This is a genomic window from Acetilactobacillus jinshanensis (genome assembly GCF_004359375.1).
Taxonomy (GTDB): Bacteria; Bacillota; Bacilli; order Lactobacillales; family Lactobacillaceae; genus Acetilactobacillus; species Acetilactobacillus jinshanensis.
Genome location: NZ_CP034726.1, coordinates 634,387 through 865,072, shown reverse-complemented (window position 1 = coordinate 865,072; position 230,686 = coordinate 634,387). Strand labels below are relative to the sequence as shown.

General features: G+C 39.1%; 200 protein-coding genes, 3 tRNA genes, 3 pseudogenes and 4 riboswitches (2 of these 210 running past the window's edge). Of the genes and pseudogenes, 123 read left to right on the top strand and 83 right to left on the bottom strand.

Features of this window, described 5'->3' with window-relative positions:
• Positions 1-494: the 5' portion of a shikimate kinase gene (locus ELX58_RS04030; protein ID WP_133441879.1), read on the bottom strand. The gene continues 25 nt to the left of window position 1, outside the view; only the first 494 of its 519 coding nucleotides appear in the window; the start codon lies at positions 492-494; its stop codon lies off the left edge, out of view.
• The gene (locus ELX58_RS04025; protein ID WP_133441878.1) at positions 491-1,351 is read right to left on the bottom strand and encodes a prephenate dehydrogenase; all 861 of its coding nucleotides are present in this window, start codon (positions 1,349-1,351) and stop codon (positions 491-493) included. The genes ELX58_RS04030 and ELX58_RS04025 overlap by 4 nt, the downstream gene beginning before the upstream one ends.
• 774 nt (positions 1,352-2,125) lie before the next feature.
• Here ELX58_RS04025 and ELX58_RS04020 point away from each other — a divergent pair.
• Positions 2,126-4,081, top strand: a complete 1,956-nt coding sequence (locus ELX58_RS04020) for an aminotransferase class I/II-fold pyridoxal phosphate-dependent enzyme (RefSeq protein WP_133441877.1) — start codon at positions 2,126-2,128, stop codon at positions 4,079-4,081.
• 69 nt (positions 4,082-4,150) lie between these two features.
• Here ELX58_RS04020 and aroA read toward each other — a convergent pair whose 3' ends face one another.
• The 7 genes from aroA to ELX58_RS03985 all read right to left on the bottom strand — a co-directional run bounded on the left by aroA (position 4,151) and on the right by ELX58_RS03985 (position 12,592).
• Positions 4,151-5,449: a 3-phosphoshikimate 1-carboxyvinyltransferase gene (gene aroA, locus ELX58_RS04015; RefSeq protein ID WP_133441876.1), complete on the bottom strand. Its 1,299-nt coding sequence runs from the start codon at positions 5,447-5,449 to the stop codon at positions 4,151-4,153.
• Between the two features lie 15 nt (positions 5,450-5,464).
• On the bottom strand, positions 5,465-6,628 hold the full coding sequence (gene aroC, locus ELX58_RS04010) for a chorismate synthase (RefSeq protein ID WP_133441875.1): 1,164 nt from the start codon (positions 6,626-6,628) through the stop codon (positions 5,465-5,467).
• A gap of 20 nt (positions 6,629-6,648) precedes the next feature.
• The gene (locus ELX58_RS04005) at positions 6,649-8,091 is read right to left on the bottom strand and encodes an MFS transporter (protein ID WP_133441874.1); all 1,443 of its coding nucleotides are present in this window, start codon (positions 8,089-8,091) and stop codon (positions 6,649-6,651) included.
• A 646-nt stretch (positions 8,092-8,737) separates the two neighbouring features.
• Entirely contained in the window at positions 8,738-9,496 is a 759-nt protein-coding gene (gene aroD, locus ELX58_RS04000; RefSeq protein WP_133441873.1) for a type I 3-dehydroquinate dehydratase, read from the bottom strand.
• Positions 9,497-9,498: 2 nt separating this feature from the next.
• Complete coding sequence (gene aroB, locus ELX58_RS03995) at positions 9,499-10,590, bottom strand: 3-dehydroquinate synthase (RefSeq protein WP_133441872.1); 1,092 nt, start codon at positions 10,588-10,590, stop codon at positions 9,499-9,501.
• 16 nt (positions 10,591-10,606) lie between these two features.
• Positions 10,607-11,590 (bottom strand): 3-deoxy-7-phosphoheptulonate synthase, encoded by a 984-nt coding sequence (gene aroF / locus ELX58_RS03990; RefSeq protein WP_133441871.1) that lies wholly within the window; start codon positions 11,588-11,590, stop codon positions 10,607-10,609.
• A gap of 777 nt (positions 11,591-12,367) precedes the next feature.
• Entirely contained in the window at positions 12,368-12,592 is a 225-nt protein-coding gene (locus ELX58_RS03985; protein WP_133441870.1) for a hypothetical protein, read from the bottom strand.
• Between the two features lie 164 nt (positions 12,593-12,756).
• On the opposite strand from ELX58_RS03985, the gene ELX58_RS03980 reads away from it, so the two are divergent.
• Entirely contained in the window at positions 12,757-12,960 is a 204-nt protein-coding gene (locus ELX58_RS03980) for a hypothetical protein (protein ID WP_133441869.1), read from the top strand.
• Positions 12,961-13,079: 119 nt separating this feature from the next.
• Here the strand turns inward: ELX58_RS03980 and ELX58_RS03975 are convergent, their stop codons facing one another.
• From ELX58_RS03975 to ELX58_RS03965, 3 genes are all read right to left on the bottom strand, one after another.
• Entirely contained in the window at positions 13,080-13,760 is a 681-nt protein-coding gene (locus tag ELX58_RS03975) for a hypothetical protein (RefSeq protein ID WP_133441868.1), read from the bottom strand.
• Between the two features lie 125 nt (positions 13,761-13,885).
• Positions 13,886-15,703 (bottom strand): ABC transporter ATP-binding protein, encoded by a 1,818-nt coding sequence (locus tag ELX58_RS03970; RefSeq protein WP_133441867.1) that lies wholly within the window; start codon positions 15,701-15,703, stop codon positions 13,886-13,888.
• Positions 15,703-17,433, bottom strand: a complete 1,731-nt coding sequence (locus ELX58_RS03965) for an ABC transporter ATP-binding protein (RefSeq protein ID WP_133441866.1) — start codon at positions 17,431-17,433, stop codon at positions 15,703-15,705. Before ELX58_RS03965 ends, ELX58_RS03970 begins: the two co-directional genes overlap by 1 nt.
• 1,329 nt (positions 17,434-18,762) lie before the next feature.
• Here ELX58_RS03965 and ELX58_RS03960 point away from each other — a divergent pair.
• Together ELX58_RS03960 and ELX58_RS03955 are read left to right on the top strand one after the other, a co-directional pair.
• Positions 18,763-19,563: a replication initiation protein gene (locus ELX58_RS03960; protein WP_133441865.1), complete on the top strand. Its 801-nt coding sequence runs from the start codon at positions 18,763-18,765 to the stop codon at positions 19,561-19,563.
• Positions 19,564-19,591: 28 nt separating this feature from the next.
• Positions 19,592-19,912, top strand: coding sequence for a hypothetical protein (locus ELX58_RS03955; protein ID WP_133441864.1), 321 nt, complete (start codon positions 19,592-19,594; stop codon positions 19,910-19,912).
• 109 nt (positions 19,913-20,021) lie between these two features.
• Here ELX58_RS03955 and ELX58_RS03950 read toward each other — a convergent pair whose 3' ends face one another.
• Both ELX58_RS03950 and ELX58_RS03945 read right to left on the bottom strand, forming a co-directional pair.
• Positions 20,022-20,906 (bottom strand): DMT family transporter, encoded by an 885-nt coding sequence (locus ELX58_RS03950; protein WP_133441863.1) that lies wholly within the window; start codon positions 20,904-20,906, stop codon positions 20,022-20,024.
• 83 nt (positions 20,907-20,989) lie between these two features.
• A complete protein-coding gene (locus ELX58_RS03945) occupies positions 20,990-21,175 on the bottom strand; it encodes a hypothetical protein (RefSeq protein WP_133441862.1) in 186 nt (61 codons plus the stop codon).
• A gap of 138 nt (positions 21,176-21,313) precedes the next feature.
• Between ELX58_RS03945 and ELX58_RS03940 the strand changes: the two genes are divergently transcribed.
• Positions 21,314-21,550: a hypothetical protein gene (locus ELX58_RS03940; RefSeq protein WP_133441861.1), complete on the top strand. Its 237-nt coding sequence runs from the start codon at positions 21,314-21,316 to the stop codon at positions 21,548-21,550.
• 49 nt (positions 21,551-21,599) lie between these two features.
• On the opposite strand, the gene ELX58_RS03935 is transcribed toward ELX58_RS03940, so the two are convergent.
• Positions 21,600-22,328, bottom strand: coding sequence for a Cof-type HAD-IIB family hydrolase (locus tag ELX58_RS03935; protein ID WP_162614633.1), 729 nt, complete (start codon positions 22,326-22,328; stop codon positions 21,600-21,602).
• A 212-nt stretch (positions 22,329-22,540) separates the two neighbouring features.
• Between ELX58_RS03935 and ELX58_RS03930 the strand changes: the two genes are divergently transcribed.
• Positions 22,541-23,896, top strand: a complete 1,356-nt coding sequence (locus ELX58_RS03930; protein WP_133441859.1) for a gluconate:H+ symporter — start codon at positions 22,541-22,543, stop codon at positions 23,894-23,896.
• A 69-nt stretch (positions 23,897-23,965) separates the two neighbouring features.
• Here ELX58_RS03930 and ELX58_RS07880 read toward each other — a convergent pair whose 3' ends face one another.
• The 3 genes from ELX58_RS07880 to udk all read right to left on the bottom strand — a co-directional run bounded on the left by ELX58_RS07880 (position 23,966) and on the right by udk (position 25,453).
• Entirely contained in the window at positions 23,966-24,121 is a 156-nt protein-coding gene (locus ELX58_RS07880) for a hypothetical protein (protein ID WP_162614632.1), read from the bottom strand.
• Positions 24,122-24,136: 15 nt separating this feature from the next.
• Entirely contained in the window at positions 24,137-24,694 is a 558-nt protein-coding gene (locus tag ELX58_RS03925; protein WP_133441858.1) for a hypothetical protein, read from the bottom strand.
• 105 nt (positions 24,695-24,799) lie between these two features.
• The gene (gene udk, locus ELX58_RS03920; protein WP_162614684.1) at positions 24,800-25,453 is read right to left on the bottom strand and encodes a uridine kinase; all 654 of its coding nucleotides are present in this window, start codon (positions 25,451-25,453) and stop codon (positions 24,800-24,802) included.
• Positions 25,454-25,651: 198 nt separating this feature from the next.
• Here udk and ELX58_RS03915 point away from each other — a divergent pair, with 198 nt between their 5' ends.
• Complete coding sequence (locus ELX58_RS03915; RefSeq protein ID WP_133441856.1) at positions 25,652-25,972, top strand: hypothetical protein; 321 nt, start codon at positions 25,652-25,654, stop codon at positions 25,970-25,972.
• A 73-nt stretch (positions 25,973-26,045) separates the two neighbouring features.
• Here ELX58_RS03915 and ELX58_RS07875 read toward each other — a convergent pair whose 3' ends face one another.
• Positions 26,046-26,213, bottom strand: a complete 168-nt coding sequence (locus ELX58_RS07875) for a hypothetical protein (protein ID WP_162614631.1) — start codon at positions 26,211-26,213, stop codon at positions 26,046-26,048.
• A 73-nt stretch (positions 26,214-26,286) separates the two neighbouring features.
• Positions 26,287-26,832: a hypothetical protein gene (locus tag ELX58_RS03910; protein WP_133441855.1), complete on the bottom strand. Its 546-nt coding sequence runs from the start codon at positions 26,830-26,832 to the stop codon at positions 26,287-26,289.
• 130 nt (positions 26,833-26,962) lie between these two features.
• Between ELX58_RS03910 and ELX58_RS03905 the strand changes: the two genes are divergently transcribed.
• Both ELX58_RS03905 and ELX58_RS03900 read left to right on the top strand, forming a co-directional pair.
• Positions 26,963-27,298, top strand: a complete 336-nt coding sequence (locus ELX58_RS03905; protein WP_133441854.1) for a hypothetical protein — start codon at positions 26,963-26,965, stop codon at positions 27,296-27,298.
• Positions 27,299-27,378: 80 nt separating this feature from the next.
• The gene (locus ELX58_RS03900; protein ID WP_133441853.1) at positions 27,379-28,035 is read left to right on the top strand and encodes a hypothetical protein; all 657 of its coding nucleotides are present in this window, start codon (positions 27,379-27,381) and stop codon (positions 28,033-28,035) included.
• Between the two features lie 90 nt (positions 28,036-28,125).
• Here ELX58_RS03900 and glnA read toward each other — a convergent pair whose 3' ends face one another.
• The 3 genes from glnA to ELX58_RS03885 form a co-directional block, all read right to left on the bottom strand.
• Positions 28,126-29,466 (bottom strand): type I glutamate--ammonia ligase, encoded by a 1,341-nt coding sequence (glnA, locus tag ELX58_RS03895; RefSeq protein ID WP_133441852.1) that lies wholly within the window; start codon positions 29,464-29,466, stop codon positions 28,126-28,128.
• A 62-nt stretch (positions 29,467-29,528) separates the two neighbouring features.
• Positions 29,529-29,912 (bottom strand): MerR family transcriptional regulator, encoded by a 384-nt coding sequence (locus ELX58_RS03890; RefSeq protein ID WP_133441851.1) that lies wholly within the window; start codon positions 29,910-29,912, stop codon positions 29,529-29,531.
• Between the two features lie 98 nt (positions 29,913-30,010).
• A complete protein-coding gene (locus ELX58_RS03885; RefSeq protein ID WP_133441850.1) occupies positions 30,011-30,550 on the bottom strand; it encodes a restriction endonuclease in 540 nt (179 codons plus the stop codon).
• A gap of 482 nt (positions 30,551-31,032) precedes the next feature.
• Between ELX58_RS03885 and ELX58_RS03880 the strand changes: the two genes are divergently transcribed.
• Both ELX58_RS03880 and ELX58_RS03875 read left to right on the top strand, forming a co-directional pair.
• Complete coding sequence (locus ELX58_RS03880; RefSeq protein WP_133441849.1) at positions 31,033-31,725, top strand: amino acid ABC transporter permease; 693 nt, start codon at positions 31,033-31,035, stop codon at positions 31,723-31,725.
• A 14-nt stretch (positions 31,726-31,739) separates the two neighbouring features.
• Positions 31,740-32,492, top strand: coding sequence for an amino acid ABC transporter ATP-binding protein (locus tag ELX58_RS03875; protein WP_133441848.1), 753 nt, complete (start codon positions 31,740-31,742; stop codon positions 32,490-32,492).
• Positions 32,493-32,554: 62 nt separating this feature from the next.
• Here the strand turns inward: ELX58_RS03875 and ELX58_RS03870 are convergent, their stop codons facing one another.
• On the bottom strand, positions 32,555-32,797 hold the full coding sequence (locus tag ELX58_RS03870) for a hypothetical protein (RefSeq protein WP_133441847.1): 243 nt from the start codon (positions 32,795-32,797) through the stop codon (positions 32,555-32,557).
• A gap of 166 nt (positions 32,798-32,963) precedes the next feature.
• On the opposite strand from ELX58_RS03870, the gene ELX58_RS03865 reads away from it, so the two are divergent.
• From ELX58_RS03865 to ELX58_RS03850, 4 genes are all read left to right on the top strand, one after another.
• Positions 32,964-33,287 carry a hypothetical protein gene (locus ELX58_RS03865; RefSeq protein WP_133441846.1) on the top strand — a complete coding sequence of 108 codons (324 nt, stop codon included), beginning with the start codon at positions 32,964-32,966 and terminating at the stop codon, positions 33,285-33,287.
• Positions 33,288-33,305: 18 nt separating this feature from the next.
• Positions 33,306-33,830, top strand: a complete 525-nt coding sequence (locus ELX58_RS03860; RefSeq protein WP_133441845.1) for a hypothetical protein — start codon at positions 33,306-33,308, stop codon at positions 33,828-33,830.
• A 77-nt stretch (positions 33,831-33,907) separates the two neighbouring features.
• Entirely contained in the window at positions 33,908-34,849 is a 942-nt protein-coding gene (locus tag ELX58_RS03855; protein ID WP_133441844.1) for a DMT family transporter, read from the top strand.
• A 148-nt stretch (positions 34,850-34,997) separates the two neighbouring features.
• Positions 34,998-36,272 carry a C39 family peptidase gene (locus ELX58_RS03850; RefSeq protein ID WP_133441843.1) on the top strand — a complete coding sequence of 425 codons (1,275 nt, stop codon included), beginning with the start codon at positions 34,998-35,000 and terminating at the stop codon, positions 36,270-36,272.
• A 70-nt stretch (positions 36,273-36,342) separates the two neighbouring features.
• Here ELX58_RS03850 and ELX58_RS03845 read toward each other — a convergent pair whose 3' ends face one another.
• On the bottom strand, positions 36,343-36,681 hold the full coding sequence (locus ELX58_RS03845) for a hypothetical protein (protein ID WP_133441842.1): 339 nt from the start codon (positions 36,679-36,681) through the stop codon (positions 36,343-36,345).
• A gap of 294 nt (positions 36,682-36,975) precedes the next feature.
• On the opposite strand from ELX58_RS03845, the gene eno reads away from it, so the two are divergent.
• Complete coding sequence (gene eno / locus ELX58_RS03840) at positions 36,976-38,295, top strand: phosphopyruvate hydratase (RefSeq protein WP_133441841.1); 1,320 nt, start codon at positions 36,976-36,978, stop codon at positions 38,293-38,295.
• Between the two features lie 307 nt (positions 38,296-38,602).
• On the opposite strand, the gene ELX58_RS03835 is transcribed toward eno, so the two are convergent.
• Entirely contained in the window at positions 38,603-38,902 is a 300-nt protein-coding gene (locus ELX58_RS03835) for a helix-turn-helix domain-containing protein (protein ID WP_133441840.1), read from the bottom strand.
• Positions 38,903-39,101: 199 nt separating this feature from the next.
• On the opposite strand from ELX58_RS03835, the gene ELX58_RS03830 reads away from it, so the two are divergent.
• Positions 39,102-39,416 carry a hypothetical protein gene (locus tag ELX58_RS03830; RefSeq protein ID WP_133441839.1) on the top strand — a complete coding sequence of 105 codons (315 nt, stop codon included), beginning with the start codon at positions 39,102-39,104 and terminating at the stop codon, positions 39,414-39,416.
• A gap of 52 nt (positions 39,417-39,468) precedes the next feature.
• Here ELX58_RS03830 and ELX58_RS03825 read toward each other — a convergent pair.
• From ELX58_RS03825 to ELX58_RS07870, 12 genes are all read right to left on the bottom strand, one after another.
• Positions 39,469-39,541: transfer RNA gene (locus ELX58_RS03825), tRNA-Lys, on the bottom strand.
• Positions 39,542-39,596: 55 nt separating this feature from the next.
• Complete coding sequence (locus ELX58_RS03820; protein ID WP_133441838.1) at positions 39,597-40,280, bottom strand: hypothetical protein; 684 nt, start codon at positions 40,278-40,280, stop codon at positions 39,597-39,599.
• A 73-nt stretch (positions 40,281-40,353) separates the two neighbouring features.
• Positions 40,354-41,226, bottom strand: a complete 873-nt coding sequence (locus ELX58_RS03815) for a DMT family transporter (RefSeq protein WP_133441837.1) — start codon at positions 41,224-41,226, stop codon at positions 40,354-40,356.
• Between the two features lie 97 nt (positions 41,227-41,323).
• A tRNA-Lys gene (locus ELX58_RS03810) sits at positions 41,324-41,396 on the bottom strand.
• A 92-nt stretch (positions 41,397-41,488) separates the two neighbouring features.
• The gene (locus ELX58_RS03805) at positions 41,489-41,947 is read right to left on the bottom strand and encodes a hypothetical protein (RefSeq protein WP_133441836.1); all 459 of its coding nucleotides are present in this window, start codon (positions 41,945-41,947) and stop codon (positions 41,489-41,491) included.
• 10 nt (positions 41,948-41,957) lie between these two features.
• Positions 41,958-42,947 (bottom strand): LCP family protein, encoded by a 990-nt coding sequence (locus tag ELX58_RS03800; RefSeq protein WP_133441835.1) that lies wholly within the window; start codon positions 42,945-42,947, stop codon positions 41,958-41,960.
• Between the two features lie 108 nt (positions 42,948-43,055).
• Positions 43,056-43,742 carry a glycerophosphodiester phosphodiesterase gene (locus tag ELX58_RS03795; RefSeq protein WP_418620804.1) on the bottom strand — a complete coding sequence of 229 codons (687 nt, stop codon included), beginning with the start codon at positions 43,740-43,742 and terminating at the stop codon, positions 43,056-43,058.
• Between the two features lie 114 nt (positions 43,743-43,856).
• On the bottom strand, positions 43,857-45,104 hold the full coding sequence (locus ELX58_RS03790; RefSeq protein WP_162614630.1) for an MFS transporter: 1,248 nt from the start codon (positions 45,102-45,104) through the stop codon (positions 43,857-43,859).
• Between the two features lie 295 nt (positions 45,105-45,399).
• Positions 45,400-45,951, bottom strand: coding sequence for an RNA 2'-phosphotransferase (locus ELX58_RS03785; protein ID WP_174919241.1), 552 nt, complete (start codon positions 45,949-45,951; stop codon positions 45,400-45,402).
• Positions 45,948-46,400: an HIT family protein gene (locus ELX58_RS03780; protein WP_133441831.1), complete on the bottom strand. Its 453-nt coding sequence runs from the start codon at positions 46,398-46,400 to the stop codon at positions 45,948-45,950. The genes ELX58_RS03785 and ELX58_RS03780 overlap by 4 nt, the downstream gene beginning before the upstream one ends.
• A gap of 107 nt (positions 46,401-46,507) precedes the next feature.
• Positions 46,508-46,636, bottom strand: coding sequence for a hypothetical protein (locus tag ELX58_RS08075; RefSeq protein WP_257791751.1), 129 nt, complete (start codon positions 46,634-46,636; stop codon positions 46,508-46,510).
• A 487-nt stretch (positions 46,637-47,123) separates the two neighbouring features.
• Complete coding sequence (locus ELX58_RS07870; protein ID WP_162614629.1) at positions 47,124-47,288, bottom strand: hypothetical protein; 165 nt, start codon at positions 47,286-47,288, stop codon at positions 47,124-47,126.
• A gap of 114 nt (positions 47,289-47,402) precedes the next feature.
• Between ELX58_RS07870 and ELX58_RS03775 the strand changes: the two genes are divergently transcribed.
• The 5 genes from ELX58_RS03775 to ELX58_RS03755 all read left to right on the top strand — a co-directional run bounded on the left by ELX58_RS03775 (position 47,403) and on the right by ELX58_RS03755 (position 49,414).
• On the top strand, positions 47,403-47,645 hold the full coding sequence (locus ELX58_RS03775) for a replication/maintenance protein RepL (protein WP_133441830.1): 243 nt from the start codon (positions 47,403-47,405) through the stop codon (positions 47,643-47,645).
• Positions 47,646-47,738: 93 nt separating this feature from the next.
• Positions 47,739-48,035 (top strand): hypothetical protein, encoded by a 297-nt coding sequence (locus ELX58_RS03770; protein ID WP_133441829.1) that lies wholly within the window; start codon positions 47,739-47,741, stop codon positions 48,033-48,035.
• Positions 48,036-48,447: 412 nt separating this feature from the next.
• Positions 48,448-48,591 (top strand): tetratricopeptide repeat protein, encoded by a 144-nt coding sequence (locus ELX58_RS03765; RefSeq protein WP_236747651.1) that lies wholly within the window; start codon positions 48,448-48,450, stop codon positions 48,589-48,591.
• A 5-nt stretch (positions 48,592-48,596) separates the two neighbouring features.
• On the top strand, positions 48,597-48,884 hold the full coding sequence (locus tag ELX58_RS03760; RefSeq protein WP_133441827.1) for a tetratricopeptide repeat protein: 288 nt from the start codon (positions 48,597-48,599) through the stop codon (positions 48,882-48,884).
• A gap of 23 nt (positions 48,885-48,907) precedes the next feature.
• Positions 48,908-49,414 carry a hypothetical protein gene (locus tag ELX58_RS03755; RefSeq protein ID WP_133441826.1) on the top strand — a complete coding sequence of 169 codons (507 nt, stop codon included), beginning with the start codon at positions 48,908-48,910 and terminating at the stop codon, positions 49,412-49,414.
• A 223-nt stretch (positions 49,415-49,637) separates the two neighbouring features.
• Here the strand turns inward: ELX58_RS03755 and ELX58_RS03750 are convergent, their stop codons facing one another.
• The 6 genes from ELX58_RS03750 to upp form a co-directional block, all read right to left on the bottom strand.
• Positions 49,638-51,314: a C39 family peptidase gene (locus ELX58_RS03750; protein ID WP_133441825.1), complete on the bottom strand. Its 1,677-nt coding sequence runs from the start codon at positions 51,312-51,314 to the stop codon at positions 49,638-49,640.
• Positions 51,315-51,548: 234 nt separating this feature from the next.
• A complete protein-coding gene (locus ELX58_RS03745; RefSeq protein WP_133441824.1) occupies positions 51,549-52,361 on the bottom strand; it encodes an IS982 family transposase in 813 nt (270 codons plus the stop codon).
• A gap of 478 nt (positions 52,362-52,839) precedes the next feature.
• A complete protein-coding gene (guaA, locus tag ELX58_RS03740) occupies positions 52,840-54,381 on the bottom strand; it encodes a glutamine-hydrolyzing GMP synthase (RefSeq protein ID WP_133441823.1) in 1,542 nt (513 codons plus the stop codon).
• 19 nt (positions 54,382-54,400) lie between these two features.
• A complete protein-coding gene (gene guaB, locus ELX58_RS03735; RefSeq protein ID WP_133441822.1) occupies positions 54,401-55,543 on the bottom strand; it encodes an IMP dehydrogenase in 1,143 nt (380 codons plus the stop codon).
• 89 nt (positions 55,544-55,632) lie between these two features.
• A riboswitch (purine riboswitch) is annotated at positions 55,633-55,732 on the bottom strand.
• 143 nt (positions 55,733-55,875) lie between these two features.
• A complete protein-coding gene (locus ELX58_RS03730) occupies positions 55,876-56,166 on the bottom strand; it encodes a hypothetical protein (RefSeq protein ID WP_133441821.1) in 291 nt (96 codons plus the stop codon).
• A gap of 107 nt (positions 56,167-56,273) precedes the next feature.
• Positions 56,274-56,915, bottom strand: coding sequence for a uracil phosphoribosyltransferase (gene upp / locus ELX58_RS03725; RefSeq protein ID WP_133441820.1), 642 nt, complete (start codon positions 56,913-56,915; stop codon positions 56,274-56,276).
• A 309-nt stretch (positions 56,916-57,224) separates the two neighbouring features.
• Here upp and ELX58_RS03720 point away from each other — a divergent pair, with 309 nt between their 5' ends.
• Positions 57,225-58,571 carry an IS3 family transposase gene (locus ELX58_RS03720; protein ID WP_133441184.1) on the top strand — a complete coding sequence of 449 codons (1,347 nt, stop codon included), beginning with the start codon at positions 57,225-57,227 and terminating at the stop codon, positions 58,569-58,571.
• A 347-nt stretch (positions 58,572-58,918) separates the two neighbouring features.
• Here ELX58_RS03720 and ELX58_RS03715 read toward each other — a convergent pair whose 3' ends face one another.
• From ELX58_RS03715 to ELX58_RS03705, 3 genes are all read right to left on the bottom strand, one after another.
• Positions 58,919-59,116, bottom strand: coding sequence for a hypothetical protein (locus ELX58_RS03715; RefSeq protein ID WP_133441819.1), 198 nt, complete (start codon positions 59,114-59,116; stop codon positions 58,919-58,921).
• Positions 59,117-59,561: 445 nt separating this feature from the next.
• Positions 59,562-60,035, bottom strand: a complete 474-nt coding sequence (locus ELX58_RS03710) for a hypothetical protein (RefSeq protein ID WP_133441818.1) — start codon at positions 60,033-60,035, stop codon at positions 59,562-59,564.
• 50 nt (positions 60,036-60,085) lie between these two features.
• Positions 60,086-60,763, bottom strand: a complete 678-nt coding sequence (locus tag ELX58_RS03705) for a hypothetical protein (RefSeq protein WP_133441817.1) — start codon at positions 60,761-60,763, stop codon at positions 60,086-60,088.
• Between the two features lie 480 nt (positions 60,764-61,243).
• Here ELX58_RS03705 and ELX58_RS03700 point away from each other — a divergent pair, with 480 nt between their 5' ends.
• The 11 genes and pseudogenes from ELX58_RS03700 to ELX58_RS03650 all read left to right on the top strand — a co-directional run bounded on the left by ELX58_RS03700 (position 61,244) and on the right by ELX58_RS03650 (position 73,142).
• Complete coding sequence (locus ELX58_RS03700) at positions 61,244-62,392, top strand: NAD(P)-dependent alcohol dehydrogenase (RefSeq protein WP_133441816.1); 1,149 nt, start codon at positions 61,244-61,246, stop codon at positions 62,390-62,392.
• Positions 62,393-62,509: 117 nt separating this feature from the next.
• Complete coding sequence (locus ELX58_RS03695; protein ID WP_133441815.1) at positions 62,510-63,883, top strand: NAD-dependent succinate-semialdehyde dehydrogenase; 1,374 nt, start codon at positions 62,510-62,512, stop codon at positions 63,881-63,883.
• 503 nt (positions 63,884-64,386) lie between these two features.
• Entirely contained in the window at positions 64,387-65,733 is a 1,347-nt protein-coding gene (locus ELX58_RS03690; RefSeq protein ID WP_133441814.1) for an APC family permease, read from the top strand.
• A gap of 191 nt (positions 65,734-65,924) precedes the next feature.
• Complete coding sequence (locus ELX58_RS03685; protein ID WP_133441813.1) at positions 65,925-66,236, top strand: hypothetical protein; 312 nt, start codon at positions 65,925-65,927, stop codon at positions 66,234-66,236.
• Positions 66,237-66,416: 180 nt separating this feature from the next.
• A complete protein-coding gene (locus ELX58_RS03680) occupies positions 66,417-67,745 on the top strand; it encodes a C1 family peptidase (RefSeq protein WP_133441812.1) in 1,329 nt (442 codons plus the stop codon).
• A 13-nt stretch (positions 67,746-67,758) separates the two neighbouring features.
• Positions 67,759-68,319 (top strand): annotated as a pseudogene (gene def, locus ELX58_RS03675) (peptide deformylase); the annotation flags it as partial.
• Positions 68,320-68,566: 247 nt separating this feature from the next.
• A complete protein-coding gene (locus ELX58_RS03670; RefSeq protein ID WP_133441810.1) occupies positions 68,567-68,872 on the top strand; it encodes a hypothetical protein in 306 nt (101 codons plus the stop codon).
• Between the two features lie 28 nt (positions 68,873-68,900).
• The gene (locus tag ELX58_RS03665; RefSeq protein ID WP_133441809.1) at positions 68,901-69,653 is read left to right on the top strand and encodes a hypothetical protein; all 753 of its coding nucleotides are present in this window, start codon (positions 68,901-68,903) and stop codon (positions 69,651-69,653) included.
• Positions 69,654-69,681: 28 nt separating this feature from the next.
• Positions 69,682-70,563, top strand: coding sequence for a hypothetical protein (locus ELX58_RS03660; protein WP_133441808.1), 882 nt, complete (start codon positions 69,682-69,684; stop codon positions 70,561-70,563).
• A gap of 137 nt (positions 70,564-70,700) precedes the next feature.
• The gene (locus ELX58_RS03655; RefSeq protein ID WP_133441807.1) at positions 70,701-71,363 is read left to right on the top strand and encodes a hypothetical protein; all 663 of its coding nucleotides are present in this window, start codon (positions 70,701-70,703) and stop codon (positions 71,361-71,363) included.
• A gap of 432 nt (positions 71,364-71,795) precedes the next feature.
• Complete coding sequence (locus ELX58_RS03650; protein ID WP_133441184.1) at positions 71,796-73,142, top strand: IS3 family transposase; 1,347 nt, start codon at positions 71,796-71,798, stop codon at positions 73,140-73,142.
• 176 nt (positions 73,143-73,318) lie between these two features.
• Here the strand turns inward: ELX58_RS03650 and ELX58_RS03645 are convergent, their stop codons facing one another.
• Complete coding sequence (locus tag ELX58_RS03645) at positions 73,319-74,245, bottom strand: Abi family protein (protein WP_257791768.1); 927 nt, start codon at positions 74,243-74,245, stop codon at positions 73,319-73,321.
• 777 nt (positions 74,246-75,022) lie between these two features.
• Between ELX58_RS03645 and ELX58_RS08070 the strand changes: the two genes are divergently transcribed.
• The 7 genes from ELX58_RS08070 to ELX58_RS03615 all read left to right on the top strand — a co-directional run bounded on the left by ELX58_RS08070 (position 75,023) and on the right by ELX58_RS03615 (position 79,198).
• A complete protein-coding gene (locus ELX58_RS08070) occupies positions 75,023-75,154 on the top strand; it encodes a hypothetical protein (RefSeq protein ID WP_257791766.1) in 132 nt (43 codons plus the stop codon).
• 158 nt (positions 75,155-75,312) lie between these two features.
• Entirely contained in the window at positions 75,313-75,528 is a 216-nt protein-coding gene (locus ELX58_RS03640; protein ID WP_133441805.1) for a hypothetical protein, read from the top strand.
• A 370-nt stretch (positions 75,529-75,898) separates the two neighbouring features.
• Positions 75,899-76,414 (top strand): hypothetical protein, encoded by a 516-nt coding sequence (locus ELX58_RS03635; RefSeq protein WP_133441804.1) that lies wholly within the window; start codon positions 75,899-75,901, stop codon positions 76,412-76,414.
• A gap of 389 nt (positions 76,415-76,803) precedes the next feature.
• On the top strand, positions 76,804-77,589 hold the full coding sequence (locus ELX58_RS03630; RefSeq protein WP_133441803.1) for a ParA family protein: 786 nt from the start codon (positions 76,804-76,806) through the stop codon (positions 77,587-77,589).
• A complete protein-coding gene (locus ELX58_RS03625) occupies positions 77,589-77,810 on the top strand; it encodes a hypothetical protein (RefSeq protein ID WP_133441802.1) in 222 nt (73 codons plus the stop codon). Before ELX58_RS03630 ends, ELX58_RS03625 begins: the two co-directional genes overlap by 1 nt.
• Positions 77,811-78,065: 255 nt before the next feature.
• Positions 78,066-78,902 carry a hypothetical protein gene (locus ELX58_RS03620; RefSeq protein ID WP_133441801.1) on the top strand — a complete coding sequence of 279 codons (837 nt, stop codon included), beginning with the start codon at positions 78,066-78,068 and terminating at the stop codon, positions 78,900-78,902.
• 38 nt (positions 78,903-78,940) lie between these two features.
• Positions 78,941-79,198, top strand: a complete 258-nt coding sequence (locus tag ELX58_RS03615) for a hypothetical protein (protein WP_133441800.1) — start codon at positions 78,941-78,943, stop codon at positions 79,196-79,198.
• Between the two features lie 67 nt (positions 79,199-79,265).
• Here ELX58_RS03615 and ELX58_RS03610 read toward each other — a convergent pair whose 3' ends face one another.
• Positions 79,266-80,714: a helix-turn-helix domain-containing protein gene (locus tag ELX58_RS03610; protein ID WP_133441799.1), complete on the bottom strand. Its 1,449-nt coding sequence runs from the start codon at positions 80,712-80,714 to the stop codon at positions 79,266-79,268.
• Positions 80,715-80,956: 242 nt separating this feature from the next.
• On the opposite strand from ELX58_RS03610, the gene ELX58_RS03605 reads away from it, so the two are divergent.
• Together ELX58_RS03605 and ELX58_RS03600 are read left to right on the top strand one after the other, a co-directional pair.
• Positions 80,957-82,312 (top strand): amino acid permease, encoded by a 1,356-nt coding sequence (locus tag ELX58_RS03605; RefSeq protein ID WP_133441798.1) that lies wholly within the window; start codon positions 80,957-80,959, stop codon positions 82,310-82,312.
• The gene (locus tag ELX58_RS03600; protein WP_133441797.1) at positions 82,313-83,620 is read left to right on the top strand and encodes a replication-associated recombination protein A; all 1,308 of its coding nucleotides are present in this window, start codon (positions 82,313-82,315) and stop codon (positions 83,618-83,620) included.
• A 431-nt stretch (positions 83,621-84,051) separates the two neighbouring features.
• On the opposite strand, the gene ELX58_RS03595 is transcribed toward ELX58_RS03600, so the two are convergent.
• Positions 84,052-84,618 (bottom strand): hypothetical protein, encoded by a 567-nt coding sequence (locus ELX58_RS03595; RefSeq protein ID WP_133441796.1) that lies wholly within the window; start codon positions 84,616-84,618, stop codon positions 84,052-84,054.
• Between the two features lie 392 nt (positions 84,619-85,010).
• Here ELX58_RS03595 and ELX58_RS03590 point away from each other — a divergent pair, with 392 nt between their 5' ends.
• The 9 genes and pseudogenes from ELX58_RS03590 to ELX58_RS03550 all read left to right on the top strand — a co-directional run bounded on the left by ELX58_RS03590 (position 85,011) and on the right by ELX58_RS03550 (position 93,995).
• On the top strand, positions 85,011-86,270 hold the full coding sequence (locus tag ELX58_RS03590; protein WP_133441795.1) for an RNA-guided endonuclease TnpB family protein: 1,260 nt from the start codon (positions 85,011-85,013) through the stop codon (positions 86,268-86,270).
• Between the two features lie 191 nt (positions 86,271-86,461).
• Complete coding sequence (locus ELX58_RS03585; protein ID WP_133441794.1) at positions 86,462-87,505, top strand: hypothetical protein; 1,044 nt, start codon at positions 86,462-86,464, stop codon at positions 87,503-87,505.
• Positions 87,506-87,626: 121 nt separating this feature from the next.
• On the top strand, positions 87,627-88,430 hold the full coding sequence (locus ELX58_RS03580; protein ID WP_133441793.1) for a hypothetical protein: 804 nt from the start codon (positions 87,627-87,629) through the stop codon (positions 88,428-88,430).
• 50 nt (positions 88,431-88,480) lie between these two features.
• Positions 88,481-88,582, top strand: a riboswitch (THF riboswitch).
• Positions 88,583-88,638: 56 nt separating this feature from the next.
• The gene (locus ELX58_RS03575) at positions 88,639-89,163 is read left to right on the top strand and encodes a folate family ECF transporter S component (protein WP_162614627.1); all 525 of its coding nucleotides are present in this window, start codon (positions 88,639-88,641) and stop codon (positions 89,161-89,163) included.
• A gap of 164 nt (positions 89,164-89,327) precedes the next feature.
• A complete protein-coding gene (gene rpsU, locus ELX58_RS03570) occupies positions 89,328-89,540 on the top strand; it encodes a 30S ribosomal protein S21 (protein ID WP_133441791.1) in 213 nt (70 codons plus the stop codon).
• 456 nt (positions 89,541-89,996) lie between these two features.
• A pseudogene (locus ELX58_RS03565) lies at positions 89,997-91,029 on the top strand (branched-chain amino acid aminotransferase).
• A 135-nt stretch (positions 91,030-91,164) separates the two neighbouring features.
• Positions 91,165-91,368 carry a hypothetical protein gene (locus ELX58_RS03560; RefSeq protein ID WP_133441790.1) on the top strand — a complete coding sequence of 68 codons (204 nt, stop codon included), beginning with the start codon at positions 91,165-91,167 and terminating at the stop codon, positions 91,366-91,368.
• A 331-nt stretch (positions 91,369-91,699) separates the two neighbouring features.
• Entirely contained in the window at positions 91,700-92,728 is a 1,029-nt protein-coding gene (gene argF, locus ELX58_RS03555) for an ornithine carbamoyltransferase (RefSeq protein ID WP_133441789.1), read from the top strand.
• A 25-nt stretch (positions 92,729-92,753) separates the two neighbouring features.
• Positions 92,754-93,995: an arginine deiminase gene (locus tag ELX58_RS03550; protein WP_133441788.1), complete on the top strand. Its 1,242-nt coding sequence runs from the start codon at positions 92,754-92,756 to the stop codon at positions 93,993-93,995.
• A gap of 112 nt (positions 93,996-94,107) precedes the next feature.
• On the opposite strand, the gene ELX58_RS03545 is transcribed toward ELX58_RS03550, so the two are convergent.
• Positions 94,108-94,335, bottom strand: a complete 228-nt coding sequence (locus tag ELX58_RS03545) for a hypothetical protein (protein WP_133441787.1) — start codon at positions 94,333-94,335, stop codon at positions 94,108-94,110.
• A gap of 247 nt (positions 94,336-94,582) precedes the next feature.
• On the opposite strand from ELX58_RS03545, the gene ELX58_RS03540 reads away from it, so the two are divergent.
• From ELX58_RS03540 to ELX58_RS03525, 4 genes and pseudogenes are all read left to right on the top strand, one after another.
• Positions 94,583-95,833, top strand: coding sequence for an MFS transporter (locus ELX58_RS03540; protein ID WP_133441786.1), 1,251 nt, complete (start codon positions 94,583-94,585; stop codon positions 95,831-95,833).
• A 38-nt stretch (positions 95,834-95,871) separates the two neighbouring features.
• Positions 95,872-97,557, top strand: a pseudogene (locus tag ELX58_RS03535) (glycoside hydrolase family 13 protein).
• Positions 97,558-97,747: 190 nt separating this feature from the next.
• Entirely contained in the window at positions 97,748-98,683 is a 936-nt protein-coding gene (locus ELX58_RS03530; protein WP_133441785.1) for a hypothetical protein, read from the top strand.
• A 136-nt stretch (positions 98,684-98,819) separates the two neighbouring features.
• Positions 98,820-99,659 carry a transporter substrate-binding domain-containing protein gene (locus ELX58_RS03525; RefSeq protein WP_133441784.1) on the top strand — a complete coding sequence of 280 codons (840 nt, stop codon included), beginning with the start codon at positions 98,820-98,822 and terminating at the stop codon, positions 99,657-99,659.
• A 74-nt stretch (positions 99,660-99,733) separates the two neighbouring features.
• Here ELX58_RS03525 and ELX58_RS03520 read toward each other — a convergent pair whose 3' ends face one another.
• Positions 99,734-100,657: a DMT family transporter gene (locus tag ELX58_RS03520; RefSeq protein ID WP_162614626.1), complete on the bottom strand. Its 924-nt coding sequence runs from the start codon at positions 100,655-100,657 to the stop codon at positions 99,734-99,736.
• Positions 100,658-100,839: 182 nt separating this feature from the next.
• Between ELX58_RS03520 and ELX58_RS03515 the strand changes: the two genes are divergently transcribed.
• From ELX58_RS03515 to ELX58_RS03505, 3 genes are all read left to right on the top strand, one after another.
• Positions 100,840-102,237, top strand: coding sequence for a tyrosine-protein phosphatase (locus tag ELX58_RS03515; RefSeq protein ID WP_133441782.1), 1,398 nt, complete (start codon positions 100,840-100,842; stop codon positions 102,235-102,237).
• Positions 102,238-102,259: 22 nt separating this feature from the next.
• Positions 102,260-103,168: a tyrosine-protein phosphatase gene (locus ELX58_RS03510; RefSeq protein WP_133441781.1), complete on the top strand. Its 909-nt coding sequence runs from the start codon at positions 102,260-102,262 to the stop codon at positions 103,166-103,168.
• Between the two features lie 228 nt (positions 103,169-103,396).
• Positions 103,397-104,212 carry a CAP domain-containing protein gene (locus ELX58_RS03505; RefSeq protein ID WP_133441780.1) on the top strand — a complete coding sequence of 272 codons (816 nt, stop codon included), beginning with the start codon at positions 103,397-103,399 and terminating at the stop codon, positions 104,210-104,212.
• A 78-nt stretch (positions 104,213-104,290) separates the two neighbouring features.
• Here the strand turns inward: ELX58_RS03505 and ELX58_RS03500 are convergent, their stop codons facing one another.
• Positions 104,291-104,929: a Crp/Fnr family transcriptional regulator gene (locus ELX58_RS03500; protein ID WP_133441779.1), complete on the bottom strand. Its 639-nt coding sequence runs from the start codon at positions 104,927-104,929 to the stop codon at positions 104,291-104,293.
• A 92-nt stretch (positions 104,930-105,021) separates the two neighbouring features.
• Here ELX58_RS03500 and ELX58_RS03495 point away from each other — a divergent pair, with 92 nt between their 5' ends.
• Complete coding sequence (locus tag ELX58_RS03495) at positions 105,022-107,292, top strand: phospholipase D-like domain-containing protein (protein WP_162614625.1); 2,271 nt, start codon at positions 105,022-105,024, stop codon at positions 107,290-107,292.
• Between the two features lie 177 nt (positions 107,293-107,469).
• Here the strand turns inward: ELX58_RS03495 and ELX58_RS08065 are convergent, their stop codons facing one another.
• On the bottom strand, positions 107,470-107,604 hold the full coding sequence (locus tag ELX58_RS08065; protein ID WP_257791765.1) for a hypothetical protein: 135 nt from the start codon (positions 107,602-107,604) through the stop codon (positions 107,470-107,472).
• 148 nt (positions 107,605-107,752) lie between these two features.
• On the bottom strand, positions 107,753-108,208 hold the full coding sequence (locus ELX58_RS03490; RefSeq protein WP_133441777.1) for a MerR family transcriptional regulator: 456 nt from the start codon (positions 108,206-108,208) through the stop codon (positions 107,753-107,755).
• Positions 108,209-108,354: 146 nt separating this feature from the next.
• Between ELX58_RS03490 and ELX58_RS03485 the strand changes: the two genes are divergently transcribed.
• The 3 genes from ELX58_RS03485 to ELX58_RS03475 all read left to right on the top strand — a co-directional run bounded on the left by ELX58_RS03485 (position 108,355) and on the right by ELX58_RS03475 (position 111,334).
• Positions 108,355-109,803 (top strand): MDR family MFS transporter, encoded by a 1,449-nt coding sequence (locus ELX58_RS03485; protein WP_133441776.1) that lies wholly within the window; start codon positions 108,355-108,357, stop codon positions 109,801-109,803.
• The gene (locus ELX58_RS03480) at positions 109,804-110,601 is read left to right on the top strand and encodes a DUF4811 domain-containing protein (protein ID WP_133441775.1); all 798 of its coding nucleotides are present in this window, start codon (positions 109,804-109,806) and stop codon (positions 110,599-110,601) included.
• Between the two features lie 82 nt (positions 110,602-110,683).
• A complete protein-coding gene (locus tag ELX58_RS03475) occupies positions 110,684-111,334 on the top strand; it encodes a YoaK family protein (RefSeq protein ID WP_162614624.1) in 651 nt (216 codons plus the stop codon).
• 32 nt (positions 111,335-111,366) lie between these two features.
• Here ELX58_RS03475 and ELX58_RS03470 read toward each other — a convergent pair whose 3' ends face one another.
• Entirely contained in the window at positions 111,367-111,609 is a 243-nt protein-coding gene (locus ELX58_RS03470) for a hypothetical protein (RefSeq protein ID WP_133441773.1), read from the bottom strand.
• A gap of 118 nt (positions 111,610-111,727) precedes the next feature.
• Here ELX58_RS03470 and ppk1 (ELX58_RS03465) point away from each other — a divergent pair, with 118 nt between their 5' ends.
• The 3 genes from ppk1 (ELX58_RS03465) (at position 111,728) to ELX58_RS08060 (ending at position 114,578) form a co-directional block, all read left to right on the top strand.
• The gene (ppk1, locus tag ELX58_RS03465; RefSeq protein WP_162614623.1) at positions 111,728-113,824 is read left to right on the top strand and encodes a polyphosphate kinase 1; all 2,097 of its coding nucleotides are present in this window, start codon (positions 111,728-111,730) and stop codon (positions 113,822-113,824) included.
• 141 nt (positions 113,825-113,965) lie between these two features.
• A complete protein-coding gene (locus ELX58_RS03460; RefSeq protein ID WP_133441771.1) occupies positions 113,966-114,367 on the top strand; it encodes a hypothetical protein in 402 nt (133 codons plus the stop codon).
• Positions 114,368-114,452: 85 nt separating this feature from the next.
• Positions 114,453-114,578, top strand: coding sequence for a hypothetical protein (locus tag ELX58_RS08060; protein ID WP_257791764.1), 126 nt, complete (start codon positions 114,453-114,455; stop codon positions 114,576-114,578).
• 235 nt (positions 114,579-114,813) lie between these two features.
• On the opposite strand, the gene ELX58_RS03455 is transcribed toward ELX58_RS08060, so the two are convergent.
• Together ELX58_RS03455 and ELX58_RS03450 are read right to left on the bottom strand one after the other, a co-directional pair.
• Positions 114,814-116,877 carry a copper-translocating P-type ATPase gene (locus ELX58_RS03455; RefSeq protein WP_133442570.1) on the bottom strand — a complete coding sequence of 688 codons (2,064 nt, stop codon included), beginning with the start codon at positions 116,875-116,877 and terminating at the stop codon, positions 114,814-114,816.
• Between the two features lie 151 nt (positions 116,878-117,028).
• Positions 117,029-117,493, bottom strand: coding sequence for a CopY/TcrY family copper transport repressor (locus tag ELX58_RS03450; RefSeq protein WP_133441770.1), 465 nt, complete (start codon positions 117,491-117,493; stop codon positions 117,029-117,031).
• Between the two features lie 449 nt (positions 117,494-117,942).
• Here ELX58_RS03450 and ppk1 (ELX58_RS03445) point away from each other — a divergent pair, with 449 nt between their 5' ends.
• The 6 genes from ppk1 (ELX58_RS03445) to ELX58_RS03420 all read left to right on the top strand — a co-directional run bounded on the left by ppk1 (ELX58_RS03445) (position 117,943) and on the right by ELX58_RS03420 (position 130,184).
• Entirely contained in the window at positions 117,943-119,382 is a 1,440-nt protein-coding gene (gene ppk1 / locus ELX58_RS03445) for a polyphosphate kinase 1 (protein WP_133441769.1), read from the top strand.
• A gap of 21 nt (positions 119,383-119,403) precedes the next feature.
• The gene (locus ELX58_RS03440; RefSeq protein WP_133441768.1) at positions 119,404-120,021 is read left to right on the top strand and encodes a phospholipase D-like domain-containing protein; all 618 of its coding nucleotides are present in this window, start codon (positions 119,404-119,406) and stop codon (positions 120,019-120,021) included.
• 14 nt (positions 120,022-120,035) lie between these two features.
• Positions 120,036-120,995: a Ppx/GppA family phosphatase gene (locus ELX58_RS03435; protein WP_133441767.1), complete on the top strand. Its 960-nt coding sequence runs from the start codon at positions 120,036-120,038 to the stop codon at positions 120,993-120,995.
• Positions 120,996-121,167: 172 nt separating this feature from the next.
• Positions 121,168-124,875 carry a hypothetical protein gene (locus tag ELX58_RS03430; protein WP_133441766.1) on the top strand — a complete coding sequence of 1,236 codons (3,708 nt, stop codon included), beginning with the start codon at positions 121,168-121,170 and terminating at the stop codon, positions 124,873-124,875.
• A 425-nt stretch (positions 124,876-125,300) separates the two neighbouring features.
• The gene (locus ELX58_RS03425) at positions 125,301-129,098 is read left to right on the top strand and encodes a BspA family leucine-rich repeat surface protein (RefSeq protein WP_133441765.1); all 3,798 of its coding nucleotides are present in this window, start codon (positions 125,301-125,303) and stop codon (positions 129,096-129,098) included.
• Between the two features lie 450 nt (positions 129,099-129,548).
• Positions 129,549-130,184: a hypothetical protein gene (locus tag ELX58_RS03420; RefSeq protein WP_133441764.1), complete on the top strand. Its 636-nt coding sequence runs from the start codon at positions 129,549-129,551 to the stop codon at positions 130,182-130,184.
• A gap of 65 nt (positions 130,185-130,249) precedes the next feature.
• On the opposite strand, the gene ELX58_RS07865 is transcribed toward ELX58_RS03420, so the two are convergent.
• A complete protein-coding gene (locus ELX58_RS07865) occupies positions 130,250-130,387 on the bottom strand; it encodes a hypothetical protein (RefSeq protein ID WP_162614622.1) in 138 nt (45 codons plus the stop codon).
• Positions 130,388-130,567: 180 nt separating this feature from the next.
• On the opposite strand from ELX58_RS07865, the gene ELX58_RS03415 reads away from it, so the two are divergent.
• Both ELX58_RS03415 and ELX58_RS03410 read left to right on the top strand, forming a co-directional pair.
• Positions 130,568-131,377, top strand: a complete 810-nt coding sequence (locus tag ELX58_RS03415) for an oxidoreductase (RefSeq protein ID WP_236747703.1) — start codon at positions 130,568-130,570, stop codon at positions 131,375-131,377.
• 366 nt (positions 131,378-131,743) lie between these two features.
• Positions 131,744-132,703, top strand: a complete 960-nt coding sequence (locus ELX58_RS03410) for a DMT family transporter (protein ID WP_133441763.1) — start codon at positions 131,744-131,746, stop codon at positions 132,701-132,703.
• A gap of 68 nt (positions 132,704-132,771) precedes the next feature.
• Here the strand turns inward: ELX58_RS03410 and ELX58_RS03405 are convergent, their stop codons facing one another.
• The 4 genes from ELX58_RS03405 to ELX58_RS03395 all read right to left on the bottom strand — a co-directional run bounded on the left by ELX58_RS03405 (position 132,772) and on the right by ELX58_RS03395 (position 134,872).
• Entirely contained in the window at positions 132,772-133,518 is a 747-nt protein-coding gene (locus ELX58_RS03405) for a sulfite exporter TauE/SafE family protein (protein ID WP_133441762.1), read from the bottom strand.
• 392 nt (positions 133,519-133,910) lie between these two features.
• Positions 133,911-134,204 (bottom strand): hypothetical protein, encoded by a 294-nt coding sequence (locus tag ELX58_RS03400; RefSeq protein ID WP_133441761.1) that lies wholly within the window; start codon positions 134,202-134,204, stop codon positions 133,911-133,913.
• A 54-nt stretch (positions 134,205-134,258) separates the two neighbouring features.
• A complete protein-coding gene (locus ELX58_RS07860) occupies positions 134,259-134,426 on the bottom strand; it encodes a hypothetical protein (protein WP_162614621.1) in 168 nt (55 codons plus the stop codon).
• A complete protein-coding gene (locus ELX58_RS03395; RefSeq protein WP_133441760.1) occupies positions 134,423-134,872 on the bottom strand; it encodes a hypothetical protein in 450 nt (149 codons plus the stop codon). Before ELX58_RS03395 ends, ELX58_RS07860 begins: the two co-directional genes overlap by 4 nt.
• 97 nt (positions 134,873-134,969) lie before the next feature.
• Positions 134,970-135,149, top strand: a riboswitch (Lysine riboswitch).
• Between the two features lie 187 nt (positions 135,150-135,336).
• Between ELX58_RS03395 and ELX58_RS03390 the strand changes: the two genes are divergently transcribed.
• The 12 genes from ELX58_RS03390 (at position 135,337) to ELX58_RS03340 (ending at position 146,040) form a co-directional block, all read left to right on the top strand.
• Positions 135,337-136,818, top strand: coding sequence for an amino acid permease (locus tag ELX58_RS03390; protein ID WP_133441759.1), 1,482 nt, complete (start codon positions 135,337-135,339; stop codon positions 136,816-136,818).
• 119 nt (positions 136,819-136,937) lie between these two features.
• Positions 136,938-138,371, top strand: a complete 1,434-nt coding sequence (locus ELX58_RS03385; protein WP_133441758.1) for a replication-associated recombination protein A — start codon at positions 136,938-136,940, stop codon at positions 138,369-138,371.
• 20 nt (positions 138,372-138,391) lie between these two features.
• Positions 138,392-139,819 (top strand): C69 family dipeptidase, encoded by a 1,428-nt coding sequence (locus ELX58_RS03380; protein ID WP_133441757.1) that lies wholly within the window; start codon positions 138,392-138,394, stop codon positions 139,817-139,819.
• 112 nt (positions 139,820-139,931) lie between these two features.
• Positions 139,932-140,492: an ECF transporter S component gene (locus tag ELX58_RS03375; RefSeq protein ID WP_133441756.1), complete on the top strand. Its 561-nt coding sequence runs from the start codon at positions 139,932-139,934 to the stop codon at positions 140,490-140,492.
• Positions 140,493-140,580: 88 nt separating this feature from the next.
• On the top strand, positions 140,581-140,895 hold the full coding sequence (locus ELX58_RS03370) for a hypothetical protein (protein WP_133441755.1): 315 nt from the start codon (positions 140,581-140,583) through the stop codon (positions 140,893-140,895).
• A 170-nt stretch (positions 140,896-141,065) separates the two neighbouring features.
• Positions 141,066-141,941: a GRP family sugar transporter gene (locus ELX58_RS03365; protein WP_133441754.1), complete on the top strand. Its 876-nt coding sequence runs from the start codon at positions 141,066-141,068 to the stop codon at positions 141,939-141,941.
• Between the two features lie 63 nt (positions 141,942-142,004).
• Complete coding sequence (locus tag ELX58_RS03360) at positions 142,005-142,649, top strand: IMPACT family protein (protein WP_162614620.1); 645 nt, start codon at positions 142,005-142,007, stop codon at positions 142,647-142,649.
• A gap of 208 nt (positions 142,650-142,857) precedes the next feature.
• Positions 142,858-143,358 (top strand): aggregation-promoting factor C-terminal-like domain-containing protein, encoded by a 501-nt coding sequence (locus ELX58_RS03355; protein WP_133441752.1) that lies wholly within the window; start codon positions 142,858-142,860, stop codon positions 143,356-143,358.
• Positions 143,359-143,876: 518 nt separating this feature from the next.
• A complete protein-coding gene (locus ELX58_RS08055; protein WP_257791763.1) occupies positions 143,877-144,005 on the top strand; it encodes a hypothetical protein in 129 nt (42 codons plus the stop codon).
• Between the two features lie 19 nt (positions 144,006-144,024).
• Positions 144,025-144,228: a hypothetical protein gene (locus ELX58_RS03350; RefSeq protein ID WP_133441751.1), complete on the top strand. Its 204-nt coding sequence runs from the start codon at positions 144,025-144,027 to the stop codon at positions 144,226-144,228.
• Between the two features lie 500 nt (positions 144,229-144,728).
• On the top strand, positions 144,729-145,583 hold the full coding sequence (locus tag ELX58_RS03345) for an SDR family oxidoreductase (RefSeq protein WP_133441750.1): 855 nt from the start codon (positions 144,729-144,731) through the stop codon (positions 145,581-145,583).
• Between the two features lie 22 nt (positions 145,584-145,605).
• The gene (locus tag ELX58_RS03340; RefSeq protein WP_133441749.1) at positions 145,606-146,040 is read left to right on the top strand and encodes an Rrf2 family transcriptional regulator; all 435 of its coding nucleotides are present in this window, start codon (positions 145,606-145,608) and stop codon (positions 146,038-146,040) included.
• 156 nt (positions 146,041-146,196) lie between these two features.
• Here ELX58_RS03340 and ELX58_RS07855 read toward each other — a convergent pair whose 3' ends face one another.
• Both ELX58_RS07855 and ELX58_RS03335 read right to left on the bottom strand, forming a co-directional pair.
• Complete coding sequence (locus tag ELX58_RS07855; RefSeq protein ID WP_162614619.1) at positions 146,197-146,346, bottom strand: hypothetical protein; 150 nt, start codon at positions 146,344-146,346, stop codon at positions 146,197-146,199.
• A 263-nt stretch (positions 146,347-146,609) separates the two neighbouring features.
• On the bottom strand, positions 146,610-146,867 hold the full coding sequence (locus tag ELX58_RS03335) for a hypothetical protein (protein ID WP_133441748.1): 258 nt from the start codon (positions 146,865-146,867) through the stop codon (positions 146,610-146,612).
• Between the two features lie 305 nt (positions 146,868-147,172).
• Between ELX58_RS03335 and ELX58_RS03330 the strand changes: the two genes are divergently transcribed.
• The gene (locus ELX58_RS03330; protein WP_133441747.1) at positions 147,173-148,282 is read left to right on the top strand and encodes a glycerol dehydrogenase; all 1,110 of its coding nucleotides are present in this window, start codon (positions 147,173-147,175) and stop codon (positions 148,280-148,282) included.
• Positions 148,283-148,420: 138 nt separating this feature from the next.
• On the opposite strand, the gene ELX58_RS03325 is transcribed toward ELX58_RS03330, so the two are convergent.
• Positions 148,421-150,064, bottom strand: a complete 1,644-nt coding sequence (locus ELX58_RS03325; protein ID WP_133441746.1) for a malolactic enzyme — start codon at positions 150,062-150,064, stop codon at positions 148,421-148,423.
• Between the two features lie 155 nt (positions 150,065-150,219).
• Here ELX58_RS03325 and ELX58_RS03320 point away from each other — a divergent pair, with 155 nt between their 5' ends.
• Positions 150,220-151,146, top strand: coding sequence for a restriction endonuclease (locus tag ELX58_RS03320; protein WP_236747702.1), 927 nt, complete (start codon positions 150,220-150,222; stop codon positions 151,144-151,146).
• A gap of 117 nt (positions 151,147-151,263) precedes the next feature.
• On the opposite strand, the gene ELX58_RS03315 is transcribed toward ELX58_RS03320, so the two are convergent.
• Complete coding sequence (locus ELX58_RS03315) at positions 151,264-151,683, bottom strand: hypothetical protein (RefSeq protein ID WP_133441745.1); 420 nt, start codon at positions 151,681-151,683, stop codon at positions 151,264-151,266.
• A 144-nt stretch (positions 151,684-151,827) separates the two neighbouring features.
• Between ELX58_RS03315 and ELX58_RS03310 the strand changes: the two genes are divergently transcribed.
• The 8 genes from ELX58_RS03310 (at position 151,828) to ELX58_RS07850 (ending at position 165,375) form a co-directional block, all read left to right on the top strand.
• A complete protein-coding gene (locus ELX58_RS03310; protein WP_133441744.1) occupies positions 151,828-152,178 on the top strand; it encodes a hypothetical protein in 351 nt (116 codons plus the stop codon).
• A gap of 403 nt (positions 152,179-152,581) precedes the next feature.
• Positions 152,582-154,687, top strand: coding sequence for a site-specific DNA-methyltransferase (locus tag ELX58_RS03305; protein ID WP_133441743.1), 2,106 nt, complete (start codon positions 152,582-152,584; stop codon positions 154,685-154,687).
• Positions 154,688-154,690: 3 nt separating this feature from the next.
• Positions 154,691-157,621 (top strand): type III restriction-modification system endonuclease, encoded by a 2,931-nt coding sequence (locus tag ELX58_RS03300; RefSeq protein ID WP_133441742.1) that lies wholly within the window; start codon positions 154,691-154,693, stop codon positions 157,619-157,621.
• Positions 157,622-158,025: 404 nt separating this feature from the next.
• Positions 158,026-160,404, top strand: a complete 2,379-nt coding sequence (gene hsdR, locus ELX58_RS03295; protein ID WP_133441741.1) for an EcoAI/FtnUII family type I restriction enzme subunit R — start codon at positions 158,026-158,028, stop codon at positions 160,402-160,404.
• Between the two features lie 23 nt (positions 160,405-160,427).
• On the top strand, positions 160,428-161,912 hold the full coding sequence (locus ELX58_RS03290) for a class I SAM-dependent DNA methyltransferase (protein WP_133441740.1): 1,485 nt from the start codon (positions 160,428-160,430) through the stop codon (positions 161,910-161,912).
• Entirely contained in the window at positions 161,905-163,302 is a 1,398-nt protein-coding gene (locus tag ELX58_RS03285) for a restriction endonuclease subunit S (RefSeq protein WP_162614618.1), read from the top strand. The genes ELX58_RS03290 and ELX58_RS03285 overlap by 8 nt, the downstream gene beginning before the upstream one ends.
• A gap of 57 nt (positions 163,303-163,359) precedes the next feature.
• Positions 163,360-164,688, top strand: a complete 1,329-nt coding sequence (locus ELX58_RS03280; RefSeq protein WP_133441738.1) for an FRG domain-containing protein — start codon at positions 163,360-163,362, stop codon at positions 164,686-164,688.
• Positions 164,689-165,039: 351 nt separating this feature from the next.
• Positions 165,040-165,375, top strand: a complete 336-nt coding sequence (locus ELX58_RS07850; protein ID WP_162614617.1) for a hypothetical protein — start codon at positions 165,040-165,042, stop codon at positions 165,373-165,375.
• Between the two features lie 411 nt (positions 165,376-165,786).
• Here the strand turns inward: ELX58_RS07850 and ELX58_RS03270 are convergent, their stop codons facing one another.
• From ELX58_RS03270 to ELX58_RS08050, 7 genes are all read right to left on the bottom strand, one after another.
• Positions 165,787-167,745 (bottom strand): alpha/beta hydrolase family protein, encoded by a 1,959-nt coding sequence (locus ELX58_RS03270; RefSeq protein ID WP_133441736.1) that lies wholly within the window; start codon positions 167,743-167,745, stop codon positions 165,787-165,789.
• A gap of 15 nt (positions 167,746-167,760) precedes the next feature.
• Positions 167,761-170,178: a Xaa-Pro dipeptidyl-peptidase gene (locus ELX58_RS03265; RefSeq protein ID WP_133441735.1), complete on the bottom strand. Its 2,418-nt coding sequence runs from the start codon at positions 170,176-170,178 to the stop codon at positions 167,761-167,763.
• Positions 170,179-170,267: 89 nt separating this feature from the next.
• A complete protein-coding gene (locus ELX58_RS03260) occupies positions 170,268-172,061 on the bottom strand; it encodes an ABC transporter substrate-binding protein (RefSeq protein ID WP_133441734.1) in 1,794 nt (597 codons plus the stop codon).
• Between the two features lie 516 nt (positions 172,062-172,577).
• Complete coding sequence (locus tag ELX58_RS03255; RefSeq protein ID WP_162614616.1) at positions 172,578-173,804, bottom strand: MFS transporter; 1,227 nt, start codon at positions 173,802-173,804, stop codon at positions 172,578-172,580.
• Positions 173,805-173,948: 144 nt separating this feature from the next.
• The gene (locus ELX58_RS03250; protein ID WP_133441732.1) at positions 173,949-174,170 is read right to left on the bottom strand and encodes a hypothetical protein; all 222 of its coding nucleotides are present in this window, start codon (positions 174,168-174,170) and stop codon (positions 173,949-173,951) included.
• Positions 174,171-174,314: 144 nt separating this feature from the next.
• Positions 174,315-174,404: transfer RNA gene (locus tag ELX58_RS03245), tRNA-Ser, on the bottom strand.
• Between the two features lie 81 nt (positions 174,405-174,485).
• Entirely contained in the window at positions 174,486-174,620 is a 135-nt protein-coding gene (locus ELX58_RS08050; RefSeq protein ID WP_257791762.1) for a hypothetical protein, read from the bottom strand.
• Positions 174,621-174,808: 188 nt separating this feature from the next.
• On the opposite strand from ELX58_RS08050, the gene ELX58_RS03240 reads away from it, so the two are divergent.
• Positions 174,809-176,275: a catalase gene (locus ELX58_RS03240; protein ID WP_133441731.1), complete on the top strand. Its 1,467-nt coding sequence runs from the start codon at positions 174,809-174,811 to the stop codon at positions 176,273-176,275.
• Positions 176,276-176,349: 74 nt separating this feature from the next.
• Here the strand turns inward: ELX58_RS03240 and ELX58_RS03235 are convergent, their stop codons facing one another.
• A complete protein-coding gene (locus ELX58_RS03235; RefSeq protein ID WP_133441730.1) occupies positions 176,350-176,580 on the bottom strand; it encodes a hypothetical protein in 231 nt (76 codons plus the stop codon).
• A 174-nt stretch (positions 176,581-176,754) separates the two neighbouring features.
• Between ELX58_RS03235 and ELX58_RS03230 the strand changes: the two genes are divergently transcribed.
• The 13 genes from ELX58_RS03230 to ELX58_RS03170 all read left to right on the top strand — a co-directional run bounded on the left by ELX58_RS03230 (position 176,755) and on the right by ELX58_RS03170 (position 191,405).
• Positions 176,755-177,021: a hypothetical protein gene (locus tag ELX58_RS03230; RefSeq protein WP_133441729.1), complete on the top strand. Its 267-nt coding sequence runs from the start codon at positions 176,755-176,757 to the stop codon at positions 177,019-177,021.
• 609 nt (positions 177,022-177,630) lie between these two features.
• Positions 177,631-179,421 carry an ABC transporter substrate-binding protein gene (locus ELX58_RS03225; protein ID WP_133441727.1) on the top strand — a complete coding sequence of 597 codons (1,791 nt, stop codon included), beginning with the start codon at positions 177,631-177,633 and terminating at the stop codon, positions 179,419-179,421.
• 234 nt (positions 179,422-179,655) lie between these two features.
• Positions 179,656-180,381 carry a CAP domain-containing protein gene (locus tag ELX58_RS03220; RefSeq protein WP_162614615.1) on the top strand — a complete coding sequence of 242 codons (726 nt, stop codon included), beginning with the start codon at positions 179,656-179,658 and terminating at the stop codon, positions 180,379-180,381.
• A 35-nt stretch (positions 180,382-180,416) separates the two neighbouring features.
• Positions 180,417-181,106: a hypothetical protein gene (locus ELX58_RS03215; protein ID WP_133441725.1), complete on the top strand. Its 690-nt coding sequence runs from the start codon at positions 180,417-180,419 to the stop codon at positions 181,104-181,106.
• A gap of 252 nt (positions 181,107-181,358) precedes the next feature.
• Positions 181,359-181,537: riboswitch (Lysine riboswitch) on the top strand.
• Between the two features lie 171 nt (positions 181,538-181,708).
• The gene (lysA, locus tag ELX58_RS03210; RefSeq protein ID WP_133441723.1) at positions 181,709-183,013 is read left to right on the top strand and encodes a diaminopimelate decarboxylase; all 1,305 of its coding nucleotides are present in this window, start codon (positions 181,709-181,711) and stop codon (positions 183,011-183,013) included.
• A gap of 16 nt (positions 183,014-183,029) precedes the next feature.
• Entirely contained in the window at positions 183,030-183,740 is a 711-nt protein-coding gene (dapD, locus tag ELX58_RS03205; RefSeq protein WP_133441722.1) for a 2,3,4,5-tetrahydropyridine-2,6-dicarboxylate N-acetyltransferase, read from the top strand.
• Positions 183,740-184,891, top strand: coding sequence for an N-acetyldiaminopimelate deacetylase (locus ELX58_RS03200; RefSeq protein WP_133441720.1), 1,152 nt, complete (start codon positions 183,740-183,742; stop codon positions 184,889-184,891). The genes dapD and ELX58_RS03200 overlap by 1 nt, the downstream gene beginning before the upstream one ends.
• Before the next feature lie 12 nt (positions 184,892-184,903).
• Positions 184,904-185,818: a 4-hydroxy-tetrahydrodipicolinate synthase gene (dapA, locus tag ELX58_RS03195; protein ID WP_133441719.1), complete on the top strand. Its 915-nt coding sequence runs from the start codon at positions 184,904-184,906 to the stop codon at positions 185,816-185,818.
• Between the two features lies 1 nt (position 185,819).
• Positions 185,820-186,599 carry a 4-hydroxy-tetrahydrodipicolinate reductase gene (gene dapB, locus ELX58_RS03190; RefSeq protein WP_133441718.1) on the top strand — a complete coding sequence of 260 codons (780 nt, stop codon included), beginning with the start codon at positions 185,820-185,822 and terminating at the stop codon, positions 186,597-186,599.
• A 44-nt stretch (positions 186,600-186,643) separates the two neighbouring features.
• The gene (locus ELX58_RS03185) at positions 186,644-187,741 is read left to right on the top strand and encodes an aspartate-semialdehyde dehydrogenase (protein WP_133441717.1); all 1,098 of its coding nucleotides are present in this window, start codon (positions 186,644-186,646) and stop codon (positions 187,739-187,741) included.
• A gap of 50 nt (positions 187,742-187,791) precedes the next feature.
• On the top strand, positions 187,792-189,159 hold the full coding sequence (locus tag ELX58_RS03180) for an aspartate kinase (protein WP_133442567.1): 1,368 nt from the start codon (positions 187,792-187,794) through the stop codon (positions 189,157-189,159).
• Positions 189,160-189,171: 12 nt separating this feature from the next.
• Positions 189,172-190,173, top strand: a complete 1,002-nt coding sequence (gene dapF / locus ELX58_RS03175) for a diaminopimelate epimerase (RefSeq protein ID WP_133441715.1) — start codon at positions 189,172-189,174, stop codon at positions 190,171-190,173.
• Between the two features lie 47 nt (positions 190,174-190,220).
• Positions 190,221-191,405, top strand: coding sequence for an aminotransferase class I/II-fold pyridoxal phosphate-dependent enzyme (locus ELX58_RS03170; protein WP_133441714.1), 1,185 nt, complete (start codon positions 190,221-190,223; stop codon positions 191,403-191,405).
• 138 nt (positions 191,406-191,543) lie between these two features.
• Here the strand turns inward: ELX58_RS03170 and ELX58_RS03165 are convergent, their stop codons facing one another.
• From ELX58_RS03165 to ELX58_RS03150, 5 genes are all read right to left on the bottom strand, one after another.
• A complete protein-coding gene (locus ELX58_RS03165) occupies positions 191,544-192,728 on the bottom strand; it encodes a metal-dependent hydrolase family protein (protein WP_133441713.1) in 1,185 nt (394 codons plus the stop codon).
• 301 nt (positions 192,729-193,029) lie between these two features.
• Positions 193,030-193,191 carry a hypothetical protein gene (locus tag ELX58_RS07845; RefSeq protein ID WP_162614613.1) on the bottom strand — a complete coding sequence of 54 codons (162 nt, stop codon included), beginning with the start codon at positions 193,189-193,191 and terminating at the stop codon, positions 193,030-193,032.
• Between the two features lie 189 nt (positions 193,192-193,380).
• Positions 193,381-193,668, bottom strand: coding sequence for a hypothetical protein (locus ELX58_RS03160; RefSeq protein WP_133441712.1), 288 nt, complete (start codon positions 193,666-193,668; stop codon positions 193,381-193,383).
• A 296-nt stretch (positions 193,669-193,964) separates the two neighbouring features.
• A complete protein-coding gene (locus ELX58_RS03155; protein WP_133441711.1) occupies positions 193,965-194,186 on the bottom strand; it encodes a hypothetical protein in 222 nt (73 codons plus the stop codon).
• Positions 194,187-194,220: 34 nt separating this feature from the next.
• The gene (locus ELX58_RS03150) at positions 194,221-194,712 is read right to left on the bottom strand and encodes an aggregation-promoting factor C-terminal-like domain-containing protein (RefSeq protein ID WP_133441710.1); all 492 of its coding nucleotides are present in this window, start codon (positions 194,710-194,712) and stop codon (positions 194,221-194,223) included.
• Positions 194,713-194,969: 257 nt separating this feature from the next.
• Here ELX58_RS03150 and ELX58_RS03145 point away from each other — a divergent pair, with 257 nt between their 5' ends.
• From ELX58_RS03145 to ELX58_RS03110, 8 genes are all read left to right on the top strand, one after another.
• Positions 194,970-195,458 carry a P-loop NTPase family protein gene (locus ELX58_RS03145; protein WP_133441709.1) on the top strand — a complete coding sequence of 163 codons (489 nt, stop codon included), beginning with the start codon at positions 194,970-194,972 and terminating at the stop codon, positions 195,456-195,458.
• A gap of 98 nt (positions 195,459-195,556) precedes the next feature.
• Positions 195,557-196,429, top strand: a complete 873-nt coding sequence (locus ELX58_RS03140) for a GRP family sugar transporter (protein WP_133441708.1) — start codon at positions 195,557-195,559, stop codon at positions 196,427-196,429.
• A 64-nt stretch (positions 196,430-196,493) separates the two neighbouring features.
• Positions 196,494-196,796: a hypothetical protein gene (locus tag ELX58_RS03135; RefSeq protein ID WP_133441707.1), complete on the top strand. Its 303-nt coding sequence runs from the start codon at positions 196,494-196,496 to the stop codon at positions 196,794-196,796.
• A gap of 377 nt (positions 196,797-197,173) precedes the next feature.
• On the top strand, positions 197,174-198,397 hold the full coding sequence (locus tag ELX58_RS03130) for an MFS transporter (protein WP_236747701.1): 1,224 nt from the start codon (positions 197,174-197,176) through the stop codon (positions 198,395-198,397).
• A gap of 248 nt (positions 198,398-198,645) precedes the next feature.
• Entirely contained in the window at positions 198,646-211,353 is a 12,708-nt protein-coding gene (locus ELX58_RS03125; RefSeq protein WP_133441706.1) for a mucin-binding protein, read from the top strand.
• 243 nt (positions 211,354-211,596) lie between these two features.
• Positions 211,597-215,004: a hypothetical protein gene (locus ELX58_RS07995; RefSeq protein ID WP_217423164.1), complete on the top strand. Its 3,408-nt coding sequence runs from the start codon at positions 211,597-211,599 to the stop codon at positions 215,002-215,004.
• 315 nt (positions 215,005-215,319) lie between these two features.
• On the top strand, positions 215,320-217,122 hold the full coding sequence (gene spxB, locus ELX58_RS03115) for a pyruvate oxidase (RefSeq protein WP_133441705.1): 1,803 nt from the start codon (positions 215,320-215,322) through the stop codon (positions 217,120-217,122).
• Positions 217,123-217,363: 241 nt separating this feature from the next.
• Positions 217,364-218,338, top strand: coding sequence for a type I phosphomannose isomerase catalytic subunit (locus ELX58_RS03110; RefSeq protein WP_133441704.1), 975 nt, complete (start codon positions 217,364-217,366; stop codon positions 218,336-218,338).
• Positions 218,339-218,444: 106 nt separating this feature from the next.
• Here ELX58_RS03110 and ELX58_RS03105 read toward each other — a convergent pair whose 3' ends face one another.
• The 3 genes from ELX58_RS03105 to ELX58_RS03095 all read right to left on the bottom strand — a co-directional run bounded on the left by ELX58_RS03105 (position 218,445) and on the right by ELX58_RS03095 (position 224,328).
• Complete coding sequence (locus ELX58_RS03105) at positions 218,445-220,238, bottom strand: ABC transporter substrate-binding protein (protein WP_133441703.1); 1,794 nt, start codon at positions 220,236-220,238, stop codon at positions 218,445-218,447.
• Between the two features lie 584 nt (positions 220,239-220,822).
• Positions 220,823-222,619 (bottom strand): ABC transporter substrate-binding protein, encoded by a 1,797-nt coding sequence (locus ELX58_RS03100; RefSeq protein WP_133441702.1) that lies wholly within the window; start codon positions 222,617-222,619, stop codon positions 220,823-220,825.
• A 173-nt stretch (positions 222,620-222,792) separates the two neighbouring features.
• Entirely contained in the window at positions 222,793-224,328 is a 1,536-nt protein-coding gene (locus tag ELX58_RS03095; protein ID WP_133441701.1) for a bifunctional metallophosphatase/5'-nucleotidase, read from the bottom strand.
• 723 nt (positions 224,329-225,051) lie between these two features.
• Here ELX58_RS03095 and ELX58_RS03090 point away from each other — a divergent pair.
• From ELX58_RS03090 to ELX58_RS03070, 5 genes are all read left to right on the top strand, one after another.
• Complete coding sequence (locus ELX58_RS03090; RefSeq protein ID WP_133441700.1) at positions 225,052-225,909, top strand: MetQ/NlpA family ABC transporter substrate-binding protein; 858 nt, start codon at positions 225,052-225,054, stop codon at positions 225,907-225,909.
• 14 nt (positions 225,910-225,923) lie between these two features.
• Complete coding sequence (locus tag ELX58_RS03085; protein WP_133441699.1) at positions 225,924-227,111, top strand: metal-dependent hydrolase family protein; 1,188 nt, start codon at positions 225,924-225,926, stop codon at positions 227,109-227,111.
• 95 nt (positions 227,112-227,206) lie between these two features.
• Positions 227,207-228,241 carry a methionine ABC transporter ATP-binding protein gene (locus ELX58_RS03080; RefSeq protein WP_133441698.1) on the top strand — a complete coding sequence of 345 codons (1,035 nt, stop codon included), beginning with the start codon at positions 227,207-227,209 and terminating at the stop codon, positions 228,239-228,241.
• A 15-nt stretch (positions 228,242-228,256) separates the two neighbouring features.
• Positions 228,257-228,946, top strand: a complete 690-nt coding sequence (locus tag ELX58_RS03075) for a methionine ABC transporter permease (RefSeq protein WP_133441697.1) — start codon at positions 228,257-228,259, stop codon at positions 228,944-228,946.
• A gap of 422 nt (positions 228,947-229,368) precedes the next feature.
• Positions 229,369-230,686, top strand: partial view of an APC family permease gene (locus ELX58_RS03070; protein ID WP_133442565.1) — the 5' portion only. The gene runs 95 nt beyond the window's last position; only the first 1,318 of its 1,413 coding nucleotides appear in the window; the start codon lies at positions 229,369-229,371; the stop codon falls past the right edge of the window.

The window sequence follows — 230,686 nt, the reverse complement described above, 5'->3', positions numbered from 1 at the left end:
TTATCTACTAACCGGTCGGCGTTGAAGACCGGATTTTCGTTATTAACGTTAATGATTCGATCAGCTAAACGTTCGTAAGTCAACTGACGACGGTGTTTTAGCTGCATCATGCCGTCCATGCCAAGTTTCTGGAATAACGGTCGACTACTAGCACCATCATGAATTAAACGCTGCTGAATGGTTTGATCGGAAGCGTTTAAAAAGACGACCGGAGCTGACTGATTTTGAATTGCGTCGAAGTTAACTTCGCGCATCGGGGTGCCACCACCGGTAGATAAGATCCCGGTCTGCTTTAGAGCCATCCCTAAAGTATCCGTTTCTAAAGCTCTGAAGTGAGCTTCATCGTATTTTTTAAAGTATTCCGGAATCGACATTCCAGCATTCTGCTGAACCATCTGATCTAAATCATGACTTGGTAACTGCCATTTCTGACTTAAAATTTTTGCCATAGTACTTTTGCCGCTAGCCATGAAACCGATAATAATTAACTTCATTTTGACTTATCCTTTCCCATTGATTTACGAACATGATTATCTTGATCAATATCTTTTTCCATTTTATTAACGTCATGATGTTCAATAATCTTTTTAAAATCATTGAGTTTCTGTTCAAATCGATTGATCTGATCAGTAATTAATTTTGAATTGCTGTTAAAGATTGAAGCCCACACTTTGGGATCACCCATCGCAATTCGGGTCGTATCACGAATTCCGCCAGCACCAATTGCCGGCTTAATCCCCATCTTGCGAAGTTGTGGAGCAATTGTGTCAATCAAACTAAACGCAACCACGTGCGGTAAATGACTCATAAAGCTCAATAACTGATCGTGATGTTCAGCACTAATCATCTTGAAGATGGCATCTGATCCGTTCATTAACCACTCAAACAACTTCACGTCTTTTTCAGTTGCGTTACCTTTAACCAAGAAATAAGCGCGCTGCTGAAACAAATTTAAACGACTATTCTCACTTCCAGTTAAATGCGATCCAGAAAATGGATGACCGCCCAGGAAATGGACGCCTTTTTTCATTAATTGCTGAGCGTTTTTAAGAATCAGCTGCTTACTGCTACCAACATCAGTAACCAGGACGCTGGGCTTTAAATGAATTAAAGTTAACTGATGCAAATTCTTAATAATTACGTTGACCGGCGTAGCTAAGATAATGACGTCCGCTTGGGATGCCGCCTTCATAAATGGCTCAGCATGGTCAATCAAATGCTTTTTAAGTAAATAATATAAATTAGCTTTGTTAACATCTGATCCAATGATATTAAGTTGAGGATGTGCTTTTCGCATGTTACGGATTACAGAGCCACCGATCAAACCAGTTCCGTTAACTAAAACTTTCATTTGTTATCACTGCTTTATTCTTTCATCTAAACAAAAAAGTCGTCTCAATTACTGAATTATCAGCAATTGGGACGACTTTTACTCAAAACCGCGGTACCACCCATTTTAGTAGGTAACTACTCACTTATATCGAAAATAAAGGCTCGATTTTCCTGAACATTATCTGCTCAATGTATTTTGAACGATTACCCTGCCCGGTTCACAGCAAACCACCGGTTCTCTGACGTTCAAGTAATCATTCTACTCGTTATTTATTATGCAGAATTAATTAGCTTATTTATTAACTTACAATTAACATTATAACTATATAAAAGTAAAAATCAACTTAATATGAACATAATTTATAATTTTATTAGATTTGTTCTGATAATATGTAAAATATGAACTTTATTAATGGTGTAAGTGCTCTGATATAAATTTAATAACTTTATTAATAAATTTCATAAATATGTTTACATATGACTTAAACGCGATATAATTGTTAATGAAACCAATTTTAGAGAAAGAATGTTTAACGATGTTAATGCCAAATCACTTAAGCTCATATGTATCAACACTTTTTATGGGTGCGTTTCTGTTTTTCTTTCAAAGCGCATCCGTGTGAATCATTCATCGTTAGATATTAAGTAATTCGAATCCACACGGACAAAAATAGATTGCCGTGTGGATTTTTATCTTAAAAGGATAAAAAATTAATAAGACCCAAAAAGGCCATGCGGTTAAATTAATCGCATGGCCTTTTTATTTATGTCGTTTAGTTAAAGGAGCTATATTATGAAGATTCTAGTTATCGGTTCAAATCAATTAAGTCAATCAATTATAAACGCTATTTACAGATCTCATCCTGACGTTACGATCGTCAATATTAAGAGTAGCGATCAAATCACGCCTGCAATCCAATATAAATCAATCATCATCTTAACGGGACTAACGGATAATGTTGTTAATGACCTTCATCGATTATCATCAATCCGTCTTAATCCAAAGGCTCTTATTATCAACACCTGTAAAAATCAACAAGACACCTTATCAACCGCAGAGCCCTTAATCAAACGAGGCATTCATGTCTTATGCGGACATCCCTTACTTACTAAACAACATTCAATTTCTTATTTATTAGTCAATAATGATGCCGATTTAAATGACATCCAGATCCTTAAGCAATTATTCAAGAAGGATCAGCCGCGCCTTAAACTCGTCAGTCCGCAGATTAACGACGATCTTTCTGATCTCATCGACAGCCTGCCAAGCATCATCTCGTTAAATTTAAATCAAACCATTAAGCACGACATCCAACCCAATTTAAAAGCCAACACCAAAGATGATCAACAGGACTTAGCTCTCCAAAAATTTATTCAATCCAACCCAAAGATCATTATTAAGCAAATTAATCAGTTCAAGCATCGACTGAACGCCTTCAGACGAGCCATTAATAATCATGATACGAAAGCCCTACAGAAAACCATTTCGGAAACTAATCAAAATTATAAATATCTCACCCAGAACGACTACAATGATTCAAAAAATGAAGCCCCCAAAGAACAGCCAACGAACAACCCAGATCACTGGCTAAATCATTTCACTAAACACGTTCCAGCAAACCAAATCTATAATTTCTCCCAACGAATTAAAAACATCCCACACCTGATTAAATTAACAATTGGCGAACCGGACGTCCCGACACCGGGCCACATTAAGAAAGCTGCGATCCAGGCAATCGAGCACAATCACAGCCACTATACCAACGCCAAGGGAATCCTGCCGTTACGCCAGAACGCCGCTAAATATCTAAAAAATAAGTACGGCTTAAACTATGATCCCAAAACGCAAATCATCGTAACGACCGGAGTTACCGAAGGCCTTCAAGCCACGTTTGGCGCCATTCTAGAAGCCGGTGACGAAGTTGCCATCCCAACACCGACGTTTCCAGTGTACACAACGGACGTTCTTCAGCAGCACGCCAAACCGGTCTATATCAACACTGCTGACAATCACTTTATTTTATCAGCACATAAATTGGATACAGTGCTAAAAAGTCATCCCCAGATTAAAGTGCTAGTCCTAAATTATCCGAACAATCCCGTTGGCAATACCTATTCAAGTTCGCAGTTAGAAGCACTTGCCCGAGTTATCAAGAAACACCATATCCTATGCATCTGTGATGAAATTTATAGTGAATTGACTTATGAACATCCCCACGTTTTGTTAGGCACGATTCTACCTAACCAGACAATCATCCTGAACGGTGTCTCAAAGGCTTTCGCAATGACCGGTTGGCGAATTGGCCTAGTCTGCGGCCCCGCTGTATTAATTAAGGGCATTAATAATATTCACGTTAACAACATCGTTTCGGCTACCGAATGTGCTCAATATGCGGCTAACGAAGCTTTCAAACATGGTTATCACGACGGACCTCGAATGAGAGACATCTACCGTAAACGGCAAATTATTTTAAGACGTGGCCTTCTCCAAGCTGGATTTACTTGTCCAAAACCAACTGGTGCATTCTACATCTTCGCTAAAATTCCTAAATACTTTCACCAAACTAGTGTTCAATTTGCGTACCGTTTAGCTAAACAAGCCCACGTAGGCGTAATTCCAGGAAGTATTTTTGGTCCCGGCGGTGAAGGTTATTTGAGAATCAGTTATGCCAACACGAGTTTAAAGGACATTCGGGTTGCGATTCAAAGAATTCAAGACTTTATGAAAACCAACGTTTACGAAAATTAATCATCAATCATAACTAAAAAAGATCCCTAATCATTAAAGATTAGGGATCTTTTACGTATAATTTATAAATTATTTATTTTCTAATTTTTTCAAATCTTTAAAGAAGGTTGGGTATGAAATCCGAATACTGTCGGCATGATGAATCTTAACGGGTTCTTTAGCAATCAATGCCGCTACAGCTAGCATCATAGCAATTCGGTGATCATTATGACTGTCCAGATCATCCGTCTTCGATTGCCAAGGCTGACTGCCGTCGATCACGAAGCCATCAGGTAATTCTTTGATCTTAACGCCCATTTTCTGTAGTTCTTCAGTCGTGGTTGCTAGACGATTGGATTCCTTATATCGTAACTCCTGAGCGCCAGTAACTTTAGTAACACCGTCAGCACAGGCACCTAACAAGGCCACTAACGGAACTTCATCAATCAAAGCCGGAATAATATCACCAGTTATGTGACACGGATGCAACTTCGAACTTTTAACGATGATATCCGCAGCGGGTTCAGAGTCCCGGTTATGGAGATTCTTGAGCTGAATATTAGCGCCCATCTGCTTCATGACTTTAATTAATCCGGTTCGGGTTGGGTTAACACCGACGTTCTTCAGACAGATTTCTGAATCGGGAACGATGGCACCGGCCACCATGAAGTAAGCGGCTGATGATATATCACCAGGAACGTCAATCGTTTGGCTAGTAAAAGCTTGATGAGGCGTAATTACGATGTCATGACCGTTTCGCTTAATACTATTTGGGCTGAATTTCTTTAGCATTCGTTCCGTATGATCACGGGAAAAAATTGGTTCGGTAATCTTGGTCGGTGTCGAAGCCTGAATTGCGGCTAAGATAATCGAGCTCTTGACCTGGGCACTGGCAACAGGCATCACATAATTAATGCCGTGCAGCTTTTGACCACCGTTGATTTCCAGTGGTAATGTCCCCTGTCGAGTCGTTTTGACTTTGGCGCCCATCTTATTTAACGGAACCGAAATTCGTTTCATGGGTCGTTTTGACAGCGAAGCATCTCCAACTAACGTGGTATTAAACGGCTGTCCTGAAAGTAAGCCCGTGATTAAACGGGTCGTCGTCCCAGAATTACCCATCTGTAACTTAGTCTTAGGAGCGTGCAGATGATCAATGCCCTGACTGTTGATCACGACCTGATCACCATGACTAGCAATCTTGACCCCCATCTGCTGAAAGGCCTTGATCGTACACAGACAATCCGCTGACTTTAAAAAGTGGTTAATTACGGTTTTACCCTTACTGATCGAACCGAAGATTACGGAACAGTGAGAAATACTTTTATCACCGGGGATTGTTAACGATCCATGTAAGCCATTGGCCCGGCCAATTACTACTGAAGTCATAATTCATTCACTTCCTTAGAAGTTCTTTAATTCTTTACGGTAATCACTAAATTGCTTCTTCAAGCGTTTCATGTTGCTACCATCAAAGGTTTCGGTAATTACTTTTGCTAATTCAATCGCAACCACGTTTTCAACCACGATCGAAGCCGGAACGATTGCCGTCACATCAGAACGTTCAATATTAGCCTTTTTAATGACCTTGGTATTGATGTCAACGCTCTTTAACGGCTTGTATAAAGTCGGGATCGGCTTCATAGCGGCTTTAATAATCAATGGCATCCCGTTGGTCATGCCACCTTCAAAACCACCTAAATGATCGGAATCACGGAAGAAACCTTTGTCTTTCTTCCAGTCGATCGGATCCATGACCTGACTGCCAAAACGGTGAGCTGCTTTGAAACCGTCACCAATTTCAACGCCCTTCATGGCATTAACACCCATTACGGCAAAGGCCATCTTGGCGTCAAGTTTCGTGTCCCAGCTAATGTAACTGCCTAAGCCAGCTGGAACACCATTGGCAACGACTCGAATGACACCGCCTAAGGTATCACCGGCCCAACGAGTCTTATAGATCATCTTGTGTAACGGTTCGACCTTATCGGCATCGATGACCCGCATGTCATTTTTGATCAAACCACGAATTTCCTTAACGTTTAACGGCATTTTGGAGTCAGCCTGGATCTTACCAACTGACTGAACATAGCCGACGACCGTAATTCCTAAGGCCTTAAGCAATTGTTCACAGATATTACCAATGGCGACTCGCATTGCCGTTTCACGAGCTGACGAACGTTCCAGTACGTTTCGCATGTCACGGTGATTATATTTCATGGCACCGGCTAGATCGGCATGACCCGGTCGTGGTCGCGTTACTCGACGTAGGGTATTAAATGAATTGGCTGGCGTATTGGGATCCATGATGTATGACCAGTGTTTATGATCTATATTCTTAATCCGTAAGGCAATTGGTGAACCGATCGTCATCTGATGACGAACCCCACCAGTGATAATGACTTTATCATGTTCGATCTTCTGACGGTTACCACGGCCATAACCGCCCTGTCGTGAACGCAGGGCTCGATTAATTTCGTCAACGTCGATATGCAGACCGGACGGAATACCTTCAATAATCCCGGTTAATTCCGGACCGTGTGATTCTCCAGCGGTAATAAAATTCATCGTAATTTCCTTTCAATTAATTACTTATTGTTTTTATTCTTTTTCAAGAAATCTTCGTACTTCTTGGAATTATTCATAATGTTCTGAACGATCGCTTGATTATATGGGCTGATGGCCTGCGGTTTACTCATCTTGCCGATTCCTTTCAGGACCTGAGCTTCACGACCTTTATCTTCAGTGGCAAGGTGCTGCTGCTTTTTCAGCTGGCCAACAAAGTGAACGGTAGCAAACCGTTTATTTAATAACTTCGTTAGGCGATTGTCAATTGAATTGATTTCTAAGCGGGCCTGATTAAGTGACGAGGTCTTTGGGAATAACAGGAAGACAATGATTGCTGAGATAATTCCAAGTAAGCCCATGATGACGTCACCATCTAAAATGTTCTGGGTACCGAGGCCGATGAACTTACCGGTAATAATCGGGACGGTAAACGAAGCAATACTACCGAAGATAAAGTAAATGGCGGTAAAGATTCCCTTATGCTTTGGGAAGATTGATAACAGAATGTTTAAGGCGATCTGCATCAAACCACCGGCAACACTGAAACCAAAGACGATTGAGGCAACCATGGAAATGGCTGGGATTCGACTAATGATAACGATGATCAAAGCAACCGTCCCAATCAGGTTAGATAACAGGAACCAACCGTTTCGAACGTTAAAGTGACGCATTACTAAGAACGTCGTGATGACACCAACGATCGAACCAACACTGTAAGCTGATAACAGGAAATGTGATACCCAATCACTGAACTGGATCTTTTTAGCGAAGATCGTGATCCACTGGGTGAACCAAATCATAATCCCCATTGACGTGTAACCGTAGACCAGTAAAGCTGCGGTTACTAAAGTTTTACTGAACTTATTTAATTTAACACTGCTCTTACTCTGAACCTGTTCGGTCTTTTTAACGTTAGGAAACTTCAACGTAATGATGTTAAAGATGTTGAATACTAAGAAGACGGTTGGGAATAAGAATGAAAGACCGAACCATAACTGATGAGCGTTCAGGAAAATAATCAGTAACGGTAAGGAAAATTCACCGACTGACATAAAGGCTTTGATCAGGATGTTATCAGAACTGCTCTTGGAGCCCAATTCAGTAAATAACGGGTAAGTAGCAGAATCCAAAGCGGAATTAGCGATCCCGGCTAGAATTGCCAAGCCATAGGCAATTACCAAACTATGGTTAAGCGGTGTTACCACGAAGAAGATCAGGTAAGTGAACATCCCGATCATCAGCGTTAATTTACGGCTGAACTTATCGGAAATGTAGCCCATGATCAAGTAAGCTAAAATTCGGCCAATCCCTAAGCCGGACAGAATAAATGAAGCTGTGGCTAAAGTACTGTGCCAGTTCTTAGCCAAACTATCCAGATTTTGGGTTAAGATGATCAGGCCACAACCATGGACCAAGTAGTTAAGGAATAAACCTAATTTCAATCGGAAATTTTTCGTTTTCATAAATCAAATACTCCTATTAATTAAATTCAAATCAAACTAAAATACCTCACAACTTTCTCAGCTGCGAGGCACCCCTAATTAATTGACTTGAATTAATTATCAAGTGATGAAATTCCACACAGCCGAGTTGTCCCCTGTGTGAAATTCCGCATTCAATAATGCTTCTCATTCGCACAGGCATGTACCAAAATAAAAATAATAATAAAATCGATACAAGCCTGAATAATAAGTATGTGAAGACCGCTGTAACAGCGGACGCATTAAACTAAGCATTATCAAATTTCACTCCTTTAAATTAATTATGAATATAAACAAAAAAGTCGTCTCAATTATCTCTTTTCAAAATAATTGGGACGACTTTTAATCTTAAAAACCGCGGTACCACCCATTTTAGTAGGTAACTACTCACTTAGATTGATGATAACGGTTCAATTAATTCCGAAACATTATTGTGTCACCGTATTTTGAATTATGACCCTGCCCGGTTCACAACAGACCACCGGTTCTCTGACTTACAAGTCATAACTTTACTGAAATGACACTTAACGATCAATATCAATTTACACTTAATAATATAATCGTCTAGGTATGGCTTGTCAACACTTTAATGAAAATTATTATTAAATCAAAGTAAATTGTTTCTTTTTTATTTACTAAATAATTTCAATACTTTTCGTAACGTCGGAACCGAAATCTGACCAGGTGCCGAACCAATATGAGTGTTCATACTACCAAAGGTGATTACCGAGCCGGTCAACGATCCAGCAATTCGGGTCAGCTTGCCGAGGTCACCCATCGCCATTGTGACGATGGGGATGTCTAAGCACTGATCAGCTTTCAGTGACGTTTGCATGAACCGCATCACGTCGGTCTTACTCTGTGGCATCACCGCTACTTTAGCGATGTCTGCATATAACTTCTGCATGCGATGCATTCGATCAAGGATTGCTAAATTGGCGGGTACTTTTTTAAAGTCGTGGTTACTCATGATGATTTTAATTCCATGCTGATGGGCTCGCTTCACAATCGATGAGACTCGTTTTTGATCGTGATGAAGTTCAACGTCCAGGATATTAATTAATGGATTGACCGACAGAATTCTTAATAATTTAAAATACTGATCCTCACTAGCGCGCATGTTTCCACCATCACCTGGCGTTCTAAAGGTGGCAATTAATGGCATGGGTGTAATTTGTTCATGAATCTTTTTCAACCACGTTTGAACTGTATCCTGATCTGGCATTTGAGTTAAGGAATCAATCCGCCATTCCACCAAATCCGGCTTTACAACCGAAATTTGTTGTAATTGTTGAGTAAGACTTTTTAAATCTTTAGCGACGATCGACACCGCAATCTTGGGTGCGGAGCTGCTCAGGGTTAAATTGTTAACTTGAAGCGATTTCATAACTAATACACGTCCGGATGAGCCTTAACTAAGCCCTGTATACTCTGGTTGATTTGACTAATCGATAAGGCTTTGATAACGGGATGACCAAAGTCCTTTAGGTAGATTACGTTCATGTAACCATCACGGTTCTTCTTATCGTTCTTGATCTTGTCAATCAGGTGCGGACTGGCAACTAACTTGGAGTGAATTGGTAAACCAACGACGGATAAACGGTGTTTGATCTGATCAGTCATCCCTTTTAGTGAAAGCTGATGACTTTCAAAAATTCGGCAGATCGCAACTAAACCGATACTAACGGCTTCACCATGGCGTAACTTACCGTGAGCCAAGGCTTCAACTCCGTGACCAATCGTGTGGCCCAAGTTCAAAATCTGCCGTTCACCGGATTCCTTTTCATCATGACTAACGACAATTGCTTTAAACTTAATGGCAAATTCAATTAATTGACTAGCGTACTTTAATAGGTCACTTGGCTGATTAACTTTCTGGACGAATTTCCAGAAGGCACCACCGTTCAAAGCGGCGACCTTCAACGTTTCACCATAGCCTTCGACTAGATCACGTTTAGGTAATGTCTTTAAATCATTAGGGTCAATGATGACCAAATCAGGTTGGTGAAAACTGCCGATCAAATTTTTCACGTCATCTAAATCGATCGCGGTCTTACCACCGACGGAACTATCAACCTGAGCCAAGAAGGACGTTGGAATCTGAATTAAATCAATGCCACGCATGTAAGTGGCGGATACAAAGCCGGCCAAATCACCGACGACACCGCCACCAAGGGCAATGACACCATCACTGCGGTTAAAGCGATCGTGAGCCATCCCCTTAATGATCTTAGCAAGTTCAGCTAAACACTTAGACTGTTCACCATGAGGAACCACGAACGTAAAGACTTTAAAGTCATGGGCTTCCAATTGTTTTTTCACGTCGGCCATGTACAGTGGCGCAACGTTATCATCGGAAATCAACGCAATCTTACGTTTCTTCCAGCGTTCACTAACTAATTCACCGACTTTTAACAGTAAACCATGATGAATCAAAATATTGTAATCGCCATCCGGCGTTTTAACGTTCAAAATCTTCATACTTGCGCACCCTCAATTATTTAACAATGTCATGAATTTCAACGGCATTCTTAGCAACTTCTTTAAATTGACTCGGTAATAATGCTTGAGGACCATCTGATAAAGCGTGCTTCGGATCATCATGAACTTCGATCATTAGACCGTCAGCACCGATCGCAGCTCCGGCCATTGCTTCATGCATTACGATATCCGTATGTCCAGCGGCATGACTTGGATCTAAGATGACTGGGTAATGAGTTAATTTCTTTAAGACCGGAATTGCGCCTACATCTAGGGTATTACGCGTGTATTTATTATCAAAAGTTCTGATCCCACGTTCACATAACATGATCTGATGGTTACCACCGGCGGCAATGTATTCAGAAGCGTTCAATAAATCATCGATCGTTGAGCACATCCCACGCTTTAGCATGACCGGTTTACGAGTTTTACCAACGGCACGTAATAACGAGAAGTTCTGCATGTTACGGGCACCGATTTGGAAGATATCAGTGTATTTGCCGACCATTGGGACGTGTTCCGGATCCATAACTTCGGTGATGACGTCCATGTGGTTCTTATCAGCGGCTTCACGTAAGTACTTCAAACCGGTTTCACCCATGCCTTGAAATGAGTATGGTGAAGTCCGCGGCTTAAAAGCACCACCACGTAAAACGGTCGCACCGGCAGCATGCGTAGCCTTAGCTAAACGTAAGGTTCGAGCGTGGTCATCAACTGAACACGGACCAGCCATTAAGGTAAAAGTGCTGTCACTGATAATGCTGTTTTTGGTCTTGATGACAGTATCTTCGGGATGGAATAAGCGACTGCCTTGAATGGCACGAGGATGGTTCATAATGACTTTCTTAGCTGCGCCCTTTTCGGTATCGGTTAAATCACCTGGTTGAACGCCAACTAAACCAACGTTGTTCTTATGGACGAAAACCTGGGTCTTGCCAGCAAAATGTTTCTTAACTTCAGCAATCATTTTTTCTTGATTAGGTTTAAATTGAATAATCATAAATGTTACCTCCAAAAATAATTTTTAATAATCTTTAACTTCAAAATATGTATTGTGTAGCTCTGGATCCTAACCAGAACTACACAGAACGAGGTGATTAATTATATGTGGTTCCCGCAGTTGGTGATTCACTGCGGGAATGGGAAACAAAAAGCTCACAACTATTACCGAATAGCTGTGAGCATCGTCTTCATTAAATCCTGTTTAACGTCAAGTTCACACAGCCGGGTCTGCCCCTGTGTGAACCATTAAAACTTCAATTCACACAGGCATATATCGTATTCGTATAATATCGATACAGATATACGCCCTGATAAAGTGTCAAACTCAAATTCTTAAACATGATTAAAATCCTTTCGTTATTCAGACAAACAAAAAAGTCGTCTCAATTATTTCTTTTTGAAATAACTGGGACGACTTTTACTTTCAAAACCGCGGTACCACCCATTTTAGTAGGTAAATGCTCACTTAAATTGATGATAACGGTTCAATTAATTCCGAAACATTATTGTGTCACCGTATTTTGAATTACGACCCTGCCCGGTTCACAGCAACCACCGGTTCTCTGACGTTCAAGCCGTAACTCTACTGAAATGACGTTTAACGATCAATATCAATTTACACTTAATAACTTAATCATCATGAGACGAGATGTCAAGACATTTGGAAATAAATTTAATATTTTATTAAATAAGGTTTCTATTTTATTTTATAAAGGCATTAAAAAAACTCCACCAACATTAGCCGTCAGCGGAGCTGATAATTTATAAATTCAAATTAACTATTCGGATATTTTTTGTATAAATGCTGCTTAGCTTTTAGTTCGTGCATCGATTCCATGACGTTGGTGTAGATATTATCAATGAATTCCAAAAGCACTTCGTTATCATCATTATCGTTTTCGTTTTTAATGTTTTGTTCGGCTAAATATAGTTTACTAGAGGCTCTGGATAAATCATCGATACTCTGATCTAAATAGTCTAAAGATTGTTTATCAACCATTGCAATGCCTCCCAATTCACGATATATTGTCAAAGTAACACACACCCGATCCAGTTTTCAAATGATAACTTTTTCGGGCAAAATCTTATTCAAATGTTACATTTGTATTATATTATGAACGTGTACAAAGAATAAGAAAACAAATTAAAGGATGGCGATATTCCATGTTAAGAGTAATTCCAAAAGACGTTGTGATTGCATATCTTCGTAATTTGTTAGCTAACGAACAGCATAATCATCGAATCATTGACATGCTGAACGTCGTTGAAAATTCTCGTCAGTATTACTGGAAGAAGGCTTGGCGTGGAATTAAGCCAGGTTATCAGTTCATGCCAGTCGTTCAAAAATCTGATAAGAAAGCAATTTAATCCATTTTTAGTGTTATATGAAAAGCGCTCTGATTAATTTCAGGGCGCTTTTTGGTTATTAGGACAAAAGAAAAAGTCTGATGAAAAATCAGACTTCTCATAAATATCAATTTCATAAATTACTTTTTAGCAGGTTGACTTGCATTTACAGGTGTTACAGCCATACTGCGAAGACTCTGATTAGCCTTTAAAGCATTTTTATAATATTTCATATTATGAGTCTTCTTAAACTGAATCATATTTGCATTAACCGCGTTTCGAGCAGCTAAGAATGGCTTAGTATATTTCTTGGCATAAGCTTTCATAGTGCCAACGTACTTAGCGGTTCTTGGGACAACCTGTCCAATTTTACCATTAGAAATAATTTCAGCAGTGTAAACCTTGTTATTCAAAACAATGTGAGTACGATACGTTGTTACTTTGGGTTGTTGCTTGGCAGTATTTTTCTTTACATTTTTAGCATGCTTTACACGACGATTATTCTTTTTAATGCCCTTTTTAGCTCTCTTATTCCGTCTTACAGACTTCTTTGATCGTTTACCCTTCTTATTAGATTTCGGGCTTAAACGAGCAATTTCCCGCTTAACTTGTTTAAGCTGAGAATTATCACGATTAAATTGTGCTTTATCATGATTTACCTGGCGAACTAAACGATTTTCATGGATGCGTAAGCTACTCATTCGAACGATTCGACGACTAGCGTGAACTGATGTACCAGCATTAGTAGCGGATGCGCCAACACCAGCTAGCATCAAAGCGGCTGCTGATACGGTAACCATTTTTCTTAAATTTAATTTCATAAAAACAAAACTCCTTAAAAATCGGATTGGTTGCATTTTAACAAACGCGTTAGGATTCTCGCAAGTCCAAAAAAGAGTCGATTTTAAAAAATCGACTCTTTTTATAATTATTTTTAATTTCAAAATTAATGTACACCAGCGAACTGTGAGTTGTACAGCCTGTAGTAAAAGCCATGCTTCTTCAACAGTTCGTTATGAGTCCCAGTTTCAACGATGTGACCATGGTTCATAACGATAATGTCATCGGCATTTTGAATCGTTGACAATCGATGGGCAATGACGAAGCTGGTTCGGTTCTGAACCAAGCGTTCCATAGCTTCTTGGATCATGGATTCAGTCTTGGTATCAACGGAACTGGTGGCTTCATCCAGAATCATGATCTTCGGATTAGCGATAAATGCTCGGGCAATCGTCAACAACTGTCGCTGACCTTGGGAAATATTGGTCGCATTCTCATTTAACTCGGTTTGATAACCATCTGGTAAGCGACTGATGAAATCGTCAGCATGACTCAATTTTGCGGCTTTATAGACGTCCTGCTTTGTAGCATGTAAATTACCGTACTTAATGTTGTCAAAAACGGTGCCCTTAAAGAGCCAGGTTGCCTGTAAAACCATCGCCATGTTTTTACGAAGCTGTGGCCGGGTCATGTTACGGGTATCAACACCGTTAATCCGAATGTGTCCCGAATCAACGTCATAAAAGTGCTCTAAGAGGTTAATCATGGTTGACTTACCAGCGCCAGTCGGACCAACGATTGCAATCGTACTGCCCGGTTTTACCGCCAAATTAAAGTTATGAATTAGCGGTCGGTCAGGTAAGTACCTGAAGTTAACGTGCTGGAAATCAACGACATCCCCGGTCTTATCATCCGGAATGTCACGCTGTTTTGTCGACATTTCAGGTTCATCTAAAATCTGAAAGATACGTTCGGCTGACGCAATGGTGTACTGAATTGTACTGGTCAGGTTAGCTAACTGAGTGATCGGTTCAGAAAACATATTGGTGTATTGAAGAAAGGCCTGGACGTTACCAATTGGCAACGAACCGTTGATAACTTCAATCCCACCGATAATGGCAACGAAAACGTAATCCAAGTTCTTGATGAAGATCGTAATCGGGAACATAAAGATCGAATAGAATTGAGCACGCCATGCGGATTGGTAGTAGCGCTCATTTTCTTTCTTAAAGTGATTAACAACGGTATCTTCACGGTTGAACGTCTTGATGACGTCATGACCAGCAAAGTTTTCTTCGACCTGGTTATTCAGAAGACCCAAGTGATACTGCTGATTAATGAAGTATTGCTGGGACTTCGGAACGACGATCCAAACCACGATTCCGCTAAGTGGGATCGTGCATAATGCAACTAGTGTCAGGGTAAAACTGACCTTGAACATCATAAACAGAACCCCGACGAACATGATGATACTGATCAGAAACTGGGTAACGTTACTCTGAATCATCGTTGAAATATCATCCATATCGTTGATGGCACGGGACATAATGTCCCCGTTGTCATGGGTATCGTAGAACGAGACCGGTAAGTACTCCAACTTGCGTTTAAAGTCACGGCGTAAACTGTAAACGGCCTTTTGGGATACATAATTAATAATAATCTGTTCAATGATACTGTTCAGGACCGCAATTGCGTACATCACCGCCACAATCATTAGGATATGACCAACTTTGGTGTAGTCAATCGGCAACGTCGGAACGGAGTGACCAAGCATTCTAAGATGATGGCCCTTCTTGATCCCACTATAAATAACCGTCGTGGCATCCCCTAAGATACTGGGGGCAATAATCTGTAAGAACATCGAAACCATAATCGCGAATGCGGCTAATGCCATTGGCCACTTCCACGGTGCCATATATTTCGTTAATCGCCAGGTAGTCCGCCAGAAATGCGTAGCCCGGCGTTGACGTCTTGGTTTAGTCATTATTTAGCGGCCCCCTTTTTGATCTGCGAATTGTAAATTGAACGATAGAACTTATTATTCTTCATTAATTCTTTATGGTTACCCTTGCCAACGATCTGGCCATGATGGAGAACCAGAATTAGATCAGCATCCATAATGGTCGAAACACGCTGGGCAACGATAACGGTAACGGCACGTTGAATCCGCGGATCACGATAAAGATTTTCACGGACCTTAGCATCGGTCGCAAAATCCAGTGCCGAGAACGAATCATCAAAGATGTAAACATCAGCCGGTTTCAGCACGGTTCGAGCAATTGACAACCGTTGTTTCTGACCACCGGAGAAGTTATCACCGTTTTGAGCAACTTTAGCGTCCAGACCACCAGCTCGTTTAACGAAATCAGCGGCTTGGGCAACCTTTAAAGCATCCCAAATTTGATCATCAGTTGCGTGTTCGTTACCAAACTTCATGTTGCTACGAATATTTCCGGTAAATAGAACCGCTTTTTGCATCGTGATTGCAAAACGCTGATGCAAAGTTGATTGTGGTAACTGGTTAACTGGGATGCCATCCAACAGAACGTTACCGTTGACCGGGTCATATAATCGAGAAATCAAATTAACGATGCTGGATTTTCCTGATCCAGTGTCACCAATGATGGCAACGGTCTGTCCTGCTTCGGCAGAAAAGTCAATATTATTTAAGACCGGCTTCTGACCAGACTTATATCTCAAATCAACGTGATCAAAAGTCAAACTAGCGGGTCGATCCTTAGGGATGACGGTAGCCTGCTTAGGATCACGAACGGTATTCTTGGTATCCAAGACGTGATCAATTCGTTGTGCTGAAACTTCAGCACGCGGAACGAAAACGAAAAGCATTGCCAACATCATGAAACTAAATAAAATCATGGTTGAATACGTCATGAAGGCAACTAAATTACCAACTTGTAGTTCATAGTGCGCAATTAAAAAGCTACCAAGACTAACGATTCCAATATTAGTAATATTCAAAATGAACGTCATAATCGGGAACATTAAAGCGGCTAACGTATAGGCCTGAATTCCGGTTTTAGCATAACGTCGGTTGGCTTTATCAAATCGATTCTGTTCATACGGGTCTCGATTAAAGGCTCGAATAACACGGACCCCGGTTAAGCCTTCACGGAAGATCAAGTTAATGCTATCGGTCTGTCTTTGCAGACTTTTAAATTTCGGTACCGCATACTTCATAATTAATACGATTACGATTGCTAATAATGCAAGTGCAACCACGAAAGTCGAAGTCAGTTTGGGACTTTGAATGAACGCTAAAATAATGGCACCAATTAACATTAATGGTGACATGATCATCATTCGTAAAACGTTAATCATCAAATTCTGGATCTGAACAACATCGTTTGTGGCTCGGGTGATCAATGAAGCTTCACCAAAATGATCCAGATTCTGATTAGAAAAATCAATTACTTTTCGGTAGATAGCGAGCCGAATTTTTTTACCCATTCCTTGTGACTGGGTAGAAGCAAAATAAATATTTCCGGCAGCACCTAATAATCCGACAAGCGTAACCACTAACATCTTAATTCCCTGTTGCCAAATGAACGGCAAGTCATCGTGGACAATTCCTTTATCAACGATACTTACGGTCACGGTCGGTAGATACAAATCACACGCAACCTGGACAACAAGAAAAAGGACGGCAGCGATTACAGCCTTCCAATTAAGGTACTTCTTAATTAAGGACTGCAAAGCTTCACCTTCTTAACAGTTATTTATAGTAAGTAAGCATATAAAGTTTAACATAACTAATACGCTTCAAACAATAGTTAATTTTATTTAAATAAAAAGCGCTCATATAAATGGTGAACGTTCTTAAATATTTAGTAAATTTACATTATACAAATAAAGTTAACTAAATTAGTTATTAATATATGAAATGTTTCCAATATTTTATGAACATCAAGTACATAATTTTTAGCGAACAACGATCTGTTATTTAATTATTTGATGTGCTTCGTTCAAAAATTAATTTATAACTTAACGTAATTTCAGTATAACTTTTAAATTAATTTGACACAATTTATAAACAGAGAGTTGAACTTTAATTTCAAATTTTGATTTCGACCTAATTCAATTTCTCTTATATCTCTTTTATATGTATTATATGAATATTTATTGGAATCATGTTTAATTTGCCTATTTATTGTTGTATCTATTTAGTATTTATATATTATTTATTTAGTATTTAGTTGGTTTTGAGACTAAACGTTACTTAGAGTTGTTATGCTAACGGTTGTTAATGATTATTAGCATCAATTAATATAACAGACAGCTAACGTAATCTAACGGATAACTAACTGAAGTATAACAAAGCACTAACGAAATATAACAGAGCGCTAACGTTGCTCATACATTTACCTAACGGAACTATAACTAACCGCTAACGATAATATAACAGAGCGCTAACGTCGGAATTCTGAAACCTAACAGATGTCTAACGCTTAATATAACAAATCGCTAACGCCTAATCTAACAGATGTCTAACGGAAAAATAACAGATACCTAACGCTTAATATAACGGATTGCTAACGGTAAATATAACAAATATCTAACGGCGAACTATAACAAATCGCTAACGGTAAATATAACAAATATCTAACGTTTAATATAACGGATACCTAACGCTGTGTAGACCTATTGGATTAGGCCTGATAAAAGTGGCACGGCTTTGATGTTCATCCTAAATATAACGGATTTAATCGCTGGGCTTGTCACGATTTCGTCAAATTTTGGAATTCTAACTATAACAAATACCTAACGTTCTGAATTCCGCGAAAAATCACTCAAAAATTGAATTAACTATAACAGATGACTAACGGTTAAAATTTTTATTTTTGCGAACTATAACAAATATCTAACGCTGTTATATCTTGATGTGATAACGAAAACTCACGATATGTCGAAATTTTCAGATTTTAAACTATAACAGATACCTAACGCTGTGTTATAAAAAACTAGAAATTAGTGGATTTATTAATATCTAGTGGCTTACAATGCAGGCGTGGGAGGATTTTAAATATGCCTAAAGTTCCGAAAAAACTTAAAGGTGGTTCCGAAGTATTACACGAATTCAAAGTTCGTAATTACCCGGTTGTTAAACGTAACGATCTGATTCAAAACACTCGTTACTCTTTGACTACTAATGAGCAGAAAATTATTCTGCATTTAATTCAGCAGATTAATTCCGATACTAAGAACCTAACCTTTACATTTAATATTAAAGAATACGCTCGTTTTATGGGATTAAAGCAAAATCGTTTTAATGTTCATAAGATTAAACAGGATTTAAAGCGGTTAGCCGATAAATCATTCTGGCTTCGGAAGTCACATAACCGTGAAACGTTGGTCCGTTGGTTCTCGCAAGTTGAAGTCAACCATAACACCAACACGTTTACGGTTCGATTTGATGATCGACTGAAACCATTCCTGCTGAAGACCAAGCAATTCTTTACCCAATATAACTACTACTACATCATGACGATGCAAAGTTCTTATAGTATTCGGCTTTATGAATTGTTCGTATCGTATTACTCAATGCAGAATTCACGCAAAGGGTTCAACTACTCATTGGGTGAACTTCGTGAAGCATTGGACCTTCGGAACAAATATCCGCAGTTCGCTAACTTCAAAGCTCGGGTTTTAGCCCCGGCCAAACGTGAGATTAACGAACTTACCGACATGAACATTCGGATCAAACCTTACAAACACGGCCGGAAAGTCGTTGGCATCAACGTTCTTTTACATAAAAAGAGTCGTCGCCAGTTATACCAGACCGAAAATAAGGTTCAGGAACGACTAGAATCGCATAAAAACGGTTAGAATTATATAAATAATTTAGGTGATTTTCATGAAAGTTAATCGAAAGTATTTAAAACGGTTCCGCGAAGATACTAAGCGAACTAATAAAAACGCCGTCAAAATCCTCGCGATTGAAGATCAATCCTTTAATCGGCGTGCCGCCATGGGACTGAACGAAGACGATCACGTTAAAAGTGCAGGTAAATTGTTATATTTATACATGCTAAAGCACCACGCGATTCAGTCGCACAGTGATTTTCAGGAATTCACCGGTTTAAATAAAGATCAGTTGAAGAATTTCTGTAACAAGTATCATTTAAATGATGCTTCGTTAGATGAAAGTCTGAAACAGATCAACCGTTTGCAATAGGTTAGATTTAAATTTTAATAAGATCAAAAAAAGTGATCCGTTATATTATGTAACGAATCACTTTTTTGTTTACAAAATGGATAATCTTATTTCATTATTTACGGATTTATTATTTCTCTGGGATTGCCTGTAGAAAGGCCGTTAGCAATATCATCAGTGCACCGACTACTTCGATCCACGTCATTCGAGTGCCAAGAAACATTACCGATAAGATCGTAGCGGTTAACGGTTCGAAGCAATCCAGCATCCCCGTAACGGTAGGTCGGAGATACTTCAAACTAATTAAGTAGAACAGATAACCAATTACGGTGCCACCAAAAATGATGACGGCCAACGCGATTAGTACAATTGGCGTTAATTTATACATTGGCAAGGGATGGATCTGTGGAACTAAGGGGAAGCTGCCTAGCAGCATTGCCCAGCCAAGAATTAATTCTGAGTTATATTTATGAAGTAGTTTTCCAGGAATCAACGTATAGGTGGCTTGAGTAACACCGGTCATAACTCCCCAGAACACGCCAAGTGGTGCCAACGCTAATTTAGTTAGCTGACCATTCGTTACCATCAGGATTAATCCAGTCATTGAAATAATGATTGAGATGACATCGATCCGTCGCGGCCAGCGGAATTTAATCCCGGCCATTGCTAGAATAATGAAGACCGGTCCGGTAAATTGTAAAACGGTAGCCGTCGGGGCGTTGCTATATTTAATGGCCAGAAAATAAGTTACTTGCCACGGTAGCATCCCCAAAAAAGTGAACGCCAATAACGTTAACCAGTCATGAGTGTTGTGCCAAATGGAAGTCAACGAACCGTGTTCAAAGATTTTGTAGGCGCTCAAGATCACGATTCCAGCAATCAATGCTCTGACACCTGCGATCCACCAGACGGATACGACGTGATTTTCAAATAAATACTGACTAAAGGTCCCTGAGACACCCCAGCAGATACAGCCGATGATGTCTAAGGTGAGTCCCCTGCTCTTGTTACTCATATTTCAGATCCTGTTCTGTGAAAGATGATAAAAAAGGACTTCTAAAAACAGAAGTCCGGTTGATGAATTATTTTTAACTTAGATTATAAAGTGTGACCTAGATATTTACCCCAGTTGACACAAGTGTACATTAATGCCGCAGTACCAACAACGATGCCAATAATGGCGGTGAACCAGTTAAGCATCTGTAACGGGCTGTACTTACCAAGTAAGAATAATGTAATTCCTAAAACAAGTAAGCCGATAATGATTTGAACCCAATCTTTCATAAGATCACTTTCCTCTCTAGCGTTTAGCTCTAAATTAAGTTTATCACTAAGTTATAAAAATGTTGAATTAATTAATGGTAATTCGTTATCATAATAATGAAGCCTTTGGGATGTATATTAGTAAGAAAGGAAGCTCTTATGGATCAATCTCAATCAAGTGTCGCTAGTCAGACCGACCAGACCGAAGCCGAAGCTAAACCTGTCGACTGGCACGCCAAATACGAAAAAGAACACGATCGAAAAAAGATGTTAAACAAGAAAAAGAAAAAAGCCTTTAAACGAGTTAAGAAGCTGACTAAAGAAAATCAAGCTTTAAAACAGCAACTTACTCAGCTTAAGGCTAAGAGTTTTATTCGCGAACACGATTATTTTTAAGTTAATTAATAAAAGACGATCATTTTGATCGTCTTTTATTTTACCCTAATTAAATTAAATTAAAGTGATGTAAGGCGTGAGCGATACCGTTGTCGTTATTGGAATCGGTCACGTATTCGGCCTCTTGCTTACATTCATCATCAGCATTAGCCATGGCGATGGAATGCTTAACCTTCTTGAACATCGGAACGTCGTTAGCGGCATCCCCGAAGCAATACGTTGGTAAATGGGTCCAATGAAAATCATTTAGAACGTCCTGGATTCCGGTAGCCTTACTAACACCGTAACGATTGATGTCTAAAACGTGCGGATCATTATGGGTGATTGATAATTTGCCGGCAAACGCATTCCGGTACTGTTGAACGTCGCTACCATCAGTAAAGACGTTCAAAAAATTAATTGGTGACTTTAAATAAAAGTAAGGATCAACTTTAGCCCATTTGAAGTAGCCACCGTAACACTTACGGGTGTATTTATTGATTTTAGTAACGGCAACGTTAATGGCGTTACGGAAACCTACGGCGTCGCCGAGTTTATTAGCCATATCAACTAATTCTTTAATGACCTTTTTACGAATATTTTCAATTCGAATCGTTTGATGATGTTTAATGTAGCTGCCATTTTCGGTAATCAACGTATCGATGCCCGTAATTTCGATAATGCTCTGAATTTCTTTCATGTTGCGGCCGGTACAGATGACCGGAACGATGTGATTTGCTTGAAGCGTATGAATTGCAGACACGCTAGAAGGTAGAATCTGCTGGTCATCGGTTAACAACGTTCCGTCTAAATCAAAAAAAAACGATTGCTTTATTACACATTTAAAAATCACTTCAGTCCTAACCCAAGATAACAATTTTGTAGCTATTATATCATTTTAGCGCAAATTTCGTTAAATCGTGCGAAAATCTATCGAGATCGATTTAAAACATACCCAAAATATAATAAAATGAAGCTATTATTTAGAAAATTTTGAATCGAGGTTGAGCTATGCAAATCGCCATTCTGATCTTGGGAATCCTGCTTCTGCTGTTCCTGATCGTGAAATTGAAATTAAATACGTTTGTCTCCTTGATCGTGACCGCGATCTTGGTTGCGTTAGGTTTAGGGATGAATCCGGTGCAAATTGGGAACTCCATTAAGAACGGGATCGGTAGTGCCCTAGGAGAGCTAGTCATTATCTTTGGTTTCGGTGCCGTAATTGGCCGACTGGTGTCCGATGCCGGTGGATCCTACCGAATTGCCCAAACGTTGATCGGTAAATTTGGCCGAAAACGACTTCAGTGGGCCATCGCCGCGGCATCGTTTATTATTGGGATGTCATTGTTCTTTGAAGTCGGCTTGGTCCTTTTAACACCGATTGTCTTTGCGATCGCTTTAGAAGCTAAAATTCCGTTTTCCTATCTTGGGATCCCGATGGCAGCGGCGTTATCCGCGACCCAAGGCTTCTTACCTCCACAACCGGCACCAACTGCCGTTGCGGCAACTTTAAACGCTAACATGGGTAAAACTCTACTGTTAGGGATTATCGTTGCGATTCCCTGTGCGATTATTGCGGGTCCGTTATTCTCGAAATTGGCCCGAAAATACATCCCTGACGCCTTTACTGTTAAGCATTCGTTACCCGCAATCGGTAAGATGCACCACTTCAAGTTAGACGAAACGCCTAAGTTTGGGATTTCTGCCTTAACTTCGTTATTCCCGGTCATCTTCATGGCCATCGCTACGATCTATCAGATGATTTTTAACGGTGGTGAAGCACCCAAAGACCCGCACGGTTTAGACGCCCTCTTCACGGCACTGGGTAACCCAATTTTGGTAATGGTGATCTCCCTACTCTTCGCGATCTGGTCGATGGGCTTTCACCGTGGTAAAACGATGTCTGACATCTCACAGACCATTAAGAAAGCAGTTAATTCAATCGCAATGCTGTTGTTTATCATTGGTGGTGGTGCCGCTTTTAAGCAGGTCTTAATCGATGGTGGTGTCGGGACCGCCATTCAGCACCTGGTGATGCACGCTAACTTGTCACCGTTAATTTTGGGCTGGATGATTGCCGTGATTCTTCGAGTATCATTGGGTTCTGCCATGGTCTCTGGAATGACTGCCGCCGGTCTAGTTACCCCGATCATGCATGCTTCCAGCGTTGACCCAGTTTTGATGGTCTTAGCCATCGGTGCCGGTTCCTTAGCTGCATCCCACGTTAACGATACCGGTTTCTGGATGTTCCAAGAATACTTTGATTTAACGGTTGGTCAAACGTTAAAGACCTGGACCGTCCTGGAAACGGTAATCTCCGTGGTCGGTTTATTAATGGTCCTGTTACTGAACGTGATCGTTGGTTAATTGACCCTAATTAAACAAAAATAAAAACGGCTTGAAAATTTCAAACCGTTTTTTGTTATCTAATTTCAATTATTTATTAAGTCGTTTTCGCATTTTCTGAATCCCGTTCAGGTGGCAGGTTCGGGTATAAACTGGTGAATCGGGATTTTCATCCAATACGGAATCAATTCGGTTTCCGTAAATCTGATGAAGCTGTTTAATTAATTTTAATTTGCGCTGATTCATCGTGGCACCCTCTCTTTAAAAATGATATCGGTGACCGTCATCTAAAGTCACGTAGCCCTCTTGTAAAGCTATCTGATCCTCTAAAAGATGGATTACGGTCTTGGCGAAAGTCTCCGGTGACAATCGCTGAGCGATCACGATTTGGTGATCACGGACCGTTAAACGAGCGTTAGGCAGAAAACATCGGTTGATCTGGTGGATCTGATCCAATTTCATCTGCATCTGGGCTAGGCTAAGGTGCCGAACGTTCATAAAGTCCGCCACCATATGGTCATCACGATAGGATAAGACGTGACCAAAAATGAATTGGTTAACCACACGTGAACCGTTCATAATGGTGAGTAAACACGGTGAACCAATGCATTCAAAGCCGAGTCTTTCCACTGAATCGGGAGTAATTCCTGAGATGACGAAAGACGGCTTAGGATAACCAAATTTTTGATGCAGAACCTGACCCACCGTTTGGCTAGCACGATAGATTCTGTATCGTTTTTTCATTTTATAGATTACGCTTTTGGCCTGATTAGCCGTCAGGTAATGTTTCATTTTTTGCGTAATTGATTCATCTGGCATTGAGCAGTCTTCCTTTAGTCAAAGATAGTCAAAAAATAAGTGACAAAATTTATTCTAGCGTATTTATCAGCTATTACCAAAGGATTTTGATTATTTATCGCTAATTTATTGATTGTCCTTTCGATAATTTCTGATCTTATGTAAAACCGATCGGATCTTAGTGGTTAACAGATCGATGGCCACGTGATTATGACCACCTTCGGGGATGATGACGTCGGCATACCGTTTAGTTGGTTCAATGAACTGATGGAACATCGGTCGGACCGTTTCAAGGTATTGTTGAATAATGCTATCCAATGAACGGTCCCGTTCTTTAACATCACGTTTAAGCCGGCGAATCAATCGAATATCGTCATCTGCATCAACGTAGACCTTGATATCCATCAGGTCCCGAATTCGTTTATCATACAGGGTCAAGATTCCTTCTAGAATGATAACGTCCTTCGGTTCTTGATGTTTGGTCTTTTTACTGCGGTTATGACTCTTATAATCATAGATCGGTTCATCAACGGCATGGTGATGAATAAGTTCTTTCAGTTGATGTAGCAGCAGATCATTATCAAATGCTAAGGGATGGTCATAATTAGTCTTTTTTCGCTCTTCCGGCGTCTTATCGGATTGATCCTTATAATATGAGTCTTCATGAATAATCATCAATGATTTATCCATTAAATTATGAAAGATCAATCGACTAACGGTAGTCTTGCCGCTGCAAGAGCCACCGGCGACCCCAATAATAATCGGCCGCTGTTTATCAATGTGACGCTTAAGTTGATGACTGATATGTGACATGTTATACCTCCGAATATCCCGATTCTGTTTAACCTTTCGTACATATGTTACACCGATAAATAAATGAAGGAAAGACGAATTAAGGGGCTAAATGAAATTTTTTCTCGATTGCTTTTTGGGGTCTCTAAAGTATGATATACTGAAATTATACGAGGAGATGTCGGTATGACAACGAGTGAACGGATTAAATTTGATGCCTTAATTAATATGCATAATAAATACATTGATACCTTTACCATAAATGCCGTTACCGGTCATTTATATGATGTATTCGATGACGAAGATGCCGTCAAGAACGAATTAATCAAAATGGACGCTAAACACGAAGGCGACATCGCCGGTGTTTTAACTTCTGATGACTATGATGATATTACTGTTAAGCCAGTTAAAGGTGCTAAGCGTGTTTTAACTGACAAAGGTGAAAAAGACTTAGTTAAATTAACTAAAGTCGATAAACACGAAATCGAAGTTAATAGTAGTAAATAATTAGTTCGATATTTTAGATAATAAAAAAGAGCTTCGGAAATCTGAAGTTCTTTTTTATTATTCTGTTAATCAATCAAACGGTTATGAACCATTCATCAACATCATGTTCGTTGACGTAATCCTTGTTACCATCAAAATCTTTAATTAGTAAATGACCATGGCCATCACCATATTTTTGATCATATTTCTTCAAGATCTTTAATTGACTAGCGTTTAGTTTACGATATTCTGGATTATTCATATTGAATTACTCCCTTCAGAAGTGATGGAATATGAATAATATCATGAATTGAACGTTAGTTCAAATCGTTAACTTAGTGTAAAATCCAGTCTAAGGCCTGTTTCTTCAAGGCATCTGACGGAACGACCTTATTGATCAACGTGATCATCTTGTCGATCTTTTCTTGATTCTGCTGGTTTTGACCTTCATAGAATTTAATGGCTTGTGCCTGGTCATTTTCGGTGACGTCTAAGCGGTTCATTTCGTTTTCTAATTCGTTAACCTTGGGCTGCTGACTCGGCTGTGGCTGTTGTGGTTTAGTATTCTTATTATTCGTCGTCTTACTGTTGTTAACGTTCTTAGTTGAACTGTTATAGGTCGTGGACGGGTTACTAGCTTGATTATCACCATATAGGTAATGATCGGCAGCGAACCAACCAAGACCTAAGCAAAGAATGACGATCAGGATCCATATGAACACATGATGACGAGGTCGCGGTTGATAGTACGGTGCCTGTTGCTGCGGAGCGTAATTATTATAGGTAGCCCCTTGTCTTGGCTGTTCCGGATTACGGTGATCATTTTGACGGTAATTTTCTCTAGAATTATCATCTGGCCGATAATAATCTTCACGTCTCATTTGATAATTAACCCCTTTTAATTATTGATGATTATATTTTAACATCAATCTGACGCCTTTGCGCTAACTATCGGTAAACGGTATAATTAAACATGAATTAAGGAATTAAAGATAAAGGAAGTAACCCAAGATGTCCGAAATGAAAGTCAATGGCGACTTATTTAAGAAAGCTAACGCCATTCTAAAAAATAATCACACCACATTTGGTGATCAGTTCAATAAACTAATGGACCAAGGGGTCAAGCTCGACCAGGTTCCATTTGGCTTAGAAGAATACGATACCAAGGACAAAAACGATTACTCAATTGATTTAGACAAGTTAAACGTTAACACGGAACACAGCTTTATTGACATGTTAAAGTCCATGGACATTCCCATGCCTTACGTTGTTAATGGTTATTGCCGTCGGGTAATTTTGAAGAAGGGCGTTCCTGTTTTTCACCCTAACTTTAAGCCTTATAAATAATTAGATTAATAGTTTAAATGATTTCCTATGGGCTCCCTTTTGGGAGACTTTTTTTGAACTTTAAGAAAGGAACTTAAAGGATGCTTAAGCACCAGTCATTTAATATGACCTGGTTAAAGCGGTATTTTACCTGGGTGACCCAAACGATCGCCGGCCGTTCTAATCGTCCCCATTCCACTAAATATTACGGCTTGACGTCGTTTATTATCGCAATTGTGGTCCTTGCATTATCGTTTAAGAACCTTTTTGACACGATTTTACAGTTTCTGTTTAACATGTTTGACGATGCCCCATCGGGAACCAGCTTAGAGGAATTTGGCTCGAATACCGTTGATTACCTGGGTTCGTTTCGTCATGAAGGCTTTATTTCAGGCTTATTTCTGGTCACGATCGGCTTTTTGATCGTCGTTGGCTTAAGTTACTGGGCCTGCCGCTGGATCAGTCATGAAGACATTAATCCGTGGAGCTACATGAACCGTTTAGCGGCGCTAACTAATGCGGCATTACCTTTAGAACTCGTGGGCCTCTTTCTGTCATTGATTGGCCACGGCTTTAAACTGGTTGTCTTTCTCGATTTAATTGCCGTTATTTTGTACAAATTAGGTACAGTCGACAATCTCTGGCAGCAACATTACGCCAGTCATCAGAGTCGTTTATACGTAACCTGTGCCCTATGGATCTTATATCCTCTGTGCTTCCTGATCGTTCTTTATCTATTAATTTTAGCTAGTCATTAGATTTATAATTTAAAAATAAACAAAATAAAAAGGCGTTAGGTTATTTAACCTAACGCCTTTTTGAGTATTAACTGATTTCTAACGAATTAATTATACATCTAAGTAATGCTTACGTTCCCAGTCAGATACTAAGCACTGGTATGCAAGAACGTCTTGCCTCTTTAAGCTGACGTAAGCTTTAAGTAAGTGAGAACCAAGGGCGTCCTTTAATACGGAATCTTTTTCTAAGTCCTTTAAAGCATCACCCAAATTGCTTGGTAAGTTATCGATATGAGCAGCTTTACGGTCCTTAGCATTCATCTTGAAGATGTTACGTTCTTCCTGTGGTTCAGCCTGTAAATCATTCTTGATTCCATCTAAACCAGCAGCAAGGGCACCGGTTAATGCCATGTAAGGGTTAGATGACAGGTCAGCACTACGTAATTCTAAACGAGTAGCGATTCCACGGTCACTTGGAACACGAACTAAAGCAGTTCGGTTATGAGGAGACCAGGCAATGTAAACTGGAGCTTCGAAGCCTGGAATCAAACGCTTGTAAGAGTTGACGGTGGCGTTACCTAAAGCGGTAAAGCCTTTAGCGTGTTTCAAAATTCCACCGATGAATTTGTATGCATCACTGGATAACTGAAGCTTGTCTTTTGGATCATAGAAGTCATTCTTACCGTTCTTTAACAGGGACATGTTGATGTGCATCCCAGAACCGTTGACGGAGTTTAACGGCTTTGGCATAAAGGTTGCGTAAAAGCCGTGCTTCTTAGCGAAGTGCTTGGCAACTTCCTTGAATAATTCAATGTTATCAGCAGTGTTAACGGCATCGGAGAAGCGGAAGTCAATTTCATCTTGACCTGGAGCAACTTCATGGTGGGCGGCTTCAATATGAATGCCAACCTTGATTAAGTTACGGGCGATGTCACGACGGCACTTAGCACCTTCATCACTTGGGCTGATGTCGAAGTAACTGATCTTATCGTTTGGCTTTAAGGTTGGTTTGCCGTTTTCATCACGTTTGAATAAGAAGAATTCTGGTTCTAAACCAACGTTAAACGTGTTGTAGCCATCCTTTTTGACCTTGGACATTTCATGCTTTAAGACGTTTCGTGGATCACCCATGAACGGTGTACCATCAGTCTTGTAAACGTCACAGATTAAACGTGCAACTTTGTCATCAGGATCACTCCACGGGATGACCATCCAAGTGGATAGATCCGGATGTAAGTACAGATCACTAGCTTCGATCGGTACGTAACCAGCGATTGAAGAACCATCAAACATCGTCTTGTTTTCCAAGACGTTGTCTAACTGGTATGCCGGTACTTCAACACGCTTCATCTTGCCAAGGGTACTAATGAAGTCCAGACGAATCCACTTAACGTCTTCGTCTTTAGCCATTTGCTTAATGTTAGCCTTGGTATATTTATGTTCAGTAGCCATACTAACTTCTCCTCACATAAGTCAAGATAGATTTTCTTACATTCAATACTTTATTTAAAAGTTCAAACGGGATAGTTATGATGATCCGGAAAATCAGATTGCAGATGACCAATGTTTAAAAGCTCGTTCTTTAAAAGCTGACGAGCTTCGTTATCAGAAATCTGACCTGACATCCGATGATTTTGCTTTGCCGCCTGTTTGCGCTTTTTATCATAGATGTGCTTAATTTCCGCAATCTTAAGACCGGCGTTAAGGTAATCCTTAATGTCTAGGATGCGGTCAACATCGTTTAATGAATACAAACGACGGTTGCCCTTGCTGCGTTTAGGAGCAAGGAGGTTCTTTTGTTCGTAATATCGAATCTGTCGTGCTGACAAGCCCGTTAACTTCATAACGGTACCGATGGGCAGAACCGACAGTGAGCGGCGTAATTCCTTTTCCTTCATAACTACAATCTCCTCTGAACAAACTTAATATTAAGTAGTTGATGTCAGAAAGTCAATAATATATGTTAAGAAACATTACATATGGTTAATGATGGTCGTTAATCCTGATGTTTTGGGCAATAATTAGTGATCGCATGTTTGATCATTTTGATCAATATCGGTCGGCCCCAGAGTTCTACATTAAAAAATTTGTGGGCCCGAACCGCTTCACGGGAGAACCGAGTGTTAGTCATCACGACAGCCTTTTGAGTGCCATAGAAATGAGCCCCGTCGGCGGTATGTTTAATCGTTTTTCGACCGATTCGCCGGTTTTTGTAATGCTTACATTGGATCCCGTAAGCAATGTGATCTTTGTAAGCTAACACGTCCAGACCATAGTCGTGATCTTTTCCTGTCTGTTTAATACCAATAAAGCCGTTTCTTTTCAGTAGCCAGGCCGTATAGTCTTCAAATTCGTAGCCGTTTAACCGGTCCATGTAACGAATTTCTCGGGTTAAATTATCGGGGTTATGGTTATAGATGCTATTTTTCTGCAGCGGTGTATCAACTTCGGGCCGCTTTTCAATTTTAAATTTAAAGAGACACGTCCCAATAATAAGTGCTACCGTAATGCCAACTAAGATCCAGATTTCGATCATCGTGTTCTCCCCTTTGTGTGCACAATAATTTTAGCATGGCTATTTAATAGAATTAAATGACGTGAATTTCTGATTTATGAACATAATTTGTTGACTTTTCGCCCCACAAGCGATATTCTTTTTAATGTTGATTACTAATTATTTGTAAGTAAACACTAAAATTTTTAGTTATCGCGATGAAGAGAAAGTAATCAGTTGATTATTAATTGTAGCGACTGTCGTCTTGATGAAATGGGCAGACTAATCAGCTGGTGAATTGCACTCGGAGCGTAATCACTGGTTAGCGCTGGTGATTCGGTTTAGGCCCGATACACCGTGCCTAGTCTTGTTAAGAGATATCGAGGCATCGTAACGTGAGTTATGATGTAAATAAAGGTGGAAAAACGGTGAAGAATCGTCCTTTGAGTAAAATCATGGGACGATTTTTTATTACCTAGATAGAAATGAACGAAATAGTGTTAATCATTCAGGAGATGATATAGATGTGGCATATTGTTGCTAAAGCCACTCCACAGTTAGTTGTGAAGGGCCTTGAAGTTACGATTCCGTTAGCTTTAGTATCGTTTGCGATTGGCTTGATAATTGCGACGTTTACCGCTTTGATCTTAATTTCGAAAAAGCGTGGCTGGTTTAGAATTATAAAAGCAATCTTTGGTTTTTACGTTTGGTTGTTCCGAAGTACGCCGATGTTAGTTCAATTGTTTATTACGTACTTCGGGCTTCCCTATTTAACGATTCCAGGGATTCTACCAAACGGAATTAAGATGTCGTCAGCTACGGCGGCATTAATCGTCTTTTCGCTTAACGAAGGTGCCTACTGCTCGGAAACAATTCGAAGCTCTGTCCTGTCAATCCCGGAAGGTCAATGGGAAGCCGCTTATTCATTAGGGATGACCAAACGCCAGGTCTTAAAGAAAGTTATCTTTCCGCAGGCCCTAAGAGTTGCCATCCCCCCGTTGTCCAATAGTTTTATTAGTACCGTTAAGGGGACTTCGTTAGTCTACACGATTTCAGTCGTTGATATGTTTGGTTTAGCACAGCAGATTGCTGCCCAAAACTATCAACCGATGATCATGTACACGTTAACCGCTGCATTATACGCAGTTGCATGCACAATCTTAACGATCTTGCAGAAGTACCTTGAAAAGACTTCATCTAAGTATGTCGCTAGATAGAATCGAGGGATAAAATGATTAGTTTTCACAACGTTACCAAAACTTATGGTACCCATAAGGCGTTAGATCACGTTTCAGTTAGTTTTCCAGATCATAAGACGACCGTTATCATCGGTCCATCTGGAGCCGGTAAATCAACGCTATTAAGATCACTCAATCTGTTGGAACATCCTGAATCAGGAATTTACGATTTCAACGGTAAAAAGATCGATTTCAGTAAGAATATTTCTGCTAAAACAACGCTAGATATTCGGCGTCGAACCGAAATGGTCTTCCAGAGTTATAATCTGTTTCCACATCTGACCGTCGTTAAAAACGTTATGATCGGACAGACGCAGGTCCTACACATCGATAAAGCTACCGCAAAAAAGAACGCTTTAAAGATCCTTGACCGGGTTGGCTTAAAGAACAAGGCTAACCAGTATCCTTCGGCCCTATCAGGTGGTCAAGCCCAACGAGTTGCGATTGCCAGATCGTTAGCCATGAAGCCGGAATACATGCTACTGGATGAACCAACTAGTGCCTTGGATCCTCAAATCGGCTTAGGGATTCTGCGGATTTTAGCCCACGTCGCTAAACGGGAACAGTCCATGATCATGATCACCCATAACCTGAATTTTGCTCGGAAGATCGCTGATAAGATCGTCTTTGTTGATGACGGCAAGATTTTATTTGATGGACCAACTGCTGAATTCTTTAAAAAGGGTCAAAAACGTGATCCACGAATCAATAAATTCATGGAAGCAATGACCTTGAGTGATTTATAAAAATAGATAATTAAACCGATAAAAAAGCGCTTAGGTTTTACCTAAACGCTTTTATTTTGATATTATAAATCACTTTTAAGTGCCTGGATCTTATCATGAATATAATGAAAGACCTGGTATCCGTTATTAATTGGAATGATGATTGCGTCAAGAATAATTAAAATTAAGGAAACGCCGAACTGGTGATTACAGAAATAGGTAAACGCAAAAATGGATAAGAACATAATTACAACGTCTAAGATTCGGTTCGTAATGACCAGTGCGGTATCTAGTTCGATTTGACGCTTTCGTTTCTCGCTGTTCATACGCAGACCCCTTTATAAGAAAAAATGAGTTTACGCAGTTATTATATCTCGCTTGAGCAGAAAATCACAATTATTATTAAATCAGCCAGAAATTATGATAAAATTTATTTGAAAAGAATTTTCGAAACACCCAGAAAGGAAATGCACTATTATAGTTACTGATTTTATGAAGGAATCGTTAAATAAGACTCGAGACGCTAAACTTTCAAGTTCCGATAAGATTACTAATTTCCGTGAAGCTTTAGAATCATACGGATTACAGGATCAGTTAAAAGGTTATTACACCGCTAAACAGATTATGGATAACTTCAAAGCCGATTTAAGTTCTGATCAAGTTCAGAAGATGCAGAAATTAGCTAACCCAAGACCGTTAGACGGTGCAAATCTTTTCGTTGTAACTTCGGATCATAAGGTTCGCCCTGTTAATGACGATGATGTTAAAGCCGCTTTAAATTCAACTTTACAGATCTTAAAGAAATCTGATAAATAACACTGAGGTCTGATCATTTTGAGAGTATCTTTTTATCGTAACGTAACCTGGTTGATCGGCATTTTGGTCGCCATTGAAATTATGCTAAAAGTTGGTCTGCGGAAAGGCTTGTTCATGCTGATTGCTGATTTGGCCGTGGTGTTATTATTAATGATCCTGTTCCACCGAATGCGCCGTAACGGTTACGATGAAACTGCTGAACGGTTGGCTGCTGAAAATTCAGCTAATGACCGAAAAGCCGAAACTGAATGGCAGAAAAAGCATGATCAATGGTGGCAAGCTCATCAAGGACTAAAAACCACGTCGACGTCAAATCAAAATGAGTCACGTTCAGCTGAGTCAGCTACACCCGGTTCAGCCGTAGGTCTTAGTCAGCTTGAACGATCCAACCATATTTTAAAGAATCGGATCAACCAGCTTAACCGTAAGATCTCGATCTTACAAAATGGTAAAAAGAATGATTCGTATCAGAAGAGCGACTGGTATCGTCAAATCGTTAAGATGAGGAAACAGATCGCTAAATTAAAATCTGAATATAAATGAATCGATTTTATTTAATAAAAGTAACCTTATTTTAGTAAATAGAATAAATGTTTGCTAAAATGGGGCTGTTTTTGTATATGTGTGATATTATTAAAGTTAAAAGCAAACAAAGGCGACAAAAGCGCAACGCCAAAAGGCGTGATACCGTTGGGAAGGCTAAATTATCTGGAATAACTTGTTTATTAGCAGCTTCAGCTATCTGGGGCGGGATGTTCGTTGCCGTTAAAGGTGTCGTTGGTATCATTCCACCGATGGAATTAGTCTGGCTGCGATATTTAATTGCGACGATCTGCCTATTAGCTTACGCATGGTATCACCATGTTAAATGGCATTGGAACACCAAGCAGCTCCTGCTATGCGTTCTGGTGGGTCTTTTTGGCTACAACATTTCGCTAGTTACGCAAGAAACCGGGACCATGTTATCAAACGCCCAAATGGGTGCCGTAGTAACGACTTCGATGCCGTTATTTACTGTTGCCCTAGCATGGATCTTTTTACGTGAGAAGATTCGCTGGCAACAAATGTTAGCCGTTCTAATGGCGACGGCTGGAGTTTTAATTATTGTTGGTAACAACATGGCTCAGCACCAGTCGCTGAACGGGATCATTATGCTTTTGATTTCGTCATTGGCCTGGGCAATTGCCTCGTTAATCTTTGAAAAGATGTCAGGATTTTACAGTAATCTACAGGTTACTATTATCTGCTGTTTTCTGACGTTCCTAGCGTTGACCCCATGGACCGCTGAACATTGGTCCGTTTTTCACGGTGTTAATTTTCTCAGTCCTAAAATTTTCCTGAGTCTGTTATTCATTGGTGCAATTACCACGGCTTTAGCATGTTTACTATGGAATAAAGGCATTCTGATCATGGGTGCTGATACTGCCGGCATTTTCTATTTAACGCAGCCGATTGTCGGAACATTATTGGGCTGGCTCTGTTTAGGTGAACAGGTATCAATGGCGTTTGGCATTGGGACCGTCGTCATCATCAGTAGTATCCTAATGTACCTTAAAAAATAAAGCTAATCGTATTTTAACGAATTTAGTTTTCTTTTCTAGAAATTAAATTAGACTATATACACTCTTATGTTGATATAATGATAAACAATATCTAAAATAAAGTTTGGATTTAACTTATTTTAACAAATATTGATCAAGGCGAGGCATCTTGAAACATTATTTCACACATTGGATTGTGCCAACTTTAATTTTAATGACGGTTCTAAGCACGCTACTGTTAAGTACGATTTCTGATAAACAGAGCACTTCAGCAATTGCGTCATATAATAATTTTATTGCACCTAAAATCAGGATTACTCGACAGTACGATCCCAAAGATGCGAATCGGTTCCATTTAAATCCTGATCAATACATAAAAACTAGGTACGTGACCTATCGCCGTCGCGTTACATATCGAACTAAGCCTGATCAGTTAACGACTAAATTACATATGGCTAAAAATATTTTAAACCAAGTCAGGGATCGGAAGCGTGCCTCTGACCGCGCTCGAATTACGACTAACCGCTTATTACCTAATAAAGCGATGCTAAATGAAGTCCAGACGGCTCAACGGCAGGTTAAGCGGTTGCAGAATAAAATCGCTCATACGCCTGACGTCTACAGGAAACGAGTTGTAAAAGCTCGGCATAAGGTCGTTGTCAGCGACATTACTTATCAGGTTAAGCCGATTGCTAACCATAAGATTGTTTATCTCCACCCGAATTATCCAATCTGGTATCATCCGTACCGGCCGCACGTGGGCTTAGCTTCGACGACTAACCTCTTGGCAAAAGATAATCAGGCCATGAACATAATTGGTAAAGCTCAGGCTAAGAACCATACGTTCTATGAAGTTAAATCCGGTGGCTATACATACGGCTGGGTTCCTAAACAAGCCGTTAAAGTAGCTCATTCGTACCAGATTCCGTTTCACTATTACAGTCAGATGAAGCCGTTAAAAGCTCCCGATGCCTGCGAGGCCGTATCACTATGGATGGCATTGAGTTCTAAGGGTTACGATCCGCGGATTTCAATGCGAGACTTTATTAACCGTATCCCACGGAGCAAGGATCCTAACAAGGGTTACACCGCTAATCCATATCACTATGGTGACGATGCCTCGATTTATCCCAAGGCCCTTGCTAAATACGGCCGGCGTTATGATCCGCACGTCTACGCAATGAAGGATGTTTCATTACCCCACCTGGTTAAAGAGATCGAGGAAGGCAATCCCGTTGTGTACGAAGGCTCTTACCGGATGGAAAACATTGATTCAGAGCACGTTCTGGTGTTAGTTGGCTACAGCAACGGTGACCTAGAGTTTGCGGACCCATTCTGCCGTAAAAGTGACGAGATCAACAATAAACCGATCAGTTGGGTATCACTGAAGAAATTCGCTCATCTATTTCATCAGCGTGGTGCCCGTGCCGTCGTTATTAAGTAAAAGATAAAAAATAAAGCCGTGAATTTTAACTTTGAAAATTCACGGCTTTATTTTTACGCTTAATTTTAATTTAGTTAACTGAACCGTCATCACTGATACCTTTATGAGGATCGAATGGTGGGTTAACGCTCTTCCATAAGGTTCTCATGTAACCGTTGGTAGCTTTAACGATCTTTTGCTGGTCAGGCTTTTCTAACTTAGTCCGTAAGTACTTCATATTGATGGATACCAAGAACTTGGTGTCGTAATTGATGTTAACGATCACCTTGACCTTGGGCTTCTGACCAATTCCGATCGTGGTGTTATGACGATAATGATGGATATAGATGTCTTCAGGTTTGATGCCGGCCTTTTTAGTTAATTCCGTCACGATCGTTTTCTTAAATTCAGGGTATTGAACGCTCGACATTTGAATTCTTCTTTCCACTAAATGATTACGCCGCTTGATAGTGGCTGATCCGTGTTCTTTAGAGTTCATTAGTTATAATATCGTATTCTTCGTGATAATAAAAGCGTCAGTGTCATAAATCACTGTTGAATTCAACGAATTTTAACCGATTGAACGGGATTTGGTATCCAATGGCTAAGTTACCCGAGTTCCTTGAAATCACGGGCAGTCCATTATATTATTATCGATGTAAGGAAAGATAGATGGATCTTGTCTATCTGGTTTCTGTGAATTGCACAGAGAGGAGCTCTTTATATGCGTTTAAATGAAGTTTATATCGATCGAGTAAAGGGCCGCGAAGTTTTTGATTCTCGTGGTAACCCAACTGTCGAAGCTGATGTTATTTTAACTGATGGTACTATGGGCCGTGCCGAAGTTCCATCTGGTGCCTCTACTGGTGAACGTGAAGCCGTTGAATTACGTGATGGCGGTACTCGTTTAATGGGTAAAGGTGTATTAAAGGCCGTTAATAACATTAACACCAAGATCAGCAAAGCCTTACATGGTGTAAGTCCATTTGACCAGCGTAATGTTGATAGCATTATGATCAAGTTAGATGGTACTCCTAACAAAGCCAAGTTAGGTGCTAACGCTATCTTAGGTGTATCCATGGCTAACTGCCGTGCAGCTGCTGACTATTATAACGAACCATTATACCGTTACTTAGGTGGTATCGATAACGAATTACCGCAACCATTCCATAACGTTATTAATGGTGGTGAACATGCCAACAACCACATTGATACCCAAGAATTCATGATTACACCATTAAAGCGTAAGTCATTCCGTGATGGTATCAACAAGATTGCTGATGTTTACCATACCTTAAAGAACGTCATCAATGACGCCGGCTTTTCTACTGGTGTTGGTGATGAAGGTGGTTTTGCCCCTGACTTCCATCACACTGAAGAAGCCATTGAAATGTTATACAAAGCCATCAAAGATGCCGGCTACAAGCCTGGTGTTGATGTTGGTATCGCAATGGACTTTGCCGCTTCTGGCTTATATGACCACAAGACTGGTAATTATAAGTTCGAAGGTAAGACCTATACTCCAGACCAGTTCGGTGCTTACCAGAAGAACTTAGTTAAGAAGTACCCTGCTATCATTTCCATTGAAGATCCAATGGGTGAAGATGACTGGGATAACTTCGCTAAGTTTACTAAAGAAGTTAACTCTGACGCCTTTGCTAAAGAAGTTGGCCATAAGTTACAGGTTGTTGATGATGACTTAATCGTTACCAACCCTAAGTACATCCGTAAGGCCATCAAGTTAGGTGCCGGTAACTGCTTATTAATTAAGTTAAACCAAATCGGTACTGTATCCGAAACCTTAGAAGCTATTCGTTTAGCTCGTAAGAACAACTACAACACCATGATGAGCCACCGTTCTGGTGAAACTGGTGATACCTTTGTTGCTGACTTTGCCGTTGCTACTAACTCCGGTGAATTAAAGGCCGGTGCTATGGCACGTTCTGAACGTGTTGAAAAGTACAATGACATCTTACGCATTGAAGAACAGAACCATGGCAAGATGCCATTAGCTCATTTTCCAAATAACGTTGATTTAGATTAATTTTGAGTTAACCTAATAAAATATTAAAGAGCTGCTGATTATTCAGCAGCTCTTTTTTGTCCCTAAATTAAAAGGAGTGACGAATATTTTCGTTACTCCTTTTGTTTGATAGATCTAATTTAAATTTCGAACCAATTAAGCGAAATCGTTCTCAAAATTCCGTCTTAATTGCGCTTAGCAGAATGTTTAGCGAACGCCTTAGCATATACGTTAATTAAGAATAAACTGCCAAATAAGATGAATAATAAGGCAATAATGGCACCAATGATAAACGTCATATTAATTTCCCCTCTTATTAATTAGATTATTAACCCACAATTTTGGAGATTAATTTCTGAAAATCTAAATGCATAACTTTAGCGTACTTCTGAATCAAAGTTACGTTGTCATCAGGAGTCATACCGTTGGTTTCCCAACGCTTTAAGGTGATTTGGTCGATTCCAGTCAGTAGACTGATTTGAGGGATGGACATGTTTAGTTGCTTACGACGAGCAGCTAAACCAGTAGCTTCCTTCTGGTCAGACGCATATTTAGCTTTGCTATTTTTATCGGAATCCTGTTTAAGTTTTTTGAGTTGTTGCTTTTTAAGTAAGTCTTCAATTTCCAACCGCATTACCTTCTTTGTTTCACTCACATTATACGTTAAGATATTCGCAATTTCTATAGGGAATTGGCGAAAAACTGGCGGGTTTAATAAGTTTAGGTACATCAAACTTTTTATTCCATAGTACCTTAAATGTGATATCATAAAAAATGAACAGGTTGAACAAATGTTACCCAGAAGTGAATGTGGAAAGGAAAATTGGATGATCAAATTAAACCGTCTGGCACAGACAAGTGTTTACTTAACGTCTCCATATTGGTCTCATATCGATTTAACCGGTGCTTATATCAAGTCCGTTAAATGGGATGGCGACGAAGGCGTTATGGTTGCCGTTAAGAATAATCAGCCTTATAAACTTGGTCTCTTCCCCAAGTTATACAAAGGTGACGGTGATTTAAAGCAAAAGACGGAAAAGGATCTTCATCATACCGCCCGCAAAATCACGGCCGATCTTGATAAAGTTGGAACCCGTCGTTTTGGCTTGGGTTACATTTATAATCTCAAACAGTTCGAATGAATAGTTAAATAATACTAAAAAAGCCAGCTTTTAAAGCTGGCTTTTTTATTTATGAGTGGACATGGATTTGGACCACAGTCTCCCTGGTAAAGAACCAGGGGCTCTACAAATTGAGCTACCCACTCAAAAGATATCTTGTTGACACCTTTTATTATATATAACGATTATACGAAATACGAATTATTTATCTGAGTCTTTGTCCAAGATAACTTTCTTGTAGATGTTAGCAATCCAGTTATTCTTGATGCCATAGTTATGGAAACTGATGACTGGCTGATACTGCATAGCTTTCTTTTGTTCAGCAGGATCATCAATCGTCTTGATGTCATGAATAATTAGTAATGACTTATCACGCTTGGTAAGAACACTGGCACTACAACCGGCCTTCATCCATTCAAAGTGATTAGTTAAGTTGGTGACTTTGAAATTGTAAGGCTTAGTTGTATTGACGAACGGCTTCTTGTGCTGAATGCCGTAATGGTAACCACGGATGACGATCATCTGATGGTCCATCTTTGGCATTGGTAAATGTTCTTTAGCCATGTATGACTTGAACTGCTTGATAATCACTGGATCCATCAAGTGTTCCTGAGTTCCGGCATATACCGACTTGATTCGGGAATGGAATGCTAAACTCTTAGGATGATCAGTAACGACAACTAAACTACGAAGACCGTAACGGGTTCGAATCTTAACGATGTCACCTGGTTGCGGTAACGTCTTCATAATTTTATCCGTGCCAATCAGTTTTAAATTTGGCCGAGCCATTAAATTAAAGACATTACGAGTGTCTAAAACGGCTTGACGACCACGTTTCTTGATTAATAAACCTTTAATAATGGTAGTGGATTTAGATAGATCCATTCAAAAATCCCCTCATATAGACTCGTTATTTTTATCATATGATATTATGCTTGATAATTCAACCTATAGCGCGTTATTCACGCAGATAAACGTAGACGCTGCCGATGATTAGAGCGGCCCCGATAACGAAGCCTGCGGAAATGCTTTCGCCAAGGACTAACCAGCCTAGAATTGCACCTACGACCGGTTGAATTAGGTAGAACATTCCAGAATTGTCAGCGCCTAATAATTCAACGCCTTTATCCCACATCATGAACGCGGAAGCTGTCGAAATGCAGCCTAAGTAAAGAATACAGAAAATCGTCTTAAGACTGGTGTAATGAATGCTGGTCATCGTCCCCATATGGGTGAAAATCCACGGCAACAGCATTACCACCGCCACGATACTCGAGATCAAAGTGATCTGCATGGTGTTATAAGTACCATGAAGCTTCTTAAGTAAGATTGATGCAAGTGCCCAGGCACACGACGATACTAATAACGACAGGATCCCTAACAACAAATGGGCGCCACCGGTGTTAATCCCGACGATCGTAATCACACCCATCATGGCCATGATGACCGAACAGAGCTTTGCCCAGGTCAGTTTCTGGTGTAAGATCAGCCAGGCAAAAATGATCATGAAGATTGGGGTCGACGTCGTAATCACCGCCCCAATCTGGGCATTGGATAACCAGGTCCCGGTTTCTTGCGTAACCAGTGAGATTGTGTTACCCAGGATGCCAATGACGATAATTAACTTTAGGTCATGAGCATTATATTTCCAGTGACTTTTCATGAAGTACGAAAAAATAAGCAAGCAGAGTACCGCCGTTGCGTATCTTAGCCATACTAATTCGATCGGTGGGATCTCGTTGACGATGGATTTGACCACCACGAACATCCCACCCCAGATACACGCGGCCGTTGTTAACAGTGTTGATCCCAAGACGTTTTTGGATTTCAAGAGCGGCATTTCCTTTCTGAACTAAAAAGATTGTCAGAAAATTATTGTAACAAAAAAGACCAGCTTTTTTAAGCTGATCTTTTTCTCGGAATATTTATGAGTGGGCATGGAATTGGACCACAATCTCCCTGGTAAAGAACCAGGGGCTCTACAAATTGAGCTACCCACTCATGACTGATGAACAACAGTTGTTAATATACCGAATTTAAGTCGTGATGTCAAATCTCTTGATTTAATCGCCGTAAATTCAACGATTCAGTCATTAAACTGACATTTGCGGATTTTCTGGCTTCTCGCCCGTACAGATTCGAACGAGATTACTTATTAGCGCAACGTCTAAAAGATCCTTAGACGTCTTGATTCGGCCGTTATGAAAGATGGTGAAGCTGGCGTGCTGAGTTTTGGATTTATAAGACATCGAAGTCTTGCTCTGCTTCCAGAAAACGTATTCTTTAGACAGGTATGGCTTGAACTTGTCAAAGGATTTCTGATTGAAAGTCATAACCTTTGCTCCCGCTGCCGTCATCTTTTTTTGAATGTCCGGTCTGTCCAGCGCCTTTTCGGTAAACGCCTTCTGCGGTTTATTCGGGTGTTCATCCAACACGATCACGTGCTGACCAATTCCAAAGCAGTCTAGATTATGCTGGAGTAAGACATCTACTAAGGCTTGTTTCTTAGCGACACTATCTGAATAGAGGTAAATAATTTGAAAAATTTTCATAATTAACCTTCTAGTTATTAGTTAAATTATTGTTAATCAAGCGAGCTTCCTTGGCCTTTTCATGAGGTGAGATAACTTCGAAGTCCTGGCCTTCGAGCATTTCCGTATGGCCCTGTAAATGACTGGAAACGTGGTGACGGTTAGCTTTTCGGTAGAATAAGGCTAACGTCATGAGATCCTTGACGGATAAATTAGTCTTCATGTTATCACTCAGAGAATTGGCAATTGACGGGTGTAAGGCCAAGTTATGGATCTGGCATAATTTATCGAATAACTGGAAAAGAACCTGACGCTGGCGAATTTGCCGGCCATAGTCGCCTAACGGATCCTGATGACGCATTCGACAGTAGTCCAAAGCTTGCATGCCGCTTAAGTTGACCTTTTGGTGCTTTTTAACATTGGCAGCACCGTACTTAAAGGTCAATGGTGGATCGACAGTGACCCCGCCGACCTTATCGATAATTTTATCCAGGCCACCCATGTTAATGATCATGTAGTAATTGATCGGGATTCCTAGCCAGGTCTGAACATAGTGAGCGGCCTGATTAGCACCACCTAGGGTGTAGACGGAATTAATTTTAGTCAGCATGTTGTTGTAATGAGCCGGCGCATCACGCGGAATACTGGTTAAGGACATCGTTTGTTTGGCTGGATTAATCGAATTAATAATCATGGTATCGGTTCGGCCCCTAGCGTGACGGCCTAAAGCACCGGTATCGGTTCCCATCATTAGGACGGAGATCGGCTGATGGTTGTCAATCTGAGATTGAGCCGTCGTGGATTGATTTTGCGGGGTATAGCTTTCACGATTAAATGTTTTGGCGCTGTCGATTCCTTCAACTAAATAAAAGGCACAGACGGCGATAATGATGATTAGAACTAAATACCAAATTTTAGAATGATGCGATCGATGGAAATAATGTGGTGGTCGTTGCGGAGTCTGATTAGGCTGCTGAAACGGCTGCCGGTCATGGGAATGATACTCTTCACGGGTTAACATTCAATCACCCTTTCTGATTTACATTATATTATATCAGAGACCGAACCAAAAAGGACCTTCCGTTTAGCGAAAGGTCCTTTCCAGGTTGATATGATATAGAGTGATTGATTACTTTTGAATTTCGTCTCGAATCTTCATGGCAGTTACAAAGTCATTAGTAAAGATTCCTCGAACGTGGCGCTTAAAGAGTTTCTTCATAGTTTGCGGATTATCAATCGTGTAAATTCGTTCCATGTCTTCAATACCCTTGGCATAATAACCAGGATGTAAAGCGCTCAAATGTTCTTTCTTAATGAATGCCTTTGGATCCTTGAATCGTTTATCGGTTAAGAAGCAATAAATCTGACTAGGATCAAGTTTCTGAGCGATCTTTAAACTCTGTAAATAGAATGACGAGTAAATTACTGGATATCTCAGATTATGATCATTCACCATGTCCATGACGATTTTTTCAATTCCCTTGTAATGGATCTGGTTAGTCTTGAATTCAAGGTTCAAATGAATCTTATGATGACCGACCAGGTTCAGGAAGTCCTTTAGTAACGGAATCGTTTCACCGTTAGCTAAAGGATACTTCTTCAATTGTTCATAGGTAAAGTCATGAATCTTGCCGTGGCCCTTAGTAGTTCGGTCGATCTTTTCATCATGCATAATGACTGGAACGTCATCTTTGGTTAAGTGGACATCGAATTCTAAACCATCAGCACCGTGATCGATCGCATACTTAAAGCCCTGCAATGAATTTTCAGGAAACTTAACTGGATAGCCACGATGGGCAAAAATCTGTGTCTTCATAAAGATCCTCCTAGTAATTTACCATTACTTTTAGTAGATACATAGTTCTCATTTCGAACCTTATAGTAAGACACTCGTGGGTGGGTGTAAATTAGGACCACCCAAAAATTACGATTAATTACCCATTCTTGGTACACGGTTATGAACAACCTTGACGTAGGCCTGATAAGCGGTCATCGTGATTACGAGGATCAAGCTGATAATGCTCATTACTAAGAAGGCATGACGGATGATGCCAACTAACGAAGTGGTTGGGTTCAGGAAGATCCCGAAGTAATGGATCCCAATCGGTACTAAGAATGAACCGATGTTGGACCCGGTGATTAGGAACGCAATGGCTGCGGTTTCGTAACGAACCGGGATGACTTTACCAACTAGGGCGTATGAATAAGTCCCGAACATTGGGAATGCCATGCCTGATAGGATGGCACCTAACGTCAACATCCAGACGTTAGCACTAATGGATTCAACGAAGGTTCCTAACGTGATCATAATGATACCCATTACAATCGTATAACGATGAAGGTATGAAAAGATTCGGCCAAACGATGCGTTCGCAAAGAATGCGAAGATGGTGTTTAAACCAATGATGACACCGGCGGTTCCTGGGGTTCCTAGATGTAAGTAATGCATCAGGTTGGGAACTTCAACGAAGACGCTGGCGTTAGCCATGACGATAAAGATCATCAAAACGAATAAACCGAGGACAACGTTGACCATGCGAACGATATAACGGGTTGGTAACAGAATGCTAATCGATGGCGTTTTATGGTTACGCTTAATAGCTTCGTTATTAGTGCTTGGGAAGCATTTCCAGAAGTAAATTAGGATGATAAAGATTAAGCCGTAAGCTAGGAATGATACCTGCCAGTTAATCATTACCAATAGACCCATCAGGATATCTAGCACACACTGGCCTAACGGTTCCATTGCGGTTCGATAGCCTGACATTCTGATACGAAGATTTTCACGGTGCCTGAAGAAGATATTAATGGCATCGATTGCTAACGAGTTAAGTAGGCCTAAACCAATACCCCAAGCGAATCGTGATAACAGGATAAACATAAAGCTATGACTGAATGCCGGCATGATACCACAGACCGCGGTTATGAAAATCCCGATCCCGATCGTTTTCTTCATGCTGATCTTTCTAGCAATCCAAATGGATAGGAACAGCGTAATCAATGCTGAAAGTTGCTGAACGGTACTGATCATGTCAAACATGGTAATCGGAACGTTCGGGAACGACTTCATCATTGACGGCAACGCTGGCGTGATTGCTTTACCAGAAGAGACAATTAATGATGGCGCTAGTATCGCGCCGTACATTAACATTCGCTCTTTATGTGTATTTTTAATCATATTCATAATCCTCCCAGAATAATTTTTAAGCTAATTAGTCTGGAGACGGCTCGTGAAACGAACCCAATGTCTATTCTAATTAGTAAGAAACAGAATCCATAGCGATATGGATTGGGCTAAGATTGCATTGATTTTTAACAAGTTTTGTAAATTAATGAAACCGCTTTCATTAGTCCATAGTATCCTACTAAATGGAAAAGTAAACAGATATGTTTTAATAAATAATAAAAAACTCTCGAAATCACGATAGATTCAGGAGTTAATGAACATAAATTTATTTTTAAATTTCTTGAAATTATTTACGAATCGTTAAATATTTTGGCGGAACGTAATCAACGAGCCAAATTCCACTTGCAGTTGGATAGAAAGTTAAACCGTCCTTTGAAGCCTGACGAGCGTGAACGTTGAAGATGACCGGATGCGGATCACGTCTAGCACCGACCTGATGAGCCATGCTAGTGGTTGAAGATAGGTGGACGAAATCACGGTCCATCTTTTTGATGCCTTCCGTTTGGATCAAGCGAGCGGCATGATGGGTGGTACCGTGAAACAGAATTTTGGGCGGCGTTGTCGGTGACGATAACGGTTTAATACCTGGAACACTGTGACCATATAAAGCTCTGATTGTACCGTTATCAATGGCAAGTCGTTTCTTATCACTATTCTTCATAATCTTTACGATTAACGGCACGCTGATTGGACTTCGACGATAATAATGGTTGAACTTCGTGATAAATAATTTGAGGTCAACTCGACCGTACGTATCTAGATGGATCCCAATTTGTTCAGGATGGTGTCGTAAGATGTAGGAAATACGTTTACTGATTTTAGTTAATTTGTAATTCACTGTGACACCCTCTTTAGATAATTGGTTAATTTATTTTTTAATTGATCATCACGTTTTGGGTTAAACCAATACTTAGGTTCTAGCCAATATTTTTTACTGTATAGCCAAACCGGAAGCTTTTTTCTGATTAGCGGTTCCTTTTTGTATCTAGGAAAAATATGGGCATGCAGATAATTACTGGTGTTACCCAGGATCTCATAATTAATTCGGTATGCCTGGGTACAATGTAATAAGGCATCACCCACAATGCTCATATCTTTTAAGTAAGCAACACGTTCTTTAAGATCAAGGTCGTTTAGTGTTGGCGTAACGTGTTTCGGTAGTAAGATGCAGTAGCCTGGCAAGAACTGGGTATGGCCCATGATGACGTTACCGCCTCTTAATTGAGCTACCAAATTATCACCTTTACCTTGACTGGCTAAAATCGTGGCTTTCTTAATGGCATCCAATTTTTTCGCTCCCCAATTATTTTACGATTTTTACGAACGTAAAGAATAATTTCGGTTGCTGGCCCTTTTGGGTTTCAACTTTGATGTAACCTTTTTTCTTGAAATCATTAAAAGCCTTTTGAAGTTTTGGCCAGGAATCTTTTTCGCTGGTGACCCCGGACTTTGGTTAAGTAATAATCCTTAGCTTTGGTGTCGTAACGGCTGTGTTTCATCATCTTGGTGATTAAGCTCATCATTAAACCTAATTCGAACGGTGTTAAATTTAATTTCTGTAATAGCGTGAAACATTTTTAAAACTAGCGCTCTTTTTCAATTCGGTTCTTTTCATGTTTTGATAACTCCTCATAAATTGCGAGAATTAATTTTGCTTAGTCTATTTTATCGAAAATTGAATAACTTTTAAATTAAAGTTAGTAACTGTGGTAATTAATAATCACTTATAAATTATTGATAACTAATAATAGATTATTAATATTTAATAATAAGTAATTTATTACATATTATTAAAATCACTTTAACCATCTAATTGTTCTGAATTCGTTGATCATATGATTGTTTCTTTAAATGATGCCGAATTTGCTGCTCATTAATATGATTAAAGCGTGCTTTTAATTTTCCCTTCGAAGAAAATCGATACCACGAGGTGTAATTAAATACTTTGGCTTATCCAAATTAGTTTTGTGATGAACATGATAACTGGACGCTACCAGGATAAAATCATTCTTACGTTTGGGCGTTCTGATTGACGATAATTTTAATCGTCTTGAGTAAGGTTGGGTACGGAATGTTTAATAATTTACTCAAGGTTTCACTATCAATTGCAAGCCGACTGTTGTGCAATACGATCTCGTTATCCAAGAAAAACGGGTTACCGATGTTAATGTTCATAATGAGCGCTCCCTGTTGAATACATAGTGCTAATGACTATATTATGATAAACTAAAGTATAAAGGAAGTAATAGATTGTTAAAGAACCAACTCGAGATCTTAAGCGATTTCTAAATGTTACGAACCTTCGGTGATTTACTGGGTCGTAGTAATCCCGAATATAAGGTTATGAAATACTTATTAGATCATTTTTACCAGAACGAAATCTTAAAAGCTAGCGCTGATCAGATTGCTAGTCAGTTAAACTTGGACTCAAAGGTCGTCAGTGACTTTATGAGCCGCTTGGTTAAATCAGGTAAGTTAATTCATAATGGCGGGATGTACTTCTTAAATACTGATTTGGTCTTGAACCGTTGATTGCATGGATATTTTAAATATTCTATTCCGATTTATCGTGATCGGCTTTTTGGCTTGCTGGGTTTTACTAATCTGCTGGTTTTACGTGATGTAATGATTGATTTAACTCAGCATCACCAGTTCGGTCATTTTACGACGTGGACCCAGCGAGTCTTAGAAGCTTTTCTACATCAATATCTAAGTCATCGTCATTCGATGTATGAAAATTTGATGCCGACCGTTCTATCATTAATTTTGATTGTTATTTTTTACCTTTCTGGTAATTTGATTATGACCGACATCTTAGTCGCGATTTTGATTTTTGACGATGCACAATTAATTCGTGATCAGATTGAACATCGACCGCCGTTAGCTGTTCGGGGCAGCATTTATTGCAAAAGCTCATCCTGAACAGAAAGCCCATGAATCATGGGTGTACTTATCTGACGTATGTTTACAGACGGTCGTTTCGTTATTATTTACAATTTTACCGTATATTTATGTTTTTGATTACTAAATAAAGGAGGCATCTGAGATGGATGCTGCATTAAAAAAGCGATTCTTATAATCATCAGGGAATCGCAAACGCACGTCAGGGTAAAAATCGAGCTGCGTTAAGTTGCTTTAATGCTGCTATTAAAGCTTATCCTGAATTACCGTTGAGTAATTCACATGATTTAAAGTACCGAATCTACAGTAACGTGGTTTAACTAAGGAACATTTACGTGATTTTAAAGGCGCCTTAGCTGATTATAATAAGACTTTGAGCTTAGATCCTAAATATGCCGTGGGCTATTGTAACCGTGGCGGTGTGAAGTACAACATGAAAAAGTATCAGGATGCAATTGCTGATTTTAAGACCGCCATTAAACTGAATTCTGGTTTCGAAAAGGCCTATTTTTTCTTAGGTGCTGCTTACATGCGTGCTAACAAAACCAGGACGCTGTTAACGCCTTTACCAAATTAATTAAAATGAACGATCACTTTTTCTTACCGTTCTTTGAACGGGGCTGTGCTAAATTAGCCTTGAATAATTATCGTTCGGCAATCAGTGATTTTAAGCAGGCAACACATATGGCTCCGCCGAACAGTGCCGCTAACGTTGCGATCTTAAATAACATGGGAATGGCTGAAAATAATCTGCATCATTATTCAGATGCCGTTAAAGTTTTAAAAAAGGCTTTGATGATTATCCCTGGTAATCATTACGCATTAAGTAATTTAAAGATTGCCAAACGTGGTCTTGATAAAAATAAGTAACCTTTAATAAGGAGGGTTATATCATGCCCTATTCATATGAATTTTTAAATAAATTAACGATCGACCTTAAAAAAGCTAATCCAAAGCATAATAATTACTTTATCGTAATGCCACATAACGATGGCGAAACGATTACAATCAATTGTCATATCAGTAGTAATTCATTAATTGCTTTACCGACGATTGATAATCATCCATTTTTCTGGCTAAAGCTCAGAATAGTAAGAAGTGGTGTAGATCACTACGTAGTTACTGATGATCATTATGTTTATAACCATATTTCTTCTAACTGGGGCTTAGTTAAAGCATTGGTTAAGAAGTTACCAAATAAGATTCAGTTAGCCGCTGAAGCACATGGATATAATGCTCGACAGCCTGCCGTTAAAACGTTATATAGTGATCACACTTTGAAGTTAAACGCTACCGGCTTTAAAGAGTTGGTAAACGGGATTAACTGGTTATTGACATTAGTTAAGTCGATCTTTGCTTATCAGATTGCTGCGGATAATCATTATTACATCGCAATTTAAATTTAAAATTAAATAAATTGATTGGAAGTCATTGTGAGTAAGTTTGCAATGGCTTTTTATTTACTGATTAATGTAATTAATTATTAATAATCTATTATAAGTATTAAGTAATATATAATTAGTAACTAGTAACTAAAAATTAATAATAAATTATATATAAAGTAAACAAAAACGCCCACGGAATAATAGCCATAGACGTTAGAATTAATTATTAAACTTTAATTTAATAAAGATCTTGAAATGCTTTACTTAAAATCGTGTTACTTAAATGATGCATAGTGAATTTAAGTAATGCACGAGATGGTTTAGCGTGTTTCTTAGCTGACATTGACGTGTGTAAACCAGCTTTATATGCAGCTAGACCAACTTGATGAGCCATGGCTTTAGCTTCGTTAGAAGCATCACCACCATTAACATCGTTGAAGCCCATGAAGAACCAGTAGTAATAACCATGCTTGTTGTTTTCAACTAAGTTGCTATTTAACCACTTGTGGGATTCATGATGCTTCTTAGCATAACTCTTAGTTGAGTTAACACCAGCGAACTGACCATAATCGTTTAATCCATCTTTAACACCGGTTGGAACACCACCTAATTGATCTTGGGCACCGATAATTAAGTATGGATGGTTAAGGGCATAAAGATATTCTTTTTCGTAGTTGGTCTTGTTGAATGGATCACCGGCATCAATTGCTTTATCGGCTTTCATGGTTGCACGACCCGTAGCAGTAGCATTACCAACTTTTACGGAATAGTTAAATTTCTTGTTAGCTAAGGCTTTTTCCATTGAATTGTAGTTCTTTAATGATGGGTACTTACTCTTAAATACTTTATTACCAGCATGATGGCCATGACGTGCTGTTGGCTTATTAGCAGTAACATGAGCATAATGTGGCTTGCCCATTAATACTAAAGCACACTTCTTGTTAGAACCGTTAAAGTGAGCGTATTCTTGGGCAAACATTGGTAATGAGTACCAGAAACGAGCACCACGGTCAAAACGCATGTTACGACCCTGAGTACCAGGTGCACCATATTCACTGAAGTAAAGTGGATCGTAAACTAAGAATGCGTTCTTCTTGGCGTTATAAGCTGTAATTACTTTACAGTGGTTACGGTTTGGATCACCCGGTAATTGGTAAGAAGAGTAACCATAATATAAGACTGGATGACCACTCTGAACGTACATCTTGATGTCGTTTACTGAAGCACCAGAGATGTTCTTGATGTTCTTATCGAAACGACGACCATAACGAGCTAACGCATAAGGCTTAATAACATGTCTGAATCCAGAAGTACCATATGCATTACCAGCTTGACCACCTTTTGTATTATAAGCTTGCGGTAAGTGATTATAGAGATAACGTAAGCTTACACCATGATGATCCGTTCGAAGTAACATTTCTAATGAAGCTTCAGCACAACCTTCAGGAGCACTAATTGGACGCCACTGACTGACGTATGGAACGCTTAAGTAAGCAGTCTTATTAGTGTTAACTAAAGCATTGACGTTAGTATAAGTACCGTTCTTTAAACGATAGTAAGTGTTTTTACCATTTTGCATTTGGCCGGTAACATTGAATGTTTTATGAAATGCTTTCGATGTATTGCCAGTTTTTTGCCAGTCATCCGTATATACAGGATATTTATTGGCGACAAACATTTTACCGGAAGCATGCTTCCAAGTTACTTGGCTCTGTGAGTTGTTAGCCTGATTGTTATTCATCTGACTAACAACGGGAGCCTGATTTGCAGTTGAATCAGCGTTAGCTGTCATTCCTGCAGCAGAGCCTAAACCAAGTAAACAAAGGACAACGACTGAAACGGTTATCCAATTTTTACCAGATTTATGTAATACTTTCTTAGTATTACGAATCCGAGATTGATTTTTGTTAACCAACAAAATTCCTTCTTTTTATAATTTTCATGATTATTATACCAAAAGAGCAAACATTATTCACAATCTTTTTGGGAATTTGCAGAATTTATTTATTATAAATTACTAATTAGATATTACTAATAATTTATAATAAATTTTAAATAAAAATAATTCATATATTCGTGTGAAGAAATCTGATTTTTTGATCTAATTAAAATTGACAAAATAAATTTATTATTGGTATTACTCGTTTGGCTAGTTCAGTATTTTTAATTTTAATAATGTATCAACTAATAATGCTTGTTCCAATCTTGTTTGGAAACCACTAAGAGACCGCCCAGTATTATGCTCAATGTGAAATGATTGATTAAGCCTCGAGAATACCGTTTCAATGTGACGACGTAGTCGCCTTAGTAAACTATCATCGTAGGAATACTGTTTCATGTTTGATTGTAGCGGTGTCCAGAACCAGACCCCATGTTTAGCTAAATCTGCTTTTAAAGCTTTACTAATGTATCCTTCATCAGCCAGAATATGCTGGCATGGAAATTCATCAACTAATGTTCTAACCATTTTAATATCGTGAATGGATGCTTTAGTAATGGTGTATGCAAGAACTATACCGGAATCAGACACTTCAAAGCTACCTTTAAGCCCGTAGTAATACATCTTTTTAGTAGATTTGAAGCAAATATTCGCATAACGATTTAAGAGCGTAGCTCTTGTATTGCGAACGTACTTGCATAATGGGATTGGCAAACTGTCAATTATTGAGTACTTTGGATGCACGCGTCGTACAATGAGTTCCCAACGAATAATTTGAAGAATGATGCCGTCTCGATTACAGATTCGATTAAAGCGTGATTCTTCAGGCATTCTATAAGGACTTATTACACCGTTATTAAGTATAAAATGATAAAATCGGAGTCTAGCATTTATGCCTAATAATGCTTGCAAGCATAATAAAGCGATTACTTCCACATCCGTTAATTTTGAATGATTAACATTTCGCCTTCGGCGAAAGTTCTTAGAAATAAAGGCTTTATACAGTGGCTTAATGGTATGAATGCAAGACTAAAATTGTATTAACGAGTGATTATTAGTATACTGAACTTGGTCGAACATAAGCTATACTTCCTATTATTTGAACTACTTTTAGTATAGCCGACATGTTCGGCTTTTTTAATATTATCTCCAACTAGCCAAACGAGTAGTTACTAATACAAATGGCATATATTTATAGGGTGTCGCGGGACGATAACCTATGACGTAAAAGATGAACGCTTTAAATAGCGTCTTTCTTTTTGTCTTAATAAAATTTTCATAGTGTTTATCATCAAATCGAGACCGTAACTCGGTAAAGTGAATTAGAGAAAAACGTTGCCAACAATTTGGCAACGTTTTTTGACAAATTTTTTAAGAATTTACATAATTTCTTTATTATAAATTATTAGTAATATCTAATTAGTAATTTATAATTAGTTAGCAATAAAAATGCACGTAAACATAAATTCACGTGCAAAATATCAGGAAGGATTTTAATTAGTTATTCCCATTCGATTGTAGACGGTGGCTTACTAGTCACATCATATACAACTCGGTTAACGCCGTTGACTTTATCGCAGATTTCGGTTGAGATCTTTGACATAACGTCCCATGGAATTCGGGCAAAATCAGCCGTCATGCCGTCAATGGAAGTGATGGCACGAATAGCGATGGTATAATCATAAGTTCGTTGATCGCCCATAACACCAACGCTCTTAAAGCCCGGTAAAACGGTGAAATATTGCCAGATTTTACGATTTAAACCAGCTTGCTTAATCATTTTGCGTAAGATGGCGTCACTGTCACGGACGATCCGCAACTTATCTGGTGTAACCGCACCGATGACACGGATTGCCAAGCCAGGGCCAGGGAACGGCTGACGCCAGACAAGTTCATCTGGAATGCCCAGTTTAGTTCCGACGGCACGAACTTCGTCTTTAAATAAATATTTGAGTGGTTCAATTAATTTCAGGTGCATCTTTTTCGGTAAACCACCAACGTTATGGTGGGACTTAATTTTTGCAGCAACACCCAAACCACTTTCGATTCGGTCAGGATAAATTGTTCCTTGAGCCAAGAAGGCCACATCTTTGATTTTATGAGCTTCACGGTCAAAGACTTTAATGAATTGATGACCGATAATTTTACGCTTGGTTTCCGGATCGGCAACGCCCTTTAAACGATCTAAGAATTCTTTTTGGGCATTGACCCGAACGATATTTAAGCCTAAGTCGTCATGAAGACTGCTCATGACCTGGTCAGCTTCATTTTTTCGAAGTAAGCCGTGGTCAACAAAGATGCAGGTTAATTGATGGCCAATTGCGCGGTGAAGCAACACTGCAACCACGCTGGAATCAACACCACCGGATAGGGCTAAAATAACCTTTTTATCACCGACTTTATGACGAATCTGTTCAATCTGCATGTCGATGAAGTCAGTCATGCTCCAGTTAGCTTTAGCGTGGCAAACGTTTAACACGAAACGTTTTAAAATGTCTTTACCGTACTTAGTGTTGTTAACTTCAGCATGGAATTGAATTCCGTAGAAATGTTTAGCGTTGTTCTGCATGGCGGCAATCGGGCAGTTTGGACTAGTGGCAACATCTGTGAAGCCATCCGGGACCTTGGATACTAAGTCACTGTGACTCATCCAAACGGGTTCCTGTTTTGGTAGGTTGTGGAATAACGTAGCTTGATCAGTCGTAACCTTAATTTGAGCGTGACCATATTGACTCTTGGCTGATTTAACTTGACCACCTAAGTCATAGGCCATTAACTGCATTCCGTAACAAATCCCCAGAATTGGGATCCCAAGTTTAAAGATTTTCGGATCGACTTTGAGCGCTTTTTTATCGTAAACACTATCGGGTCCACCCGAAAAGATGATGCCTTTGGGATGCATGGCCTTTAACTTAGCAATGGAGATCGTGCATGGTAATAATTCGGAATAAACACCGAGTTCACGGACTCGACGAGCAATTAACTGATTATATTGACTACCGAAGTCCAGGACAACGATTTTATCAAATGATTTTGAATTCATGATTTAACCCTCTTGGTAATTATCGGTGGTAGTTAGGAGCCTGACGGGTAATTTGAACGTTATGCGGATGGGATTCGATTAAACCAGCGTTAGAGATCCGAACGAATTGAGCGTTATTGATCAATGTTGGGATGTCTTTAGCACCGGTATAACCCATTCCGGAACGTAAACCACCGGTCATTTCATAGATGATCCGGCGAACACTGCCTTTGTAAGCAACTCGGGCTTCAACACCTTCAGGAACTAATTTCTTGGCTTCGTTAACTTCACCCTGGAAGTAACGGTCGGCAGAACCATGTTCCATGGCACCGATACTGCCCATGCCACGGTAGGCTTTGTACTTGCGGCCGTGATCTTCGTAAACTTTACCAGGGGCTTCTTTAGTTCCGGCAAGCATGCCACCCATTATAACGGCGTTACCACCAGCAGCCAATGCTTTAACGGCATCACCGGTCTGTTTAATTCCACCATCGGCAATGATTGGACGATGCCATTTACGGGCAACGGTTGCGGAATCGTAAACAGCGGTTAACTGGGGAACACCAACACCGGCAACGATACGGGTGGTACAGATGGATCCAGGTCCGATACCTACTTTAACAATGTCAACACCGGCTTTGAATAGATCGTTAGTAGCAGCACCGGTGGCAACATTCCCGGCAATCAAAGTCTTACCAGGAAATGCTTCGCGGATCTGGTGAACCTTTCGGATGACACCCATTGAATGACCGTGAGCAGTATCGATAATTACTGCATCGGCACCGGCATTAAATAATGCTTCAGCACGTTCCTTAGTATCACTGGTGACACCAACAGCGGCCGCAGCTAATAAATGACCTTTGGCATCGACTGCGGCATGTGGATATTTCTTTTTATCCGGAACGATAGCTTTAACCTTGCTAACTTCTTTAGCCTGCTGATCGATCAGCATGTTTTTATGAATAACACCGAGGCCACCACATTCAGCCATGGCGATTGCCATCGGTGATTCGGTGACGGTATCCATGCTGGCACTCATGAACGGAACGTTAAGTTTAATGTTCTTAGCTAATCGAGTGCTCGTGTCGACTTGATTTGGTAAAACGTTACTTTTGGCGGGGATTAATAATACGTCGTCGAACGTTAATCCTTGTTTAGAAAATTTAGTATCCCAATTACTCATAATATTTACTCCTTAAGTCATGAATAATTACTTATAGGGATGCCAAATGGGTAAGGAAAAAGCTTCTGTACCTATATTCAGTAACAGGAGCTTTTAGTTCCGTTGCTTATAGTCCGAACTTTTACGGGTTCGGGTAGAAACTGACCAACCTCATCTTGGCATTATATAGGCAATTAAATTATTTGCATATTTAAGTGACTTAAGAATAACACGTGATTTTAAATAATTCAATTCATTATTTATTATTAATTTTAAATAACTAGTTATTAATAATATATAACTAATTTTAAGTAATAAATTATAAATAACCAAAAATTTTTTAAATCAAAACCTTAAAAGAATAAGCCACTGGCCGTTGCTAAGCCCATGATAATAATTAAAGCAATGATGATCGTAGCGACTCTTTTGTGGGCTAATTCTTTAAAAACGTTCTGTTGGCAGCAATCAATAAAGATGGTGGCTGCAATACAAACGCTACTCCATAATAAACGGAAGAAATTTAAACTGGCGTTAAAGTAATCGAAGCCGTCGACGATTAAAATAATTGCGGCAACGATATTCAGTATCATGACTTCGTGCTTATAAAAGTGAATTCGAATTGCCTTGATCGCTTTAATATTCATAAAATTTTCACTTCTTAAATCCGATAATCCATAGCCATTTTACCACGCAAAACGAAAAGGAGCCGCTTAAATCGCAAGCTCCGATTCTAATTAATTTCTTAATATTATTATTTAGTACCGAAAAGACGGTCTCCGGCATCACCTAATCCAGGGACGATGTAATTATTCTTGGTTAAGTAATCATCTTCGGCAGCGGTATAGATCTTTAAGTCTGGGAATTTCTTATAAACGGCTTTGATCCCTTCAGGAACACAGACCAAGTTGATGAAGGTCATATTCTTAACGGGTACGCCACGCTTAACTAGAGCGGCTACAGCATCAATACAGGAGCCACCGGTAGCAATCATCGGATCAATTAAAATCACCCGACGCTTATTAATGTCTTCTGGGCATTTAACGAAGTATTCGTGCGGAATGCTGGTTTCTGGATCACGATACATCCCAATGCAAGCAACTTTAGCCGACGGGATTAAGTCTAGCATTCCGTCTAACATACCTAGTCCAGCTCGTAAAATCGGGGCAATCGCTAATTTCTTACCGGTTAACTGTTTACAGTTGGCCATAGCGATCGGTGTCTGAATTTTGACGTTCTTTAATGGTAAATCGCGAGTGGCTTCGAAACCAAGTAGACGGGATAGTTCATTAACGACTTCTCGGAATTCTTTGGTTCCACAGTTTTTGTTACGAATAATCGATAATTTGTGCTGAATTAATGGGTGCTTAACAATGTGGAAATTTGGATTTTGCATATTATAAACCGTCCTTACAAAAAAACTGCCCACCTGGTCCGGAGATGTGCAGATTATCAACTGAAAAATTCATGTTAACGTTCAGTTACGGAATTTTTCGTCTTGCCAGCCTCACCGGACCAAGCTTAAAGACTACTGTTTATCAAGTTCATGTATAGTATATTGTTAATAACACGATGTTGCAACATCATTGACCGCATCATTGTGTTATATTGCAAATTATTAATTTTAGCGAAAACAAAAAGCCTCATGTAGTGACCCCATTTTATTGGACAATTAAATTTGTTCAATAAAGTGAGGTCATTTTTTATGTATAGTTTTGACTTTGACACTAAAGCAAATGCAGTTAAAGCCTATTTGTCGGGAATAGGTTCAACTACGTTGAACCATACCTATGGGATTAAAAGTAGTGCAACGATATTGGGTTGGGTCGCCAAATATAAGAAATATGGTTCTAAGGGCCTAGTTGTAAGCCATACCAAGAGCGTGTATCCTTTTAAATATAAATTAAAAGTGCTGAACTGGATGGTACTTCACCACAAGTCTTATCCAGAGACAGCACTTCACTTTAATATTGCGTTCCCAGCAACAATCTTTTATTGGGAACGTAAATTAGAAAATGGAGATCTACGCCCAATGAAATCTAAGTATAAATCCCATAAGATGAATGATGACATAGACTCGTTAATAAATCAATTAAAATCTTGTCGAAAACAAAATTTGGAACTTAGAATCCAATGTCGGTACAGTAATTTGACTAAAGACTATGACCAAATAGACAGTATTCATAGGATAATTAAGGAATATTCTCAAGTCCCGATAAGTCGTATCTTAAAGATACTTGATATTCCCCGAAGTAGCTATTATTACAAGAAGAAAGCGTCGCTTTCTCATCGTGACGCATATAATTTAAAATTAGCTCATACAATTTACAAAATAAGAGAAATATCTAACTATAAATTTGGGTACCGTACAATTACAGGCATTTTAAGAAACACTGTCCATATAAATCATAAGCGGGTCCAAAGAATTATTCAGATGTATGGCTGGCAATGTACGGCTTTCAGCAAGAAAAAGCGTAAATATAATTCATATCATGGTCAGGTTGGCAAGATAGCTCCTAACGTACTTGGTGGGAACTTTAAAACTAAATTATTTGGACGCAAGACAACGACTGATGTAAGCGAGTGTAGATACGGGAATCAAGATATTCATCATCGCATCTATATATCGCCATATATGGATTTAGCGACCGATGAAATTATCGCATTCAATATCAGTAATCATCCAACCGTAGGTTTCACCTTAAAGCCATTAATTAGGGGCCTGAATACATTAAAGAAACTTCATTTACCATATAAAACGATTGTCCATAGCGATCAGGGAATTCAATACCAAAGCCACGTTTGGCAAGACACTCTAAAGAATTATGGTGCAATTCAATCGATGTCTCGTAAAGGTCGCTGTCATGACAACGCCCAAATGGAGTCATTCTTTCATCTGATGAAGGTTGGAGTAATGGATAAACATTATCAGACCGAAGGTCAGTTAATTAAGGCACTTAAGTATTGGATATGGTACTATAACAATATTCGCCCAAAGAAAAAACTAGGTTATAAATCTCCGGTTGAGTACCGAAAATTTCTTATAGCCTAGTTAAATAACATTAATAAATTGTCCAATTTTATGGGTGCAGATCATCAGTTTGGCTAAGGCTTGTTGGAAAACATCGCGATATTAGAGGAAATCAATTATCGTAATCGCACCATTGTTCAGCAGGAGTTAGGTGTTTCAACTCCACAATTAAATAAAAAAATATTTCTTCAGGATAATTATGGCTGATTACCAAGTTTAACTATGGTTATTAAATCTTAGCCAAAAACAAAGGGCCTAATTTTTGAATTAGGTCCTTCGTAGATTTTAATAGTATAATGCTTTATTTATTATCGAGGATTAACATTTATGATTACAGAATTGGCGGTAGGGTCTTACATTTCAAGGCCTTAACGAGAAGCGTCCAGCGATTCTAAAATGGTTGGACCGGTAAGCAAGCTGACCATGTCGTCCATTAACTTGCTTGCGTCCATAAACATACTAGACAATTTAGGCTTGTTCATCATTGATGAACGTTCCATCGCACGAAACTTAGATAAGTTCGCCATGGAATCCAAAGCTTCATTTCTAGCTAACGTTTCATCCATAATAAAACCTCCTTAACTTTTTGTCATCCCGCCTTCCATAGTTCGGAATGGCTTCATAATGTACAATCGACGCTTAACAAATGAATACTTAATCTGTCCTTTGACGGGGACATTGCTAATCGCGTTCATATCTAACCACTCCTTTAAAATCATAGTTTAGCAAGCCGATTAATGAGACAACTGCGTATAACCATTTCAACTAATTCAACTGCTCATTTCAGCTTGCAACTATGTTATATAGCTAAATTAATGATATGTCAACTTAATTATTACATTTATTTAATTAGTTTCTGTATATATTCACAATCGCTTAGATAATGGCAATTATTAATGATTAAGTTAGTAAATAACACAAGAAGTTTGCTAATAAATAAAATTAGTAACAAAAAATCCGTCCAATTTTTTTTCTAAACTGGACGGAATAATTTTAAGATATAAAGCCGATTTAATACCCGTGACCATGATGCTTATTTTCTTCAGCCACGTATAAAATAATTCTAAAGAGTTCAAAGAGTAATGACGAAACTTCCAGAATCCCGGTAATCAATAATGCTAGCCATAATGAAGCTAATGCGATTGAAATCGGGGATGTATCCTGAATCTTAAATGATAGCGAGAGTAATGACGTTACCGAAATACTGAAGTAGATCGTGATCGTAATTAAGATTTGGTGCATGATCACAATGTCGGTCTGTAAATCCTGCATCGCGTGCATGAATTTGGAATTACTCTGCATCGGTAGATAGGCCAAACCGATAAACATTAGGCAGGTAATAAACGATGCGAACGAAATCGTATCACTCATGATGCTGCCGTAGTTCGGTAGTTTAGCCGGCGAGAACCTTCGCCATATACATATGAAGAAAACGATAATTCCGAAGATTCCCAAATATGAGTTTCGGTTGAAATGATTGCGCAACTAATCACCTTTGAAAAATAAGAAATGTCTTACGATTATTATAACAAAATTTATTTTTGATTAAGCCGGACTTCAATAATTTGTATGATTTTTTTGATAATTTTGATTAATCGGTTTGCGTTGAGCTGATTTTCAATTAAGGTTCCGTGTGATAAATCCGCTAATAACCAATAGGTAGTCTTCTTAATGGGTGCGTATTTTAGAACGAAGTACGTGATACTTTTACCGAAGACGATCCGGTACGGGAAGGGCAACTTAGTGATTAGGTGGTGACTCATGTAATTAGCTAACAATTGACGTTTTTGTTGTGCTAAAGCGGGATTAATACTGTTAATAATATCAAGTTGCCTCTGCCAATGATTGGCATTATCAGGATTATGTCTGATCGAAGTTCGAAGCCACTTGCATAACCGGCGTTTAATCAGCCGGCCGTACTTTTGATATGCAGAAGGGTACTTACGTTGCATATCTTTAAGAAATTTATAAAAGGCTTTCGATCTTTCCTGTACTGGGTGGTCATAGTAGATTTGGTGAGAGTACCACTCAAAGTCACCAAAGCACCGGAAGAGTTCAACTCGTTGCTTAGTATCTTTTAGATTCAGGAAATTAAAGATTGCGTAATTTTCAATGAAGCTTCTGATCAACGTAATTTTATCGATTAGGTCGACATTTGGGTTCTGAATTAAATTAATTTGATTGTGTAAGTGTTTGATTAACGAAGCTAGCATATAAATCCCTTCAATGCCCATGATACTACAGTTTAATATAAAATTAATTATCAATTACTTATTATAGATTATCAATAATTAATTATAAGTAATCAATAATTTATTATTGTAAGCGCTTTAAATAAATCGTTCGTTTTCTTTAGGTCCATGAAAACGTTTTCCATGGAAATATGGGGTAATGAAATCGATTTCACATGTCCATTTTGGGTGATTGATTCGTGCTTTAAATTTACAAGTTTCTCTTCTCTACATTATTAGTGCCTGTGAAATAGCCATAAATGCGATTGGGATAAAGCATGTTCTAATTTTAAACATTTATGTCCTTTAGCGAATGTAACCGCTTGCAGATTTTTCTAAATGCGATATAACTGAAACTGGAACGTGGTTGTGAAGGAATGTTCAATCAGGTTCCAGTAATTTTGATGTTTATTTCAGATTATTAGATATTTAACTTTATCTAATGATTAGGGGGTAAAAGTTATGAGTAAAAAAGAAATTACTGCAGCTGTTGTCGAAAAACGTAATGCTCCATTCAAATTGGAACACGTTTATATCGATGACCAGCCAGATGCTAATGAAGTTCTAGTACATATTGTTGCAACTGGAATTTGCCATACTGATGAAACCGTACGTAACGGTGATGTCGATGGCCAAACCGGTGTATTCCCATACCCAGCAATCGCTGGACATGAAGGTGCCGGTATCGTTGAAAAAGTTGGTAGTGATGTTAAGAACATCAAGCCAGGCGACCACGTTGTATTAAGTTATGCATACGATGGTACCTGTAAGAACTGCTTGAATGGTCATCCAGCTAGCTGCCTTAACTGGGGTAAGTTAAACGCCATGGGTGTTCGTGCTAACGGCAAGCACGCATTCTTCAAGAAAGATGGCACTCCGATTTCTAACTTCTTTGACCAGTCAAGTTTCGCTACTGAAACCATGGTCAATGACCGTAACGTAATCAAAGTACCAAAGAGCGTTGACTTAACTAAAGTTGGTCCTCTAGGCTGTGGTTTCGTTACTGGTTCTGGTACTGTATTCAATGCTTTAAAGCCAGAACAAGGTTCTAGCTTCGTTGTCATGGGCACTGGTGCCGTTGGTTTAGCTGCTATGATGGCTGCTGAAATCAAAGGTTGTGACCCAATCATCGCTGTTAACCACCATGACGGTCGTTTAAAGGTTGCTAAGAAGTTAGGTGCTACCTATACTATTAACAACGATAAAGTCGACTGGGTAAAAGAAGTCAAGAAGTTAACTAATGGTGAAGGCGCTAACTACGTTGTTGATACCACTGGTTTAACTAAGTTACAGGAACAGTGTGTTGCCGCATTAGCTTCAGGCGGTCACTTCGCACCATTAGCTGTAACCCGTCATTCAATGACATTCAACCCATGGACTGATTTAGAAGCTACTCAGAAACATGTTGATGGTGTTCTTATGGGTAACTCAGTACCACAGGAAGCTATTCCACAGTTGATCAAGTTCTGGCAGTCAGGCAAATTCCCATTCACCGGCTTAGAACACTACTACAACTTCGATCAGATCAACGAAGCTAACAAGGCCTCTGGTAATGGTTCTGTTGTTAAGCCAGTTATGATCTTGGATCACAGCTACAAGCCTGGCAAATAATCGACCAGTTATATAAATAAGTTCATTAATATTATTCAATTTTTGCGGAGTTTAAATGAAGTTTGTTAATTAATTATTGGATCTATTGATTCAAATGAATAAAAGAAGGCAATCATTATGGCATACGCAAGTATTTATCCATACACTGGAAAAACTTTAAAGACATATAACGTAATTAGTGATGACGATTTAACTGCAAAGTTAAACCAAGCAGAAAAAGTATTTCAGGAATTCGGCAAAGAATCCGTTAAAGACCGTGCACCAATCTTAGCTAACGTTGCTAAGACCATGCGTCAGGACGAAGATCAGTTAGCTAAGTACATTACCCATGACATGGGCAAGCTTTTAACTGAAGCTAAGGCCGAAGTTGAATTAAGTGCTAACATCGCTCAGTACTATGCTGACAACGGTGCTGACTTCTTAAGAGACAAGCCTTTACGTACCATGGCCGGCAATTCCTGGATGGAATATGATGCCACTGGTATCGTAATGTGTGTTGAACCATGGAACTTCCCATACTACCAATTAATGCGTGTATTCGCTACTAACTTCATGCTAGGTAACCCAGTAATGGTTAAGCATGCTAGTAACGTTCCTCAGTGTGCCGAAGCATTCGAAAAAGTAATCGAAAAAGCCGGTGCTCCTAAAGGTGCTTACACTAATTTATTCGTAAACTACAAGCAGGTTGGCCGTATCATCGCTGATCCACGTGTTCAGGGTGTTGCTTTAACTGGTTCCGAAAAAGCCGGTGCTATTATCTCAGCTGAAGCTGGTAAGAACTTAAAGAAGTGCACCATGGAATTAGGTGGTAACGATGTTATGTACATCCGTGGTGACGTTAACGTTAAGAAAGCCGCTAAATTAGCTGCTTACGCTCGTCTTTGGAACGCTGGTCAAGTATGTGTATCTGCTAAGCGTTACATCGTTGCTAAGAGCATTTACCCAGAATTCATGAAAGACTTAAAGGCTGAATTTGCTAAGTACAAGCCTGGTGACCCAATGAAAGCCAGTACTAACTTAGCTCCATTATCCAGCAAGAAAGCACAGTTAAACTTACAGAAACAAGTTAAGAACGCTGTTGCTAACGGTGCCAAGATGGTATTCGGTGGCGGAATTCCGAAAGGTACTAACGGTTTCTTCTACAACCCAACCATCTTAACTAACATTACTAAGAAGAACCCTGCATTCTACCAGGAATTCTTCGGCCCAGTTGCTCAGGTATACGTTGCTAAAGACGATGCTGAAGCAATTAAGATCGCTAATGATTCTAATTACGGCTTAGGTGGTGCTATCGTATCCAAGGATACTCACAAGGCTGCCCAGGTTGCTTCTAAGATGAACACTGGTATGATTTACATCAACGATATTTGTAACGTAATTTACCCAGAATTACCATTCGGTGGTGTTAAACATGCTGGCTTCGGTCGTGAATTAGGTCCTTATGCCGTCAAGACATTCGCTAATGCTAAATTAGTTAGCATTAAAGCTTAACTCATAACTTGCCCTTTAATATTAAAAGAGTACAATTTGCGATCGAAGTTAGATTGCCACATTAAGCATTAAGACTCGCCATTAATTTGGCGGGTCTTTTTATTTATCAGATTTAGGTATAAATATAAACAAATCTATAAAAAGATTTGATTAAGGCTTTACTTATAAAAACATAAGTTTAGAATAATAACTGTAAGTTGCTTAAAGGAGATCTATCAAATGTTGAAATCTATCGAGTTTGATCATTTGAATAACGTTATGACCCAAGCCTGGTGGTGGCTTTCTGCATTCTTTTACACGTCTGTACGGAACACAGAAAGTCAATTATTGAACGTCTGAAGATTTCACTCCGCACAGATTCATAGCAGCTGTGTGGAGAGCTCATCGCGGTTTAATATTTTGAAAGAACGATCCTCACGGTTGCTAAAAACTGTGAGGATTTTTTGTTGTCGTGGTTGTTGTTATAATTAGAACTATTGGTTTTAATTCGAAGGGTGAAAAATATGAAATCACGATTAAAAAAGATGTCGCTGCTTAACACGTTAGCAATTTCGTTTACGGCGATTGCCCCGACGTGTGCGATGGCGTTTAACACTACGGCCGTTGCTAAATTTGCCGGAATTCACATGCCACTGTCTTTTATCTTTGGCGGGATTGCAATTCTCTTAGTAGGTGCCTGTTTTGCCATTATGGCTAGCCAGACGTCTGGTGTCGGCTCTGTATATGCGTATAATAAACTAGCGTTAGGTGAACGTGCTGGCTTTATTACCGGCTGGATCTTAACGCTGGTTTACGTTGTCGGTGGTGCCGGTGCAATTGCGATGTCGACTAATTTCCTTCAGGTCCTGTTAATGCGCTTTGGGGTTAAAGCTTCAGCGGTTCTAATTGCGTTGAGTATGCTAGTGATCCTGTATTTAATTAACCTCCTCGGAATTAAGATGGCCAGTGATATTTCACTGATTATCGAAGTCATTGCGATCATGATCTTAGCCGTTGTTTGTGGTGCGGTCATGATGCACGGCGGGATGAGCGGAATTAATCTTCAACCGTTTGCGCTGCACGCTAAGAATTTACCTGGCATTGGCCAAGGGATTATTTACGTTATCATTTGTTTTGCTGGTTTTGAAGAATCGACCACGATGGCAGTTAGAACCAAAAATCCGAAGCGAACGATTCCGTTAACAATTATTTCTACCATTATATTAGTCGCACTGATTTTTATCGCTGTCAGTTACGTTCAGGTAATTGGCTATGGTGAATCACACGTTAACGGGTTAATTAATTCGAAAGCACCGTTGAATTACTTAGCTCAAACCTACGCTGGTGGCAGTATGGCGACTTTAATTGACGTTGCCACCACCATTAGTTCCGTGGCTTCGTTCATGGGTATCATGAACGCGGGTGCCTATATGCTATACGCATTAGGTAAGGAACACTACTTACCAAAGGCTCTAGGTCGTTTTAATAAGCATTTAGCAACACCATTCATAGCTTTAACCACAATCCTAGTATTATACGCAATTGAATACGTTGGCTTAGGTATTCCATTCGGTAATAACATGGCCTATTCCATGTACATGGGCGTTGCCGGTTTAAGTTTCTTAGCCGTTTACATTCTAGTTTGTATCGGTATTATGGCTTATCTTCACCGTAAGCAAGCCACTGTTAAACACGTTTTGTTGAAGGGTGTTGTTATCCCAGTCTTAGCGATCGTTGCTTTGTGCTTCCCGTTGATCAGTAATCTGTATCCAATCCCACCGTTTCCGATGAATATCGTGCCGTATCTGATCGTTGTATATATCGTGATCGGGTGCGTGGTGCATGCGGTAGAAAATAGTAATAATCATTGATTAAATTTAATGATTAAGATATTCTAAAAGTGCGCTAAGGAGAACTAGTGTGGTTGAGTCCATGCTGTTAAGCTCATTAAACATTAAATGTTTAATGAGCTTTTTTATATATAAAAATGAAAGCTAATTGTACCTGAAAAATGACCAGTCATGTTAGACTAGACTCAAATCAGATCGATGGGAGTGATCATATGTTACCTGAAGTTAAAAAGTTGTTCGCAATCTGTGTTAACCCATTAATCTTTCTGATTATTGGGGTTAATTTAACGATCGGGTTCTTTATCTTCACCCATTTCGCCATTCCATCAATTGCTTATACATATACAATCGTGATTATGATGTTGCGATATGATACGGATCGACATACGTCCAAAAAGATCGACTGGTTCGATAAAATCGATTTTAATAATCATCATTGGCAAGCTAAAATGGACCGATTATTTATGCAGTTTATGATCATGAGTGTGCTATTTTATATTTTTCTGTGGTTCATGAATCGTTAAGATCATGGCTTATTTTATTAAAAATCTAAATTATTTATTATCAATAATTTATAATTAATTATATAAGGTGCTATAATTTACTTTAATTGTAATTAATAAGTAAATGTTATTGATTTAGGGAACTATCACCGATACTATATAAATGTAAGTTTATATTATCGAGATTAAAGGTGATTATGGATGTATCAATTAAATGCTAAAGATATTGATGATTTTAACAATGACCTTAAGAAACAGCCTGAACACGATGTTATTTCGCACGCGATTCAAAACAATGGTCTTTTGAAGACTGCTGAAGATCCGCAGGAAGTCAGCAAGTTACAGCCAACATTTTCCGTTGAAATCCCAACGGGTAAGGTTTCCAACCAGAAGATGAGTGGCCGTTGCTGGTTATTTTCATTTCTGAATGAATTAAAGCAGCACGTTGCTAAACGAATCGGTGTTAAAGATTTTCAGTTATCACAGAAGTACGAATTCTTCTGGGACAAAATTGAACGTGCCAATATCTTCTATGGTCGAATCATTGATACCGCTAAGAAGCCACTCCGTGACCGAATGGTAACTTCGATCATGGCATCAGCCGGTGACGAAGGTGGTATCTGGGCCAAGGACGTTGCCATCGTTGAAAAGTACGGCATTATCCCACAGTCTATTTATCCTGACAATGTCGTCACTAATAACACGATGCGCTTTGGCCGGGTCTTAGCTATGAAGTTACGTCGGGATGCGATTCGTTTACGTCAGATGGTTCAAAACGGTGATACTAAAGAAGAATTGGTTGACACTCAGCGTCACATGCTAAGTGAAGACTACCGGATCGTTGCTTACTGTTTTGGTGTTCCACCGAAGAAGTTCGATTTTGAATACAAAGATGACAATGGTAAATATCATATTGACAAGGGTTTAACACCCAAAAAATTCTACAAGAAGTACGTCAAAATTGATTTAGATCAATACGTAGTTGCCTTGAATTCACCAGACCAAAAGATGAACCAGAAGTACGTTTTACCAACTGATGATAACGTCGTTGGTGGTAAAAAGAACGTCTTCCTTAACATGCCGATGAAGTATTTGAAGCAGGCTGCCATTAAACAGTTAAAGCATGGCGATCCCGTTTGGTTCGGCAATGATGTCATTACTCAGTCCGACCGTAAGAAAGGTTTATTAGACGGTAAGTTATATCGTTACGACAAGCTCTTTAACTTAAACTTAAGTACTACCAAAGCCCAGCGTTTGAATTATCGGATGGGCTGCTCATCACATGATATGGCATTGACCGGTGTCGATTTAGTTCATGGTAAACCAACCCGTTGGAAAGTTCAGAACAGTTGGGGTTCGAAAGTTGGCCATAAGGGTTACTTCGTGATGTCAGATGACTGGATGGACAAGTACGTTTATAGCGTTGCCGTTAAGCTCCAGTACTTACCGAAAGCTCAACAGGCCATTAATAAGCAGAAGGCTAAGGTTCTGAAACCTTGGGATCCAATCGCTACGTTCTTTGAAATTTAAGGGATGATTAATAATGATCTTAGCAAAAGACATTACCAAGGATGGTAATCCCGTTTTACGACGTAAATCACACCCGATTAAATTTCCGTTAAATCAACAACAACAAAAATTAGCCCATGATTTGATGCAGTACCTTGTGATCGGTCAAGATCCGGTTCAGGCAAAAAAGTACAACATCATGGGCGGTGTTGGAATCGCAGCACCACAAGTTGGTCTGAATGAAATGATGGTTGCCGTTCTGGTTCCGGATAAAATGCATCCACAAGCTACGAAACCAGCGTTAAAAGCCGTGATGGTCAATCCGGTAATTACTTCTCGGTCCAAACAGGATTGTGCACTGATTACCGGTGAAGGTTGTCTGTCAGTAGATCGTGATATTCCTGGATTGGTTCACCGTTCCAAGAAAGTCACCATTAATTACCAAGACGTTCACGGTAAACATCACCTTTTACATCTAGTTGGTTATCCAGCAATCGTTTGTCAGCATGAGATCGACCACCTTCATGGCCATCTATTTTATGACCACATCAATCAGGCTGATCGATATGCAGAAATACCGCATGAAATGGTGTTGGACTTCGCTAAGAATACTGATAAAGAATTTGGCTCTAAAGATCACGATGCCTCTACCGATTCTTATCGAGCCGTCCGAATTCGCAGTTACATCAAGAACGAAGCTAAAACCAAACAGAACGTTTTGAAAGATAATCATTAACGATTGACTTTGGTTCAGGCACCATTATGGCGCCTTTTTCTTTACGGTTTTGTTCCTATTATTAGGGATTTTTGTTATTATGTAGTTAAAAAGAAGGGAAATTATCATGAACCCAGAAGATAAAGTTACATACATTGCCCTGAAATCATTGAAGGGCGTTACTAAAGATAACGTTAAGGCTTACCAAGACATGGTTAAAAAAGCTAACCAAGTCGATCCACAAAGTACCCACTTGGTTGCTGATACATTAAGATTAGATGATTTTAATCATAATCAGTTCTTGAATTGCCAAATCAACCTTAAGGATAATATTCATCCAGAACCTGATACCAAAAAAGGTAAAGGCAACGAATGGGTTACTCCAATTGGTAAGCTTGAATTAAAGCGATTGGAATACGATTACGAAAAATAGCGTTAAATAACGAGGGAGCTTTTGTTAAATGGACCCGAAAGATTTAACCAAATTAGATGAACAGGAACACTTTATGCTGGATGCTGGGATCTACCTGGTCTTTTTACACGCTAACGATTTAGATAATTTAGCTCGCATTAAGGTTGATCCGGTTAACCATGACATTGATTGGCAGTTAACCACCGGTCAAAACATTCAGTACCAGGTAACGTATAATCATAACCATACCTTAACCAGTATGATGAACACGTTCGTTGCTGAAAGCATCGATAAGGATAAGAAGCTAGTCCCGAAGAATGATCAGTATGTTTACTTTACTAATCTGTCGTTCCCGCTCGGTCAGAGCTATCGCAATCCCGAACAGTTTAAGAAGGGCGCTCAGATCACTCTGTATTCAAAAGATATGAACGATGATCAAAAGAAGACCGTTTTCAAGCAGTTTAAAAAGAGCCCGTTAAATCCACGCACCAAGGAATTCAAGAAGTTTTTTGACTACTTCTGGAAACGGTTTGTGATTGAACAGCCGCAGTTTAACGAAGCTGATGACATTTCCAGAAATAACGAACTGATGTCCAGATTATTGAAGACTTTACAGAATAAGTACATCGTTAGTGATAATGATTTACTGGTCCTCGCTAAGTTATTAAAACCTGTTCGTCAGATTTTGAACTGTAATCTGTGGGCCAACAATTTTGACTATCAGCACCATGTTTACGTTCCTGGCAGTCGTATTCAAGCGGTTCTAGAACCTAGCCTTAGTAAGTTGAAGCCGAAACAGTAAATTGAAATTAGGAGATTTGTGATCAACAATGATTAAGAATTCAGTCTTGTATTATGGGATGCCGCAGACCGGTAAGTCCACGATGCTATTACGAATCTTTTTACACGATCATCAACAGCACCAGCGTGACCTGTGTATCAACATGTGGACGTTCTTGCATAAGGATCCGAAGCATGCACGTTACGCTACGTTAGGTTCCATTGATTCACCCAACGGTCGCTTTGCCGCTATGCGGTTACCGTATGATCCTAACCAGTGGATTCCGACCGTTAGTGCGTTTCATCAGCGTTTCCCGCATATCCGACGGGTAATGATCGATGAAGCCCAGTGTATTAACTCGGTTTATCTGGTTACCCTGATCATGGTAATCCGGGATTTCTATCCGAACGTACCGGTGATCTTCACGTGTATTGACTATGATTCATGGCATCACAAGTTGCCCCAAATCAACGCCTTGATTAAGTTAGTGCCAAAGAGTCATCATTTGCATCACCGATGCATCTTCTGTCATCGAGTTGCGAACCGTCGTCTTCACGTGATCAATAATCACCCAGCATATAACGAAAAGAAGTATGATTATGCTTTAGAACACCATCTATATAAGAAAGATGGTCGACCGAATATGTACTCCGTATGCTTACGGCACTACAATCATCCACCGAAGAATTTAATGGAAGCCGTCCGCAAGAACGATGCTAAGTACATGCCGCATAACCGTTTGCAGCAGGCTGAACAGATCCGTAAGAATTTGGGCTTAAATAAAAACGTCAAGATTCGGTTTGGTCGTCCTCGTCAAATGATTCGTCGAAAACCACAGGTGAATCCGCAAGCTAATACTAGCCGACCTGATTTAGCGGTCAACACTAGTCGAGTCAAACCAAAGAAATCGGATCAATCAAATAAGAAATAAAATTAAATCATGAATGAGATCTGATTCCAATCTTTAATTGAGGTCAGGTCTTTTTTATTTATACTAAAAGCCGATTACGTTTGCTATCTATCATTAGTCTAGATTGCTATAATTTCCGATGAAAAGGGAATTTTAATATGTTACATGATATAAAACATTTAAAATTAATAACTTATTATGCCAAAGTAAAATCATGTGTGCGGCGTGGTAATCCATTAACGTTTAGTATTATGTTCGGCCTAATGCTATTCGCGTTTGGACTTGCTGTACTATACATTATTTGTGCGATCATCAATGGGATTGTCGGATCGTATGCTAAAGCCGTTATTCAGATTATATATTCGGTCTTTCTGTTGATCCTAGTGTTCGGTGTTTTATTCGGTCCATTCTTTTATAACGTTTATAATTCGGCGACCTATATTATTGGTAATATAAAATATAATCACAATAGTATCAAAGTAAATGGTGTTAATTACTACATCATCAGTGAATTAAGAAATACTGGCCACAACAATGAATACCTGGTTCAGACTAAGGAACAGATTAAAGCCTCGAGAAAATTCCCGGTGATCTACAGTATCTATTCGGTAAGGAAACATCAGATTATTTCTGGTATCACGTGCTCCTGTGCTGAAGATATTCCTAGTAACACCAAAAAGTACTGTCGTCACTTCGGGTGGCGAATCCTTGCTGTGATCGGTTCGGTAATGGTGTTATTCATTTTGTTCTTCGTATCGTTCCATAATTTGATTAGCGTGCCGAACGTGATTAGATTTTTGAGGTGGGCGACGAGAATTTAAATATAATTTAAATCAAAAAAGACAATTTAGATGTTTTCAAAACAGGAATTAGAATTTTTCATAAAATTGTCTCCGACATAAAGTTTTTAGAATCGGATAAGGGTATTAAAGCTACGATAAAGTAACCAAAGAAGCCGATAAATACTGATTAAATACTCAAATTGAGTTAGTAACTATAAAAGGTGGGCTTATTATGCTAACAGATAAAGATATTCGTTATATTCAACATTTAAAAATAACTAAAAAGTTTTTAAATTCTAAAGAAGCTCGAGAGGCCGCTGATGAGGGTCAAATCGAAGGCTTAGAATAAAGAAATCGTAGATTAATTTAATAATCATTATAAAAAGCCACACAAAAAAATTTTATTTTGTGTTGTAGTGACCCCATTTTATTGGACAATTAAATTTGTTCAATAAAGTGAGGTCATTTTTTATGTATAGTTTTGACTTTGACACTAAAGCAAATGCAGTTAAAGCCTATTTGTCGGGAATAGGTTCAACTACGTTGAACCATACCTATGGGATTAAAAGTAGTGCAACGATATTGGGTTGGGTCGCCAAATATAAGAAATATGGTTCTAAGGGCCTAGTTGTAAGCCATACCAAGAGCGTGTATCCTTTTAAATATAAATTAAAAGTGCTGAACTGGATGGTACTTCACCACAAGTCTTATCCAGAGACAGCACTTCACTTTAATATTGCGTTCCCAGCAACAATCTTTTATTGGGAACGTAAATTAGAAAATGGAGATCTACGCCCAATGAAATCTAAGTATAAATCCCATAAGATGAATGATGACATAGACTCGTTAATAAATCAATTAAAATCTTGTCGAAAACAAAATTTGGAACTTAGAATCCAATGTCGGTACAGTAATTTGACTAAAGACTATGACCAAATAGACAGTATTCATAGGATAATTAAGGAATATTCTCAAGTCCCGATAAGTCGTATCTTAAAGATACTTGATATTCCCCGAAGTAGCTATTATTACAAGAAGAAAGCGTCGCTTTCTCATCGTGACGCATATAATTTAAAATTAGCTCATACAATTTACAAAATAAGAGAAATATCTAACTATAAATTTGGGTACCGTACAATTACAGGCATTTTAAGAAACACTGTCCATATAAATCATAAGCGGGTCCAAAGAATTATTCAGATGTATGGCTGGCAATGTACGGCTTTCAGCAAGAAAAAGCGTAAATATAATTCATATCATGGTCAGGTTGGCAAGATAGCTCCTAACGTACTTGGTGGGAACTTTAAAACTAAATTATTTGGACGCAAGACAACGACTGATGTAAGCGAGTGTAGATACGGGAATCAAGATATTCATCATCGCATCTATATATCGCCATATATGGATTTAGCGACCGATGAAATTATCGCATTCAATATCAGTAATCATCCAACCGTAGGTTTCACCTTAAAGCCATTAATTAGGGGCCTGAATACATTAAAGAAACTTCATTTACCATATAAAACGATTGTCCATAGCGATCAGGGAATTCAATACCAAAGCCACGTTTGGCAAGACACTCTAAAGAATTATGGTGCAATTCAATCGATGTCTCGTAAAGGTCGCTGTCATGACAACGCCCAAATGGAGTCATTCTTTCATCTGATGAAGGTTGGAGTAATGGATAAACATTATCAGACCGAAGGTCAGTTAATTAAGGCACTTAAGTATTGGATATGGTACTATAACAATATTCGCCCAAAGAAAAAACTAGGTTATAAATCTCCGGTTGAGTACCGAAAATTTCTTATAGCCTAGTTAAATAACATTAATAAATTGTCCAATTTTATGGGTGCAGATCATGTGGCTTTTCTTATATGTATGAATAAGCCGTCGCATCTACATTAGAAAATGCAGAGAACAGCTTGTTCAGGATGGTGCTTTTACACTACCTCAATTAGCACTTACAACGGTAATAACTTTTTAAACGGATGTCAAATCTTAAAATTAATTTGATGTAATTTCTTAAAGGCATCTTGACCAAAGGCTTTGTCAAAATTACTTTCACCTTCATGATTTAAAAATGATAATAAAATATCATGTAGTTGATGTTGTTCAGCATAGATATATTTTACGTTGATTCCTAATTTATATTGATAGAAGCTAGTTAACGTAAAGTAGTCAACGATACTATTAAAAGTAACGGGTTGTTTCATATGAAATTTTCTCCGTAATTGATATTTCACAGCTTCACTAGAATTAGCGGATCTAAATCGACAGTCAAAAATGATTTTATTATGCGCAACGGCATCTCTTAAATCATTCAATAAAAATAAATGGGTACAAATAAATGTGTATTTTTTATAGGTATCATCATGAGAATAGTTATCCATCATTTTAAGGTCTTGATTATCAATAATCCCGATCGATTCTTCCAATTTTTTACGGATGTCTAAATTTAAAAGATCCACAAAATAGCCAAACGTTCCTAACGTTATAAATTCAAAAATCGCCCAAATCGGGACCTCTTGATTTCTTTTAACGTAATAATTAATCGTGTCATTACCTATATTTCTAGACATTGCGTTATATAATTTTCCCTCGATCCGATATTTATTTTTAATTCGATCTCTGCGTTTACGTCTTAATTTACTGTTATGTGGAATAATATCTTTGTAACCATTTAAGCAATTGGCAAAAATATCATGCAAATAACAGTGATGATTACTTGCAAGAATATCAATGATCCGACTCTTTAAAGCCGTTTCTAATTGCATAATGATCGGATAAAAAAGTAGTTTGAGTTGATCGTTCACATTGTAAATGTTACGAATTTGCGAAAATCGTTTTATATTTAGTGAATTATGGGGTGAATCTGTACGCACAAAACGGCATGCTTGATACCCATGGAAATATCCCATTAAAGAAAGATACTTTTCATCAGAATCTTTTATCGATATTTTATCCACCTTTCGGATGTGATTTATCAATTTCTTAAGTGTGTCACCAGGGAGTGAATTGTTCTTATTTGTTAATCTAGTCTTCATTCTTTACGACGCCTCGTTACCTAGATGACACATGATTTACAACAATCTTCATCTTTATAGTATCAAAATAATTTAACATTTTGAATAAATCATGCCTTTTGGAAATATTTTAGCTGTAATTTACGTAATTAATAATGAAGAAAGGGATGAGTACATGTGGATAATATCTAAATCCATTGTTAAGAAATTACTGGATATGCTTAATGGAAATTTCGCTAATATAGAGAAGCAATTAACGTTGAATCGTGAAGTGAGGGTGCATACAGCAAGACGATTAATTTCTCTAAGGAAAAATCTTGAATCATATAATAAACAAGTGCATCAAGAATATGAGTTATTATGTAGTACAAATAATGAAAATAGCCGATTAAGCCGATTACATCTAATTACATCTATATAAAGACATTAAGCGAACGGAAATAAGTTTAATTACCTATATAAGTACATGGAGCATAAATGTTAAACAAAACGTTGTAAAAGTGTCGACCGTTAAGAAATGCTTAGGCCCAGTGTTATATCAAGAAGCTATCCTTTTAGATGCTGTATTAAATGACTTACTGATTAGAAAGCATTCTAATTATGTAGATGCATTAAATTGTCAATGGATGTTTAAGAACTGTGCTACACTGATAGGCAAAGGAGGTAATTAATATGTTCTCCAAAAAAGAAATTGAATTATTTCATAAAATTATCCCTGATCAAAAATTTCTTCAATCGAAAGACGGCTTAGATGTAGCCCAAAAAGGCTATGATGAAGCCGCTAAAGAAGCCGACAAATATTGATTAGAAAATCGTAAATTAAGTTAATAATAATTATGAGGCCACGCAAAGATTTAATTTGTGTGGCTTTTCATGTACATTCAACAGTCCCTTCTTAGAAATTGACAATAGATATCATTGATCATGCTTATCTATACTAATAGTCAGAAGAAGGCTTGATCTTGTTGCTAAGAAAAAATGCGTTAATCAAAAAATATAGTTATGGACCCACTAGTAGTTGGTTTTATGCTCGTTTGGGCGTCAATCCCAAAGTATATAATTTAAAGGTGCCTAATCCTCATTACAACGATAATTATCCATATATTAGTTTGAAGGATGAACTAGGTGTATCCCATAAGGTTTTAAATAGTGACGTACATATCTTACCTAGAGTTTAGATTTCCTTTGTGACGAGACCATTGCGGGTGATTCTGTGATGGTCTTTTTGTGTAACTTCTTGATATTTGATATACTAGCATCAATTTATAATTAAGGACATGATTAATCCATCTCTAAAATAAACATGCACGAAATCGAATTAATGAGTCAAGGCTTTGGCAAAGGTATTATTAGTCTTAACGTTCGTTATAATCGACAAATTCTTTTGTCAGCATTTATCTTTGATAAAGATTACCACCAAGCTGTGTAGCATTATCAAAAACGTTTTTACTTTGCTGATCTCTTTAGTCAGAAAAATTATCCACTATTCACCGATGTCGTTAGCGAATTACGCAAATATAAGGTGAATCGTGATGATGCTTACATTAGTTGGCTAGCATCAAAAATAATAAGAAATACGCGCACATTCCTCATAGTGGGGAGACTAATGCCATGTACAACATGGTCGTTAATTATACTAGAGTCATGGGTAATTTCTTTAAAGCTTCTCAGACTAAAGAGTGTGCTGCTGTTACTTGTGGATTAGCTAAGATGGCAGATTATCAGATTAATGATGAAGCACTTCGAATCGAGCAGGAAAAAGAGTGGCAACAACATCAACAGAAATTAGCCGAAGCGAAAGCTAACGCTAGGAAACGCCAAGAAAGTATTATTAATGATGTTCAGTGTGATTTGCTAAAAACGATGATTAATCGTTATATAACTCATCCGCCGAAAGAATTTAAAGATGTTACCGATAGTGATGCTCGTCATCACATATCTGACGTTAAAAAGATAGTAAAATCTTTGAAGCCAGGCATTCGTTTTGACACTTTTAATCAGGATCAATTAGATATAATGATGATGATTTTTCTAATGGAATCTGAACAATTAAAGGGCACTTAGCGCAACTTCAGCAAACGCAGTTAATTGAATTATTTGGTAGTCTTTATGATCGATGTGATATGCAGGATTTGTTTTAAGTAATTTATCTTGAAGCGAACTCATTAAATAGACCTAAACAAATTATACGTAAAAAGGAGCTTCATTCTAATTATTAGAACGAAGCTCCTTTTTATAACGTAGATTCTATAATTAATGTAAATAATTAATGTAAATTTAATTGTGATTATAGTAGTTATAAGGTCACTTAAAGAGGAGCATGCTTCATTACAAAGCGTGTTTTCTTTTACATCTAAAAGTTATAAATTATTTATAATAAAATTTTCATAATTTGTTCTTTATTATTAATTATGGAAATGATATGATAATAGGTGTGTTAGGAGGATCAGAACATGGGCAAGACATTACTCCACAGTGCTTTTAAAGGTGGTTGTGGGAAAACCGCAATTACGGTCATCACAGCTTATCTACTTCGCCACATGGGCAAACGGGTGCTATTAATCGATTTGGATCCGCAAGCTAATTCGAGCGAGATCATGAGCTATACTTATAATAATCATCAGAAGCCTGCCGTAAGTCTATATAATGGCTTGCTTCATTTTGATTTAACGCACAGCATCGTTCACCTCGACCCAAAGATGGACATTATTCCATCGGACTGGTCATTGAGTTTATGGCCTGAAAAGATTGAGAAGTACAACATGCACGATCGAAATTTGATTTTAAAGCACGTTTTAGCACCTTTAAAACCAAAGTATGATTTTATTCTGATCGACGTTCCGCCGACGTTATCAGCCTTCACTAATAACGCTTTGTTAGCTAGTGATTACGTATCATTAGTTCTACAGACTCAGCGTCAGTCATACACTTCCGTCTTAAAGACCGCTCAATATATGTACCAGCTCAAACAGAGTTATCCTAAAGAGGCCAAATACAGTTTATTAGGTGTTATCCTTTATTTAGTGAAGAAACACGCCAAGACTGATCGGGAAATTTCAAACGAAGCTAAAAAATCGTTTGGCAGCGCCGTTTATAAGCACCCGATTTGGCAGCAGGAACGCATCAAAGTCTTTGGTGACGAGGGAATCCATAACAAGGATTACTGGGATCGTCGAGCTTTGAAGATGTACAGAGGTACCGTGAACGAAGAATTAAGTCGAATGAAAGGGGCAAAGTGATGAGTGACGACTTCTTGAAAAAGATGAATCAACAAGCTGATCATCAGATTGGTCATGCAAAGAGTCCCTTTAATCAGAAGAGCGAAGGTAGCCATCCCGTTCAGATCCGGGACAGCATCTATCGTGAAATCAAAAAACGGGCATTTTTCAGTGATCAGAAGATGATCGACGTCGTTGACGCAATGCTGGAATATGCTATTAATTCTAAGCACTTCAAATAAACAAATTTAACCTTCTTAGAGGTTAAAAAAGTCATCGATTTTTGATATACTAGAATGGTAATTAAGTTTGTATTAAACTTAATCCATTGTCGCCGTCGTAAGGCAGCGGCACCAATTAAATAATCCTTCCACAAAGAGAGTTAAGAACTGCGATACATTCTTAACTCTTTTAATTTACCTAAATTAGCTTCAAAAATGTGTGTTTTTGGAGCCGATAAGCCTTAAAATAACAGTGAAAGGGCGGTGACGTGTACTTTGAAAAAGAATTGGAACGGTCGTCAGGTCCGTCACGTTTTAAAGGCGTGGTACAACTTAGATCATCACTTTGATCGATTGACACTGAACGGCCTCAAGTACATGGAACAGTTTTACTTTCGGATGTCCTATCTTTCACCCAAAGAGCAGGCTCTATTGGCTGAACTCTTTTACCATCCGATGGAACAGCAGCCTCGGCTTACGGAAGTCGTTAAAGCTAAGGACCTGGATTATCTAAAGTTTAACTACGCCGTCCATAAGTTGGAAAGAAAACTCATGAAGTATCGCCAATCACCGAACTTATCGAAGTCGATGGTGGGCACCCTGCAGTTTCGGCAGCTCGCTGATGCGTTTCACAGCATCATTAACGTTCTGCAAAAGAAGTTCACGAAGTATCCGCAAATCAAGCGCTTGGATCAAGCTGATGACGAAGACTTTGGGATGTACAAAGAATGGTCTCGCAATAAAGTTGAACGGGTCCTCAGTAGTTGGTGCCGAGTCGTTAAACGACCACCGAAACACCAACAGTGCCAGATTTCATTAGTTCGTCAGCTAATTTTCCGTTTAAGTTACTTGCCAAAGGTCAATTACATGATCTTACGGCAGTATTATTATTATCCAACTCGTCAGCAACAGCGCGCCATTCGCAGCGAGCACTTGGCTCAGGACGATAATATTTATCTGGGAACCTTATTACTTCATCGGCTCCATGGGTTAGAAGCGCTTCGTCAGCCACGTTATTTACCGAAAATGAGTTTTACTGACGATGAACGCTGGCAAATTCATAATGATCGGCAGACGATTCGCGCAATTTTGGACCGCGCTTTCCAACGTTAAAACCTCTAGGTAATCGAATCTAATTTAAGGAGTTATAAATGATGATCAAATTTTTAATCATTGTCTTAATCATCGCTCTAGCCATCTTTTTCGGCTATAAATACTGGTCTAAGATCGAAAAGTTCTTGCGCAAGTACAAATGGGGCGACGCTTTTTTAAGCTGGCTTCACGGTGTGATTTTTGACTTTAAGATGGAAAACCCGGATCGGGTTCCAGAACAGATCACGTGGGTCTTCGTTGCCATTATTATCATTATTGGGGTCGTAACAATCCTGATTGCGAAGAGCTATCAATAACTAATAAAAAATCCCGGTAGTTAATTAATAACTATCGGGATAAAATTAATTTGAATATCTTTAATTCTTATTTAAAGTACTCCTGCACCTTAGCTGAGTTGAACAGGATAATGTTATTCAACTTCTTGCCAGGGATGTACAGATGCTGAGACGTACCCGGCTTAGCGTTACGGTTAAAGGCCTGAACTAGCATGTAGCTCCAGATGACGATTCGGTGATTATGCTTGATTAATTTAACAACGGCAGGATCGCTGCGGTTCGGTCGGCATGGTTTTAAACCGATGATGTCGGGATGAGCCTGATCCTGATAGAAACGAACGGCATCGTACTTCTTAAGGAGTTCGAAGAATTTAGAACCTTTTAAGGTGATTTCGTCGTTGCCATTAACGAACGGGTTGGCTTCACTGTCCTTATCACCACGTTTGAAAATTAATTCGTATGGATAGATTGGTGAATGAACGTTTAACGGGACTAAATCGTTAAGGTTGATCCGGTTGGTCCCGATCATAATTGAACTTTTCTGGCTACGGGCATGATTATAATTTGGATCGACGTGCTTAGCTAAGTGGCGGCCCTTAGGTGTTAAGATCATAATGCGTTTGGAGCCGGTACCAGAATTACGGATCAAGTGTTTCTTACGTAGAACGGCTAACGTAGCGGTCGTACTTGAGTACTTAACGTGAAGCTTCTGTGAAATCTGCTTGTTAGTAAGATGGCAGATTAGATCTTTACCCTGATCCGGTTTCTTCATGTTATGGAAAATTAGAGAGAAGACTTTAGACTGAAGCTTCGGCAACTTATTGGCCATCTGCTGTAACTTGTGACCGTTATCCTTCAGGATTTGAAGCATCTTGTAACCCATCGGAGCTAAAAAGATGATTCGGTTTTCAGTGAAGCCAGCGGTCTTGATGAAACCGGCTTTTTTAAGTCGACCCACGGCAGCGCTAGCGTAGGTATGACTAACCTTTGACTGTCGAGCTAAATCACCGTTACTTAAACGGGTCACGTGGCGATCATCATCGTCATTACTCGATGTATCACTAGCGATGTTACTGAAGATCTTTTGTTGAGCTTTCGGCATTTGGTTCCATATCTTCATAATGTCTGGAGCTTTATGTTTAGGTTGAACTGGTTTAACAATTTTTGGTGCTTTCGGCTTCTTAACTAACGTTGGCTTTGATTTAGTAACTAGCGGCTTAGCTTTATCAGTTAAGGTAATGGCACGGTTACTGGTTTTGCCCTTAACGTTAATTAAACCATGTTTGAAGAGTTTATTAATGGTCTGACTGGCGTAACCAGAAGCCACACCGATCTTATTATGTATATCCTTATTCGTACCTCTAAAGCTGTGGTGGGTTGCCTGCGCTTCAGCGATTAAGTTAACGACTTTTTGTTGAGTTTTTGATAATTTAATGGTTGATTTAGCTTTTTTAGCCTTATGATCAGGATTCTGGGGCTGTTGGTCAACCTGGGAATTGTGTCTCATTAAGGCCTCGTTCATGCTTTTAATGTCCATAAAGTGAATTTCCTTTGTATATTCGATATAAGATTATTTTAAATCTTAATAGCTATGTAATAATTACCACGTAAAAGTGGCTTCAATAGGGATTATATTAGGAATAATGCTTAACTGTCAAGCTATATAGCTCTATCGGTTAATTATAGAGTGGATCACAAACCATCAAAGATTAAATATATCGAGGCTGATCGTCTGTTATAATAATGGTTAGCTAATGAATTAAGGGGTTTTGATTTTATATGAATAAGCATAAAGGACTGGCACGTGGCCTAAAGTCGCGTCACGTTGAATTAATGGCCTTAGGCGGCGCCATCGGTACCGGTCTCTTCTTGGGAGCCGGTCAGTCAATCCATTTTGCTGGACCTTCGTTGATTGTAGCTTATCTGATCGCCGGTCTGGCGTTCTTTTTTCTAATGCGAGCTTTGGGTGAACTATTAATGTCCGATCCCAACTGCAGTTCGTACATCGAATTTATCGGTAAATATCTAGGGCACCGCACCGGTTTTGTTGCTGGCTGGGTCTACTGGTTCTGCTGGATCACGATGGCAATGGCCGATGTAACGGCAACTGGACTGTATATGCAGTTCTGGTTTCCGGGCTTGCCAGCGTGGGTAACCGGATTAATCGTTCTAGCGATTTTATTTTTAATTAATACATCTGACGTTTCAATTTTCGGTGAAGCTGAATTCTGGTTTGCGTTGATTAAGATTGTGGCAATCGTGATTTTGATCATTACTGGGATCGTCTTGGTTCTGTTTGACGTTAAGACCAATGCTGGTCATGCCACACCGATGAATTTAGTTAATCATGGCTTCTTTGCTCATGGGATCAAAGGCTTTATCATGTCATTTCAGATGCTGACATTTAGTTTTACTGGGATCGAAATGATTGGGATGACCGCTTCGGAGACCCAAAATCCAGAGAAAGAATTACCGAAATGCATCAACAGTGTCCCAACCCGTATCCTATTATTTTATGTGGGTTCGTTATTAGCTTTGATGTGCATTTATCCATGGAACCGAATTTCAGCATCGACCAGTCCGTTCGTTCAGGTCTTTTCTAATCTGGGTATTCGTTCTGCTGCGGCCATTATTAACTTCGTGGTCTTAACCGCTGCATTATCATCATGCAACAGTGGGATTTATACAACCAGTCGAATGGTTTTCTCGCTGACTAACCGTAAAACCAAACTCGGCCGCTTCTTTGATTCGTTATCTAAGCATCACGTGCCGATGCATGCTGTGATTTTATCGATCATTGGGATTGCGGCCGCCATTCCGTTGAATTTAATGATTTCAAAGGGTGCCTTTACCTTGATTACCGGGATGTCGACGACTTGTTTCCTATTGATCTGGATCTTGATCGTATTAACTCATCTCCGTTATCGAAAAACTAATTATAAGTTAGGCTCGTTTCGAATTCCGTGGTACCCATTTTCTGATTACTACACGTTAGCATTTATGTTATTCGTGGTTATTGTTTTACTGTTACAGAAGAGCACGTTAATGGCGTTGATGGATTCGTTAATCCTATTAGCGATTTTATACGCTGGTAAATATATTTCGGATTATCTTAAAAATAAGAAGGTGGATTAAATGCTAAGACCATTGGCTTATCGGATGCGACCCCGTAAAATTGAAGACGTGATTGGTCAGCCGCAGTTGATCGGTCCCGGAAAAATTATTACCCGGATGGTGAAGTCACGAGTTTTGTCTAGCATGATCTTATATGGTCCACCGGGTACCGGTAAAACCAGTATTGCGGAAGCGATTGCCGGAAGTACTAAGTACCCGTTTCGCAGTCTAAATGCTGCGAACGATACTAAAAAAGATTTAGAAGCAATGGCCAAATATGCCCATAAGGTTGGCACGATCGTTTTATTTATTGACGAAATTCATCGGATGAATAAATCTGATCAGGACTATTTATTATCATTAACTGAAGATGGTCACGTGATTTTAATCGGTGCCACGACCGAAAATCCGTACCTTAACATTAACCCAGCTATCCGGAGCCGGGTCCAGATCTTTCAGGTCCACCCGTTAACCGCAAAGGATATTAAGGTTGCTGTAGACCGAGCTTTAAAGGATCAGCAGAACGGCCTGGGTAAATATCCGGTTAAGATGGATTCGGATGCGGAAGATTTTCTGTGCCAGCGAGCCAATGGTGACGCTCGGGTGGCTTTAAACGCTTTGGAATTAGCTGTGAAGTCAACCGATAAGGATAAAAATGGTAAAATTCACGTTAAGTTATCCGATATGGAGGAATGTTTGCAGCAGAAAGCTTTTACCGTTGATAAGGGTGGCGATGCCCATTATGATTTGATTTCAGCGATGCAGAAATCGATTCGTGGTAGTGACGTTGACGCAGCTTTGTATTATGTTGCCCGTTTGATCAACGGCGGTGATTTGGATTCAATCTGCCGGCGGTTAAGCGTGATCCCGTATGAAGATATCGGTTTGGCTAATCCTGAAGCTTGCATTTTTACGACCGAAGCGATTCGAGCCGCTTTACACTTAGGTTTACCGGAAGGGCGAATTCCGATTGCTGATGCCGTTATTATCCTGTGTTTATCACAGAAATCGAATAGCGGGATGAACGCTTTAGATCACGCCATTACTAGCATTCGAAAGGGTCATTTGGGACACATTCCGGAAGACTTAAAAGACACCCATTATAAAGGCGCCCACCAATTAGGTCACGGTTTGCATTATAAATATCCCCATGATTATCCGCATGACTGGGTTAAGCAGCAATATTTGCCAACACAGTTAACGAATGAACAGTTTTACCGACCAAAAGCTAATGGTGACGAAGCTAACTTCAAGAAACAGTATTATCGGCTATTGATTGCGGAAGGTAAAACACCGAAGGATAAGACGTGGAAAAAGTGGTTGTTTTAGTCAAATGAAAATAATCAAGATGCAATATATGGTGTAATTTATTAAGTTAACGAAAAAGAGACGTGGTTAATTACTAGTCGCGTCCCTTCGACCTATTCTACTTATGCCAATGATGGATAGAATACACTAATCGTTTAGCAGAATTAACTACTGAACGACAGGCGTCTAAAAACTTTGACAGCATTAATAGATCTGTGGCAACGGCACCCATAAATAGAGCAACCGTTACTAAAAATTCAATAGCGGATAGTCACCGTGGTAAGCCGATTACTTACTGAATGATTAAAGTAGGGCGCTTTAATTAGCGCTTTTCTTTTTGCCATTTTTAAGAAATGAAGAAAATAACATAGCGAAATAAAAAATCCACAGATTTTTACATCTGTGGATTTTTTATTTTTGTTTTGATATTTTTAGGAGTTGATTACCTTAAATTAAAGGGTGTCGATATGAGCTTCCCACTTGATCTGTTCATCAGCAGGTGCAGTTGCGGGACCGTTTTTCTTGAAATCATTGTACCAAGTCTTGCCGCTGTTAATGGTCTTCTTAGTAACTTTACCATCGATCGTTGCGGCATCGGCAACCAAGTATCCGTATTCATACTGTTTATTGTTAACTAAGTTACGATGCTGAGTGTTCTTTAAGGCATCATTGAAGCCAACTTTGAAAGCGTATGATTTGTGACCAAAGTACTTATGGTCTAATTTCTTAATACCTTCATGGTTAGTAGCCATGTCTCTTAAGGCTTTTCGATATTCTTTTTTATTGTAGGCAAATTTGTAATAGTGGTGACCCTTAACGTTGCCGTGATCATCCATGTGTTCACCCACCCATTCGGAGTTCGACTTATGAGCATGATGAGATTTCTTGATTACACGAACAGTCTGTTTTTGATTAACTTTCTTAGCACTTGCTGAGTTACCAACTGATGCTAATGGTAAGATCAATGCTAAGCTTGCGATTACAATTGCGAATTTTTTCATTGCGTTATTCTTAAACATATTATCGATCTCCTTGTGTCACTCGATTACAGTTGTAATAATACTATTACATTTGTAATAAGGCAAGGGGATTTTGAAAAATTTTTAAAATTTGTGAACCCGCCTTGATGGCAAGGCTATAGCCAATACTTTAATGTTAATTGATTAATTTGTAACATTAATCAAATGTCACATTTTGTAATATAGATGTAAAGTAGCTATCCATATGGTAAGTAATTATTTGATTTTGTCGTTGTAGGTTAACTCGGTACTTCAGTACCGAGATGAATAACCGTTAAGTAACGGCTCTTTTCATCAATAATTTAGCACAATAAAACTAGTCTAATTGCTGATATATCAATAAGTATAGACATAATTATGGTATAATATAAATGTAGAAAGAAGGTGTAAAAATGTTAATAATTAAAGGAATTAAAGCTAAATTATATCCTAATCAAAATCAACGGACATGGCTTAATCAACAATTTGGGGATATACGATTTGTATGGAACTATTTCTTGGATATTGAAATACGTAAATGGAACCGAGCTAAGCTCTATAAGATAGCTAAAAAAGCTATTCCAGAGCCGTTAAAATTTCCTCGTAAATATGACTTATACAATCAATTAAAATCATTAAAGAAGAAATATAAATGGCTTACCTATGCAGATAGCCGATCACTTCAATGCGAACTAGGCATCTTATATCAAGCCTATCAGAACTTATTTCAGCATCGTGCTAAAGCGCCAAAATTTAAATCCAAGAACTATTTTAAGCAGTCCTATCGGACTACCAGCATTCCAAAGCAGATTGATAAATATCATGTCCTAAAATTAGCTAAATTAGGATATGTCAAGGTTCGTTTTAATGAGCCATTAGTTGGTGCGATCAAACAGGTTACAGTCACACGTGATTCCACGGGAGATTACTTTGCTAGTTTGACAGTTGAGTATGAAAGCCAAGTACAATTACCGAAGACAAATCGAGCAATCGGAATCGATGTAGGCTTAGATGATCTAGCAATTTTATCGAATGGCATGAAATGGAACTCTAAGTATTACAGCAAAGCGAGCGAAGCTATAAAACATAAATGGCAAATCTTATCGGCGAGGCGTAGACGTGATGCTATTAAGGATATTCGCTATAATCAGCACCTTCAAAAGGAGATGCCTAATCATCATGTTAAGACTCTAGCTGAATATCACAATTACCAAAAAGCCAAGCATGAAGTAGCTAAAATTAACCGTCATATTAAAAATCAACGAGTCAATTACTTACAGTTTTTAACGACATGGATAGTTAGGCATTATGATTTTATAGCAATCGAAGACCTAAAGGTCTCCAATATGCAGCATAATCATAAGTTAGCCAGGGCGGTTGCTTGTGCTTCATGGTATCGGTTTAGAACATTACTGACTTATAAATGTGCCTGGTGTGGCAAATATTTAGAGTTAGTTGATCCAAAGAACACCAGTAGAATTTGCCATACTTGTGGTAAAAATACTGGTGTTAAACCGTTAAATATTCGGAGCTTCATTTGCCCGTATTGTTATACCAAACAAGACAGAGATGTGAATGCTAGTATTAATATACTGCGTTTAGGCTTGGAACAAGCCAAGGCTAACAACTCTACCTCTGTTCAAGATGCGTCTCTACAGTCGTGTATTGAATAAGCACGAGCGTTCCCAAGAACAGGCACCATAAGGTGTCGAGTAGTTCATAATGGATAGGCATAATTAGTTACGTTAAAAATTAGGAAGGCAAATCGAGCTTGATTCATAACAAAGGTTTCAGAAATCTTTTACTCTTAATTTTTTTAATTGGTGCGACGATATCGACAAGTAGCACCGTTTCAGCCAAAAGGATGATTCGAGCTAATCATTATCGGTCACGAATCACTAGAGTTCGTCCAATTAAACAAGTTTCCACCAACCGAATTCACCGGATCCAAATTAATAAGAATAATAAAAGCCGACAGAATATGACGCAACGGCTACGTCATCAGGTTAACACAGGCCACTACAATGTCTTTAAAAATACGTCTTGGAAGAGCTTCAACGTTATTAATAACTCAACCCGGATTAATAGTAGATTACCAAAATTAAAGACGTTTCGAATCTTTCCAAATAGTTATCGTGGCGGTCGGCATCCCCAGAGTTTAAACGTTGATCAAAACGGCCACTATGCCTACATCGGTTTTGATACGTTCAAGAGCGATGGCAGTAAAATTCTTCGGTATAATTTGTATCGGCATCATTTCAGTAAAATGAGCCGAACGTTTCGTGGTGGTCATGCCCAGGCGGTGAGCGATGATCCACATGGTAACCTATGGTTCGTTGATCGAAGTTCAGACGATGAATTAGGCGATCATCAGGGTCCCATTAATAAGGGTTCGTTCGTTGAAGTTTCATCGAAATCATTAAAACCAATTTTTCGGAAATGGTTTAGATTTGGTAATAATTATATGGGTGATAACCTAGCTTTTGCTGGGAAGTATGGTGTCTTCAATGTGTCCCGAATTTCACCCCGTAACGACGTCAATACTCATTATCGGTTACACATGTTAGTGATCTATCACACTAACCAGTTAACCCGTCATGGTAGTCAATGGGAACGCATGCTGGCACTTAGAAATACACCTGGTTTTTATGGAATCCAAGCGGCTGCGTATAATCCACGGAATCAACGCTTATATGTTGCGGCTAATCTGCCGAACGTGATAATTTCAATGCCCGTTGTTAAGATTCTTAACCAATCAATGCGACGCCATGACATAAGAATCGCTAAGATTAAACTCGGCTTGGGTCGAGAAGTCGAAGGCTTGGCGTTCGATCGAAAGGGCTATATGTATCTTCTGTTCGGTACTCCCGGTCAGTTACTGAAGAGTCGACGGCCGATTACGAAATAAAAATTAATTAGTTAATGATAAGATGTGACTTTAAGCTAGGGCCGCATCTTTTTATTTATAATGGGTAGTGTAGACTCTACGATTGAATTTAGAACGGAATTTATTTAGGGATGATATTTGAATGAAACTAACACAGAAAAAATTACAAAAGATAATGGATCGATATTACGAAAATTCTGATAACATTCGGGTTCAAAGTATCGATTCGGGTGATTTAAAGGGCCAAGCCTTCAGCATCCTTTCTCCTTATATGGACACGATGAAGGCTGGCATTGCCTTAACGCTGTATTATAATCAAAAGCAAAACGATTACCTGTTATCAGACGATGGTTACTCGGTCGGCTCGGTCTTGCCGAATGGCTTTAAGAACGATCCCCGTCTGAAAGATTATCTGGAGAGTAGTGTTAAATTCCATCACGTTACGTTTAATCCGAAGTCGCAGGCAATTCAGGTATCGTTTAAAGACATTAAAAAGGTTACTCAAGCTTATCATTATTTAATCCAAACGATTGTCGACTTCCTAGGTGCCTTTAGTTATTCACACATGCAAAGCCCAAAGGAATCGATTCCATCAATCACCAGTAATTACTGGCGGGCACTGACTGATAACTTGGATGCGCATCCAGAAGATGTCGATAAAAGTCTCTTTGACAGTATCAAGGCCGGCCGTGATAACGCAATTAATATTTTAGATAATACCGAAAAATTAATAAAAATGCGGGCTACAATAGCCTACGTTCGCAGTCTACGTGAACAGGTTCGTACCGCTAACGAGATTTTGGTAAGTATTTCTCATAATAAATACGTCCCACGAAAATTCATGGTGAACGCCAAGGAAATCGCTAAGCGCCTTGACGATGATGTAACTAAGTACTCAAAACGGGCTCAAATTGACGGTCCAACTCAATCTGATCAAAATAAATGATCGTGTTATAATACTTTGTGAAGTCAAATTGATTTGACTTGAAAATTCAATATGGGGTAGAACCTAACGCGTTGTTAGTGCCGATACTTATGAATGTGAGGATCGGACAAAGTGGTTAAAAGCCTACGGTGTTAGTGTTCACATTCGCCATTTACAGCTCAATAGTATAAATGACGACAGCTCCAACTTTTAGGAGATGTCTTTTTTTATGGATAATGTAACCAGACCAGAAGACCTACAAAGGGTCATTATGCTAGGAATTTTGATTGCGATTCAACTGATCTTGGGGAAACTCGGGATCGGTTATAAAGTAATCCGGATTGATTTTGCGTTCGTTCCGTTGTTCTTAATGGGCAAGTGGTACGGTCCGTTTTGGGCTGGAATCGCCAGTGGCGTATCAGACGTGATCGGTGCGACCATTATTAACGGAACCGGTTTCTTCCCGCAGTTCACGATTTCTGCGGTCCTTGGTGGTGTCATCACCGGATGGCTCTTCTATCACCATAAGGTGACCTGGCCACGAGTTATCGTGTATCAGTTAGTCATTGCGGTTCTGATCAATCTGATCATGAATACCTACTGGGTATACATGATTAACATGATTCCGATTAAAGTTCTGTTAGTCCCACGTTTAATTAAGGAATTGATTATGACACCAATTCAGATTTTGATTATTCACTGGATTGGGAATGAACATTTGGTTAAACGAATGTCAGAACGATTATTTGGCTAATGGCTGATGTGGCGGTCATTATTAACTATTGGCATTAAATTTCTCAAAATAAAATCATCAAATTGGGATTTACCCTTTGCATTTAGTGGATCTTGCTTTAAAATATATAACTGAAGCCCATAAAAGTGCTGTAATCCAGTACTATGTGGAAAGGGGGCTCAATCATGATTAAATTGCATAAAAACGAATCAATTGAACATGCTTTAAGAAGATTCGATCGTCAAGACCGTCACTTAGGCACCCAAAATGACTATCGCAAGCATCAGGTCTATGTTGGCCCAAGCAAACGTCGTCAGTTAAAGTCGAAGCTTGCTCGTCAGCGTGCTCGTGCTATGAAACGTCGTCAGCGCCGTAATCATCGTCCAAGTTATTACTAATTGAGAAATTAATTTTTTAATAAACAAAAATATTATCGTCAGTAATTTTTACCGGCGATTTTTTATTACCTAAATATTAGTAAAAAGGAAAATATAATAGTTAATAAATCATTAATAACGTTAATAATAAGAACATAATATTGACATTAATCTGCTTATGTTTATACTAAAAGTTGGAAATTGAAATTAACGTTTTTAGGAGTTCCTGCACGATGCGAGATTTAATCGATGCCAAAATGAATTCAATGGATAAACGTTTTGAATCGCTTGCGGTTGTTTTATACATTAGTTTGATCATTTTAATAACGATCCTGGTGTTATTGATAATTAAAACCACCGCGTGAGTTCTAAGCTCGCATTTACGTATGGACGTTTGATAATGAATGAAGTTTAGGCCCCACGGTTATTGAATAGCTGTGAGGATTTTTATTTCTTGTGATTTGGGAGGTATTACAGATGAATATTGCTAATCCAAAGAAAATTGATTGGAACAACTTAGGTTTTACATATATGCGTTTGCCTTATAACTACCGTTGTTACGAAAGATGGTAAATGGGGCAAAGGCAAATTGACATCTGACGATAGTATCAACTTAAACGAATGTGCTACCTGCCTGCATTACGGTCAAGAAACGTTTGAAGGCATGAAAGCCTACCGGACTAAAGATGGTCACATTAACTTATTCCGTCCTGATATGAACGCTAAGCGTTTTTACGACAGCTGTGCTCGTTTACTGATGCCGTCATTCCCGAAAGACCGTTACGTTAAGGCTGTTAAGGAAATGGTCAAAGCTAATGATGACTACGTTCCACCGTATGGTAACGGCGCTACGATGTACATTCGTCCGATCATGTTAGGGATTGCCCCAACCATCGGTGTTCAGCCATCTAGTGAATTCGTCTTTATGATCTTTGGCATTCCGGTTGGCAGTTACACTGCTGGTGCTCAGTTGAGCGCTATTAAATTAGATACCTTACCATACGACCGTGCTGCTCATTATGGTACTGGTGGTGCTAAAGTTGCCGGTAACTATGACGGTAGCTTATTACCGCATAAGATCGCCGTTAAACAGGGTTACACTGATAATTTGTACTTAGACCCGTTGACCCATACCAAGGTTGAAGAAGCCGGGGGTGCCAACTTCTTTGCCATTACTAAAGATGGTAAGACCTTTATCACACCAAAGTCACCATCGATTCTACCAAGTGTTACTAAGTACTCATTACTTTACTTAGTCAAGAACCGCTTACACATGAACGCCGTTCAGGGTGACATTTATCCAAAGGACTTTGGCAAGTATGCTGAAGCTGGACTTTGTGGTACTGCTGCCGTCGTTACCCCAGTTGCTGGAGTTAATTACAAGAATCATTACTATCAGTTCGGTGACGGTAAACCTGGTAAGATCACCGTTAAGTTATACAAGATGCTTAGTGGAATTCAGTTTGGTGACGTTAAGGCACCTAAGGGCTGGATCCAGCGTGTCGAATAATTTTTATAATAAGAATCTTAATTTAACGATGGACTCACTAATTAGTGGGCCTTTTTGTTTCCAAAGAATTATGGAATTAGGATAGTAATTTTACTAATTACACCATAAAATGTAGATGAAAGAAGGGACGGTTCGATGACTGAAAATTTTAAGTGTCATCAATTAAATTTAGGTGACCGAGTATCCTTACAAATGATGAGTAATCATTTGAACTTGACGTCTAGCATTGGAACCAGCGATTTTGCTTTGACCGGGACGATTAAGGCCTTTAAGCAGTTAAAGAACAGCCGAGGCTGGAAACAATTCGTTGACAATGCCGAGATCAAAGCAATCGATTAACGTTAATTAATTATAATAATTAGGAAATGCCATAACCGAAAAATTATGGCATTTTTTGTTTTTTAGCTAGTGAAGCTAGTAACAACGAATTCAACAGGACAAACGTTTACAGGGCCTTAACTTCAATTTAAAGGATCGTTGATGGAATGGGAAGGATTAATAATCGAGGGATAAAGATGGTGCTAGTTACTAATGGCTAGGCATTACGGGTAATTTATGTGCTAAATATTACTAATAAATGTAAACGCTTTCAATAAAGTTTCTTTTTGATATAACGGTTAATGGGGCGTTTAAGTATCGATATTTAATCTGCATAAAAGAAGGCAACAGAATGGCTGAAGTTAAAAACACGTTATACGGTCAATCGGTGATTGCTGACGAAGACTTTACGGCCGATCAGTTGAATTATTTAATTGATTTTGCGATCCGACTAAAAGCTCAAAAGGTCAAGGGAATTTTTCCACCGTACCTTGCTCATAAGAACATTGCGGGGATCTTCATGAAACCGTCGACTCGAACCCGTTCGGCATTTGAAATTGCTGCAGCAGACTGTGGAGCTCATTTTGTTTATTTAGATGCGCAAGGTAGTCACATTAGTACCAGTGAATCGATTATTGATACCGCGAAAGTCTTGGGCGCATTATATGACGGGATCGAATTCCGTGGTTATAAACAACGCGACGTTGAAGATCTGGCTAAGTATTCCGGCGTTCCCGTCTGGAACGGCTTAACGGATACCAATCATCCCACCCAGATGTTAGCTGACTTCATGACTGTTAAAGAAAATTTTGGTCACATTAAAGGGATTAATTTAGCGTATTTAGGTGACGGTTCGGACAACGTTGCCAATAGTCTATTAATCGGCGGTGCCATTTTAGGTGTGAATGTTCGGATCGTTTCGCCGAAGGGTTACCAACCAAAGGCCCATTCCGTTAAGTTAGCCAATCGATTTGCTAAAAAATCAGGTAGCAAAATCATGATCACGGATAACGTTAAGCGGGGTGTTAAGGACGCTAACGTTATTTATACTGATGTCTGGCTCAGCATGGGCGTCCCAGAATCAGAAATTACAAAACGGATTCACACGATGCTTCCTTATCAAGTTAACGAAAAAGTGATGTTGGAGACCGGTCACGCCAGCGACGGTCAATTGATTTTCATGCACTGCCTGCCAAGTTATCACAATATGCAAACGATCAACGCGCAAAAGATATACGAAAAGTATCATCTGGAGCCCTTTGAAGTGACGGACAGTGTCTTTAATAACGCTCGATACGCTCGCCAGTTCCAGGAAGCTGGCAACCGGATGCATTCGATTAAAGCCATGATGATTGCCACGTTGAACCCCAAGAAATTTTAGTCGATATGAATAAGAAGATGATATCATGCTTGATCATTTAATTAACGTTAATTCAGAGATTGGAAAGTTAAAGGTCGTGATGGTGCATCGTCCCGGTAAAGAGATCGAAAACTTCACGCCAGAAATGATGCACCGGATCTTATTTGATGAGACTCCAGATCTGTGGATTGCACAAAAGGAACATGATTATTTTGCGAAAGTCCTCAAGGATCACGGAACTAAAGTCCTATACATAGAACAACTAGCGGCGCAGTCGTTGACCAGTCCTGAAATTAAGAACCGATTCTTGGAGCGGATGCTTAACGAATCGGGTTATCCGAAGGGCACCGTTCACGACGCCCTAAAAGCATACTTATTTCCGATGGCTAGCCAGAAGATGATTAACACTATTATTGCCGGAGTCAGAAAGACCGACGTTGATTTAAAACCGGTCAAACATTCGTTCGACGATGCAGAACACGTTGGCTATCCATTTTATATGGACCCGATGCCGAATTTATACTTTACCCGTGATACTTCAGCATGCATTGGGAATGGTTTGAGTATCAACCGGATGACGTTTCCGGTCCGACGCCGTGAGTCGTTATTTAACGACTTGATTATTAAACACCACCCGTTGTTTAAGTCCCAGCACATCCCGCTTTGGCGGACCCGTAACCATTACCACACCCATATTGAAGGTGGGGATGAAGAAGTCTTAAATAACCACGTCATGGCGATCGGGATTTCACAGCGAACTTCGATTGGTGCCATTAAAGGAATTGCGCTAAGACTGTTTAAGCATAGCCATTTTGACACGATCTTGACGGTTTTGATTCCGCATAATCATGCCTTGATGCACCTGGATACCGTCTTCACTATGATCAACTATGATCAGTTTACGGTTTATCCAGGGATTTTAAAGAATAATGCAATCAGTACCTGGACCATTACTCCCGATGGTAAAGGTGGTTTGCATTATCAATACGACGATAATTTAAAACGGGCTTTGAAACGGGTCTTACACTTGGATGAGATCGATTTAATTATGACTGGGAATGGCGACCCGATTGTGGCGCCACGTGAACAATGGAACGACGGGACAAATACCCTAGCGATTGCGCCCGGCGTGGTCGTCACTTACGACCGAAATTACGTTTCAAATCTAATCTTAGAAAAGCACGGGCTAAATGTTATTACTATTCCATCGAGTGAACTCTCACGTGGGCGTGGCGGTCCACGCTGTATGAGCTGCCCAATCTATCGAGAGGATTTGAAGCAACAATAGTTTTATATCATAAATAACTTTGCCAGAGCGATTATCAAGCAAAATGAAATAAGCCCAATATATTGGATGTTAATTCAGTATATTGGGCCTATTTGTTTATTAAGTTGGAGGCTCATGCGACACTTGATAGGCCGTCATTCAAGACGTTGATCCAATCGTGGCAGTATTTACTCCACTTATCGTGATCATGTTGCTTAATGATGGCATTACACCAGTTCAATTGCTGATGCACAAGTGCCAGCCGGTCATTAGCGTTCTTCATCTTTAACAACTTTTGGTCAAATTGCTGACGACGAAGCGCTAGTGGCTTGAGATCTCTGATGGAATATTCTTTCATCATCAACACCTCCGTTTACATTTATAGACGATTAATAAGAAGAGGTCTAGTAATCAACCTTAATGATCGTTTATTTAAAAATAAAATTGAGTTGGTGTAATGGTTTTCAATGTTAATCCACCACCAATTTATTGTAAATAACCATTGAAAATTCGTTTTCCAGTGTTTGAAAACGCTTACAGCACATTTAAACTATGAAATGAACAGAGGTGAATGAATGCAATGTAACTTATAAGAGGGGGCAATCATCATGGATCAATTAGGTGATAATCACCGTTTTAAACAGAATTTGATTAATTTTTCAATTCTCTCGGTATCACTTTTGATATCCATGGGTAACGCAATTTCACCAGCGTTACCATCCATTGCGAAGTCGTTTCCAAGTATTCCACTTAGCATCGTGGATATGATTGGAACGATCCAGCAGTTTGCAGTTCTGTTAGCTCTGTTTGTTTCAGTTGCCGTTGCCCGTAAGATCGGGATCAAATATACGATCATGACCGGAATCTTTCTGGTCGGCATTTCAGGATTAATTCCAATGTTCTTCAACAGTTTCTTCTTGATCATGCTATCCCGGATCGTTCTAGGTTGTGGCATTGGTTTCTTTAATTCACTGGCCATTGATATTATTAACGTTTACTTCAAGGGTCACGAAAAAGAGCGAGTCAAGATGTGTGGCATTCGAACCTCATTTGAACCCTTAGGTCAGTGTATCCTGAACTTTGCCTGCGGTTTCTTAGTAATGATCAACTGGCACGTTGCCTTTGGGATTTCATTAGCTGCCATTCCGGTCTTTCTGTTGTACTGGAAATACGTTCCGAACATTCATGAAGGCAATGCAAAACCAGCTAAGTCTAAACCGAAAGTACATAAAAGCCATGCTAAGGTTAGTTTAGGGATTTATATCTTAGCCGCATTACTGATGTTCCTAGTAATGTGCAACACGGCCATTACGATTGAAGTTCCGAACATCGTTAGTAATCTTCATTTAGGCAATTCAGCATTCTCAAGCTTGATTATTTCACTGAATACCTTAGCTGCAATGTTCATGGGATTTGAATTTAGCCGAATGTACGGAGTTTTACACCGGTACACTTTATCGGCAGGCTTTGTCTTAATTGCTTTAGGTAGTCTGATCATGTTCTTTAGCCGAGGTAGCTTCATGGTCATCTTAGGCGCAATCGTTAGTGGGATTTCGTTCCCGCTGTCCGGTAGTTATGTTTACGCTTTGATCGGTAAAGTTGCGTCCAAGACCACCGCAGCTTTAGCAATTTCAGTTGTATTAGTTGGCTGCAATCTAGGTTCATTTATCTGCCCGATCGGCGTTAGTGTTCTAGGTCGCATCGGTCGGTTCCTGGATCCGTCCGCTTCGATGATCAACAGTGCGTTCATGATGATGTTCTTCTTATCATTCATCGTGGCCATTGTCATGATCAGCATTACTTCATACAAGTATAAGCAGTCGAGCTTAAGAGTTCATCCGAATAAGATGTTAGGATAAACCGTAAATTAAAATCGATTAATTTGGAGGCTGATATTATGGCTAACAAACAATGGTTTAAAGATGCTGTCGTTTATCAAGTATACCCGATGAGTTTTCAAGACAGTAATGGTGATGGTGTCGGTGATCTGAACGGCATCAAGAGTCGCTTGGATTACATCAAAAAATTGGGTGCCAACGTCATCTGGCTAAACCCAATCTATAAGTCACCGAATAAAGATGATGGCTATGACATCGCTAATTATAAAGAAATTCAACCGGCATACGGCACGATGTGGGACTTTATGTCGTTACTTCACGCCATGCACAAAAAGGGCTTAAAGCTCTTAATGGACCTAGTCGTTAACCATACTTCCGATGAAAACCCTTGGTTCCAGGAAAGTAAGAAGTCCCGTTACAACAAGTATTCTGATTACTACATCTGGCGTGATCCAGTTGATGGCCATGCTCCGAACAACTGGGGTGCTAACTTTGGTGGCTCGTGCTGGACATTTGTTCCAAGCCGTCAGCAGTACTACCTGCATTGTTTCGCACCAGGTCAACCTGATTTGAACTGGGAAAACCCAAACGTCCGCAAGAGTGTCTATAACATCATGAAGTTCTGGCTAGACAAAGGTGTTGATGGCTTCCGCATGGACGTCATCGATTACATCTCGAAACCATACGGCTTACCAAACGGTAAGGTTCCAAAAGGCGGCAAGTACGCACCGGTTGAACCAATGGTTGCTGGTGGACCAAAGTTAGCGTTCTACCTTCGTGAAATGAACAAAGAAGTTCTGTCCCATTATAACGTGATGACCGTTGGTGAAATGCCGAGCAGTCGTCCCCAGGACGTTGCAACCTTAGCTAATCTTGATGGCAAACGTCTAAACATGGTCTTCCAGTTCGAACACGTTAACTTATCACCAAATCCAGATCCACGTTTAGGAAAGTGGAACGACCAGCCGGTTAAGTTGACCCAGTTAAAGCGTGCCTTATCTCGTTGGCAGGTTGGCCTAGATGGCAAAGCCTGGAACAGTCTTTACTGGAATAACCATGACCAGCCACGTGCCGTTTCTCGCTTTGTTGATCACGCTGATGGACCAATGTACTGAGTTCGTGCTGCTAAGATGTTAGGTACGACTTTGCACATGATGCAAGGCACGCCATATGTCTTCGAAGGTGAAGAACTTGGGATGCCAAACAACCACTACACTAAGTTAAGTCAGTACGAAGACTTGGAATCAATCAACGCTTACCACGACTTAGTTGATGAGGGTCATTACGTTGACGGACCGACCATGTTAAAGTACTTAAGTCACATGTCGCGTGATAACGCCCGTTCACCAATGCAGTGGAACGATTCTAAGAATGCTGGCTTTACAACTGGCAAGCCGTGGTTTGCAGTTGGTCCTTACTACAAGAAGATCAACGTTAAAAACGAACTGGCTGATAAGAACTCGGTCTTCTATTACTACCAGAAGTTGATCAGTATTCGTCATCACAGTCCATTGGTTCGTTATGGTGATTACCAAGAATTAGATCCGAAGGATGATCAAGTCTTTGCTTATCTTCGTCATTATCAGGGTAAGACTCTATTAGTCATAAGTAACTTTACTAAGAAGAACGTTACTCGTGACTATCACCAGGCTAACGCTGATAAGTTACTAATCGATAACTATCCTGATGATAAGGGGACGACGTTACGGCCGTTCGAAAGTAAGGTTTACGTCTTTAATAAATAGTGTTCCGTAGTTACTCATAAAGATTTCTCCTTTGATAACCCAAAAATGACTTCACTTGAAAGAGTGAGGTCATTTTTGTTAAGTATTGCTAATTTAATTAGAAACTTTATTAAATTATAAATTAGTTTAGTTGATGGATTTAAAGATACATTGGGGATTTAGTATAATAATAGGTGGAAGTGGTCCTTAATTGTTAACTCAGAAAGTTATTGATGACCTACATAAATTTCTTGATGATGTCCATCGCTATTTTCCATCTAGATACTTATATAATTATGATCACCATCATCGAGAATTAAACAGGGTCAATCTCGAAAAATATCGAAAACGGTTAACGACGTTGGTAAGTCTCTGGCCAATCGATTGTTTTCATAAACATATGGCTGAAGATCTGATTTCACTGAAGCATTTAAATAAGTATTTCTCACAGCCCATGGTTTCAAGATATAACGGGTGGGACGGCTTAAGGCATGCTGCTGAGGTGGTTAATTTAGTTTTTAGCCACCGTGCTCATTATTTGAAATTAACGGAAACGGTCTTGCCTTCATTATCCGCTAAATTATATTCAGTGATCGAAGTAGCTGCCGAAACGAAATTGAATCATCATTATGCTTCGTTTGGCCAGTGTCACGTTTATGATGTTTATCTGGATAAGCGTCAGAACGGTAGTAACAGGAGTTTAATTATTTATTCAGTTCACTTGAGTACCGTTTCGCGTAAAATCCTGAAGGTGATACCATATCGAGATATCCTATTGAGAGCGTTGAACGAGTACTTTGAAACGTTTCAACCAAGCGCTAAAGATGGTCTGATCGATCAATTAGGAAAAATTAAAAGTCCATTCGTCACTACTCAACGATCTGGACTTCAAAGCAACATCACTGCCAAAAGACTCGGTCGGTATAGTACCAATATGAAGTGTTACCGAATTAATCAGCAGTTATATCAAGCGATTCAGGGAAAGGATCAGCTATCGCTAAACCATGAAGAATTCGTGGCGTTGTTGGATTGCTTAACGTTGAATCCGAAGTCACCTAAAGGACTAACCAAACTAATTAATCATGATTGCCAGCGAACGGCACCCACTAAAAAGGAATTTGAATTATTTAGCAAATTGATTCAATAGCATGTGTTTTTAGAATGATTGACTAGTCAAAGAATAGTGCTATTCTAAAAGTGTCACTTTAGACATTAAAAATTTTGATGTCATGCGTAATGTATGACATCTTTTTAAGTTTAAACTTAAAATAGGAGAGTTATACATGAAGTTATTTAAGAGACTAGGTAAAGCTTTACTAATTCTCGTCGGTGTTCTTGGTACCGGTGCCATCTTAACGGCATGTGGTAACAATACCGCTAGCTCGGAATTAGTTCACCCGCACCAGTTGACCGTTGGGATGACCGGTGATTTTCCACCGTATTCTTATAAGTCAAACGGTAAGTTAACCGGTTATGAAGTTCAGGTTGCTAGAGCAATTGCTAAACAGATGCATTTGAAGCCAAAGTTCCGTGAAACCAAATGGGACGGCTTAATTGCCGGCTTAGGTTCCCGTCGTTACGATGCCGTTTTGAATGATATTGCCGTGGTTCACGGTTCTTCCCGTGCTAAGCATTTCTTATCATCAAAACCGTACCTGTATTCCCGTTCGGTATTGATCACCAATGCTAAAAATCACAGTATTAAGACTTTACACAACATCAAAGGTAAAAAGTTTGCCGAAGGCATCGGTACTAACAACGAAAAGATCGCCAAGAAGTACGGTGCTAATGTGGTTCCATCTGCCGACTTTACTTCAACCATGTCATTAATTAACGATGGCCGAATCGCCGGTTGTGTTAACTCTCTCGATAGCTGGAAAGGTTACGCAAAGACGCATTCTACTAAGGGTTTACGAGTTTACGCCATTCCGAACAGCCAATATCAGGCCAGTGCCATTGCGGTTCTATTAGCTAAGCATTCACCAAAGCTTCGCAATAAGATCAATAAAGCCTTAACGACTTTACGTAAGAATGGTACCTTAAAGCGCTTATCCGAAAAGTACTTAGGTGGCAACGAAACCGTTAATAAGAACTTCGGTGGCGTAATTAGTGATAAAAAGTAAATCAGATTTTAAAGTAAATTAAAAGCCGTTTCGTTAATGATTAACGAAACGACTTTTTTTGTATTATGTATTAATTAGTTATTGGCACGACTGTGGCAAATCTGTAAGGTAATGATGGCTGCTAGAACGATAACAGCACCCAAGACTTCAATAAAGTTAACTTGCAGGTTAAAGAAGATGAAACTAAGAATGAAGACCGTGATCGGTTCAAAGGCTGCCGTTAAACTCATAATTTGAGAAGTAACGTATTTAGCAGCCTTAAGGAAGCACATAAACGAAATGATGGTTCCAAAAAGAACGACACAGCTAATCGTTAAGACTAATGCCAAATTTATCTTTGGCGGGTTAACCCAAATCGGTTGCTTAAGATTAAAGGCAACACTACTGATAATAAGGCCCCAGCCTAAGATCAAGATCTGTGGGTAATGCTTTTTCGTTAACGGGACCGGGCAGATTAGATATAAAGCTTGACCAAAGCCGGCGCCGATACCCCACATCAGGGCAGTGGTGCTAATGGATAACTTTGAGAAGTTGCCTTTCGTCAGCACCAGGAAGATCCCAATCATGGCCATAATGAAGACGATTACGTCAATTAGGGACGGTGCTCGACGTTGGACGATGACCATGATCAATAAGACGAATAACGGAGATAGGTACTGCAGAATGGACATCGATGCGGAATTCCCGTACTGAACACTTAGGTATGACGCTAGGAAGTTAACACAGATCCCGAGTAGCGCGTACAAGACCAGGTAGACGATCGATTGAATGCTCTTAAAAATATCAAAGAAATGTCGACGGTACATAAACGCACCGATAATTAACAGAATGATTCCCGCAAAGAAAGTTCGGGTGGATAGAAACCAAACCGCTGACACGTTTTCATGCTGAGAAAGAAACTGCAGCAATGTATCGGCCGTTCCGAACATAATTGTTGCAAACAGGGACCAAAAGATACCCCGGTCTAAATCTGCTTTAATTTTTATATGATTATTCATCTTAGTCATGCCTTCATTCATTATCAAAGTTATGTTTTTATTCTACCATTTATTACAGCGGTTTTATGCATTTATGGACATCTTACTAATGTTGATTTGCTAGGCCTAACGTAATAAATAAAGGGTCGTCAAAATTTGGTTAAGTGGGTATAATAAACTTTAGAAAGAGGGACTTAAAAAAGATGAAGAGTAACCACAAAGTTGTGTTAACGCTCCTGGCTAGCTTAGGGCTATTTGCTTTAGGTGCACCTGTAGTTAACGCAAAGAACGTCAACTCTGCAAATCACGTTAGTCAGGGTCAAACGATTAAGATAACCCATAATCAAAAGCTTCCCGAACTATCCGTAAAGCTTTTACCAATACATCAGCAGGCAGTCACAAAAACTAAAGCTAGTAGTAATCAACCAAGATCGACTAAAACTAAGGTTACGTCTCATGATGTGTCAAGTGTTAAAGTTGCTCAAAAACCAGTTAAACATGATCATGTATCGATAAAATCAGCTGATAAAAAATTAACCAATGAAAATAAAAAAGTTAATTCAAAGAATCAATCGATTAAGAAGATCGACTCAAGAAAGAAGCAATTGGTAACTAAATCTCATTCCAATAATAAAATTAGTAAGAAAGCCGCTCACAAGAATCATCAAAAGGCTACTAATCAAAAGCTTGATCACAAGAAGCAGTCGAAGAAACCAAAGGCTTTGTCTTATAATCAGATTTCGTTACCGAGTAAACCATTGAATGATCGAAGTCATCAAAACATCGGTAACATGAAAAAGTTTGTTAAGATTCGAAAACCTTATCACTATACTGCAATTGGTGGTAATACCCGTGATTTAGGCGGTTACCCAACCGCTGATCATAAGTATCAGACCAAAGTCGATCGAATCATTCGAAGTGCTGATTTAGACGGTCTTTCTAAAACTGGACTTAAAGCACTTAATAAGCTACGTGTCACTAAAATTATTGACCTTCGTTACCAGCCAAGTAACACCGGAATTAGTGGTCATCCCGATCCGAACGAACTTCACGGTAAGATTTTAAAGGGAACCAAGATTAGTTACCAAAAAGATCCCGTTTATTCATACAGTGAAGCTCATCATTTTGATGGCTACATGAAGAAGAACGGTATTCATGGTGAATTTTACTATTATGGTGCACCATCCATTAACGAAGCCCAGGCGATTAAAGCTTACCGTCAGGTCTTTAAAGACCTATTGAATAATCAGCATGGTGCAATTTTGTACCACTGTAATTTAGGCCGTGACCGAACCGGGACGACCAGTGCATTAATTTTATCCGCACTTGGTGTTAGCCGGAACGTGATCTTCCATGATTACTTATTAACGGATTATTACCATTATAAGTATCACCGTGGCAATATCTTGCCTTATTCGAAGCAAGCCGGTGAATTGGCGTACTTCTTTAAGTCGATTAAGCATCAATATGGTAGTGTGAAGAATTATTTGAACCAGGCGATTGGTTTGAGTGATTCAAATATTAAGCAGCTTCAATCAATGTATTTAGTATCGATTAATCAGCATCAACCGACAATTAAATTAACTAAGACTACTCATTAATTAATTCTTAGGGGATACAGTCATGAGAAAGCATCGAATTATTAAGGCTTTAGCAGTTATCATTAGTGTACTTGGCTTAGGTCTAATTGGTAGTAACGTTAATCAGATTTCACACGTTACGCCAACCATTACGGCTTACGCTAAGGACACTGAAGCAGGATTAACCAACCGGATCGCTAATTTTGCAGCTCAGCGGCAACAATATTACTACCCTCAGATTACGTACAACACCCGTGATCTGGGTGGATTAAGAACTAAAAACGGTAAGTATGAAATTAAGCCGCACATGTTATACCGAAGCGCTAACCTGCATTACATTACTCCAGATGGCGTGAACGAGGTTAATCACTTACGGATTCATAATGATATTGATCTACGTCAGATGTACGGGCCAAACGTCAGCATTCACACAAAGCCACAACCTGGTGAATTTCACCTGATGCCGAGCAAAGGGTTGCATATTCATTATTATCAATACGCGGTCGAAGATAGTAAGGAAGAAGCTGAAACTTGGCCAATTCGGAAACGGTTAGGTGAAACCTATCGCTTTGGTTATTGGCACACGAAGAGTCCGACCGCCCGTAAAGCTTATCATGACAGCATTATGGAAATGATCCGTAACGGTCGTAATCCTCGCCGAAATGGAGCTTTAATGTTCAATTGTACGCAAGGGCGTGACCGAACCGGTGTGTTAGCAGCTATTACTGAGTATATATTAGGGATGAGCAAGGCCACGATTTATAATGACTTCTTATTAACTAATTACTATAAGTATCAGTCACCATACATGGATCAAATTTCCAGAATTAACCGTTTTTACGATACGGTTGATAAAAATTATGGAAATATGTGGAATTACGTCCGTTATGGGCTAAACCTGTCCTATAATGATATTAATACACTTAGACATGAGTATCTAAAACGAATTTAATTCAAGTACGATATAAATTTGATATATATTTTATAGTCACCTTAAAAGGTGGCTTTTATTTTTGGGTTGTGATTTTAAAAGATATTTGTTATATTGGGACAAGTTGCAGGTATTAAGGCAACTTTGTTGACAGGATCATTAATTAGATGAGGGATATCGTGATACTATTAACAATGTTGTGTGAAGAATCATGTTGATATGCACAGATATCATTAGGAAGAGGGCATTATGCGTTTTAGTCCGAAAAGCATTGTCAAGTTATTAATAATCTGTTTCGTTACCATTGGTATGGTTGGCACAGTAACTAACAATATACATGCAAAGCGTTATCATTATCACACTTATCGTTATGTTAAGCATCCACGTTATCATCGAGGTCGACGTCATAAACGCCGTTATCGTCATGATAAAGCAGTTTATCTTAAACGCCATAAACGAAAACATTATCACCGTAATAGACGGTTGAAGCGTTATAAACGTAGGACACGAGCCATTTTACGACAAAAACGTTATCGTGAAAATCTTCATGAACAGAATTCGTCAGTCGAATTTCATGAACCCGATAGCAGCATGGGTGATGTCACCCAAATGGAATACGAAACGATTAAGATGATCAATATTGATCGGGCTGCGTATAATTTACCTCCGTTACGTCGAACCAAGGGTTTAACCCAACTGGCTCGAAAACGGGCGGATCAATTAGTAGAATTGAATTACTTAACCCATAAGGATCCACAAGGTCGTAATTATTATGAAGTGGATGCCAAACGAATGGGAATTCACCTGGGTGCCTACAGTGGTGAAAATATTGCCGGTGCTGGATTGGGTCCCATTTTAATGGATAGTAATCCGCACATTTACAATAACGATAATGGGATTCAGATGGCTAATATGGATGAAGATGAAATGTTTAGTCATGACGGTGATTCTCATTGGGGCCATCGTGACAACATTTTGAATTCTCATTACACTAAGATTGGTGTTGGTGCTGAACTTAAAGAAGGTACCAATAATTATTATTTAGTCGAAAATTTCAGTAGCTAATTTTATAAAAATATTGATAAAAGGCATTTTATTCTGACCGAAGCAATTTGGTGGGTATAAAATGCCTTTTATTTTGGCTTAAATTATTTTTATTATTTTATGATGGATTTGGATATCATTATCTTGGGATAATTGATGCAATTGGCGACTAAACGTTTCAGGTCTAATGCCTAAATAATTAGCAATTTCTTTATTTGTGATTGGTAATTTGAAGGGATTTCCGAGTAGCTTCGATTTTGACGCCAGATAATGATAAACAAGTTCTTTCGAGTTATCTATATTCTGACCTAAGTTCATATTTTCTAGTGAAATTAGAATTTTATCAATATGAGTAAGTACATTCTGTGTAAATTTAAGTGATTTGCTTAAAAGAGCTTTGAAATCTCCGTAATTTATTGAATATCCCCAACTGTTTTTTAATGCTGTGGAGTAGTAATAGTTAGGGACCTTATGAAATAAGCCGCTTTGACTGGTTAGCATGCCCTTGGTCACAAAATATATTGTGTGGGATTTACCTTCATGGTTTAACCCATAAATTTTAATTAAACCGCTCTTCATTAGATAAACATCTGGATTAATTTTATTTGGATCATAGATTAATGAGCCCGTAGGATAAAAACATTTACGAACTGAGAGTTGAGAAAATTGTTTAAGTAAATTCAGTGGTAAATTCTTAAATAATTGATAATTACGCAGTGCGTCGATTGAAAAATGCATATAATTTTCCTTTCTTGATATACATCAATGAATTGAGCCTTGTTAATAGGTATCGTAGCTCATTGAAAATGAAAAAAGGAAAGGAAATACCTATGGAAAAATCAAAACAGATGGATTTATTTAATAATCGTAAACCTCATAAATATGATCCGCTTTACATTATTCAAGACGGCGAGAAAGTTCATCTATCAGCTTCACAAATCTTTGATTCTGATAAATATGATCAGTTCTTAGGCGTTACTTATGCAGTATTAAGTAAATTTATTAATCAATACATTACTAAATTTAATGATATTAAATTAGTAATTGGTAATGATGGTTCAAAAAATGACAATAAAGTGTATCAGTCGTTTTCAAGCGTTAACCAAAACGTTTTTAACAGCTTAAAAAATGTTCTACGTCATCGAATGACTGATTTATATCAAGATTTGAATGACTACGCCAAGAAATTATTAACAGCCAAGAATTTTGAGTTATATACACCGTTAACTGCTGTTATTCATAGTAAATTTTATCTGATGAATAATTCTAAAACGGGTGACAATCGAATTGTAGTTGGTTCGGCTAATTTATCTGACCGAGCCTTTAATCCAAAGATTAAACAATTTGAAAACATCATTATCGAGAATAATAGCTCATTATTTAATGACTATAAGGTGTATTTCGATCAAGAACTGTTACCTAATACTCAACCATACTTCCCTAAAGAATTAACGAGTTTAACTAAAAAGAAATTAGTTAAAAAGGATAAAAATGGCAATAAACAACAGATTGAAGATGCATCAGTATTAACCCCTGAAGAAGTAAAGCAGGCTGAAAAGGCTAAGTACGTTGAAATGGCAAATGAATTGAAGCATAAACTCTCGTTAGGTTTGATTGTTCCCAAGGACTTGAATGAATTAAAAATGATGCGTCAAAAACTTCAGGCCATGGACAAAATGGATAAAAAGAACGAAGATACTAAAAACATTACTTTAAAGTTAGAAACCGAGATGATTAATCCACGGACTAAAGTCCCTAAGATCAAAGATTCAAGATCTTTAAAAGTAGCTTATAAGAAAAATGTCCACGTTGAAGTTGCTAAAGACGTTGGCAAAAATGTTGCACAGCGATCCGCTAAATTATTCAGTTTTCCATCACAACGAGTAAAAAATCATTCAGGATTATTTATTGAGCAAGATAATCATAAATTAATTCCGTTTGGCGCTACAGCAAGTGTTGAGCAAATTAGGCACGATTTGAACGGGATCCAAGATTTAATGGATGACTATAACCGTTTTGCGGTTGATAGTGATAATCGATATTGTTCTAGAATTATGGAAATTATTCTCTATGCGTTTGAGTCACCATTTTTGTACGAAGTTCGACAAAAGGCTAAACCTCAGATTGAAGGTCAAGATATCCCCCAATTCCTGTTCATTGGTGGACAAGGTGGTAGTGGTAAGTCATCGTTACTAAGAATTTTAATTAAGTTATTAGGCATTAATAATGGCAGTGATCCTCAACTCTATAGTGAAATCATTCCTGAAGGTGTAACCCGTAAGAAATCATTAACTATTAAACAAATTGAAGCGTGGATCAATACTGGAAACGTTGCACCAATCATTGTTGATGAAGTTCCGTCTGTCTTCTTTAAACGACCTAATTATGGTAATGATTTAATCGTTGATGAAACAAACCGATGTAATGATACCGGTTTACCATTTCCAGTCTTTATTGGAACAACTAATTCATCTGATTATACGTTGCCTGGGCGTTCCCGTCGTCGTTCATATTATCTAGAGAATGATAAGGTATTTGACACTAAATATCGTCAGCAGTCAGGACTTGCTTACAGTAAGGTTTTGGATGAATTGGATTCAAATCTTTTTGATGACTTTGTGGTTCGCTTTTCCAATTTGTTATATCAAGAACCAGATAACTTTTGGAAGAAATATAATAATCAGAATACGACAAGTAATGGCTTATATGATTTCTTACGTGGGGCTCGACTAATTTTTGAGCATTATTATAAAATTTGCGGACTGCCGTTACCTAAATATTTTCCAAAACAAAGATATAACGATGAACAGGAATCTGGCCGTGACAAGTGGAAGAAGTTATATGAATCGCACCCAGACTGGTTCATAACCAATCCTGATAATCATAAAAATATGTTTTTTGATATTAATCGACTAAACGTTAATTCAGGAATTCGGTACGGCGTAAAGCCATCTGAAGTTTATCGAAATGATTTATCACCCAAAGTAGTAGTTGGTAATAAAAATAGTATGCAAATCGAAATTAAAAAAGAACCGTTCTTTGAATGGATTGGAATCAATCCAAATCGACTGAAAGGATGGTGGCATCGAATCTTTAAGTAAAAATGGTAAAAAAAATAACGGCTACTATGAGCCGTTACTTGCTGTTCGCAATTCAAGAATCGACACAGCTTGTATCTAGCTGGCCGTGCATATTGAGATGCAATATGTTTTGCTAATCTAACTTTATTGTTATTGGATTAACTGTTCGTTAGTTCGCATACAAGTAACATTTCGGGATTAGCGTTGAGCTGCTGCTTTATGTAAAGCAGAAACCTTAGCGTATTTAGCTTCGTAAGCGAAACTAATACCTTTAACGACACCATAGCTAACTGGTAAAGTAATTAAAATAACTAAACCTGCTAATACTGTCATAATAATTCCTCCTTCTCAGACTTTTAATTTGAAACCATTAAAGGTCTCAGAAAAAGGACGCTTGCTACCTGGTGTAATTGCGGACAGCGTCTTTAGTATATCATGAAATAATAATAATTTGAAAGGGCCATCGGCGATTCGTTAATCGTTAATGGTCTTTTTTAACTAATTTGGCGATGACGTCACCGTTAGCTTTCTTAACGAAAACAACGTGTTGCTTTGGATTGTTAACTAATGCACCAAAGTCCGTTGCTGGTAATCCATTATCATTATCAATACTCCGAATTCGGTTAACAATAATGTAGTGAATTAATTCCGCATATTTCCGACCTTGACTAGCTTTTTGACTGGCCATTTTTAACGTAAAGCCTGACTTTAAGTAGGACTGAATTAATTCGATCTTAATCAGCGTTAAATAATCATAAACATGATTTCGGTTCTTCTGGTAATTAACTGGTTTAATGTAGCCTTTGGCTTCCCAGTAATGGACTTGACTCCTGGAAAGACCCGTAATTCTGGAAATGTCGTTCATGTTAAAAGCTAAATGGTTTTTCTTAAAAATGGCTTGGAATCGGTTGCGGATGTCGGTTAATAATTGGTTCATTCATTTATCCTCCGTTCGAATTAACAGTTAATATTCTACATTATGTATAATCTTTGTCAATACTGTTGACACTCTATTCATAACCGAGTAATATAAAAATCGTCAATCAAACGAAACAAATTAAATCGATTATAAGGAGGTCAATCATGCATAAAAGAATCGTTGATCAAAACGGTCATTCTTACAGCAGGGGACTGCTGATGGCCGTAATGCTTTTCGGGGCGTTCTTTCCAATTTTGAACGAAACGGTCTTAGCGACGGCTTACCCAAAATTGATGACGTACTTTAATATTAATACATCAACCGTTCAGTGGCTAACAAGTGCCTTTCTGATGGTGGTCGGGATTATGATTCCAATTTCCGCCTGGTTAATGGAACGGATCAACACTAAGACGCTATTTATTTCGACGTTAGTAATCTTTGAGATTGGAACCATTCTAGCGTGGCATGCACCCAATTTTGGAACGTTATTGGCCGCTCGAATTATTCAAGCGATGGCTACCGGTGTTTTAATGCCACTATTTCAAACGGTCATCTTTAATATCTATCCAAAAGGTGAACGTGGTGTTGCCATGGGCCTTGGTGGTCTAGTAATGGGCTTAGCACCTGCGATTGGGCCGACGTTATCCGGTTGGATTATTGATAACGCCCGCTGGCAAGATCTTTTTTCGATCAACACGGCACCGATTGCGGCAGCCATTATCTGTGCAATCTTTCTATTTAAGCCCGTTCTTCCGGTACACAAAGCGAAAATTGATTACTTATCAGTCGTCTTTTCCACGGTTGGCTTCGGATCGATGTTATACGGCTTTTCCTCTGTCGGTCAAAATGGCAGGGGAAGTCCCGTTGTCTTGACGACTTTATTAGTCGGCATCATCTTTACTATTTTATTCGTATGGAGAGATCTTAAGACTAAGTATCCGTTGGTTGACCTTAGTGTTTTCCGGAGCTTTAAGTTCGATTTAGGGACCGCCATTGCATCCCTCGCAATGATGGGCCTGGTCGGCTTTGAAATGATTCTGCCTTTATACCTGCAGACAGTGCGTGGCGACAACGCATTCCATTCCGGATTAACACTGTTAGCCGGAGCACTAACGATTGGCTTGATTAGTCCAGTTACCGGTAAGATTTTCGATAAATACGGCGCTAGATATCTGTGCATTAGCGGTTTCTTCCTAATGGGCGTCGGTACTTTACCGTTTATCTTCCTGACTAAGGACACGCCGGTTCTTTACTTAGTTGTCCTTTATGCCGTTCGTTCGGTTGGGATCGCAATGTCATTAATGACGATTACGACCTACAGTTTGAATGATCTGCCAACTTCCAACGTTAATAATGGTTCTTCAGCATTAAATACCGTGCGACAAATTGCGAGTTCAATTGCGACCGCCGTTTTAACGTCGGTTCTGTCTAACGTTACTAAAAATGCGACGCCCTCAAAGCATTTATTGACGACCGATCCACTGCGATACAAGAGTAGTATGATCCACGCCGCTTTAAGCGGATACCATGCCGCCTTTATCGTTGCTCTGGCATTCTGTGTCATCGGCTTTATCGCAACCTTCTGGGTTAGAAACAAGAAGGAGGTGGCTTAAATGATTTTATTTGCGTTAGTAATCGTTGCAATCCTGTTCTTTATGTCCTGGAACCTCTTCCTGTCGAATCGATGGGTCCACATCACGACGTCATTAATTTCTAGTCTACTGCTATTAGCAACGATTGGCTTTTCAATCGCCAACTTTAACCAGCATTACGGGATGCATTTGGTTAACCATACCCATACCGAAAAGTTAGCTTCGATGAGTCCTAAACAATCAATGTTGGTCTATGAAAAGGTTGGCTCGGCTAAGAAGCACGAAATCGTGGCTTACCGTTCTACTAATAATGGTAGTGTTAAGCACACTAATCCTGACGTCAGCGTCAAAAACCGGATTGTTACCACTAAATCAGCTAAGCCATCTCTGAAGGTCACACATCGTCAATGGTCTTATCGATCCAATGCAGCTCGTGACTGGTTTGGTTTAGCCATGAAGCATCAAACTAAGTCGACCGTCAATACTTTCTACGTACCCAAGAGCTGGATCGTTTTATCAGCAAGCCAAGCTAAGGTGATGAAGCAGTCTGCTAAAAAGATTGCTTTAAATAACAAGCATCAAATGAATTCACAACAGGCAAAGTCCATGTTGAAACAGAAAGCTCAAGCTTACGTTCAGGCTAAGATGATGAAAGCCATGCAAAAGGATCCAAAGATGACGGCTTCACAGAAAAAAGCCGTTATGAAACAAGCTATGCACGAATTTAAGAATCAAATGAAGCGAAAAGCCATGCAAAAGATCATGAAGCAAGTCTTAGCAAAGGCTAAAACTGCTCCGGAAGGCTACGTGGCTAAATAACAAATTTCAATTTCAAATTACACCGATCATTTAGTATAATGAGCGGTGTTTTTTGATGCCAAAAATTAGAGAGGATCGTAAGATGACGAAACTTCATCAGTTGTACCAGAGTTTACCGGTTGGGATGTTATTGTGTGCAGTCGGTGGCAGTTTAGATGCAGACTCGTTTCTGTTGCACGGCCACGTCTTTGCGGGATTGCAGACCGGGAACCTGGTTTTACTCGGTGCTGGTTATTCACAGCTAAGCGGAATGCAAATTATAAAATACATTTCCGCACTGGTGGCGTTTGTGCTTGGCTTGATATTAACCCGATTTTATCAGGATCTTTGTAAAGCGGCGAAGGCTCATCACTTTTCGTTTAGTGCACAGATGATCCTAGCTGAAGTCATTCTATTATTAGTGGTATGTCTGTTATCTCAAAGTGGGCATGATTTAATTTCCATTGCGCTAATGTCGTTCGTTGGTGCGGTTCAGCTCCAGACCTTTCCAAAGATTAAGGGGCATCCCTTTACACCACTAATGATGATGGGCCATATGAAGAAAACGATCAACTTCATGGATAAGGGTGATTATCCCAGGGTTATCGCTAATTTACTATCCTTAATCAGTTTCTTCATTGGAGCCATCATTACAGGATTATTGATTCAATGGCTTAATGATTGGGCATTATTATTTGCGATCATTATGTTAATCAGTATTTTTATCGTTGCGGTTAATAAAAAGGCGTGCTGAAAATTTTCAGTACGCCTTTTAATTTTATTAGTTTATTTAATTTCAGTCTGAATTAATTTAGTTAAGCTGACGGGATGGTTCTGGTTTAAGCCCGCTTTCTTCAATAGCTGGCTGACGTTCATGTGGTTTTTGATGGCGTGGCTATAATCACAGATTGTATGCAGTCCCGAACGGGTTAAAGTCTTGTGACTAGAAAACTGCTGGAGAGCGTTACAGACGTCGATGTCATCGGAATGATTAATTGCATCTTGGATCGTAATTCGTTTACTCATCATTAAGATCCCCTTTATATTTATAATAACGTAAAAGAACATCTGAGATTAGGTATTAGCACACTCTACCTTATATATCAGGCACTTATACTTAAATTGAATAGAAAAAGGGGCTGTTATGATGATTAATCTAAAAGCGAGTCGTTATTATAACAATCGTGAACTGACGTGGCTTGATTTTAACGAACGAGTTTTAGATGAAGCTCGTGATCGTCACAACCCATTGTTAGAACGTCTGAACTTCTTAGCCATTACCCAGAATAACCTGGACCAGTTTATCGGTGTCCGCATGGCTAAGGTCGAAAAACGAATGCAGTTATATCCTGAATTACGGGATATGATGGGATTAACATATCAGAATCAATTAAACGGGATCCGTAAGAAGACCCGAGATATGATTCACCAGATGTATCAGGTTCTACATGATCTACTTCCGGAATTACATAAGCATAATATTAACCTACTTTCGGTTAATCGGTTAACGCCTTATCAGCATAAATTCATTAACCGATACTTCAAGAATTATTTATTACCAACGATTGTTCCATCGGCCGTTGATGCCACTAGACCGTTTCCGTTCGTCCGTTCTGGACAAACCTGGATGGCAATCTTAATTGAAAATCCGTTTACTGAAACCGAATCGTTTGCGGTCTGTCCGATCGCGTGTGCTTTTCCACGAGTGATTAAGTTACCTTCAAATGAACACCATGATAATTTTGTTCTGCAGGAGGACGTGGTTAAGAGCTACATCAAGACGTTCTTCCAGAACTTTTTAGTCGAAGGCGTTGCATGTTTCAGATTACTTCGTGATCAGGACATCGCATTAGACGATCGTCACACCACCAACTTACTTCGGATGGTCAATTATCATCTGCGTGAACTGCAGTACGGGAAGCCATTAATGCTTGAACTCCAAAAGGGTACCAGTCCCAAGATTAAACGGTTCTTGCAGCATCACTATTCCTTAACGGATAAGGATACCTGTGAAGTTAGTGGACCTCTTGATCTTCACTTTGTTGGCCAGATCGTTAAGAGTGTTAAAGGAACTGGCGAACACCAGAAGCTATTTTACAAGAAGTTTATGCCTTTTTTTCCACGGGCTCTCAAAGAAGGCGACATCTTCTCCGCAATTAGACGGCATGACTGGTTCTTTAACCGACCGTTCGACTCATTCCAGCCGGTCATCATGTTTCTCCAGCAGGCTGCCGAAGATCCGAAAGTAGTTGAAGTTCGGATCAGCCTATACCGTGTGTCAAGCACGTCGCCAATTATTAAAGCCTTGGAGGAAGCCGCCGAAAACGGTAAACAAGTTATGGTCTTGATTGAACTCAAGGCTCGTGGCAACGAACAGGCTAACGTCAAGTGGGCTCATGATCTGCAAGCTGCTGGATGCCGTGTCATCTATGGTTTACGAGGGATGAAGACTCATTGTAAATTAACGTTAGTCGTTCGACGAGAAGGTAACGGTTTGCGCCGTTACGTTCACATGGCAACTGGTAACTACAACGATAAGACCGCTAAACACTACGTTGATATGGATATCTTAACGGCTAATCCGGTGGTCGCTAACGATGCCAATAAGATCTTTGACATGCTGTTCGGTTATTCTCGACCGGATGCATTACAGCAGCTTGTAATTGCTCCGTTCAGCATTAAAAAATTTATTAAAGCTAAAATTAAGCAGGAAATTAAGAACGTCCGAAAGGGCAAACCGGCAGCTATCTTTATGAAGATGAATTCGCTGTCTGATGATGCCATCATTAAAGCCCTCTACGAAGCGGGCTACGTTGGCGTCAAGATTCATTTGATTGTCCGAGGAATTTGTGACATTCGGTTGAATAACCCAAAGATTAGTAAACACATTAAGGTTCATTCGATCGTGGGTCGGTTCCTGGAACATAGTCGAATTTATGCCTTTAAGGATGGTAAGCATCCACAAGTCTACTTATCTAGTGCTGACATGATGCCACGAAACTTAGATCGCCGAGTTGAACTCATGTTCCCAGTCTTGGATTCAAACATTCGCAAACAGGTTCTCTGGATCTGTAAACTGATGTGGAAAGATAACGCCAAGACCCGAGTACTTCAGCCTGATGATACCTGGAAGCACGTTCACATCAAGAAGCATGATAAGCGCTTAGATTACCAGCAATACTACGCTAAGCATGCTAAACAAATTGCCATGAAGCTATATAAACATTACCCAGACTGCGTATAAATTTAGTTAATTAAAACAGTCTCTAAAATGATCCCATTTTGTTGAGCAAGTAAGTTTGTTCAATGAGGTGGGATTATTTTTTTATTAAATATTTTGGGCTTCTTTTACGTAATTAATAATGTAGAAAGGAAGTGAATAATTATGAATTTATCAAGTGATTTTTTAAAGGACTTATTTCATAGCTGTTTTAATGGTATTGAAGATCAGATGGATCGTAACCGTCAAATTAAAAATAATACTGTTAATAAATTAATTGATTTTCAAAATAAGATTGAGTTCCATAATCAAAAAATTCATGTGTATAATAAAGCATTACAAAAGTCTTTTGAGCAAGATAAACGAAAATTCAGAAAAATGATTATGTATAAAATTCAATCCATTAAAAGTAGGCTTGTAATATACTTAAGTGCGTGGAGTATAAATGTTGATCAAGATATTGGGATCGTAAATAATAAAGTATTGAAAAGATGTTTAGGTGATCTACTAGCTGAAGAAGAACGAATATTGCATAAATCGCTCATTCATTTATTATATAGACAATAATCATGTTATATCGATGCACTTCACTGCACACGATTTCTATTAAAGTGTGCTAAAATTAATGATAAAAATAGAGAGGAGATTAACAATGTTCTCAAAAAAGGAACTAAAATCTCTAGATAAAATTAATCCAGATGAAGCATTCTTGGATTCTAAAATGGGCCTCAAAGCCATGAAAGAAGCATATCAAGATGCTTTAGATCAACCTAAATAATACTTATATTTAGTCATAAAAAAGCCTCTTACGCTGAATTTATAACGTTTAGCATAAGAGGCTTAATTCATTTTAGAATTCTGTTATTTACTTATTCTGACCACAGGTGCAATGATGATCCTTAGCGGTTGAATGACGGCAAACCTTTTTACCATTGACCATTCTACAGCAAGGTGCATTTTTCTTCTTCATGTCCATAGTAAAATCTCCTTTTCATACTTATATTTTTAACTTCTTACTTAATTCTAAGGGTCATAGCATTAATAGCAACTACAACGGTGCTCAATGTCATAACAATCGCACCAACCGTTGGTGTAATAACGATTCCGGCGAATGCTAGTAGACCGGCAGCCAACGGAATGGCAACGATATTATAACCAGCTCCCCACCAGAGGTTTTCAACCATCTTAATGTTGGAGTGACGAGCTAAGTCGACTAAGCTAATGACATCTTTTGGATCACTGTTGACTAGGACAACATCAGCGGATTCGATAGCGACATCGGTACCCGAACCAATGGCGATTCCTAAGTTGGCCTTAGCTAAACTAGGGGCGTCGTTAACACCATCACCGATGAACATAACGCCGGATTTCTTCTGATACTTAGCAACCAGCTTTTGCTTATCAGATGGTAACAAACCAGCCTGATAACTAATGTCACCTAAGTCATGAGCAACTTTCTTAGCGACAATTGGATTATCACCGGTCAGCATAACGGGTTGAATATCATGACGGTTCAAGAACCGGATTAAACGCTTGGATCCAGGCTTAATCTGGTCACCTTCACCGACGATTCCGACGGCCTTGTTATTGGTTACCAAGAAGCTAACGGAATTTCCACGGGAAGCCAGAGTATTAAATACAGTTGAATCAAAGCTGATATGATGCTTGCGTAAGTACTTTCTGGCAACGATTTCGTATTCTTGACCATTGACAGAACCCTTAAGGCCGACACCGGTAATCTGACTGACGTTGCTAGCTTTATCGAATTTGACGTGCTTAGCTTTAGCGGCATTCATGATCCCGGTAGCAAGAGGATGACTGGATGACTGTTCAATGCTAGCTAAGATGCTTAAAACTTTAGCGTCTGAATAATGACTGTCAAAGCTCTTTAAACCGTTAACTTTAAATTTACCTTCGGTTAACGTTCCAGTTTTATCCATTAAGGCATAATGGATATGATTAATGTCTTCTAAGGCGTTTCGATTTCTAATCAATAGACCATGAGTGGCAGCTAACGAAGTTGTCCGAGACACAACTAATGGTACGGCTAATCCTAAAGCATGAGGACATGCGATAACCAATGCGGAAACGGCCATCGAAATCGCGAAGGCCACGCTATGAACGATCGACCAGGCAACGAAAGCAATGATGGCTGCGGCTAAGGCGGCATAAAATAGGTAGCCAGATACTTTGTCGGCCATGTTTTCCTTTGCTGATTTGTGACTTTGAGCACTGGATACCAAGTCCATAACTCTAGATAGGAAACCTGATTTACCGGTTCCAGTAACCTTAATCTGGATTGAGCCTTCATCGTTGGTAGAACCACCGATGACCTGGTCCTTAACGTGCTTCTTAACCAATTTGGATTCACCTGTGACCAATGATTCGTTAACCATGCTTGAACCCTTGAGAATCTTACCATCGGCAGGGATTTTTTCACCGGCTTCAATCATGACCTGATCACCAGGTTTTAGCTGAGCAACTTTAACGTCCTTAATCTTGCCATTGGCTTGAACCAGGTGGGCAACATCAGGAAGAAGTGCCGCTAATTTATTAACGGCGGATCCGGCATCCATAATGGTATCCATTTCGATCCAGTGACCTAACAGCATGATGACTACTAAGGTAGCTAGTTCAACAAAGAAGTTCATTACCCTTGGCCTGACGTCAAAGATATTGTTGGCAATAACGGCATAGACACTATAGACGTAAGCTACGGTGATACCCATGCTGATCAATGACATCATGGCCGGTTTATGCTGTTTCATTTCACCTAGGGCACCATGGAAGAACGGTAGACCACAATAGAAGAACAGAACGGAACTAATTACTGCGACCGCCCAATCTGAACCTGGGAACGTGATTTCATACGGCATCTTCATGCCCATGAATGGTGACATGAGGATAATTGGGACCATCAGGATTAACGATAACCAGAATTTCTGCTTAAGTCCGGTCATGTCCATCGTGACACCGCCGGGCATCTTCATGATCATGTGTTTACCTTTCATGGTCATATTTTTGCCCATTTTCATGTGCTTCATGCTCTTCATATTGGACATGTTCATACCTTTCATGGATCCGTGTTTCATGTTCATGTCCTTCATTTTATGTTTTGACATGTCCATTTTCGGGTTTGTTCCGTGAGTAGCTGACATTCGCATGGTATGACTCTTTTCGGAGCCCATGTTCATATGTGACATGTCTGATTTTGGCATGGTCATCTTTTTATCGTGCTTCATGTTCATGATAGGCAGCCTCCTTTTCTGCGTCGGGATCTAAACAATTGCATTTCACTTTAGTGGGAGCCGTTTTCTCGACTTTCATTAAAGTCTTAATCAGTTGTTGGACGTCTGACTTACTAATTGAAATATTTTGGACTAGATTATTAATCGCGTTACCCGCATGCATCGGGCAAATATCACGAAAGACGTTCATGGTAGCTAGATTGGCAGCCTTTTGCTCACCAATATTAGGTGAATAAATGTACTTATTACTGACCTTATGGCTATTGATGAAGCCTTTCTTTTTTAGGCGGGTCAATAATGTTTTAACGGTGGACGCTTTCCAGCCCTCTTTATGGCTCATCACGTTGATGACCTGACGACTGGTACATTTCTTCATCGTCCAGATTACCCGCATGATTAACCATTCAGCATTAGAGATTTCTTTTAATTCGTGAATGATTATCATCCTCTCGTCTACATTTGTAAACAATTCAATTCATTAATGAGTTTACAGCTGTAAACGAAGAGTTTCAATTTAAATGACTGGGAATTTTAGTGATAATTAAAAAAGGAAATAATTTGGGATGTAATTTCTACATTGTTAAACAAATATTTAGCCATACTTAAAATTAAGATCTCTGGTATAAATAATATGGTTAAACAAATCGAAGTTAATTTCTTCACAATCATTGACATCAAAGGGCCATAAGTGCATTATAGGTATAAGGAGATAGACTGCAGTGACAAATTGTGATGTGAAATTTCAACATAAATTACTGATGATTTGGCCACTGTTGCGTTCAAAACTTATATATAGTCATGGTGTCTGAGGGAGTCATGGCCTTATTTTTTCTGTACTTCTATTTTTAAAATAAGAGAAAAGATATTGGTTTTTCGAGGAGAAGTGCTTTATTAATGCTCAATTTAGATCAATGCCGCTATTATAATAATCGAGAAGTTACGTGGATCGATTATGATAAACGAGTATTAGATGAAGCTTCGAATCCCGTGAACCCATTATTGGAACGGGCACGTTTATTGGGAATTACCCAAAATAACTTAGATAGTTTCATTAAGGTTCGGGCTGCGAAGATAATCAAACGAATGCACGAGTGGCCGAATTGGCGCGATGCTTCAGGATTAACATTCCATGATCAATTAAATGCGATTCGGACTCATGCGCACCGATTGGTTAAGACACAATATCACATTTGGGAGAAGCATATGTTACCAGCTTTAGCCAAGCATGGAATTTATCTTCGTCACGTTAAGGACTTAAGTCCACGTCAGCGTCGTTATGCCGATGAATATTTTCAGAAGCAATTATATCCAGTCATAACCCCAATCGCTGTGGACGGTACGCATCCGTTCCCGTTCATCGAAAGTGGTAAGACTTGCATGGCGATTTTAATTCGCCGACCGAAAGACGATAAGGAATACTTTGCCATGATCCCGATCGCCTTTAGTTTTCCACGGGTAATTCGGTTACCGTTTAATCACGGGAATGACTTTATCCTTCAGGAAGATTTAATTAAGAACTATTTAGGTCAAATTTTTCAGGGCTTAAACGTTAGAGGTTCAGTCTGCTTCCGATTAACTCGTGATCAGGATATTGCAATTGATGACCGAGAAACCAAGGATTTAGTTTACGATGTTGATAACCGCTTGAGAAAAATGCGGTATGGCCGGCCGTTACGAGTCGAAATTGAAGCTAACGCTAACCCGAAGATTATGAAATTCATTCAGGATCACTACAAGTTAGCTGATTGTGATATGTATAAAGTTGACGGTCCAGTTGATCTTCATTTCATCAATGAAATGGTTAAAAAAATCCGTGGTCATAAGAATTTGATGGCCAAGAAATACACGCCGTTTTTTCCGGATTTCCTGCGGAAAATTAGCATCTTTAAAGCGATTCGGAAGCACGATCTCTTCTTTCATCGCCCGTTTGATTCATTCAAACCGATCCTAGTTTTCTTAAGGGAAGCTGCCGATGATCCAAAAGTCATTAGTGTCAAAATCACGTTATATAGAGTTTCTAAACATTCTCCTGTAATCGCAGCCTTAAAGCGAGCCGCTAAGAACGGTAAATTGGTTACCGTTTTGATTGAATTAAAGGCCCGTGGTGACGAAGCTGCTAATACTAAGTGGGCACTTCAGTTACAGCAGTTAGGTTGCCACGTGATCTACGGGATGAAGGGCTTAAAGGTTCATTGTAAGTTAGCGATGGTCGTTCGTCGTGAAAAAGGCGGCGTTCGTCGTTACATGCACATGTCCACCGGTAATTACAATGAAAAGACCGCTAAGCACTACGTCGACATGGATCTATTTACATGTAATCCAGAAATTGGCTAGGATGCTACCGGAATCTTTAATATGCTCTCCGGATTTTCAAAGCCAAAACGCTTTAAACAGTTAGTGATCTCACCATTTGGCATCCGTAACTTCCTAATACAAAAGATGGAAGACGAAATCGCCAACGCTAGAGAAGGTAAACCTGCGGCCATTTACATGAAGATGAATCATTTGTCGGATATTCCGATTATGCAAGAATTATATCGTGCTAGTTACAACGGTGTAAAGGTTCACATCATTGTAAGAACGATCTGTGACCTACGATTAAACGATCCACGAGTTGCTAAGAACATCACGGTCCACTCGATTGGCTTCGGTTGTTACTTAGAACACAGCCGGATCTACATGTTTGAAAACGGTGGTGATCGTCTGGTATATTTATCCAGTGCGGATATGATGCCACGAAACTTAAGTCGACGGGTTGAATTATTATTCCCAGTCTTAAGTCGCCATATTCGGAAGCAGATTCAATACATCTTTGGCTTGATGTGGAAGGACAATGTGCAGACCCAAATTTTGATGCCAGATGATACTTGGCATGAGGTTCGTTTGGATCATCAGGGGAAGCCATTTAACTACTTAAAGTTTTACATGACCCACCGTAAGCAAATTGCTGAGCGTTTGTACAGTCGATTCTAGAAAGCGTGAATGCTATGAGAAGATTTGGTGTAATTGATTTAGGTTCTAATTCAATTCATATGATTGTTACCCAGATCGAAAACGACGGGATGACCCATACCTTGGTTGAAGATAAGGTCTCCGCACGTTTGTCCGAAGGTATGATGGAAAATGATAAGATGTTACAGAAGCCTGCCATGAAGCGAGCTATCGGTGCCTTAGAGAAATTTAAGAAGGATATCCAAGGCTTAGATAACTTAAATATGCGTGTCATGGCCACCGCAGCCGTCCGAATGGCTAAAAACCAGAAGGAATTCTGTAAGTTAGTCAAGAAGGAAACCGGTTTTGATGTCGAAGTCATACCTGGTGAATCCGAAGCTTACTACGACTACTTAGGTGTCGTTAATTCATTACCAGTCATTAACTGTGTAATTATCGATGCCGGTGGTGCCAGTACTGAATTAATCTTGGTTCAGAACCGACGACCAACTCATTTATTAAGCTTGCCAATTGGTGGTGTTACTTTAACTGAACGTTATCTACACACCGATAAGCCAACCGCCAGTGATGTCTTTAGGTTATTCACCGCATTGAACTTAATCTATGATGATGTTTGGTGGTTGAACTGGGGTCGTAATACTCCGGTTATTGCCTTAGGTGGATCGAATCGAACCTTAGCTAAGATTTGGCGCCATAAAGATCCACTTCGTAAGAATTGGGATAAGATTCATGGTTTCAGGATGTCAAATACGCAGGTCGATGAAGTCTTTGATAAGATGCTAGCAAGTAGCTTGGAAGAACGAAAGAACATTCCAGGTCTACCAAAGGACCGTGCCGATATCGTTGTTGGTGGTACCGCTCCGTTGGTTTACTTACTGAGATACATTGACTCAACTAGAGTTATTTTCTCAAAGCACGGCTTACGGACCGGTGCTTTACATGAATACTTGCATCAGTTGAGTGAAGAAAAGCATGGCTTTACTAAGAATAATTAATTAGGAAATTTTAAAATCAATAACTTTAACTAGCCCGTTAATCGCTAATCTTGAACTAGTAATTAACGGGCTAGTTTTTTCATAAGCAGGTGACATAAACCGATCGATATTGAGATAAATCGACTTGTTGTATAATGTACCTATTCCTCAAGGATGAAAAGGAGCAATGAGTATGAATGATCGTCAATTTGAGCAGATTATGGGATCGTTTGATCATCAACAGAACGTTAAACATACTGAACAACAGAAATTAACCCAGGTTGATGTTAAGAAATTCGGGAATGTAATTGATCGAAAGGTTAAACATGTTCGTGAGCAGTTAAATCACATCGATAACATTAAAGATCGGGACCAACGTAATTCTCAAATTCAGATTAATCAGTTAAATACTCGTGCTCACAAGATTTTATCGGTCGTTCGTTCTGATGCTCAAGTTAAATTATTATTTCAAAGGGTAAAACTTGAACTAAGTCGAATTATTACTTGCCAGAAATTAGCTCAATCGACCGACTTAGCCATTAAGAATATTCATCATTCATTACTCACAAGAGCCCAGCAACAAACCATTGTTTCTGAAGTTAGCTCGTTTAAGCAGTATTCAGAAGAAAATATTAATGACGCAAAACGACTTAATGCGTTAAGGGATATATTAACCTATGATAATGGCGCTATTAATGGTGCTCTATATAAATTTGCTCATGATAATCAGAGTAACGCCATTAATAAGGTCGAAATCTTAATTGATAAAGCTAAAAATAAGATAAGTCATTATGATAAATTTAGTCACGACGCCAAAATGGTGGTTAATCATGAGATTGATCAATTTAGTCGAAATGTGATTAATAATTTAATGACAACGAGTGATTTTGTTGAAATATCCCGAATTTATCATCAATCCGCAAATCAATTTAAGCAAAATCAATCAGGGTATCAGTATAACTTAAAGACCTTTACTAAATTCAATCAATTTATTGGCCAAATTAAAAAGCAGATTACTTCGCTTAATTTATTATCCAGTGAAAAATCGAAGTTAAATAGTCGAATTAATCAGATTTATAATGATACGCTTCAGAATATGAAAGCGGCATCCTGGCAGGTTAATGCCAACAATTTATATTCGACTCAATATAAAATTGTTGCGATGATCATTGATATGATGGTTAACAGTTTTGAAGTCGGGATTAATCAACCTAACGTTGCTTTAACGGGTGATCAACGACTTAATTTGACTAATCAAGCTGAAGATATTGCATCATCAACTAATAGTTTGCATCAAAAATCGGCAAAAGAAGAATTAAATCGGGGTCTACACAGTTTAAATGATTTAAATCATCATTGTAATGAATTAATTAACGCTAATCGGATTAAAAACCTAATTGATGATTTAAAAGGGCAGATTCAGCAAATTACCGATCTATTACCGATTGATAAAGGTTATTTAACGATCCAGATCATTAATGCCGGTCGAAAATTTAAGGATCAACATCAAAGTGCCGCTGATGTTAAGAAGCTACTGAATCAATTTCTTAATAATCAATATCGATTTGTTAAGCAACGAAATCTTGATAAATGGAATTTTAAAACATCGGCTCAGATTATCTTTTCATATCTAAGTAATGATCAAAAGCAACGATTAAGCGATCATTTAACTCAAATTGAAAATAATGACCGACTTAGTTATAGCGACCAAGTATTGGCTATTAAAAAGATCTCGAAGCGTGCATCAGTATTAGATAAAAAACGGATGATTAGCCGATTAGTTAAGTTAAACCAGCTGATTATTCATCAGGAATCAACGATCACTTCTGGTGAAAAGTCATGGTTGGCTGAAAAGTTACTGGCGTTTAAACATCAAGCCAAGTCGACATCTCAGGTGGCTAATTGGGGTCATTTAGAACAACAATACGAAAATAGCGTTTACCGTAAAATTTATGCTCAAAATAATCAGCCATTAGAAAGTCAAATTATAAATGAGCTTCTCGATAAGGCCAATCACACGCATCAATTAATTAACCAGAGTCTCTTTATTACGCGCTATCGAAATTTGCTTAATGATTCCTTGGATCAGCTAGTGAATAAGCGACTGGTCACGCTTAATGATGCCAAGGACAAAAATGACCTTAACACCCAATTTAACCAATCAATTAACGAGATAAAGAATTGGGCTGAAATTGCTATTAAGAACGTTAAGAAGATCGATCTTGAACATCTGAATTGGTTAGTTCCGTTAATTCATAATCAGCTGAAGACCTATAATTCAGCAAAGAACGTGCTCTATCAGTTACATGAACTGGTTTATAAAACTAAATTACGGATTAACAGCGCTACTTCGTTATTGCAGATTGAGACTTTAAATCAACGTGGGATCTGGAAGATCAGCCGATCAATTGATCAAGTTATTGATAAATATGATGCAACGAAAGCTAAAGCACATCATAAGCTTAATCAGATGATGACAAAGGCTAAGCAATCATTGGACGACTATTCACATTTGCTTAATATTAATCAGATCCTATTTATTATTAATCAGGCCAACGGGCGAATCAACTGTAGCGTTGGTCAGCATGTTAATGATGAACTTAAGCGATGCCATGAAAAATTAGATCAAGTTTTGCAGAGTTGCTATAAGCAAATTTGGGACAATATTATCCAGAAGGCGCAAGCCACAACTAAAGACTTTAAGCATGTCGCTAGTGATGATAAACAAAAGGCTCTTCAAAATATCCAAAACGTTAATAGACAAATGATGAATCAGATTCAGTCTTGTGATAACGCCCAGATAATGAAGTTGATCCAAAATAATCAGACTCAATTAAATCGATTGATCCGTCAGACAAGCTTGTTAGATCCGGCTAAACGGAACATTCTGCATAAGTTAGATGATGAGATTGAGCAGGTTAGACGGGACGCCCTGAAGTACCAAGCCGGTCAAGTTTACGATCAAACTTTGGCGAATTTGAATCAGTTACGGCATATCCTTCTGAATCAGATTAGTTCAAGTAATGGTGATCAGCTTAAACAGCTTTATCACACTAATTTGCAGAATTTAACATATCAACATCACAAAATCATTTATTATACCCAAATTAAACGATTTAACCAGAAATTCGATGATTTAACGGATCAACTGAAATCACTGAAACTTTTAAATAATCGTGGAGTAAGAACGTGGGACAAGAAATTTAATCATTGTTATCACGTCACGATTCATCGTATTATGAAAGCTCCTGACATCAGGACTTGTATTAATAATCGATATGCTGGTGAAAAAAAGTTAGCTGCCATTTTTACTTCGGTTAGAGCAATCAACGATAAAAAGCGGCACGTTTATCAAGATATTCAAGACCAGATTGAATATTTTGATAAAGAAGTCCAGAAATTCAAGTACTTGCAAAATGAAGAAAAGAAAGCCTGTACTACGCTGTTAACGCAGACCCTGCAGCATTCACATCAGCGGGTCGTAAACGATGCAACTGATGAGCAGCTTCTTGAAACTAAGAAGAAAAGCCTTGCTACCGTTAAACAGGTGTTTAATAAAGTTGGCTCGGCTGAAGTGTTATTAGCGGCGATCCAGAGTGCTGATGATCGAATCTCTCGATCATCCTTAGATGAAGATACGAAGAAAAAATCCTTGAAACACATTCATAATATCATCAATCACGGGGTTAAAGCTTTATCTGAAGAAAATCAGCCGCACCAAACAGCTAAAAGCACCCATAAAACTAGGCGACCTAATTTACCAGTTCAGAGTCATAAACAAAAGGTTGCTTTACAGTCGGTTAAGAAACATAAAAAGTCGCAAAATTTCTTTATAAGATCGATTCATGCAGTTAATCATGCGATTAGACAATTCTTCAGAAAATTGGCACACGCTTTATAAATTAGAAAAATTCTTATACTTATATTAGTATTAAAGGTCGTTAAAGATTAGCGATCTTTTTATTTTTAGCGAAAAAATTAAGCGCTTTGTTTTAGATCAAGCAATCGATGTTTTTTAATGAACATGGCTTCGGATGATCCCGGATAATAATAAATGAACATGAAATATCTAAATAATTAACACAACGAAATTATGCGATGGTGTTAATTAATAAATTATGGAGTAATGATAAATTGCTTTTAATTAGTGATAACATTATTGAAATTATGTTTCACAATCTCACAAGATATTGACATAAATTAATATTCAAGATATTATAATAAAGGTTTACGCATGTAAATCTATAAAACGAAACATGAAGTAACAGAAAGTAATCAAAAAAGAAAACCTTATATTTATATGATAAAAATGAGGAGGACATCGTTTTGGGATACAATAAACGTCAATATAGAAAAACTAATGACAAAAAAGTATTACATAAAATTAGAAAGCGATGGGTCGTTGTTTCATTAGCGCTATTAGCTACGTTAGGTGGTGCGTCGGTTGCTCACAAGGGCAAGATTGCACATGCTCAAACCAACCCTAATAATACTAGTGCAAACGCACAACAGAATCCTCAATCTACATCTGGAGATGTTATGAGCGATGCCTCTCATATGCATGCCCATTTGGTAAGTGCAGCACAGACTAACGTTGCTCAAAATAATCTTAATGAGAGTATAAATAATAATACATCGAACAGTTCTTTTAAGCAGATTACAAGTAACGCTAATAGTGTAGTAAACTCTGCATTACAGGCGAAGACTACCCAAAGTAATGATGGTGAAAGTACCAATAATCTTCGTGACAATCGAGAATCAAGTGGTGACGGTTTTAAGTCGCAAATTAGTGGTGCTAATCAAGTGGCACATCATGCTCTGATGAAGTTGGGTGTGATGAAGTTAGGTAGTACCAATAACACAAATACTAATTCGGATTACACAGCCCCCTCAACTGATACTGATTTTGATGACATTTATTACGATTGGGACGGTAGTACATTACGTTTTGATAAGGGCCAATGGAATTCCTCACAATTACAAAACTCTGATCCTAATCTTACTAATGGACAAAGATTCATGTATGATATTCTAAATAATATCAAGGACAACCACAGATCTACATATAGTAGACCAGGTGATGTACAAAAAGTAGTAACAGAAGTTGATTTTGGACCTCATTTTCACACTAGTGATTTATCTGATATGCATCGGATGTTTGAAGGTTATTCAGATTTACAAAAAGTAACTGGACTTAATACTAGTGATGCTAGTGATATGAGTCATATGTTTGAAAACGATCCAAGTATTACAACCACTAATGATTTGAGTACCTGGGACACTAGTCATGTTACTAATATGAGTTACATGTTTGATAACGATAAAAATTTAAGTGATCTTAGTGGATTAAGCGACTGGAATACCAGTAATGTTCAGTTCACTAATAATATGTTTTCTAACGACTCAAGTCTTACGAATGTTACACCAATTGGTAATTGGGGTATGCATAATGTTACTAATATGAGTCTTATGTTTTATAAAGATACAGCGTTAACTAATATTAGTGGATTAAGTAATTGGGATACATCCAGTGTTTTATGGATGCCACAAATGTTCCGTAGTGATTTTAAGTTAAGTAATATAAAAGCACTAACTAATTGGGATACCAGTAAGGTCCGTAATTTTGCTTTTATGTTTAAAAATGATCCCCATTTATTTGACAGTGATTTAAACGACAGTGACATTAATAACTCTGATGCTCTATTTACATTTAAAGCCTTGTCTAAGGACTGGAATCTAAATGGATTACTTACAAATACTAATGTTAGTCATGTGGCACCTAACGGAGCAAGTAGTACAGATACAGGTAATGCTTATGTATTTCAGAATGATAGTGATTTCTTTGATTATTTAGCTAAACATTGTGATGCATTTCCTTCGGCCAATTATACTGTAAGAAAATTATCAAATGGGGAAATAAAGTCAAATCCTGTCATGACATTTACTATTCCTGGTGCTAATTGGACTATTGACTATGTATCCGCTAAACCTGATACACGTTCTACTAAGCATGGCGTTAGTCAATATAATCCAAATAATTCAGATTACTATTATCAATCTGATGGTGGGAATACTTATTATAAGCCATGGGTTCTAAACGGTTATACGGAACATCCTGGTGATATTAGCCTAAATACAAATAAAGATAAACGGCGAGGTAATTTTTACGTCACGAATAAAAATGCTACAGCTAAAACATCTAAGGTAGCACCTGCAAAATTTTATTATTACTTTGGTAATAAGGAACTTAATTTAGGTAAACCAGGAGAACGTTGGGGTGTCTTATACTCTAATAAGAATAAAACTTATGGCCTTTATGGGACTTCATATACTAAAAATGGTCAAACTTATACAACTGGAATGAGTGATGAGTATGGACCTATAGGACAGTCTAGTGATTATAAGAGTATTAATGATAAAATTGATGAATTTCCAGTTGAAGTTGGTTATCATCCAGAAGGAATACCTAATGGATATAAACCGTTCTTTAAGTCAAGTGACAGGGTTGCATATGGTGGAGCTATAAATTTAGAAATTTTACCAGATGGATGGAGTATTAAACCAAGTGACATTATCTTACAATATGTTGATAAAAATAATGGCAATAATATAACTCCAGAAACTCCGCCTGTTTCAGATCAAAGTGATATTGGTAATAGTAATGATAGATTTTATCATATACATCGCAGTTATAATAATATTGAGCATGATGTAAAAACGGATTTTAATCGTATTCCCAAGGGATATCATTATGTTTCTGCTACAGATAATACTGAAGAAATAGATACAGAAAAGGCACCTACAATTATAAATGGAAAACGAGTGCCACAAACAGTTGTTATTTATGTGGCACCGAACACGTCGAACGTCATCTATACGTATAACGGTCAGACGAAAGGTAAGGATCCGCAGACCTTCGATCAGACCAAGCCGAGTGATCAGAACGTCACTAAGAAGAACGCGCAGGACGTACCTGCGGGTTACCACTTAGCCAGCGATTCCACACCGGTAAATTACACGCCTGATAAGACGGGCACGGCCACGACTAACGTGCCAGTGGCCCCCGACAGTGAGACCGTTCAGTACACGGTTAACGGCAAGCCCGTTCCAGGTTCTACTCCGCAGAAGTACAGTTACGATCCGAATAACCCTAAGCAGACCACGTTCGATGTCCCGTCGGATACGGTTCCGCAGGGCTATCACGTCGCCCCAGGTCAGAAGACGCAGGGTCTGACGTTCAATAACGATAAGCAGCCGCAGCCGATTGCGGTCTTACCGAATATTCAACCAAGCTCGAGCGCACAACCGAGTTCTGGTCAGAGCAGTGATTCGAAACGTACTCAGAATACAACGGCAAGTCATCCGATTGCACCATACACAACTAATAGTGTTGCAGCCCACACTACATCAGGAGCACCTGCTTCTCATCGTTATTCTAAAGGGAAATCCATTAATAAGAATGGTGGTATTACTCATTACACCACTCAATCGATTACTAACGTGACGATCCCAAATGATGTTCCAAGCCTCATTAACTTCTTAAAGAATGGTAATGCTACTCCAAAACAGATGCATCAAGCCAAGAAGCGATTAATGAGATTGTTAGGACTCAACGGAATTAACGGCGTTAACAATGTTAATGGCAATGACCACTATGGCCATTACGGACGTCACGGCTATCCACAATATGCTGGTACTGGTATGTCTGCTGGACAATATCATAAGCTGTACGGTAATCGCTATGGTTATCATCAATATGGCTCAAGATATGGTCAGATGAACGTTGCTGGTATTAATCACATGCGTAGCATGAGTGCCTCTGAAGTTCATGCATACTTTGGCGGGATCAATGATGCCCGACTTGGTCATGCAATGCAGAGCAATGACCGCTACTATGTTCAGGGTTATCATGATTTTGAACAAGCTGAAAAAGGTTATCGCAATGTTGCACAAACTAATCAGAGTAATCATAAGAATGCTCAAACTAATAATGCCAATAACGGTAACAAGCTACCGCAAACCGGAGAAGCTCATGAACACATGAGCTTAGCCGCCGCTGTTCTGTTGGCATTGGGCTTGGCATTCATGATTCCAACCTTGAAGCGTCAAAAAGATAATAAATAAAATCTAACCTAAAAAATAAAGGACTTGCGTAATTGTTTAAATCATGCAAGCCCTTTTATTTTATAAATAATATAAAAGTTAATATTTATCAAATATATTATTGACATTATTCAGATAATGTTTATCATAGTAGATGAACGTTATGAAAAAGGAGGTCAGTCAGATGTTTAAGTTAATTCAAGCGATTCACAGCATTATCAATATTGCGATTAATATCATTAATCCATGCCGTGTGAATCGATTGGATAGTTTAAAGATCTGCTGATTTCTAATGTCGCACGGTAATTTTAACAACCGTGCGGGTTTGATCGAATTTCAAGTCATAAAAAATAAAATCCTCACGATTGTTAAATCATCGTGAGGATTTTTTCATACATTCAGGTCTGTAAGTCTCTCTAAATTTATACTTATGTTGTTTTATGCTCTGTTTTTAGAAACCAGGTAATATCGATGTCAAGTGTTAACGTCAGTAAGATGCCTCATATGTTTGATGTGATGAGTAACATGTCACGTAAAATGGACGTGATTAATGCGAATGTTGCGTCAATTAGGGATGTGGTTAATTCATCCAATTCTAAACTGATTAATACTAGTGACATCAAAATGATTGCCAATCTCGACCATATGACTTCGAGTATTGATGAAACCCGGCGTGATTTGGTCGACATGCTGGTTAGCGATATCAAGATGATCAAGGCTGATATCAACGTCACCACTGATATTTATAATGCCAAGCATTTTAATCTTCAGATAATCCAAAATATCAAAGCCAGTGTCGCAGCCATGAAAAGTTCCGTAAAGGACGCAAGATCACTCACCAACAGCAGTCTGATCGCCATGGCTGACGATGCTCAGGTTATTAATCCAATCATCAAAGCGCATTATGGTGTTCATGTCGACGACCAAGTTGATACAATTAGTTCTAATCTTGATGATATCAGCTACGTCGTCAATTCTGTATCGAGTCGAATTATCATGATGATGGACAACATGCTGGACTACATGGGAACCATCATCGCTAATCAGGGGATTTCAAAAGACATCATCAATGACATCTACATTATCTCCAAAAGAATTAGCGGCTAACTAATTACCAAGGTTAGCCGTGAAAAGGTCGTCATTAAACAACGGCCCTTTTCTTTTAGATAATTTTAGACCCAGAACAGGATGGCACAAACGACAATTACGACAAATAAGATCAGGTTAGGCTGATCCAAATGTTCTTTTTCGGTGTCATCATCCTTCATAATTGGTTTTAACGTATAGGTCTGATAGTCTCGTTTCATCATTTTAAATGTTTCTTTCTATAATTATTATCGATTTCTTGGAAATATGCGTAATAAAAAACACGCACAAGATTAAATTTTACTCTAATCAAAACGCTAATCAACTTTCCTAGTAAACGTTAACATATTTGTAACGTAAGGAATATCTTTAGTATACTTAAGGATACATGAGGAGGGCTAACCTTGGTTATATTAATCACCGGTGCCAGCAGTGGCATGGGAAAACAAGTGGCAATTTTATTGGCAAAAGCTGGTAATACCGTCTATGGTGGCGCACGTCATCTAGATAAGATGAAAGACCTTGAAAAATTAGGAATTCATACCGTTCAACTGGACGTAACTGATCCAACATCATGTCAGGTTTGTGTTGAACAAATTTTGCATGATCACGGTCGAATTGACGTCTTAATCAATTGTGCCGGTTATGGATCATTCGGTCCCGTTGAAGAAGTTCCGATCCAAGAAGCTAAAAATCAGATTAACGTTAACGTCTTGGGGATTGCTCGATTATCAAAGCTAGTGATCCCGTCAATGCGTAAGCATCAGTTTGGTAAAATCATTAATCTAGCCTCAATTGCTGGTAAGGTCCCAATGCATTTTGGTGACTGGTACAACGTTTCTAAGTATGCCGTGGAAGCCTTAAGTAGTGATATGCGAATTGAATTATCTCCGTTTGGCATTCAGGTCATAATTATTGAGCCTGGCATCATTAAAACACCATGGGGTAAAATTGCGGCTAATCATTTAATCAAAACCGTTAAGGGTGACGTTTACGAAAAGCCGGGTATGAAAATGGCTCACACGTTAGAGCACATGTACCGACCAGACGGCAACGCTACAGCACCGATTAAGATTGCGAGGGTGATTTGCGATGCTACCGTAACTAAAAAGCCTAAAGCCCGTTACTTAGTCGGTCGTTACGCTAAGCTGATCGTGTTTCTTCACGCAATTTTGCCAACCAGTTGGTTTGACCATATCATGCAAAGAGTCTAAGTTATCTTGAATTGGGATTATGTAAAATGATATGATAATAATAGTTAGAGAAAATAGATCCGTTATTTAGGGAGTTCTCTTAAATGTTATTTAGATTCGAAATGTTAGTGGATGCTAATAATTTGAATCGAAATTTGAATAATAACGTGAATTCAAATTCTGGTTTAAATTAATTAGCGTCTGTGCGAAGAATTAAATAAACGAGATTTTACAAGAAATCGTTGATTTGCACAGGCGGGGGCAGACTCGGCCGTGTAAATCGTAAATCATGATCTTAATTATGAAACGAAAGCTGCACGGTTGGAAAATCGGCAGCTTTTTAGTTTACTTTGATGATTTGTTAAATAGATGGAGTGATTGGTTTTTATGGATCAACAAAAAACTCAATTGAACACGCACATCGTAAGGCGTGACGTTGAAAAAGGGATCTTTTGGTCAGCGACCGCATCGTGTCTCTGGGGGATTTCAGGTAACTTAATGCAATTCGTTTCTCAGAACGAAGCGGTTTCTACGCAATGGTTCATGTCGTTTCGAACTCTGTTTGCTGGAGTCTTATTATTACTAATTGGCTTTTGCCAAGTTGGTAAGCACATCTTCGATCCGCTTAAGAAGAAAAATATCAAGCGGTTACTGCTTTACAGTATCTTCGGGATCGGGATGAACATGTCGACGTTCTACATCTGTATTCAATCAGGTAACGCCGCTATGGCCACCATCTTACAATACTTGGCACCAATGTTCATTGCTTTATACGCCTTTGTCTTTAAGCGTCAGAAGCCGTTAAAGGGTGATCTAGTTGCTTTCTTGGTAGCGTTGGTTGGGGTTTTTCTAGCCGTGACTAAAGGTAACATTGGTCAATTATCAATCCCGATGATTTCAATTATCTTCGGTCTGTTATCTGCCGTTTCCGCCGGTGTTTACTATGCAGAACCAAAACCGTTAATGAGGGATAATTCACCGATCGTTATCCTGGGCTGGGGTACGTTAATTACCAGTATCTTTTCTAACCTTTATTCACCAGTCTGGACGCACGTTCCGAAGATTACCGTTCCGTTGATCTTAGGGGTTACCGGTGTCATCATCATTGGTACCATTATTGCATTCTCTTGTATGCTATATAGTTTGCGCTTTGCCTCCAGTCAAGTCAGCAGCATCGTTGATGCCATTGAACCAGTTGCAACCTTCGTCATCAGTATCATCTTTTTCCACACCAGTTTTAACTGGGTCGAAATTTTAGGTGCGATCTTAGTCATCTTATCTGTATACATTTTGGAATGGTTCCATCACCGCACTACCAAACAGGATGCTAAAGAAATCGAAAGCTAAAATCAATTTAGAATAAAATTAAAAGCCGTCAAAATTTTTGACGGCTTTTTTGCTGTAATCATCTAAGTTTAGAAATAAGTTTGGTAAAATAGCACAACCGATAAAACCAGGGCACAGATTCCAACGACCGTCTTTAAAATCTTTTCGGGGATTACCCGGACGATCTTGGGTCCGATGTAACCACCGATGAATAGGCCGATGCCTAACGGGATGACCATCACCCAGTAAACGGTCGCTTTAATGGCGTAGATTGTCATGGCAACCACGTTAGCTGACAATGACGATACGTTTCGGATGGCGTTGTATACCGGGTAAGGTTCATCGGTAATGTGTGACAGAACCGCAATTAAAATTAAGCCGGCTCCGGCACCGAAGTATCCCATGTAAATTCCAGCAATCAAGAAAGCGAGGCCACCGATCAGATATTCCCATACTCTAACTTTACGTTGATGATTTTCACTGTTTTCGTTGAGGGGCTTCTTTGGCCAAAGGATCATGATCCCGGCAATTAAGATAAAGAACGGAACGACTTTCTTGAATGAAGCACTGGGTTCAGATAATAGAAGATAAGTTCCACCGATACTACCGATGAACGTACAAACTAACGTTAATAACAACTGTCTAACGTGGCCTCGGAGTTCCGGGATGGACGATAGGCCGGAACCCATCCCGGTAAAGATCATCGACGACGTATTGGTAACGTTAGCCGCGATGGCCGGCATGTCACCGATGTACAGTAGCGACGGATAGGTGGCTAACGAAGCCATACCAACACTGCTACTGATAATCCCAGCAACGACTCCAATCGGGAACATCGCTAGAATTTGCCATAATGCAAAATGAATAAGATCACCTTCGAAAATTTAGTTATCCTTATTATTATACGTGAAAAATAGACACATCAAAAATCGTTCGTTATTCTACCATAATTTTATTGATTGTTTATAGTGAACAGTGACGAGGACGAATTAACGCCCTTGTCCCTTACCAAAACCGTTACGGCCATCCGCAATGGCTTTCTGCAGTAACTACTTTCTTAGTGCTCCTACTCCTTATGTGGCTAATTGGAGCAAGCATTGTAAGAGACTCCTTTGCAAACTAGGTTTAACTCGGGATCGGTGTCGTGCCGGTCCTTTCTTTTTGGTGAAAAAACGAGTAGAAATTTAATAATTCCTACTCGTCTTTATATGAAGTGATTAGTTTAAAATTAAGCTAAGATCTTTTTAGCTAAGCCAGGCCAGTTCTTCTTACAAGCATCGGCAACGTCGTCAACATTAGCATCCTTGGCGAATTTGTCACTCATGGTTACTAATTTACCGTAGGCGTCTTTTGCGAAGTCGACTTTGTAAGAGTATAAGTTAGCGACCTGCTTGCAGTAATCGATATCGTTCTTGACGGGGTTAGCTTTGTCAGGAATTTTTTTATCGGCTAAGTCACGCATTAAGTTGGAGATTCCAGACTTAACAACGATTGCGGCTTGCTTTGGTGTTACTTTTTTCATAACTGAATGTCCTTTCTTAAAACGGTACTATCTATATGATATAACAAATAACGCTTAATTTCTGGGCCCTCTACTGATCTTTTTCAGTTTCGAAAGGCAGTATAAGAATAAAATGACGCTGATTAGTAAAACGATGTACCAAAGATGACTTACCAGGATTCCGCCCATTAATGACAGGATGATAAAGATACATGCCAGGTAGATTAACGCAACGTAGATCATTTTGCCACGTCCTTTTTGTAGCCAACTTGATGATTGACGAACTTTAGAAAATCAGGGATGGTCCCCACATGTTTAAGCAGGGTCGCAAAGACGACCACCGGAAGTGCGGGGTGTTGAATGTCGGCCTTAGCGTGAAAGAAGAAACCGAATTTCTTTTTCGGTTCTGATGAATTATTGTTCAAGAAACCATGAATGTTCTTTGCGGCTTCATATTCAAAATTGCCGACCTTTTGGTAGTAATAAAGGACTAAAGCTTTGTATAATAAACTGTCCTTAACGACACCCAATGGTTCGTGGCTGTTCCAGAAGTTGGCCATTAATTTAATGTGTTCACGCTTGGCTTTCTGTCGCATGGCGACCAGTAACGTTTCGTTATCATTGACTTCATTTTCTAAGCTAATGGGCTCAATGTCGTTCATTAGCATTTGGGCTGTGATCTTAATCAAATCGAAAACCTTCTTAATATTATTCCACATTTATATTATATTCTATTTACAAATATATTGATATATTTGAAAAATGGTGTATTATTATAATTGTAAATTAAATCGAAGAGGTTGCGACCGACATAATTAGATCAATCGAACAGCTGTTACTGTGTAGACGTTGATCGAAAGGGGAGGTCGCCGAGGTACTGATAATAACAGTTATTGGTGTACCGGGACGTAATTCAATAGATTACGGACTGTCGTGAATCAGTTTTCACGGAGAGCTTTGAATCATGGAACCGAATCTAAGTTAGAAATTAAGTTCTTTCGTTTCAAAGCGTATCGGAAATGAAAGAATTTTTTGGTACGTTGATAAAAGCCCTCCGGTCAGAAAATTGACTGAAGGGCTTTTTGCTTGGATTCGATACATGAATAACTTATCCAACCTCCTCTTCGAGATTTTGATTATTAGGAGGAATTCTATGCTTAGACGGAATAAAACGGTTAGAGTTCAGTCTTTGCGACGTGGCTTAAAGAACCGTTATATGTCAATGATTGCCTTAGGTGGTTGTATTGGTACTGGTCTATTCATTACCTCTGGTGGTGCGATTACCAGTGCCGGACCAGGTGGTGCACTGTTAGCTTACTGTGCCATCGCATTGTTCATGCTTTGTTTAATGGCCTGTTTAGGTACCGTTGCTACCCACTTCCCAAGTGGTAGTTTCGGTGACATGAGTGCTCAATACATTGATCAATCATCTGGTTTTACAACTGATGTTGAATACTTCTTAAACTGGGTATTCACCGTTCCGATTGATATCGCTACTGTTGGTATTATTATGAAGTTTTGGTTCCCGAGCACACCAGGATGGATCTGGAGCTTGATTGCCTTAGCATTGATTATTTTGATTAACGCCGTTTCAGTTCGTTCCTTCGGACAGACTGAATACTGGATGGCTTTCATCAAGATTTTAGCTATTTTAGCATTCTTGGTCGTTGGTGTTCTTACCATCTTTGGTATCTTCGGTGGCAAGTCCGTTGGCTTCAAGAACTTTACGATCGGTAAAGCACCGTTTGTTGGTGGCTTTTCTTCAACCGTTAACGTCTTTATCTTAGCCGGATTTGCATTCCAGGGTACTGAATTAGTTGGAATTACTGCCGGTGAAAGTAGTAACCCGTTAAAGGCCGTTCCGAAAGCCATTAAGCAGACTTTCTGGCGGATTATGTTATTCTACGTTGGTTCATTAGCCGTAATGTCATTCTTAATTCCTTACACCAGTAAAGCATTACTGGGTCAAAGTGTAACCAACATTACCACGAGTCCATTTACCTTAGTATTTAAGAACGCCGGCTTAAAAGGCGCTGCTTCATTGATGAACGCCATTATCTTAATCGCCGTTATCTCAGCAGCTAACTCTGGTTTATACGCCGGTACTCGTTCTCTATACTCCATGGGCCGTAACAACCGTAGCCGTGCACTCCACTTCTTTGGTAACACGACTAAGAAAGGGATTCCGTATTCAGCATTGACTCTGACTTCCGTATTGTCATTAGCTGTTTATGGCTTAAGCTTCGTTGGTCCTAAGGTTTATAATGAATTAATCACTAGTTCTAGTTTACTTGGCTTTATCGCATGGTTAATGATCGCCATCGCCGCTTACCGATTTGGTAACGCATGGATCAAACAGGGCCATAGCTTTGACGAATTGACTTACCATGCTAAGTGGTTCAAGTTCTGTGCCATTATTTCAATTATCTTCTGTCTGTTCATTATCGTTGCCCAAGGTTACAGTTCCATTGCTAGCCTTGATTGGTTCAACATCTTAGTAACTTACTTCAGTGTTCCAGTATTACTGATCGTTTACTTCGCTTACAAGTGGAGTCATCATGATCACGTCATTCCGTTAAAGAAGATTGACGTTCGTTCACTGAAAGAAGTTGAACAGAGTAAATTAAATAAATAATTAATTTAGATATTAAGATAAATGATATTGAAAAAGTACTGCATTATAATTAGCAGTACTTTTTATTTTCGTTTTTTATAGCTAAATGAGACTATAATAGTAACAAGGAGGCTGTCCGCATGCATCAACAGGAATCGCTGTTTGGTAACCCTGCTCAGGGTTCTAACCATTTGACTGATCCGACCAAAGGGATGTCAAAGAATACTCCGTTAGCTGATCGGGTCAGACCCAGAACCCTTGATGAATTCGTGGGTCAGCAGAATCTGTTAGGCAAAGGCCAACTATTGCGAACCTTGATCGTTCGTGACCGGGTCCCTGACATGATCCTGTGGGGACCACCAGGCTGCGGTAAAACGACTTTAGCGGAGATCATTGCCCGACACACCAAATCAACCTTTCTGCAATTCAGTGCGGCTGACGCCAGCATTCGACGGATTAAAATTTTAATGCGCCGAGCTGAAGAGTATCGACGACTTGGTAAAAAGGTGATCGTCTTTATCGACGAAATTCACCGCTTCAATAAGTCTCAGCAGGATGCCTTCTTACCTTACACTGAAAAGGGGAGCATTACTTTGATCGGTGCCACGACCGAGAATCCGTCGTTTACCATTAATTCAGCCTTGTTATCGCGCTGTAAGGTCTTCGTATTTCATCAGTTGACCACCAAAGATGTTGAAACGCTGATCAAGCATGCGTTAAAAAGTCCGAACGGCTTTAATCATTACCACGTTAAGATTAATGATAAACAAATTGAGTTGATCACGAAATTTGCGAACGGTGATGCCCGCAAGGCTTTGAATACTTTAGCGATGGCCGTTGATAACGGAAACGTTAATCATAAAACCGTAATGGTTACTAATGATAGCCTGAAGCAGTTAATGGGCCGTCGGTTCCTGTTGTATGACAAAAAGGGCGATCAGCACTACGACCTGATTTCAGCACTGCATAAATCGGTCCGAAATTCGGACGTTAATTCAGCGATCTACTGGATGTACCGAATGCTAGAGGGCGGTGATGATCCAGTCTACATTGCCCGAAGAATGATCCGGATGAGCAGTGAAGACGTTGGCTTAGCTGATCCAGGTGCGTTGACGACTTGCGTGAACGCGTTTCAGGTGGCCCGCTATTTAGGGATGCCAGAATGTCGATTGGCGTTGGTTGAAGCCATCGTCCGCTTAGCTTTGGATCCGAAGTCCAATTCATTGCTAAAGGCTGGTGAAAAAGCTGAACATGACGTTAAAAAGACCATGAATTTACCGGTTCCGCTCCAGATTAGAAATGCACCAACCAAATTAATGAATAAACTGGGCTACGGCGAACATTACAAGTACGCCGAAAATTATCAAGATCACATTACAGCAATGCGAACCATGCCTAAGAAATTAGTTGATCGACAATATTATTACCCGACCGACTTTGGCTTGGAAGGTCACTTTAAGAATCGTATGAAGCAGATTGCGAAAGTGAAAGCTTGGCACCGCAAACACGGTGATCATAAATTAAGTCAATATAAACCAATGGATTTAAATCAATTTGATCAAAAACATAAATAACATTGAAAAAGGTGAATCAAATGCGTAAATATTCTGATAACTGTACATCGATTTTAATCGGTAAGAAAGCTAGCATTGACGGTTCGACCATCATTGCCAGAAATGAAGATTATTTCACGCCGTATAATCCGAAGACCTTTTTAGTTCGTCCTGCTAACGACAAAAAGGATCGGGTTTATACGTCACCAACGACCGGGGTCATGATTCCGTTACCGACCCACGCTTATCGTTATACGTGCTGTCCAAGTACCTACGATCCGGAAGTTAACCCAGCAATCGCAAAAGATAATCCATTCTATGAAGAAGCAGGCGTTAACGAAAAGAACGTTGCCATGAGTGCTACTGAATCGGCATTCACCAACGCTCGTTTTAAGGGCTTTGACCCATTGGTAAAACACGGGGTTAACGAAGACAGCATGGTTACCGTTGTTTTGCCGTATATTGATAGCGCTAAAGCGGGTGTTAAACGCTTAGGTAAATTGATTGAGAAGTTCGGTACTGGTCAGTCCAACGGGATCTCGTTTGCTGATAAGGACAACATCTGGTACTTCGAAAGTATCGGTGGCCACCAGTGGGTCGCTGAACGAATTCCGGATGACTGCTATGCCTTAGCACCGAACCAGATTAATATTCAGAACGTTGACTTTAAGGATCACAAAAACTTCATGTGGTCATCACATTTGAAGAAATTTGTTAAAAAGCATCATCTTAACCCGGAACCGGGTACTTTTAACCTGCGTAAGATTGCCGGAACCCACGGTAATTTGGATCGTCACTACAACACACCACGGGCTTGGTATGGAGTTAAATTATTTAGTCCAAAAATCGCTGAAAAGCTAACGCCCACCAGCGGTAACATTCCGTTTATTCTGCACGCTAACCGGAAATTAACGGTCGAAGACGCTGAATATTACCTGGCTTCTCATTATCAGAACACTAAGTACGATCCAACGAACTTAAAGAAACCCGTTTTCCGACCGATTGGAATTGATCGTGGTCAAGAATCACACATCATTCAGATCCGGAATAACGTTCCAGCTGATTATTCCGTGGTTGAATGGCTTGCGATGGGCTTATTTGCTTACAGTCCATACGTCCCGTTCTTCACGAATATTTTGAAGACACCGGCTAACTATCAGATTGCGGATCAAAATCACTACACGATGAAGAGTGCCTTTTGGATGTACAAGACGTTAGCTGCTTTGGTCAACCAGAATTATAAGAAATACGCTGATATGATCAATACCTACAAAGAAAAGTGCCAGGAATACGCTAACCATCGGGTTCACTGGACTGACGAAAAAGCGAAAGATCTTCAACCAGAACAGCTCCAGGAATTCTTGACCAAGGCTTCCTGTGACACTTCTGATGAGATCACGGAACGAACCATGCAGGTCATTGGTAAGTTAGTTAAGCAAGCTCTGCATTCACCTGACTTTGCTTATTAATAAATAATCGCTAATTAAATTAAACGAAAAAGAGTCAATTATGTTGAAGACACGTTAACATAACAGGCTCTTTTTCATAAATTTTTTAATTCAAATTTAGGGGATCTTAACGTTGAAAAGTCGCTTTAGTTTAAGGAACATTATTTTAATGACCTTAATCTCGATTATTTGTGGGGTCATCTTTTATTCGGTTAGTTTCTTAGAAGACGGAATTAGAATGCTATTGATGCCGTTTGGACTATCAGTGATGGCCGCAGATATTTCGCAAGGGCCATGGTTGATAACGGCCCCGATCGTCGGGATGTTATTCAGATTTCCAGGTTCATCATTCTTTGGCCAGTTCGTATCATCAATCGTCGAGATGTTAATGGGTGACCAAGGCGGCTGGACCGATGCTCTAAGTGGTGTCTTCGACGGTGTGGGTTACGAAGCCGGTTTCTTCTTCACCCGATACAGACACTATGGACATTTAACGTTAGCGTTATCCAGTTTTTGCGCCGACATTACGACGTTTATTTATAGCTGGTTCATGAATGGTTACAATAAATTACCACTGGATCTGTTATCAGTTTGCTTTGTCGTTCGCTTTATTTCGATCTTCATCTTCAGTGAATTGGCTTACTTCATCGTTAAGATGATTTTAAGAGCTATTCCAAAGCGTTTATTAGAGTAAAAGCGTGCCCGTATTTATATATCTGAAACATTATTTTTAGGGTAGATTAAAAATATAATTTGGGTTACTATAAATACGGGTGATCTAAATGGCAGACTATAAAAAGACTTCAGAACAAGAAGTTGCTGAATTGAAGCATTTGATGGGTGATTTACATAATATTACCAACGTTGACGATAATATTCGAGCTTTAGAAGTTGATGACCTGATCCAGGATGCTTTACAGCATACTCATAAGTTAGTAACGGTTGACGGCAAAGTTTTAAATAATTACTTCTTTGAACATGGTGTTGATCATTATGATTTATATGACGTTAACCACCATGAATTAACGAAGGATCGAATTAAGGCCATGTTGACTGACACCATTGATGCCATTGAGGATAAAGTTCCTGCTAAATAAGCTATAAGCTCTTATCAAAATATTCATTTCTTTGAAGAAACCTCAAACTAATTTGGGGTTTCTTTTTCTCTATCCAATCATGATATAATTAACTTAGATCTTAAAACGATGAGAAGCAGCACATGCAAAAAGTGCGGCTCTTTTTATTCTGAAGTTAGGTGGATTATGTTATGGGAATCGCGATTGCATTATTGACGGCCGTGTTTTGGGGCTGTACCCCATTGTGGGCTAAGCTCTTCGGTGGTAAACCGATTGAACAATTGTTAGGAACGACTTACGGGGCCTTTATTTTTGGCATCTTAGTATTAATTTTTAAGCACCCTGAGATGAATAACTCCATTTTCTGGTGGTGTTTCTTAGCCGGAGCTTGTTGGTCGGTTGGACAACTAGCGACCTACAAGGGCTTATATGACCTTGGGATTTCGATCACCACCCCGATTAGTGCCGGGGTTCAACTCGTTGGCGTGAATTTAATCGGGGTCATGTTTTTTGGTAGTTGGGCCAGTACCGAAGCTCGAATTACCGGCTTTTTCGCCATTCTTTTGATTTTTTTAGGGGTCTTCTTAACGACCCGTGGCGATGAAAAGACCCGTAATCAACAAGGTAAAATGCAGGTCACCAAGGCTGTGATCAAGCTCCTGTTAGGTGCCGGAATTGGCTATACTGCCTGTTCAACGTTGCCGAAAATTCCTGAAGCTAGTGGCTGGTCGACGTTTCCACCGCAGGCAATCGGAATGCTAGTGAGTGCAGTTGCCTTTTCATTAATGATCCGAAAGTATCACGCTGGTAAATTACTCTTTTCTAAAGGCACGTTAAAGAACATGATTACCGGAGTTAATTCCGGTTTAGGCTCGTTGTCATATCTAATTACGATCATGCTGTGCGGGATTTCGACCGGCTTTACATTGTCCCAAATGAGTACCGTGGTTTCCACATTCGGTGGCCTGATCTTCTTTAAGGAACATCGTCATGGTAAGACGTTGGCCTATACCTTATCCGGATTATTCTTAGTTGTGATTGGCGGTGTCATCACTGGATTTATTTAATTTTGGCTGATTTTTAGTTTGCCTTAACATAAACGTATAGATCGAATTCTAATGGGTGATAGATTGAATCAAAATTATTTAACGATTAAAGAACATCAGCAAGCAATTCCGTTCGAGATCGTTCGGAAACGGTCCCGTTTTATCGGCCGTGCTAAACGGGTTGGTAACGAAAAAGAAGCTTTACAGTTTATCAATGCGGTCAAGGGCGCCAATAAAAAAGCGAGCGCGAATGCTTATGCGTACGTGATTGGTCGGGATGACCACATTCAACGAAAGAACGATGATGGTGAACCGAATAATACTTCTGGATTGTCAGTCTTAAATGACATTAAACATAAAAATTTGCATAACGTCGTGGTGGTCGTAACCCGATACTTTGGTGGCACCGAATTGGGTGCCAGTCATTTAGCCCGGACCTATGGTGAAACGGCATCTGGTGCGATTGAAAAGGCTGACATCGTTAAACAGGTTATGCAGACCCAGGTCGAACTGCGGTTGAATTACAATCTATTCGGTAAATTACAGTATTATTTACACCAAAATCATTACCACATTGTGAACGTTAAATATACAGATCAAGTGGTGGTGACGGTATCAATTGATACGCCAAAAGTTAAAGCGTTCATTAAGGAAATTACTAACTTGTTATCAGATCGATTTAAGTATCAGATTGGTAAAGAAAAGTACACTGAAATCGACGTAAAATAGAAAATTATTAGATGATATAAAGGCTGCTACATTAAGTAGTAGCCTTATTTTCTTCGTATATTACGATGATTTAATATAGCGTCACAATCTTGTAACATTCCTATAACATATGGTTAATATCTGACCTTTACTATAATAATTGTCAGGTTGATCGAGAGGTCAACATTTCTAGTAACCGAATTTTTCAGAAAGGATTATGATTAATTTTATGGAATCTCTTGTTAAGGATTTAAGTAGTAAAAAGAGCAAAACCCTCATATTTTACGTTGTTTATATTGTCTTAATTTCTGTTTTATTATTCATCGGTTTATCTGGTAATATTCATGCCGACACCGCTAATAGCCAACAAAACAGTAGTCAGCAATACCAGAATCAGAACAACACTACTTTGGTTCAACAGACTAAACAACAGGTTAATCATAATCAGCAGTCCAACAATGACTGGTTCCGTGATGGCTTGAACAACAATGATTACAGTGCTCGTAGCTGGGTATCCTGGCACGAAAGTGGTCATCGTTGGAACATTTTAAGTTATGGTCATCGTTGTATCGGTTATTTCCAGTTAGATCCTAACTACTTAGGTTATAAGCACGGTCACGTTAACTTAGATCATAAACATCAGGTTAAAGTTGCTGATGCCTATGCCAAGTCCCGTTATGGTTCTTGGGTCAACGCCAAAAAGTTCTGGCAGGCTCATCGTTGGTACTAATCGCCAATCAAATTAGTTAATAAACATTTCCTTAAATTTCATAAATAGAAAAAGCAGTGATATTAATTTATCACTGCTTTTTTGTCGCTTTGCTAATGTCTAAAAGTCAAGGGCCATAAATGACCTTCTGTGAATGTGGGTATGTATTGATTAATGCAATTTTGGTCCCAAATTAAATGGCTAAGGCAATTATTAAAATTGTGGCTGAAATCATGAGTAATGTGATGACAGCAATAATTTGAGATTGTAGGAATTCTTTATTGAGATGTGCTAAGGATACGTGTTGCATTAATATGGCCCTCTTTTTAAATAATTAACATTACATTTACTAATGTATCATATTACGGTTAAATTGCAATACATTAGAAACAATTAATAAATATTTTAAAATAATGTTGACATATGATGAATAACGTATATAATCATAATTGTAAAGTTAATTAAGTGAATTGAAGAGCTCCACTTAATAAAAAGGATTCACAGGATCCAAACTATAGATTAGAAAGAGATGGTTCGATATGGAAAATGCGATTAGTGGTCGCCATACTGGCGTTCCGGTTCAGATTAAAAATTTAGAGGTTAATCATATGTATCGCATGTTTTGTATTTTAAAGCCATCTCGAAATAACGGGGTGGCTGATCGATAATCAGTTAGGAGATCATATTATGTTAATGAACGCGTTAAGTGCATCTAGTGATGAAGCTGCTAGTAATAAACTTGCTAAAAACACAGATGATTTATTTAAGTTAGTACTTGCTGAAAGTCAGTCAACAATGACTAACATCGTTCCCGCCGTTAGTGATAAGAACTTAATGAAAGCCGAATTAAAGAGTGATCTTAAACACCTGTTCTCTGGCGGTATGGATTAGCCATTAATACTCGCCTCCTATTATTTTATCTAATATGAATTTTAGTCATAATACTCGATGTTTTAATATCGAGATGAATGACGTATAAAATTCATAATGTTATAATATTTGTGATTAATGCGATAACCAAGCATCAATCATATAAATGTGGACGTTAGAATTATATTCTACGTCTAGGCTCGGAATGAGCCGTGGTAAACAACTTAGCATGTACATCGCTCATATATTGGTACGAGTGACGAGCCAAGCGTTCCCAGAAACTCGGGACTTTAGTCCTGATGTAGTTCATTTAACCTCGTAAATTTACTAATGAAACTCTAATATCTATTGCTTGCTAATAATTGATAGCCATATATGTTCGTTCCTCAAAAATTACGATATTTAAAAAAGGTCGCTGAATAAAAAATTCAGCGATCTTTTTAGTTTGACATTTTATCTGAGCATGTTATTATAATAATCACAAGTTAAGTATAAAGTAACAAGTAAAGGAGCGAATTATTATGAAATACGCAATTAGTGCTGCAACTGGTCATTTAGGTCGTTTAGCCGTTCAAGATTTAGAAAAGTTAGTCGGTAAGGATAACGTGGTCGCCTTAGCACGAAACGTTGAGAAGGGTAAAAAGGTTTTACCTGCCGGAACTACCGTTCGACCAGGTGACTATGATGACAAAGCACAGTTAACTAAGTCATTACAGAGCGTTGATAAATTATTAATGATTTCATCAATGCCTGGTGGCAAGGTTTCCCGTGTTCAGCAGCACCAGAACATGATCGATGCTGCTAAGGCCGCTGGCGTTAAATACATCGCCTACACCAGTTTCCCGCATGCTGATCAGACTAAGTCAGCATTCGCTGCTGATCACCGTCAGACCGAAAAGAACCTTAAGAACAGCGGTTTAAAGTACTCCTTTATTCGTGATAACTGGTACTTACGTGATGACGCCATGTTAATTAAGGCTGCCGCTCAGGGCCAGCCACTTATGTATTCTGCTGGTGACGGTAAAGTTGGCTGGGCTCCGGAATTTGAATACGCTATGGGCGCTGCAAAGGTCTTAGCTAGTGATAACCCGAAGCCTGTTTATGAATTTGCTGGTAAGAGTCGTAGTTACGCTGACTTAGCAAAAGTCGTCGCTAAAGTTATTGGTAAACCAGTTAAAGCCATGCCGGTTAGTGATGACCAATTCAAGCAGGTTCTTAAAAAGGCTGGTATGAACGACATGATTGCTGGCTTCGTCGTTTCAACTCAGCAATTAATCCGGGCTGGTGAATTAACCGAAAACTCCGATGACTTAGAAAAGGTCTTGGGTCACCCGTTAATGCCATTGACCGAAGCTATCAAAAAGATGTTAAAATAAATCCTGATTAGGGGATGATTGGGTGAAGTATTCCCATAAGCTAAGTGACGCGGTACACGTTCTAACGTACATCTACGTCTGCCGTGATTATGATCTATCGAGCAAGACGATTGCCGCCAGTGTAGAATCGAACCCCAGTTTAATTCGACGGTTACTATCGAAATTAACAAAAGCTGGATTAGTTGCTAGTAAACCGGGAATTGCCAGTCGAAAGTTGACTCGATCACCAAAACAGATTTCGTTGTTAGATGTTTACAACGCTTTGGGTGGCGGTCAGTTACTTCACATCGATAAGAAGACTAATCCCCGCTGCATCGTCGGTGGCAACATTCAAACCGTTTTAAATCGTGTTTATGATAAGGTCCAGAACGCTGCTGAACACGAGATGGATCAGATTACGTTAGCTGACATTATTGATCAGGTTTTAAAAGAACACCGACTTAAACATCGTAAATAAATTAAAAACATGTAGTGACTCCATTTTGTTGGACAACAAAATTTGTTCAATAAGGTGGGGTCATTTTTTATTCACAAGTTCATTTAGGGTAAAAGAAAAGTGCTGCTGAATGTGAAGTGAATCCCATTCAGTGCAGCAACTCTGACTCGATGATTATTATTTAATCGCTGCTTTTTGGAAGAAGTTAACCTCTGCATCAGTATTGTCCAACATCTTCTGATACTGAGGATCATTCCGAAGCTGGATGTCTTTGTTAATGCTGTTAGTGTGACGATCTTTGATGATTTTAATTAACCTGATAGTCATAAGATCATTTCCTTCCACCAGATTATATTAGCCGATCTATTATTGGGGTCAATCCCATGTTGTAGGGCACTATGGAGCATATCGGCTATCATTTATTAGATAATAATGAGCAAAGTTAGCCAATATGGATTATAAATATTGCAGGTTACTTAGAAGCACTGTTCAAAGGTGAACTTAAGCTCATTGAAAACGTTTTCTTAGTTGGACAAAAGATCCAGCGATGGCTTGGGGTGCCCCACAAATCAATTAATTCTTTAAGTTTGTTATTGATTCTGATTCCTGGCATCATCAGCGTGGCGTTGCTGAATAAACGTTGTAAAGTAATCATTTAATGATTTTGGATCTAGTTTTCCACTAGCGTTCTTTTTAACGACACCTAGATCAACCGCAATCTTTAACTGTTGATTACTTGGCACATTGCCAATCGCAATGGCTTTCGCGAATTTCTGGACTATAACATGCGGAAGTTTAATTTGATTGGCGTGTTTTTGTTGCTTAAATCGTTTTTTATTGATGCGCATATGATCACGTGCTTTCCATTGGATAACACTCATAATAGACACGATCGATATAACTAATCAAGAGCTTTTCTTCATCGATTATCTTTAAAGTAAAACATGGGATGGTTCAACAATCCTACCCAGCCATTCCGCTGCAGTACATTTCTCAACAACAACTACTTTCCCCTGTTTTTGAAGCTCTAGCCAATCGCTAGGGTTTCTTTTATGTGGTCGAATAATCAACATGGTGAACCTACGGATTGAATAGGTGGTGAATGACACGTCCTGGTACCTTAAAGACGTGGATAATTTAAGGAGCTGATAATATGAGTCAAGATGTATCATTCACAAGTCCATCCATGTATGTTGAAGGTAACGGTTTAATTCTTAGATGTAAAGATTACATCAAGAAATTAGGTAGCCGTGCGATTATTTTAACTAGTAACCGACTTAACAAAATGATCGGGAGCCGCTTAAGTAACTACTTACAGAGTAACGGCGTTTCAAACAAGGTCGTTATCTTTGGTGGTCAATCATCAATGAAGGAAATCACCCGAATCGCTAAGCTTGCGACTGAATTTCAAGCCCAGGTCATCATCGGTTTAGGCGGTGGTCGAGTATTAGATTCGGCTAAGGCAACCGCTAACAAGATTCACATTCACGTTGCGATCTTCCCATCCTTAGCTTCAACCGATTCGCCTTGTACTCGTCTATCGGTTATCTATAATGATGATGGATCCTTCTCACATTATTGGTTCTATAACAGTAACCCAGATTTAGTATTAGTTGATACTAAATTATTGACCGATGCACCAAAACGGTTCTTGGTTTCAGGCATCGGGGATGCTTTAGCAACCAACGTTGAAGCCCAGGCCGTTGAACAGAGTCATGGTGATAACTTAATCGGTAAGAAACAGACGTTATTTGGTTTAGCCATCGCTCAGAAGTGTGAAGATACGTTATTCAAGTACGGCAAAGAAGCCGTTACCTGTGTCGGTGTCAACGCTGATACCACTGCCGTTAATAAGGTTATCGAAGCTAATATCCTGATGAGTGGTCTGGGTGCCGAATCCGGTGGCTTGGCTGCTGCACATGCTTTATATAACGGCACGACTGCTTACGGCAAGATCCCGCGCATGCACGGTGAAATCGTTGCCTTTGGCCTACTTACCCAGTTATTCTTAGAAGGTGCTGGTAAGTACCGACTCAATAAGTACTTAGACTTTGAATTATCAGTTGGCTTACCAACTAACTTCAAGGAATTAGGTGTTCCGACCATCAGTGACGAAGACTTAATGCAGATCGCCAAAGTCGCTGATTCACCTAAAGATACCATGACCGAAATGCCAATGAAGATCACCCCATACATGATCGTTCAGGCAATGCGTGGTGCTAATGCTTACAGTCGAATGTACGAAGCTGAACATCGTTGCTAATCTAAATTGAAATCTAATTCTCTGGTGAAGTCCGCTAAGTAAGATTTAGCGGGCTTTTTGGTTTACTTTAATTTTTCAAATAAAAAGGCCTTTGCGTTACCTAACGTAAAGACTTATCTGAAAATATTATGATCATTTTTAATAATGCGGACTCCAGCGAGTTTGTTTAACTAATTTGGGGACGTCGTCGACACTAATCTTGGACTTAGTTAAGCCTTGTTTAACAGCGGTCTTAGCTACGGCAATCGCAACGTTATTTGAGAATTGGTTCAATTTGGATACCGGTGGTAAAACGGCCGCACCAGGTTTAGTAGTGTCAACAATCCCACCTAATGAATGAGCTGCGGCTGAAATCATTTCATCACTTAAACGGGTGGCGTGAACCGCAAGGACACCTAAGCCGACACCTGGATAGACTAAGGCGTTGTTGGCTTGACCAATCTGATAAGTTACACCGTTATTAGCTTTGATGTCTGGATAGGGGACACCTGTAGCAATTAAGGCTTTACCATCTGTCCAATTCAATAGATCTTTCGGTTTAGCTTCGGCTAATTTGGTTGGGTTAGAAATCGGGCAAATAATCGGTCGTTTAGTGTGAGCGGCCATTTCTTGAACGACTTGTTTAGTAAACGTGCCAGGTGCCGTGGATGTACCGACTAAAATGGTGGGGTGAATAGCTTTAACGACACTGAGTAAGTCAGTTAACCGGTCGGGATGATCAAATTCTGATTTATCACGAGCGAAGACCTTTTGTTGAGGCGTTAACGTTGGGTCATCTTTGAATAACAGGCCTTGTTTATCAACTAAGTAGAAATGCTTCTTGGCTTCCTTAGGTGATAATCCCTGCTGGATAAATTCACGATAAACGTGGTTAGCAATTCCGGTTCCAGCGGTTCCGGCACCGAAGCATAGGTAACGCTGATCCGTTAACTTTTCGTGTGAAATATTTAAAGCGCCTAAAATTGAAGCCAGAATAATGATTCCGGTTCCCTGAATATCATCGTTAAAGACCGTGTATTGAGAACGGTATTTATTTAAGATGTTAGCTGCATTATCACGACCAAAATCTTCAAAGTGTAAGTACATGTCAGGGAAGGTACTTTCAGCAGTCTTCACGAATTTATCGACAAAGTCGTAGTACTTGTCACCAGTTACTCTGGCGTGACGGTTGCCTAAGTAATTTGGGCTCTTTAACAATTTCTGATTATCAGTACCAACGTCTAAAACAACGGGTAAAACTTCACGGGGATCAATGCCAGCTGCTGCAGTGTAGACCATTAGTTTACCGACACAAATGTCAACACCGTTGACACCCCAGTCACCAATCCCTAGGATTTCCTGAGCATCAGTAACCACAATTAAACGGATTTTACGACCGTCAGATGCATAGACGAGGGCGCGTTTAATAGCATTGGTTGAATTTTGATTATCAATTGAAATGTAGGCTGCACCCTGCGGTTGAGTAAAGATATCACTGTATTTTTCAATGTCTTCCGCAATTGTTGGATCATAAACGATCGGCATAAATTCAACAACGTGCTGGCTGAATAATTTGTAGAATAAAATTCGGTTGGTGTTAAAAATCGTCATCAAGAATTGACGTTTAGCCAAGTTAGTTGGCTTAGATTGATACTGCTGGTAGGCTTGATCGACCTGTTGCTGTAACGTCTGGACTTTGGGTGGCAACAGACCATCAAGACCTAATTGTTGACGTTCTTTGAGAGTAAAGGCGGTTCCTTTATTTTTGAATGGATTATTTAAAATTCGGTTCATATTAATCATTCCCTTTGGGATTAGGATAGCATAATTTGTTGGATCCTAATAATCTCTGATATACTGCCTAGTGTGAGAAATTTACTAGGTCAAGAGTAGTATTGAAACTGCTTTTTATACATATTTAATGATGAAAGAATTATTTAACACTAGGAGTTTATCTTATGGATTATCAGTCACTAAAATTAGACAACAAATATGGAATCCCAACATACGATGCTTTTATGCCATTAGCACTAGAAGCATTATATAAAGAAGCTTGTAATTGCCGATCTGAAGATGTTCAAGAATCGATTGCCAAGAATTATCTTAAATTGCCAATAGCTCTTCATGAGAAGCACATTAAGAACGGTGACACAGTAATTCACGATCGAATTTATTTTGCATGTATGTATTTACATCGATTACACCTTGTATCTAAACCATATCCAGCAACATATTGTATTAATAAATCAGGAATAGCTTTTTTGAAAGAACATTCTGGGTATAAGTTGCAACATGATTATTTACAAAAAATGATTAAGAATTTATTTAAATCACTCTATAAATCGAAGCGTAAACTTAACGTTAAAAAGTCAGTTAGTTTTCCTAATAGTATTGGAGATCAGATTAATAAATATAATGAAGGCTTAAGATCCCGATTATTAGAAATAATTGTAAAGAAAGAAGATCCATTCTTTTTTGAACAATTAGTTGTCGACTTATTAGCTAAGATGGGTTATAAAGGTCGTCACGGCAGTGCAATTCGGACTCAAGATACCCAAGACGGTGGAATCGACGGTATTATTAATCAAGATCCATTAGGGACCAGTACCGTATACATTCAAGCTAAACGATATAATAAGAAACACATTGTTGGTTCGCCAGCAATTCAAGGTTTCTTTGGTGCAATTAGAACTCGAAACGCGTCTCGTGGTGTGTTTATAACAACTTCTGACTTCTCTAAACGAGCTAAAGAATTAGCAAAACGCTTTTCAATTGTAGCGATTAATGGAGAACAGTTATCTAACCTGTTGCTGGAATATCAAGTTGGTGTGCAAGTGGAACATGATTATCAAATTTTGAAGATTGATAAGGATTTCTTCGATTAAACTTAAATGATATTAAATCTTAATCAGTTAATGAAAATGAAATACCTCATAATTACTAGATTATTTATCTAATAATTATGAGGTATGGCTTAATTTAAACTACATTTAAATTGATAATTAATAAGCACGAACAGTCATATTACGACGAATACCGTAGGTACGATAATATCTACGACTTACGTTACCATACCATGGATTATCAGCTTCACCGGATGATGCTTTAATTGTCACATGAATATGGGCATAACGACCATAATGAATAACCGTGAAGTAAATTTCTGCGTTACCGCCAAACGATGCCTTTAAATAGGTACGATCACCATGACGATCGTTATTATGTAAATTAAAGTAATCGTGGAGACTATCTTTGCCATTATAAGTTTTACGAACATCCCGTTTAGCCCAGTAATATGATAAAGCACGACTACGAGCATTAACTGTGACGGCAGGACTATTGCTAATAGACGATGTTGCTACAGGTGCCAATAATCCTAAAGCAATTACACCTGTAAGGATTTGTTTAGTTAATTTATGCATTATGTTAAACCTCTTTTGAATATTTCCGAATTAAGTATACCAAGAGTGTAATAAAATTATCAATAGCAAGTAAAATCATTCACAAAAAGAAAAATTTCTGGTATATTTTGAGATGCAGAAATAATTTAGGGAAGAGCTAATTATATGAATAAATTGTTTAAAAAATTCCTGGTTATTGGCATTAGTTTATTAATGTTAATCGGGGTTGGTGTTGGAGTTGGATCAAATAATGCTAACGCAGCAGGACGTCGAGTAAGACGGTCGATTACAGTTTATCGTTATCATCCTAATTGGGCATTTTATCATCGTGTTTCATTACATTCACGATTACGTTTACATCGTGGTGAATATATTAACGTAAAACGCTTCTATCATCAAGATCGTGATGGCTATGTATTACATGTTTATGGTCATCGTGGCCAATGGTATGCAAGGACTAATAGTCATTATTGGTTTTATGGAAGTACTCGGAGATTAGGTAGTGTATTCAGTTAAAATAATTTATTTTACTAAATTTATTTAAATAATTGGCGGAAGTTTTAAAACTTCCGCTTTTTGTATTGCGTTATTATTTGCGGATATGATAAGCTTTTAATGTTTGTTTGAATCTTCACACGCCCTACCACAAATGGGAGTATAAGTAGAAAGTAGGTGAATCCATGTTTGGAAAACATAAAGCAAATGAAAAGAAATTATTGTATAAAATTAGCAAACATCGGAGTATAAGCTTAACAGCATTTTCAAAAAATAATTTATTATTTATATCATCAAATAATATATTTAACAGTGAAATTTTCAATGTATTCAACGCTTAAGTACCTACTTTTGGTTTTTATAGTATAACAAGAATTATTCGTTGATTAACTCAATTAAATGAATTATTAAGGTGAGAGATATATTGAATATAAATAACAAAAATTATAATAATAAAATACGACCTAATTCAAAATTCATGGAACGATTAAAGAAAAAATTACCAGAGTTCTTTGATAAAAATGATAATTTTAAATTAGATAAATTTAAGTCATCGTTAGAAAACAATAATATTAAAGAATTACAAGACGGTTATCAATTGAATTTCATTGGTAAAAATTATGCCCGACAACAAACTGGAGAATTGCCACATACTGTTATTGCCCCAGATAAAGTCCATAATAAAAGTGAATTTAATAAACACTCTAAAAATTTATATTTATCTGGGGATAATCTAGAGGGTCTTAGACATCTCCAAGCTAGTTATTATCATAAAATTGACGCTATCTGTATTGATCCGCCATTTAATACCGGATCTGATGATTTTATTTATCCCGATAATTTTGAATTGTCAGATAACATATTAAAAGAACAATTTAATTTAACAGATAAGCAATTAAAACAGTTGAAAAATATCAGAGGGACTTCAACACATAGTGCTTGGCTTACATTTATGTACCCTAGACTATATTTAGCTAAAAATTTGTTACGAAATCATGGATTAATATTTATTTTTATTGATGATAATGAGCAAGCGGATTTAAAGATATTAATGAATGATATTTTTGGTGAAAATGATTTTGTATCTCAAATAGCCGTAGAAACATCAAAAGCACAGGGATTAAAGGTTAGAGCTGCTGAAAAAGGTGAAATCGTAGGAAATAAACAATATGTTTTACTTTATGAATTTAATAATAATAATGATTATTCTTTAAGAAAGCCGTTATATGATTATAATCCACATTATGACGCACATTTCTCTAAGATATTAGTTAAAAATAAATTAGTAAGTTTATGTGATTATATTTATAAAAATACAAACCAATTGAAATTAATAGATAATATTTCTAATCAAATTCATAAAAAATTTGTAACTAAAAATTTATCTTATTTTTTAAAAATGATTCCTGAAATATCGAAATTTATTAATAGTAATGCTAATAGAATCTTTGAAGATGCCGCTGCTAATTTTAATATACCAAATAATGTTAAGCACAAAATCAATAGTGATTGTTTTCCAGTAAAATTTAAAAAATATTTATTAATCAGAACTGGTGGAAATAAAATAAGGCAACTACTTCCATTAAAAAATACATTTCATTTATCAAACGATTTAAGACCAAAATATGGTAGAAGCGTCATCCGAGGTGATCTTTGGAAAGGCTTTAGCGCAGATATGATGAATATTAATAAAGAGGGTAATGTTGCATACAAAAATGGTAAAAAGCCTGTCAGACTAATACAACAACTTTTGGAATGGTCTGGAATTAAGAATGGTATTATTATGGATTTCTTTGCTGGTTCTGCCACAACAGCAGATGCTGTAATGCGTAATAATATAATAAATAATTCAAACAATTCATATATTATGATGCAAATTAATAATCCCATTTATAGAATTAAATACAGTTCAAATGGTCATAAGAAAGTTGTTATTGCTAAAGGTGCCAAATCAGCATATAAACAAGGTTATAAAACATTAGACCAAATTGGATTAAAACGAATAAGTAATTCTGAGAAAGTCCTTAGAAAGAATCACCCCTTAAAAGCTAATAAATTAGATTTGGGCTTTAAGCATTTTTATATTACTAAATCTGATTTAAAATCATTAAATTCATTAAGTCTAAATGATTTATCGTTTGACGATAATACTGAGCAATTACACATGTTTGATCCATATAATGTTATAAATTCATTTTCTAGTAAAGAATTGTGTATACCTTGTAAATGTAATGGCTTTGATACGCTATTGTCTACATTCTTGATCGATGATGGATATAATATTAACGCAGATATACATTATGTAAATTTAAAAGGCTATAATCTTCCAATAATAAGTAATGAACAGGCTTATATTCTATCTAGTGACTGGCATAATGAACAAACGCGAAGCTTATTAAATTTAATTGGTAATAATAATATAAGTATTCAGACCGTTGTTATTTTTAAATATACTGTTAGCTTTGCAGATGTTAAAGAATTAGAAAATGGGCTTAATCAATTAGATGTTAGATTCATAGAAAGGTTTTAGAATATGAAATTAAAATTGGAGAACCTAAGATATGAAAAAGATGCTATTAATGCTATTGTAAAAAGCTTTAAGGGTATCGATAAAAATAGTAACTTTTCATATTCTAATCCCTTGATTAAGCATAGATATGATACTAATGCTAAACTAACACCTAATATTGACATAAAAATGACAACCGGTACAGGGAAAACATTTGTTTATACTCAAATGATGTACGAATTAAACTGGAAATATGGACTATTTAAATTTATTCTTTTAGTTCCATCACCAGCTATAAAAGAAGGTTCTAAAACCTTTATGACATCTCAGGAATCTAGACGCTATTTTAAGCAATATTATGGGCATGTAAATTTAGATGTTCATACTATTAATGCTGGTGATTTTAATAGTAAGTCTGGACGTAAATATTTTCCTTCAAAATTATCTACATTTATTAATACGACACATCAAAATAATCAAATTGAAGTATTAATTATAAATGCTGATATGTTACGAACTAAAAATATGCAGCGAGATGACTATGATCAAACATTATTAAATGGATTTACATGTCCAATGACAGGACTTAAAGCTATAAAGCCTGTAGTCATAATAGATGAACCACAACGTTTTCCGAGAAACAAAAAATATTATAAATACATGACACGTTTACATCCTCAAATGGTTGTGAGATTTGGTGCTACTTTTCCAAAATTAAATGGAAAAACTGATTTTTATAGAGGATATCCTCAGTATAATTTAAATATAGTTAAAAGTTTTAATAAAAATCTTATTAAAGCCATTGATGTATATTATCCAGATTTCCCTGAAAATAAAGCCATTAATAGATTAAAAGTGTCCTTTAAGAACAGAAATAAAACACTTTGTTTAACTAATGTACACAATCATAAATATACGGAAATTGATGAGGGTGAACCTCTAAAAGTAACTGGTGGTATTCCCATAAAATATGAAGGTGAAAAAAAGCTCTCAAATGGACTAATATTAGCAAAAGATCAAGAACTCGTACCAGGAACTTTTACTACAAATTATCAAAATAGACTAATTAAAGATGCTATTAATAAACATTTTAATATTGAACAAGAAAATTTTATTAGAGGAAATAATTTACAATTACCAAAAATAAAAACAATAACATTATTTTTTATAGATAGTATTGATAGTTACGGACGGAAGAAAAAAGCTGGTGAAGGTAGAGAATATGGTTGGCTAGCTAAAAGTTTTACAAAGTTATTGAATGCAAAATTAGAATCACTCATAGATAAATATCAATATAAAAGTCATTATCGTGAAAAGGAATATTTACAATATTTAATAGCTACTAAAAAGAGTTTGAATTCGCATGCACAAAAAGTTCATGCTGGATATTTTAGTGATGATCGTAGTGCTGGCAAGAATAATAAAGTAATTCAAGATGAAGTGGATGACATACTAAAAAATAAGAAGAAAATGTTAACGTTTAAAGATAATAATAATTGGAATTTAAGACGCTTTATTTTTTCAAAGTGGACACTTAGAGAAGGATGGGATAATCCAAATGTTTTCGTTATAGCAAAATTAAGGACATCTGGATCCGAAATATCCAAATTTCAAGAGGTTGGACGAGGTTTAAGGATTCCGGTAGATGAATTTGGTAATAGGGTAAATGACCAAGAATTTAGATTAGCATTTTTGGTTGGTTATGATGAAAAAGATTTTGCTAAAAAATTAACGAATGAAGCTAATGAGGATAATAGAGATTATTGGAACAGTAAAAAATTTACAAGTAGTATGAGTAATCTTATTACTAAAAATTATCCATCAGTAGGTAATAAAAATAATTTATTTGCGTCATTAATAAACAAGGGAATCATTAATTACAAAGGTTATTTTAAAGAACATGGTATAGAACGATTAACAGAAAAATATTCGATTTTAAATACTTATCGATTTAATCATGATAAAGTTGTGAATAGAAATAAACAACATGGGCCAAAGACTAAAGTTAAATTAGTGAAAAGAAATTGGAATAAAATAAAGCCACTATGGAATGTTTTATCAAATAATTATATGATTAAATACAAAAATATAAGAAATTTAGACAATATAATATTAGATACACTTAACAATAAAGGTGATTTATTTACAACAGAATCATATATCACTAATAAAAATTCTGTGGATGTAAAAAATAATAAAGTTGTAATGACGGATACGCAGGAAGAAGAAAAAAGTAACGTTATAGTACCTTATGGAAAGTTTATAGAACAAATATCTAAAAGCACTAAATTACCAATATTTTTATTGCATAGATGTATCTATAAGTATTTGATTAACAAATATAAGTCTAAACAAGATGTAGAAAGATACTTAAATATAAGTACTATAAATAATATTTGTAACGCTTTAAATAATGTATTAGGGTACAAATTAATAAATAATTACGATTATGAGAAACTTAATTTCTTAAATGCTACTAATTCTATTTATAATATAAATACAAATACATTTAGTGATTATGTTAATGCTTCATGGGTAGGGACTGAATCTGATAAAAATTATCATGAAGACTATAGATATCTTTATAAAACACCGCCCATTAGATATGATTCTATACATCCTGAAAAACAATTATTAAAAATAAATTATAAAGATCCTGTAGTTGTATTTGGAAAATTACCAAGGAATTCAATTCGAATTCCTAAATTTGATGGTGGTACCACTACTCCCGATTTTGTATATTTCATAAAGACAAAACATACAAAATGTTATTTATTAGTTGAAACTAAAGCTCCTAATATGCGAAAACGTGATAAGGATATCATTTTGATACAGAAAAAATTTCTTAATAAATTTAAAAGATATCATATATATTATAAAATGGCTACTAATAAAGAACAGGTTACTAATTTTTTGAATAAATTGTATGGTAAAAATAAAGAAAAAGGAGATTGAATATAATTTCAATCTTTTTTTATGCACAAATTAGTTTAAATTTATTTTCTTAATAGTTAATACTGAGGGTATATTCTGGTAAGGTAACTACTGTGATTCAAGTGGCTATTATTCGAATCCCAAAATAATTATGTATTTACTATGTTCATAATATTTGAAGTGTGGGATTTCACCATTAGTAGCATAATTATTTAAACTCGCTCCTTTATATTGGACAAAATAATTCAACATAAGGAATTCAATTCAGAGATGTATTTGTGTAAATATGTTGTATTTTATTCAGTACGTTAATGATTCAGTACCTTAATGATTTTTATTTAATTCCTAATTATTAATATTTTCATGATAAAATATTATTAGGATATTAATAAGTTTAATCGCGTAATTGAAAGGTCATATTAATCTTGAGTGAAGAAGATACGAAGACACATTACATTAATCCCAAATTAAGACAAAGTGGATGGTATGATGGTAAAAACGTTCGAATGGAATATAAAGATAAGCCGTTATACTACACCGATGGGAAAATTAACTCATTTAATGGGCAACGTGGCGAACGTAGGGGTAAGTTCTTAGATTACTTACTATACTGTCCTGATATTCATCATAAGATAGCTGTTATTGAAGCAAAACGTTATGATTTGCCCGAGGGTAAAGGGATGCAACAAGGTCTCACTTATGCTAGAGATCTAAAGATCCCGTTTGTTTTTACGTCTAATGGGCACGATTTTGTATTTAAAGATCGATTAATTGCTAGCGATGACGTTCATATTCCAATGGATAAATTCCCGACACCAAAAGAATTACTCACTAAATACGTTAAGGAAGCTCATCTAGGTAAAGATGGCTTAAATTTACTTAAGTCTCAGTATTATTATCGTCGTGGATCGATTTCACCACGTTATTATCAGGTCAATGCCATTAATCAAACATTAAAAGCCGTTGCTAAAGGTCAACATCACATTATGTTTGTTATGGCTACTGGGACTGGTAAAACGTATACGGCCTTTCAGATTGCTTGGCGTTTAATGCATGCAAAAGACTTGCATCATCCTATTAATAAAGTGCTTTACTTAGTAGATCGTAATATTTTAGCTGATCAGCCTATGAATGGTGATTTCCGTGCCATGAAAGATGTATCAGTTAAATTAAGTCGTAAGCAATGGAAAGATCCAGCTAGTCTACCAGCTTATAAGTTATACTTTGGCCTTTACCAGCAACTTTTTAGTCACGGAAAAGATCAGCATTTATATAAGAATTTTGATCAAAATTTCTTTGACTTAATAATTATTGATGAAGCGCATCGTGGATCTGCTAATTTAGACAGTAATTGGCATAGTATTTTAAATTATTTTGCGCCCAAAGGTTCTAACACGATTGTTGTTGGTATGACGGCTACGCCTAATGAAAGACATGGTGCTAACTTATCTTATTTTGGTAAGCCCGTTTATAACTACACTTTAAAGCAGGGTATCAACGATGGCTTTTTAGCACCATATAGTGTCATTCGAGTTGGGACTAATATTGATGAGCATGGCTTCACTCCATATAATGGTCAGAAGGATGTTAACGGCTATCCGATTAAGCTTCAACAGTACAATACTAAAGACTTTGATCGAACCATCATTATTCCACAACGTGATATGGCCGTGGCTAAATTCGTAACTGATTATCTGAAAAAGAATGGTCGAAACGAAAAGGTCATCATTTTCTGTATGGATATTAATCATGCCCGTCGAATGAGGTACGCTCTGATTCATTTTAATCAAGATTTGCAGCATAAATATAATGATGACTACGTTGCCCAAATCACTAGTGGAGTAGACGATGCGCAAGCTCAATTAAGTCGTTTTGAGGCACCTAATTCTCAATATCCAGTCTTAGTTACAACGTCTGACATGCTCCGAACTGGAGTCAATGCAAAAGACGTTAAGATTATCGTCCTCGATACTAATATTAATTCGATGACCGAATTTAAACAGATTATTGGTCGTGGAACTCGTTTAGATACTGAAAACGGTAAGAAGAGCTTCGTCATTATCGATTTCAGAAATGCTACTCGACTATTTTCGGATCCAAAATTTGATGGCACACCTGATGACATTGAAGATGTTACTTCAACCAGTCAATTGAAAGATCATCAGCAAAAGATGCAATCAAAACCAAAATCTACTGGTTCAGATTCAGTAACACATTATATTCCTGAAGTTAACGCTAAAGTGTATGTTAATGATGCGTATGTTTATCATTTTGATAAAAATGGACACCGAATTACTGATGATATCCGAATTTACGATAAGAATAATATTTTGAGTGAATTTCATAGTTTAAAGGACTTCTTAAAGAGTTGGAATAGTGCCGCTAGAAAATCATTATTCTTGAAGGAATTACGAAAGCATGGGATTTTAATTCCAGAATTGCGGAAACAAGATAAATCACTTGATAAGTATGATGATTTTGATGTTATTACCCATTTAGCTTTTGATACACCAGCTTTAAGTAAACATGATCGAGTTAATAATGTTAAAAAGCAGGGTGTTATTTATAAGTATCATGGACAAGCTCGTGAAGTACTGAAAGCCTTGCTAGAAAAGTTTCAAAAGCCTGGGATTGACGTTGGAAGTTTAGAAAACATCAAGACGTTACAGCTTCCTGAATTCACTCATCGTTTTGGCGACGTCGTTAACGTCGTTCTTCATGACTTCGGTAGTAAGAAGAACTATACCAAAGCTATCGATAGTATTATTAATTCGATGTATAACGATCACCCATCAGCAGCATAAAACAAGAGAGGTTAAACGATACTATGAATAACGACACCAATAATTTTGTCAGTAACGTCCGCAATGATATGCGTGGCGATGCGGGCATTGGTAATAATGAGCAACAGATTGAACAGATTACCTGGATTCTTTTTCTAAAAGTCTATTACTTCCGTGAACAGCACTGGGCTTTAGAAGAAGACGATTATCAATCCATTATTCCTGATAAATACCAGTGGAATAATTGGGCCGCTAATACTAAAAAGAACTGGAATAAAACGGGTGAAGAATTAATTAATTTCGTTGATGACCATTTAATTCCTGACTTAAAGAATATCCCAGTAAACTCACATACACCAGCTCGGCAAGCTATTGTTCCTGAAATCTTTTCAGGAATCAGTAACCATATGCAGAACGGTGTCCTTTTACGGAAAGTCATTAACGATGTTGATGCTCTAGATTTAACCAGCACAGAAGGTAACGATACCGTGGCTGATATCTATGAAATGATCTTACGTAGTATGCAATCTCAGTCCAATTCAGGTGAATACTACACACCACGTCCGTTAACCGATTTTATTACAAGTCATCTTCATATCCACTTAGGTGATAGAATCGGTGATTTCGCTGTCGGCACTGGTGGCTTCTTAACGTCTAGCCTTAAGATCTTAAAGAAGCAAGTTAAGACCGCGCATGATATCGATACCTACAATAATTCTGTCTTTGGTAAAGAATTACACTTCTTACCATTCTTATTATGTGTCACTAACTTATTCTTACATTCAGTTGATAATCCAGACGTTATTCATGGCGATAGCCTTAGTAAAAACGTTGATGAATACGAAGATAAGGATAAATTTAACGTTATCTGTATGAATCCGCCTTATGGCCAGAATAAATTAGAGACGATTTTAAACAATTTCCCTTATGATTTAAGATCTAATGAATTATCTGATTTATTCATTATCTTAGCCATGTACCGGATTAAGCCACAGGGACGAGTCGGTCTAATTTTGCCCGATAGCTTTATGTTTGGTACATCCCCGGTAAAACAGCACATTAAAGCGAAGTTATTTCATGATTTTAACGTTAAGTTAATCGTCCGTTTACCAAAGGGTGTCTTTCAGCCTTATACCTCAATCAACACTAATTTAGTCTTCTTTGATAATACGCATAGTACCCAGAAGACTTGGTTCTACCGGGTTGATTTGCCTAAAGGAATGAAGCAGTTCACTAAGACGCGACCGATTACTCACCATACATTTAAGAAAGTAAATGAATGGCTTGAAGCTCCTGAAGTTATTGATAATAATGGTAATAAAAAGGCTGAACAGATCTCGATTGACCAGATCAAGAAACGCAAGTATGACTTATCTTACGTTGGCTTTGGTCAGCATCATGCCGTAATTAAGGATCCGATGACCTTATTAAACGAATACTTAACGCAAAAACATCAGTATGATCAGAAAATCGCTAAGTTAACTAAAGAAGTCAAAGACATCTTTGGGAGTAATGATAAGAATGATTAATCTCAAAGAATTTAAGCAATCCGTATTACAGAAGGCAATGCAAGGTAAGCTAACGAAGCAGTTGCCGAGTGATGGGGATGCTAGAGATTTATTAGTGAAAATTGTGAATCATAAACGTGATTTAGTACAAGCTGGTAAATTAAAAGGATATTCCAAGCCATTACCACCTGTAACTGATAAAGAAATCCCGTTTAAAATTCCTAGTAATTGGGAATGGACAAAATTAGGTAATGTATGTAAGTTAATTAATGGTCGAGCCTATAAAAAACGTGAATTATTGACAGATTCATCATTAACACCTGTTTTAAGGGTTGGTAATTTATTTACCGATAAGCAGTGGTATTATTCTAATTTAAAATTACCTAGTAAAAATTATGCACATAAAGGTGACTTACTATATTCTTGGTCAGCTTCTTTTGGCCCAAGGATATGGGATGGATCTACAGTAATTTTTCATTATCATATATGGAAAGTTAATTTCTTTAAAGAATATCTTAATGAGAATTATTTATATTACGTATTTTTAAATGTAACTCACCTTGCAAAATTTGAATCACATGGAACTTCCATGCAACATATTACAATGCATAATATGAATAGGATACCAATCCCATTACCGCCATTATCTGAACAAAAACGTATTGTTGCCAAAATTCATAAATGCTTCTTACTCGCTGATACCATTCAAAAAGAACGAGAATTAAATCAAAAATTTGCTCATGATATGAAGCAATCCTTATTATTAGAAGCCATGAAGGGTAAATTAACTCAACAATTACCAAACGATGGTAATGCTGATGATTTGTTGCAATCAATTCAGCAAAAGAAGCAACAGTTAATTAAAGCCAGTAAAATTCGTAAGCATAAGAAATTACCACCAATTAGTAAGGATGAAATTCCATTTAAGATCCCGAAGAATTGGAAATGGGTTAGATTAGGTAATATATCATTAATAATTTCAGGTAGAGACATACCAAAGAGGAAACAAAGTAAAATAAACGATGATAATACAATTCCATATATAACTGGTGCAGGTAATTTTATATCATCAAAAATTGTTACTCATACCTATTTAAATAAGCATTTAGCTAGTGTGGTTAGTTTTAAAGATGATTTATTAATAACTGTAAAAGGAACCGTTGGGGAATTAGCTTTTAATCCATTTTGTCAAGCACATATTGCAAGACAAGTTATTGCTTTAAGATTTATAAGTAATATTGCGCCACAATTTATTTATGCATTATTATTACTAACCCGAACTAAGTTATCCAATAAATCAAAAAGTATTATACCTGGAATTAAGCGAGCAGATTTAGAAAATTTATTGGTTCCGGTACCACCGTTGTCCGAACAGAATCGGATCATAGTAAAATTAAATAATCTAATCTAATCAATACTATGAGTGTAATTTAGTGATTTGTAAAGGCTTCCCTGGAGATGAGACACAGTGATTGAATCTATTAAAACCGTTGACGAGTATTTAAGAATTTTAAATACCGTTACAAACATTAATGATGACTATTTTTATCGCGGCGAAAATCAAGATTTTGGAGATACAAAATTAACAGCGACCCTTTATAGAAGAGGTCCTTTAAAAAGCGATTGTAGTCGAGGAGATACTAGTGAGTCTTCTAAGGGGGTATATGAATATAATACTTGGAAGACATACCTTGATGCAGCATATTCATTTTATAAGAATGTCCCCAATCTTACTAATAATGAAAAACAAAATTTTATGGCTTTATGTCAGCATCATTCATTACCAACACCATTATTAGATGTATCCACATCACCACTGATAGCATTATATTTTGCTTCACAGCCTATTAAGAACAAAATTAATGATGACTATGGCAGAGTATACATATTCAAGAAAGATAATTTTATCCCTTTCGATAATCATATTTTGTCATATAAATATTTAATGAAATGTAGAAAAGGTGATCAAACATATGCGTTATTATCGTTAAAGACTAATGAAAGTATTAGAAAATCATATGACTCTATTAGGGATCTTGAGGTCAATGCTAATAATCGGCAAAATAATTATTTAAATTTTCTTATTAGTAGAATTCTTAAAAAATTAAATTCTAATTCGTCTAAATTTAGGAATGATAAATATTGTTTAGATATAAGTAACTGTTTAAAGAACATAAAGAATCCATTCATGTTATATGGATCAATTAGAAATACTGTAAATGGACTATCTACTAATCACCCAACACCTTTAGTTATGGCTTATATCCATTTTTTAAATATATTTGGAATTAGGCCAACATCATATTCATATCTTAATACTAATAACGGTGTAAAAAACGTAATGTATCATTACATTGATAAGGATGGTAATGCAATTGATTCTGCAAGTAATAAATTGGTTAATTATTCGTTGTTATTATTATTTTTGATATATTTAAGTAATTATGTTTTAAATGATACTAAGTTTTTTATACCAAAAGAATTAAATTTCTGTACTAATTGTACTTTGAATTGGGGTAGAATTAGAGCTCAAAAAAGTTATTTTATAATACAAAGTCCGTATACTTTTGATGGAAAGAATTTTAATCATTTTAGATCTAAAGATGATTTACCTAATGATTCTGTATATATTCCATCTTTATCTATCGTTCATAAACCTGAGCCAATGTATGTAATAAATATAAAGAATAAGTCATCTATTAGAAGAAAATTAGATTCGATGGGAATAAATAAAATGAGTCTCTTTATGGATAAGGATAGTATTGCTGACTATTTTAAGAAAAAATATTATGTCTAATTCTATGTCATTTTAACCAATATCTTAGGGAGATGATCCCATCAAATCCTTTAACAAACACAAATTATTAATAATTATCATAATTTTCATTATTTTTCTGTTTGGAGTTTCATTTGATTTATTTATGCATGCGTCAGATGACTCCAGATTAGGTTTCTTAGGTGCCATCATTGGGTACCTGCATCCATCTTAATCACGATCATATCTAATGATTATATTCATCGGCGTGATTATATTAGATCCGTCGCGGAAGACCTATTTAATATTCTTTCCGAATTGAAGGACATTGAAGTAACGTCACATCGTTTATACAAATCACTTAATGATGTAACAGCAACGAATAATCAATCGTTGCGTAAAATTATGATGTCATTAACGTCAACGAAGGAATTAACGGATTCTTCCGTATTAAGTAACTTATTCAGTAATATCCATTCGTTTTATAAGAAACGGACCATCAAATGCTGGTCGTCTAAGAATAAGGAACAAGCGTTGTCAGATATTAGTAAAGAAGAGCATCAGACCAACTATCGATTAAAGCCGTTGGTGAGTTCGTTAGCGGTTCTTGACGATTATAGTCAAAAGGAGACTACTCATAAAAATATTTCAGATCTTCGCAATGCATGTCTTAACGTAAGTAGGGTAGCGAAAGATATTAAAACGTATTTTCAGAAGTTATCAAAATGAGTTGCCGTGCATTTGTCTATATTTGAGACTAGAGTGTTTAATTTAAGTAAATACCATACTTAATTTAGACAAAATAAAAAAGACGCTTTTTAAGCGTCTTCCCTATTGTTGCTAATTACATGAAGCAACTACATTACTTCTCGCGTCTTTAAAATATCGCATTTAGACCTAAAGATCAATAAATTATCTTATTATTAAGTATAGTTAAATACACTTCTCGATGTATAGCGGCATTACTCCCGCACTTTGCCTTTTAGTTCTCATAGCTAAGAAGTAAAGATTTTTCTGTTGTTGCTGGAATTAAAGATATAACCGTACTACAACGTAGTCTGGTAAAATAACCAGATTACGCTTTTTATTTAACCGTGCTAAACAATTTTAGAATTTAAGATATCCAATCTTAAATTCTAATTATTTATTATGCTCATCCAACCAGTCAAAGATATCGTGCATTCGGTGAACCCTTAAACTTGGTAAGCCATTACGTGAGACACCGTGGAAACTCTGCGGGTAACGTAGGAACTTAACTTCGGTCCCGTTCCGTTTCATGGCGGTGTAATAGACTTCACTGTTACTGATTGGGCAACGCATATCGTATTCACCATGTTGAAGCATTAATGGTGTCTTGACGTTCATTACGTAGGTGAGCGGTGATTCCTTATGGTACAGAGCTAAAGCACCTTTATCTTTATAAAGATCCTTGCCAAGTTCCGTTTGCAGGAATTCAACTCCGCAGTCACTAACGCCATACATTAACCACCAGTCAGAAACGGGTCGTTGAGCGATGGCTGCAGTAAAACGATTTGTATGACCGATCGTCCATAGGGTCATGAAGCCACCGTAGGAACCGCCCATGATGTATAAATGATGCGAATCCAAACCAGAGAAATTCTTAAAGGCGGCATCAACACCTGACATCACGTCATCATAATCATCTTCACCGTAGTGACCGATCACGTTCGCGGCAAACTTTTCACCATACGTACTTGAACCACGCGGGTTGACGTACAATACCGAATAGCCGTGGTTACAAAGGGCCTGGAATTCCTGGAAGAACGTATAGCCGTAAGCAGCGTGTGGCCCACCATGAACATATAGGGCGACCGGACTTTTATCATGCAGATGTTTCGGTGAACGCATTAACCAGCCGTCTAACGTAACCTTGCCATCTTTAGATTGGTAGGTGAACGGCGTTGGCTTTACGTACCGATGCGTTTCTTCGTAAACGTGATTTGGGTTATATAGGGTGGTTTCCTTATCAGTCTTCAAATCTAATTCATGTAATTCACAGGGACTAGTGGGCTCTGATGAACAAATGAGTAGGTGATACGGATCCATGGGTGAAAAGTCATAGACGTCACGCTTCTGATTATCCGCTAGCGAAACGTTACCCGTGGTATCGCCAACGTAGAACTGACTGTGAGCATGGTGATACGCATGAAAAAGATAATGATCATTATCTAACCAGTAGAATTCGTCACCTTTCTGTTGTTGAATAAAGTCACCGGTTAATAAGCCTAAGTAACCAACATCGACGTCATCCTGATCTTTAGTGACGTCCTTTAATTCGTGACTAGCAACGTTATATAGCCAAAAGTTAGCCGTCGTAGCGCCATGAGCGTGATTATCACTGCCAACGAGGCCAACCCATTTGCCATCCGGTGAAAACTTAGCGGAAGTAAAGACCGCGTCAGGTAAAGTTTGATTCAATAGGGTAACTTGATGGGTCTTAACGTCAAAGATAAAAGCGCCGTTGGCTTCGCTATAGGTTGTCTTGGGATGTTTTGTAGCGGTCATGAACAATACTTTTTGTTGATCAGGGCTAACCGATTGTAAAGCAAAATTGTATTTACTGGACATTAAGACTTTGACTTGGTGATCCTTAGTATCATACACACATAGTTTGTATTGAGCGTGATTTGGTAACCACCCGTAGCCGTCAAATTTATTCTGAAATTTCGTAACTTCCCGGACTTTCGGGAATTTGGTGGTGGTAAACTTCGGTTGCTCAGTACCCGTGACGACTTTAAAGAAGAGTTGATCACCAGATAATAACAGTGAACTTACGGAGCCCTTAACGGGAACTTGTTTAGTAAGGCCACCTTTTAGTGACTTCTTCATTAACTGGCCACCTTTTTTACCGGTATGAACGTAATAGAGAGTGGTTGAACTGACCTGTGGATTAACGTTAGTGCCACCGTCAGCCCAAACGTGGTAATGACCTTGCGCATCAAGACTAGCTAATCGAGCCAAGTATTGATTATTATTGCGATCGATACTGTTTTCAACGAAAAATGATTGATGAGTTTTATATAACGGCTGAGTGACTGATTTAAACAGATATAAATCTTCTGGACTTACGCCTTGCATAATAAGACCTCCTAATTACTTCTTTTCGTACGTCGGTAAGATTAATTCGCAATGCTTTGGATCAAGAGTATAGGTAATCTTCTGGTTGCCACGCTGGGTCCAAATAAAATCGGTCGCACAAACGGCTAAGCCAACCCGATGCTTCGGTAGGAAGTGGAAAAACGTTGGCTGGAACTGTAGATCAACGTCAACATACTGATTTGGTTTTAAATCGTCAACTTTGTAACAATTTTCGCGATTTTGCATGTTTAAATGAGCCGTAACGATCTTCTTGAATGGTGTGTAGTTTTCCTGCTTCATGAAATCTTTGATATTGGCTTGCTGCCAATGATAGGTGAGGGTAACCCGTTGCGGTTGTAAAATCTGCGGAGTCTTGGTTAAACGCTTCATCTTGCCATAATCAACTAAGAATGCGGTTAGAAGACCGACGTTAGCACTGCTCTTGACCCGTAGTTTCAAGTGAACGACACCGTCAACAACTAGATCGTGTTTAAGTGGAGCACTCTTGAACAATAAGCGGTTATGGGACATCGGACTTGGTTTACTGCTGAAGGTATCATGGTGCCAGTCGTCATGCCAGTGACAATAGTGATCAAAATGCTTTTTATCCAGATGATCTTTAAAGGATAACGGCTGAGAGGATGATTGCTTAGGATCTAACTGATGGTCATTAAATCGATAGGTGACCTGATGACCAGTGTGACCCCAGTTGCCATACGTATGCCAGGTCTCAGGCTTGGTGTTGTCCTGAACCATTACGGTCGGTATGACTTGGTTGGCGTGATTGTCGGCACCATAAAGTTTATTACTGAACCAGAGGTTAGCCATATCCGTGAAGTCGATCGACTGTAAGTTATTGATGTAGATGTGCTGACCCTGATGAAGAACGATTTTCTTGTCAGTCGGTACGTTCTGCAGGTGTTGCCACAAATTCCAGGCGTTCCGGGGCTTAACGTTCCAGTCGTTCAAACCGTGGACTATCAACATCCCAGCTTTAACGTTATGCACGTTCTTTAAGTAATTCCGATTATCCCAGAATTTGTTATAATTTCCGGTCTTCCGGTCTTCGCCCTTCAGCATGTACTTTAACTGTTTGTGCCACTTTGGCTTGATGCGATGATAGTCACCGACGCCTTTCCGACGGCTAAAGGTGAATTCACCGAGGACGTCACAATCTTCACCACCAATGACTAGACCGGTGTCACGGTAGTAGTCATAGTAATTAGAGATTCCGGCTTCGACGATGCAGGCGTTTAAGCCCTTAACACCGGTTCCAGCGACCGCTTCGGTCAGGGTACCCAAGTAGGAACGACCGGTCATGCCAACGTGGTGATTGGACCACCAAGCGGGGATGGCAATCTGATCCACAGGATTGGTAAAGGCCGTGCGGTTGCCTGCTAACCATTCGATCACGGCTTTGGTGCTGTCCACTTCGGAACGGGCACCAGTATCACGTAAGCCCTGTGAATCATAGGTCCCAACGCCCGATGAATAGACAACCGCAAAGCCACGGGCTAGAAAGTAGTTATTTAAGTTGTAAGTCCAGCCGTCATCGTAGCTGCTAGCTTCAGCTTTCTTAGTTGTCTTTTTGATTTTACGGGGTGCTGGGATGTTTTTAGTTGGATCAAAATGAGTCGTAACGTCTTTGTAGGTGTAGTTATTGGGCTGCTTATGTTTTAATGGGACGTTAACATTGTGAATCATTTTGAGATCGAGACGGTCGTTGGTGCCTAGATTATAGGTGCTGGGTGTGAAAACGGTCGGAACTTTTAGGCCATCTTCAGTTTCTCGTGGGCGAATAACGTCGGTCCTTAAGAGATCCCGTTTGCCATCATGATCAGTATCTAACGGTGCTTCAACGTAGACGATGTCGTGGATAAAATCACTAGTGTCAAAGACAGGCTGAGCTTTACCGTTAAAGAATAACGGCTTAGGTAAATCATTAAATTGTTTATAATAACCGGCACTGGCTAATTCTTCCAATAAGGTCTGGCACTTTTTGGTGTGGGTACATAATAATAGGTACCAAGCTTCAAAGATTTCCTTAGTCGTCATTGATTTAGGATCTAGTGGCTTTAAGTAGGGCATGTTGCTCTTCTTCAATCCCTTAAGTGGATCTGATAATTGGAAATCTAAGTCAACGTCGAAATGTAACATGCATAGGGCGATGTTATAGAAGACGTTGAACGAAACATCATCGTGATGAGCTAAATAGTCATCTGCCGCAACGGTGGGTGTCGCCATTAGATCATGTAAACGGACCATTTTCATGGTGTGGCTGTGTTCATTCGCAAAGGCCTTCATTAGTAAAGTCTTTAATAATTTAGTGGGTTTCAATTTAGCTAATTGATCATTATAAAAATGAATTGTTTTTAATTCTTTAACCATTTCATTACATTTAGTCGGCTTGAGAGCGAATTGATGATCTTTCATTTTATGATCTCCTTATATTGTTCAGTAAACAAAAAGTCTAAAGCCCATACTTAAGACTTTAGACTAATTTGATGATGTTATAAAATGAATTATTTTTCGCTTGTGGCGTTTAAGCCCAAGTTACTCCAGAATTGATTAGCACCTGGTGAATAGTTGAAACCAGTGACACGGTGATTAACTGGTGTCCAGATGGTCATATAATCATCAGGAACGACTGCGGCTTCTTTATTCATGTACTTCTGCCACTTCTTAAATACCTTGACACGGTACTTAAGGTTAAAGGCTTTCTTGCTGTCCATTTCGGTCAGTAGCTTGTTGTTTTCTTTAGATGCGAAGTGAGAATAGTTTTCAGCAGCACCTGGTCCGTACATGCCACCTTCGGATGGATCAGCATTGATTTCGAATGCGGATTCGAAGACATCCATGGCTTTCTGTTTCGGCTTGGATAGGTAAGCGTAGTAACTATTCATTTCCATTGGCTTGCCATTAGTGTATTTAGCGTTTAAGCCCAACTTACGCCATTGCTGTAGCATATATTCAGATTGAGCGTTACCAACGGAACTACCTGACATGGCACCTAAGTGAATCGTTAACGGTTTACCGTTGGGTTGAGATAACCACTTGCTGCCATGACGCTTCTTATAGCCAGCATTCTTAAGTAACTGTCTAGCTTTCTTCATGTTGTAAGGGAAGCCTGGCTGAGACTTATAAGAAGCATGGTATTTACCATAAATCGGTGGAACTAAGGTATTAGCACGGTACTTTAAACCGTAGCCAAATTTCTTGTAGACCATGTTCAAGTTAAGTGCGTACATCATGGCACGACGTAAGCTAGGGTTGCTCATCTTACCGTGCTTGTATTCAACGGTATTGCCTTTCTTATTCTGATAACCAACGTTAAAGCCGTAGTTACCATAGGCTAAGAATGGTTTACCAACGGTGGTGTAGTCCTTTAAATTCTTGACGTGAGGGAAGTCTGAGAAAGCACCATAGGTACCACTAGCAAAATCATACTTCTTGGTCTTCATGGCTTCGGCAAAGTTACTGGTCGAAACGACTTGGATATGGACTCGTTTGATATTTGGTTTCTTGCCCCAGTAATACTTATTGGGTACCCAGCTGGTTGATTCACCATCAACTTCTTTACTCATCTTGTAAGGGCCAACGAAGAGTGGGTGCTTACGGACCTGTGGTGAAGAAGCTAACTTGCTGATTGGCACGTTCTTTAGATATTCGTATGGTTCAACGGTACCGTTCATGTAGTCATTACCGTTGTACTTCATGCCTGGAGTTAGGTGATTGTAATGAATTACGGTCTTGCGGCCCTTAGGACCATCTGGGAAGGTGATTCCGGAAATGGTCTTAGCTTTACCGTTATGGTAAGCTGACAAGCCTTTAATGTCGTTTAAAACATCACTGTAAGACTGCGACTTACTGTCCTTATTGGCGATGACTTCGTATGGATATTCAACATCTTTAGCGGTGACCTTCATACCGTTTGACCATTTAGCGTTTTTACGTAAAGTGATAGTAGCGGTGTTGTTCTTCTTGTTTAACTTTAAGTTAGCTAGGCCGCCCTTGGTAACTTCATAATGATTGTTCTGGTTGAACATATTATCGTTACCACCGGGGGCGAACATATCGAGATCTTCACCATTATCCATTAATTCAGGCGAAGTAATTCCTGAGAACGGTGAATCACTAACTTCGGCAACGTTCAGGCCACTTTTATCACCGGCCTTGGTTGGCTTTTTACTTAAATTCGCGGTTTCAGATAAATGAACGTGTTTGTTAGTTCCGTTTGCACTATTGGAACAAGCAGCTAAGCCTGCCATTGATAATAGGACAACGCCCATTGCTAACATCTTTTTATATCGATTCATTAATTTTCACTCCATCAAAAATTTAGACTAATTATTCAACGACGACATTTTTTATAATGCATAATCGCAACTTTCATCTAATCACCTTCCTAGAAATAGAAAGGAGGCATGAAAAAATCCTCACGATTTGAAATCTAAACCGTGAGGACCATTTTTAATGAAATTCAAAATTAACGTTCCAGATCATATCCACACAGTTTAGATTTTGCCCCTGTGTGAACATTTTCCGATGCAACCAAAACAACAGCCACAAATTATTCACACAGTCAAAGTGATAATTAAAATCGCAATAATCGCAATAATAATAATCGCAATGACTGTAATAATCTGTGATTGTCGACTAAACTTATTCAGCATTTCCGAACAAGTCTGTTGCATCAGACTGACCTTCTTTCGATATACTTAACTTTACGGTTATCAATATAACATTAATTGAACATGTGTCAAGGTAAAGAAACAAAAAAGCCAGATTTTTATAAATCTGACTTTTGATGTAATTATCTTAATGTTTGATGGTTAAGCTTTTTCGGCCGCTTCTTTAATGCTTAACTTCTTTAAGTTTGGAATTGATAGCATGACAACCAGACTCAAGATAAACATTAACGATAACATTAGCATAATCATCTTGATGCTGGAATACTGCATCATGAAACCGATCGCCATCGGTGCAAAGCCACCGAACAACGTTCCCATGTTTTCGATAAAGCTGTTGGCAGTTGCCCGAATGTCCATTGGATAGAGGCGACTAATTACGACTCCGTAGCCACTGTAGGTTGCGGTAACGAAGAAACCGACGATCGTGGCGGCGATGATTAACGTGATCGCATTGAACGACATCGGGATGGCGTAAACGGAGATTGCCGAGGCGATAAAGAACGTAGTAAAGGCAAATCGAGCACCTTTCGCGTCCATTAACTTTCCGAAGGCAATTGCACCGGCACCAACCCCGATGACCGTGGCGATTGTCCACAATGACGAATCAGTAACGCTAACGTGCAGCTGTTTCTGCATCATGGACGGTAACCAACTCAATAAGCCATCGTAGCCAGCTTCTTCGACCATTGCCATGATCATGATGGCGATGGTTTGCCAAGCGATTTTGGGTGTCTCAAATAATCGTTTCAAGTTCGGGATCCGGTGGTGATGATGAAGCCGTCTTTCTCGAACGTTCTTAAGAAAATCCGGATTTTCGTTTAAATTCTTACGGGTAATGAACGCTAAAGCGACCGGAATTAAACCGAACAGGAACATCGTGCGCCAGCCCCAGAGTGGAATCACGACGGCCGCAATCAATGCCGACAGAATGGAACCTAGTTCACCGATACTGTTGGCGACCGATTCCAATGTTCCGATCTTATGGTGTTTAAAGTTTTCAGCAATTAAAGTAACTCCGGCACCGTATTCACCACCGTCACCGAGACCTTCAATAAAACGCATCACGTAAATAAAGAAGATCCCGTGGGCGAAGTACATCCCGGTCGTCGCAATCGCAGCCAGGAAAATCGTGTAGGTCAGGACTCTAACTCGACCGAAGATATCAGCTAACATCCCAAAAATTAGAGCACCGATTAACATCCCGATGTCATTAGCGGTGATCATCATGCCACCTTCGGCTCCACTAATGTGCATCTCGGCGATGATTGGTGTCATGGCAAAAGAGATGAATGAACTGTCGGTTTCCAGCAGTCCGTTACCAGCGGAAGTGGACGCCAAGGTCCACTTCTGGTTTTTAGTCATTTTCATATATTGATCCTCCCAATAATTGAATGAAACAATGCCCATTCTAACACGATTTAGCCGGTTTCATGGGGACTTGTGAGCAAAGTAACAAAAAAGTCCGCTTTGATTAGCGGACTTAACACGGGAGATGTTCATATCAATGGTTGACTACTTATTTTGGTAGCTAACGTAGAATGATGCATAGTTATTACCAGCATCATCAGTACTGATACCACCTGAAGTGATTGCGTGAATGTTCAAGTGATACTTCTTTTCGTTAGCCTTTAACAATTTAATGCCGGCTGCGGATTGAGCATCCTGAGCCTTTTTAGAGATCGGGACGTCAACTTCACAGCTCTTTAAATTGACTTGGTTATCGTTGGTACTCATATGGTTTCCTCCAAACGTTTTCAATCAAGTACAATATAAATAATAACAAATTATTTATAAAAGCGCTTTCATTTAGCTCATCTAATTTAAAGCAACATAAACAAAAAGACGTTCAAATAATGAACGTCTTTCAATCATGATTAGTGGAGAGTGGGGGATTCGAACCCCCGCGCGGATTTTAGTCCACCTAACGGTTTTCGAAACCGTCCTCTTCAGCCACTTGAGTAACTCTCCATAACGTGGCTGTAAATTGTGGGAGAATTTGCCACGTCTTTAGTTTAGCATTTTTCCAGTAACTTTCGCAACTTTAGATGTTTATCCTAGGTAGTGTTTAATGGCTAGTTCAGCTAAGAAGGCAACGAATAACACCACGAAAATAAAGGGCGCAAAAGCCACGATTAACTGACCTAACCGAATGATGAAATCAACAAAACCATAAATCACGTTCATTTATATTACCCGATTCATTAAAATAGAGTATATCCTTATTATAAACTATTTTTAGGTGCTAATGTTTCGAATTATCCATAAAATAGGTGATTTTACATCTATAATGTTGATGATCTATGATAAATGCGAGGCGTAAGAGTCCATGTTGTTTATAAATCAGATTTTGTGGGATAAGGTGTGATCTAAATATGAGTAAAAAGAAGAAAACACTGCGAACCGCTGCCGGCCAACCGTGGGCTGACAATAATCATTCGTTGACGGCTGGTAAACGTGGCCCGGTTCTCATGCAGGATTATCAACTAATTGAAAAATTAGCTCATTTTGATCGTGAACGAATTCCAGAACGAGTCGTTCATGCCAAGGGTGCCGGTGCCCAGGGTGTCTTTGTCTTGACTCATGACATGAGTAAGTACACTAAAGCCGACATTTTTAATGGTAAGAAGGGCAAAAAAACACCGATGATGGCTCGTTTCTCTGAAGTTGCTGGTGAAGCGGGTTATCCAGATACCGTCCGTGATGTTCGTGGCTTTGCCTTAAAGTTTTACACTCGTGACGGTAATTACGATATCGTTGGTAATAACACGCCGGTCTTCTTTATTAATGACCCGTTGAAGTTCCCTGACTTCATTCATTCGCAGAAACGCGATCCGCAAACGCATTTACGTAGTCAGGATATGCAGTGGGACTTCTGGTCGCATTCACCAGAATCCTGTCATCAGGTTACCTACCTAATGGGTGACCGTGGTTTACCCGCTAGTTACCGCAATATGAACGGTTACGGCAGCCATACCTTTAAGTGGGTCAATAAAGATGGCCAGGTTTACTGGGTCAAATATCATTTCCATACCCAGCAAGGCGTCAAGAACATGTCTGCCGCAACGGCTGCTAAGATCGCTGGTGAGGATACTGACTACTTTATCAAGGATTTATATGATGCCATTGCTCATAAGAACTACCCGACCTGGAAGGTCTACGTTCAGATCATTCCTTATGAAGCTGGTATGCATTACAAACACGATATTTTTGACGTCACGAAAGTCGTTAGTAAAAAGGACTATCCGTTACACGAAGTTGGTTACTTCACCTTGAACAAGAATCCTGACAATTACTTTGACGACGTTGAAGAAGCCGCCTTTTCACCAGCTAACTTGGTACCAGGTGTTGAAGCATCACCTGATAAGCTGCTGCAGGGACGGCTCTTCGCCTATAAGGATGCTGAACGCTACCGTTTAGGTGTTAACTTCGAAAACTTACCGGTCAACCGGCCACACAACGTCAAACATCCCGCTAATTACGAACAGGATGGCTTTATGGCCGAACATCAAGGGCATCAGGTCAACTACGAACCGAATGGTGAAAACGGGCCGGTCGAAGACCACGCCGCTAAGATCAAACCGTACGACGTTTCTGGTAAGGCTGATTCTTACGATACTTACGCTCCGGATTACTATTCTGCCGCCGGTGCATTATATCGACTTTATCCTAAAGCCGAACAGGATCGCTTAATTGAAACTCTTAAATCGACCTTAGGGACCGTTAAGAGTCACACCACCAAAGTCTTAGAAACTCGTCAGTTCTACCATGCCGATCATGAATACGGTGAACGGGTCGCTAAAGCTTTAGGTCTAGACATGAGTGAAATTAAAGGTAAGTAAATTCTGATCATAATAGTAAAAAACCGCTGTGATTGATAAATCACAACGGTTTTTATTTTTAAATCATAAGTTAATTAGTAGTTAACGTTAGTGTCGTACCATTTTTCGAAGGCTTCGATAGCAATGTTAGCGCCCTGGGCATCTTTATTAGCTAAGGCGTTAATGATATCGGTAATGTTCATGTTAAGGTCATCGTTAGTGTGACGAGCTTCTAATTCTTCGGTAGTCTTACGAGCGCTAGCGAAGTCTTTCTTGGCGACGTCCGCTTTGATGACTTTAATTGATTGAGTATCTTTAGCAGTCATAATTTTTTACTCCTTTAATTTTCGTTTCTATGTCTATATTACTAGAAATTAGGGCGTTAGTTTAGGTATATTCTTAAACTAATTAAAATTGGTTCGATCAGTTGCCTTTCTAACGGTCCAATTTTATACTCAAGGCGCAGTTAGTAAACATGATTTATAAAAGGGGATTAGATTATGGTAAGTCGAAACTCATTTGCTAATAATTTAGGTTTAAATGCATATCAATCAAGTTATCAGGTCACCAACTTAAAGAATTTTGCTGGTAACTTAGGCTTGAACGTTTTACAAAACGTGAACTTTATGCCAAGTGACGTTAACCGGGCTAGTCAGGATCACATGGACCGTCTAGAAGCTAATAACCACGGCATGAACCTAGCTGACCGTCGTCGCGCATCTTATTATAGCAACCGTGAATCACTAGTTAATCGCTACCAGAAATAAATAATTCAAAATAATTTTAAAAAATGACTGAATTTTGTTGCAATTCGGTCATTTTTTAGTTACTATAAAAATCGTTAAGAGAAATAAGAAAACTTTACGTGAGTTAATTTAAATTAAGTTTTGAAATTGACTTGACAGAAACTTAATTTATGTTATCCTAATAAACGTAAAGTAATCATATATCGAAAGAAGGTAAGCTTGATGCAACGAGCTTGTTTGGCAGCACATCTGAATAAGCTATGGATGCAATCTCAGATTATTGCAGTCATTGCGATTTTAATTATTATTGCGATTATGATTGTGATTTTAATTATTGCATGACTGTGTGAATAATCTGAGTTGTTTGAGTTGTTTCAAGTAATTCATATCCACACAGGGGTAAAATCTAAACTGTGTGGATATGATCCTGACTTAGAATTTTCATCGTTTTTAAATTTTGGATCTGTAATTTTAATCCTCATGGTTTAGGTTTTCTAGCCATGAGGATTTTTTAATACCTTCCTTTAGAAAGGGCTGACGATTATAGATCACTCTTAAAGAATTTATTTTTAATCACAGGTTTGATGATGTTGAATGAATGAATTTCTAAGTTAAGGAGATATAATTACGATGAATCGATATAAGAAATTATTCGGTTTAGGCGTTGTCCTAATGTCAATGTTAGGATTAGCTGCCTGTTCTAATAATGCTAACGGTACTAACAAACATGCCCATTTATCTGAAACCTACACAGCACCTGGCAAGACTTCTAAGTCTGCCGATGAACACAGTACTTTAAAGGTTGCTGAAGTTGCTAGCTCACCATTTACCGGTGTTTCTTCACCAACCTTACAGACCATGGGTGAAGACCAAGATGTCTTTGCTCCTGGTGGCGGTGGCGCCATGTTCAACCAGAACAAGAATTACAAGATCGTTAACGGTGGGTTAGCTAACTTAAAGTTAAGCAAGAAGAACAAGACCGCAACCGTTACCTTACGTAAGAACGCTAAGTGGTCTAACGGTATGAAGGTTACTGCTAAAGATGTTGAATATCCATACGAAATGATGGGTAACAAGAACAGTAATTCTCAGCAATACACCACTGACATGAACGATATTAAAGGAATGGCTGCATACCATGCCGGTAAAGCTAAGACCATTTCTGGAATTACCTTCCCAGATGGTCCTAAAGGTCGAAAAGCCGTTCTTCACTTCCATCGTTTAGTTCCTGCATTAAAGTATAACGGTAACAGCTTCATGTGGGCCGGTGTTGAACCATACGAGTATTTGAAGAACGTACCGATCAATAAGTTAGCATCATCGACTCAGGTTCGTAATCATCCAGTCTTCGTTGGTCCTTACAAGTTAAAGAAAGAAGTTCATGGTGAATCCACCAGCTGGGTACCTAACAAGTATTACTGGGGTGCTAAGCCAAAGATCAAACACATCAGTATCCAAGTTGTTAACCCAAGCAACGTTACCGCTGCTTTAAAGTCTAAGAAGTATGACTGGGCTAACGGTCCTTCCTCTACTCAGTATCCAAACGTTAAACACTTAAAGGATTACCACGTTGTTGGTGGTCCTGCATTATCCTATGACTTCATGGGCTTCCACGTTGGTTATCAGGATAAAGCCGGTGCTAGTGTAATGCAGAAAGATAACAAGATGAATAACCGTAGCTTACGTCGAGCTATGATGTATGCTTTGAACTTAAACGAAGTCGCTAAGAAGTTCGGCTTTGGCTTAAGTTACCGTGCTAATACCTTAATCCCACCGGCAAACAAAGAATACCATTCATCTTATAGCCAGGTACCAGGCTTTCCATACAACTTCAAGAAAGCTAAGACGTTATTAAAGAACGCTGGCTACAAGAAGCGTAATGGCAGTAAATGGTTATCTCAGCCTAACGGCAAGAAGTTAGTAATTAACTTTGGTTGCCCACAGAACGATGCCGCAAGCAGTGCCGAAGATCACTACTACGTACAACAGTGGCATAAGTTAGGCTTAGATGTTAAGTTCGTTAATGGCCGTCCACAAGAATTGAACAGCTTAGCTTCCATGTTACTCAAGCCTAAGCAGAACAAGGTTGATGTCTACGAATTAGGCTTCACCACGACCGCTGATCCAACACCTACTGGTGAATACGGTACCGACGCTAACTTCAACATGTCTCGTTTAAGCACTAAAGAAAACACGAAGCTACTTAACGAAATGAATGACAAGAAGTCATTCAACAAGGCTCACCGTAAGAAAGTCTTCGAAAAGTGGCAGAAGTACATGAACAAAGAAGCTGTTTACACTCCTGAATTCTTCAGCTTAAGCTGGACTCCTGTTAATAGCCGTGTCAAAGGCTACAGTGTCAACCCTGGTGATAACAACATGTGGGGTAAGTTAAGCTTAACCTCTAGTTCGTTAAAGTAAATTAGTTTATAAATTGATTAATTTATAAATACCTTCTGTGAATGAAAACAGCCACATGTCAATATTGATGTGTGGCTGTTTTTATGTCGATTTTTAAGAATTTCTAAAATTAACTTTTAGGCCCGCCAAAATCGGTTATAATAAAAGTGCTGATTAACGGACTACAAAAATAAATTGCGTTTAAATAATAACTTTCTTTAATACTTTATTTATTTAATGGAAAGAAATGTTTCGATGAAAATCAATATGAAGCACTTAATTAAAGTATCCGCAATTATTTTACTTTCGTTAGGAATGGCTGGCGCGTCCAGCAGTCCCGTTAACGCGATCTCGGTGCATCGACGCCCGCGAATCTCACGGCATATGTGCCGTCGCCATCAATGTCGCTTCAGACGTCATTGTCGTCACCATAGAGCAGCTAAAGCGGTCATTAACGTTGATCACCATAAAATCGTGATTGATCTAAGCCCAGATCGCTATGATGATCCTTTGAGCATTACCCAGATTGAACATGAGACCTTCCGGAAGATTAACGAAGACCGGAAGTTACATCACTTAAAGCCACTTTGCCAGACCCATTGCTTAAGGGAATTAGCTAAGTTACGTGCTGATCAGTGTTCCGAATTAGATTATTTAACCCATCGAGATTCTCAAGGTAATATTTATTACGAAAAGGATGCCGACAAATTGGGCGTTCACCTCGGTGACTACAGTGGTGAAAACATTGCCGGTGCGGGTAAAGGACCGATCTTAATGGACAATAATCCTCACGTTTATAACAATCAAGACGGAATTGACATGGCTGATATGGACGAAGACGAAATGGTCTACCATGATGCTGATTCCAACTGGGGCCATCGCTACAATACCTTAAACAAGCATTACACCAAAGTTGGCATTGGTGCTTCCCAGAAACACGGCACCAATGATTACTACGTATCGGAAAACTTTAGTAGCTAAATCAATTAATTGGCTATATTAATAAGGAGCTTTTTATGAAATTTAAAAAACATTTAACGAAAATTGCGATCATATCAGTCAGTGCGTTGATGCTTTTAGGCGTCGGTAATTCTGCCGTTAGTGCTAACCACGTTAAGACTCAAAATCCACGGGTAGAATGTCACTTTAAGCAGGTTAAAGAAATCGCCGCGGAAAAGAAAAATGATCGACGTTATCACATTCAACCGAACGAACGGCACGGTCGTAACTACATCAAGCAGTACCGTCGTTATATTCGTCGACAGAACCATGCTAAATACATTCGCCAAAACAATATTGATCATCGACTGACCAAACCTCAGCTGGTTTATAAGATTGTCATGTCTGATATTGCTAATTTGGAACAGAAATTTAATAACGCTAAAAGCAAGATTAATTACAGACACCAATCCCGTAATTTTAAGCGTGGCTTCTATGACGGTGAATGGAATCTGGTAACTGAACACTTAATTAAGAATCGTGAGTATAAACGCGGTTATATTGATGCCTCCGCATTTAGCGTTAGTCCGCATAATCATGTAACCAAGCGAACTTTGAATGACGCTAGAAATAGCTATCGAGTCATCGAAAAGACTAAACAGATCTTTAGTTACCCGGTCGTAAAACAGATCTTTAGTTACCCGGTCGTAAAACAGATCAATGAGGATGCGCTTGATGAAGTCTATTATCCGAATTCTACTAAATAATCGAATCCTCGTACACTTGAAAGGCATTGCATAATAATTTATGTAATGCCTTTTTTAGTGTTAATAAGCACATAATGAATATGAAGTATCAACATAATTAAGTTTTCCAAAATGCTTTAATAATATAGGTGTTGAGACAATTATGAGTCCAAAAGTTAAATTGTTCTTGGAAAAAGAATGCAGAAATTTAATAAATTAGTGGTTTATTATTGACATATCAAAATAAATTATTATTATTATTAAAGATGTAATTTAAATCGAAGAGGTTGCGATTGACATAAGTAGACTAGTCGAACAGCTACCACTGTGATGACATTAGTCAAAAGGGGAAATCGCCGAGGTGCTAGTAATGGTAGTTATTAGTGTTCTGGGACGTAGCTCAAGAGGCTACGGACTGTCGTAGGCTGAATCTACGGAGAGCTTTGAATCGTAAGACCGAAATTTAACACGAAATTAATTAAGGTTCCTTCGTTTCAAAGTGCACCGAAATGAAGGAACTTTTTTGATGCACTGAGCGTGTTAAATTTTGATCGAGATTGAGTCGAAATTGATTGTTGTACCTCTAACCTCTTCGAAAGTCTGAAAAGTTAGGGGCTTTTTTCATGAATGAACAAATTAGTTCAAATCAGATCAACTCAGCTGGTCATTTGACGATCGGTGGGGTTGATACCTTAGAATTAGCACAACGATACGGTACGCCGTTAATTGTCTACGACGTTGCCAAGATCAAATCCCAGATTCATCATTTTCAGAAGGTTTTCCGTGATAATCACGTAAAATCCGCCGTAGTCTACGCCACCAAGGCATTCGAAAGTTTAGCGATGTTCCAATTAGCTAACAAGGAACATTGTCACTTTGACGTCGTCAGCGGTGGTGAAATTTACGCTGCTTTAGCTGCAGGCGTTCCCGGTAAAATGATGATCTTTCATGGTAATAACAAATCACGTGCCGAATTAGAAATGGCCGTTCGTCACCATTTGGGTGCGATCATGCTAGATAACTTTCATGAAATTGATTTATTAAATAGCGTTTTAGATCAGATGAATAGCAAGATTAACGTTATGATCCGCTTAACGCCGGGAATTACCGCTGAAACCAATAGTTATGATCAGACCGGTCAGGTTGACAGTAAATTCGGTTTCGATGTTCAGTCTGGACAGGGTGAAGACGCTTTAAAGCAAGTGCTTCACAGTCCACGGATGAATTTAATCGGTATTCATTGCCACATCGGTTCGCAGATCTTTGACGTAACCGGTTTTGAGATTGCTGCCAAAAAGATGGTCAAGTTCGCCGCTGACTGGAAACGAAAATATAACTTTGTACCTAAGATCATCGACGTCGGCGGTGGCTTCGGGATCCGTTACGTCAAGAGTGATCATCCCATCGCACCGGAAGACTTCGTTGATGCGATTGTTAAGACGATCAAATCACAGGCTGCTAAACAGCACTTACCAATGCCTGCTATCTGGATTGAACCTGGTCGTTCGATTGTCGGCCCTGCTGGTTATAACCTTTACACGATTGGTTCTAGCAAACGGGTTCCTGGTATTAAACCGTATGTCGACGTTGACGGCGGGATGGGTGATAACATCCGTCCAGCTCTGTATCATGCCAAGTACGAAGCAGTCTTAGCTAACGATCCAAACGCTAAACCCGTTCAGAACGTTCGGATTGCTGGTAAGTACTGTGAATCCGGTGACATCATGATTCAGAACCAGCCGTTGCCAAAGATTAAACCTGGTGACATCTTAGCAGTATTGGATACCGGAGCTTATGGCTATTCGATGGCCATGGACTATAACATGAACCCGCGTCCGGCCGTTGTCTTCGTTGAAAACGGTAAATCCAAGTTAGTAATTCGTCGTGAAACTTACGCAGATATGATTCGTTTAAACCAGAAATTATAAAATGAGGGACTTATCTATGCCAAAGTTAAATGCTAAAAAGATTATTAGTTTTATTAGTAATTCCAAGAAAGAAACGCCCGTTAAGGTTTACGTCAAGGGCGACATGCTCAAAGTTAAAGTATCTAGCAGTGTCAAGACCTTTGATAACCCAACGACCGGTGTCTGGTTCGGTGACTGGGTCGACGTTAAAAAGGCCTTAAATGATAACGCTAATTGCATCGATGATTACGTGATGGAAAATTCATGCCGTAATTCTGCGGTCCCGTTATTAGACCTTACGAAGCAGGATGCCCGAATTGAACCGGGATCCTTTATCCGAGATCACGTTTCAATTGGTCATCACGTCGTTGTCATGATGGGTGCCGTTATCAACATCGGTGCTGAAATCGGTGACAACAGCATGATCGACATGAACGCCGTCTTGGGTGGCCGTGCCATTATTGGCAAGGATTCACACATCGGTGCCGGTGCCGTCATTGCTGGAGTCGTTGAACCAGCATCTGCTAAGCCGGTTCGGATCGATGATCACGTTTTAGTTGGTGCTAACGCCGTCGTGGTCGAAGGTGTTCACGTTGGGGAAGGTGCCGTCATCGGTGCCGGTGCCGTCGTTCTGCATGACGTGCCAGCTCATACGGTGGTCGCTGGTGTTCCGGCTAAGGTAATCAAGAAGGTCGACACCAAGACCAAGTCTGAAACTGGTGAACAGAAGAGTTTAAGGAAGATGTAATCATGACGCTAAATAAGTCTGAATTAATTCACATTCGACGTCATCTTCATGAGATTCCTGAATTGGCTCTGCACGAAAAAGAAACGACGGCTTATTTAGAAAAGGTCGTCCGCAGGATGCCGACCCGGTACTTAACGATCCACCGTTTCGCTCCGGTTCCAACGGCTTTATTCGTTAGAGTTCAGGGCAGTGATCCGAAACGAACCATTGGTTACCGTGCTGATATGGATGCCTTACCGGTGACTGAACAGACGGGCTTGCCGTTTGCTTCTAAACATCCCGGTGTCATGCATGCCTGTGGTCATGATATTCACATGACGGTCGCCCTCGGGATCTTAAGTTACTTCGCTACTAATCAGCCTAAAGATAACCTAGTGTTCTTCTTCCAGCCAGCCGAAGAAGCCGACAGTGGCGGTAAGTTAGTTTATGATAAAGGTGGTTTTAGCGGGAAGTTCAAGCCCGATGAATTCTACGCTTTGCATGACAACCCGAACTTGCCTGCCGGAACGATTGGCTGCCGTAAGGGCACGCTGACCGCGGGAACCAACGAAGTTAACGTTGATCTGATCGGCAAGAGCGGTCATGCTGCTTATCCGCAGAAAGCTAATGACATGGTCGTTGCTGCAGCCCAGTACCTTAGTCAAGTTCAGGCCGTGATCTCACGGAGTATCAGTCCGTTAAAGAGCGGTGTAATTACCTTTGGTAAGGTCCGTGCCGGAGTGATCCGTAACGTGATCGCCGGTCACGCCCGTTTGGAAGGAACCATTCGTGGTTTAACTCAGGGCATGATTCAACGGATCGATAATCATTTGAAGATGATCGGTGACGGGATTGCGGCTAGCTTTGGTTGCCAGGTCGAGACCCAGTTTAACCAGGGCGGCTACTGGCCCGTTACTAATAATAATAAATTAACTCATTTCTTCATTCATTATATGAAGCATTGTTCAAAGGTTAATTTTGTGTATACTCAACCGGTGATGACCGGGGAAGACATGGGTTACTTACTTCATAAGTTCCCTGGCACCATGTTCTGGTTAGGTGTTCAGGATAGTTCTCAGTTACATTCATCCACCTTTAACCCTAAGGAATCTGCTATTCCGATCGGTGTGAACGAAATTACTGATTTCTTAAAGGCACGAATGCAAAAGTAAAGGAGACGTATCATGTTTAAGAACGTTGATTTAATGACGGCAATCGTAACGCCATTTGATAAAAATAATCAGATTAATTATCCAGCCATGAAAAAGTTGGTTGATCATTGTTTAAAGACCGGCACCCGTGGTTTTGTCGTTGGTGCCACCACTGGTGAAACCCCTGAATTAACGGATGATGAAAAGGTTGAATTATACACGAAGTTTGGCCAGATGGTACCGAGCAACGTTCCGGTAATTGCCGGAGTTGGTACTAACAACACCAAGGAATCAATTCGTATGACCAAAAAGGTCGGTGCCATTAAGGGTGTTGACGTCTGCTTAGAAGTTGTCCCTTACTATAACAAGCCTGACCAACGAGGGATGTTCGCTCACTTTACCCAGATTGCTGCCGTCAGTCCGGTTCCGATCATGATGTACAACATTCCAGGTCGTACGGGTGTCAAGATGGCCAACGACACGATCGTTAAGTTATCACATAATCCGAACATCATCGGTTTAAAGCAGTGTGGAACCATGGAAGACATGGAATATTTGGTTCAGCATTGTGACCAGCACTTTGTGATTTACAGTGGTGAAGATCCACAGGCTTTATTCACTAAGATCGTTGGTGGTAACGGTGTAATTTCCGTTGCTTCCCATATCTACGGTAAGCAAATGCGTAAGATGTACGATGCTTTATATAAGGGTGATTACAAGACCGCTGGTGAACTCCAGTGCAAGTTAACACCGGTCATGGGTGCCTTATTCATGTACCCATCACCATCACCGACCAAAGCCGTTTTAAATGCCCAGGGCTTCGACGTTGGCGGTTGCCGCATGCCGTTATTAGCCTTGAATAAACCTGAAAAACAGGCTTTAGCTAAAGCCTTAGGTTTACCGCAGGATGCATTATTACACTCGTTAAGCAAGGAGCTGAAATTATAAAATGATTAAAGTTATGATTGCCGGATTTACCGGTGCAATGGGCCAAAAAGCTATTCGTTTAGTTCAAAACACCAAAAACTTACAGATGGTTGCGGGCTTTGCCCCGTCTGCTAAGAATCCAGACCCAAAGAAATACGGTTTAAACAGTAACGTTAAGATCTTTCATCGTTTAGATGACGTTAAGACCGATGCTAATATTTGGATCGACTTCACGTTACCAAGTGCCGTTTATGATGACACTAAGTTTGCCATTCAGCATCACATTTGCCCGGTTATCGGAACCAGTGGGATGTCCGCTGATCAGATGAAGTCCTTACAGAAGTTATCCGAAAAGGAACATGTCGGTGGCGTAATTGCTCCGAACTTTGGCTTATCCGCCGTCTTATTAATGAAGTTCGCTCAGATGGCCGCCAAGTACTTCCCAGATGTTGAAATTATCGAAATGCACCATGGTGACAAAGCTGATGCGCCATCCGGAACCGCTTTGAATACCGCCCAGTTGATTGATAAGGTCCGTCCTCGTCATGAACAGGGCGCTAAACACCCGATCGAAAACCTAAAGGGCGTTCGTGGTGGTGACTACCACGGGATCCGCATTCATTCCGTTCGTTTACCAGGCTACATTGCCCATGAACAGGTTCTCTTTGGTGGGCCTGGTGAAGCCCTGACCATTCGTCAGGATTCATTCGATCGTGGCTCCTTCATGAAGGGTGTTAAGATTGCATCCCTTAAAGTTACGAAGTTAGATCACGTTGTCGTTGGCTTAGAAAATCTTTTATAAATTATAAGAAATAGATATTAGAGATATAAAAAGAGGTTTTATTTATGCGTAAGTATAATGTTGCAATTTTAGGTGCTACCGGTGCCGTTGGTTCTCGATTAATCGATCAGTTAGCTAAGTCTACAATTCCTGTTAACCATTTAGAATTATTAGCTTCTAAGAAATCCGCTGGCAAGCCGTTACAGTTTAAAGGTCATACCATCAAGGTTCAGGAAGCGACTCCTGATTCCTTTAACAACATCGACTTGGTACTATCTTCACCAAGTTCTGACGTTGCCCGTAAGCTTTTACCAGAAGCCGTTAAGCGTGGTGCTACCTGTGTTGATAACAGTAGTGCTTTCCGTTACGACACCAACGTTCCGTTAGTCGTTCCTGAATGTAACGCTGACGCTTTAAAGTTACACCATGGCATCGTTGCCAACCCTAACTGTTCAACCACTCAGATGATGGCTGCTTTAGAACCAGTTCGCAAGGCCTTTGGTTTAAAGTCCATTATCGTATCAACTTATCAGGCTGCTTCCGGTGCTGGTGGTGCCGCATTAAAAGAATTCTTCCGTCAGGCCCAGGAATACTTAGACCATAAGCCAATGGAACACAACATTTTACCAGTTGGCAGCCAGCCAAAGCACTATCCATTAGCATTTAACTTAATTCCACAGATCGATCGTTTCTTTAGCAACGGCTACAGCCGTGAAGAATGGAAGATGATCCATGAAACCAAGAAGATCATGTTAGGCGACATGAACGCACCACAGATCAAAGTTAACGCTACCTGTGTCCGGGTTCCCGTTCCGATTGCCCATGGTGAAACGGTTTACTTTAAGGTTGCTGACAAGAGTGCCACTGCTGACAAGATTAAGGAATTAGAAAAGAACGCCCCAGGTGTTACCTTGTTAGATGACCCAGCACATCAAGTTTACCCAATGCCACATTATGCAGAAGGTCACCGTGATACTTTCGTTGGCCGAATCCGTCCTGACTTAGAACATGATGACATCTTTGACATGTGGGTCGTTGCCGATAACCTGTTAAAGGGTGCCGCATGGAACACCGTTGAAAATGGTGAAGAATTAGTAAAGCGTGGCTTAGTTCGCGTTCCTAAAGATTACTACGTCAAGCCAGGCGTTAACCATCAAGCTTAACCATCGAGTTGTAGATTTTCAGACGATTAAGGAGGATTTCCCTTATGCAGTTGAAAGTTGTAAAGTTCGGTGGCAGTTCACTTGCTAATGGTCCTGAATTCCAGAAGGTCATTGACATTATCAAGGCTGATCCAGGCCGTCGTTTTATCGTAACGTCCGCTCCTGGTAAGCGTCATGATGGTGATATTAAAGTCACGGATCTGTTGATCAAATATGCTAACCAAACGATCAAAAACCAAGATACCTATCAAGTGTTGAACGAGATTATCGGGCGCTACCAAGCAATTGCGGATTACTTTAAGTTACCGCCGCACGCCTTAGATAAAATTAAATCGATCTTAACGGATCTACCGAGCCATGATTATTCTGATAACGCTCATTTAATGGCCGCATTTAAAGCCCATGGTGAGCGGATGAACGCTCGGTTAATGACCTTAGTTCTTAACCATTTAGGAATTAAAGCTAAGTTTATTGATCCCAGCGTTTCCGGGATTGTCGTAACAGGTAAAAACCCTAATGACGCTTTCGTTAAAGAAGTTACCTACCAGAACATGAAAAAGCTGTTGCCACTAAAGAAACAGCCGATTCGCTTGGTCTTTCCTGGTTTCTTTGGTTTCACATCCGATGGTCAGATTGCCACGTTTGCCCGTGGTGGATCTGACATCACCGGATCGATCGTTGCCCGTGGCCTACACGTTCACATGTACGAAAACTTTACCGATGTTGACGCAATTTATACGGCCAATCCCAAGATCATTAACAATCCGGTTCCGATCCGAAAGATGACCTACCGTGAAATGCGTGAATTATCTTACGCTGGTTTCTCAGTCTTTAATGATGAAGCCATCATCCCGGCCATTCAGGGTGACGTTACGATCAACATTAAAAACACCAATAATCCGAAGGCACCAGGGACGTTCATTATGCCACGGCATAATTTTAATGAACCTGATAACTTAATCACCGGGATCGCTGGTAAAAAGAACTTCATGGCATTATATATCCATAAGTATCTGTTAAACGCTCAGGTCGGATTTACGTTAAGATTGCTCAAAATCTTAGTTAAATATAACGTGTCCTACGAACACATGCCGTCTGGGATCGATGATTTGACCATCATCATTAATAAGGACCAGTTAAATCAGCATAAGTTGACCGCCATTAAGCATGACGTTCAAGAAGTTTTGCATCCTGATGACGTTGAATGGATTGACGATTACGCCATCATCATGGTCGTTGGTGAAGGCATGATCGGTAAAGTCGGGACGTTATCACGAATCATTGAACCGCTCGCCCATAAAAACATCCCAATCAAGATGATTAACAAGGGTGCCAGTCAGATCTCAATGATGATCGGGACCCGTGCCGAAGATGCTGATGAAGCCATTCGCCGAATCTATAACGAATTTCTCGAATAGGAGATGGACCGTTTGGCAAAATTATTAAAGGTCCATGGCTCGGAAAACAAATTTTTCCTTATGGACCAGACCGAATTAAAACAACCGTTAACGACTCATGAAATGCAAAAATTGGTCCAGTTTTTGACTGATCCTAAACATCACATCTTGAACGGTGCCGATGGTTTACTGGTTGTTAATCAATCTAAAGATCCAAAAGCTTTAGCTGAAATGCGGATCTTTAACCGTGACGGTAGCGAAGCTTCGATGTGCGGGAATGGACTCCGAACCGTTTCACGATACTTATCAGAAAAGACTGGTCAGGATCACTTCATCGTTTCAACGATGGGCGATAACCTTCACGAGGTCAGTCGTGAACAGGATCTAGCACCTAAGGTTCCAGCTTTTAGCGTTGAAATTGCACCTGTGAAGTTTGCACCGAGTGCGATGCCGTTACACAAACTAGGGGATCACAAGATCATTGATCAGCTGATCCCCCAGTTTATCAAGGGGTTGAAGTTCAGTGTAATTGCGGTTCCGAACCCGCATCTGATTAGCTTTGTTCCAAAGATTGATCCAACACAGTTAGGTCACCTTGGGAAATATTTAAATGGTGAAAATCCATACTTTACTGACGGGGTCAACGTTAACTTCGCTAAGATCTTGGGTAAGAACCGAATCTTTGTCCAAACGTACGAACGAGGCGTTGGCTTCACTAACGCTTGTGGAACTGGAATGAGTGCGACTTCGCTGGCATTCGTTCTAACCCATCCGCAAGACGGCCAGTTCAACCACGTGATTACGGTTCTTAACCCTGGTGGAATGGTTCGAACTAAAGTTATGAAACATTCGGACGGTTCGTATTCCATCAACTTAGCTGGTAACGCGACTTTCACGCATCAATTAACGATCCCTGAAGCTGATCTGCATCAGGGCGAGTTCTCGTTGAGTGAAGTATCCATTAAGGATACTCATGAAGAGGACGCTTACCAGCAATTCGTTAAGGCCGTTAAGGCTAAGGAACACCTTAATTAAATTGAAATCGAAGATAAAAAGATAGTTTATAAAAAGGAAGTTTAACAATGCCCGAATTAGCTAAATCATTAAGTGGCATTCGAAACCACAGTTTAGAGGCATTAAAGCCGAGTGGAATTCGGATGTTTAACAACCGGATTTCCGGAATCCCTGGTTTACTTAAGATGACGTTAGGGGAACCTGATTTTAACACCCCTGAACACGTTAAGATGGCTGGGATTAAAGCAATCGTTAATAACGATTCGCATTATTCCGCACAACCTGGGACTCCAGCACTACGTAAAGGAATCGCTCATTATTTAAAGGTCAGTCAAGGTTTAAACTATGATTGGCATAAAGAAATCGTTGCCACGACCGGTGCTACTGAAGCAATCTTTGCAACTTTAACCGCACTCTTAAATCCTGGTGACGAAGTCGTTATTCCAACCCCTAGTTATGCTTTATACTTCCCAATCACTAAGTTATTGGGAGCTAAAGTGATTCCAGTTGACGTATCTGATAATGATTTCCATCTAACCGCCCAGAAGTTAGAATCCGTTATTAAGCAGGAAAAGGGTAAGGTTAAAGCCTTAATCTTGAATTATCCTGGTAACCCAACCGGTGCCGAATATCCTGAAGACATTTTAAAGTCCTTAGCTAAGGTCATTAAGTCCGAAGGTATCTTCTGTATCACCGATGAAATCTACTGTGAATTGATTTACGGTGCCAAGCACTATTCAATGGCTAAGTACGCTCCAAATAACACCATCTTGATGAACGGGGTCTCTAAGTCCCACGCCATGACCGGTTGGCGAATTGGTTACGCCGCTGGTCCCGCTAGCATCATGAAGATGATCGCTCAGGTTCATGGTTACATGGTAACTTCGTTATCTAATCCTGCTCAGGCAGCCGCTGCTGAAGCATTACTTCATGGCTTAACGGATCCGGCATCATTCCGAAAAGTTTATAAGAAACGTCGTGATTACATTGTTAAAGCCTTAAACGATATGGGCTTGAAGACTTTGATGCCAAACGGTGCTTTCTACGCCTTTGCTCAGATTCCGAAGTCATACGGCAAAGATGATGAACAGTTCGCTTTAGACTTAGCCCATAAGGCTAAAGTGGGTGTCATCCCTGGTCACGTCTTTGGCCCCGGTGGTGAAGGCCACATCCGCTTATCCTACGCAACTTCAATGCCTAACATTAAAGAAGCAATGCGTCGGATCAGCAAATTCTTAAAGACCTTAAAGTAGATCAATAGATATAATCATCAAATTAAGCCTGATTCTTATAAAATCAGGCTTTTTTTGTTGGCAAAATTTAAAATAAAATACCTGATAATTATTTATATAATAATTATCAGGTATAGCTATATAGATTATAATTTTTAGTTAATATTCACGTTTACCATGCTGATAAACAGCTTTGTCAGCTTGCTGAACAGCCTTAACGTTCTGTAATGGATCGTGATTAAGAACTAAGAAATCGGCATATTTACCTTTCTGAAGGGTACCGTAATCCTTTAACTTCAGTAATTTAGCTGAGTTACGGGAGGTTTCTAAAGCGTCAAAATTGGTCATACCGATTTTATCGACCATTAACTGAAATTCAATGGCACTGTTGGTGAAGCCATCGTAAGGGCAGCCCGAATCGGTACCAAACGTTAACGGGATGCCGGCTTTGTAAGCACGGTGAATACTATCAAAACCATGGTGCATGCAGTCAAGGGCTTTATTTAATTCCCACTTTGGTAATTCATCACCGTGAACGATGATGGTCCATAGGGCAATTAAGGTTGGTGTTAAGTAGATCTTCTTATTTAGCATCATCTGAATTTCTTGGCTGGTTAAGTAGAAGCAATGTTCAATGGAATCAACACCGGCTTTAATGGCGTTCATAATTCCAGGATTAGCTTCAGCATGAGCCGCTACGACGAAGCCCTTACTATGGGTTTCTTCGACGGCGACCTTCATTTCAGGGACCTTTAACTGGGGTTGGGTCATATTATCATTAACTGACATGACACCACCGGTCGCCATGACTTTGGTACACTTAGCACCGTTGGCGAAGTTAGTTCGAACGGCCTTGCGCATTTCGTCAGGCGAATCAACTTCGTCACCGCCACCGAATAAGATGCCGTGGCCACCGGTCATCGTCATCGGCTTACCACAGGGAACCATGCGTGGAACTTTAGTTAATCGACCTTCACGCTGTAATTTGTTTAACGTGATGTCTAGCATTTCGTGGTTGCAACCACAACCACGGACATAGGTGACACCGGACTTAAGTAATTGATGCAGGTGCTTAACGGCCCGGACGGTCGAAGTAACGATGTCTGCGTTACCGTCACCATCGGGGGTTCTTGGGTCGATCGAAACGTGGGTATGAACGTTAACAATTCCTGGCATTATGTATTTACCGTGTAGATTAACGGTTTTATCAGCGAATGGCTCGTTATCGCTGCCAAAGTCTTCAATCTTACCAGTGTTATTATTGACTAGCATCCAGAGATTACGACTGATTTTATTATGAACCCCATCGAACAGGTTGAGGTTAGTAAACAACGTTTTAGACATAAGTGGAATACTCCTTGATCCTTCACATTGACAAATTATGACTAAAAAATAATAAAATAATAATGCTATAAATTAGATTGACATATTTTTAAATTAAATGATTATGCGACACTTATCTATAATAGCGATATTATTTTAGTAAACAAAATATAAAGCTCAATTTAATTTGTTTATAATTGTCACGATATTATGCCAAAATCAGGTTGTAATTATGAGTTATATCTAAAATGATGCTAAAAAGTGGACAAAAAAGACTAGGCGTAATTTTCGTCTAGTCTTGATAGATTAATGTAAAATTAATTTAGTGACGCTTGTAGATACGGAATAAATCAACGGTACCTTCGCCCTTCATCATGTGAGCGGCACGCTTAGCACCGTAACTCTTGGTTAACCATGCGGTTAATTCTTTAGTATCGTTGTATTGAGTATCATTATGTAAAAAGTTCTTATTCATGGTATCCATAACAATAGACTCCTTTTTGTCTCACTACCATTATTGTAAGGCAGGGGATGCCCATTTGGCAACGGTTCAAGGCGATAAATGTAAATTTATGTAATTTCTAATTAATTATTAATTATAAATAATTTAGAGTAAAATAAAAAAGACCGTGAATTTTATCGTTTCTAACGACAATAACTCATGGCTCGAGAATTACTCCCGTTTAAGTGCCTTGGCATGTTCTAAATCACGCCAGACGTAGGGAGTACCTGCATAAATCTTAATTAGGTTCTTTTCACGGTCATCCATGAAACGGGTGGAGTACATCCCGGTCTGATTTTCCGAAACGATCGCCCATTCGGACGGGTGATGCTGATTATATAAGTACGTATGATGATTCTTGGCGTTGTACTTACCAACGAAGTTCTTACCTTTAGCGTTCAACTTCTGAATGAGTTTGTTAAAGGTGATCATCTTAGGTGCTTGATCCCTTCGAAACATATTCAAGCCTCCTTTATTTACAGTATAAAGGTAGTTAGCGGAAGTTAGCAATTCTTATGTGGTGATTTTTAAGATTACCTGAAATATAAACATAATTCTTGCGTATTTCGACATGATTTGTTACTAAGTAGAGACGTAGGGTGATGAGAAATCATCACCGTTACCTTTCTACTCGTTAGTTTTATTAAACTAACATAAATCAATCAATCCCCTGATTATTAATAACCGACAAAAAACACCTTGTAATCGTTTAACGATTACAAGGTGCTTTTAGATAGTAGTGGATTAACTAATTATTAAGATTTTGGTTCGATATGATGCAATCGATAGGAGAGTAAGCCTTCCAACAGGACTAACATAACTGCAATCCCGATGAAAGTGATTAATTTAACGATATCAGTTGAAGTATCCAAGTCTGTATTTAAAGTCAACGAACCAAGATAGTAAACTGCTAACGCAATCATCAAGTTAATGATGTGATAAATAGCTTTACAAAACTTAAATCTAGTTTTGGTCATTAACACAATTCCTCCTAATGAATTAATCCACTAATTAATACCAATGATGAGCTTGCCAGAAGTGCTGAGCACGGACCCAGCTACCGTAACGAGCTTTAACGTAATGATCGGCAACCTGAACCTGATGTTTGTGGTTTAAGTTGACGTGGCCATGTTTGTAACCTAAGTAGGCAGGGTTTAACTGGAAGTAACCCACACAGACGTGACCGTAACTTAAGATGTTCCAGTGACCACCGGATTCATGACGTACGATCCAGGCACGAGCTCTTAACTGACGCTTACTTAGACCATCTTTGAACCAGTTCCGGTGGTGATCTTTCTTAACGGCTTTTTTAACGTTCTTAAGGATCTTGGTCTGTTTCTGTTTCTTAGCTTGGTTTTTACTTAACTTAGCCTGTTTAACAACCGTAACGGGTTGATTCTTTTGGACATTGGTTGAGCTGGCGTTTGCTGGAATAGCAGTAGCACCGGCACTAAGTAACATCACTGATAACAACGCTGAAGAAACTAACTTATGGATTTTCATAAATAACTCACGATTCCTTTCGAACTTTTTCGATTTCAATGCTTTAGTTGATTAATTCTCTTACTCAACTTGACAATTATTATATTAAAGTCGGAATGTTATCGTGAGTTTATCATAAAGTTACGGAGAGTTTACGGAATGTTAAGGGCTGTTACATAAGTCGACTGTTGACCACGGGACTGGGCATTAGAATTAACGAAATTAATTTAAATTATTTTGAAAATGGTATAATTTCTCTTGGCAAGAGGAAAATTACCATGATTAAACATTCGTTATTACTGTATGCACCGTCTGGAACGGGGAAGACAAGTTATTTACAGCGGGTCTGGGACCGTGACCATCACCAGGATTTAGCAATTAATCTTAACCGTAGCTATTTTAAGATCAGGGATGAAGTCCCTGGGTTCCACACCCGACAGTACTTAATAACCAAAGAAAGAAAAACACCAGCATTGTCATTATCAAGTGCACCTAAGAAGTGGGCTCGTGAAATTGATGGATATTACAAGAAGCATCCCATTATTAAACACATCCTATTAGATGAAGTGCAGTGTGCCATTCCGTTATATTTAACGCACATCATTATGCTGGTCCGGGCAATTTATCACACTAAGATTCCGGTCATCATGTGCGGATTAATAAGCGGGATTATTAATGGTAAGAAAACGATTTTTCCGCAGATGATCGGCTTAACCAAAATCACCGAAAATGTCGTTAGATATCAGCGACCTCGGGTCTTGAAATAATGTTCGTAATTTGCGTTAAACGGTTCTAAATCAAGGTTTAACGTAGTAGAATTAGGAGCGTAATTTATCTTAAGCTTAATCAGGTGATTGAATTGGGAATGACGCTTGCTATCGCTTCGGCTGTTATCTGGGGCTGTACACCCATCTGGACGTATATCTGTGGTGGTAAACCGATCCAGCAGCTATTAGGAACGACTTACGGTGCTTTAGTCGTTGGCATCGTCCTGTATTTTATTAAACAACCGTACATTAGTACCGCTGGTTTCTGGTGGTGCTTTCTAGCCGGTGCTGGCTGGACGATTGGCCAGTTAGCTCAATATACGGCTTTCAAACGACTTAGTACTTCAACGACCGTGCCGATCGTGGCTGGAATCCAGTTAGTGTTAGTTGATTTATCGGGAGTCCTATTCTTCGGTAGCTGGCCAAGTTTAGCATCGCGATTGATCGGCTTCTTCGCAATCTTGGTCGTTATTTTCGGGGTGGTTCTATCCACGCGAACCGGACGTGTTAATACCCATGGTGATCAGGGCCGTTCACATGCCCGAGACATCATGATGGTGTTACTCGGAACCGGCCTTGGTTATGGATCCTGTTCCGTATTGCCGAAGATTCCTGAGACCAGTGGTTGGGCTACGTTCCCACCGCAATCAATCGGGATGATCGTAACCGCAGTTTTAATTGCGCTGGCTTTAAAACAAACCCGAAATAAAGAGACGTTCTTTGGTCACTACACCTTAAAGAACATTATCACCGGTTTTAATTCCGGATTAGGGACCTTTAGTTATTTAGGTGCAATCGTCCTAATTAATCTATCGACCGGTTTCACGATCTCGCAGATGAACATCGTGATTTCATCGGTTGCCGGATTATTATTCATGCACGAAAACAAACACGGGGTCGCACTTGCAAACACCATCGCCGGCTTAACGTTAGTCGTGATCGGTGGTGTCGTGACCGGATTCTTACACTAGTCCACTAGATATAATGTAGACGTTATAATTGTAGAAAATCGAAATTATAGAAAGGATAATCAGCATGGACGCAACGGAAGCAACGATCAGAACTAGTTTACACACTAATATTCAACAAATGATTAGTACGTTTAAGGAACTTAAACAGTTAGGAGTTCCAAAGCGGACCGATAAAACTAAGATGATCGAATTTGCGAATGCTCAGGCAACTTTAGTAGCTACTCAGGGTAAGATCTCCGAAGACTTACATCTGTTACAGACCTTAGGCTTCATGTCGACTGATCAGATGATCCAGGTCAACAAGAAGTTAACTAAGCAAATCCAGACGTTAGAAAAAGAAAATCAGTCTAAGGGTAAAAATAAGTAAATATTTAGCTTAATGACCGCTCGTTTCAAGATTCTTGGAACGAGTTTTTATTTTCACCATAATTCGGTTGAAATATCGCCATAATCCGACTATTATTTTTAATTGTATTTGATATTTGGGAAAATCATTTTGACCGAAAGGGGCCAATTATGAAACATCTGTGGATCAACACATATTCGATGATCAAGCACAAGTCATTTCATGATCGGTGTCGCTTAAATCAGCGGCATCGAAAGCTTGGGCTCAATGCCCCTCAAATTAAGTTAATAATTCGCAAAACAGCGGTTTGCTCGCGTCAATGACGTAAGTGACCGCTTTTTTAGTACCCAAATTATGATGATTTATTACCAACATGTTTTTGAAAGGGACGGTTTAATGTGAATAAGTATTCTGCCAATCAAAAATGGACGTTAGCGTCAACCTCAACTGGTTTTGCCATGCAGGCGATGGACCTGATGTTTCTATCGTTCGCCTTGACGCCAATTATCAAACAGTTTCATACGACTGGAACCGTTGGTGGAACGATCGCTTCATTCTCGAATATCGGGATGTTAGTTGGTTCGCTGATCTTCGGGTATTTAGCCGATAACTTCGGCCGAGTTAAAGTCTTTACCTACACGATCTTTATCTTTGCGTTTGCAACCGCTGCGATGGCCTTTGCTAATAACATCTACCTGATTTATGTCTTACGATTTCTTGCCGGAATGGGTGCTGGTGCTGAATTAGGGACCGGAGTTACTTTGATTGCCGAAAACTTTAAGGGCAACAAGGTTGCTACATTTACTTCCTATGCTGAATCGTTCGGTGAACTCGGTGCAATTCTTTCAGCTTTGATTGCCGCTTGGGCCTTAGGAACCTTTCCACGAATTGGTTGGCGAGTTCTTTTCCTGTTCGGTTTACTTCCCGTTATCCTGGCTTTCTTAGTTCGAATTCATTTAAAGGAAAACCCGAAGTTCATTAGGAACATGAAGGAGCGAAAGGCTAAGCATCAGAAACAGGGCTCAATCAAAGAATTGTTCAAAGGGCCTAAGTTTGCTTATCTGACCTGTGCCATGATCATGATGTACATCCTGGATTCCGCTAGTTACTACGGTTTAATGGACTGGATGCCGTCGATTATGCAGAAGCAACTCCACATTAATTTAACCCAGTCATCACTCTGGATGGTATCCACGATCGTGGGTGTCATGCTAGGGATGATCTGCTTCGGTAAAATGATGGATAAGTTTGGTGCCAAAGCCGCATTTACCTTATTCTTCGGTTGTGCGATCTTCGTGGTTTACACCATTATCCTTTCCTATAACTCTCTGACGTTATTACTTGCCAGTACGTTGGTCGGTTTCTTTGCTGAAGCTTGTTACAGTGGTTACGCCGTCATCGTTAGTAAGTGTTACCCAATGGAAATTCGTGTGACTGCCAACGGATTTGTCCAGAGTTGTGGTAAGGCCATCGGTGGCCTATCGCCAATCTTAATTGGTTTCTTAATTGACCACTACTCATTATTAGCCGTCGTAATCTTCTTATCGTTATTACCATTATGTAGTTTGATTACGATCTATACCGTTCTTCACATGAGTAAGGTTAGTAATCAGAATATCTAAGAAATTGAATAACATTTTAATTCGAAATTAGAGCACATTAATTTGGGCTCTTTTTTGTTTAGTAAACTTTTTCTGCATTATATTGGGTCTAATATTGCGTCACTTATAATTGAATTTTATAATATAAGCAAACTAGATAAACCATATTATTATAGGAATTAATGTACTTTGAATAAGCAAAGAAATTCAAGAAATCGAAAGTTAAATTTAGGTTAATGATGATACTTAATCTTAGGAGTGAGTAGATCATGTATAACAAGCGTAAAGTTCAAAAAGTAAACGATAAAAAAGTACTCCACAAAGTTAAGAAACATTGGGTCACGATCTCACTGGCATTATTGATGGCCATTGGTGGTGCTGGAGCTACACGGACAAAAGCAAGTGCAAATGATAATACCAATAATGGATCGGCTCGAGCTGAACGGATTGCTAGACAGCATCGGCTGCCACAGGGTAATAATTATTCACCGAAATATCTTGCTCAGCGTATGATGAGATTAGGTGCTGATTCTGGTACTAGTACTAGTTCTACCAGTGTTAACGCCAGTTCCAGTACTAATCTTAGTAGTAAGAGTATTGGTTCTAGTAATGTTAACGTTAGTTCTAGTCCTATTTCTAGTAGTAATCAGAGAGCTGATTCTACTAGTGGTAGTCAGCACATTAGTCGTGGATTCGGTGCTGAGCAGCTGTTAACTACGCCCTCGAATAGTACTAATACACACTCAACTCCGACTAGCCCACAAGTTTTCGGTTCTGTAGCATCAGCTGCTGCTGATGCTAGTTCCACTAAGGCTGATGAAAGTAGTGCGAATAACGATAGCCGTACCGCTAGTACCGATTCTGGCTCGATCGGTCAGATTAAAAATAATATCAGTGGCTTAATTACTTCAGCAACTGAATTTCGTGCTAGCATAAGTAATTTGTCAATGAGCATCGACAGTTATTCTGCTGGAATCAGTGAACTCAACAGCTACTTAACGATTGCTAATAGTATGGCATCTATTGCACGTACTAATGATACGTCCATAAGTAATGAAGTAAGTAATATCACTAATGATGCTATAAATGCATCGAATGCTGCCACTTCAGCATCAACAGCTAGTAGTATTTCATTAAATGATGACGTTAATAGTGCCAGTACAGATAATAAAGATGCTAGTGCCATTTTCAATAGTACATCGCTGTCTGATCAGATGTCTTTAATTAAGTCGGCTCAATCAACAGCAAATAGCGTTAATAATAACGCATTTAGCGTCATGAACAGCATCGATGCTATGTACATAGATAGTGCAAGTTACTTAACTAGCTTTTTGGCTTCATGCGTTCCAGCGTATGTTATGAATTCAAAAAAACAGACTGAAATTAAATCTATGCATGATGAAATTACCGCAATGCACACTACCGATGCGTCTAATTTGGTTTCTTCGGCCAATGCGGCTTCTTCTAATGCAGTAATCGCAATGAATAGTGCCCGGGCTAAAGTAACGCAGGATTCTTCTAATATTGGTTCGATTGCTTCAACCGTAAATTCATTAAGTGCTAAGGGTTCACTAACGTCTTCAGATTCAGTTAGTTATTCTAATGAAACCAGCAGTTTAGCAATTGATGAAGCTTCCTCTAATTCCGTTTATAATTTGAATTCTTATGATGCTGGATCAGATAGTATGGTTGCCACTTCAGCTAGTAATGCTGAAGCTTCCGATGTTGCTCGTGATCGAGAGAATAGTGCTACCAGCTACTCCAGTAATTCTATTAATAATAGTATCGTTTCGACTGACGTATTACTAGTAACGCAAGCACAAAGCATTTTTGATAATTTGAGTAACGTTTTAAGCACCGGCACTAATCAAGGGGATGCTTTTGATGCCGAGATTGTCCTTAACAATAGCAATAATAAGGGCCCGTACGCTTACGTTATTCAAGGTAAGCAAGGTGGTTCCGTTACCTTGACGGATGGAGAAACGTTTAACAATTTAAAAGCGACAAGTGATGGTAAGATTTCAGCTACGGATAAAGCAGGGAATCAGGTACTACTTAATTATCAGTTAGCTAATCATATAATTTCTCAAAAGCCAATTAAATCAACCACCATTAATCCGCAGATTAGTTTTTACTACGTCGACGGTAACGATAAGACAACGCTAGATACCGATTACACTCATCTGAATACAGGGATCGATTCCACGAATCCCGCTAATTCGGATGGTTCAATCAACATTCCAACCAACGTTTCTGGGTATTATGGTGAACCTTATCCTTTAATTATGAATGATTTTTACAATCCCAATTATGGACTATACCCTAACTTTAGTTTAGGACAAGGTGCCACGGATAATGATGAATTAGGCACCGTCGTTCTTGGTGAAGGCCAGGGTAACACGGGAACCGATAACTTTATGAACGGTAGTAATGATCACGGTAACTATTGGTACGGTGCTCGTGAAAATCATAAAAGCCGTCGGTTAAATCTGTATGCAAACCGTTATTTTGTTAAGATTGCTTATACATATGGAACTAATAAGTACTATGTCAATGCTCAGCCAATGGATAATGATGAAAGTCCTGCTCAACCGGCAGATCCGTATGATTATTATACAGATCAAGGTCATCAGGTATCGTTTAGTAACGGTGTACTAGCCGGTGTTGACGGCAATTCGGTAATCTATAATAATCAGAGCCAGTTTAACAGTGCTAACGTCCCACAAGGATTAGGAATTGGTAAGCCTACGGTAATACCTGTATTTGGTAAAAATGGTGTAAAAGGTACATACAATAATCCAACTGAAGTGGATATTCCGTTAGTACCCGTTAACCAAAATATTCAGGCTCCGGTATTACTAGCTAATTATGATCATTATCAAAGCACGAATAACCCTAATTATGATTCATCAGCTACTGGTCTGTATACGCCAGCAACGGTTACTTTCTGGAACACCCAGTATAATAAAGATAATAATTTCCAGATCTCACGGGGAGCCTTAAATTATTATGACCCCGCTAAGGATGAACCGACTTATCAATCTACAGATGGAACAAACTTTGATAATAAGTTTTATGAACCTAATAATAATAGCGTTTTAAATGGCTACTTCTTGATTAGTGAAGGTAATCTAAAAGACCAGGCTACCATTACTGGCCAGGGGGTACCCGGTAATCAATGGGATGGATTAACACGAGATCAACAGTTTATTAATGGTACTGGATACAGCATGATCGGTGCTAAGCAAGAATGGGTCGACATCAATAGTGGTCATATTGTACCGACCCCAACAGATCCCACCAAAGTGACGGCAAATATTCAGCAGGAAATGGTACCGATTATTTATTACGGCACCGTTAAACAGGGTCAGTATAATGATTTAACGACGGCACCCAATATTTTCTATAACTATCGGTTATGGGGCCCCGATAAGCGTGATCAAACTGATATTGATACGTATTACACTAACTTTGTAAATCCAACGATAGATAATGGTAATGGGATTGACCGTAATAATGATGATTTAAATAACAATCCTGAAAATTATGCTCGTAATTATGATAACCCTCAGGATTATAATAAAATTTCTGAGCATAATGCCCATAATATTCAGACTACCCAGCAAAACGCCAGCTACGATATTGCTCATAGTTTAGTCCCGTCGGGCACCATTATTCAGTGTTTACCCTACGTTAATATCGATCATTTTAAAGGTGAAGATCCTAATTTACCACAGAATGATTGGGTAGTTCAGATCGTTAAAACATCCAGTAATTCAAACGGAGAAGATAGTCAGGGTCATGGCAACGTTGAATTGCGTTTTCTTCAAGTTATTCCTAATTCCGTTAAATATTCTGCAGATGGCACTCCTACGATTGGATTATCAACACATCAAGGTGCCGTAACTTACTTAGGATTGGCTAACGGTGCTTCTAATGATGTCTTGACGGAAACGCCTAAAGTAGGTGATTCTGGGACACCCGGATATAACGTTTCCTATAAAAATAATCGTAATATTACATGGTATCCACAGAACGCCGCAGTCTTAGCCGATCAAGACGGTAACTTATGTGTGTATCATAATTCAGAAGATTCTGTCACCCAAAATGGTAATGGTAATAACATTGATGATTTAAACGGCTATTACACGTTATCCAATGGGAACTCTATCCAATTTGATGTTGTTAATACAATTGCTAGTAATGATAATAATATCCTAAGGTCTGATTCATCAAAGCCTAGTTATCAAGCTCAGGAAGTAACGAATGGTGCTGACGGCAGCGGGGCTAACTTCTATTTAGGTGACATGAACGCCTATGCTCAGCCGGTTAAGTACACCGTTCAGTTCCTAGGTTCCCAGAATTACATGACTGATGATGGAAAAAACATTACACCTGGTGGAAATGCATTTCCGTCACCCACTAATAATGGTGCTAATAATAACCAATTTTATCCGGGATATACTACAAATACATTTACGTTTGATCCGACAAATCGTAATACCCCAAATTATTATGATAATTTAGGCTTTGCTAATGATGAGATTTATTATAATAACATTGATGGTAAATTTTATTTGAAACGATATGGATCAAATAGTGATACGCCTATAGCCACGACCCCCATATATGATGCATCGACTACTCAGCCTGAGAGTAGTAACCCAAGTCAATTATTTACGGCATATGCTGACGGAACCATTTATTTAGATGATTCTAAAGGTCAGCCACAGACATTACTTACAAATAGTAGTGAATATAATGCTGACTGGAATCTTGCTCAACCAGGCTTAACTAAAATTCAGCAAGTTCATCAATTACTATATGATTCCGGCTATGAACAGAGTTATTTAGATTCCGTCAGAGACACTGAAAGAAATCAGGGTCATGAAATTAATAGCATGACGGGTCCAACGTGGACGTTAGGAATTGGTAACCCTCAATTAAATATCTGGCCTGATGGAACTAGCTTGACTGATAATGATAATGGCAAAGATTCCACGAACGAAAAAGCGGTCGTGTACCTTGCTGATAAACAGATTAAGGCCCAAAGCACGATTCACTTTGTTGATTTAGATACTGGTTATCAGTTTAGTGAAGGTAATAGCGGTAGTAACGCTATCACTCAGTTATTTAACGATGTGCAGGATAATAGTTCAAAAACTGGTAACAAATCTGAATTTGATATTGCCTCGTTTTTAAAGGGGATATCGGATGAAAGGACTTCCACGTTACAATCCGATGGAACCTGGAAATTGGAAACTCAGCTTCAGAATGGTGACAATGTAGATGTTTACGTTGTCAGGACTGATTCACCATCCGCCATTCAACCGGTTAACGATACTTTCATTTATGTGTCAACCGTTGATCTGGGTAATCCAAACGTTACCGGTAAGTATGACTTCCCGTTGGTCGTTCGTTATGAAGATACCGATGGTAACCCAATTGATTCGGAATCGGCATCGACGTCAGCCCAATCTAGTATGGAGGCTGATGCAGTAAGCCATTATAATTCTATAAATTCTTCGAAACGGACGTCATTAGGCGTTGCTATGCAGGGTGCGCATGATTTCTTGGTTGATGGACCGGTTGGTAATACTGTTAGTGATGCTATTAACGGTAAAAATACCAATGATCCTAGTAATACGGCTTATAAGACTTATTATAATCAATCTGGTAAGACATCTAATCCGTTCTGGGATTATACGCAGGAAGGATATCATGAAGTATACGTTATTCCAGGAGTCTACCGAACTGGTGATCAGGATTATTCAGCAGATCGAGATCACCTAAATGATGATCAGCATAATTTGTATATTTCTGGGACGCCCGTTAATTTAACCAATAACGGAGTCATTAAAAAATCCGTTGGTGAAGTTGGCTATACTCCCGTGATTACTATCGTTCTTCAAAGGAACCCGTCTGTAACACCTTATTATGTATGCCGAGATTTGAACGGTCAGACACACCTTACCCAATTAGGCAGTGCCGTTTATGTACCGGGGATTCCAACAAGTGATGCTAGTTATTCAGCTCATGGTTACAGTAATGCTTATGATCAAAGTGATTCAAGCGTTGGTAACATTGGTGTTAACGTCGGTAGTAGTGCTAATTCTATGTCAGCTAATTCTGAATATAATGCCGAATTGGACAACGCCTTCGTTAGTGAAATTGATGGACATACTGTAAAATCTGGTGGCACGTCGATTTCAGCCGGGTATAAATTACCTGGTACCGTAAATGATGATAGCTATGCTGAATTCAATAAGTTTTCTTACGCATCATCATATTATGATCAAAATAACAGTAACGCCAAGACAAATCTGATTGAAAGTAATTCCCAGAGTATCAACGTTAATCGGGATTCAGGAAATAATGACCCAATCTACGTTACTGCACCGGGAATTCAAATTCATTATCGTTTAGTTAATGATCAAAACTTAGACGGTGGAAATGGGTCACAATCAAATGTTGATTTAAATACTAAGTCGTTATATGCTCCGAACCCAATGCCAGGGACAGAATTTAATACAAACGGAAACGCCTCTTCCACGGATGAAACAACTTTGAATTATTATAAGACGTTAACTCATGCTACTGGTTATATCCCTAGGAATTACATCAATGATAATTATCAGGTCGTTGCTGTGACCGGGATACCGATGATAAATAGTAGTGTTTATGATGGTGATCAACTTCCAACTAAATTTACTTATGGATCTCAGAACGTCTATATTTACTTGCAGCCAAAAAGTCATATTGAAGTTCATTATATTGATGCCTTTAATGGTAAATCATTGAGCGACATTAGCGATAATGATTCGTTAGTTGCATACAACGGTAGTTTTGGAAGTATGAATACAACCACTAGTTCATCAGCTGGAGCTTCCTATATTAATAGTACTTCCGGTAGTTATACGGCTGGAGAATTGGTTTATAATCCACAGATTACTTTACAAAGCTTATATTCTAAAGGATATCGAATTGATTCAGGATATGTCGCTAATTATGGTAATAATTCTAGTGAAGTCAATATAACCACTAGTGCTGCTAATTCGACGTATTCATTGGATTATAAATTCAATCAAGCAAATGAAGATAGTTATAATTCGACCACTTCGAGTTATGACCAACATCATTTAATCTATAATATTTACTTGACGCATAGCTTGATCTCTGGTCAGACACGTTTCGCAACTGTAGACACTAAGATTACTTATAGTATGGCATCGAACGCTAACTATAATTTTATATCGCCAGTAGCACCCGGTGCATCTGATAGTTCTGAAGTTTATATTCAAAGCTATACTGAAGATGCGGTTACTCATTCGGATGAATCTGAAGGTGCATGGAGTTTGAGTGGTCAGAGCATTAGTAACTCAGATGTTTCACCAACTGTAACTGGGTGGCATCCAGACTTTTCATCCATTGCATTGCCTAATATTGGCTCAACATCTGCTGATTTAGATTCAGAATTAAATTCAACAAGTGGTGCAAGTTTCTCAGCACCGGCTCCTAATGATAATGGAACATTAAGTAGCGGCTCTACCATGTCTACTTACAGTAGTGCTTCTGATAAGTTTAGTATCATGACTGGTGAAGCTTATAATTATACTTATAAAGTCGTTTACTACCCAAACAGCTATTCTGATAAAGCTAGTGCAGGTGACGTTATTAATTATCATTTCTTAAATTCAAATGGTAGTGAAGCCTTTAGTTCAGTTAATTCCTCTGCTGAAAGCATATTAAATTATACGCAAACCGAAAGTTGGAGTAGTAGTGCTAATAATCCTAGTTATTATGTTGCTCGAGGCTGGTCTACCACGAGTTCTGCGTGGTCATGGAATAGTACGTGGGCATTAAGTTACATTAGTTCAGGAAGTGTTCGTTACCACTTAGCTAGTAATAATGCATACGATTCTTCAGTGTTGGGTGTTCATCATTATAAGAATGATAGTTCGATTGCTACTGGTGCTGATATTTCTAAATCTTTGAGAGCTAATAGCGAAACCAGCTTTGCACAGAATCTGTACTACATTCCTGATAGCTACAGCGTTGCCGTTAACTCAACGACAGCAACGGATACCATTTACTATCGTTTCTATGATGGTAATGGTAGTTTACTTACAACTTCCAGTTCTGTAGAAACGTTACATTATTCTCAATCCAGTAGCACCGATACTAATAATCCATCTGGTTATATTGGCTGGACGTCATGGAGTGCATCAGGTGCTAGTGCATTTAGTTCGATCATTCAAGATTCGTATAAAGATTATAAATTGAATGGCAATACTTCTGCTACGCCGTTCTATTCAGATGCCGGAAGTTTCGGGAGTGTCTCGGGAAGTTCTATGACAAACGATAAATTATCTGTAATCGATATGAATATTTCTTCAGCGGGAGTTATTGATGGTACTACAGCGTATGGTAGTTTATTCAGTTCTAAGAACAGTTATACTAATTGGGTAAATTATACGGAGGATCAATTCGCTAGTGAAACACAGAGTGTTGAAGTAAACGAGGTTTTTCACTATATTAATGGTGCCGGAAGTGACGTGAGTTCTTCCGTGTCGAATGGCTTGGTTTTATACACTCGAACTAATAATATCGATAAAAATAACGGTGCTAACGATAGCTTTGTCCCATGGAGTTTAGTTTCTGGTGATCATTTTAGTAATGTACCAAATAGCTTTAGTTCATCATCAATGCACGTATATGCTTCTGGTTATGGTGATTCCGCTACTAGCGGAAATAGTTTGGTGACTTCAGCACCATCATCAATAAGTGCAAGCGGTATTAGTGTAGCAAACGTTGCTAATCCAGCTAATAATGCTATCAATACTAGTGCATTTAGTTCGACGATCAATAACTGGATTTACTATGAACCTGATTCAATATCTAACGGAACGGATTGTGTGTCGGCTCAAAATACCGTTCAGTATCTGATTAATGGTGGTCCCGATAGTGGTAAATCACTTCAGTCAGATTCAGTTGATACGCTGAGATTTACGCGTACTGATAGTTACGATACTTATAGTGCTGGTTCGCTTGATCATCGGATCCATTCATATGGTAATTGGAGCGCCGTAAGTTCCGCTAACTTTGCGTCCATTAGTGCACCTTTATACTTGTCCAGTAATGGTAAGTATTATCACCGAGTAACGCCAAGTTATAGTTTAAAGAGTGATGGTAAAGATGTTTCTGAATTTGCTGCATCCACCATCGATTCCGGAGGCTCTGCAACAGACGCATTGACTTCAGCTTATGATGCTGTAAATCATAACGCTAATGCAACGTCCAGTGATGATAATAGCGGAGTTGCTACTTATAGTAGTGCGGTTTATTACGCTAGTGATTCTTATACGAGAGTAAGTAACAGTGCTTATGTTAATGAATTTATTCATTACCAGACAAGCGATGGTTCCGATGTCGCTACTAGTGCTTCGATGGGTTCAATTGAATATACTCAATTGGGATCCCAAGACTCCAATAATCCGAGTGTTAGTCTCTTAGGTTCATGGTCAACCACTAGCGCCTTCAGTAAAGCCCCGAGCAGGGCGAGTGTGTTTGGTTACCACATTACCGGCTCTAAGATGATTCCAGAAACCTCGGATTATGCATCGAACAGCTTAATCGCGGACAAGACTAGTACGATTGATGAATACGTATACTATCAAAAAGATAGCGTAAGTTCATTAAGTGATTCGGTCGAAGCCACGAATACGGTTAATTACTACATTCAGGGCGGCAGTACATCAGTTAGTTCTTCGGCAACCGATACGATTCAGTTTAGTCGTCTAGATGACTACGATGCTGTAACCCATACCCATAGTTACGGGGACTGGACATCGAATGTCTTTAATTCTGATAGTGCGGCTTCTGATGTGAGTTATAGTAGCGGTCATTATCATTTGGTAACCCAAAACGTGGCTGGATTGACGCCAACCGTTACTTCCAATGAATTAAGTTCCGCATATAGTTCCGCTAATTCAAATGTTGCAAGTGATTCAATCAGCGGTAGTGGTAAGTCTGGTAAGATTAGCTTAAGTCAGGATATCTACTATGCTTCTGATGTTGCCATTGACTTTTCAAGTGATGGGGAACTGACCGCTCACGCTAATATAACGATTAGTTACTTGAGCGATGGTAATCATAGTTCTTCTGTAGCTAGTACTTATCGTTCTGCAATTACTTATGGCCGTGATCAGTATCAAGATAAGTATAGTAGTGGTGTTTACAGCTACGGTGCGTGGACGATTACGAACGGTAGCAGCTTTTCTGAACCTGGGAGTCCGAGTGTTCCGTTATACCACGCTGTATCATCACAGCTGATTTCTTCTGATCTGCCAACTTCGTTAGATTCAATTAAGGCTAATAATAATTATTCATACACGGAAGATGTTTATTATGCACAGGACAGTGCGTCATCCCAGACGGCGAAAGTAAGTCGAAATATTGAGTACATCTTTAGTGGCCAGAGTAATGACGGTCGTAGTTATGATTATTCAAATTCCACAAGTACTCAAACCGTTACTTATAGTCGTCCAGGATTGTATAACCCTGATACTCATTCATTCACTTCGTCAGGTGCTTGGAGCCTATCAGAGGGAAGCTTCAATATACCGGCTTCTAGTTCACTTAGTGACGGCTGGCACGTCGCAAGTGTTGAATCCGGCTTTGATACTTATCCAACGGGCTCAGCTTTAAGTGAGTTAACCTCTGGTGAAAATAGCAGTCATACTTACGTGGTTAGTTATGCGCCTGACACCTTTATCCATAAGACTAATACCTCGAGTGCTACTGCAACGATTAACTATGTTGAATTAAGCAATATTAATTGGAATTCATTTACTGGTGATTCCAAAGTTATATCTTCGGCATCAAGTACCGTTACCATGTATCAATCCGAGGATAGTGATGAAAACAACTCTAGTTTTAATAGTTACGGATCCTGGGTTGCTAGTGGCTTTAGCTTACCGACTAGCCTGAGTATTTCTGATTGGACAAACGTGCATGGAGTGGCTAATGGCGGTGACTATATTCCGACTAGCTCCTTTAGCGTGGCATCAAATACTTCCGCTAATTACGAAATGAACGTTTACTACGTTCAAGATCCATGGATATCAAGTTCCGACATCACTACAGCTACCGATACCGTTAATTACTTAATTAGCGGAACCACTTCAGCACTTCGGTCGGCATCCACCACGTCCGTCACTTACCGTCGATCGGATAGTGTGAACGAAGTGACGAATGCTCATTCTACCGGTAGTTGGTCAACTGATGGTAAATTCGCTTCGGTATCTCATCCAGCAAGTCTTGCTTCATATGGACATCATTACCACGAAGTTAGTGCTGACGTGACGTTGCCAAGCGTAAGCCAATCTAGTTTAGATCAGGCATACAGTGGTAATTCGTCGGCTACTAGTTATTCAAATAACGTTTATTATGCATCTGATAGTACGTCTAATATAAGGAATACTTCGTCGGCAACCGCAACCATTAATTATATTGAAATTCAGAGTAATAATGACCATCTAAGTCGTTCAATAGTTTCTACAAAAGACTTATCGATTTCAATGAGTCAATCTGAAAATATTGATCATACTTATTCGAAATTTGATAGTTACGGTAGTTGGGTCGCAAATGGATTTAGTTTGCCAACCAGTCTCAGCATCGATGATTGGTCGACTAGCTCAGCTCTTAATAGTGGGTATATCCCAACCAGTTCATTTGCTGTGGCTTCTACAGAAAATAATTCACATGCGTCATACGTGATGGATGTCTATTATATTCAAGATCCAAGTGCTCAAAGTTCAGACGTTGTTACGGCTACCGATACGGTCAACTACTTAATCAGCGGGACTAGTTCAGCACTCAGTTCAGCATCAACCAGGACCATCACATACAGCCGCGCTGATAGTGAAGATCTGGTTACGCATGTCCATTCCTATGGTAGCTGGTTAGGTAGCCAATTCGGTTCGATCAGTGTTCCGTCTAGCATTATCTTTAACGACATTCGCTACCATGAAGTGAGTGCAGATAGTACTGTGCCGTCCGTAACGTCAAGCTCTTTGGATGCTTATTGCAATGGCAATCATAGTGCAACTAGTTACGTTAATGATATTTACTACGCACCTGATGTTTATCCATCACCGATAATCCCAAGTAGTAGCACTTCAACTAGTGGACGTACTCCATCATCAGTTTCTAAGAAGGTTAGTTCGAGTGCTTCTAGAAAGGCGAATAAAGCTAAACCATCTAACCCAAAGGCACCAAGCTCTAAGAAGATTAACCGTGATATTGCTCATCATCGCGTCACGCCTACCGATGCCGTTCACATGAACAAACATCAGTTAAAGACTGCTAAACTGATTGATCCAAAGCAGTATCCAAAGGTATTGCATGATCGTAAGGTTGCTCAATTACAAGGGATCAAAGAACAATTGACCCACTTGCAAAAGACACAGCTGACGACCTACAACCACGTTGCCCAAAAGGCTAACCGAATTGCTAAGCAGCTTACTCAGCAACCGACTAATACTCAACTTTATCGTGACGTTCTTCATCGCGTTGCCCTGGGAGCATCGGTCAACGACATGAACTACTTAGCCGTTCATAACTCTAAGGTTTACAAAGCCGTCAAGGAAGAACAGCTGAGATTGGGTGCCGAAAGCTCAATGGGTCAATTAAGTGGAAGCCGAATGGGACAGTCAAGAGGCCACACTGCTAACTTGACACCGTCTCAACGGTTTGCTTATGCAGTGCAGCATAACCCACGCTTAGCTCGACAAATGCTTGAACATTCTGGCCAGTTAAAGTTAGGTAGTCGTGAAAGAGCTCGCCTAGCTAAGAAATTGCCGCAGACTAACGAACCAATCGTTCATACTTCGGTATGGGCTTCAGTCTTTGCTGGTTTAGCAGCGATCATGACTGAACTTGGTCATGCGCTTGGCTTTAAGAAACGTCGCAAATAAATCTTAATAATTAAATCAAATCTAAGGTCTGATTCCAATTTTAATTGGAATTGGACCTTTTTATTTTTTGTGATTCGTGTATAATTATAATTTAAACTCTAAGGGCCCTTTCTTTTTGTAAGAATTGACACTTTTTAACTAAGTTATGGGCTATAATAAATTTAGAATATATTAAGATTTCAACACATAAAGTATAAATAACGACATAATGATGCAGATTAAAATAGGGAAGCCGAATTAATCATGTCATATAACAATCAGCATCAAGGTAAGAAAGTTAGAGGTAAAAAAGTTTTGCGTAAAATTAAAAAACACGGGCTTACCGTGGCAATGACGCTATTAATGACGCTCGGTGGCGCCAAAATGATGTCGCATACCAAGGCTCATGCTCAAGCCGATCGACAAAGTAATGGCGCTCGAACAACCAGTCTGAATAATAAGCCTAAGGGATCAGCTGGCGATAATCATGCCCTTGAAAATAACGTTAATCGTCAAAAGGGTTCGTTAACTGCAAATCAAAATTCAGGAGAAAATACCGGTGATAATTATTCACCAGTGTATCATTTGCAGCATGCGAACAAAATGGGTGGCCGTAGCACTAATTCAACTGGATCTAGTTCTGCTTCAAAGGCATCTGTAAATAAGGTATCGCAAGCAACTTCAAATTCCATTAGTTCATCGACAGAGACTAAATCAAATGCCAATTCGTTATCTAATGCAAATCAGATGACAACTCAAAGCCTAAGTACCTCTAATGGTAATCATCAATCAATAATGAAATTTTTCAAGCTTTTTAGTAAAGCGAAAGTTTCAAGACAGAATAATGGTAATAACTATAAAAACGATAATAAAGGTAAGTCATCGTCTAATAATACTTATAAAGATATTAATAGTTTGAGCTCAGCCCTTAATAGTTATAGTAATACTGGCTTAACGGGGTATTCTGACTTTAGACAAACGATGGATGGCTATGTAAATAATGCTAACGGTGCAAATAGTTCAGATATCGTATCGCTAAATACAAGTGCCAATAATTTAATGCGCAGCGTGGGTGATACAGCAATATCAATGGCTGCTAATGATTATCAATACGTTAATGCTAATGCATCAGCTTTAATGGATAATCAATCTGATAAAGCGTATCAGAGTAGTATAAGAGCTGTTAGTCAAGCTGTTTCCCAGTATAATAATAGCGTTGCTAATTCTGCATTAGCTGGTTATTATCACATTATTAATTCGTTAACCAATAAAACGATTAGTACAAAAAAGAATAAACATGGTGACAGCGGTCCTAGATATATGGCTTCTTCTGCATTGTCAGATGCTACAAGTATAGATAGTACACTTGGATCTACGGTAAACTGGATCAATGATTATGCTAAAGATGGCACTTTATTAAATAAGTATGCAAAATATGAATATATAGCCACCCAGCTTAAACGAGCCAATTATGATCGGCAAATCATTAGTTCTGCAGCTTCAATGATTGGTACATTTAATAATAGTGAATCTTACAATTTAAGTTTAGCTAATAGTACCTTAACAAGTTTACAGAATAGTGCAAATGCTGAAAGTAATAGTGCATCCAGTGCTAGTGCTGCATCAGCAAGTGCTTCTGCAGCTGCAAGTTCAAAAGCGGTATCTGACAGTGCTTCGAAGAGCACAAGTGAAGCCAATGCATCCGCAGCAGCCAGTCAAAGTGCCAGTGCTGCAAAAAGTGCTAGTGAATCCACGAGTGCATCTTTAAGCGCATCAACCTCGGCAAGTCTTAGTGCCTCGACATCAGCGTCCCTAAGTACAAGCGCTTCACTATCCGCCAGTACATCCGCTAGTTTGTCTGCATCGACTTCTGCGAGTCAAAGTGCTAGCACATCCACAAGTGCATCTCAAAGTACGAGTGCTTCGTTATCGGCAAGTACTGCTGCTTCAGTTAGTGCATCAACGTCAGCAAGCACAAGTGCTTCATTATCCGCCAGTACTTCAACTAGTAATTCTGTGTCAACGGCTAATAGTATTAGTGCTAGTCAAAGTGCATCCACATCGGCTTCTTTAAGTGCATCCACTTCAGCAAGTTTAAGCGCATCAACCGCGCAAAGTCAGCGTGCTAGCGCATCGACCTCGGCATCAATTAGTACCGCCGCTAGTGAATCGGCATCTCAAAGTACGAGCGCTTCGCTATCCGCCAGTACATCTGCTAGTTTGTCTGCATCCACTTCTGCGAGTCAAAGTACTAGTGCCTCATTAAGTGCCTCGACCTCTGCTTCATTATCCGCCAGTACTTCGACTAGTAATTCCATATCAACAGCCAATAGTATTAGTGCCAGTCAAAGTGCTTCAACCTCTGCAGCGATCTCAGCTTCAGCTAGTGCTTCAAAGAGCACAAGTGAAGCAAATGCATCCAAGGCTGCTAGTGCAAGTGCCAGTGCTGCAAAAAGTGCTAGTGCATCCGCGGCGGCCAGTCAGAGCGAGAGTGCGTCTAAAGCAGCCAAGAGTGCAAGTGAATCGACTAGTAACTCTTTAAGTGCTTCGACATCTGCATCATTAAGCACATCAGCTAGTATCGCGGCATCCACTTCAGCAAGTCTGAGTGCATCGACTGCTCAAAGTCAGAGTATTAGCGCATCAGTATCAGCATCACAAAGCACCAGTGCATCGCTATCGGCAAGTACTTCGACTAGTCAATCGATATCAACAGCTAATAGTATAAGTGCTTCCACTTCGGCATCGATTGCAAGCTCTAATTCAGCAAGTGCCTCTTCATCAACATCAGCAAGTCAATCAGCATCAATGTCTAATAGTATTGCTAGTCAAAGCGCCAGTGCTTCTAAGGCTGCAGCTAGTAAGAGTGCCAGTGCATCCGCATCAGCTAGTCAGAGTAGAGCTAGTGCCTCTGCCGCAGCCAAAAGTGCGAGTGAGTCTAAAGCCGCAAGTTCAGCCGCGGCCACGGCAAGTTCTAATGCCGCAAAGAGTGCAAGGGAATCCACTAGTAATTCGTTAAGTGCGTCAACTTCAGCATCGTTGTCAGCAAGTACTAGTGCTTCCACTTCGGCTTCTCTTAGCGCCTCAACTGCAGCCAGTGTAGCTGCTAGTGTTTCGGCATCCATTGCCGCTAATACGAGTGCTACTCAGCAAACCTCGAATTCAAATCATGAAGATCAGAACGTTGTGACGCCGGAAAGTACTGAAGTGGCATCTGATTTTAGTCAAAGTTCATCCACCAATTCGGATTTAGATGGTTCTGCTCAAGTAACTCATCATAAGACTAATCATTCAATCAATGCCAACCAGCCGAATGTTGATCACACTGAGGCGATTGCTGATTCAACTAAATCTGCTAAACCGACACATTATGCTGGTAAGATGATCAATTCCAATCAAACTCGCCAACAGGCTAAGCCTGATGTAGCTGGGGATGCCAACCATAATTCCGGATCTGTTAAACTTAATGCTCAACCGGGGTCATCCATGAATGATGATGATGCACATTCAAGAAGTTATAAGACTGACTTTATCCAATCGCACCAGGTTAACAAACCGAATCCGAACGAATCCATAAATCACACGTCGATCTGGGCTAGCATCATCGCCGGGGTCTTAGCGATCCTGGGTGGCTTAGGTCATGCCTTAGGCTTCAAAAAACGTCGTAAATAACACTTATTAATTTGATAAATTATATCGCCCACGCAACACGGATTGCGTGGGCTTTTTGTTTTAAAATCAAATTACATATTGCACAAATTAATCTTAGCCGATCTAAATGATTGCTTATCGAATTAAGGCGCTTATCATTAAATATGAAAAGTCATGATCGTGCATATAATGTAAGCGCTTGCATAAGTGAGGGCCCATTTAATTACACATTTCGTCATGGCGATTTCCTATGGTGATTAATTAATAATGCTGATTATTTAAAACCTAGTGTTACCGAGTCATAGTTTGATTAATTGATATTAAAGAGGTTATATTATGGCTAAAAAAGATGAAGCGTACGTTATCGCGTTAAAGGTACTTGAATCGTATGGGGTTAAAGATATGTTCGGTTATCCAGCCGGCTCCTTAAATTCATTGATGCATGCTTTAGATCAAGAAAAGAATCACATGAAATACATTCAGGTCCGTCATGAACAGGTTGCCGCATTGGCAGCCAGTGCTCACGCCAAATTAACCGGCAAGATTGGGGTCTGCTTTGGCTCCGCTGGTCCAGGTGCCGCTAACTTAGTTAACGGCTTGTATGATGCCAAAGCGGATCATGCACCGGTCTTAGCAATCGTTGGTCAGGTCCCAAACATGTTAATGAATTATGATTACTTCCAGGAATTTCCGGAATCCCCGATGTTCGCCAACATCGCGAAGTACAACCGGATCGTGATGACACCCGAAAGTTTACCGCACGTGATTAACGAAGCCGTTAAACAGGCTTACAAGAACCAGGGCGTTTCGGTCGTCGTGGTTCCAAATAACTTTGGTTACGTTAAAATTCCGGAAGGGAATTACACCAGTGCACCTGAAGTTATGGATAAGAAGCAGCCTGAACCGAAAGCCACCCATCAAGAGATCCTCCAATTCTTAAAACTGGTTAAACAGGCTAAGCGTCCGGTGATGCACATCGGTCGCGGAATTAAGAACAACGGTGCTTTAGTCGTTCGATTATCCAAGAAGTTACAGATCCCGGTTTGTGCTGATGTCTTAGGCAAAGGCCTAATTAATCCAAAATACGAGGGCTTCTTGGGTTCCGCTAACCGAGTTGCTGATAAGCCCGCTGACGAAGCCATCTCGTCTGCCGATTTAGTGATCGCGATCGGTGGTGACTTCTCGTTCTCACGGACTTATTATGCATCCCATCCGTTCAAGTACGTTCAAGTCGATGATGATCGCAGCGAATTAGGCAAACATCATTCACTAGATCTTGGCATCTGGTCGGATGCCGGTGACTTTTTAACCAAAGCTCTTCGAGCTAGTCACGATGCCCAGACGTCACATTACTTCCAGAGCTTAGTTGCTGATAAACAGAATTGGAATCAGTATTTACATCATATTCAGACGATGAACACCAAGTATCTTCACACTCAGCAGCTTTACTACTGGATCAACAAGTTAGCTGACCCGAGTGCCATTTATGCCGTTGATACTGGTAACAACACGATTGACAGTCTCCGTTACTTAAATCTATACCATCATAAGTGGAGTTTGTCGGCATTATTTGCCACGATGGGCTACGGGTTACCGTGTGCCATTGCGGCCCAGTTGGACTATCCAAAACATCAGGTTATTAATTTAGCCGGTGATGGTGCCATGTCAATGGTGATGCAGGATCTGGTAACGCTCCACAAGTATGATTTACCAGTCTTGAACATTGTTACCTCTAATGAAGACTTAGGCTTCATCGCCAGTGAACAGCAGGATGCCCCGATGGACAAATTCGGTGTTGATCTGCAGAGTCAGAGCTTTGCCGGTATTGCTAAGAGCATGGGCGTTAATGCCGTAACTATAATCAAACCATCGGAAGTACCGGATGCTTTGAAACAGGCCCTTAGGACGATGAAAGCTGGGCATCCGTTCTTGATCGATGCCAAAGTCGTCGACGAACGGGCCATTCCGGTTGAAGACCTCAATCTTCATTTAGATAATGGTAAATTCACTGAAGCCGTCTCGCCAAATTACCGTCGTGGTGAAACCAAGACGAAGCATTATCCGTTACAGCAGTTCTTTAATTACTACCATGGTGAGAACCTAAAATCCCTGCCGGACATTATGCAGGCTCATAAGTAATACTTACTTCATTTTTATGTGAATCCTTCTCCTAAATCTATGACACGCCATTCGAAAACGAATGGCGTTTTTGTTTACTCGCGGACCTATGAAATAACTAGAAGCGAGCCACGAAATCAACATAATTTATGCTGACTAAATAACTATATTTAGAGTTGAAATGAACATATTAAATTAGTTTAGATTTTAATAGTAATGAAAGCGCTTACTGTAGATTAATTAATTTTAAGGAAATGATCATATGTCAGAACCCTTATTTATGCAACCAGTTTTTCATGAAAAACTTTGGGGTGGGGATGCTTTAAAGCGTCTCTATCATTACCCAATCCCATCGAACCATACTGGTGAATGTTGGGGCGTTAGTGGCCATCCCCATGGCTTAACCCGAGTTCGCAACGGTAAATTTAAGGGCCAGACGTTAGCCCGAGTTTGGTATACCCATCCGGAAATCTTCGGTAACGTTGATACTACCCAGCGTTTTCCAATCTTAACCAAGATCCTGGATGCTCACCAAAACTTATCGGTTCAGGTTCATCCTGACAACGCTTACGCTAAGAAACACGATCATGATTTAGGCAAGGATGAATGCTGGTACATCATCGCTGCGAAGCCGGGAGCTCGCCTATTTTATGGTCATAATGCCCGTTCTAAATCACAGTTGGTTCACTGGATCAAGACCGGCCAGTGGAAATCACTATTACGGACGATTCCGGTTCATGCCGGAGACTTTATCTACGTTCCGTTTGGGATGGTCCACGCCTTAGGTAAGGGGATTGTTGCTCTAGAAACACAGCACAGTTCCGATGCTACTTACCGGTTCTACGATTTTAATCGAATTGATCCAACAACTGGCAAGCCACGCCGATTAGACATTAAAAAATCGATCGATATGATTAAGGTTCCGCCGGTTTATCCTGAATTACGGCCGCTTACAGCAACCGTTGGTGGCGGTAAAGTCACTCGATTGGTTCAGGCCGCTTATTTCAACGTTAGTAAGATCAAGATTGATCACGGTCGCTGTAACTTTAACTTACCGAACAGGAAATTTACGGTCTTGTCGATCTTGCATGGCAACGGTCAGATTATGGTCGACGGCGCCCGTTATCAAATTAAAGCCGGCGATCATTTAGTAATCCCTGGTAACACCAAGGACTGGCAGATTTTTGGTGATCACATCCTGGCGATTATGTCAACACCGGGACCAAAAGTACTATGAGTTAAGCTCTTTATATGCACAAAAAGGACCTCATCTGAACTTAATCAGGTGAGGTCCTTTTCGTTTGATGTCTATTTAATTAAGGAGATATATGCAATGATTAGAATTACTTAGGTGACTTAGCAGTTAATTCCAAGTTGCTCCATAGGTAATTATCGGCAGGTGATAAGCTGTAGCCTTTTAAACGATGGTTAACGGGTGTCCAGGTGATGTTAAAGAATTCTGGAGCGTAAGCAGCTTGCTTGTTCATGTATCTTTGCCACTTCTTAAAGATCTTGATACGGTATGGCATCTTGAATGACTTCTTGTTATTCATTTCAGCCATTAGCTTGTTGTTTTCCTTTGATACGAAGTGACCCATGTTGAAGTTGGACTGGTCACCGAAGAAACCAATTGGGGTTGGTTCAGCGTTTAAACCAAATTCGATCCGGTAAATGTTAATGGAATTCTGCTTAGGTTTCAGTAGGGTGGCAACTAAGCTATTGAATTCTAATGGACGACCGTTCGTAAATTTAGCGTCCAGGCCTAACTTACGCCACTGCTGTAAGAAGTAGTTATCCTGAGCATCATCTTCAGCGGAACCCTGAGGTGCACCATAATGAATGATTAACTTCTTACCATTAGGCTGTGATAAGTACTTACTGCCGTTACGTTTCTTGTAACCAGTATCCTTTAGTAGCTTACGAGCTTTCTTCATGTTGTATGGGAAACCTGGCTGAGACTTGTAAGAAGCATGGTACTTACCGTAAATCGGTGGGATCAAAGTGTTGGCACGGTATGAAAGGCCATGACCAAACTTCTTAGCGATTTCGTTCAGGTTTAATGAGTACAGCATAGCTTTGCGTAGGTTTGGATTAGCCATTTCAGACTTTGGATCCATTACGCTGGTGCCAGATTTATTAAGGTGACCAAGGTCAAAACCAATTACGCTATAGCCTAATTCAGGCGTCCCAACTTCGCTGTAGTCCTTTAAGGATTTGATGCGTGGGTATTGAGTTGCCGGTGAGCCAAAAGCGAAGTCATACTTCTTGGCCTTTAAAGCAGCTGACAAGTTACTTGGTGATACGATTTGAATGTTGATGTGCTTAATGTGAGGCTTCTTACCCCAGTAGTACGGGTTCGGTTCCCAGTTGGTGGATTCACCCTGAACTTCTTTCTTTAAGCGGTATGGACCGGTGAAGATCGGGTGCTTACGGGCTTTGCTGGAGGACTGAATTTGATCGAGCGGGATGTTCTTTAGGTATTCGTAAGGTTCAACGCTGTCCCACATGGTACTGTTGCCGTTGTACTTTAAGGCTGGGATCAAACGGTTAAAGTGGAATAATGTCTTACGGCCTTTTGGACCGTCTGGGAAAGTAATCCCGGAAATCTTGTTGGTTTTACCAGCATGGTATGCGGCCATTCCTTTAATGTCGTTCATATCAGTACTATATTGCTGGGACTTACTCTTCTTGTTAGCGATGATTTCGTATGGATATTCAACATCTTTTGCGGTGATCTTCATGCCGTTGGACCACTTAGCGCCTTTACGTAAAGTAACGGTCGCGGTATTGTTCTTTTTGTTTAGCTTTAAGCTAGCTAAACCGCCTTTGATGATTTGGTAATGCTTATTCTGGTTGAATAGGGCACCGGCACCACCGGGCTGGAACATATCAACATCTTGAGCAGTCGTTTGTAAAGCTGGTGAAGCAACTCCTGAGAATGGGGAACTGCTGATGTTAGCAATCCTTAAAGTACTCTTGTTGCCTGCTTTAGTGGCTTTGCCAGGTGCAGTGTAGGTCTGTGATAAATGAACGTGCTTATTAGTTTTACTCGCGTTGTTGGAACAGGCGGCTAAGCCTGACATCGATGCCAAAATCATTGTTCCTAACGTTAACCATTTAATATTATGTCGTTTCATACTTTGTTCACCTCATCATTAATCTTCATCAACAACATCAACATTCAAAAATTTCTAAATCGACCTGGACAATAATTACATCATCTCTTTTGAAGTAACGAAAAAATCCTCACGGCTTAGTGGTAATTATCTAAACCGTGAGGATTTATGAATGTTAAATATGATGAATGGTTTTGAATTACATACTGATGATGAAGGATTCAAGCATCCACACGGTTTAGTTGTTTATTACCATGTGAACACTTATTTAACAGAACTAAATAGCTCTCAAACGTTCACACAGTCAGAGTGATAAGACTAATAAGACTAATAAGTCTAAGACGACTACCACACTGACCATGACGACTTGCGAATTGATAGAGATTGTTCGCATTTCAGAACTATTTAGTATCATCAAACTTACCTTCTTTCGACTTAATCAACTTTACGTTTACTATATTAACTAATTTTTAGATAATGTCAAGTTAATTTGAATAATTATTTATTTAATTATACATAATGTTCTTAAACAGGAATAATCATTGAAAATAAAAAGATCTTTAAAAGTGATTTCTAAAGATCTTTAAAAATGATTATGAATTTAATTACTTAATCTTGCTTGACGTTAAGCTTAAGTTACTCCATAGGTTATTGTCGGCTGGGGACATACTGAAGCCCTTAACACGGTGGTTAACGGCGGTCCAGTCTGGGGTATAGAATTCAGGAACGTAAACGGCTTCCTTATTCATGTACTTCTGCCATTCTTTGAAGACCTTAGCTCGGTGGGCTTTACTGAACGATGCAGAATCGTTCATTTCGTTCAGGAGTTTAGTGTTCTTCTTGGTTACAAAGTGACTTAAGTTGAATGATGACTGACGGCTGAAGAAACCAGTTGGGGTTGGTTCAGGGTTCATACCGAAGTAGATTCGGTAAACGTCAACGGACGTTTGCTTATGACGTAACAACGTTGCAATTAAGCTATTCTGGTCAATCGGTTTGCCTTCGGTGAATTTGGCATCGATGCCTAAGCGACGCCACTGCTGAACGAAGTAGTTATCTAAGGTGTCGTCCTGGGATGAACCGGTTGGTGATTCGTAACGAACGACTAATTTCTTACCGTTCGGCTGAGAAACGAACTTACTGCCGTTACGCTTCTTGTAGCCGGCGTTCTTAAGTAACTGCTTAGCTTTGTTCATGTTGTGAGGGAAACCGGGGTTAACACTGTAAGAACTGTGGAAATCACGGTATGCCGGTGGAATTAAGGTATTGGCACGGTAAGTTAAACCACTGCCGTACTTTTTGGCAACTAAGTTCAGGTTTAATGCGTACATCATGGCACGACGTAAGCTTCGGTTAGCCATCTTGGCGTGTGAATTCATGACGGCGTTGCCGTTTTTATCGGTCTTGCCAACGTTGAAACCAAAGACGTTGTAACCTAATTTAGGTAAGCCAACTTCAGTGTAGTCGCTTAACTTCTTCATTCGTGGGTACTGATATACCGGGGAACCAAAGGCGAAGTCGTACTTCTTATGCTTCATGGCTTCGGCGATGTTAGCAGGTGATTCAACCTGAATATCAATGTGCTTAACTTGTGGCTTCTTGCCGTAGTAGTACTTATTCGGTACCCAGCTGGTCATGTTACCTTGAACCTGTTTGTTTAATTTGTATGGGCCAACGAAGATCGGGTGCTTACGGACCTTACTGGACGATGCTAATTTGTTGATCGGCACGTTCTTTAAGTATTCGTAAGGTTCAACCCCGTTCCACATGGTACTGTTACCGTTGTACTTCAGGGCCGGCATTAAGTGGTTGAAGTGAATTACGGTCTTGCGGCCTTTAGGACCATCTGGGAAGGTAATCCCGGAGATCTTCTTGGCTTTGCCGTTGTGGTAAGCAGCCATCCCTTTAATGTCGTTCATATCAGTACTAAATTGATTGGATTTACTGTGCTTATTCGCAATGATTTCGTACGGATATTCAACATCTTTAGCGGTAACCTTCATCCCGTTGGACCATTTGGCGTTCTTGCGCAAGGTAACGGTTGCGGTATTGTTGGCACGATTCAGCTTCAGATTGGCAAGGCCACCGTTAATAATGTGGTAGTCCTTGTTCTGATTGAACATGATACCGAAGCCACCGGGCTTATACATGTTGTTACCTTCCTGGGTGGTTTCTAACGTTGGTGCAGCAGGCTGAGTTACGGGCCCTTTACTGATGTTAGCAATCTTCAAGGTGCTGTCGTTACCAGCTTTCGTGGCTTTGCTCGAGACACTGTAATTCTGTGACAGATGGACGTGCTTATTTGGCATGCTTGACTGCTTATTGTTGGAACAAGCAGCTAAGCCCGTCATTGAGGCTAGCAGAATAGTACCAAGCGTTAGCCATTTGGTATGCTTTTTCATAAGTTGTCACCTCATTTAATAATTCTCATTCGTCAAATCCTGATTTGAATGACGAAAGCTCGGTCCAATTATATCATGAACGGAAGTTAGATTGGGTCGAATTGAGTAAAAAGTGAATAAAATTTATATAATAATCCACTAAGTTCATCATTATTGCATCATAAAAATACGGGTTAAGGCTGATAGATTACTTTCATATTATGAGTCGAATCTGCCTTAATTACCGGATGCTCCTTTAGATATTCCGCAATAATTTGTGGCATCCCTTTCTTAGAGATCCACTTGATCTGGTGCTTATTGAACATCGGGAAGCCACCACCGACGGCACGGTAATTATTCATCGTCATCTTAAACTGCTGATCGGGACGAACTGGCTTGCCATGGTAGGTCAATTTGGTAACTCGGTGACCAATTGGCTTGGCAACATTGATTACGTAATCAAAGCCGTAGTACAAATCATATAAATATTGCAGTGGTTGTGGTTCACTGAAGGCCTTGCTGACCACGATCTTGCCATCATGGTAGTCAAAGTACTTAGCGCTTTGTTCAACGGCCTCTTTCAGAATTTTACCGTTAATAACCGATAAGCATAGCTTATTCGGGTAGACGTAGTTCACCATGATGTCACGGATCGTAACCGGGCTTGGAAAGCCGTGACTATCATCGGTAAAGAGGGCGTTAGCTGAAATATCAGCGTGGGTTAACTGGATCTGCATCTTCTGAATGAAGCGGTCGTAAGCACAACCATTAATTCTGGCTTGGTGCGGATCTTTAAAGTCCATGTTACCTTGTACTTTGGCTAATGGTTGATTAAGCCAATTATCCGTCGCGACTTCAGCCGGTTTAACGACTTTCGTTAAGGCTGGATCGGGTTTAACGCCCTTCATTGGTTCCAGGTGAACGTTGCTCTTAACGACTTTTTGATTTTGGATATCTAACGTAATGTTACCAACGTACTGGCCTTTGCAGCCAACCTGCATAACGGGGACACCGAACAAATGATCCTTAATGACCCGGTGCTGATGGCCCGTTAATAACGCGTCGATGCCCGGAACTTCTTTTAGAAGTTGGTACCCTTCGTTTTCACCGTCCAGGATCTCGGTCGGCTTGCCATTATGATCACGTTCAAAGCCACCGTGATATACCACGACGATTACGTCAGCCTGTTTGCGCATGATCGGGACGTACTTCTTGGCGGTTGCCACCAGTGAATGAAACTTTAAGCCTTTGATGTGAGCTGGTAATTCCCACTTGGGAGTTCCAGCCGTAGTGGCACCTAAGATACCCACTTTAACCGGGCCAACCTGCTTGATGGCGTATGGTTTACCGAAGACTAAATTATCATTTTCATCGGTAATGTTGGCACATAGGAACTGACGCTTAGACTCTCTAATTGAATTTTTAAGATACTGAATTCCAAAGTTAAATTCGTGATTACCAACGATTCCATAGTCGTAGCGAATCGCATTAAAAGCCTGGTCAATTGGCTTTGGTGCGTTATATTGATTAGCTGCATTTGCGGCTAATGGTGAACCTTCTAGATAGTCACCGTCATCAAATGTTAACGTGTACTGATCTTTAGTTTGCTGCTGCTTAATATAAGTCGCAGCTCGTTCTAAGCTGAATGGCTCATTAAAGGTTTGGTGAATGTAATTTGTGGGTGCCAAATACCCGTGAATATCACTGGTTAATAATAAATGTAATTTCATGAATTTCCCTCGATTCCGTTAATTTATATCACGACATTATTATACCGAATTTTAATTATAGAAGCTTTGTATCAAAAGGATTAGAAACATTGTTGGGGCTATTTTTCAAAAATATATTAAATTTATTTCATATCAGGTTGACATTTGCTGATAATTGTTTATTATAAGAATTGCATTGAGAGATAAATAGCAATTATTTATTGAAACAATTTGAGCAAGTAAGTAATTAATTAAGATGAATCAGCGAGTTCATGTTTTGATGAGAGTGAATTGATTCTTAGTTAATGAAATGGCTTGTGATTGGTATTATCGAAACACTGAGTCGAGATAATAATGGGTCGGCCACCATTACCATGGCACACGTTTTATTTAGACAACGTTATCGAGGGGAACATCACAAGGTGTTCTTGAAAGTAGAATGGTATCACGAATGATGAGTTCGTTTCTGCATAGTCAGGAACGGGCTCTTTGTTAATTCATGGATGTGCAGAAGTCTAAGTAAGGCGTTATTGAGGGCGGTAATGTAAGTTATCGCCGAAGTGGAATGGCACCGCGAAGTTAAGCTCGTTTCTACAATAATATTAATATGTTGTAGGAACGGGCTTTTTTAGTACCCGTTAAGATTAAGAGGAGTGATTAGTTATGAAAGTTGCGATGTTAGTTTTAAAAAGGTTGTTGAATGTGTAAAAATTGATCGACTTAATTTGAAGGAGTTCTTTAATTATGAAAAGCATTAGTTATTACGTTAAACATTTAATTAGCAAACGTTGGGTTAAATTTGCATTAGTTGCCGCATTATTAATTTCACCAGCTTTAGTTCTATCCGGTTGTGGTAATTCAGCAGCTCAAAAGAACACCGTTAAAGTTGGGATCGTTGGTGATGATGATAGTCGAATTTGGAATCCGATTGCCAAGCGTTTAAAGAAGCAAGGGATTCACGTTAAGTTAACAAAGTTCACGGATTATACTCAACCTAACGCTGCTTTACAGAGTCATGAAGATGACATTAACGCTTTCCAGACGATTCAATTCTTAGGTGCTTATAACAAGGCTCATCATTCTCACATCGTTGCCGATGGTAAAACGATCGTTGCTCCATTAGGTATCTACTCTAAGAAGCTCAGTAAGTTAAGTCAGTTGAAGAAGGGTGGATCCATTGCCATTCCAAACGATACTTCAAACGAAGCTCGGGCATTAATCCTGCTAAAGAACGCCGGCTTAATTAAGTTAAAGAAAGCCGCATTTCCAACCAAGAAGGACATTACTTCTAATCCAAAGAACTTGAACATTGAACCCGTTGATGCCGCTCAGACACCAAGAGCTTTAAAAGATGACTCTGCAGCTGTTATTAATTCCGGAATTGCCTTTGATGCCGGATTAAAGGTTAAAGATGCTCTGTATCACGAAAAGATCAACAGTAAGATCAAACCATACGTCAACATTATTGCAACAACTAAGGGCGAAAAGAATCGAAAAGCCGTCAAGAAAGTTGTTAAAGCATATCAGAGTAAAGCAAATGCTAAACTAATCAAGAAGGACTTCCAAGGCAGTTATGTACCTGCTTGGAATTTAAATCTTTAAAGGAGTAGTTCATAATGACTGAAACTTTATATCAGAACCTTAATTTATTCAATGGTAAAGATGATGGGATTAAAGATCATTGCTGGTTCTTAGTTGATGATCAGTCTGGCAAGATTGAAAAATTAGGCAATGGCGCCGCCCCGAAGGCGGACCACATCGTTGATCTGCATGGTAAATACGTTATGCCAGGCTTGATTAACGTTCATACCCACATTACGTTTAATCAGTTCACACCAACTGGTGATACGGACATTAGCCAAACCCGAGCCGTTGTCCGTGCGATTAAGAACCTTAGAACGTTGTTAAAATCCGGGGTTACCTACATCCGGAGTTGTGGTGACATTTACAACATTGACATCGTTCTATCCAAATTAATTAACGCCGGTGAGTTAACTAAGGTTCCGCGAATTGTTCCAGCCGGTCGGCCGTATTCAATGACCGGTGGCCATGGTGACATGCCGAACTGGGGCTACTTAGTCGATTCCTGTGATGAAATGCGGAAAGCCGTTCGTCGTGGCATTAAACGGGGTGCCAAATCCATTAAAGTCATGGCAACCGGTGGTGTAATGACTGAACAGGACTTCATGGACGATCCCCAATTAAGTGCTGCTGAAATGCATACCGCGGTCGTTGAAGCTCATCATAAACACTTGATCGTTTCGGCCCATGCCGAAGGTAATCCGGGCATTATGAACGCGATTAAAGCGGGCGTTGATTCGATTGAACATGGCTTCTACGTTAACGATCAAGAAATTAAATTAATGTTAAAGCATCATATTTATCTAACACCAACTTTAGGCGGTGCCTGGAAGATTAATACCTACGGTGACAAGACGTTACCAAAGTGGGAAATGAATAAGATGCATAACGCCTTTAGTGATTTAGTCAAGAACTTAAGTAACGCTTGGCATCAAGGTGTTAAGTTCACTTTAGGTACCGATGCCGGTTGTCCATACTGCTTCTTCTGGGATACCCCATTGGAATTTGAAATTATTGCCAAGAAGCTCCACACCAGTAACTTTGCTTCGTTATTAATGAACCTTCATTCTGCTCAGTTAACGAAGTTAGATGATCATTACGGAACTTTAGAACCTGGTAAATACGCTGATTTCTTGGTCTTGGATCATGATCCATTAAAGGACCTTAAGGCCGTTCAACAAAAAGATAAGCAGGTTTATCAGCATGGTAAGCGTCAATTTTAATTAATGATTAATGGTTAATTTTATCTCAGCGGTGGTCTGTAACCATCGTTGAATACATATTTCAAAATTATTGATCGGATTTAAGGGATGATAATATGACTAAACCAATCATTCAACTTCGACATATTAACGTGGATTTTCCACATCAAAATAACGTGATCCATGCTGTGAAAGATGCATCACTCAATATTGATCCAGGTGACATCTACGGGATCGTCGGTTATTCCGGTGCTGGTAAAAGTACTTTAGTCCGGGTTATTGATCGGCTCCAGAAGCCGTCGAGCGGTCAAGTCATCATTAACGGTCAGGACGTTTTGCAATTTAATCATCGTCAAATGCGGGCCGTTCGGAAAAAGATCGGTGTGATCTTTCAGCATTATAATTTAATGACGTCCCGAACGATCCTGAATAACGTTGAATTTCCGTTATTAGATCAAAAATTATCTAGAAAAGAACGTCAGCAGCGAGCCCATAAACTACTGAAGTTAGTGGGCTTAGACAGCAAGAGTTCATTTTATCCGGATCAACTTTCCGGTGGTCAGAAACAGCGGGTGGCGATTGCTAGAGCTTTAGCTAATCAACCGAAGATTTTGATTAGTGATGAAGCCACCAGTGCGCTGGATCCGCGTAATACCCAAGAAATCCTTCACTTATTAAAGGACTTAAGCAAAAAGTTCCATTTGACCGTTCTTTTAATCACCCATGAAATGGATGCCGTTAAGGCAATTTGTAACAAGGTTGCCTTTATGGATGCCGGTCAGATTATCGAACACGGGACGTTATTTGACGTCTTTGGCAAGCCGAAGCACGCTAAGACGGTTCAATTTATCACGCGAAATAGTCCGTTGGCCCGTGCGGTTAAACATTTAAAAGCTAAGCTGAAGAAATTGGGCAGTCATCAGAAATTATTACTGCTGAAGTACTACGGCACCAACGTCAACCAGCCGTTGATTATTAATCTGTACCAGAAGTTTACGGTGATCGCGAACGTTCTGTACGGAAATATTGAAGAAATTCAGCACATTCCGATTGGTCATTTGGTTGTCACGTTAAATGGTGAATCGGATCATGTTCAACAAGCTGAACAATATTGTGAAAAATTAAAGATTAGTGTTAAGCATTTAAATTAACAGGGATGAGTCAACATGACGTTATTTGCGAAACTATTTCCAAACGTTGTTCATATGATCCCGAGCTTCATTAATGCCACATGGCAGACGATTTACATGACGGCCGTTACCGCAGTGATTGCCGGGGTATGTGGGATCCTGATCGGGATTGCGTTGGTGGTCACCGGTCCGAACGGGATTTGTGAACAAGATAAAGTTTACTGGATTTTAGATAAAATCGTTAACCTATTTCGATCGATCCCGTTTATTATTCTATTAGCCGTGATTGCACCGGTGACCCGGATGATCGTTGGGACCAGTATCGGGACGACCGCTTCGATCGTACCGTTGATTATCGGGACCGTCCCGTTCTACTCCCGTCAGGTTCAAAATTCGTTACTGGATGTTGACCCTGGGATTATTGAAGCGGCTCAGGCCATGGGCTGCAGTAACCTCTCAATTATCTTTCGGGTTTACCTAAAGGAAAGTCTCCCGTCATTGATCCGAACATCGGTGATTACCCTAATCAGTTTGATTAGTTTGACCGCCATGGTTGGTACCGTCGGTGGTGGTGGCTTAGGTAACTTAGCCATTATGGTAGGCTACAACCGTTTTGAAAATGACGTAACGATCATGTCATTGATCTTAGTTTTGATCTTGGTCTTTGCCATTCAGATTGTGGGGGACATCTTAGCTAAGCTCACTGATCATACGAATGCTGATTAACTCTTAAATCCTAACAAAATATTAATATATCACAAGAATGATATTAAATTTTAGGACATATCTTGATTTATCTGAGCCTTAAGTTATAATAAAAAGTGAATATTAGTAAAGGGGTTAATTTCAATGATTCGAATTTGTCAGCATGCGAATAACATTAGAATTCAATATAAATTAGCTGCTTTAAATGCGTTATTAGGCTTATTAAGTTTATAAAGCCTAATCACAATTAAAGTAGCTGCATGAATTGAAATTAGCTTCGAAGTCCGTGCAGCAGGATAGCTGCATGGATTACTAACCGTCAATATGCAATTTAGGAATAATCTCGTGATCCCTGCGACTATCTGTCGCAGGGATTTTTTGTTGCCTAAATTTAGAGAGATTTAATGTAAAGAAGGGTGTTCCCATTGAATATTTGGCATAAAATGAACCAAAAACAGAGCGTTAATTTTTACAAGCAAAAGGATTCACATCTGATCCCGTCATTAACCACCAAAGATTTCTTAGCGTTGGGCCTAGGGACGATCGTTTCGACCGCGATTTTCACGCTACCGGGGATCGTTGCTGCGGATCATACCGGTCCGGCTGTAGTATTGTCATTTATTAGTGCCGCGATCGTTGCCGGATTAGTATCATTTAACTACGCCGAAGTATCTTCAACATTGCCTTTTGACGGCTCGGCTTATTCATGGGTCAGCGTGATCTTTGGTAAATTCTGGGGCTGGATCGTCGGCTGGGCCCTGATTGCTGAATACTTCATTGCCGTTGCGTTTACTGCATCTGGACTATCAGCTAACTTTAGAGGGTTAGTTGCGCCGTTTGGTTTTAAACTTCCGAATCAACTATCAAACCCGTTTGGGACTAACGGTGGCCTAATTGATATTATCGCTTTGGCGGTAATTTTGATCGTTGCATTCCTGATTTACCATGGTAATCATGATACGTCGAGAGTTGAAAACACCTTGGTTGTTCTTAAGGTCATCGCAATTCTAGCCTTTGTATTGATTGGTGCGACGGCTTTACATCTCCAGAATTACATTCCGTTCATTCCAAAGTATCGTCCGACCGCTAACGGAGCTTTCGGTGGCTGGCAAGGGATTTATGCCGGAGTTCCACAAATTTTTGTATCCTACATTGGTTTTGACGCCATCGCCGCTAATTCCGCTGAAGCTAAGGATCCCAAGAAGACCATGCCAAGAGGCATTATTGGTTCACTTTTGATTGGTGCCGCATTGTACACCTGCGTATCCTTGATCCTAGTCGGGATGTTCAAGTACAGCCGTTACGCTAATAACGCTGAACCAGTTGGCTTTGCACTTCGTGAAAGTGGCCATTCCGTAGCTGCAACCATCATTCAGGCCATCGCCGTGATGGGGATCTTCACTGCATTGATTGCTATGACACTAGGTGGTTCCCGTTTGATCTACTCATTCGGTCGTGATCATATGCTGCCAAAATGGTTAGGGACATTGAATCATCAGAGTCATCTTCCGAACCACGCACTTTTGACGTTGACCATTATTAGTGTTGTTCTAGGTGCCATCTGCCCATTTGCTTTCTTGGCTCAATTGGTATCAGCAGGGACGTTAGTCGCATTCATGTTCGTATCACTTTCCGTTCTTAAGTTGAGAAAACATGAGGGTAAAGACTTACCAAGTCCAGCCTTCAAGGTTCCATTTTATCCAGTTCTACCAATCCTAAGCTTCCTGTTTAGCTTGGGTGTCTTCGTTGGCTTGGATAAAC

Coding starts and splice junctions, on each gene's coding strand:
- ELX58_RS04025 (WP_133441878.1), bottom strand. CDS start 1,351: ATGAAAGTTTTAGTTAACGGAACTGGTTTGATCGGTGGCTCTGTAATC.
- ELX58_RS04020 (WP_133441877.1), top strand. CDS start 2,126: ATGAAGATTCTAGTTATCGGTTCAAATCAATTAAGTCAATCAATTATA.
- aroA (WP_133441876.1), bottom strand. CDS start 5,449: ATGACTTCAGTAGTAATTGGCCGGGCCAATGGCTTACATGGATCGTTA.
- aroC (WP_133441875.1), bottom strand. CDS start 6,628: ATGAATTTTATTACCGCTGGAGAATCACACGGTCCGGAATTAACCGGG.
- ELX58_RS04005 (WP_133441874.1), bottom strand. CDS start 8,091: ATGAAAACGAAAAATTTCCGATTGAAATTAGGTTTATTCCTTAACTAC.
- aroD (WP_133441873.1), bottom strand. CDS start 9,496: ATGAAATCGCTTCAAGTTAACAATTTAACCCTGAGCAGCTCCGCACCC.
- aroB (WP_133441872.1), bottom strand. CDS start 10,590: ATGAAGATTTTGAACGTTAAAACGCCGGATGGCGATTACAATATTTTG.
- aroF (WP_133441871.1), bottom strand. CDS start 11,590: ATGATTATTCAATTTAAACCTAATCAAGAAAAAATGATTGCTGAAGTT.
- ELX58_RS03985 (WP_133441870.1), bottom strand. CDS start 12,592: ATGGTTGATAAACAATCTTTAGACTATTTAGATCAGAGTATCGATGAT.
- ELX58_RS03980 (WP_133441869.1), top strand. CDS start 12,757: ATGTTAAGAGTAATTCCAAAAGACGTTGTGATTGCATATCTTCGTAAT.
- ELX58_RS03975 (WP_133441868.1), bottom strand. CDS start 13,760: ATGAAATTAAATTTAAGAAAAATGGTTACCGTATCAGCAGCCGCTTTG.
- ELX58_RS03970 (WP_133441867.1), bottom strand. CDS start 15,703: ATGACTAAACCAAGACGTCAACGCCGGGCTACGCATTTCTGGCGGACT.
- ELX58_RS03960 (WP_133441865.1), top strand. CDS start 18,763: ATGCCTAAAGTTCCGAAAAAACTTAAAGGTGGTTCCGAAGTATTACAC.
- ELX58_RS03955 (WP_133441864.1), top strand. CDS start 19,592: ATGAAAGTTAATCGAAAGTATTTAAAACGGTTCCGCGAAGATACTAAG.
- ELX58_RS03950 (WP_133441863.1), bottom strand. CDS start 20,906: ATGAGTAACAAGAGCAGGGGACTCACCTTAGACATCATCGGCTGTATC.
- ELX58_RS03945 (WP_133441862.1), bottom strand. CDS start 21,175: ATGAAAGATTGGGTTCAAATCATTATCGGCTTACTTGTTTTAGGAATT.
- ELX58_RS03940 (WP_133441861.1), top strand. CDS start 21,314: ATGGATCAATCTCAATCAAGTGTCGCTAGTCAGACCGACCAGACCGAA.
- ELX58_RS03930 (WP_133441859.1), top strand. CDS start 22,541: ATGCAAATCGCCATTCTGATCTTGGGAATCCTGCTTCTGCTGTTCCTG.
- ELX58_RS07880 (WP_162614632.1), bottom strand. CDS start 24,121: ATGAATCAGCGCAAATTAAAATTAATTAAACAGCTTCATCAGATTTAC.
- ELX58_RS03925 (WP_133441858.1), bottom strand. CDS start 24,694: ATGCCAGATGAATCAATTACGCAAAAAATGAAACATTACCTGACGGCT.
- ELX58_RS03915 (WP_133441856.1), top strand. CDS start 25,652: ATGACAACGAGTGAACGGATTAAATTTGATGCCTTAATTAATATGCAT.
- ELX58_RS07875 (WP_162614631.1), bottom strand. CDS start 26,213: ATGAATAATCCAGAATATCGTAAACTAAACGCTAGTCAATTAAAGATC.
- ELX58_RS03910 (WP_133441855.1), bottom strand. CDS start 26,832: ATGAGACGTGAAGATTATTATCGGCCAGATGATAATTCTAGAGAAAAT.
- ELX58_RS03905 (WP_133441854.1), top strand. CDS start 26,963: ATGTCCGAAATGAAAGTCAATGGCGACTTATTTAAGAAAGCTAACGCC.
- ELX58_RS03900 (WP_133441853.1), top strand. CDS start 27,379: ATGCTTAAGCACCAGTCATTTAATATGACCTGGTTAAAGCGGTATTTT.
- glnA (WP_133441852.1), bottom strand. CDS start 29,466: ATGGCTACTGAACATAAATATACCAAGGCTAACATTAAGCAAATGGCT.
- ELX58_RS03890 (WP_133441851.1), bottom strand. CDS start 29,912: ATGAAGGAAAAGGAATTACGCCGCTCACTGTCGGTTCTGCCCATCGGT.
- ELX58_RS03885 (WP_133441850.1), bottom strand. CDS start 30,550: ATGATCGAAATCTGGATCTTAGTTGGCATTACGGTAGCACTTATTATT.
- ELX58_RS03880 (WP_133441849.1), top strand. CDS start 31,033: ATGTGGCATATTGTTGCTAAAGCCACTCCACAGTTAGTTGTGAAGGGC.
- ELX58_RS03875 (WP_133441848.1), top strand. CDS start 31,740: ATGATTAGTTTTCACAACGTTACCAAAACTTATGGTACCCATAAGGCG.
- ELX58_RS03870 (WP_133441847.1), bottom strand. CDS start 32,797: ATGAACAGCGAGAAACGAAAGCGTCAAATCGAACTAGATACCGCACTG.
- ELX58_RS03865 (WP_133441846.1), top strand. CDS start 32,964: ATGAAGGAATCGTTAAATAAGACTCGAGACGCTAAACTTTCAAGTTCC.
- ELX58_RS03855 (WP_133441844.1), top strand. CDS start 33,908: ATGTGTGATATTATTAAAGTTAAAAGCAAACAAAGGCGACAAAAGCGC.
- ELX58_RS03845 (WP_133441842.1), bottom strand. CDS start 36,681: ATGTCGAGCGTTCAATACCCTGAATTTAAGAAAACGATCGTGACGGAA.
- eno (WP_133441841.1), top strand. CDS start 36,976: ATGCGTTTAAATGAAGTTTATATCGATCGAGTAAAGGGCCGCGAAGTT.
- ELX58_RS03830 (WP_133441839.1), top strand. CDS start 39,102: ATGATCAAATTAAACCGTCTGGCACAGACAAGTGTTTACTTAACGTCT.
- ELX58_RS03820 (WP_133441838.1), bottom strand. CDS start 40,280: ATGGATCTATCTAAATCCACTACCATTATTAAAGGTTTATTAATCAAG.
- ELX58_RS03805 (WP_133441836.1), bottom strand. CDS start 41,947: ATGAAAATTTTTCAAATTATTTACCTCTATTCAGATAGTGTCGCTAAG.
- ELX58_RS03800 (WP_133441835.1), bottom strand. CDS start 42,947: ATGTTAACCCGTGAAGAGTATCATTCCCATGACCGGCAGCCGTTTCAG.
- ELX58_RS03795 (WP_418620804.1), bottom strand. CDS start 43,742: ATGAAGACACAGATTTTTGCCCATCGTGGCTATCCAGTTAAGTTTCCT.
- ELX58_RS03790 (WP_162614630.1), bottom strand. CDS start 45,104: ATGATTAAAAATACACATAAAGAGCGAATGTTAATGTACGGCGCGATA.
- ELX58_RS08075 (WP_257791751.1), bottom strand. CDS start 46,636: ATGATGAGCTTAATCACCAAGATGATGAAACACAGCCGTTACGACACC.
- ELX58_RS07870 (WP_162614629.1), bottom strand. CDS start 47,288: ATGAACATTAACATCGGTAACCCGTTTTTCTTGGATAACGAGATCGTA.
- ELX58_RS03775 (WP_133441830.1), top strand. CDS start 47,403: ATGTTACGAACCTTCGGTGATTTACTGGGTCGTAGTAATCCCGAATAT.
- ELX58_RS03770 (WP_133441829.1), top strand. CDS start 47,739: ATGATTGATTTAACTCAGCATCACCAGTTCGGTCATTTTACGACGTGG.
- ELX58_RS03765 (WP_236747651.1), top strand. CDS start 48,448: ATGAAAAAGTATCAGGATGCAATTGCTGATTTTAAGACCGCCATTAAA.
- ELX58_RS03760 (WP_133441827.1), top strand. CDS start 48,597: ATGAACGATCACTTTTTCTTACCGTTCTTTGAACGGGGCTGTGCTAAA.
- ELX58_RS03755 (WP_133441826.1), top strand. CDS start 48,908: ATGCCCTATTCATATGAATTTTTAAATAAATTAACGATCGACCTTAAA.
- guaA (WP_133441823.1), bottom strand. CDS start 54,381: ATGAATTCAAAATCATTTGATAAAATCGTTGTCCTGGACTTCGGTAGT.
- guaB (WP_133441822.1), bottom strand. CDS start 55,543: ATGAGTAATTGGGATACTAAATTTTCTAAACAAGGATTAACGTTCGAC.
- ELX58_RS03730 (WP_133441821.1), bottom strand. CDS start 56,166: ATGAATATTAAAGCGATCAAGGCAATTCGAATTCACTTTTATAAGCAC.
- upp (WP_133441820.1), bottom strand. CDS start 56,915: ATGCAAAATCCAAATTTCCACATTGTTAAGCACCCATTAATTCAGCAC.
- ELX58_RS03720 (WP_133441184.1), top strand. CDS start 57,225: ATGTATAGTTTTGACTTTGACACTAAAGCAAATGCAGTTAAAGCCTAT.
- ELX58_RS03715 (WP_133441819.1), bottom strand. CDS start 59,116: ATGGATGAAACGTTAGCTAGAAATGAAGCTTTGGATTCCATGGCGAAC.
- ELX58_RS03705 (WP_133441817.1), bottom strand. CDS start 60,763: ATGCTAGCTTCGTTAATCAAACACTTACACAATCAAATTAATTTAATT.
- ELX58_RS03700 (WP_133441816.1), top strand. CDS start 61,244: ATGAGTAAAAAAGAAATTACTGCAGCTGTTGTCGAAAAACGTAATGCT.
- ELX58_RS03695 (WP_133441815.1), top strand. CDS start 62,510: ATGGCATACGCAAGTATTTATCCATACACTGGAAAAACTTTAAAGACA.
- ELX58_RS03690 (WP_133441814.1), top strand. CDS start 64,387: ATGAAATCACGATTAAAAAAGATGTCGCTGCTTAACACGTTAGCAATT.
- ELX58_RS03685 (WP_133441813.1), top strand. CDS start 65,925: ATGTTACCTGAAGTTAAAAAGTTGTTCGCAATCTGTGTTAACCCATTA.
- ELX58_RS03680 (WP_133441812.1), top strand. CDS start 66,417: ATGTATCAATTAAATGCTAAAGATATTGATGATTTTAACAATGACCTT.
- ELX58_RS03670 (WP_133441810.1), top strand. CDS start 68,567: ATGAACCCAGAAGATAAAGTTACATACATTGCCCTGAAATCATTGAAG.
- ELX58_RS03665 (WP_133441809.1), top strand. CDS start 68,901: ATGGACCCGAAAGATTTAACCAAATTAGATGAACAGGAACACTTTATG.
- ELX58_RS03660 (WP_133441808.1), top strand. CDS start 69,682: ATGATTAAGAATTCAGTCTTGTATTATGGGATGCCGCAGACCGGTAAG.
- ELX58_RS03655 (WP_133441807.1), top strand. CDS start 70,701: ATGTTACATGATATAAAACATTTAAAATTAATAACTTATTATGCCAAA.
- ELX58_RS03650 (WP_133441184.1), top strand. CDS start 71,796: ATGTATAGTTTTGACTTTGACACTAAAGCAAATGCAGTTAAAGCCTAT.
- ELX58_RS03645 (WP_257791768.1), bottom strand. CDS start 74,245: ATGGGATATTTCCATGGGTATCAAGCATGCCGTTTTGTGCGTACAGAT.
- ELX58_RS08070 (WP_257791766.1), top strand. CDS start 75,023: ATGTTCTCCAAAAAAGAAATTGAATTATTTCATAAAATTATCCCTGAT.
- ELX58_RS03630 (WP_133441803.1), top strand. CDS start 76,804: ATGGGCAAGACATTACTCCACAGTGCTTTTAAAGGTGGTTGTGGGAAA.
- ELX58_RS03625 (WP_133441802.1), top strand. CDS start 77,589: ATGAGTGACGACTTCTTGAAAAAGATGAATCAACAAGCTGATCATCAG.
- ELX58_RS03615 (WP_133441800.1), top strand. CDS start 78,941: ATGATGATCAAATTTTTAATCATTGTCTTAATCATCGCTCTAGCCATC.
- ELX58_RS03610 (WP_133441799.1), bottom strand. CDS start 80,714: ATGGACATTAAAAGCATGAACGAGGCCTTAATGAGACACAATTCCCAG.
- ELX58_RS03605 (WP_133441798.1), top strand. CDS start 80,957: ATGAATAAGCATAAAGGACTGGCACGTGGCCTAAAGTCGCGTCACGTT.
- ELX58_RS03600 (WP_133441797.1), top strand. CDS start 82,313: ATGCTAAGACCATTGGCTTATCGGATGCGACCCCGTAAAATTGAAGAC.
- ELX58_RS03595 (WP_133441796.1), bottom strand. CDS start 84,618: ATGTTTAAGAATAACGCAATGAAAAAATTCGCAATTGTAATCGCAAGC.
- ELX58_RS03590 (WP_133441795.1), top strand. CDS start 85,011: ATGTTAATAATTAAAGGAATTAAAGCTAAATTATATCCTAATCAAAAT.
- ELX58_RS03585 (WP_133441794.1), top strand. CDS start 86,462: ATGATTCGAGCTAATCATTATCGGTCACGAATCACTAGAGTTCGTCCA.
- ELX58_RS03580 (WP_133441793.1), top strand. CDS start 87,627: ATGAAACTAACACAGAAAAAATTACAAAAGATAATGGATCGATATTAC.
- ELX58_RS03575 (WP_162614627.1), top strand. CDS start 88,639: ATGGATAATGTAACCAGACCAGAAGACCTACAAAGGGTCATTATGCTA.
- rpsU (WP_133441791.1), top strand. CDS start 89,328: ATGATTAAATTGCATAAAAACGAATCAATTGAACATGCTTTAAGAAGA.
- ELX58_RS03560 (WP_133441790.1), top strand. CDS start 91,165: ATGACTGAAAATTTTAAGTGTCATCAATTAAATTTAGGTGACCGAGTA.
- argF (WP_133441789.1), top strand. CDS start 91,700: ATGGCTGAAGTTAAAAACACGTTATACGGTCAATCGGTGATTGCTGAC.
- ELX58_RS03550 (WP_133441788.1), top strand. CDS start 92,754: ATGCTTGATCATTTAATTAACGTTAATTCAGAGATTGGAAAGTTAAAG.
- ELX58_RS03545 (WP_133441787.1), bottom strand. CDS start 94,335: ATGATGAAAGAATATTCCATCAGAGATCTCAAGCCACTAGCGCTTCGT.
- ELX58_RS03540 (WP_133441786.1), top strand. CDS start 94,583: ATGGATCAATTAGGTGATAATCACCGTTTTAAACAGAATTTGATTAAT.
- ELX58_RS03525 (WP_133441784.1), top strand. CDS start 98,820: ATGAAGTTATTTAAGAGACTAGGTAAAGCTTTACTAATTCTCGTCGGT.
- ELX58_RS03520 (WP_162614626.1), bottom strand. CDS start 100,657: ATGAATAATCATATAAAAATTAAAGCAGATTTAGACCGGGGTATCTTT.
- ELX58_RS03515 (WP_133441782.1), top strand. CDS start 100,840: ATGAAGAGTAACCACAAAGTTGTGTTAACGCTCCTGGCTAGCTTAGGG.
- ELX58_RS03510 (WP_133441781.1), top strand. CDS start 102,260: ATGAGAAAGCATCGAATTATTAAGGCTTTAGCAGTTATCATTAGTGTA.
- ELX58_RS03505 (WP_133441780.1), top strand. CDS start 103,397: ATGCGTTTTAGTCCGAAAAGCATTGTCAAGTTATTAATAATCTGTTTC.
- ELX58_RS03500 (WP_133441779.1), bottom strand. CDS start 104,929: ATGCATTTTTCAATCGACGCACTGCGTAATTATCAATTATTTAAGAAT.
- ELX58_RS03495 (WP_162614625.1), top strand. CDS start 105,022: ATGGAAAAATCAAAACAGATGGATTTATTTAATAATCGTAAACCTCAT.
- ELX58_RS08065 (WP_257791765.1), bottom strand. CDS start 107,604: ATGACAGTATTAGCAGGTTTAGTTATTTTAATTACTTTACCAGTTAGC.
- ELX58_RS03490 (WP_133441777.1), bottom strand. CDS start 108,208: ATGAACCAATTATTAACCGACATCCGCAACCGATTCCAAGCCATTTTT.
- ELX58_RS03485 (WP_133441776.1), top strand. CDS start 108,355: ATGCATAAAAGAATCGTTGATCAAAACGGTCATTCTTACAGCAGGGGA.
- ELX58_RS03480 (WP_133441775.1), top strand. CDS start 109,804: ATGATTTTATTTGCGTTAGTAATCGTTGCAATCCTGTTCTTTATGTCC.
- ELX58_RS03475 (WP_162614624.1), top strand. CDS start 110,684: ATGACGAAACTTCATCAGTTGTACCAGAGTTTACCGGTTGGGATGTTA.
- ELX58_RS03470 (WP_133441773.1), bottom strand. CDS start 111,609: ATGATGAGTAAACGAATTACGATCCAAGATGCAATTAATCATTCCGAT.
- ppk1 (WP_162614623.1), top strand. CDS start 111,728: ATGATTAATCTAAAAGCGAGTCGTTATTATAACAATCGTGAACTGACG.
- ELX58_RS03460 (WP_133441771.1), top strand. CDS start 113,966: ATGAATTTATCAAGTGATTTTTTAAAGGACTTATTTCATAGCTGTTTT.
- ELX58_RS08060 (WP_257791764.1), top strand. CDS start 114,453: ATGTTCTCAAAAAAGGAACTAAAATCTCTAGATAAAATTAATCCAGAT.
- ELX58_RS03455 (WP_133442570.1), bottom strand. CDS start 116,877: ATGAAAGGTATGAACATGTCCAATATGAAGAGCATGAAGCACATGAAA.
- ELX58_RS03450 (WP_133441770.1), bottom strand. CDS start 117,493: ATGATAATCATTCACGAATTAAAAGAAATCTCTAATGCTGAATGGTTA.
- ppk1 (WP_133441769.1), top strand. CDS start 117,943: ATGCTCAATTTAGATCAATGCCGCTATTATAATAATCGAGAAGTTACG.
- ELX58_RS03440 (WP_133441768.1), top strand. CDS start 119,404: ATGCTCTCCGGATTTTCAAAGCCAAAACGCTTTAAACAGTTAGTGATC.
- ELX58_RS03435 (WP_133441767.1), top strand. CDS start 120,036: ATGAGAAGATTTGGTGTAATTGATTTAGGTTCTAATTCAATTCATATG.
- ELX58_RS03430 (WP_133441766.1), top strand. CDS start 121,168: ATGAATGATCGTCAATTTGAGCAGATTATGGGATCGTTTGATCATCAA.
- ELX58_RS03420 (WP_133441764.1), top strand. CDS start 129,549: ATGTCAAGTGTTAACGTCAGTAAGATGCCTCATATGTTTGATGTGATG.
- ELX58_RS07865 (WP_162614622.1), bottom strand. CDS start 130,387: ATGATGAAACGAGACTATCAGACCTATACGTTAAAACCAATTATGAAG.
- ELX58_RS03410 (WP_133441763.1), top strand. CDS start 131,744: ATGGATCAACAAAAAACTCAATTGAACACGCACATCGTAAGGCGTGAC.
- ELX58_RS03405 (WP_133441762.1), bottom strand. CDS start 133,518: ATGTTCCCGATTGGAGTCGTTGCTGGGATTATCAGTAGCAGTGTTGGT.
- ELX58_RS03400 (WP_133441761.1), bottom strand. CDS start 134,204: ATGAAAAAAGTAACACCAAAGCAAGCCGCAATCGTTGTTAAGTCTGGA.
- ELX58_RS07860 (WP_162614621.1), bottom strand. CDS start 134,426: ATGATCTACGTTGCGTTAATCTACCTGGCATGTATCTTTATCATCCTG.
- ELX58_RS03390 (WP_133441759.1), top strand. CDS start 135,337: ATGCTTAGACGGAATAAAACGGTTAGAGTTCAGTCTTTGCGACGTGGC.
- ELX58_RS03385 (WP_133441758.1), top strand. CDS start 136,938: ATGCATCAACAGGAATCGCTGTTTGGTAACCCTGCTCAGGGTTCTAAC.
- ELX58_RS03380 (WP_133441757.1), top strand. CDS start 138,392: ATGCGTAAATATTCTGATAACTGTACATCGATTTTAATCGGTAAGAAA.
- ELX58_RS03370 (WP_133441755.1), top strand. CDS start 140,581: ATGGCAGACTATAAAAAGACTTCAGAACAAGAAGTTGCTGAATTGAAG.
- ELX58_RS03365 (WP_133441754.1), top strand. CDS start 141,066: ATGGGAATCGCGATTGCATTATTGACGGCCGTGTTTTGGGGCTGTACC.
- ELX58_RS03355 (WP_133441752.1), top strand. CDS start 142,858: ATGGAATCTCTTGTTAAGGATTTAAGTAGTAAAAAGAGCAAAACCCTC.
- ELX58_RS08055 (WP_257791763.1), top strand. CDS start 143,877: ATGGAAAATGCGATTAGTGGTCGCCATACTGGCGTTCCGGTTCAGATT.
- ELX58_RS03350 (WP_133441751.1), top strand. CDS start 144,025: ATGTTAATGAACGCGTTAAGTGCATCTAGTGATGAAGCTGCTAGTAAT.
- ELX58_RS03345 (WP_133441750.1), top strand. CDS start 144,729: ATGAAATACGCAATTAGTGCTGCAACTGGTCATTTAGGTCGTTTAGCC.
- ELX58_RS07855 (WP_162614619.1), bottom strand. CDS start 146,346: ATGACTATCAGGTTAATTAAAATCATCAAAGATCGTCACACTAACAGC.
- ELX58_RS03335 (WP_133441748.1), bottom strand. CDS start 146,867: ATGCGCATCAATAAAAAACGATTTAAGCAACAAAAACACGCCAATCAA.
- ELX58_RS03330 (WP_133441747.1), top strand. CDS start 147,173: ATGAGTCAAGATGTATCATTCACAAGTCCATCCATGTATGTTGAAGGT.
- ELX58_RS03325 (WP_133441746.1), bottom strand. CDS start 150,064: ATGATTAATATGAACCGAATTTTAAATAATCCATTCAAAAATAAAGGA.
- ELX58_RS03320 (WP_236747702.1), top strand. CDS start 150,220: ATGGATTATCAGTCACTAAAATTAGACAACAAATATGGAATCCCAACA.
- ELX58_RS03315 (WP_133441745.1), bottom strand. CDS start 151,683: ATGCATAAATTAACTAAACAAATCCTTACAGGTGTAATTGCTTTAGGA.
- ELX58_RS03310 (WP_133441744.1), top strand. CDS start 151,828: ATGAATAAATTGTTTAAAAAATTCCTGGTTATTGGCATTAGTTTATTA.
- ELX58_RS03300 (WP_133441742.1), top strand. CDS start 154,691: ATGAAATTAAAATTGGAGAACCTAAGATATGAAAAAGATGCTATTAAT.
- ELX58_RS03290 (WP_133441740.1), top strand. CDS start 160,428: ATGAATAACGACACCAATAATTTTGTCAGTAACGTCCGCAATGATATG.
- ELX58_RS03285 (WP_162614618.1), top strand. CDS start 161,905: ATGATTAATCTCAAAGAATTTAAGCAATCCGTATTACAGAAGGCAATG.
- ELX58_RS03270 (WP_133441736.1), bottom strand. CDS start 167,745: ATGCAAGGCGTAAGTCCAGAAGATTTATATCTGTTTAAATCAGTCACT.
- ELX58_RS03265 (WP_133441735.1), bottom strand. CDS start 170,178: ATGAAAGATCATCAATTCGCTCTCAAGCCGACTAAATGTAATGAAATG.
- ELX58_RS03260 (WP_133441734.1), bottom strand. CDS start 172,061: ATGAATCGATATAAAAAGATGTTAGCAATGGGCGTTGTCCTATTATCA.
- ELX58_RS03255 (WP_162614616.1), bottom strand. CDS start 173,804: ATGAAAATGACTAAAAACCAGAAGTGGACCTTGGCGTCCACTTCCGCT.
- ELX58_RS03250 (WP_133441732.1), bottom strand. CDS start 174,170: ATGAGTACCAACGATAACCAAGTCAATTTAAAGAGCTGTGAAGTTGAC.
- ELX58_RS08050 (WP_257791762.1), bottom strand. CDS start 174,620: ATGAACGTGATTTATGGTTTTGTTGATTTCATCATTCGGTTAGGTCAG.
- ELX58_RS03240 (WP_133441731.1), top strand. CDS start 174,809: ATGAGTAAAAAGAAGAAAACACTGCGAACCGCTGCCGGCCAACCGTGG.
- ELX58_RS03235 (WP_133441730.1), bottom strand. CDS start 176,580: ATGACTGCTAAAGATACTCAATCAATTAAAGTCATCAAAGCGGACGTC.
- ELX58_RS03230 (WP_133441729.1), top strand. CDS start 176,755: ATGGTAAGTCGAAACTCATTTGCTAATAATTTAGGTTTAAATGCATAT.
- ELX58_RS03225 (WP_133441727.1), top strand. CDS start 177,631: ATGAATCGATATAAGAAATTATTCGGTTTAGGCGTTGTCCTAATGTCA.
- ELX58_RS03220 (WP_162614615.1), top strand. CDS start 179,656: ATGAAAATCAATATGAAGCACTTAATTAAAGTATCCGCAATTATTTTA.
- ELX58_RS03215 (WP_133441725.1), top strand. CDS start 180,417: ATGAAATTTAAAAAACATTTAACGAAAATTGCGATCATATCAGTCAGT.
- lysA (WP_133441723.1), top strand. CDS start 181,709: ATGAATGAACAAATTAGTTCAAATCAGATCAACTCAGCTGGTCATTTG.
- dapD (WP_133441722.1), top strand. CDS start 183,030: ATGCCAAAGTTAAATGCTAAAAAGATTATTAGTTTTATTAGTAATTCC.
- dapA (WP_133441719.1), top strand. CDS start 184,904: ATGTTTAAGAACGTTGATTTAATGACGGCAATCGTAACGCCATTTGAT.
- dapB (WP_133441718.1), top strand. CDS start 185,820: ATGATTAAAGTTATGATTGCCGGATTTACCGGTGCAATGGGCCAAAAA.
- ELX58_RS03185 (WP_133441717.1), top strand. CDS start 186,644: ATGCGTAAGTATAATGTTGCAATTTTAGGTGCTACCGGTGCCGTTGGT.
- ELX58_RS03170 (WP_133441714.1), top strand. CDS start 190,221: ATGCCCGAATTAGCTAAATCATTAAGTGGCATTCGAAACCACAGTTTA.
- ELX58_RS03165 (WP_133441713.1), bottom strand. CDS start 192,728: ATGTCTAAAACGTTGTTTACTAACCTCAACCTGTTCGATGGGGTTCAT.
- ELX58_RS07845 (WP_162614613.1), bottom strand. CDS start 193,191: ATGGATACCATGAATAAGAACTTTTTACATAATGATACTCAATACAAC.
- ELX58_RS03160 (WP_133441712.1), bottom strand. CDS start 193,668: ATGTTTCGAAGGGATCAAGCACCTAAGATGATCACCTTTAACAAACTC.
- ELX58_RS03155 (WP_133441711.1), bottom strand. CDS start 194,186: ATGACCAAAACTAGATTTAAGTTTTGTAAAGCTATTTATCACATCATT.
- ELX58_RS03150 (WP_133441710.1), bottom strand. CDS start 194,712: ATGAAAATCCATAAGTTAGTTTCTTCAGCGTTGTTATCAGTGATGTTA.
- ELX58_RS03145 (WP_133441709.1), top strand. CDS start 194,970: ATGATTAAACATTCGTTATTACTGTATGCACCGTCTGGAACGGGGAAG.
- ELX58_RS03140 (WP_133441708.1), top strand. CDS start 195,557: ATGACGCTTGCTATCGCTTCGGCTGTTATCTGGGGCTGTACACCCATC.
- ELX58_RS03135 (WP_133441707.1), top strand. CDS start 196,494: ATGGACGCAACGGAAGCAACGATCAGAACTAGTTTACACACTAATATT.
- ELX58_RS03125 (WP_133441706.1), top strand. CDS start 198,646: ATGTATAACAAGCGTAAAGTTCAAAAAGTAAACGATAAAAAAGTACTC.
- ELX58_RS07995 (WP_217423164.1), top strand. CDS start 211,597: ATGTCATATAACAATCAGCATCAAGGTAAGAAAGTTAGAGGTAAAAAA.
- spxB (WP_133441705.1), top strand. CDS start 215,320: ATGGCTAAAAAAGATGAAGCGTACGTTATCGCGTTAAAGGTACTTGAA.
- ELX58_RS03110 (WP_133441704.1), top strand. CDS start 217,364: ATGTCAGAACCCTTATTTATGCAACCAGTTTTTCATGAAAAACTTTGG.
- ELX58_RS03105 (WP_133441703.1), bottom strand. CDS start 220,238: ATGAAACGACATAATATTAAATGGTTAACGTTAGGAACAATGATTTTG.
- ELX58_RS03100 (WP_133441702.1), bottom strand. CDS start 222,619: ATGAAAAAGCATACCAAATGGCTAACGCTTGGTACTATTCTGCTAGCC.
- ELX58_RS03095 (WP_133441701.1), bottom strand. CDS start 224,328: ATGAAATTACATTTATTATTAACCAGTGATATTCACGGGTATTTGGCA.
- ELX58_RS03090 (WP_133441700.1), top strand. CDS start 225,052: ATGAAAAGCATTAGTTATTACGTTAAACATTTAATTAGCAAACGTTGG.
- ELX58_RS03085 (WP_133441699.1), top strand. CDS start 225,924: ATGACTGAAACTTTATATCAGAACCTTAATTTATTCAATGGTAAAGAT.
- ELX58_RS03080 (WP_133441698.1), top strand. CDS start 227,207: ATGACTAAACCAATCATTCAACTTCGACATATTAACGTGGATTTTCCA.
- ELX58_RS03075 (WP_133441697.1), top strand. CDS start 228,257: ATGACGTTATTTGCGAAACTATTTCCAAACGTTGTTCATATGATCCCG.